General features: G+C 64.3%; 171 protein-coding genes, 1 tRNA gene, 1 pseudogene and 1 riboswitch. Of the genes and pseudogenes, 94 read left to right on the forward strand and 79 right to left on the reverse strand.

Annotated features, from left to right (window positions below; all coding sequences use genetic code 11):
* Positions 1–7 precede the first annotated feature (7 nt).
* Entirely contained in the window at positions 8–487 is a 480-nt protein-coding gene (locus IGS61_RS10220; RefSeq protein ID WP_230539481.1) for a cupin domain-containing protein, read from the forward strand.
* Positions 488–601: 114 nt separating this feature from the next.
* Complete coding sequence (locus IGS61_RS10225; protein WP_230539482.1) at positions 602–856, forward strand: hypothetical protein; 255 nt, start codon at positions 602–604, stop codon at positions 854–856.
* Between the two features lie 96 nt (positions 857–952).
* Here the strand turns inward: IGS61_RS10225 and IGS61_RS10230 are convergent, their stop codons facing one another.
* Positions 953–3,277, reverse strand: coding sequence for a penicillin-binding protein 1A (locus tag IGS61_RS10230; protein ID WP_230539483.1), 2,325 nt, complete (start codon positions 3,275–3,277; stop codon positions 953–955).
* A 188-nt stretch (positions 3,278–3,465) separates the two neighbouring features.
* Here IGS61_RS10230 and IGS61_RS10235 point away from each other — a divergent pair, with 188 nt between their 5' ends.
* Complete coding sequence (locus tag IGS61_RS10235) at positions 3,466–5,733, forward strand: OPT family oligopeptide transporter (RefSeq protein WP_230539484.1); 2,268 nt, start codon at positions 3,466–3,468, stop codon at positions 5,731–5,733.
* A 79-nt stretch (positions 5,734–5,812) separates the two neighbouring features.
* Here IGS61_RS10235 and IGS61_RS10240 read toward each other — a convergent pair whose 3' ends face one another.
* A complete protein-coding gene (locus IGS61_RS10240; protein ID WP_230539485.1) occupies positions 5,813–6,736 on the reverse strand; it encodes an AAC(3) family N-acetyltransferase in 924 nt (307 codons plus the stop codon).
* Complete coding sequence (locus IGS61_RS10245; RefSeq protein ID WP_230539486.1) at positions 6,729–7,922, reverse strand: hypothetical protein; 1,194 nt, start codon at positions 7,920–7,922, stop codon at positions 6,729–6,731. The genes IGS61_RS10240 and IGS61_RS10245 overlap by 8 nt, the downstream gene beginning before the upstream one ends.
* A 140-nt stretch (positions 7,923–8,062) precedes the next feature.
* On the opposite strand from IGS61_RS10245, the gene IGS61_RS10250 reads away from it, so the two are divergent.
* Both IGS61_RS10250 and IGS61_RS10255 read left to right on the forward strand, forming a co-directional pair.
* The gene (locus IGS61_RS10250) at positions 8,063–8,290 is read left to right on the forward strand and encodes a hypothetical protein (protein WP_230539487.1); all 228 of its coding nucleotides are present in this window, start codon (positions 8,063–8,065) and stop codon (positions 8,288–8,290) included.
* A gap of 97 nt (positions 8,291–8,387) precedes the next feature.
* Complete coding sequence (locus tag IGS61_RS10255) at positions 8,388–8,909, forward strand: GNAT family N-acetyltransferase (protein ID WP_230539488.1); 522 nt, start codon at positions 8,388–8,390, stop codon at positions 8,907–8,909.
* On the opposite strand, the gene IGS61_RS10260 is transcribed toward IGS61_RS10255, so the two are convergent.
* From IGS61_RS10260 to IGS61_RS10275, 4 genes are all read right to left on the reverse strand, one after another.
* Entirely contained in the window at positions 8,896–9,279 is a 384-nt protein-coding gene (locus IGS61_RS10260; protein ID WP_230539489.1) for a hypothetical protein, read from the reverse strand. The two genes, IGS61_RS10255 and IGS61_RS10260, sit on opposite strands and share 14 nt — an antisense overlap.
* Before the next feature lie 13 nt (positions 9,280–9,292).
* Positions 9,293–10,996, reverse strand: coding sequence for a hypothetical protein (locus IGS61_RS10265; protein WP_230539490.1), 1,704 nt, complete (start codon positions 10,994–10,996; stop codon positions 9,293–9,295).
* A gap of 12 nt (positions 10,997–11,008) precedes the next feature.
* A complete protein-coding gene (locus IGS61_RS10270; protein ID WP_230539491.1) occupies positions 11,009–11,686 on the reverse strand; it encodes a UPF0149 family protein in 678 nt (225 codons plus the stop codon).
* A 131-nt stretch (positions 11,687–11,817) separates the two neighbouring features.
* On the reverse strand, positions 11,818–13,323 hold the full coding sequence (locus IGS61_RS10275; protein ID WP_152251960.1) for a peptide MFS transporter: 1,506 nt from the start codon (positions 13,321–13,323) through the stop codon (positions 11,818–11,820).
* A 328-nt stretch (positions 13,324–13,651) separates the two neighbouring features.
* Between IGS61_RS10275 and ppnN the strand changes: the two genes are divergently transcribed.
* From ppnN to IGS61_RS10330, 11 genes are all read left to right on the forward strand, one after another.
* Positions 13,652–15,022 (forward strand): nucleotide 5'-monophosphate nucleosidase PpnN, encoded by a 1,371-nt coding sequence (gene ppnN, locus IGS61_RS10280; RefSeq protein ID WP_034782951.1) that lies wholly within the window; start codon positions 13,652–13,654, stop codon positions 15,020–15,022.
* Between the two features lie 201 nt (positions 15,023–15,223).
* Positions 15,224–16,294, forward strand: coding sequence for a LacI family DNA-binding transcriptional regulator (locus IGS61_RS10285; RefSeq protein ID WP_230539492.1), 1,071 nt, complete (start codon positions 15,224–15,226; stop codon positions 16,292–16,294).
* A 203-nt stretch (positions 16,295–16,497) separates the two neighbouring features.
* On the forward strand, positions 16,498–17,304 hold the full coding sequence (locus IGS61_RS10290; protein ID WP_230539493.1) for a transporter substrate-binding domain-containing protein: 807 nt from the start codon (positions 16,498–16,500) through the stop codon (positions 17,302–17,304).
* Between the two features lie 90 nt (positions 17,305–17,394).
* A complete protein-coding gene (locus IGS61_RS10295) occupies positions 17,395–18,087 on the forward strand; it encodes an amino acid ABC transporter permease (protein WP_099410165.1) in 693 nt (230 codons plus the stop codon).
* A 1-nt stretch (position 18,088) separates the two neighbouring features.
* Positions 18,089–18,739, forward strand: a complete 651-nt coding sequence (locus tag IGS61_RS10300) for an amino acid ABC transporter permease (protein ID WP_230539494.1) — start codon at positions 18,089–18,091, stop codon at positions 18,737–18,739.
* Positions 18,726–19,460, forward strand: a complete 735-nt coding sequence (locus IGS61_RS10305) for an amino acid ABC transporter ATP-binding protein (protein WP_230539495.1) — start codon at positions 18,726–18,728, stop codon at positions 19,458–19,460. The genes IGS61_RS10300 and IGS61_RS10305 overlap by 14 nt, the downstream gene beginning before the upstream one ends.
* Positions 19,457–20,203: a sugar phosphate isomerase/epimerase family protein gene (locus IGS61_RS10310; protein WP_230539496.1), complete on the forward strand. Its 747-nt coding sequence runs from the start codon at positions 19,457–19,459 to the stop codon at positions 20,201–20,203. The genes IGS61_RS10305 and IGS61_RS10310 overlap by 4 nt, the downstream gene beginning before the upstream one ends.
* 11 nt (positions 20,204–20,214) lie before the next feature.
* Positions 20,215–21,174 carry a sugar kinase gene (locus tag IGS61_RS10315; RefSeq protein WP_442908053.1) on the forward strand — a complete coding sequence of 320 codons (960 nt, stop codon included), beginning with the start codon at positions 20,215–20,217 and terminating at the stop codon, positions 21,172–21,174.
* A gap of 19 nt (positions 21,175–21,193) precedes the next feature.
* A complete protein-coding gene (locus IGS61_RS10320) occupies positions 21,194–22,153 on the forward strand; it encodes a 2-hydroxyacid dehydrogenase (protein ID WP_230539498.1) in 960 nt (319 codons plus the stop codon).
* A gap of 35 nt (positions 22,154–22,188) precedes the next feature.
* Positions 22,189–23,211 (forward strand): porin, encoded by a 1,023-nt coding sequence (locus IGS61_RS10325; protein ID WP_230539499.1) that lies wholly within the window; start codon positions 22,189–22,191, stop codon positions 23,209–23,211.
* Positions 23,212–23,223: 12 nt separating this feature from the next.
* Positions 23,224–24,225 carry a Gfo/Idh/MocA family protein gene (locus tag IGS61_RS10330; protein WP_230539500.1) on the forward strand — a complete coding sequence of 334 codons (1,002 nt, stop codon included), beginning with the start codon at positions 23,224–23,226 and terminating at the stop codon, positions 24,223–24,225.
* Between the two features lie 207 nt (positions 24,226–24,432).
* On the opposite strand, the gene lysS is transcribed toward IGS61_RS10330, so the two are convergent.
* The 4 genes and pseudogenes from lysS to IGS61_RS10350 form a co-directional block, all read right to left on the reverse strand.
* Positions 24,433–25,962 (reverse strand): lysine--tRNA ligase, encoded by a 1,530-nt coding sequence (gene lysS, locus IGS61_RS10335; protein WP_077405689.1) that lies wholly within the window; start codon positions 25,960–25,962, stop codon positions 24,433–24,435.
* Positions 25,963–26,127: 165 nt separating this feature from the next.
* Positions 26,128–26,682 (reverse strand): annotated as a pseudogene (locus IGS61_RS10340) (HAD family hydrolase); the annotation flags it as partial.
* 2 nt (positions 26,683–26,684) lie between these two features.
* A protein-coding gene (gene prfB / locus IGS61_RS10345; RefSeq protein WP_139143151.1) for a peptide chain release factor 2 occupies positions 26,685–27,789 on the reverse strand; the annotation gives its coding sequence in 2 pieces (ribosomal slippage) (positions 26,685–27,707 and positions 27,709–27,789; 1,104 coding nt in all).
* On the reverse strand, positions 27,706–27,993 hold the full coding sequence (locus tag IGS61_RS10350) for a hypothetical protein (protein WP_230539647.1): 288 nt from the start codon (positions 27,991–27,993) through the stop codon (positions 27,706–27,708). The genes prfB and IGS61_RS10350 overlap by 84 nt, the downstream gene beginning before the upstream one ends.
* On the opposite strand from IGS61_RS10350, the gene IGS61_RS10355 reads away from it, so the two are divergent.
* From IGS61_RS10355 to IGS61_RS10365, 3 genes are all read left to right on the forward strand, one after another.
* Positions 27,992–30,025, forward strand: a complete 2,034-nt coding sequence (locus tag IGS61_RS10355) for a bifunctional 2',3'-cyclic-nucleotide 2'-phosphodiesterase/3'-nucleotidase (protein WP_230539501.1) — start codon at positions 27,992–27,994, stop codon at positions 30,023–30,025. The genes IGS61_RS10350 and IGS61_RS10355 overlap by 2 nt on opposite strands.
* Complete coding sequence (locus IGS61_RS10360) at positions 30,022–30,510, forward strand: tetratricopeptide repeat protein (protein ID WP_230539502.1); 489 nt, start codon at positions 30,022–30,024, stop codon at positions 30,508–30,510. The genes IGS61_RS10355 and IGS61_RS10360 overlap by 4 nt, the downstream gene beginning before the upstream one ends.
* A gap of 299 nt (positions 30,511–30,809) precedes the next feature.
* Entirely contained in the window at positions 30,810–33,872 is a 3,063-nt protein-coding gene (locus IGS61_RS10365) for a heparinase II/III domain-containing protein (RefSeq protein WP_230539503.1), read from the forward strand.
* Positions 33,873–33,893: 21 nt separating this feature from the next.
* Here IGS61_RS10365 and IGS61_RS10370 read toward each other — a convergent pair whose 3' ends face one another.
* Together IGS61_RS10370 and IGS61_RS10375 are read right to left on the reverse strand one after the other, a co-directional pair.
* On the reverse strand, positions 33,894–34,307 hold the full coding sequence (locus tag IGS61_RS10370) for a hypothetical protein (protein WP_230539504.1): 414 nt from the start codon (positions 34,305–34,307) through the stop codon (positions 33,894–33,896).
* 24 nt (positions 34,308–34,331) lie between these two features.
* A complete protein-coding gene (locus tag IGS61_RS10375; protein ID WP_230539505.1) occupies positions 34,332–35,234 on the reverse strand; it encodes a hypothetical protein in 903 nt (300 codons plus the stop codon).
* A gap of 366 nt (positions 35,235–35,600) precedes the next feature.
* Here IGS61_RS10375 and IGS61_RS10380 point away from each other — a divergent pair, with 366 nt between their 5' ends.
* From IGS61_RS10380 to IGS61_RS10400, 5 genes are all read left to right on the forward strand, one after another.
* Complete coding sequence (locus tag IGS61_RS10380) at positions 35,601–36,758, forward strand: ABC transporter substrate-binding protein (protein ID WP_230539506.1); 1,158 nt, start codon at positions 35,601–35,603, stop codon at positions 36,756–36,758.
* Between the two features lie 85 nt (positions 36,759–36,843).
* Positions 36,844–37,734 carry a branched-chain amino acid ABC transporter permease gene (locus IGS61_RS10385; protein WP_010398938.1) on the forward strand — a complete coding sequence of 297 codons (891 nt, stop codon included), beginning with the start codon at positions 36,844–36,846 and terminating at the stop codon, positions 37,732–37,734.
* A 7-nt stretch (positions 37,735–37,741) separates the two neighbouring features.
* Positions 37,742–39,685, forward strand: a complete 1,944-nt coding sequence (locus IGS61_RS10390; RefSeq protein ID WP_230539507.1) for a branched-chain amino acid ABC transporter ATP-binding protein/permease — start codon at positions 37,742–37,744, stop codon at positions 39,683–39,685.
* Between the two features lie 10 nt (positions 39,686–39,695).
* Positions 39,696–40,418, forward strand: coding sequence for an ABC transporter ATP-binding protein (locus IGS61_RS10395; RefSeq protein ID WP_070313573.1), 723 nt, complete (start codon positions 39,696–39,698; stop codon positions 40,416–40,418).
* 83 nt (positions 40,419–40,501) lie between these two features.
* Positions 40,502–42,631 carry a TonB-dependent receptor plug domain-containing protein gene (locus IGS61_RS10400; protein ID WP_230539508.1) on the forward strand — a complete coding sequence of 710 codons (2,130 nt, stop codon included), beginning with the start codon at positions 40,502–40,504 and terminating at the stop codon, positions 42,629–42,631.
* A gap of 3 nt (positions 42,632–42,634) precedes the next feature.
* Here IGS61_RS10400 and IGS61_RS10405 read toward each other — a convergent pair whose 3' ends face one another.
* From IGS61_RS10405 to IGS61_RS10455, 11 genes are all read right to left on the reverse strand, one after another.
* Positions 42,635–42,955 (reverse strand): DUF2288 domain-containing protein, encoded by a 321-nt coding sequence (locus IGS61_RS10405; RefSeq protein ID WP_070254191.1) that lies wholly within the window; start codon positions 42,953–42,955, stop codon positions 42,635–42,637.
* A gap of 41 nt (positions 42,956–42,996) precedes the next feature.
* Positions 42,997–43,701: an RES family NAD+ phosphorylase gene (locus tag IGS61_RS10410; RefSeq protein WP_230539509.1), complete on the reverse strand. Its 705-nt coding sequence runs from the start codon at positions 43,699–43,701 to the stop codon at positions 42,997–42,999.
* Positions 43,702–43,703: 2 nt separating this feature from the next.
* Positions 43,704–44,141, reverse strand: coding sequence for an MbcA/ParS/Xre antitoxin family protein (locus IGS61_RS10415; RefSeq protein ID WP_086148046.1), 438 nt, complete (start codon positions 44,139–44,141; stop codon positions 43,704–43,706).
* A gap of 141 nt (positions 44,142–44,282) precedes the next feature.
* A complete protein-coding gene (locus IGS61_RS10420) occupies positions 44,283–46,898 on the reverse strand; it encodes a S53 family peptidase (protein ID WP_230539510.1) in 2,616 nt (871 codons plus the stop codon).
* 86 nt (positions 46,899–46,984) lie between these two features.
* A riboswitch (cyclic di-GMP riboswitch) is annotated at positions 46,985–47,071 on the reverse strand.
* A gap of 263 nt (positions 47,072–47,334) precedes the next feature.
* A complete protein-coding gene (gene fos / locus IGS61_RS10425) occupies positions 47,335–47,748 on the reverse strand; it encodes a fosfomycin resistance glutathione transferase (RefSeq protein ID WP_230539511.1) in 414 nt (137 codons plus the stop codon).
* A 234-nt stretch (positions 47,749–47,982) separates the two neighbouring features.
* The gene (recJ, locus tag IGS61_RS10430; RefSeq protein ID WP_230539512.1) at positions 47,983–49,683 is read right to left on the reverse strand and encodes a single-stranded-DNA-specific exonuclease RecJ; all 1,701 of its coding nucleotides are present in this window, start codon (positions 49,681–49,683) and stop codon (positions 47,983–47,985) included.
* Positions 49,680–50,732 carry a hypothetical protein gene (locus IGS61_RS10435; RefSeq protein ID WP_230539513.1) on the reverse strand — a complete coding sequence of 351 codons (1,053 nt, stop codon included), beginning with the start codon at positions 50,730–50,732 and terminating at the stop codon, positions 49,680–49,682. The genes recJ and IGS61_RS10435 overlap by 4 nt, the downstream gene beginning before the upstream one ends.
* 135 nt (positions 50,733–50,867) lie before the next feature.
* On the reverse strand, positions 50,868–51,962 hold the full coding sequence (locus IGS61_RS10440; protein WP_230539514.1) for a fimbrial protein: 1,095 nt from the start codon (positions 51,960–51,962) through the stop codon (positions 50,868–50,870).
* Positions 51,959–54,604: a fimbria/pilus outer membrane usher protein gene (locus IGS61_RS10445; RefSeq protein WP_230539515.1), complete on the reverse strand. Its 2,646-nt coding sequence runs from the start codon at positions 54,602–54,604 to the stop codon at positions 51,959–51,961. The genes IGS61_RS10440 and IGS61_RS10445 overlap by 4 nt, the downstream gene beginning before the upstream one ends.
* Before the next feature lie 3 nt (positions 54,605–54,607).
* Entirely contained in the window at positions 54,608–55,291 is a 684-nt protein-coding gene (locus IGS61_RS10450; RefSeq protein WP_230539516.1) for a fimbria/pilus periplasmic chaperone, read from the reverse strand.
* 207 nt (positions 55,292–55,498) lie between these two features.
* Positions 55,499–56,047 carry a fimbrial protein gene (locus IGS61_RS10455; RefSeq protein ID WP_230539517.1) on the reverse strand — a complete coding sequence of 183 codons (549 nt, stop codon included), beginning with the start codon at positions 56,045–56,047 and terminating at the stop codon, positions 55,499–55,501.
* A 360-nt stretch (positions 56,048–56,407) separates the two neighbouring features.
* Here IGS61_RS10455 and IGS61_RS10460 point away from each other — a divergent pair, with 360 nt between their 5' ends.
* Genes IGS61_RS10460 through IGS61_RS10480 form a run of 5 tightly spaced genes read left to right on the forward strand, consistent with a single transcriptional unit; the run spans position 56,408 to position 61,775 of the window.
* Positions 56,408–57,685, forward strand: a complete 1,278-nt coding sequence (locus IGS61_RS10460) for a lipoprotein-releasing ABC transporter permease subunit (protein WP_230539518.1) — start codon at positions 56,408–56,410, stop codon at positions 57,683–57,685.
* Between the two features lie 32 nt (positions 57,686–57,717).
* Positions 57,718–58,983: a lipoprotein-releasing ABC transporter permease subunit gene (locus IGS61_RS10465; RefSeq protein WP_071076820.1), complete on the forward strand. Its 1,266-nt coding sequence runs from the start codon at positions 57,718–57,720 to the stop codon at positions 58,981–58,983.
* 16 nt (positions 58,984–58,999) lie between these two features.
* Entirely contained in the window at positions 59,000–59,725 is a 726-nt protein-coding gene (gene lolD / locus IGS61_RS10470; RefSeq protein WP_230539519.1) for a lipoprotein-releasing ABC transporter ATP-binding protein LolD, read from the forward strand.
* Positions 59,726–59,734: 9 nt separating this feature from the next.
* Complete coding sequence (locus tag IGS61_RS10475; protein WP_230539520.1) at positions 59,735–60,532, forward strand: TatD family hydrolase; 798 nt, start codon at positions 59,735–59,737, stop codon at positions 60,530–60,532.
* Positions 60,533–60,536: 4 nt separating this feature from the next.
* Entirely contained in the window at positions 60,537–61,775 is a 1,239-nt protein-coding gene (locus tag IGS61_RS10480; RefSeq protein ID WP_230539521.1) for a PQQ-dependent sugar dehydrogenase, read from the forward strand.
* Between the two features lie 44 nt (positions 61,776–61,819).
* Here the strand turns inward: IGS61_RS10480 and IGS61_RS10485 are convergent, their stop codons facing one another.
* A complete protein-coding gene (locus IGS61_RS10485; protein ID WP_230539522.1) occupies positions 61,820–62,686 on the reverse strand; it encodes a hypothetical protein in 867 nt (288 codons plus the stop codon).
* 230 nt (positions 62,687–62,916) lie between these two features.
* Here IGS61_RS10485 and IGS61_RS10490 point away from each other — a divergent pair, with 230 nt between their 5' ends.
* Positions 62,917–63,390, forward strand: coding sequence for a T6SS effector amidase Tae4 family protein (locus tag IGS61_RS10490; protein ID WP_230539523.1), 474 nt, complete (start codon positions 62,917–62,919; stop codon positions 63,388–63,390).
* Positions 63,391–63,393: 3 nt separating this feature from the next.
* Here the strand turns inward: IGS61_RS10490 and IGS61_RS10495 are convergent, their stop codons facing one another.
* Positions 63,394–65,379, reverse strand: a complete 1,986-nt coding sequence (locus tag IGS61_RS10495; protein ID WP_230539524.1) for a helicase-related protein — start codon at positions 65,377–65,379, stop codon at positions 63,394–63,396.
* Between the two features lie 147 nt (positions 65,380–65,526).
* Positions 65,527–66,288, reverse strand: coding sequence for a hypothetical protein (locus IGS61_RS10500; protein ID WP_230539525.1), 762 nt, complete (start codon positions 66,286–66,288; stop codon positions 65,527–65,529).
* A 213-nt stretch (positions 66,289–66,501) separates the two neighbouring features.
* Here IGS61_RS10500 and IGS61_RS10505 point away from each other — a divergent pair, with 213 nt between their 5' ends.
* The gene (locus IGS61_RS10505) at positions 66,502–68,928 is read left to right on the forward strand and encodes a DNA internalization-related competence protein ComEC/Rec2 (protein WP_230539526.1); all 2,427 of its coding nucleotides are present in this window, start codon (positions 66,502–66,504) and stop codon (positions 68,926–68,928) included.
* Between the two features lie 358 nt (positions 68,929–69,286).
* Here the strand turns inward: IGS61_RS10505 and IGS61_RS10510 are convergent, their stop codons facing one another.
* Positions 69,287–70,507: an SMEK domain-containing protein gene (locus IGS61_RS10510; RefSeq protein ID WP_230539527.1), complete on the reverse strand. Its 1,221-nt coding sequence runs from the start codon at positions 70,505–70,507 to the stop codon at positions 69,287–69,289.
* Between the two features lie 251 nt (positions 70,508–70,758).
* Complete coding sequence (locus IGS61_RS10515; protein ID WP_230539528.1) at positions 70,759–71,682, reverse strand: LysR family transcriptional regulator; 924 nt, start codon at positions 71,680–71,682, stop codon at positions 70,759–70,761.
* A gap of 150 nt (positions 71,683–71,832) precedes the next feature.
* On the opposite strand from IGS61_RS10515, the gene IGS61_RS10520 reads away from it, so the two are divergent.
* From IGS61_RS10520 to dcd, 4 genes are all read left to right on the forward strand, one after another.
* On the forward strand, positions 71,833–72,594 hold the full coding sequence (locus tag IGS61_RS10520) for a sulfite exporter TauE/SafE family protein (protein WP_230539529.1): 762 nt from the start codon (positions 71,833–71,835) through the stop codon (positions 72,592–72,594).
* A 21-nt stretch (positions 72,595–72,615) separates the two neighbouring features.
* Positions 72,616–73,311, forward strand: coding sequence for an HAD family hydrolase (locus tag IGS61_RS10525; protein WP_230539530.1), 696 nt, complete (start codon positions 72,616–72,618; stop codon positions 73,309–73,311).
* Between the two features lie 58 nt (positions 73,312–73,369).
* Entirely contained in the window at positions 73,370–74,170 is an 801-nt protein-coding gene (locus IGS61_RS10530) for an alpha/beta fold hydrolase (protein WP_230539531.1), read from the forward strand.
* Between the two features lie 132 nt (positions 74,171–74,302).
* Positions 74,303–74,872: a dCTP deaminase gene (gene dcd, locus IGS61_RS10535; RefSeq protein WP_034755486.1), complete on the forward strand. Its 570-nt coding sequence runs from the start codon at positions 74,303–74,305 to the stop codon at positions 74,870–74,872.
* 32 nt (positions 74,873–74,904) lie between these two features.
* On the opposite strand, the gene IGS61_RS10540 is transcribed toward dcd, so the two are convergent.
* Positions 74,905–76,134, reverse strand: a complete 1,230-nt coding sequence (locus tag IGS61_RS10540) for a PrpF domain-containing protein (protein WP_230539532.1) — start codon at positions 76,132–76,134, stop codon at positions 74,905–74,907.
* A 160-nt stretch (positions 76,135–76,294) separates the two neighbouring features.
* Between IGS61_RS10540 and IGS61_RS10545 the strand changes: the two genes are divergently transcribed.
* Complete coding sequence (locus IGS61_RS10545) at positions 76,295–76,636, forward strand: FlxA-like family protein (protein ID WP_230539533.1); 342 nt, start codon at positions 76,295–76,297, stop codon at positions 76,634–76,636.
* Between the two features lie 199 nt (positions 76,637–76,835).
* Here IGS61_RS10545 and IGS61_RS10550 read toward each other — a convergent pair whose 3' ends face one another.
* Positions 76,836–78,341 carry a sensor histidine kinase gene (locus IGS61_RS10550; RefSeq protein ID WP_230539534.1) on the reverse strand — a complete coding sequence of 502 codons (1,506 nt, stop codon included), beginning with the start codon at positions 78,339–78,341 and terminating at the stop codon, positions 76,836–76,838.
* 2 nt (positions 78,342–78,343) lie between these two features.
* Positions 78,344–79,033, reverse strand: a complete 690-nt coding sequence (locus IGS61_RS10555; protein WP_230539535.1) for a response regulator transcription factor — start codon at positions 79,031–79,033, stop codon at positions 78,344–78,346.
* 193 nt (positions 79,034–79,226) lie between these two features.
* Between IGS61_RS10555 and IGS61_RS10560 the strand changes: the two genes are divergently transcribed.
* The 4 genes from IGS61_RS10560 to IGS61_RS10575 are packed head-to-tail and all read left to right on the forward strand — an operon-like array spanning position 79,227 to position 80,829.
* Positions 79,227–79,673: a Spy/CpxP family protein refolding chaperone gene (locus IGS61_RS10560; RefSeq protein ID WP_230539536.1), complete on the forward strand. Its 447-nt coding sequence runs from the start codon at positions 79,227–79,229 to the stop codon at positions 79,671–79,673.
* 17 nt (positions 79,674–79,690) lie between these two features.
* Positions 79,691–79,852 carry a hypothetical protein gene (locus tag IGS61_RS10565; RefSeq protein WP_230539537.1) on the forward strand — a complete coding sequence of 54 codons (162 nt, stop codon included), beginning with the start codon at positions 79,691–79,693 and terminating at the stop codon, positions 79,850–79,852.
* Between the two features lie 3 nt (positions 79,853–79,855).
* Positions 79,856–80,020 carry a hypothetical protein gene (locus tag IGS61_RS10570; RefSeq protein ID WP_230539538.1) on the forward strand — a complete coding sequence of 55 codons (165 nt, stop codon included), beginning with the start codon at positions 79,856–79,858 and terminating at the stop codon, positions 80,018–80,020.
* Positions 79,978–80,829 (forward strand): dioxygenase family protein, encoded by an 852-nt coding sequence (locus tag IGS61_RS10575; RefSeq protein WP_230539539.1) that lies wholly within the window; start codon positions 79,978–79,980, stop codon positions 80,827–80,829. Before IGS61_RS10570 ends, IGS61_RS10575 begins: the two co-directional genes overlap by 43 nt.
* On the opposite strand, the gene IGS61_RS10580 is transcribed toward IGS61_RS10575, so the two are convergent.
* Together IGS61_RS10580 and IGS61_RS10585 are read right to left on the reverse strand one after the other, a co-directional pair.
* Positions 80,826–82,271 (reverse strand): DUF1501 domain-containing protein, encoded by a 1,446-nt coding sequence (locus IGS61_RS10580; RefSeq protein WP_230539540.1) that lies wholly within the window; start codon positions 82,269–82,271, stop codon positions 80,826–80,828. The two genes, IGS61_RS10575 and IGS61_RS10580, sit on opposite strands and share 4 nt — an antisense overlap.
* 9 nt (positions 82,272–82,280) lie before the next feature.
* Complete coding sequence (locus IGS61_RS10585) at positions 82,281–84,065, reverse strand: DUF1800 domain-containing protein (RefSeq protein ID WP_230539541.1); 1,785 nt, start codon at positions 84,063–84,065, stop codon at positions 82,281–82,283.
* A gap of 414 nt (positions 84,066–84,479) precedes the next feature.
* Here IGS61_RS10585 and IGS61_RS10590 point away from each other — a divergent pair, with 414 nt between their 5' ends.
* From IGS61_RS10590 to IGS61_RS10625, 8 genes are all read left to right on the forward strand, one after another.
* On the forward strand, positions 84,480–85,043 hold the full coding sequence (locus IGS61_RS10590; RefSeq protein ID WP_230539542.1) for a hypothetical protein: 564 nt from the start codon (positions 84,480–84,482) through the stop codon (positions 85,041–85,043).
* A 63-nt stretch (positions 85,044–85,106) separates the two neighbouring features.
* The gene (locus IGS61_RS10595; protein ID WP_230539543.1) at positions 85,107–85,826 is read left to right on the forward strand and encodes a hypothetical protein; all 720 of its coding nucleotides are present in this window, start codon (positions 85,107–85,109) and stop codon (positions 85,824–85,826) included.
* A 4-nt stretch (positions 85,827–85,830) separates the two neighbouring features.
* On the forward strand, positions 85,831–87,186 hold the full coding sequence (locus IGS61_RS10600) for a hypothetical protein (RefSeq protein ID WP_230539544.1): 1,356 nt from the start codon (positions 85,831–85,833) through the stop codon (positions 87,184–87,186).
* A gap of 10 nt (positions 87,187–87,196) precedes the next feature.
* The gene (locus IGS61_RS10605) at positions 87,197–89,359 is read left to right on the forward strand and encodes an 8-amino-7-oxononanoate synthase (RefSeq protein WP_230539545.1); all 2,163 of its coding nucleotides are present in this window, start codon (positions 87,197–87,199) and stop codon (positions 89,357–89,359) included.
* A 20-nt stretch (positions 89,360–89,379) separates the two neighbouring features.
* Positions 89,380–90,426, forward strand: coding sequence for a hypothetical protein (locus IGS61_RS10610; protein WP_230539546.1), 1,047 nt, complete (start codon positions 89,380–89,382; stop codon positions 90,424–90,426).
* Positions 90,410–91,270 (forward strand): hypothetical protein, encoded by an 861-nt coding sequence (locus IGS61_RS10615; RefSeq protein WP_230539547.1) that lies wholly within the window; start codon positions 90,410–90,412, stop codon positions 91,268–91,270. Before IGS61_RS10610 ends, IGS61_RS10615 begins: the two co-directional genes overlap by 17 nt.
* Positions 91,271–91,304: 34 nt before the next feature.
* The gene (locus IGS61_RS10620; RefSeq protein WP_230539548.1) at positions 91,305–91,955 is read left to right on the forward strand and encodes a hypothetical protein; all 651 of its coding nucleotides are present in this window, start codon (positions 91,305–91,307) and stop codon (positions 91,953–91,955) included.
* A gap of 16 nt (positions 91,956–91,971) precedes the next feature.
* The gene (locus tag IGS61_RS10625) at positions 91,972–92,706 is read left to right on the forward strand and encodes an amidohydrolase family protein (RefSeq protein ID WP_230539549.1); all 735 of its coding nucleotides are present in this window, start codon (positions 91,972–91,974) and stop codon (positions 92,704–92,706) included.
* Between the two features lie 6 nt (positions 92,707–92,712).
* Here IGS61_RS10625 and IGS61_RS10630 read toward each other — a convergent pair whose 3' ends face one another.
* The 4 genes from IGS61_RS10630 to IGS61_RS10645 all read right to left on the reverse strand — a co-directional run bounded on the left by IGS61_RS10630 (position 92,713) and on the right by IGS61_RS10645 (position 98,108).
* Positions 92,713–94,098 carry a sigma-54-dependent transcriptional regulator gene (locus IGS61_RS10630; RefSeq protein WP_230539550.1) on the reverse strand — a complete coding sequence of 462 codons (1,386 nt, stop codon included), beginning with the start codon at positions 94,096–94,098 and terminating at the stop codon, positions 92,713–92,715.
* Positions 94,099–94,369: 271 nt separating this feature from the next.
* Positions 94,370–96,622 (reverse strand): arginine/lysine/ornithine decarboxylase, encoded by a 2,253-nt coding sequence (locus IGS61_RS10635; protein ID WP_230539551.1) that lies wholly within the window; start codon positions 96,620–96,622, stop codon positions 94,370–94,372.
* 239 nt (positions 96,623–96,861) lie between these two features.
* Positions 96,862–97,347 carry a dihydrofolate reductase gene (locus IGS61_RS10640; RefSeq protein WP_230539552.1) on the reverse strand — a complete coding sequence of 162 codons (486 nt, stop codon included), beginning with the start codon at positions 97,345–97,347 and terminating at the stop codon, positions 96,862–96,864.
* On the reverse strand, positions 97,344–98,108 hold the full coding sequence (locus IGS61_RS10645; RefSeq protein WP_442908051.1) for an alpha/beta fold hydrolase: 765 nt from the start codon (positions 98,106–98,108) through the stop codon (positions 97,344–97,346). Before IGS61_RS10645 ends, IGS61_RS10640 begins: the two co-directional genes overlap by 4 nt.
* A gap of 240 nt (positions 98,109–98,348) precedes the next feature.
* On the opposite strand from IGS61_RS10645, the gene IGS61_RS10650 reads away from it, so the two are divergent.
* The 4 genes from IGS61_RS10650 (at position 98,349) to IGS61_RS10665 (ending at position 104,119) form a co-directional block, all read left to right on the forward strand.
* Positions 98,349–98,924, forward strand: coding sequence for a TerD family protein (locus IGS61_RS10650; protein ID WP_230539554.1), 576 nt, complete (start codon positions 98,349–98,351; stop codon positions 98,922–98,924).
* Between the two features lie 123 nt (positions 98,925–99,047).
* Positions 99,048–100,298, forward strand: a complete 1,251-nt coding sequence (locus IGS61_RS10655; RefSeq protein WP_230539555.1) for a TerD family protein — start codon at positions 99,048–99,050, stop codon at positions 100,296–100,298.
* Positions 100,299–100,307: 9 nt separating this feature from the next.
* Complete coding sequence (locus tag IGS61_RS10660; RefSeq protein WP_230539556.1) at positions 100,308–101,651, forward strand: VWA domain-containing protein; 1,344 nt, start codon at positions 100,308–100,310, stop codon at positions 101,649–101,651.
* Between the two features lie 206 nt (positions 101,652–101,857).
* Positions 101,858–104,119, forward strand: a complete 2,262-nt coding sequence (locus tag IGS61_RS10665) for an outer membrane beta-barrel family protein (RefSeq protein WP_230539557.1) — start codon at positions 101,858–101,860, stop codon at positions 104,117–104,119.
* On the opposite strand, the gene IGS61_RS10670 is transcribed toward IGS61_RS10665, so the two are convergent.
* Positions 104,116–105,156 (reverse strand): SMI1/KNR4 family protein, encoded by a 1,041-nt coding sequence (locus IGS61_RS10670; RefSeq protein WP_230539558.1) that lies wholly within the window; start codon positions 105,154–105,156, stop codon positions 104,116–104,118. The two genes, IGS61_RS10665 and IGS61_RS10670, sit on opposite strands and share 4 nt — an antisense overlap.
* Positions 105,156–106,130, reverse strand: coding sequence for a thymidylate synthase (locus IGS61_RS10675; protein ID WP_230539559.1), 975 nt, complete (start codon positions 106,128–106,130; stop codon positions 105,156–105,158). Before IGS61_RS10675 ends, IGS61_RS10670 begins: the two co-directional genes overlap by 1 nt.
* A 173-nt stretch (positions 106,131–106,303) precedes the next feature.
* On the opposite strand from IGS61_RS10675, the gene IGS61_RS10680 reads away from it, so the two are divergent.
* The 3 genes from IGS61_RS10680 to IGS61_RS10690 all read left to right on the forward strand — a co-directional run bounded on the left by IGS61_RS10680 (position 106,304) and on the right by IGS61_RS10690 (position 111,284).
* Positions 106,304–109,078, forward strand: a complete 2,775-nt coding sequence (locus IGS61_RS10680; protein WP_230539560.1) for a bifunctional diguanylate cyclase/phosphodiesterase — start codon at positions 106,304–106,306, stop codon at positions 109,076–109,078.
* 159 nt (positions 109,079–109,237) lie between these two features.
* Positions 109,238–110,677, forward strand: a complete 1,440-nt coding sequence (locus tag IGS61_RS10685) for an OmpP1/FadL family transporter (RefSeq protein ID WP_230539561.1) — start codon at positions 109,238–109,240, stop codon at positions 110,675–110,677.
* 229 nt (positions 110,678–110,906) lie between these two features.
* Entirely contained in the window at positions 110,907–111,284 is a 378-nt protein-coding gene (locus IGS61_RS10690) for a phage tail protein (RefSeq protein WP_230539562.1), read from the forward strand.
* A 45-nt stretch (positions 111,285–111,329) separates the two neighbouring features.
* On the opposite strand, the gene IGS61_RS10695 is transcribed toward IGS61_RS10690, so the two are convergent.
* From IGS61_RS10695 to wrbA, 9 genes are read right to left on the reverse strand one after another with little or no spacing between them, the layout of a single operon-like run.
* Positions 111,330–112,415 (reverse strand): threonine aldolase family protein, encoded by a 1,086-nt coding sequence (locus IGS61_RS10695; RefSeq protein WP_230539563.1) that lies wholly within the window; start codon positions 112,413–112,415, stop codon positions 111,330–111,332.
* Positions 112,416–112,424: 9 nt separating this feature from the next.
* Positions 112,425–113,099: a leucine efflux protein LeuE gene (gene leuE, locus IGS61_RS10700; protein WP_230539564.1), complete on the reverse strand. Its 675-nt coding sequence runs from the start codon at positions 113,097–113,099 to the stop codon at positions 112,425–112,427.
* Positions 113,100–113,101: 2 nt separating this feature from the next.
* Positions 113,102–114,964 (reverse strand): ABC transporter transmembrane domain-containing protein, encoded by a 1,863-nt coding sequence (locus IGS61_RS10705; protein WP_230539565.1) that lies wholly within the window; start codon positions 114,962–114,964, stop codon positions 113,102–113,104.
* A gap of 43 nt (positions 114,965–115,007) precedes the next feature.
* Complete coding sequence (locus IGS61_RS10710) at positions 115,008–116,084, reverse strand: lipocalin-like domain-containing protein (RefSeq protein ID WP_230539566.1); 1,077 nt, start codon at positions 116,082–116,084, stop codon at positions 115,008–115,010.
* Positions 116,084–118,675: an FtsX-like permease family protein gene (locus IGS61_RS10715; protein WP_230539567.1), complete on the reverse strand. Its 2,592-nt coding sequence runs from the start codon at positions 118,673–118,675 to the stop codon at positions 116,084–116,086. The genes IGS61_RS10710 and IGS61_RS10715 overlap by 1 nt, the downstream gene beginning before the upstream one ends.
* On the reverse strand, positions 118,663–119,085 hold the full coding sequence (locus IGS61_RS10720) for a DUF4124 domain-containing protein (protein WP_230539568.1): 423 nt from the start codon (positions 119,083–119,085) through the stop codon (positions 118,663–118,665). The genes IGS61_RS10715 and IGS61_RS10720 overlap by 13 nt, the downstream gene beginning before the upstream one ends.
* Positions 119,082–120,509: an FAD-binding oxidoreductase gene (locus IGS61_RS10725; RefSeq protein WP_230539569.1), complete on the reverse strand. Its 1,428-nt coding sequence runs from the start codon at positions 120,507–120,509 to the stop codon at positions 119,082–119,084. The genes IGS61_RS10720 and IGS61_RS10725 overlap by 4 nt, the downstream gene beginning before the upstream one ends.
* Positions 120,506–120,916, reverse strand: coding sequence for a DUF2069 domain-containing protein (locus IGS61_RS10730; RefSeq protein ID WP_442908054.1), 411 nt, complete (start codon positions 120,914–120,916; stop codon positions 120,506–120,508). The genes IGS61_RS10725 and IGS61_RS10730 overlap by 4 nt, the downstream gene beginning before the upstream one ends.
* Positions 120,916–121,524, reverse strand: a complete 609-nt coding sequence (wrbA, locus tag IGS61_RS10735) for an NAD(P)H:quinone oxidoreductase (protein ID WP_230539571.1) — start codon at positions 121,522–121,524, stop codon at positions 120,916–120,918. Before wrbA ends, IGS61_RS10730 begins: the two co-directional genes overlap by 1 nt.
* A 67-nt stretch (positions 121,525–121,591) precedes the next feature.
* On the opposite strand from wrbA, the gene IGS61_RS10740 reads away from it, so the two are divergent.
* The gene (locus IGS61_RS10740; protein ID WP_230539572.1) at positions 121,592–122,968 is read left to right on the forward strand and encodes a YihY family inner membrane protein; all 1,377 of its coding nucleotides are present in this window, start codon (positions 121,592–121,594) and stop codon (positions 122,966–122,968) included.
* A 20-nt stretch (positions 122,969–122,988) separates the two neighbouring features.
* Here IGS61_RS10740 and IGS61_RS10745 read toward each other — a convergent pair whose 3' ends face one another.
* Genes IGS61_RS10745 through IGS61_RS10760 form a run of 4 tightly spaced genes read right to left on the reverse strand, consistent with a single transcriptional unit; the run spans position 122,989 to position 128,562 of the window.
* Complete coding sequence (locus tag IGS61_RS10745; protein WP_230539573.1) at positions 122,989–124,980, reverse strand: DUF6630 family protein; 1,992 nt, start codon at positions 124,978–124,980, stop codon at positions 122,989–122,991.
* 28 nt (positions 124,981–125,008) lie between these two features.
* The gene (locus IGS61_RS10750; RefSeq protein WP_230539574.1) at positions 125,009–126,415 is read right to left on the reverse strand and encodes a PoNe immunity protein domain-containing protein; all 1,407 of its coding nucleotides are present in this window, start codon (positions 126,413–126,415) and stop codon (positions 125,009–125,011) included.
* Positions 126,416–126,437: 22 nt separating this feature from the next.
* Positions 126,438–127,250, reverse strand: coding sequence for an alpha/beta fold hydrolase (locus IGS61_RS10755; RefSeq protein WP_230539575.1), 813 nt, complete (start codon positions 127,248–127,250; stop codon positions 126,438–126,440).
* A gap of 1 nt (position 127,251) precedes the next feature.
* Positions 127,252–128,562 (reverse strand): O-acetylhomoserine aminocarboxypropyltransferase, encoded by a 1,311-nt coding sequence (locus tag IGS61_RS10760; protein ID WP_230539576.1) that lies wholly within the window; start codon positions 128,560–128,562, stop codon positions 127,252–127,254.
* Positions 128,563–128,858: 296 nt separating this feature from the next.
* Between IGS61_RS10760 and IGS61_RS10765 the strand changes: the two genes are divergently transcribed.
* Positions 128,859–129,482 (forward strand): 2OG-Fe(II) oxygenase, encoded by a 624-nt coding sequence (locus IGS61_RS10765; RefSeq protein ID WP_230539577.1) that lies wholly within the window; start codon positions 128,859–128,861, stop codon positions 129,480–129,482.
* Between the two features lie 129 nt (positions 129,483–129,611).
* Positions 129,612–130,058: a CBS domain-containing protein gene (locus IGS61_RS10770; protein WP_010398828.1), complete on the forward strand. Its 447-nt coding sequence runs from the start codon at positions 129,612–129,614 to the stop codon at positions 130,056–130,058.
* Positions 130,059–130,129: 71 nt separating this feature from the next.
* Here the strand turns inward: IGS61_RS10770 and IGS61_RS10775 are convergent, their stop codons facing one another.
* Entirely contained in the window at positions 130,130–132,391 is a 2,262-nt protein-coding gene (locus IGS61_RS10775; RefSeq protein WP_230539578.1) for a putative bifunctional diguanylate cyclase/phosphodiesterase, read from the reverse strand.
* A gap of 429 nt (positions 132,392–132,820) precedes the next feature.
* Here IGS61_RS10775 and aroC point away from each other — a divergent pair, with 429 nt between their 5' ends.
* Entirely contained in the window at positions 132,821–133,915 is a 1,095-nt protein-coding gene (gene aroC, locus IGS61_RS10780) for a chorismate synthase (protein WP_230518606.1), read from the forward strand.
* A gap of 74 nt (positions 133,916–133,989) precedes the next feature.
* Here aroC and IGS61_RS10785 read toward each other — a convergent pair whose 3' ends face one another.
* Together IGS61_RS10785 and IGS61_RS10790 are read right to left on the reverse strand one after the other, a co-directional pair.
* The gene (locus tag IGS61_RS10785) at positions 133,990–135,486 is read right to left on the reverse strand and encodes an HDOD domain-containing protein (RefSeq protein ID WP_230539579.1); all 1,497 of its coding nucleotides are present in this window, start codon (positions 135,484–135,486) and stop codon (positions 133,990–133,992) included.
* A complete protein-coding gene (locus tag IGS61_RS10790; RefSeq protein WP_230539580.1) occupies positions 135,483–137,222 on the reverse strand; it encodes a putative bifunctional diguanylate cyclase/phosphodiesterase in 1,740 nt (579 codons plus the stop codon). The genes IGS61_RS10785 and IGS61_RS10790 overlap by 4 nt, the downstream gene beginning before the upstream one ends.
* Positions 137,223–137,619: 397 nt before the next feature.
* Here IGS61_RS10790 and IGS61_RS10795 point away from each other — a divergent pair, with 397 nt between their 5' ends.
* The 4 genes from IGS61_RS10795 (at position 137,620) to IGS61_RS10810 (ending at position 140,983) form a co-directional block, all read left to right on the forward strand.
* Positions 137,620–139,302, forward strand: coding sequence for an isovaleryl-CoA dehydrogenase (locus tag IGS61_RS10795; RefSeq protein WP_230539581.1), 1,683 nt, complete (start codon positions 137,620–137,622; stop codon positions 139,300–139,302).
* A gap of 144 nt (positions 139,303–139,446) precedes the next feature.
* Positions 139,447–140,097, forward strand: coding sequence for a uracil phosphoribosyltransferase (gene upp / locus IGS61_RS10800; RefSeq protein WP_010398816.1), 651 nt, complete (start codon positions 139,447–139,449; stop codon positions 140,095–140,097).
* A gap of 21 nt (positions 140,098–140,118) precedes the next feature.
* The gene (locus tag IGS61_RS10805) at positions 140,119–140,481 is read left to right on the forward strand and encodes an Hpt domain-containing protein (RefSeq protein ID WP_230539582.1); all 363 of its coding nucleotides are present in this window, start codon (positions 140,119–140,121) and stop codon (positions 140,479–140,481) included.
* A 298-nt stretch (positions 140,482–140,779) separates the two neighbouring features.
* Positions 140,780–140,983, forward strand: coding sequence for a cold-shock protein (locus IGS61_RS10810; RefSeq protein ID WP_010398811.1), 204 nt, complete (start codon positions 140,780–140,782; stop codon positions 140,981–140,983).
* 265 nt (positions 140,984–141,248) lie between these two features.
* Here IGS61_RS10810 and IGS61_RS10815 read toward each other — a convergent pair whose 3' ends face one another.
* Positions 141,249–142,160, reverse strand: coding sequence for a LysR family transcriptional regulator (locus IGS61_RS10815; protein WP_230539583.1), 912 nt, complete (start codon positions 142,158–142,160; stop codon positions 141,249–141,251).
* Positions 142,161–142,376: 216 nt separating this feature from the next.
* Here IGS61_RS10815 and aceB point away from each other — a divergent pair, with 216 nt between their 5' ends.
* The gene (aceB, locus tag IGS61_RS10820; RefSeq protein WP_230539584.1) at positions 142,377–143,975 is read left to right on the forward strand and encodes a malate synthase A; all 1,599 of its coding nucleotides are present in this window, start codon (positions 142,377–142,379) and stop codon (positions 143,973–143,975) included.
* An 81-nt stretch (positions 143,976–144,056) separates the two neighbouring features.
* Here the strand turns inward: aceB and gloB are convergent, their stop codons facing one another.
* Positions 144,057–144,866: a hydroxyacylglutathione hydrolase gene (gene gloB / locus IGS61_RS10825; RefSeq protein WP_230539585.1), complete on the reverse strand. Its 810-nt coding sequence runs from the start codon at positions 144,864–144,866 to the stop codon at positions 144,057–144,059.
* A gap of 19 nt (positions 144,867–144,885) precedes the next feature.
* On the opposite strand from gloB, the gene IGS61_RS10830 reads away from it, so the two are divergent.
* The 4 genes from IGS61_RS10830 to IGS61_RS10845 all read left to right on the forward strand — a co-directional run bounded on the left by IGS61_RS10830 (position 144,886) and on the right by IGS61_RS10845 (position 147,052).
* Positions 144,886–145,662, forward strand: a complete 777-nt coding sequence (locus IGS61_RS10830; protein ID WP_230539586.1) for a class I SAM-dependent methyltransferase — start codon at positions 144,886–144,888, stop codon at positions 145,660–145,662.
* The gene (gene rnhA, locus IGS61_RS10835) at positions 145,655–146,092 is read left to right on the forward strand and encodes a ribonuclease HI (RefSeq protein ID WP_076571460.1); all 438 of its coding nucleotides are present in this window, start codon (positions 145,655–145,657) and stop codon (positions 146,090–146,092) included. The genes IGS61_RS10830 and rnhA overlap by 8 nt, the downstream gene beginning before the upstream one ends.
* An 87-nt stretch (positions 146,093–146,179) precedes the next feature.
* Complete coding sequence (dnaQ, locus tag IGS61_RS10840) at positions 146,180–146,896, forward strand: DNA polymerase III subunit epsilon (protein WP_230539587.1); 717 nt, start codon at positions 146,180–146,182, stop codon at positions 146,894–146,896.
* An 81-nt stretch (positions 146,897–146,977) separates the two neighbouring features.
* A tRNA-Val gene (locus tag IGS61_RS10845) sits at positions 146,978–147,052 on the forward strand.
* A 118-nt stretch (positions 147,053–147,170) separates the two neighbouring features.
* Here the strand turns inward: IGS61_RS10845 and IGS61_RS10850 are convergent.
* The 6 genes from IGS61_RS10850 to IGS61_RS10875 all read right to left on the reverse strand — a co-directional run bounded on the left by IGS61_RS10850 (position 147,171) and on the right by IGS61_RS10875 (position 155,726).
* Positions 147,171–148,334, reverse strand: coding sequence for an MFS transporter (locus IGS61_RS10850; RefSeq protein WP_268993821.1), 1,164 nt, complete (start codon positions 148,332–148,334; stop codon positions 147,171–147,173).
* A 63-nt stretch (positions 148,335–148,397) separates the two neighbouring features.
* Positions 148,398–148,979, reverse strand: coding sequence for a violacein biosynthesis enzyme VioE (gene vioE, locus IGS61_RS10855; protein WP_230539589.1), 582 nt, complete (start codon positions 148,977–148,979; stop codon positions 148,398–148,400).
* Positions 148,980–148,989: 10 nt separating this feature from the next.
* A complete protein-coding gene (locus tag IGS61_RS10860) occupies positions 148,990–150,108 on the reverse strand; it encodes a tryptophan hydroxylase (protein ID WP_230539590.1) in 1,119 nt (372 codons plus the stop codon).
* The gene (locus IGS61_RS10865; RefSeq protein WP_230539591.1) at positions 150,108–151,397 is read right to left on the reverse strand and encodes an FAD-dependent oxidoreductase; all 1,290 of its coding nucleotides are present in this window, start codon (positions 151,395–151,397) and stop codon (positions 150,108–150,110) included. Before IGS61_RS10865 ends, IGS61_RS10860 begins: the two co-directional genes overlap by 1 nt.
* 1 nt (position 151,398) lies before the next feature.
* Complete coding sequence (gene vioB / locus IGS61_RS10870) at positions 151,399–154,413, reverse strand: iminophenyl-pyruvate dimer synthase VioB (protein ID WP_230539592.1); 3,015 nt, start codon at positions 154,411–154,413, stop codon at positions 151,399–151,401.
* Entirely contained in the window at positions 154,410–155,726 is a 1,317-nt protein-coding gene (locus IGS61_RS10875; RefSeq protein WP_230539593.1) for an FAD-dependent oxidoreductase, read from the reverse strand. Before IGS61_RS10875 ends, vioB begins: the two co-directional genes overlap by 4 nt.
* A gap of 643 nt (positions 155,727–156,369) precedes the next feature.
* Between IGS61_RS10875 and IGS61_RS10880 the strand changes: the two genes are divergently transcribed.
* On the forward strand, positions 156,370–158,601 hold the full coding sequence (locus IGS61_RS10880) for an NADP-dependent isocitrate dehydrogenase (protein ID WP_230539594.1): 2,232 nt from the start codon (positions 156,370–156,372) through the stop codon (positions 158,599–158,601).
* Between the two features lie 93 nt (positions 158,602–158,694).
* Here the strand turns inward: IGS61_RS10880 and IGS61_RS10885 are convergent, their stop codons facing one another.
* The 3 genes from IGS61_RS10885 to IGS61_RS10895 all read right to left on the reverse strand — a co-directional run bounded on the left by IGS61_RS10885 (position 158,695) and on the right by IGS61_RS10895 (position 160,995).
* Positions 158,695–159,138 carry a DUF411 domain-containing protein gene (locus IGS61_RS10885; RefSeq protein WP_230539595.1) on the reverse strand — a complete coding sequence of 148 codons (444 nt, stop codon included), beginning with the start codon at positions 159,136–159,138 and terminating at the stop codon, positions 158,695–158,697.
* A 68-nt stretch (positions 159,139–159,206) separates the two neighbouring features.
* Positions 159,207–159,602, reverse strand: a complete 396-nt coding sequence (locus IGS61_RS10890; protein WP_230539596.1) for a hypothetical protein — start codon at positions 159,600–159,602, stop codon at positions 159,207–159,209.
* A 49-nt stretch (positions 159,603–159,651) separates the two neighbouring features.
* Positions 159,652–160,995 carry a sensor domain-containing protein gene (locus IGS61_RS10895; RefSeq protein ID WP_230539597.1) on the reverse strand — a complete coding sequence of 448 codons (1,344 nt, stop codon included), beginning with the start codon at positions 160,993–160,995 and terminating at the stop codon, positions 159,652–159,654.
* A gap of 260 nt (positions 160,996–161,255) precedes the next feature.
* Here IGS61_RS10895 and IGS61_RS10900 point away from each other — a divergent pair, with 260 nt between their 5' ends.
* Positions 161,256–162,881, forward strand: a complete 1,626-nt coding sequence (locus IGS61_RS10900) for a hypothetical protein (protein WP_230539598.1) — start codon at positions 161,256–161,258, stop codon at positions 162,879–162,881.
* Positions 162,882–162,963: 82 nt separating this feature from the next.
* Here IGS61_RS10900 and IGS61_RS10905 read toward each other — a convergent pair whose 3' ends face one another.
* A complete protein-coding gene (locus tag IGS61_RS10905) occupies positions 162,964–164,328 on the reverse strand; it encodes an amino acid permease (protein ID WP_230539599.1) in 1,365 nt (454 codons plus the stop codon).
* A gap of 189 nt (positions 164,329–164,517) precedes the next feature.
* Here IGS61_RS10905 and IGS61_RS10910 point away from each other — a divergent pair, with 189 nt between their 5' ends.
* The gene (locus tag IGS61_RS10910; RefSeq protein ID WP_230539600.1) at positions 164,518–165,201 is read left to right on the forward strand and encodes a YoaK family protein; all 684 of its coding nucleotides are present in this window, start codon (positions 164,518–164,520) and stop codon (positions 165,199–165,201) included.
* 1 nt (position 165,202) lies between these two features.
* Here the strand turns inward: IGS61_RS10910 and IGS61_RS10915 are convergent, their stop codons facing one another.
* Positions 165,203–165,640, reverse strand: a complete 438-nt coding sequence (locus IGS61_RS10915; protein ID WP_230539601.1) for an acyl-CoA thioesterase — start codon at positions 165,638–165,640, stop codon at positions 165,203–165,205.
* A 135-nt stretch (positions 165,641–165,775) separates the two neighbouring features.
* Between IGS61_RS10915 and IGS61_RS10920 the strand changes: the two genes are divergently transcribed.
* Positions 165,776–166,504, forward strand: a complete 729-nt coding sequence (locus IGS61_RS10920) for a GntR family transcriptional regulator (RefSeq protein ID WP_230539602.1) — start codon at positions 165,776–165,778, stop codon at positions 166,502–166,504.
* Complete coding sequence (locus IGS61_RS10925; protein ID WP_230539603.1) at positions 166,479–167,246, forward strand: SDR family NAD(P)-dependent oxidoreductase; 768 nt, start codon at positions 166,479–166,481, stop codon at positions 167,244–167,246. The genes IGS61_RS10920 and IGS61_RS10925 overlap by 26 nt, the downstream gene beginning before the upstream one ends.
* A gap of 99 nt (positions 167,247–167,345) precedes the next feature.
* Here the strand turns inward: IGS61_RS10925 and IGS61_RS10930 are convergent, their stop codons facing one another.
* On the reverse strand, positions 167,346–167,828 hold the full coding sequence (locus IGS61_RS10930) for a heme-degrading domain-containing protein (RefSeq protein ID WP_230539604.1): 483 nt from the start codon (positions 167,826–167,828) through the stop codon (positions 167,346–167,348).
* 83 nt (positions 167,829–167,911) lie between these two features.
* On the opposite strand from IGS61_RS10930, the gene alkB reads away from it, so the two are divergent.
* The 8 genes from alkB (at position 167,912) to IGS61_RS10970 (ending at position 174,354) form a co-directional block, all read left to right on the forward strand.
* Positions 167,912–168,574 (forward strand): DNA oxidative demethylase AlkB, encoded by a 663-nt coding sequence (gene alkB, locus IGS61_RS10935; protein WP_230539605.1) that lies wholly within the window; start codon positions 167,912–167,914, stop codon positions 168,572–168,574.
* Positions 168,575–168,660: 86 nt separating this feature from the next.
* Positions 168,661–169,587, forward strand: a complete 927-nt coding sequence (folE2, locus tag IGS61_RS10940; RefSeq protein ID WP_230539606.1) for a GTP cyclohydrolase FolE2 — start codon at positions 168,661–168,663, stop codon at positions 169,585–169,587.
* 24 nt (positions 169,588–169,611) lie between these two features.
* Positions 169,612–169,779 (forward strand): hypothetical protein, encoded by a 168-nt coding sequence (locus IGS61_RS10945; RefSeq protein WP_230539607.1) that lies wholly within the window; start codon positions 169,612–169,614, stop codon positions 169,777–169,779.
* Positions 169,780–169,866: 87 nt separating this feature from the next.
* Positions 169,867–170,685, forward strand: coding sequence for a class D beta-lactamase (gene blaOXA / locus IGS61_RS10950; RefSeq protein WP_230539608.1), 819 nt, complete (start codon positions 169,867–169,869; stop codon positions 170,683–170,685).
* The gene (locus IGS61_RS10955) at positions 170,682–171,077 is read left to right on the forward strand and encodes a hypothetical protein (RefSeq protein WP_230539609.1); all 396 of its coding nucleotides are present in this window, start codon (positions 170,682–170,684) and stop codon (positions 171,075–171,077) included. Before blaOXA ends, IGS61_RS10955 begins: the two co-directional genes overlap by 4 nt.
* A gap of 74 nt (positions 171,078–171,151) precedes the next feature.
* On the forward strand, positions 171,152–173,602 hold the full coding sequence (locus tag IGS61_RS10960; RefSeq protein ID WP_230539610.1) for a penicillin-binding protein 1A: 2,451 nt from the start codon (positions 171,152–171,154) through the stop codon (positions 173,600–173,602).
* 74 nt (positions 173,603–173,676) lie between these two features.
* The gene (locus IGS61_RS10965) at positions 173,677–173,976 is read left to right on the forward strand and encodes a type II toxin-antitoxin system HigB family toxin (protein WP_230539611.1); all 300 of its coding nucleotides are present in this window, start codon (positions 173,677–173,679) and stop codon (positions 173,974–173,976) included.
* Positions 173,977–173,985: 9 nt separating this feature from the next.
* Positions 173,986–174,354 (forward strand): helix-turn-helix domain-containing protein, encoded by a 369-nt coding sequence (locus tag IGS61_RS10970; protein WP_230539645.1) that lies wholly within the window; start codon positions 173,986–173,988, stop codon positions 174,352–174,354.
* Between the two features lie 15 nt (positions 174,355–174,369).
* Here IGS61_RS10970 and IGS61_RS10975 read toward each other — a convergent pair whose 3' ends face one another.
* The 4 genes from IGS61_RS10975 to IGS61_RS10990 all read right to left on the reverse strand — a co-directional run bounded on the left by IGS61_RS10975 (position 174,370) and on the right by IGS61_RS10990 (position 176,733).
* Complete coding sequence (locus IGS61_RS10975) at positions 174,370–175,101, reverse strand: hypothetical protein (protein WP_230539612.1); 732 nt, start codon at positions 175,099–175,101, stop codon at positions 174,370–174,372.
* Positions 175,101–175,673 (reverse strand): hypothetical protein, encoded by a 573-nt coding sequence (locus tag IGS61_RS10980; protein ID WP_230539613.1) that lies wholly within the window; start codon positions 175,671–175,673, stop codon positions 175,101–175,103. Before IGS61_RS10980 ends, IGS61_RS10975 begins: the two co-directional genes overlap by 1 nt.
* Positions 175,674–175,752: 79 nt before the next feature.
* Positions 175,753–176,040 carry a putative quinol monooxygenase gene (locus IGS61_RS10985; protein ID WP_230539614.1) on the reverse strand — a complete coding sequence of 96 codons (288 nt, stop codon included), beginning with the start codon at positions 176,038–176,040 and terminating at the stop codon, positions 175,753–175,755.
* Between the two features lie 120 nt (positions 176,041–176,160).
* Positions 176,161–176,733, reverse strand: a complete 573-nt coding sequence (locus IGS61_RS10990; protein WP_230539615.1) for an FMN-dependent NADH-azoreductase — start codon at positions 176,731–176,733, stop codon at positions 176,161–176,163.
* Between the two features lie 162 nt (positions 176,734–176,895).
* Here IGS61_RS10990 and IGS61_RS10995 point away from each other — a divergent pair, with 162 nt between their 5' ends.
* Complete coding sequence (locus tag IGS61_RS10995; protein ID WP_230539646.1) at positions 176,896–177,288, forward strand: winged helix-turn-helix transcriptional regulator; 393 nt, start codon at positions 176,896–176,898, stop codon at positions 177,286–177,288.
* A 6-nt stretch (positions 177,289–177,294) separates the two neighbouring features.
* On the opposite strand, the gene IGS61_RS11000 is transcribed toward IGS61_RS10995, so the two are convergent.
* On the reverse strand, positions 177,295–178,191 hold the full coding sequence (locus tag IGS61_RS11000) for a LysR family transcriptional regulator (RefSeq protein ID WP_230539616.1): 897 nt from the start codon (positions 178,189–178,191) through the stop codon (positions 177,295–177,297).
* Positions 178,192–178,340: 149 nt separating this feature from the next.
* Here IGS61_RS11000 and IGS61_RS11005 point away from each other — a divergent pair, with 149 nt between their 5' ends.
* The 6 genes from IGS61_RS11005 (at position 178,341) to IGS61_RS11030 (ending at position 184,512) form a co-directional block, all read left to right on the forward strand.
* Complete coding sequence (locus tag IGS61_RS11005) at positions 178,341–179,555, forward strand: 3-hydroxybenzoate 6-monooxygenase (RefSeq protein WP_230539617.1); 1,215 nt, start codon at positions 178,341–178,343, stop codon at positions 179,553–179,555.
* Positions 179,552–180,604, forward strand: coding sequence for a gentisate 1,2-dioxygenase (gtdA, locus tag IGS61_RS11010; RefSeq protein ID WP_230539618.1), 1,053 nt, complete (start codon positions 179,552–179,554; stop codon positions 180,602–180,604). The genes IGS61_RS11005 and gtdA overlap by 4 nt, the downstream gene beginning before the upstream one ends.
* Positions 180,605–180,624: 20 nt before the next feature.
* The gene (locus tag IGS61_RS11015) at positions 180,625–181,332 is read left to right on the forward strand and encodes a fumarylacetoacetate hydrolase family protein (RefSeq protein ID WP_230539619.1); all 708 of its coding nucleotides are present in this window, start codon (positions 180,625–180,627) and stop codon (positions 181,330–181,332) included.
* Positions 181,333–181,398: 66 nt separating this feature from the next.
* Positions 181,399–182,754 (forward strand): MFS transporter, encoded by a 1,356-nt coding sequence (locus tag IGS61_RS11020; RefSeq protein ID WP_230539620.1) that lies wholly within the window; start codon positions 181,399–181,401, stop codon positions 182,752–182,754.
* On the forward strand, positions 182,751–183,395 hold the full coding sequence (maiA, locus tag IGS61_RS11025) for a maleylacetoacetate isomerase (RefSeq protein ID WP_230539621.1): 645 nt from the start codon (positions 182,751–182,753) through the stop codon (positions 183,393–183,395). The genes IGS61_RS11020 and maiA overlap by 4 nt, the downstream gene beginning before the upstream one ends.
* A 25-nt stretch (positions 183,396–183,420) precedes the next feature.
* The gene (locus IGS61_RS11030; protein ID WP_230539622.1) at positions 183,421–184,512 is read left to right on the forward strand and encodes a porin; all 1,092 of its coding nucleotides are present in this window, start codon (positions 183,421–183,423) and stop codon (positions 184,510–184,512) included.
* Between the two features lie 14 nt (positions 184,513–184,526).
* Here the strand turns inward: IGS61_RS11030 and IGS61_RS11035 are convergent, their stop codons facing one another.
* On the reverse strand, positions 184,527–185,999 hold the full coding sequence (locus IGS61_RS11035) for an efflux transporter outer membrane subunit (protein ID WP_230539623.1): 1,473 nt from the start codon (positions 185,997–185,999) through the stop codon (positions 184,527–184,529).
* 93 nt (positions 186,000–186,092) lie between these two features.
* Here IGS61_RS11035 and IGS61_RS11040 point away from each other — a divergent pair, with 93 nt between their 5' ends.
* From IGS61_RS11040 to IGS61_RS11050, 3 genes are all read left to right on the forward strand, one after another.
* Positions 186,093–186,713: a TetR/AcrR family transcriptional regulator gene (locus tag IGS61_RS11040; protein ID WP_230539624.1), complete on the forward strand. Its 621-nt coding sequence runs from the start codon at positions 186,093–186,095 to the stop codon at positions 186,711–186,713.
* 82 nt (positions 186,714–186,795) lie between these two features.
* Entirely contained in the window at positions 186,796–187,902 is a 1,107-nt protein-coding gene (locus tag IGS61_RS11045; protein WP_230539625.1) for an efflux RND transporter periplasmic adaptor subunit, read from the forward strand.
* Positions 187,899–190,961 (forward strand): efflux RND transporter permease subunit, encoded by a 3,063-nt coding sequence (locus tag IGS61_RS11050; protein WP_230539626.1) that lies wholly within the window; start codon positions 187,899–187,901, stop codon positions 190,959–190,961. Before IGS61_RS11045 ends, IGS61_RS11050 begins: the two co-directional genes overlap by 4 nt.
* Positions 190,962–191,171: 210 nt before the next feature.
* Here IGS61_RS11050 and IGS61_RS11055 read toward each other — a convergent pair whose 3' ends face one another.
* Complete coding sequence (locus tag IGS61_RS11055; protein ID WP_230539627.1) at positions 191,172–192,209, reverse strand: helix-turn-helix transcriptional regulator; 1,038 nt, start codon at positions 192,207–192,209, stop codon at positions 191,172–191,174.
* A 229-nt stretch (positions 192,210–192,438) separates the two neighbouring features.
* Here IGS61_RS11055 and IGS61_RS11060 point away from each other — a divergent pair, with 229 nt between their 5' ends.
* A complete protein-coding gene (locus IGS61_RS11060) occupies positions 192,439–194,445 on the forward strand; it encodes a glycoside hydrolase family 3 protein (protein WP_230539628.1) in 2,007 nt (668 codons plus the stop codon).
* Between the two features lie 11 nt (positions 194,446–194,456).
* On the opposite strand, the gene IGS61_RS11065 is transcribed toward IGS61_RS11060, so the two are convergent.
* On the reverse strand, positions 194,457–195,647 hold the full coding sequence (locus IGS61_RS11065; protein WP_230539629.1) for a phytanoyl-CoA dioxygenase family protein: 1,191 nt from the start codon (positions 195,645–195,647) through the stop codon (positions 194,457–194,459).
* Between the two features lie 115 nt (positions 195,648–195,762).
* Here IGS61_RS11065 and IGS61_RS11070 point away from each other — a divergent pair, with 115 nt between their 5' ends.
* Positions 195,763–196,794 carry a LacI family DNA-binding transcriptional regulator gene (locus IGS61_RS11070; RefSeq protein ID WP_230539630.1) on the forward strand — a complete coding sequence of 344 codons (1,032 nt, stop codon included), beginning with the start codon at positions 195,763–195,765 and terminating at the stop codon, positions 196,792–196,794.
* Between the two features lie 89 nt (positions 196,795–196,883).
* Positions 196,884–197,825, forward strand: a complete 942-nt coding sequence (locus IGS61_RS11075; protein ID WP_230539631.1) for a DMT family transporter — start codon at positions 196,884–196,886, stop codon at positions 197,823–197,825.
* Positions 197,826–197,868: 43 nt separating this feature from the next.
* Here the strand turns inward: IGS61_RS11075 and IGS61_RS11080 are convergent.
* Positions 197,869–199,117, reverse strand: a 1,249-nt coding sequence (locus IGS61_RS11080) for a YDG domain-containing protein (protein WP_230539632.1), incomplete at its 5' end; no start/stop codon positions are given.

Consider the following 199,117-nt stretch of genomic DNA (forward strand, 5'->3'; position numbering starts at 1 on the left):
GCCCTTCTTGCTGATTCAATTTGAAAATTTATTTGGGGGCGCCATGTCTAATGAAAATTTCAAGTTTATTTCTTTTGAGTCCGGGCTTGAAAGGATTGCACATGCCAGAAAAGAACTGGGATTGGACGAGCAAAATACGACGGTGCTGACTTCGCGGGATCCCTTTGCGCAGCGCATACGCGAGAGCCTCAGTATCCGCAAGCTTCCTGCTGGCTTCCAGAAATGGCAATTGCCGTTCGCGTTGACCGGCAAAGGGGCGCAGTTCTTTGTCTCCGTCGCCCAAGCCGGCGCCGGCGTCGAGGAGCACCAGCACGAGGAAGGCGACGGCATACGGGTCATCGTGTCCGGCTCCATCGAATACGCGGGGCTTGAACTGACGGCCGGCGATTGGATGTTCATTCCGCAGAACGTGCCATATGCATTTAATGCGGGTAAATTTGGCGCGACCATGTTTTATTGTTACGCATGTTGCTGCGTTCCAAATTAATCGATGGTTGACGTATGAATCATCTCGATATTGGCGTCATTCGGATCGGCGGCGCGGTTGGCCGATTGTCCGTGCTTTGTAAGTGAATGTATTGCATATTCATGTGGAGGCGGTATGAACGATATGCGGGGGAAGGTCACGGAAGTGATATTCCAGGTTGAATATCCGGATGGGACGAAAAAGATGTCAAAATTCGTGCCGGAATTCAGGCTGAATGCCATGCTGTTTTCAGATTGCCTGATGACGCCTGAAATGAAGGAGAAATTCACTGTGTCCGACGCGGATTGGAAAAAGAATCCTGCCATGATTATTGTCGATGGAGAAATCCTCAAGGCAAATTGTGACTGGCCGGATTGCCGGCAAGCGTGATCGGCAATGCCGGAGCCCCAGGCGGGTGGTGCGGGCCACGGGCCACGGGCCGCGGGCCAGCGGCGTAACGGTGGCTCCCGGCCCGACCATGCGGCCTCAGTTCGTCTCAACCGGCACCGTCTCCGGCACTGCCGCCGGATCCGTCGGCGTCTCCACGTCCATGTCCAGGGTCTTGATCCCGTTCATGTCGATGAATTCATCGTACAGCCACTCGCCGTCGACCTGGCTCAGGCCCGCCGGCACGGCGCGCGTGACTTGCGGGCGCGTCGACAGGGCCGTGCGCATGTAGTCGATCCAGATCGGCATGGCCAGCGAGGAACCGAATTCGCGTCCGCCCAGGGACTTCGGCTCGTCATAGCCCATCCACGCCACCGCCACGATGCCGCCGCCATAGCCGGCGAACCAGCCGTCGACGGCGTCGCTGGTGGTGCCCGTCTTGCCGGCGATGTCGCTGCGGCCCAGTTTTTTCGTCGCCGCCGCGCCCGTGCCGGTGCGCGTGACTTCGCGCAGCATGCTGTCCATCACGAAGGCGTTGCGCGGATCGAGCGCCAGGGTCTTGTCGTCGTTCGGCGCGGGCGGTTTGGTCTGCATCAATACCGTACCCCTGGCGTCGACGATGCGGTCGATCAGATACGGTTCCACCTGGTGGCCGCCATTGGCGAACAGGGCGTAGGCGCCCGCCATCTGCACGGGCGTGACGGAACCCGTGCCCAGCGCCATCGTCAGGTTGCTGGGCTGGCGCGCCGGGTCGAAACCGAATTTTTCCATGAAGTCGTGCGTGTACGCCACGCCCAGCGCGCGCAGGATGCGCACCGAGGCCACGTTCTTCGATTGCGCCAGCGCATAGCGCATGGTGATGGGGCCGTCGAACTTGAAATCGTCATTCTGCGGCGCCCACACCTTGCCGCCCGCCTGCATTTCCAGGGGCACGTCGTTGATCAGGGTGGCCGGCGAAAAGCCTTTTTCCAGCGCCGCCGAGTACACGAAGGGCTTCATGGCCGAACCGGGCTGGCGCCAGGCCTGCGTGACGTGGTTGAACTTTTGCAGGTTGTAGTCGAAGCCGCCCACCATGGCGTGGTAGGCGCCCGTTTCCGCATCGAGCGAGACGAAGGCGGCGGCCACCAGCGGCACTTGCGTGATGGCCCAGTTGCCCTTGGCGTCCTGGCTGATGCGGATCACGGCGCCGGGGCGCAGCTTGATGCCGGCGCTCGCCTTGGCGGACAGGGCAGGGGCGGCAAAGCGCAAGCCGTCGCCCGTGATGGCCTTGGCGTCGCCGTCGCCCGTGTCGGCCAGCACCTTGCCGCTGGATACCTCCGTGACGACGGCGGCGATCAGGCCGTCGCTGTCCGGCCGTTTTTGCAGTGCAGCATCGATGGCGTCGTCGCGCTGCTCGGGATCCGCCGGCATGTCGATGAAGGTTTCCGGGCCGCGGTAGCCGTGGCGCTGGTCGTAGGCGATGACGTTGCGGCGCGTCGAGGCGTAGGCCGCGTCCTGGTCCGCCTTCAGGATCGTCGTGTAGACGCTGATGCCCTTGGTATAGCTGTCTTCCTTGAATTGCGCAAACACGGCCTGGCGCGCCAGTTCGGCCACGTATTCGGCGTGCGTCTCGAAACCCTGCTTGCCGCGCGTATTGAAATGCAGCGGCTGCGCCAGCGCCTGCCGGTACTGGCCTTCGCTGATGTAATCGAGTTCGCGCATGCGTTTCAATACCAGCTGCTGGCGCGCATGGGCCTTTTTCGGGTTGCTGATCGGGTTGTGGCGCGACGGGTTTTGCGGCAGGCCGGCCAGCATGGCCATTTCCGCGATCGACAGTTCGGACAAGGGCTTGCCGAAATAGGTCTGCGCCGCGCTGCCGAAGCCGAACGAGCGCTGGCCCAGGTACATCTGGTTCATGTACAGCTCGAGAATCTGCTCTTTCGACAGGGCCGCCTCGATTTTCAGGGCCAGCATGATTTCATTGAGCTTGCGCGAGGCGACTTTTTCGCGCGTCAGGAAGAAATTGCGCGCCACCTGCATGGTGATGGTGGAGCCGCCGCCGTGGCCGAAGCCGTGGCGCAGGTTCGACAGCACGGCGCCGCCGGCGCGCACGAAGTCGATGCCGTGGTGCTCGTAGAAGCGGCTGTCCTCGATGGCCAGCAAGGCCTTTTTCATCATTTCCGGCACTTGCGCGATCGGCACGAAGTCGCGGTGCTCTTCGCCGAATTCGCCGATCAGCACATTGTCGGCCGTGTACACGCGCAGCGGGATCTTCGGCTGGTAGTCGGTGATGACGTCCAGCTCGGGCAGGCGGGGGCGCACGTACAGGAACAGATAAGCGGTCAGCAGCAGGGCAGCGGTCAGCGCGGCGCAGCCGGCGATGATGATGGCGCGCACGGTGGCGCGGCGGGAAGGCCAGGGAAATCCGGATCGTTTGGCAGTCAAGGCAGTCTCACGTGAGCGTGCAGGGCACGGTGGCAGCGATTATAGACCAATGCGGCGGCGCTCCCGGCGCCGGGACCGGCTGCAAAAAACCTTTTCATCGAAACGCGGCTGTGCGATAGTCTCGGCTTCAAGCAAATAGCCCGGACGTCGATCCGGGCTGTTTATTTTATAAAATTAAGGATTTATTTATGGCAAAAGATGCAATGCCGAGCGCCGTGAAGCCGTATATTCCGGCCGATGCGAAGCTGCCCGAGATGACCTTCCGCGCGCTGTTCATGGGCGTCATCCTGGGGATGGTCTTTGGCGCCTCTTCGCTCTACCTGGTGCTGAAAGTGGGCCTGACCGTCAGCGCCTCGATTCCCGTCGCCGTGATCGCCATCACCCTGTTCGGCCTGGCCAAGAAGGTGGGCGGCAAGGATTCGTCGATCCTGGAAAACAGCATCACGCAAACGGCCGGTTCGGCCGGCGAATCGCTGGCCTTCGGCCTGGGCGTGACCATGCCCGCCATTTTGATCCTCGGCTTCGACCTGGAAATCTCGCGCGTCATGCTGGTCGGTATCCTCGGCGGCCTGCTGGGCATCCTGATGATGATCCCCATGCGCCGCACCATGATCGTCGACCAGCACAAGGAACTCAAATTCCCCGAAGGCACGGCCTGCGCCGAAGTGCTCAAGGCGGCTGCCACGGAAGAATCGCGCATCGCCGCCGGCGAAAGCATCGAGAAGGATTCGGCCGCCGCGCTGGACGCCAAGCGCCGCGCCAAGATCATCTTCGGCGGTTTTGCCGTCGGCCTGCTGTATAAAGTCTTCAATATCTCGTTCAAGGGCTGGAAGGACACGCCGGGCGTGGAATTTGCCGCGCCGCTCAAGGGCGGCTCCATCGGCGCCGAGATTTCCCCTGAATTGCTGGGCGTGGGCTACATCATCGGCCCGCGCATCGCCGCCACCATGGCGGCCGGCGGCGTGCTGTCGTATCTGCTGCTGATCCCGATGATCAAGTTCTTCGGCGACAGCCTGACCACCGTGCTCTCGCCGGGCACCAAATTGATCAGCGAAATGGGCGCCGACGACGTGCGCAGCGCCTACGTGCTGTACATCGGCGCGGGCGCCGTGGCCGCCGGCGGCCTGATTTCGCTGGTGCGCGCCATGCCCATGATCTGGCGCAGCCTGTCGGCCGGCCTGAAAGGCATCGGCAAGGGCGTCAAGAGCAATTCCACCTTGCGCACGGACCAGGATATCCCCCTGAAATGGGTCGTCATCGGCTGCCTGTCCATCATCGCCGTGATCACCTTCGCCACGCCGCTGCACATGAATTTCCTCGGCGCGCTGCTGATCCTCGTCTTCGGCTTCCTGTTCGCCACCGTGTCGTCGCGCCTGACGGGCGAAATCGGCTCCTCGTCGAACCCGATCTCCGGCATGGCCGTGGCCACCTTGCTGTTCACTTGCCTGATCTTCCTCATCATGGGCTGGACGGGCGGGCGTTACTATGTGACTGCCCTGTCGGTGGGCGCCATCGTCTGCATCGCCGCCAGCAATGCCGGCACCACGTCGCAAGACTTGAAAACCGGCTATCTGGTGGGCGCCACGCCGCGCCTGCAGCAGTACGCGATCCTGGCCGGCGCCTTGTCGTCCGCGCTGATCCTCGGTCCGATTTTGCTGAAGCTGAACGAAGCGAGCACCGTCTACGTGCCGGCCGCGCAAGTGGCGCCTGGCCTGACGGTCGATGCGTCGAAGCTGACGGTGACGGGCGAGCTGCATGGCCCGCAAGCCGACACGGACCACAATACGTATAAAGTCTGGCAAAAGACCGATACCGTGGGCGGCCCGGCCGGCAAGTACTTCGTCAAGGAAGATGGCCAGCTGGCCTACCTGGTCGATCCGGGCATCAATGGCCACTACAGCAAGCGTCCGGACGGCTCGGAAGTGAAGAAATACGATGCGCCGAAGGCCGTGCTGATGTCCTACATCATCAAGGGCATCCTCGACCAGCAGCTGCCGTGGACCCTGGTGCTGTTCGGCGTGATGATCGCCGTGGTGCTGGAAATGGCCGGCATTCCGTCACTGGCGTTTTCGGTGGGCGTGTACCTGCCGCTGTCGTCCACCTTGCCGATCTTCGTCGGCGGCCTGGTGCGCTGGCTGGCGGACCGCCGCAACAACAAGCTGGAACACAACGCGAAACTGAACGAGGAAGAGCGCCAGCTGGCGGGCGACCGCAGTTCGGGCGTGCTGCTGGCGTCCGGCTACATCGCCGGCGGCGCGCTGGCCGGCATCATCATCGCCATCACGGCCGGCGTGCTGACGCACTTCGACCAGATGATGGCCGACTGGGCCGAACACGGCAACCCGTTCTACGCGGGCCTGCATTCGGACGCGCTGTCCCTGCTGCCGTATGCCGTCATCATCGTGCTGCTGTATATCGTCGCAAGAGAGAAGAAAGCGGGCAGCCCGCAGGCTTGATGTTGTAGCCAGCCCAAGGAAAACCGCCCGGTGTCATGACGATCCGGGCGGTTTTTTTATGTGGGCATGGCGGAGATGACTACGATATCGGCCGCGCCGCCAGTTGCGCCGCGCTCGCGTAGATCGTCACCTGGTCGGACGCCAGCCGCCGCAGGTGGTCATAAAACGCCTGCGCCGGAATGAGCCACGACGCGGCATCGCCCACCTGGCCGTTGACGCGCAGGCCGGCGGCGTCGAATTCGCGCGCAAAGTAATCGCGCAAGTCGCCGCGGCCCGGATGGTCGATGCGGCGCTGTGCGACGGCCGGGTCGAAGGGGCGCACGGGCACGTTCCAGCGCCGGCCGGCGTGGTCCAGGCAGGCCAGCAGCTTTGTATCGTCCTCCCACACGGGCACGGGAAAGGCGTCGCCCATGGCGTCTTCCAGCGCGTGATAGAACGTCACCGGCCCCATGGAGATGCCCAGGCCCAGCACCTTGGCCTGGTCGCAGCCGATGAAGCGCTGCCAGGGCGAGCCCACGCCGAAGATCGACGGTGCGCGGTGGTGCGCCTCGGTCAGAGCGTCGGCATGGCGGCCCCACGCGGATACGGAGTGGGTCGGGTGGATGCTGCGGTGGATATTGCCGCTGGCCAGGAACGCTTCCGGCAGGCGCCCCATGTGCGTGCCATGGCGGCGCGGGTCGAACACATAGCCGGGCATGGCGCAGGTGGCGCGCACGGTGCCGCCGGGCAGATAGTAGGTGGGCAGCAGCAGGGTGCCTTGCGGGCCGACGGCGTCCTGCAGGGCGCGTATGACGGCCGCCGCGCCGCCTTCCACGTAGCCGAGGCTTTTCAGCGAAGAATGCACGAACAGCGTATCGCCTGGCGCCACGCCGAGCCGCGCCAGGCCGGATGCCAGCGCGGCGCGCGTCACGTGGGGCGCGTCGTGGCGCATTTGCCGGGCGCCGGCGGCGCGGCGCCACGCTTCCAGCGCGGCCCTGGCGGCGCGCCTGGCCCCGTCAAGCATGGCCTAATTCCAGTTCCAGCAGGTTGGCATCGATGCAGAACTTGGCGGCCCAGTTCAGGTAAGCCCAGGCGCCGTAATCGCCATCGACGGGAAACGAACCCTTGACGCCGCCGCGCGCGTGCGCGGGACCGTCGATGCTGACGGAGCGCCGCACGTAACGGTTCAGGCGGCGGGCCGCGTCGAGGTAGGGCCGCTCGCCCGTGAGCTGGTACAGCAGGAACAGACAATGCGCGTTTTGCGCGGACCCCGTGAGGCAGGCGTAATCGGCGCCAGGCTGGAAGTCCGGGCCGAGGCGGCCGGCCAGGTAGCCGTCGGCCGCCACGGCCCTGGCGACGCCCGTGCCGGTGCGCTTGGCCGCGTCCAGCAGGTCGGCGCGGGCCGAAAAGCGCTGCGCTTCGAGCAGGCCGCGCAAGGCGTAGCCGATGGTGTGGGTCAGGGGCAGCAGCGGGTTGTCCAGGCAGTTCGAGGCGAACCAGCCGTTGGGACGCTGTTTTGTCAGCGCCCAGTCGACCTGGCGCAGGCCCGCCGCGCCATAGCCGTGGCCAGGCGCGATGCGGTCCGCTTCGAACAGGCCCCACGCCACGTGCGTCTCATACGCCTTGTCGCCGGCGCTGGCGAACGGCGTCGGATGCCGGCGCCAGCAGCCGTCGGCATCCTGGCTGTCGCGCAGCCAGCGTGCCGCGCGGTGCATGGCGTCCTGGTACCGATCGCCGTACGCGGCCACGCCGGCGGCCAGGCCCAGCAGGATCTGGCCCGTGTTGAAGGTGACGGGCACGCGCGGCAGCGAATCGATCTTCCCGCCCTGGAAACCGCCTGCGGGGAACTGGATGGCGACGCACCAATCGAGCATGCGGCGCGCCCGTGCGTGCAGGGCATCATCCCCACCCTCGTCGCCAGCGCGCTGCGCCAGGGCGATCATGGTGGGGATGATGTAGCCGGTGGTTTCGGGATAGGAGCTAGCCCAGCCCGTCAGCAGGCTGTAGTCGCGCGCGACCCCGCCGTCGTGTGAACTGGAATGGTCTTGCGCCGCGCATAGCCAGGCCGTGCAAGCCTTGACGACGGCTTGCGGCCCGGGGTCAAAGGCGGGCAGGCCGCGCCGATCCGCCGTCCGCTCCATGCGCGCCGCCGCCGGCAGGCCCGCCTGCGGCGCCAGTGTGTTCCTGATTTTCGCGAGCAAGGCGCGCATGGCTTTCCATTCGGTGGTGGACTCAGGCTACTGTAGCGCCGGCAGCCGGCAGGGCTATTGACTTGCCGCAAGGACCGTTGCGTCGCCGCCGCCGGAATTGACGCATAATGGCCGTATCACCATCGCCGACGAGGCCCGCCATGAACAATGTCACGCTTGAGTATTCGGTCGTCACCAATCCCGACTCGTTTGTCGGCTTCAAGTATTACGTCAAGGCGGGACAGGCCTTCGATGCCGACGATTTCGCCTATTCCTACAAGCTGAACCGGTCCGACCTGAACCCGGACAGCGTGCTGGCCACGCGCGAGGCGGCGGCGAATCTGCAGCCGGGCGAGTGGCTGACGGTGTCGCATTCGATCGCCGCCTAGCCTGCGAACCCAGTGCCGTTTCTTTAACTTACCGGCCCGCCAGGGCTCTTTGCGCGTGAATCCTTCAAAATTTCCTGATATTTCTATTGTTCCAACCTTGCCTGAACACGCCGAAACCCTCGCCGGGCTGGTGGCGCACAACCGCGAGCACCTGCGTGCTTACCTGCCCGCCGTGCTGCAGCTGGACTCGTTCGGCGAGGCGCAGGCCTATCTGCAGGCCGCCGTCGCCCGCGCGGCCAGCGGCGAGGTACTGGAATGGCATGTTTTCTCCGGCACGGCCTTGTGTGGCAGCATCCGCCTGAAAGACATCGACACAGCGGACCGCAATGCCCGCATCGGCTATTACCTCGGGCAGCAGTTCCAGGGCCGGGGCATCGCCAGCGCGGCGGTGCGCGCCGTCCTCGCGCACGCGTTTGGCGCGCTGCAATTGCACCGCGTCGAATTGCAGTGCGCGGCCGGCAATCACGCCAGCATGGCGCTGGCCGAACGGCTGGGATTCGCGCACGAAGGCGTGTTGCGGCAGGCGGAATGCCTGAATGGCGTATTTGTCGACCTGCACGTCTACGGCTTGCTGCAGCCCGATTTTGTGCCGGATGGCGCCGCCCTTAGCCTGGCATGAACCACGCGCGCAGTTCATCCCCGGCCCTCTGCGCCGTTGCCTGCGTCAAGGTCAGCACGATGACCTTTTCCCGCGCCGGACGAAGCTGCCCATCGCTGCCGGCCAGCTCGATGGCTTGTCCGAAGCTCGTGTAGCAGGGGCCGAACTCCTGCGGGCATTGCTGCACGATGCGCGCCGCCTTGCCGGCGTTGCGGTCCGCCAGGTTGACGATGGGATTGCCGTCATTGAATGCCTGGCCGTTGGCAAAGCTGGTGCGCAGATACGGCGAACACAGGCCGTCGAGGAAGGCCAGGCGCGTTTGCCAGTACGCTTGCAGTGCCGCATACACGGCCTGATCCTCGAGAAAATCGGCAAACAGGAAGTCGTTCATAAGGTTTCCTCGGCTAGATGCCGAACACTTTCAAGATGGCGTCCGTAAAACCCTCGAACCAGCTGCCCACCTTGCCCGGCTGCTTGCCGTGGCGCGGGGTTTCTTCGTACAGGTAGACGCCGTTGCCGCCGTCGAAGCGGTCGTTGAGCAGCGCCTGCTGGCCGCGCAGATAGGGCAGGAAGGTTTCGCTGCGCAGCGTCGAGTACAGCACGTCGGTAGTAAAGCCCAGGGTGGCGGACTGGCTGATGGAGCGGCCCTGGCCCGCGCGTTCCAGGCGCACGCCGCGGCAGCCGCGCACGATCAGGGTGACGGGGCCGCGAAAGACGATGAAGCGCAGCTGCAGGGTGAGCCAGGCATGCAGGCTTCCCAGGCGCCAGTGGCTCGATATCGCCAGCGGCTGGCCAGAGTCGCAGACCAGGCCCACCAGGCCCCGCGGCTGGAACACGAGGGCGCTGCCGGCCGGCAGGTGCACGACGGCCACTTCCAGCAGCGGGTCGTCGCTGGCGGAGATCGTCACGGATGCCGGGGCATCGCTTTCCAGCCGCGTCAGCGCCTCCATGCCGGCGGCCAGGCTGGTGAACGGATAGCGCCAGTCCAGCAGCCACTGCGTGCGCTTGCGCGTGCCGACGGGCGACGATTGCAGGTATTCGGGATGGATCAGCATCCGCTGGCCGGGTTTGAGCTGCAATGCCTGCGAGACGGCGGAAATGCGCGACTGGCCATCGGGCGGCAGGGGGAGCGCAGTGGCCGTCACGTTCAGCGCGTGCGCGATGGACAAGGGTTTCAGGCGCGAAGCGAGGGGCGCCAGCACGAAGTAAAAGCAGGCCTTGATGGCGACGGGCAGCAGGATGGCCGACAGCACCAGCAGGGCGGCCGTGGGCGCCACGTCCAGCACGGGAGCGCGCCAGCGGGCGATCCAGTTGCGCGCCAGTTGTTCTTCGCCTGCCGCAATCGCCTTTTGTACGGGCGCCAGCGCGCCAGTCAGCGCCGCGCTGTCGACGGCGAATGGGGCGGGGCGGGTGATGTTGGTGGTATTGCTGCTGCGCGCGCGCTGCGCCAGCCAGGCCTGATACGCTTGCAGGTTGACCTCGCGCAAGCGCTGGCCCTCCGCTTCGAGCCGCGACAGCTGCGCGTAGGCGTCGCTGCCGGGCAGGCGCGCCGCCAGCGGGTGCTGCGCTTCCAGCTGCCGGCGCCGGGCCAGGTTATGTTGCAGTGCGGCATATGCGCTGACGTGTTCCGCATGCAGGCGCGCCAGCGTCTGGCGTGCATCTTCGCCGCTGATCGCCGCCTGCAGGGCGACCAGATAACGGGCTTCCTGCGCCAGCACTTCGATTTCCACGCGGCGCGCCGCTTCGTCCTGCGCGTGCAGGGCCAGGGTGTGCGTGTCGGGCAGGGGAATGGTAAACAGCGACGGTTGCTGCCGCGCGCGCAAGGCCGTCAATTGCGCTTGTACTTCTGTCAGGCGCGTGGCGATGCTTGCTTGTGATGCCAGCCGCAGGGCGTTGACGCTCAGCGTGGCCGCCTCGGCCAGGCTGGTGCCATGGCTGCTGGCGCTGCCGGAAGCCTGGCGCAGGGCGGCGACAGCCTCGCTGCCGGCGCTGTAGCTGCGCCATTCGGCCAGCAGCGATCGTCCTGCCAGCAGGATGACGATGAACAGCGCGAACTGCAGCGCGTGGCGCAGCAGGAAGCGCAGGATGGCCGTCAGCAGCAGGCGCAAGGAGATGCGTCCTTAGCTGGCCGCGCTATCGGCGTCGGCACAGCATTTCTTGTACTTCTTGCCGCTGCCGCAGTGGCACGGGTCGTTGCGGCCCGTTTTCGGCAGTTCGCGCAGCACGGTGGCGCCGGGCTGGCTTTGCTTCAGGTGGCGCTGGCGCGCCCAGGCGGCGTTGATGGCGATCACGGCAGGAATCACGCCATCCATGGCCGTTTCGGCCGCATCGTCATCGAGTTCGGTGGCCGTGGCCAGGTGCTGGAACGGCGCCAGGTACTCGGGATGGCTGACGGCCAGGGCCGCCCACTGGGGCTTGTCCAGGCTCGTGCCCAGCATAAAACCGGCGCACCAGGCGGGCACGCTCCATTCGGGGCCGCACACATAGATGGGCTCAAAACTGTCCGGGTCCTTCGCCAGCCATTCGACCATGTAGGCGTGGTGGCGCCGGGCCAGGCTGGCCGCCCGTTCGCTGGCCGCATCCGCTGCGGGCGCGGCGCTGCCAGCCGCCTTGTCCCAGACCCATGGCAACCACTGTTCCGGCGCGATCTGTTTCGGGTTCAGGGCGACGGCCGTGAGAAAACCTTCGAGCATCGACACGTCCATGGCGCGGCCTTCCAGCGCGGGCGCGGCCAGCAGGGTGTCGAGTTCGGCGTATTCGTCGTCGGAGAGGGGCGAGGTGGTGGAGATGCTGGACATAATATTCTTTGGTGATGTGGGGGGAGTGGCCGGTGGCCCTGGCGGTATTGTACCGCCCGCCAAGGCAAGAACCGGCGCCGGAATGAAAAACGGCGGCCCGCAGGCCGCCGTTCTGATCTACAACAAGACGCTTATTTCACGCCGTGCATCAGTTTGTTGATCAGCGGTGCGATCAGGAACAGCACGACACCGGCGCCCAGCAGGGACCAGAAGCCGAAGGTGTAGCCGGACAGGGCCGATTGCACCGACATGCCGCTTTCGCCGCTGACGTGGCTGGCGAAGATGCCCGACAGGTTGTTGCCGATACCGGTCGACAGGAACCAGCCGCCCATGCCCAGGCCGACCAGGCGCACTGGCGCCAGCTTGGTGACCATCGACAGGCCGATAGGCGACAGGCACAGCTCGCCGATCGATTGCAGCACGTAGACGGTGGTCAGGGTCCAGAACGGGATCTTGTTATCGGCGCCAACCAGGCTCGACAGAGCGAAGATCAGCAGGCCGAAGGCCAGCGCATTGCCCAGCAAGCCCAGGCCGAATTTGCGCGGGATCGACGGGTTGACGTTGTGGCGCGCCAGGAAGACCCAGACGGCGGCGATGATCGGCGCGAAGACGATGATGGCGACCGAGTTGACGGTCTGGAAGTAGGCGGTCGGGAAGATCCAGAAGCCCAGGTCGCGGTTGACGATCTTGTCAGCCAGGAAAGTAAACGAGCTGCCAGCCTGTTCGAAGAACATCCAGAACAGGATGTTGAAGACGAAGATCAGCAGCATGGCGATGACGCGGTCGCGCGCAATTTTACCGTTGCGTATGCCTTCGATCATCAGCATCACGGCCAGGCCGACGAACAGCACGGTCAGGACGATTTGCAGCTTTTCAGCGCCGACGGTCAGCAGGAAGTACATCAGCGGGATCACGCACAGGGAGCCGACGGCCACCCAGACGACGCGCATTGGGTTGCCGGAACCGGCTTCCGGTGCGCCGATGCCCTTCAGGGCGCGGCGGCCGATGAAGAACCATACCAGGCTGATCAGCATGCCGAAACCGGAAGCCATGAAGACCATCTTGTACGACGGCATCGCGCTGGTGCCGAAGATCGACTCGGCCAGCCACTGGGTGAAGACGGGCGCGACCATGGCGCCCATGTTGATGCCCATGTAGAAGATCGTGAAGCCGCTGTCGCGGCGCGGATCGGCGGTCGTGTACAGCTTGCCGACCATGGTCGAGATGTTCGGCTTGAACATGCCGTTACCGACGATCATCGTGGCCAGGCCCAGGTTGAAGATGTCCTGGTTCGGCACGGAGATGCAGAACAGGCCGGCGGCCATGAAGATGGCGCCCAGCAGGATGGAACGCTGGTAGCCGATGACGCGGTCGGCGATGTAGCCGCCGAACAGGGCGCCGGCGTACACCAGCGCGAGGAAGGAACCGTAGGTCAGGTTGGCCGCTGCCTGTCCCGAACCGTCGCCGCCGTGGAACTGGGCCACGATGTACAGTACCAGCGCCCAGCGAACTCCGTAGAACGCGAAGCGTTCCCAGAATTCAGTCATGAACAACATCCACAATGGGCTTGGATGGCCCATAATCTGCTTGAACTCGGGAATAACGGCTTCCTTGTTGGGCGTAGTCGCACCGCTCATGCGGTTCCTCCTGAAAAATTATTATAGTCAATCGATAAAACAAACTTATGGAAGCCTGCGGGCGGCGGGGACTCTCATGAAGAACCGTACGCTCGGGAATTCCAATAGGCTGGCATTCTAATCTACAAATTGCGCTGAGCGAAGATTTCGATTCGCATTAGCAAGAATGACTGTTTCATATTGGTCAAACCGGTTTCAGGCAAAGCTCCTCTCCGGCGATTTTGCGGCACCACAGCACAACTTGCCCGACTTGTCGTATATTGAGGCTGCAACACATTTTGAGGCTGCAACACCTTCGAGCATCGATTTTTAAAGGATTTTTCGCATTATGGAACACGACGTTATCGATACTCTGGTTTCACCGGAAGGCCGCCTGGACGTGCTCTCCAAGACTGAAGTCAATAAACTGCTCGACACCAGCCAGGGCGGCCTGTACAACACTTTCCGCCGCTGCGCGCTGGCGGTCTTGAATTGCGGCAGCACCATCGACGATGGCCGTGCCTTGCTTGAGCGATATCAATCCTTCGAGATTTCCATCATCCAGCGCGAGCGCGGCATCAAGCTCGACATCAAGGGCGCGCCAGCCATCGCTTTCGTTGACGGCAAGATGATCAAGGGCATCCACGAGCATCTGTTTGCCGTGTTGCGCGACATTATCTTCGTCAGCGATGAAGTGACGGGCAACCCGAAATTCGACTTGCAGAGCACGGAAGGCGTGACGGACGCCGTCTTCCACATCCTGCGCAACGCCAACGTGCTGCAAACCCAGCTCAACCCGAACCTGGTCGTCTGCTGGGGCGGCCACTCGATCAACCGCGCCGAATACAATTATTCGAAGGAAGTGGGCTACCAGCTGGGCTTGCGCGGCCTCGACATCTGCACCGGCTGCGGCCCGGGCGCCATGAAGGGCCCCATGAAGGGCGCCACCATCGGCCACGCCAAGCAGCGCCTGCACAATGGCCGCTATCTGGGCATCACCGAGCCGGGCATCATCGCGGCCGAGTCGCCGAACCCCATCGTCAATGACCTGGTCATCATGCCGGACATCGAAAAGCGCCTGGAAGCGTTCGTGCGCGCCGGCCACGGCATCGTCGTCTTCCCCGGCGGCGCCGGCACGGCCGAAGAGATCCTGTATATCCTCGGTATTTTGTTGCACCCGGACAATGCCGAGATTCCCTTCCCGCTGATTTTCACGGGACCGGAAACGTCGCGCGAGTACTTCGTGCAGATCAACCAGTTCATCAGCGACACCCTGGGGCCGGAAGCGCAGCAGCGCTATAAAATCATCATCGACGACCCGGAACTGGTGGCGCGCGAAATGCTCGAAGGCATACGCCAGGTGCGCGAATTCCGCAAGGCGCACAGCGACGCGTATTATTTCAATTGGCTGCTGAAAATCGACCACGAGTTCCAGAAGCCGTTCCAGCCCACGCATGAAAACATGCGCAACCTGAGCCTGCACAAGAACCAGCCCACGCACTTGCTGGCGGCCCAGCTGCGCCGCGCGTTTTCGGGCGTGGTGGCGGGCAACGTCAAGGATGACGGCATCCGCTCGATCGAGGAACATGGCAACTTCGAGATCCACGGCGACAAATCCATCGCCGGCCCCATGGATGCGCTGCTGGCCTCGTTCGTGGCGCAGCACCGCATGAAGCTGGCGGGCACGGCCTACGTGCCTTGCTATACCGTGGTCCAGTAGTCTTGACACCATCGCGCCGCCCGCTCCCGCGTTTGCAAGGGGCGGGCGGCGTTTTTTCATCCGCGTTCCCATCCATGCCCCCAGCGTGTTCCTTCGCCGCCACAGGCAATCAAATCGCTTGCGTCATCGATGCGTGGGTGCTATCTTTGGAACCGGTTCCAAAATAAAAATATGCAGATCAACAGGTAGTGGAGAGCACCCTTGGATTCAGTACGCGGCAGTAAAAAAACAGTCTCCGGCGAACCGGCCCGGCCCGTGACCATCGCCCAGGTGGCGCGCGAGGCGGGCGTGTCGAAGACGAGCGTGTCGCGCTTTCTCGGCGGCGAACTCGATGCCCTGTCGGAAAACATCCGCCAGCAGATCACCAGCACCATCGCGCGCCTCGGCTACCAGCCGAACCAGATGGCGCGCGGCCTCAAGCGGGGACGCACGCGCCTGATCGGCATGGTCGTGGCCGACATGCTCAATCCCTACACCGTGGCCGTGCTGCAAGGCGTGGAAGCGGCTTGCCAGCAACATGGCTATACATTGATTTTATGTAATACCGGCAATGACGAACAGCGCGAACGCCAGTCGCTGGCCGCGCTGCGTTCGTACAGCGTGGAAGGGCTGATCGTCAACACGCAGGGGCGCAACATCGAATCGTCCGACTTGCAGCAGGCGGATATGCCCATCGTGCTGGTCGACCGCCGCATCGAGGGCGCCGATTTCGATCTGGTGGGCCTGGACAATGTGCAGGCGGGCCGGCTGGCCACCGCGCATCTGATCGAACAGGGTTTCGACGCCATCGCCTTCATTGCGCCGCCCTTGACGGGCGTCAGCTCGCGGCTGATGCGCGCCGAAGGTTTCCAGGCCGTGATGGCCGAGCATCCGGGCTGCGTGGGCGAAGTGCTGGCGGTGGACCTGGACGACCGGCCTGCCATCGACGCGCAGGTGCGTCTATGCCTGGCGCAGTGGCGCGGCCGCCGCGTGGCGCTGCTGGCCTCGAACGGCATGGTGGCGCTGGAACTGGCGCTGATGCTGCAGCGCCTCGAATTGCGCATGCCGCAGGACGTGGGCTTGCTGGGCTTTGACGAATTGCCGTGGTCGCCGCTGGCGGGCCTGAGCACGATCCAGCAGCAGACCTATGAAATCGGCTTTACGGCGATGACGTGCATGCTGTCGCGCCTGCAGGGCGAGCAATGCCCGCCGCGCGAGGTGTTGTTGCCGGGTAAGTTGATTGTGCGCAATTCCACCCAGGGCGGGAAAGCGGACAAGGGCGGCGACGCTTGACGGGAAAGAGGGCCTTGCCCTTTTTTTTGGATAAGTTATGGAACCGGTTTCATAAAGTGTGTTCATACGGAAAAGGGGGAGTCAGGCAGGGCAATGGCAGGAAGTTGGCAGGACACGGCAAGAGACGATCTGAATCGTCCATTTGACAATATTCCCGGAAGTGCCTCGACGAGGCCGGAACCGGGATCACAGGAGACGGAAACATGAAGATGACGACACTGTTCTATTCGAAAGTACTGGCATGCGCACTGGCAGCAACGTTTGCCCTCGGTGCGGCGGCCGATGCAGGCGCCCAGACGCTTGGCGACCTGATCAAGAAAGGCAAGCTGACCATCGGCGTGGTCAGCGGCACGCCGCCGTTCGGCAGCATCGACGCCAAGGGCGCGCCCGTCGGCTATGACGTCGACGTCGCCAACCTGATCGGCAAATACCTGAACCTGCCCGTGGAAGTGGTGCCGCTGACGGCGCCGTCGCGCGTGCCGTCGCTGGAATCGGGCAAGGTCGATTTCCTCGTGGCGACCCTGGCGCCCACGCCGGAACGGGCCAAGACCCTGATGTTCACCATGCCCTACAGCGCGTTCGAACTGGCCATCGTCGCGCCGGTGGGCGGCAAATTCAAGGCCCTGGCCGACTTGAAGGGCAAGAAGGTGGGCGTGACGCGCGGCACCACGAACGACACGGCGCTGAGCCGCATGGCCCCGGCCGGCACCAATATCGTGCGTTTCGAGGATGACGCCACCGTCACCCAGGCCTTGCTCAGCAAACAGGTCGATGCCGTCTCGATTCCCAGCACGATGGCGCTCGACATCATCAAGACGCGCGGCGCGGGCAAGATCGAGGTCCGCTTCGCCTACTCGCTGCAACCGAATTCGATGGCGGTGCGCCGCGGCGACTTCGAGCTGCACCAGTGGCTCAACAACTTCATCTACTACGTCAAGCTGAACGGCGAACTCGACGCCATCGCGCGCAAGTGGAGCGGCGCGCCGCTGCCGGCACTGCCGACCTTCTGATACCGCCAGCCGCATAGGAAAGTGCCCGTCCGCACGGCGCGCCGCCATGGTGGCGCGGCCGGGGATGCGCACGCAGACAAGGAGTTGAGTATGCCGTATGAATTTCATTTCGAACTCGTCATGCAATCGCTGGACCGCCTGTTGTGGGGCGCGGCGCTGACGATACGCCTGAGCGCCCTGGCGATGGTGCTGGGACTGGCGGTGGGCGTGTGCGCCGCCGTCATCCTGAAGAATGGTCCCGCCTATGCCCGCGCCGTGGTGCGCGCGTATGTGGAGATCATCCGCAGTACGCCGTTCCTGGTGCAGCTGTTCATCATCTACTTCGGCTTGCCGTCGCTGGGTTTGCAGCTCGATGCCAACGGCGCGGCGCTCGTCGCCATGACGGTCAACCTGGGCGCCTACGCGGCGGAAATCGTGCGCGCCGGCATCGGCGCCGTGCATCCCTCGCAGCTGGAGGCGGCGCAGGCGCTGGGCATGACGCGCTGGCAGGTGATGCGCCACGTAGTGCTGCTGCCGGCGCTGGAAAAAGTCTATCCGGCGCTGGCCAGCCAGTTCACTTTGATGATGCTCGCTTCAAGCGTGGTGTCGGCCATTTCCGCCGAAGAGCTGACCGCCGCCGCCCACCTGCTCGACGCGGAAACCTTCCGCAGCTTCGAGATTTACATCGTCGTGATGGTGCTGTACATCCTGCTGGCCCTGCTGTTCCGCTTCGGCTTCTGGGTGCTGGGCCAGATCGTCTTCAAACGCCGCCGCCGTCTGGGCGCGGCGCGCATGGGAGCTTGACATGATCAGTGACTTTTCCTGGGATAACCTGCAATTCCTGCTCGAGGCCACGCGCTGGACCATCGGCCTGTCGCTGCTCGTCTTCATCACGGGCGGCATCGCCGGCTTCGCCGTGGCGCTGCTGCGCACGGCGCGCAGCCCGCTCCTGCGCTGCATCAGCGCCCTGTACATCCAGCTGGTGCAGGGCACGCCCGTGCTGATCGTGCTGTTTTTGACATATTACGGGCTGGCCCTGTTCGGCTACAAGCTGTCGCCGATTATCGCGGCAGGCGCGGCGATGACGATCTTTGCCAGCGCCTACCTGGGCGAGATCTGGCGCGGCTGCATCGAAGGCGTGCAGCGGCAGCAGTGGGAAGCATCGGCTGCGCTGGCGCTGAACCGCTACCAGCAGCTGCGCTACGTCATCCTGCCGCAGGCGCTGCGCCATTCGCTGCCGCCGACCGTGGGCTTCATGGTGCAGATCATCAAGAACACTTCGATCACCTCGATCATCGGCGTGGTGGAATTGACGCGGGCAGGGCAACTGGTCAGCAACGCGACCTTCCTGCCCTTCATCGTCTTCCCCATCGTCGCCCTGATCTACTTCGCGCTGTGCTATCCGCTGTCGCGCTACAGCCATTCACTGGAAAGGAAATTCCATGCCCATCGTTGAAATCGACAATATCAGCAAGAGCTTCGGCGCCAACCACGTGCTCAAGGGCGTCTCGTTCGCCGTCGAGCGGGGCCAGGTGATCGCCGTGATCGGCCGCAGCGGCTCCGGCAAGAGCACCATGTTGCGCTGTATCAATGGCCTGGAAACCATCGACAGCGGCAGCATCGTCGTGGCAGGCCACACGCTGACGGCGCGCCAGGAACACTTGCTCGACTTGCGCAAGGACGTCGGCATGGTCTTCCAGAGCTACAACCTGTTCCCCCACCTGACCGTGGAAGAAAACGTCATGCTGGCGCCGCGCATCGTCAAGAAGGTGCCCGACGCCCAGGGCCGCGCCACGGCGCTGCGCGTGCTCAAGCAGGTGGGCCTGGACCACAAGCGCGAAGCCTATCCCGAGCAGTTGTCGGGCGGCCAGCAGCAGCGCGTGGCGATCGCCCGTTCGCTGGCGATGGAGCCGCAGGTGATGCTGTTCGACGAAGTGACGTCGGCGCTCGACCCGGAACTGACGCAGGAAGTGCTCAATGTGATGGAAGAACTGGCGCAGGCCGGCATGACGATGCTCTTGGTGACGCACGAGATGGAATTTGCGCGGCGCATGGCCGACGTCACCGTCTTCATGCACCAGGGATTGGTGTGGGAAAGCGGGCCGTCGGAAGCGTTTTTCAGCAATCCGCAAACGCCTGAAGCGCGCCAGTTCGTCGGCGCGGGAGCGATCAAATGAGCCCCGTGCTGGTGGCGGCGTCGGCCTACGGCGCAAGCAGGGTAAGGCAGCTGGGGCAAAGCCATTTCATCGACGTGGTGGCCGACGCGGGCGGCGCCGGCATCGAAATCCGCCGCGAGCTGTTCACTTCCGACTTGCCGGACCTGGCGCGCATGGGCGCGGCCGTGGCCGCGCGCGGCCTGTACTGCGTGTATTCCACGCCCATCGAATTGTGGGACGCGGACGGGCGGTTGCAGCAAGAGCTGCTGCAGCAGATGCTGGACGAGGCGGCGCGCCTGGGCGCGCGCTACCTGAAGGTGTCGCTGGGCCATTACCCGGCCGCGCCGGACTTGCCTGCCTTGAAAACCCAACTGGCGGCGGCGCCCGTGGCGCTGCTGGTGGAAAACGACCAGACGGCTCACGGCGGCGCGCTGGCGCCGATGGCGCGCTTTCTGGCGGCGGCAGGCGAGATCGGGTTGCCCGTGGGGCTGACCTTCGATATCGGCAACTGGCGCTGGGTGGGCGAGGACGCGCAGCAGGCGGCGCGCCTGCTGGCGCCGTACGTGCGCTATGTGCACTGCAAGGCCGTTCTCGATGACGGAGGCCGGCTGTCCGCCTGTGCCGTTTCCGACGCCGATCCGGCCTGGCGCGCCGTCTTCGCGCATTTCGCGCCGGGCGTGCAGCGTGCCATCGAATTCCCGCTCGAGGGCGCCGACCTGGTGGCCGAAACGGGCCGCTATATCCAGATGCTGGAGGCCGCATGAGGGAACACGAAATGATGCACGGAGCGCACGCGCTCGACGTCGTCACCTATGGCGAGGCGATGGCGATGTTCGTTGCCGAGGAAACGGGCGACCTGGCGGCCGTGGCGCATTTCACGCGCCGATTGGCCGGCGCCGAGACGAACGTCGCCATCGGCCTGGCGCGCCTGGGCTTGAAAGTCGGCTGGCTGAGCCGCGTGGGCGACGATTCCTTCGGCCGCTTCATCCGCGCCAGCGTGCAGGCCGAGGGCGTCGATTGCAGCCGGGTCGTCACCGTCGCCGGCCAGACCAGCGCCTTCCAGCTCAAGGCCCGGGCCGAGAACGGCGCCGACCCGCTGGTCGAATACTTCCGCAAGGGTTCCGCCGCCAGCCGTCTGGCGCCCGAGCACTTCGATCCCGCCTATTTCCTGTCCGCGCGCCACCTGCACGCCACGGGCGTGGCGGCGGCGCTGTCCGCCACCAGCCTGGCGTTCGCCGGCCAGGCCATCGACTTCATGCGCGAGCATGGACGCACCGTGTCGTTCGACCCGAACCTGCGGCCCTCGCTGTGGCCGTCGCAAGCCGTCATGGTGGAACAGATCAACCGCCTCGCCGCCAGGGCCGACTGGGTGCTGCCCGGCCTGGGGGAGGGAAAAATCCTCACCGGCCACGACCTGCCGCATGACATCGCCGGCTTTTACCTGCAGCAGGGCGCGCGCCTGGTGGTCATCAAGCTGGGCGCCGAGGGCGCCTATTACCGCACGGCCGACGGCGACAGCGGCATGGTGCCGGGCGAGCGCGTGGACAAGGTGGTCGACACGGTGGGCGCAGGCGACGGCTTCGCGGCCGGCCTGGTCAGCGCCTTGCTGGAAGGCTTGCCGCTGGCGCAGGCGGTACGGCGCGCCAACCAGGTCGGCGCTTTCGCCATCCAGGTGGCCGGCGACATGGAAGGCTTGCCGACCCGCGCCCAGCTCGACGCGCTGGGCCAATCTTGAACCGAACAGGGGAAAACTCGTGAAAAAACATGTGGTTGTGTATAAAAAGCTGGCCGAACCGCTGCTGGCGCGCCTGCGCGCCGAATGCGAGGTGACGTATTTCGAGGCGATCGACGCGGGCAACCGCGCCGCGTTTGCCGCCGCCATCCGCGGCGCGCATGGCTTGCTGGGCGCCAGCGTGCGCCTGGACCGCGAACTGCTGGATCCGGCCATTGACCTGCGCATCATTTCCACCATTTCGGTGGGCGTCGACCAGTTCGACGTCGATTATCTGCGCGAACGGGGCATTTTGCTGGCCAATACGCCGGACGTGCTGACGGAAACGACGGCCGACACGATCTTCGCGCTGATCCTCGCCAGCGCGCGGAGGGTCGTCGAACTGGCCGAATTCGTCAAGGCGGGACGCTGGACGCGCAGCGTGGGCGAAAGCCAGTACGGCGTCAACGTGCACGGCAAGACCATCGGCATGCTGGGCATGGGCCGCATCGGCCGCGCCGTCGCCCGCCGTGCCGCGCTGGGCTTCGGCATGCAGGTGCTGTACGTGAACGGCGAAGCCGTGCCCGAGGTGGAAGCGGCGCTGGGCGCGCGCCAGGTGGCGCTCGACGAGCTGCTGGCCGGCTCCGACTTCGTCTGCGTGGTGCTGCCGCTGACGGCGCAGACGGAACGCATGATGGGCCGGCGCGAGTTCGCGCTGATGCGCCCCGGCGCCATCTTCATCAACGGTTCGCGCGGGCGCATCGTCGACGAGGCGGCGCTGATCGAGGCGCTGCAGCAGGGCACCATCCACGGCGCCGGCCTGGACGTGTTCGAGCGCGAACCGCTGGCGCCGGACAATCCGCTGCCGGGCATGGCCAACGTGGTGGCGCTGCCGCACATCGGCTCGGCCACGCACGAAACGCGCTACGCCATGGCGCAGCAGGCCGTGGACAACCTGCTGGCCGGCCTGCGCGGCGAGCGTCCGCGCCACCTGGTCAGCTAAGAACAGTATCCATAAAAAGACAGACAGGGAAAGAAATGAAGAACAAGGTAGCAAGAGCAATGATCATCGGCGCGGGCGCCTGCGGCGGCCTGTGCTCGGCGCAGTCGAACGTGGCCATGTACGGCATCGCGGACCTGGGCGTGGTGTCCGAGAGCGGCGGCCCCGGGGGCAGGGTGCTCAAGCTGACCAGCGGCATCGCCAACGGTTCGCGCCTGGGTTTCAAGGGCAGCGAAGACCTGGGCGGCGGCATGACGGCGATCTTTACGATGGATGCGGGCATCCTGGCCGACACGGGCGCTTCGGCCCAGGGCGGCCTGCTGTTCGGGCGCCAGGCCTTCGTCGGCCTCGCCGGCGCGGCGGGCACCTTGCGGCTGGGCCGCCAGTACACCTTCATCGATAGCAGCCTGGGGGCGCTGGACCCGTTTTACCTGGGTTTTGCGGGCAGGATGAGCAACGTCTTCACGGCCGGCTACATCAGCCGCGTCGACAACAGCATCACCTACAGCTCGCCCGTGCGCGGGGGACTCTCCGGCGAACTGGCGTACGGCTTCGGCGAAGTGCCCGGCGACGCTTCGGCCAGGCGCTACACGGGCGCGGCGGCCACCTATGCCAGCGGGCCGCTGTACGTGCGCCTGGCGCACCAGGACGCCAACACCCTGTCTGCCGCGCAGTTGGCGGGGACGGCGAGAAACACGGTGCTGGGCGCCACCTGGGACTTTGGCGTGGTCAAGGCGCACGGCGCCGTCGCCGTCAGCAAGAGTACGGCGGGTGCCACCACCACGGTCGACAGCGCGGACCTGATGCTGGGCGCCACCGTGCCTTTTGGCCCGCACCGCATGCTGTTCTCGTACGTGCGGCGCGACGACCGGCGCGCCGCCAACGGCGACGCCAGCCAGCTCGGTATCGGCTACACCTATGCGCTGTCGAAGCGCAGCACCTTGTACGCGGCCTATGCCCACATCGACAACCGCAATGGCGCCGCCTACCTGGTGGGCAACGCCACCGACAACGGCACCGGCAACCAGGCCTGGAACCTGGGCCTGCGCCACACTTTTTAACTGGAGATTCGAATGAAGAAAACCGGATGGATTTTGGTCGGCGCCAGCACCGTGGCGCGCGAATGGATGGTCGACGCGATCCGCCAGCAGGGCGACGCCGAGGTGCTGGCCGTGGTCAGCCGCGATGCTGTGCGCGGCGCCGCCTTTGCTGAACAATTCGGCATCGCCGCCAGCTACACGGACCTCGATGCGGCGCTGGCGCACCCGGGCGCGGACGCCGTGTACATCAGCACCACCAACGAATGGCACATGGCGCAGACCTTGCAGGCGGCGCGCGCGGGCAAGCACGTGCTGTGCGAAAAGCCGCTGGCGCTGAACCTGGACGACGCCCGCCGCATGGTCGACGGCTGCGCCGAAGCGGGCGTGGTGCTGGGGATTAACCATCACCTGCGCAACGCCGCCAGCCACGGCAAGGTGCGCGAGCTGATACGCGCGGGCGAGATCGGCCAGCCCCTGTATGGCCGCGTGCTGCACGCGAACAACCTGCCGCAGCACCTGCGCGGCTGGCGCCTGGACGCGCCGGAGTCGGGCGGCGTCACGCTCGACATGTTCGTGCACGACGTCGACACCCTGCGCTTCCTGCTCGACTCGGAGCCGCGCCACGTGACGGCCTGCGCCACCAGCGGCGGCATGACGGTGGCCGGGCTGGAAGAGGGGCTGATGGCCGTCATCGAGTTCGACAACGGCGCCCTGGTGCAGGTGCACGACGCGTTCAATGCGCCGTATTCGCTGTCCGGCGTGGAAATCATCGGCAGCAAGGGCACCATCTTCGCCACCGGCGTGATGACGCAGCGCCCCGTCGGCAGCATCAGCCTGACGCGCGACGGCGGCAGCGTCGACATCCCCGTCGAGCACGAGAACCTGTACGTGCGCTCGGTGCGCGCCTTCCAGCGCGCCATGCGCGGCGAAGGGCAGCCGGCCGCCACCGGCGACGACGGCATGCGCGCGCTGGCGGCGGCATTGGCGGCGCAGCAGGCCAGCCGCAGCCACCAGCGCGTGACCCTGGCCGGCTGACGGCAGGCCGGCCGCACAAATAAAAAAGCCGCCTGATCGCAAAATCAGGCGGCTTTTTTTGCCTTGAAGCATCGAACGCCTGAAAAATCGTAGCGAGCGGATGTGAGTTGCGGCTAAGAAGCGCAACTGTGCTGGGCACGGGGCCGCCGAGGCAGTGAGCATCGCAGGCCGCAAATCGCGACGCGCAGTAGATTTTTCAGGTGTTCATCACTCTTCGCGGCGCAGGTGAGGGAACAGCAGGACGTCGCGGATGTTCGGCGAATCCGTGATGATCATCATCAAACGGTCGATGCCGATGCCGCAGCCGCCGGCGGGCGGCATGCCGTATTCCAGCGCGCGGATGTAGTCGGCGTCGTAGAACATCGCCTCTTCATCGCCGGCGTCCTTGGCGGCGACTTGCGCCAGGAAGCGGGCCGACTGGTCTTCCGCGTCGTTCAACTCGGAGAAGCCGTTGGCGATTTCGCGGCCCACCATGAACAGCTCGAAGCGTTCCGTGATGCCGGCCACCGTGTCGGAAGCGCGCGCCAGTGGCGACACTTCGACCGGATAGTCGATGATGTAGGTCGGTTCCCACAGCTGCGCTTCAGCCGTCTCTTCGAACAGCGCCAGTTGCAGCGCGCCCAGGCCGGCCGTGGCAAACGGCTTGACGCCGAATTTTTTCAGCTCTTCCTTGATGAATTCGGCATCGTTCAATTGCCCGGCGGTGTAGCCTGGAGCGTACTTGTTGATCGCTTCGACGATGGTCAGGCGGTGGAACGGCTTTGCCAGGTCCAGCTCGCGGCCGCCGTAGGTCAGGGTGGCGGTGCCGTGCGCGTCGATGGCAGCCTGGCGGATGACGGCTTCCGTGAAATCCATCAGCCATTTGTAGTCGGTGTAGGCCGCGTAGAATTCCATCATCGTGAATTCAGGGTTGTGACGGATCGACACGCCTTCGTTGCGGAAGTTGCGGTTGATCTCGAACACGCGGTCGAAGCCGCCCACCACCAGGCGCTTCAGGTACAGCTCGGGCGCGATGCGCAGGAACATCTGCATGTCGAGCGCATTGTGGTGCGTGATGAACGGCTTGGCCGCGGCGCCGCCCGGAATCGTGTGCAGCATCGGCGTTTCCACTTCCATGAACTCGTTCTTTTCCATGAAGCGGCGGATCGACGAGATGGCGGCGGTACGCGCCTTGAAGGTGCGGCGCGTCTCTTCGTTCATGATCAGGTCGACGTAGCGCTGGCGGTACTTGGTTTCCTGGTCGGCCAGGCCGTGGAATTTGTCCGGCAGCGGGCGCAGCGACTTGGTGATCAGGCGCAGTTCCGTGACCTTGATGGTCAGTTCGTCCGTCTTGGTCTTGAACAGGGTGCCCGTCACGCCCAGGATATCGCCCAGGTCATAGTGGTGCAGGGCGGCCATGGCCGCTTCGCCCGTCAGGTCGAGGGTGGCGTAGATCTGGATGCGGCCGTCGGCCTTCGGGCCGGAAGCGTCTTGCAAGGTGGCGAAAGCGGCTTTTTTGCCTGCTTCGCGCTTGAGCATCATGCGGCCGGCCAGCACCACGGTGACAGGTTCGGCTTCCAGCTCTTCGCGCGTCTTGCCGCCGTATTGCGCGTGCAGGTCGGCCGCCTTGTGCTCGGGGCGGAAATCGTTCGGGAAGGCGACGCCTTGTTCGCGCAGTGCTGCCAGCTTGACGCGGCGCTCGGCGATGATCTTGTTTTCATCGGGGGCGGCGGCTTGTTCTTGGATATCCGTAGTCATGGTGTTCTTCGTTGGTGATGATTGATGATGTGATGCCAGCGCTGGCGCCACGCTGGCAAACAGTGCGTCGACGTCGAGTGCGGAGAAATCCGGCACGATGGCAATGATGTTGTCGAAGGCGGCAAACGCCTCGGCCGGCAGGGTGGTGGTGAGCACCACGACCCGCATGCCGGCGCGGCGCGCCGCTTCCACGCCCAGGGGCGCGTCTTCGAAGACGATGCAGTCTTGCGGCAGCGCGCCGGCCAGCAGCGCGCCTTTCAGGAAAACGTCCGGGTGCGGCTTGCCCCGTTCCACGTCGGCGGCGCCGACGATGGCGTCGAAGCGGTGGCGCAGGTCCAGGCCATCGAGCGTGAACGCGATATTCTCGTCCGGCGCGGCCGTGCCGACCACCAGCCCCACGCCATGCTGGCGCGCGCTGGCGATCAGCCGGTCGAAGCCAAGCACCGTAGCCAGGTGCGGGCCATACAGTTCGCGGTAGACGACTTCCTTTTCAGCCAGCAGGGTGACGTGGTCGGCATCCTCGCCCAGGTACTTGGCGATGATTTCGCGGCCCTGGCGTCCCGCCGTGTCGCGGAAAAAGGCGTCCGCATCCAGCGCATGGCCCTGGCGTTCAAAGAACGCCAGCCACGATGTCGTGTGGAAGGCCATGTTGTCGACGATCGTGCCATCCATGTCGAACAGGAAGGCACGCTGCGCCGTTACTGGAGCGGATGCGTTCATCCTTATACGCCTTGCTTGAGCGAGGCGGAGATGAAGTCGTCGATGTCGCCATCGAGCACGCCCTTGGTATTGCCCGTCTCGAAACCGGTGCGCAAGTCCTTGATGCGGGACTGGTCCAGCACGTAGGAGCGGATCTGGTGACCCCAGCCCACGTCCGTCTTCGAGTCTTCCAGCTTTTGCTGCTCGCTCATGCGCTTGCGCAGCTCATGCTCGTACAGTTTCGCTTTCAGCATTTCCATCGCTTCGGCGCGGTTGCGGTGCTGCGAACGGTCGTTCTGGCACTGCACCACGATGCCGGTCGGCGCGTGGGTCATGCGGACGGCGGAGTCGGTCTTGTTGATGTGCTGACCGCCGGCGCCCGACGCGCGGTAGGTATCGACGCGGATATCGGCCGGGTTGACGTCGATCTCGATCGAATCGTCGACTTCCGGATACACGAACAGCGACGTAAACGACGTATGGCGGCCGTTGGCCGAGTCGAATGGCGACTTGCGCACCAGGCGGTGCACGCCAGTTTCCGTGCGCAGGAAGCCGTAGGCGTGATCGCCCTCGACCTTCAAAGTGGCCGTCTTGATGCCGGCGACCTCGCCGTCGGACTGCTCGAGGATTTCAACTTTAAAACCCTTGCGTTCGCAATAGCGCAGGTACTGGCGCAGCAGCATCGAAGCCCAGTCCTGGGCTTCCGTGCCGCCGGCACCGGCCTGGATGTCGATGAAGCAGTTGTTCGGGTCCATCGGATTGTTGAACATCCGGCGGAATTCCATGCTTTCGATGACCTTGCGGATTTCCTGCACGTCCTGCTCGATCGCTTCGAGCGTCTCGTCATCGCCTTCTTCGCGGGCCATGTCGAACAGGTCGCGGGTGTCGCGCAGGTCGGCATCGGCCTTGGCCAGGGTGAAGACGATGGCTTCCAGCGCCTTCTTCTCCTTGCCGAGGTCCTGGGCGCGCTTGGGATCGTTCCAGACGGTGGGGTCTTCCAGCTCTTCGTTGACTTGCTCTAGTTTCTCCGACTTGACAGTGAAGTCAAAGATACCTCCGAAGTTCGGCTTCGCGGACCGTCAGGTCGTTGAGCAGGGCGGAGATGATATTGATGCGTTCGGCTTCCATAATGTTCTGGTCTTCTATGGTGAAATCAAACCTTGAATTATACGCGAGCGCGGCGCGTTTCCGCTGCCGCCGCGGCGCAATTGCCGCCGCGCGGGGCAATAAAATGCCGATTTTGCTGTATTTGCGACAATATTTTTGCCTTGAAGATGGCTGGCGTGCTGCGTATGATGCTGGCGATATTGTCTTTCCACAGGAATACATCATGCTTCAACTTCCCCGTCTCGTCCTGTTACCGCTGCTGCTGGCCGGCTGCGGCGCCTTGCCGCCCGCCGCCACGGGATCCGCCCCGGCGCCATCGGCCGCGCCGGCCGGCAGCAGCGCCACCCTGGCCCTGCTGGAGACGACGGACTTGCACGCGAACGTGCTCAGTTATGATTACTACAAGCTGCAGGCGGAGCCGTCGATCGGCCTGGAACGCACGGCGGCGCTGATCGCCCAGGCGCGCGCGCAATTCCCGAACAATCTGCTGCTCGACAACGGCGACACCATCCAGGGCACGGCCCTGGCCGACTACCAGGCCCTCGTGAAACCGTTGGCCTGCGACCAGACCCTGGCCATCTACAAGGCCATGAACTTGCTGAAAGTGGACGGCGGCGGCATCGGCAACCATGAATTCAACTACGGCCTGGCGTTTTTGAGCCAGGTGACGGGCAACCGCTTCGACGTCGACAGCGTCGATGCCGGCAAACCGCGCTGCGCCGGCCCCGCATTCCCGCAAGTGCTGGCCAACGTCTACAGCGCCAGGACGGGCAAGCCCCTGTTTGCGCCATATCACATCATCGACAAGCAGATCACGGCCACCGGTCCCGATGGCCAGCCCATCACCAGTACCGTCAAGGTGGGCATCATCAGCTTTGCGCCGCCCACCATCATGGCCTGGGACAAGCGCTGGCTGGAAGGGCGCGTCTACACGCAGGGCGTGCGCGAGACGGCGGAAAAATTCATTCCCGAGATGCGCGCGAAAGGCGCCGAACTGGTGGTGGCCATTTCGCACGGCGGTCTCGATGACAGCCCGTACTCGCCCACCATGGAAAACGGCAATTACTACCTGTCGCAAGTGCTGGGCGTGGACGCCATGCTGATCGGTCACTCGCACCAGCTGTTCCCGAACGCGGCCAGCACGGTGCCGCAGTTTAATTTGCCCGGCGTTGACAAGGTCAAGGGATTGGTCAACGGCGTGCCCACCGTGATGGCCAATTTGTGGGGCAAGCACCTGGGCGTGATCGGCCTGCGCCTGCGCCACGACGGCAAGCAGTGGGTGGTCGACAAGAGCGCCACCACGGTGGAAGCGCGCGGCATCCAGAACGCGGACAAGAGCTATGTACAGCCTGATGCGGCCATCGCCGCACTGGTGGCCGAGGAACATGCGGCCACCATCGCCTACGTGCAGACGCCGGTCGGCGCCACGGATTTCCGCATGTCGACGTATTTCGCCGACGTGGGCGACGTGAGCGCCATCGAGGTGGTGAACCAGGCGCAATCGGGCTATCTCGCCGCCTACGTGAAGGCGAATTTGCCGCAGTACGCGCACTTGCCCGTGCTGTCGATGTCGTCGCCGTTCAAGAGCGGCTCGGCCGGCGTGTCCGACTACACGGACGTCAAGGCGGGCAATGTGGCGCTGAACAACGCGGCCGACCTGTATCTGTATCCGAACGCGCTGTACGGCGTGAAGATGAACGGCGCGGAGCTGAAAGCCTGGCTGGAACAGTCGGCGCGGCGCTTCAACACCATCGACCCGAACAAGCTGGAAGCGCAGGAACTGGTCAACACGGCCCACCCGAGCTACAACTTCGATGCCATCACCAGCGCCGACGTGCGCTACCAGATCGACGTCACGCAGCCGCCGGGCCGGCGCATCCAGGGTCTGAGCTACAAAGGCAAGCCCGTGGATTCCAGCCAGGAATTCCTCATCGCGACGAATAACTACCGCGCCAGCGGCGGCGGCAATTTCCCTGGCCTGGACGGCAGCAAGACGGTGGTGGCCTCGCCCGACAACAACCGCGAACTGCTGATCGCCTACGTGACGCAAGAAAAAAACCTGACGCGCGCGAAAAACGGCGCGGCGCGCAGCTGGCGATTCGCCAGGGTTGCCACGAAAGGTCCGGTAGTGTTCCACTCGGCGCCGGGCGTGATCGAGCTGGCCAGGGCGGCCGGCATCGGCAACGTCACGCAGCTGAAGCCTGATGATGGCGCGGGCAAGGGCTTTGCGCTGTATCAAGTGGATCTGTCGAAATGAAGGCCTGGTTGTGCGTCGTCGCCCTGGCCGTATCGCCGCTGGCGGCGGCAGGGCCGGATCTCACGGCCCAGGCCAAGACCCTGATGCGCGCGGGAGCCGCGGCCCAGCCGCAGGCGCGCATCCTGTTCGAACGCGAGGCGGGGCAGGGCAGCGGTCCCGCCGCGTATTACCTGGGCTTGATGCTCAAGAACGGCATGGGCGGGCCGCAGGACGGCGCCGCCGCGCTGCGCTGGCTGGAACTGGCCGCGCAACGGGGCGTGGCGCCGGCCATGTTCATCGTGGCGAACATGCTGCAGGATACCGACGAAGCCCGGGCGCGCTACTGGCTCGACGCCGCCTGCGACCTGGACTACCCGGAAGCGCTGCAGCAGAAATCCGTGGCCCTGGCCGAAGGGCAGATGGGCTACGCGCACAGCGAGGAGCAATCGTTCCTGTACCTGAAGATGGCCACGCATGCGATGGGGCACCGTCCGCCCGAGCCTTGAGGGCATGGCCGGCTGCCTGGGGCAGGCCTGGTGCAATTGGAATGTGTTGAAGGAATTGTTTGTTTTTGATCGGAAATATTAATTCTTCGTGGTAATTCCTACTGCTTATATTTTCTTTCAATAATTTGTTATTTTATGATCATTATTGGCTTTTTTGAAAAATTGTATGGCAGTATTCGCCATATGGTTTTTTTATTAACTGGTTGATTCCGGGAGCCCGTGTGCAAAGTCAAATGATTCGCCAACAGAAAACAATGTTTCGCCATCGCCGAAGCGGTGTGCCGTTCTTGCCGAGGAAAATGGCGCATGCCGTGCTGGGCATGTTTTGCCTGCTTGCCACTTCCGCGATGGCGCAATTGCCAGCGCCCATCAAGCAGGGCCATCCGCGGCTATTCCTGAATCAAGCCAGTTTCGATGCGCTGAAACCGCAATTGCCGAATCTGCCGGCCGCGTTTCCCGCCGCAGGCGGCAGCATCAGCCTGGAGCTGTTCGCCGGGCGCAAGGATGCGCTCGATAGCGTCAACCAGCCGGTTTTTGGCGAATTCAGTCCGAGCCGCAACGGCTTTTTTATCCGCCACGTCGATTCCTATGACAGTCCGGCCGGTGCGGCGGGGGAAAGCCTCGGTTTCCAGGTCGGCTTCCAGGTCAATGGACTGGCCCAGTATCTGTCTGTCGCCAGGATCGATTTAAAACCCGATGTCTGGTCGAACATCCAGTTGTCATGGAATAGCCAGACCCATAAAATTGACTTGAGAGTCAATGGCGTTGCCGTGCCCATGGGCTGGAGAACGGTCGACGGCACCGGCGCCACGCCACCGATGGAATGGAAGGCGGATGGGCAGATCAGCAGGATAGGCATGCGGCGCAATGAAACCGTGCGCAATTTCCGTTTGCTCGATGGCGGCGGCCATGAATTGTGGCAGGCACCGGCGATGGATGCTTTGCTCAGCAAGGCCTGGTACGGCTTCATGGAACGTGTCGACGGACGGGTGAGCACGCTTCAGGCCTGTCCGCTGATTCCCCCTGCCGGCGGCGTGCCGGACGTGTGCAACGTGGCCACCGGCAGCCGCGGCACGATTTATGAAACTGCGCAGATGCTGGCCATGGCCTACCGCCTGACGGGCAATGCGAAATATCTGGATGGCGCCCTGAATTACCTCGACAAGCTGCTGGTGACGCCCCCCGTGGCCGGCGGCGAGTGGTCGTCGGGCGGACGGGTGGGCGCCATGGGCATCCTGTACGACTGGCTGTTTGCCGATACGGGCGCGCGCGCCGTGCCCGACGCCGTGGGTTTCGGCACCTACCGCGACCTGACGGCGCAGCGAATCAAGGAAACGATCGCCGCCGATACGGGCAAGGGGCACGAGAATCTGTTTGTCTCGATGTGCGGCTATCAGCAGTTATATATCACCAGCACCAGTTTTGATTGCAAGAAGAAGCCCGTGTATGAACAGTGGGACCGCAGCGAATCGAAGCCGTCCATCGCCGGTTTCTATATCAGCGGCCACCCGTTCAGCGCCGTCAATAATGTCACCGTCGGCTTGCTGGCCATCGTCGACGAGCATCCGGAAGTGTTGCCGATGATTGAAACATCGTATGCGCACTACGAAAAGGGCTTTCTTGCGGCACGCGCCCTGATTTCGGTCGACGGCGGCCACCATATGGGCTTTGCCTATGGCGTATCGAGCATTCCCGAGCGCCTGCTCCTGTGGCGCAGCGCGCTGGAAAGTACGGGGGCGGCGCCCCTGCTGCAGGCCGATTGGCAAGCCAGGCTGATTTATCCGTATATCTACGGCTTGCGCCATGACGGCAGCTTTCCCGCCAGCGGCGACAATTTCACGACGCCGCTCGGCAGCACATTGATCGGACAGCTGGCGCTGGGCGCGGTGACGGATACGGCCGATGGCGTGGCCGGGAAGTTTTATCGCGAGCATGTCGTGGCGTCGCGCAGCGCGCACGATGCCCTGATACTGGAACGGCTGCTGTGGCCCGTTCAACTGCCGGCGGCGCCGCTGGAATCGCTGGAACTGTCGCGCCATTTCAGGACGTCGGGCCAGGTGCTGATGCGCGATACCTGGGACTATGCGAATGCCACGCTGCTGGAATTCAAATCGACGTCCTTTATCGCGGAAAATCACCAGCACTTCGACCAGAACAGTTTTTCGCTCAATTACAAGGCGCCGCTGCTGCTCGACACGGGCTTGTATGAAGAATATGGCAGCAGCCACTGGTGGAACTACTACACGCGCAGCATTGCCCACAATACGCTGCTGATATTCGACAAGAACGAGCGGTTCACGCGCGGAGACAGGGAATTCAGCAATGACGGCGGCCAATGGTTCTATGCGCCGAGACAGGGCTATCCGACGATCGAGGAAATCAGCCCTGCGGGCCCGAATGCGCTCGACGGCATCATCCGTTACGAAAATACGCCGCAGTACACCTACACCAGCGGCAATGCAAGCAAGGCCTATGCGTCCAGCAAGCTCGATATGGCCAACGGTTTCGTGCGCAATGTGCTGTTCCTGCGCTCGCCATCGTTCTGGGGCAAGCCGGTCACTGTCGTCTTCGACAGCGTGCGCAGCAAGCAGGCCTTGCCGGCGACCTTCCTGCTGCACACGGCAAATGATCCAGTATCGGGCGCGCCGGGCGTGACGGCGCTGGGCAATGGCCAGTACCAGCTGGGCTACACCGCGGGGCAGGAGCGCATCGTCACCATTCGCAATGGCGGCGGCATGCTGACGGCGCAGACGATCCTGCCGCTCAATGCCAGTGTGCGCAAGGTGGGCGGTGCGCAGGAGGGGGGCAATGGCTGTGCGCAGACCGATCTCGAAACGGGCGCCGTTGCCGCCAACGGCGCCGATTGCCGCTTCACCGTGCGCCGGCGCCAGGCCGATGGCAGTTATCTGTGGCGCAATCAGACGCCGCTGGTCAGCAAGCAGCAATCGTGGACCAGCGATGTCGGGGCCTGGCGCCTGGAAGTGGCGGCGCCCGCGGCGCCCGCCCTGAACGCGCCCGAGTACTTCCTGCATGTGCTGGCCGTTGCCGACAATGACGGCGGCACGGGGCCGGCCGCTGCGCCGAGCGCCATACGCCTGCCGGCGGCAGCCAACACGGAGGCACTGCTGCTGGGCGGGCAGTTGCACGCCTTGTTCAACCGCGAAGTGGCGCCCGCCGCCCGCATGGACTGGGTCTCGACCCAGGCCGGCGGCACCATCCTGGCTACCGGACTGAAACCGGGCGCGCACTACGCGTTGACGTCGGTGCCGGCGGCCGGCGGCTACGCCTGGAGCTTGGCCGAAGCGGCCGATGGCGCCGGGACGCATCAGAGTTCGGACCAGGGCGTGCTCAGCATCGAGTAAGCCGCTTGTCCGGCGGCCGGGTCAAGCCTGAGCGTCTTTTTTAGGCTTGGCCCGCAAACTGGCCGCCGCCTCGCCGATGGCAAACGGGTCGCGCGACAAAATGGCCGCGCCCAGGTCGACCAGTCTGGCCGCCGCCGCGATGGCGGCCTTGACGTCGGCGATGCGCTTGAGCTGTTGTTTGCCCCTGGCGATGGCGCCGTCGATATCGACGCGCGCCTGCTCGGCGCCTTCGGCCGTCAGGTAAATACCATAGGCGCGGAACAGGGCCACCATCTGGTCCAGGTGGTTTTCATATTGCTCCAGCAGCGCGCGCTCGTCCGGCGCCAGCGCTTCCCGTTCGCGGATGCGCAATTCCAGCACCAGGCTTGACGCCTGCGCCAGGCTGTCGGCGATGGCGTAGCTTTGCTCTTTCGTCAGTTCGGTCAGGGGGGACATGGGATTCTCCGGTGGGCCTGCCATTTACCAGCGGGCCGGGGCATAGAAGGCCGCTTGCCGCTGCAGTGTTTCGACGTCGCGTGAAAACCGCGCCAGTTGCCGTTCCAGTTCGGGCGCCTGCAGGCGGTCGAGATTGGCCCGCAGGGCGGCCACGCTCGCTTGCAGCGCATCGACGGCGGCGACGTACGCGGCGGCGATCTTTTCCCTTTCCTGCAGCTGCCGGCCTTCCAGGTGCAAGCGCGTGCGGATGTAGTTGGCGGCCAGCGGTTCGCGCGGCGCGGCGTTATCGACGGCGCCGCGCAGCAGGGCCAGGTCGCGCAATTCATCCTGCAAGCCGGCGCGGTAGCCGCGCAGCGCATATTCCTTGAGCGCATTGCCGACGATATCGATGGCTTCCTGCTCGTCGAGCAGTTCGCGCAAGGCCGATTTCTGCAGGCGCTGCGTGGCCAGGCGGCTCAGGTGCTCGCTCAGCTTGACGACCTTGGACAGCTTGTCCGCATCGAGCAGGGGCGCGCCGGCGCCCGGCTGCGCCAGGCCGCCCAGCGCCTCGCCGAGTCCGCCAAACTCTTCCTTGTAGACGGGCAGCTTGTCGTCGGCCAGCGCCGCCAGCGTGTGCGCATAGCGCAACAGGACGTCGTTCAGGCTGGCGACCGACGCGCTGGCCTGCGCGAGGGCGGCGCAATCGGCGCGCGCCGCCTGTTCGCTGGCTTGCGCATCGAAACGCTCGGCCAGGATCAAACGCTTGCGCATGGCCTTGTCCATGCAGCTGTGGACGCCGCCCGCCAGCATGGGCTCGAAGTGAACCGACATCTTTTGCGTCTGTTCGGCAAAGGTGCGCACGGGCGCCAGGTCGGTGGCGCAGCCGCCCAGCAGCAGGCTGGCGCCAAGCAGCAGGGGGAAGAGGGATGATGTCGACGGGCGCTGCATATGGCCTCCATGCGGTAGCAGTGGCTGACGGGTCCGGCGCGCATGCGCTGGCATGGCCGACATTAGCATGCTGAGGAGTAGCAGTATTGCGCCAGATCAGCTCGCTGTCGAAGTCGCCTGGCCGTCCCGTATCGGCGGCAGGGCTGTTGCCGAATGGCGCAGGTGCGCCAATTTGCGCCATATTTTCCTTACAAAAGACTGACATCGGACGGGTAATGCGGTCTTTTTCGCATGTTGCGACGCGTCATATGTAGTTGTTGCTGGTGCATGTTTACTCACCTACAATGATTTATCGATGGGGCGGTTATCCAGCGTACGACTATAAAAATAAGTGGCATTAAAAACGTTGTATTAGAGGAGATGACAATGAATTTGAAACAGAAATTGCTCGTGGCAAGTTTGGTTTTGGGTTTCTCGCAGGCGGCCGTCGCAGCCGACCCCATAAAGATCGGCGTGTCCGGTCCGTTTACGGGCGGTTCCGCGCCGATGGGCGTGTCGATGCGCGACGGCGTCAAGCTGGCCGTCGCGGAAATCAATGCCAAGGGTGGCGTACTGGGCCGTTCCTTGCTGCTGATCGAGCGCGATGACGAAGCGAAGAACGAACGCGGCGTGCAGATCGCCCAGGAACTGATCAACAAGGAAAAGGTTGCCGCCACCGTCGGCTACATCAATACGGGCGTGGCCCTCGCTTCGCAGCGCTTCTACCAGGAAGCGAAAATTCCCGTCATGAACAATGTGGCGACGGGTTCCATCGTCACCAAGCAATTCGCCGACCAGCCGGAAAACTACATCTTCCGCAATGCGGCCAATGACACCATCCAGTCCGGCATGATCGTGCATGAGGCGATCGAGAACCGCAAGTTCAAGAAAGTGGCGATCCTGGCCGACTCCACCAACTATGGCCAGCTGGGCCGTGAAGACCTGGAAAAGGCGCTCGACAAGAAGGGCATCAAGCCCGTCGCCGTTGAAAAATACAACATCAAGGACGTCGACATGACGGCCCAGCTGCTGAAAGCCAAGCAGGCGGGGGCGGAAGTCGTGCTGACCTACGGCATCGGCCCGGAACTGGCGCAGATCGCCAACGGCATGGAAAAACTGGGCTGGAAAGTGCCGCTGATCGGCAGCTGGACCCTGGCCATGGGTAACTTCATCGACAACGCGGGCAAGAACGGCAATGGCACGCGCATGCCGCAAACCTTCATCCAGGATGCCAGCACGCCCAAGCGCAAGGCCTTCATCGACGCCTACGTGGCCGCCTACAAGCCGTCGGGCGGACGCATGCCGTCGGCCGTCTCGGCTGCGCAAGGCTACGATTCCATCTACCTGCTGGCCGCGGCCTTCAAGCAGGCGGGCGGCACGGATGGCCCGAAAGTGCGCGCCGCGCTGGAAAACCTGAGTGAAAAAGTGGAAGGCGCCGTCACCACCTACAACAAGCCGTTCAGCAAGACCAACCATGAAGCGATCACGGCCGAGCTGACCGTGTTTGGCGAAGTCAAGGACGGCAAAGTCGTCCTCGCGAAATAAGCCTGGCAGACATTCGCCGCGCAGTGGCCAGCCTTGAGGAATCAGGACTGGCCATTTTTTTATCCTCCATCCTTCGGGGAATACCATGGAAATCTTCCTGCAGCTCGTCTTCAGCGGCATCGCGCTGGGCATGATCTATGCCGTCATCGCCTTCGGCTACCAGCTGACCTTCGCGACATCGGGCACCCTCAACTTTGGCCAGGGCGAATCCCTGATGCTGGGCGCGCTCGTGGGCCTGTCCCTGGTGGGCACCATCCACGGCGGCCCGTACATGAGCTACCTGCTGATGATCCCCATCGTCATCGTCTTCGGCGCCTTGCAGGGCGTGTTCGTCGAATGGATAGGCGTGCGGCCCGCCATCAAGATCAAGTCCGAATTCGGCTGGATCATGTCGACCATCGCGCTGGCCATCATTTTCAAGAACGTGGCGGAAAACATCTGGGGCAAGGACGACCTGATGTTCCCGTCGCCGCTGTCGGCCGCGCCGTTCCAGGTGTTTGGCGCTAACGTGCAGCAGATGCAGGTGGCCGTCATCGTCGGCGCGCTGGCCATCATGCTGGCCGTCGAAGTGTTCAACCGCAAATCCATCTACGGCAAGGCCGTCGTGGCGACGGCCAACGACCGCGACGCGGCCGGTTTGATGGGCATCAACACGGGCATGGTCATCACGTTTTCGTATGCGCTGTCGTCTGCCACGGCCGCCTTTGCGGGCGTGCTGGTGGCGCCGCTGACCCTGACGGGGGCCACCATGGGCGCCTCGCTGGGCCTGAAAGCGTTTGCCGTGGCCATCATCGGCGGGCTGACCTCGGGCGTGGGCGCCATCGTGGGCGGCCTGATCCTGGGCATCGCGGAAACGACCACCGGCTATTACATCTCCACGGGCTACAAGGAAGTGCCAGGCCTGCTGCTGTTGCTGCTGGTACTGGCCGTCAAGCCGTCCGGCCTGTTCGGCAAAGCCGCGATCAAGAAAGTCTGAGGACCACATGAACAAGAAAATCACCATGCTGGCGCTGAGCGCGGCGGGACTGGCCGCGCTCGCGCTGTTCCCCATCGTCATCCCGAACCCCTATTATATCCACCTGGCCGAGACCATCCTGATCTACGCCATTCTGCTGTTCGGCCTCGATATCGTCGTCGGCTACACGGGGCAGGTGTCGCTGGGCCACGCCGGCCTGTTCGGCATCGGCTCGTACGTGACGGGCGTGCTGGTGTTCAAGCTGGGCGTGTCGTTCTGGCTGGCCATCCCCGCCAGTATCGCGGGCGCGGCCCTGTTCGGCGCCATCCTGGCCTTGCCGGCCCTGCGCGTGACGGGACCCTACCTGGCCATGGTCACGCTGGCCTTCGGCACCATCGTGCAAATCCTGATCAACGAGATGAGCTTCCTGACGGAAGGGCCGATGGGCATCAAGATTCACAAGCCCGTCCTGTTCGGCCACAAACTGACGGAAGTGGAGTACTACTACATGGTCGCCGCGCTGCTGGTGATCTCGCTGGTGGTGGTGCACCGCATCCTGAAGTCGAACCTGGGCCGCGCCTTCGAGGCGCTGCGCGACAGCCCCATTGCATCGGACTGCATGGGCGTGTCCGTCTACCGCTACAAGGTGTATGCCTTCGTCATCAGCGCCGGCTTCGCGGGCCTGGCCGGCAGCCTGTATGCGTATTCGGAAGAGTATATTTCGCCGAATACCTATAACTTCGAGCTGACGATCCTGTTCCTGCTGGCCGTCATCATGGGCGGACGCAAGACGCGCTCGGGCGCGCTGATCGGCGCCCTGATCGTCGTCATGCTGCCCAGCCTCTTGTCGGACATCGAATTGTTCCGCAAGATCGCCGTCTCCGCCGCCGTGCTGGGCGTGATCGGTTCGGCCTTCATGCTGGCGAAAAAGCGCTCGACCGTGCGCGGCGTGCTCGTGCCCCTGGTGGCCACCATCGGCCTGGCCGCGTATTCTTACAAACTGGACAACATGGTCGACTGGCGTCTGACCATCTTCGGCCTGATGACCTTATTCGTCGTGTACTACCTGCAGGACGGCATCGTGGGCTTTTTGATGAGCTTTATCGGCAAGGGCCGGCGCCATGTGCAAGCCGTCGCTTCGCACGGCGTGGCGCCGTTTGATCATGCGCAAGGCGGGCAGCAGGGCGCCACCCTGCTGCGCGTGGAGCAGGCCCTGATGCAGTTCGGCGGCCTGAAAGCGCTGAACCAGGTGGACCTGAACGTCACGCAGGGCTCCGTGCACGGCTTGATCGGGCCGAACGGCTCGGGCAAGAGCACGATGATGAACGTGCTCACGGGGATCTACAAGCCGACGGCGGGCAAGGTGGAATTCGCGGGCGCCGTCATTTCCGGCCGCACGCCGTCCGAAATCGCCCTGGGCGGCGTGGCGCGCACCTTCCAGAACGTGCAGCTGTTCGGCGAGATGACGGCCACCGAGAACGTGCTGGTGGGCTTGCACAATACGTTCAAGTCGAACGTGCTGGACGTGATGCTGCATACGCCCCGCTACAAGCGCGAAGAGAAGGCCGCGCGCGAGCGGGCCGCCAGCATCCTGGAATTCGTCGGCCTGGCGGACCTGGCCAACGAAGAGGCGCGCAATCTGCCATACGGCAAGCAGCGGCTGCTGGAAATCGGCCGCGCGCTGGGCCTCAACCCCCGTTTGCTGCTGCTCGACGAACCGGCGGCGGGCCTGACGGCGCCCGACATCAAAGAACTGATGGCCATCATCCGCAAGATCCGCGAACACGGCATCACCATCATCCTGATCGAGCATCACATGGACGTGGTGATGGCCCTGTCGGACGTGGTGACGGTGCTGGACTTCGGCCAGAAGATCGCCGAGGGCGCGCCCGCGCTTGTCCAGAGCGATCCGAAAGTGATCGAAGCCTACCTGGGCGGCAGCGCCGACACCCTGAGCCCTGCGGCGCACTGAGAGGAAGACCATGCTGACCATTCATAATCTGCACGCCGCCTACGGCAAAGTCGAAGTCCTGCACGGCATTTCGCTGGAAGTCCCGAAGGGCAAGCTGGTGACCCTGATCGGCTCGAACGGCGCCGGCAAGACCACCACCATGCGCGCCATTTCCGGCATGCTCAAACCGAAATCCGGCACTGTCACCCTGGGCGGCAAGGATGTCACGGGGCTCGACTCGCACCGCATCGCGCGCGCCGGCCTGGCCCATTCGCCGGAAGGCAGGAGGGTGTTCGCCTCGATGTCGGTGACGGACAACCTGCTGCTGGGCGCCTTTCCCCGTTTTACGCGGGCGCGCCCGAAAGGCGACATCAAGGGAGATCTGGACAAGGCCCTGGAGCTGTTTCCCCGCCTGAAGGAGCGGCGCGACCAGCTGGCCGGCACCTTGTCGGGCGGCGAGCAGCAGATGCTGGCCATGGCCCGCGCCGTGATGCTGAACCCGGAAGTGATCCTGCTGGACGAGCCGTCGATGGGCCTGGCGCCGATATTGGTGGAAGAAGTCTTCCGCATCATCACGCGCTTGAAGGCCGAGGGCGTGACCATGCTGCTGGTCGAACAATTCGCCGCCGCCGCCCTGAACGTGGCCGATTACGGCTACGTGCTGGAAAACGGCAGCATCTCCGTGCATGGCCCGGCCGAGAGCCTGAAAACGGACCCGAAGGTGATCGCGGCGTATCTGGGCGGCGGGCACTGAAGCTGGCTTGACAATGCGCTTGCTGCGCATTGTCAAATCCTCTACACTGCGCGCTCCCGTACCCGCAGTGTAGAAAAGGCATCATGCGCAGCGCCAGCCCGACTTTCCCTCTCCTTTTTCTGCTCTTGCCGGCCGCTGCCTGCGCCGACGAGGCGCCGCTGCAGAAAGTTGAAATTACCGCCGCCAGCGGCCTGCAGCAGCGGCGCGACGACACGGCCGCGAAAATCATCGTCAGCCGCGACGATCTTGCCCAATATGGCGACAGCAGCCTGGCGGCGGCCCTGAAGCGCCAGCCCGGCGTGTCCGTCGTCGGCAGCGAGGTGCGCATGCGGGGCCTGGGCGCCGGCTACACGCAGATGCTGATCAACGGCGAACCGGCGCCACCGGGTTTTTCCATCGAATCGATCGCGCCCGAGATGATCGAGCGCATCGAGATTTTACGCAGCGCGACGGCCGAATACAGCATGCAGGCCGTCGCCGGCAGCATCAACGTGGTCTTGCGCAAGGGCGCCAGCGGCGCCGAGCGCGAATGGAAATTGGGTGCGGGCAGGCAGGATGGCCGCTGGCAGCCTGCCGCATCGCTGCGCGTGGCGGACAAGCTGCCCGGTTTCGCCTACTCGCTGACGGGGGCGGTCGAGCGCACGGCCGATGACGTGGCGGGCGGCACGACTGAAACGACGTCCGGGCCGGCCGGCACGCCGCTGGCGCTGCGCGACACGCGCACGCGCAATGCCTCGTCCGTCAACAAGGCCAGCCTGACGCCGCGCCTGCACTGGACCCTGGACAAGGGCGACACCGTCACCTGGCAAAGCCTGCTGGACTGGTACCGCACGGGATTTGACGGCGTGGCCAGCGAAACGGTCTTGCTGGGCATGCCCACGGCGTATCCGCGCAATGGCGCCACCTCGCAAGCGAGCGTGTTTTCCGCGCGCAGCGACGTGAGCTGGTCGCACGCGCTGGGGGCGGCGGGCAAGCTGACGGCCAGACTGGGCGTCAACCACAACCGGCGCGACACGGATTACGCGTTTCATGGCGCGGCGGCCGATGGCGCGCCCCTGCTGCTGCGCGGCGTGGTCTCCGACGCCGTCGACGACAGCGTCAACAGCAGCGGCAAATACCTGGGCCGGCTGGGCGGCGGGCACGCCCTGAGCCTGGGCTGGGACGGCAGCCTGATACGCCGCAGCGAGTCGCGCCGCCAGCGCGACACCTATCTTGCCGGCGGCGCGCCGTACGCGCTCGATGAAGACTACACGGCCGACGTGCGGCGCCTGGCCCTGTATGCGCAGGATGAGTGGGACGTGACGCCGCGCCTGCAAATGTATGCGGGCGTGCGCTGGGAGGGCTTGCAGACGGCGACCGAGGGCCGCACCCTGAGCGAGGTGCGCACGCAGGCCAAGGTCTGGAGCCCCGTGGCGCAGCTGCTGTGGAAGCTGCCGGAGCAGGAACGCGACCAGCTGCGGCTGGCGCTGGCGCGCACCTACAAGGCGCCCGCCACGCGCAACCTGGTGCCGCGCCGTTACACCATCAACAATGGCAACAGCGCCAACAATCCCGATTTCCAGGGCAATCCCGACCTGCGCCCGGAACTGGCGTGGGGGCTGGACGCGGCCTGGGAAAGCTATTTCGGCAAGAGCGGCGTGGCCAGCCTGTCGGGATATGCGCGGCGCATCAGCGACGTCACCGTGCAGCGCTTGTTCCAGCGCGATGGCATCTGGACGGCCAGCCCGTTCAACAACGGCACGGCCACGGTGCGCGGCATCGAGATGGATGTGAAGTTCCCCTTGCGGATCTGGTGGGCGCAGGCGCCCGACCTCGACGTGCGCGCCAACGCGGGGCGCAACTGGTCCAAGGTCGCCGCCGTGCCGGGTCCCGGCAACCGCCTGGCCAGCCAGGTGCCGGCCACGCTGAACCTGGGACTCGATTACCGGCTCTCGCCTGGGATGAGCATGGGCGGCAATCTGCACGTGCAGACGGGCGGCCTGGCGCGGCTCGATGCGCATGCCAGCAGCGATGCGGGCGTGCGGCGCACCCTGGACGCGTATGCGCTGTGGCAGCCGGACGCGAAGACACGCGTGCGCCTGTCGGCGGCCAACCTGCTGCGCCAGCAGCAGCTGCAAGGGCAATCGTATGTGGATGAGGAGGGCCGCAGCGACAGCGTGACGCGCATCGATGGCAGCGCGTCGCTGCGCCTGATGGTCGAGCGCAGCCTTTAGGTATCAGTGCCTGGTCGGCTTTTCCTGCTGCACCAGGATGAACGGGCTGACGACGACGGCCCACAGGGCCGCATCGGCCGCCTGCCAGTCCAGCGCCTGCTGGTCGGAGACCTTGGCGACCTTGCCGTCGGCCATCCATTGCGTGATGGTGGCCTTGTCGTCGTGCGAGATGCGCACGGCCACTTCGACCAGGTCCAGTTCATTGGCGACCCAGACGACGTTGCCTTGGGCGAAGTGCTTTTCCAGCTCGCTCCAGGCCAGGCGGGCCGTTTCGCTGTTCACTTTGAGGCGCAGTTCGGTGTCTTTTTCAGGATTGGTTTGCATGTGAGATCAGGTTGCGGTGAGTCGGGTGCCGTGCCGCGCAGCTATCCTGGGAGGATTTCCACGCGCGGCGCCGGCGTACCCCGCCATGTTAACCGATAGGCGGCGCCTTTGCGAACATTGCCCACCAGGGCGGGGCGGAAGCAGGCCAGGTTGGTGCCGCCGGCGTGCCGCACGCTGGGGAAGATCACGCCCATGGAACCCGCGTCGAGCAGGATGGCGGCAAGGTCTTGCGAGGCGATGTAGCTGGCCGGGTCCAGGCAAGCCTGGTAGCGCTGCTGGCCGCGCAAGTCGTGAAAGCTGGCGGAAAAATCGGCCAGCAGCGACTGGTAGCTGACGCTGTCGTCGAAATAGTCGATTTCCTGGTATTCCACGGTCTTGTGGAAAATGATCTCGGCCAGCGCCGTTGTCATGTCGAAGGCGCAATACCAGGCGCCCCGCTCGCTATCGTTAAAACGCGCCCCTTCCGGGCGGGCATACGTGTAGGCGGCATTGATGATGCGAAAGTTCGGCACGCCAAAAACCAGCTCGTCCACGCCAATTCCTGGCGCGCCGCCGTACTCGGCCACCAGGCGCGCATTCGTCGCGTTATCGAGTTCGAACAGCTCGCGCAGGTGGCCGTCGTCCTCGGCCAGCGGCGCCAGCACGGAATCTTCCATGTCGGCGAAGCGCGAGGGAATCAGGCGGCAGGTGTCGATCTGGCGCAGGGCGGCCAGCGGCGGCAGGGGGGCATGCGGGGCGGCAGGCACGATTACAGCCCTCCGCGGCGCGCATCGAGCAGCTTGCGCACCGTCTGCATGGCCAGCAGGCCGCCTGCCAGCATCTGCGACAACGGCGTGCGGCCGCCAAACACGGGGTTCTTGTTGGGCAGGCTGACCCATTCGTCGGCCAGCTTGTCGCCATACAGGATGTGCAAGGCTTTATAAATGCCCAGCAAATACGAAATGCGCGTGATGCGGTCCACTTCCAGCACGCGGTCCGGGTGCTTTTTCCACTCGTACCAGGCGCTGCTGGACAGGCCGCCCAGCAGTTCGCGCGCATCGTCGTCGCGCAACTTCCAGGCGGCGGCCAGCTTGAAGAAGCCTTTCAGGGCCGCTTGCGACAAGCGCTCGCGCTCGGCCTTGGCGTTCAGGTCCACGAGGATGGCCGGCTCGAAGCGGCTCTTGGGGTAGGCGTAGGCGAGATTCATGGGATGTCCTTCAATAAAACTCTGTTTATGGACTATATATACTCCTTTTCCGGATTCGCTGCAAGGGCCGCGCGCATGAAAAACGGGGCGCAGGGGACGTGTGTCCCGCTGCGCCCCGTTGGCAGGCCGCGTTGCGGCAGTCTATTTTGCCGTGACGCTTACCGGCACGGTCAGCTGCGCCGTCAAGCCGTTACTGTCCAGCGCCACCACCTTCAGCGTATAGCTGCCGGCCACCGGTTGCGGCCAGTTGGCGGTGATGGTCAGGCCGCTCATGGAAAACTGCATGCCCAGCGGCGCGCCGTCGATCGAGATCCGCAGCCAGGTTGCACCAGGCGCCGTCAGCACGATGCTGCCGCTCATGGCCTTGCCCGCTACGCCCGTCATGGGGGCGGCGCTGATCGTGGGACCGGCGGCGGCGATTTTTACCGTGGCCACGGCCTTGCCCGTCAAGCCCGTTTTCGTATCTTTGGCGGTGACGGTCACGCTGTAGCTGCCCAGCACGGGCTTGGCCCAGCTGACGACGCCGGCGGCGCTGATGGCCATGCCGGATGGCGCGCCCGACAGGCTGTACGTGACGGCGTTGGGCGCCACCGTCGTGGCCGTAAACGACAGGGCCACACCGGGCTTGCCGCTGACGCTGGCGACCGTCACCACGGGCGGCAGCGGGGCGGCGATGGCCACCGTGTAGAGACCTTTGCCGCTCAGGCCCGTCTTGGTATCCTTGGCCGTCACGGTGACGGCATAGGTGCCCGCCACGGGGGCGGCCCAGCTCACGAGGCCGGCGCTGCTGATGGACATGCCGGCCGGCGCGCCGGCGAGCGCGTAGCTGACGGGATTGGCGGCCGTGACGCTGACATTGAATGCCAGCGCCGTGCCCACCTTGCCCGTGATGGCGCCAGCGGCGACGACGGGCGGCGCGACGGGGGCGATGACGATGCTGTACACGCCCTGGCCGGTCAGGCCGCTGACGCTATCCCTGGCCACCATGGTCACGGCATACGTGCCTGCCGCGGGGGCTGTCCAGCTGACCACGCCCGTTGAGGCGATGCTCATGCCGGCCGGCGCGCCCAGCATGGCGTAGCTGAGTGGGTTGGACGCGGTGGCCGAGACGGTGAACGACAGCGGCTTGCCGGCCGTGCCGCTGATGCCGGCCGGCGCCACGACGGGGGCGGCGGGGGCGATCTGCGTGCCCGACAGGCTGGCCAGCAGGCTTTTTACGTTCGGCGTGCCCAGGCCGCCCAGCGGGTCATAGCCGATCCTGGCCGTGCACACGCTGCAGGTGCCGTTGCTGCCCCGCGTGATGTCGGCAAAGCTGCTGGCAAAGGTGCCGGGCACGGTGGCGATCTGGCCGTACAGCATGTTGTGCGGCAATCCGAGCGCCGTTTTCGCCTGCAGCGCGCGGCTGGCGTTGGCGATGGCGATCAGGCCGGCCCATTGCGGCGTGGACAGGCTGGTGCCGCCGATGCTGAGCCAGCTGGCGGTGCTGCTGCCGGGCGCCATCACGGCCGTGTACTGGCCCGTGGCGGGGTCGGCATTGAAGGCCACGTCGGCCACATTGCGCCGCAGCAGATTGGTCAGGCCGGGCACGCTGGCCGTCTGGTAGGTGGGCAGGGCCGTGTAGGCGCTGATGCCGCCGCCCGTGCCGGACCAGGCCGCTTCGCTGCGCACGCCGCTGCCGCTGTAGCTGAGCGTGGTGCCGCCCACGGCCAGCACGTTGGACGAGACGGAAGGCCAGGATACGCCGCTGCCCGAATCGCCCGTGGCGGCCAGGTAGCTCATGTTCTTGCCCGTGAAGGCGCTGTCGACGGAAGCCGTCCAGCTGCCTTCGGCGGCGCCAAAGCTCATCGAGACGACGCCAGGGCCCATCAGGTTGGCCAGGCGCACGGCGCCCAGCAGGCTGTTGACGGACGCGTCGGGCGCCTCGATCAGCACGATGCGCGCCAGCGGCGCCGTGGCATGCGCCCATTGCACATCGAGCGCGATTTCCATGGCCCAGCCCGAGTTATAGGCGGGCGCGGTGGCCGTCATGGTGCTCGATGGCGTGTTGTAGACAACAGAAAATTCACAGCCGCTGGCCGGGGCGGGCGGCAGGGGCAGGGTGGCATTCGTGGCGATGGCCTTGGTGGTGCAGCCGGGCAAGCCGAATTTCTGGTTGAAGATGGCCAGTTCGGCGGCCGCGTTCGGGTTGTGCATGGCGTCGACGATGTAGATCGTCTGCCCCGCGCCCAGCTGGGCCGCCTGGGCCGGCGTCAGCGCCGTGCCTGCCGCCGGCAGGGCGGGCAGGTCGTAGGCGGCGCGGATTTGCGCGGGAGAATAGGTGGCCACGACGCTGCTGCCGGCCATGGGGGCGGCCGGGCCCGACCCGTCGCTGGCCAGCGGCGCGATATCCTGTGCCGTCTGTTCCGCGACGGCGATTTTTTGCGCCGTCAGGCGGCGCGTGCTCATGTCCGTCATGGCGCCGGGCACGTTCTGCAAGTGCGGGCGCCAGTGGGCCGAGCCGCTGCTGTTGGCGCTGTCGCGCCCGTCAGGTGCATCGAGCAGGGCGGGGGCCGCATGGAACATCGGTTGCACCACCAGCGCGCCGACGGCGGCGGGAATGACGGGTACCTCGACATTGAAATGGGTCGCCGCCGTGGCGATGGCGGCAGGCGGCGCCGAGGTCTCCTGGCCGGGACCGCAGGCGCCCAGCACGAGCGCGGCAGTCGCGCCCAGCAGCAGGCGCCCGTGACGGGAATGCTGGGGGATGATTTTTTTCATGGCGAAACTCTCCGAGTTGGGCGAGGGCCACATCTCGACAATGCATCCAGGCCTGGCGCCGCGCTCTGGCGGTCCCGGTCCTGGGCATTGGCAGCCCCGCTGCCGTGGCGCTTGCGCGCGGTAGGCCGGTGGCTTTGCGTCCCCGCCTTTCGACGGGTTTGCCCTCAGAACTGATCATGCATCTTCAGGATTAGCTGATGCGTTATCGATTCTAGCGAATACGACAAATAAGTGTTAACTATTTTCAATCAATATTTTTATTTTTGCAATAAAATGTGGCGAATTTGCCTATTGTCAGATGGAATCTTGTCAGCTTTATTAAGACTTAAAAGCAAGGTTATCAGAGGCTTATCGATGGGTGACAGTGTTTTTTCACGGCAACGGTGCTTGTGTCGCCTGATATTTTAATCAATTTACCAAATATACCGATTTTACGTCAATCGTCGAACGCCATGCCCTGATACGGCGCGGCGCGGCACGCCGCCAGCCGCTGCGCCAGGCTGCCCGCATGGGCTTCCAGCTGGTGGCCGTCCGGGTCGAGAAAATACAGGGAATCGCCGGCGCTGTTGTTTTGCTGCCATTCCGCCACGCCAGCCGTGCGCAGGCGGGCGGCAAAGGCGGCGAAGTTTTCTTGTGAAATGGCAAACGCATAGTGCGTATAGGCGGGGCTGGCCAGCGCGGCCGTGCCCTGCCCATCCAGCGACAGGCACAGCCACAAATCCCCGGCCGACAGGTACGCGCCCCTGTCCCAGTGCGCATGCAGGCGCAGGCCCAGCAGGTCGCGGTAAAAGGCGACGCTGCGCGCCAGGTCGCGCACGGACAGGGTGAGGTGGTTCAGGCCGGTCAACATGGTGCTGGATAACTTTCAGGTGGTGTGAATCGCTGTTCCAGCCGTCGCTGTGGTTTGGTGCGACATTGTTTCACGTAAACATGAGACATAGCAATAAGACCACAAAATTCGCAACGCCTGACAGAACCGTAGCGAGCGGAAGGGAGAGGCGGTCGAGAAGCGCAACCGTACTTCTAGTACGGTGAGCATCGCAGGCGGCCTATACCAACGCGCAGTAGGTACTGTCAGGTGTCACTACGCAGGCTCGGCGTGCTCCACCATGAGTTGCACCTTGGTCGTGCCATTGTATTCATTCGCATCGAGCCGGAAGGCGACCCTTGTCCGTTCGCCCAGGGCGTCCGTATGCCCGAACCAGATGGCATCGAAGCGCACGCCGTTCTTTTCCAGCAACAGTTTCAAATGGCGTTCTTTTAAGATGCGCTGGCTGACGACGCGGAATTCGTCGCAGAAGACGGGCGGGGCGAAGCCCTGGCCCCACACCTGGCCATCCATCAGCTCGATAAAGGCCGTCGTGTAGTAGGCGTCTTCCAGCGGGCCATCCGTTTCCACGACACGTTCCAGCTGTTGCTGGCTGAGCCAGGCCTGGCCCACGGCTTCGAACGCTTGCGAAAACGCGTCGAAGGCGTCGGCGCGGATGGTCAGGCCCGCCGCCATGGCGTGGCCGCCGAACTTGTCGATCAGGCTCGGCGCCCGTTTCGACACGAGGTCGAGCGCGTCGCGCAAGTGAAAACCGGGAATCGAGCGTCCGGAACCCTTGATCCAGCCATCGGCGCCCGGTGCGAAGGTAATCGTCGGGCGGTAGAATTTTTCCTTCAGGCGCGAAGCGACGATGCCGATCACGCCCTGGTGCCAGGATTCGTCAAACACGCTGATGGTGCTGCTGTTGGCCGGCTCAAAAGTGTCCAGGTGCAGCAGGGCCGTATCCTGCATTTCCGCCTCGATTTCGCGCCGCTTCAGGTTGATGTCGTTCAGTTGCTGGGCCAGCGCCCAGGCGCGGCCTTCATCGTCAGTGATCAGGCATTCGATGCCCAGCGACATGTCTTGCAGGCGGCCGGCCGCATTCAGGCGCGGGCCCAGGGCAAAGCCCAGGTCGAACGGCGTGGCGCTGCGCGCTTCGCGGCCCGCCACGCGAAAGAGCGCCGCCACGCCCGCGTGCATATTGCCCTTGCGCATGCGCTTGAGGCCTTGCGCGACGAGGATGCGGTTGTTGGTATCGAGGCGCACCACGTCGGCCACCGTGCCCAGCGCCACCAGGTCGAGCAGGTTTTGCAAGGGCGGCTGAGTTTTTTTGTCGTAAATGCCTCTTTGGCGCATTTCGGCCCGCAGGGCCAGCAAGACGTAGAACACGACGCCCACGCCCGCCAGGTGTTTCGACGGAAAACCGCAGGCGGGCTGGTTCGGGTTGACGATGACGGCCGCGTCGGGCAGGGTGTCGGCCGGCAAATGGTGGTCGGTGACGACGACTTGAATGCCGCGCCGGTTGGCCTCGGCCACGCCATCGATGCTGGCGATGCCGTTGTCGACGGTGATGATGATGTCGGGCGATTTTTCGCGGGCAGTGAGCTCGACGATTTCCGGCGTCAGGCCGTAGCCGTACTCGAAACGGTTGGGCACGATGAAATCGACGTCGGCGCCCATGGCGCGCAAGCCGCGGATGGCCACGGCGCAGGCGGTGGCGCCGTCACAATCGTAGTCGGCCACGATGACCATGCGTTTCTTGGCGGCAATGGCGTCGGCCAGGAAGACGCCGGCCGCGCCGATGTGCAGCAAGCCGGACGGCGGCATCAGGGCTGCCAGTTCGCTCGACAGTTCTTTCGCGTCGGACAGGCCGCGCGACGCGTACAGCCGGGCCAGCACGGGATGGATGCCGCCCTGGCGCAGCAATTCGGATTCGCGGTAAGGGCAGGGGCGGGTGGCGATGCGGGTACGGGTCATGATGCTTTCAACTTGTTCAGGGTGATCGCGCGCCAGAATTTGCGCTGCGCATGCTTGCTGGTGGTGACGTCGAGCCGGGCGTCGCGGTGGCTCAGCACCAGGCGCAGCTGTCCCAGGCGGCCGTCTTTGAGGGCCGCCAGCAGGGGTGCGAACCAGTCCGCTTCCAGCGCTTGCAATTGCTGCAGCCACATGCCCCATTCCTGGGCCTGCGCCGCTTCGATCAGGCCGCCCGGCACGACGATGGCGTCGCGCTGGCTTGCCAGCACACTGTTTAGACTGGCATCGCGCTGCGCCGGTTCCGCCAGCGCAGCCAGCCAGCCGGGCGCGTCCCGGGTATGCAGGCTGGCGGCGCAGCGGGGAGCTTGCGCCGTGGCGACGCTGGCGCCCCAGATCCAGAACGCATTGACGGCTTTCAAGCCCCGTTCCTCGCGCGCCGCATTGACCGGATGTTCATGCCACAGCATCTGCACTTCATTTTGCAAACGGCGCGCGGCGCGCGCGTGCTCGCCTTCCGGCATCCACACGGACAGGTCTTGCGTGGTGGCGGCGTCCGGCGTGGCGCACTGCAAGTCGGTCCAGCCATCGGCGCGCATGAACCAGGTGCCCGCGTCGCCATATGCCAGCGGCTGGCCGATCTCGTCGAAATACGGGGCCGCGATGTCGAACAGGGCGCGGCTTTCCGCTTCGCCCAGCTTGAGCTGGCGCAACTCATCGAGGCTGATATGGCTGCGGGCAATGGCCAGGTGGGCCGGATGCAGCAGGAAATAGCGCCCGCCCGGCTCCGGCACGAGGCCGTAGCCGCGCATGGCCTCTGCGGCAAAGGCCGCCCGCGCCGCCTCGCCGTTGGGCGCGGGCGACAGGGTCAAGGCGTGCGCCAGCCACGCTTCGTGCGGCAGCAGGCGGCTGGCGTTGTCAAAAGTTTCTAAATGGCAAGTGGACGTGCGCGACAGCAGGGCCGCCAGCGCGGGCGCCTGCAAGACCTTGAGCAGGTCGGCAGCCAGTTCGGCATTGGGCAAGGCGAAGGGCAGGACGAGGGTAAGTTGATTCATCCCGAGATTGTAGGCGATTGTGGCGCCGCGCGAGAAGGGCGCATGGTTTTTTGCCGCGGGCGGCATCCTTTGCCGGCGCACTACACTTTCTCTTAATGCAATAAAACGATCCGCGCGCAGCTGTGGTCAGATGGCTCACTGATAGCTCATCGTGAACTGCATTTGCCCCTTTACCGTGCCGGCCGTCACCGGCCCCGTCGAGATGTATTGCACTTTCAACGGGATGGCCATGGTGCTGGCCGACGCGCCGACCAGCCACTGGTTCGTATTGCCCGCGTCCGGCAAGGCCGGTCCATATTTCACGGGGCCGCCGCTGTTCGACACGCGCAGCTTCACGCCTTGCGCGCTGGAATCGGCCGTGAGGTTCAGGTTGCTGGTGGTGGTGTCGGCACCATTCATGTCCGTCAAGGTGATATAGACGTTCACGCCGGCCGGGCAGGACGAGAGATCGATGCTGAAGGCGGTGTCGCCCGCCGCCGTGCCGGCCGGGTTCAATGCGCTTGCCTTGACGGTCGGCAAGACCACGCTCGCTGGCGCGCTCACCGTGCACGTGGCGCCGTTCGCGACGATCGTCGTGCTGCCCAGATAAATCTTGACGTCGGTCGTCATGGTCGTTGAACCACCGCCGGTGCGGTCGTTGCTGCCCAGGGAAGCCAGCTCAATCGTGGGAATCGGGCCGCCCACGGTCACCGGCGCGGCGGTGGTGACCAGCCGATACCTGAACCCGAAGGAGCCGCTCGCCAAGGTGCTGGTATACGTGAGGGCGGGCTCGACGAAGGGCACATAATAGTTAATTCCGCCCGTGTAGCCCAGCCTGGAGATAAGGCCGTTATAGTTGTCGGGACCAAGGTAGGTCGTGTCCATCACTTCGATGCCGATCCCCGCGATGCCGGTATCCCATACCCACGTGGCGGGCAAGCTGATGGCGGCCCGCGACGGGGTAATGCCCACGTTGTAGCCGTGTATGTTGGGGAAGTCGGGGTTTGTAGAAGGATTCGCCGGGCACGTCCACGTTCCCGACGAAGTCTGCGTCGCACCGATCTGCGTGCCCACCGGCGCATTGCGCGGCACCGTCACCGTGCCGAAGGTGATCGTCGTGGCAGCGGGGGTGATCGTGCAATTCTTCGCCTGCGCCGGCGCACTCAAGATCAGGCCGGCACAGCTGGCGGCCCACACGAGCGGCACACCGGATAATTTCTTGCTAAAGTGACATGAAAGCAGGCTGCTCATTGTATTGTTCCTCCCTTGGACCGCCGCGCCATTGCCGGGCTTGCCATGACGCCCTTTGCAGCGCACACGGCGTCGGTATGCGCATACGCGCCCCTGTCTTCGCCCTTGGGCGGCAGGCGATACGCGAACGCGCATTGCTCGTCGGCGGCGTCGCCCCATTGCGCCGTGAGCATGCCCTCGTCGGCCACGCCGCGCACGAAGATGCGGCTGTTCTGGCCGATTGCGCCCACGCCTTGCCCCTGCGCGTCATACACCGCCGCGCCGAAGGGCAGCGCCGCGCCATCCGGCAAGCGGGCCGCGATCACCGCCGCCCGGCCCGTCAGCGTGTCGAAGCGCAGCATCACCACCGCATTCGCGCGCGGCGCCACCTGCTGGCTGGTGGACTTGAATTCGACGTCGAGCGGCATTCCGTTCGGATCGATGTCGACCGTGTTCAGGCTGTACGGCGACAAGTATGGAATCACCGCATAGCCGAAGCCGTCGATGCGCACGCCGGCCGCATTGCTGACGCGGGCGCCAGTCGCGCCTTTCGCCTCGACCACGGCTATCGTGTCGCCCAGGTTGTTGGCCAGGGTCACGCCGCCCGGGTGCGCGACGATGGCGCCCGTCACCCCCGCCGACAGCTGCGAATACGCCGCGCCGCCGCTGGCGCTGGCGGAGAAGGTCGCGTACGGGCTGCGATACTGGCCATTCGCGCCGGCCGTGCTGGAACCCGGCGCCCGATTCGCCATGACGCCGTACGTGTAGGCGTTGTCCGCGCCGGCCGAGCCGTTCAGCATCGCCTGCGCGGACGAGCCGTTCGTGTTGTTGTGCGTGAGAAACGTCGACAAGGCCGGCGCATGCTCGTCCGTGCCGAGCGGCAGCGACACGCTGGCGAAGGCCTGGCTCTGCATTTGTCCCGTCAGGTCGTTGCGCTGGCGCGACAGCGACACGTTGTAGCTGACACTGGTGCCGAGCGCGCGCCGCGTATTGTTGTAGCCCAGCTGGAATTGCACGGTGGCGCCGCCCCGGTTCCAGTAATCCTGCGTCGATGCCAGCACATAGGCATTGCCCCAGCCGTCCGCCAGGCTCTGGTTCATGGTCAGTTGCAGCTGGTTGCGCCGGCGGCCGACGGCGCCCGGGTCGCGTCCCGCGGCCGCTTCGCTGCGCGCCAGCATGGCGTCGCGCAAGGCCCAGAAGCCGCTCGACGAGTAGCGGTAGGCGGCCAGCGCGAAGTTGGTGCCGGTGGCGGGCAGCAGTTTGCTGTAGCCGAGCCGCACGCTCTGGCCCGTGGTGCCGTCCAGGCCGCGAATCCGCGCGCGCGCGCCCGTCACGTCGACGGCGACGGCGCCTGCGGGCGTGTTGAACGCCGTGCCCAGCAAGCCGGCCAGGTAGCCATCGGCAACGATCATGCCCGCATACGCGGTGAGAAAATTGCTGAAGCCGTGCTGCACCGTGCCCTGCAGCAGATGGGGGCGTCCGTTCGACTGCGCGTCGCGCAACTGGCCGGCGGCGACGTGGAAGCGCGTGGTTCCTGGGCGCAACAATTGCGCCACCGACGCATACGGCACGGGAAAACCGTGCACGCTGCCGTCGGCTTCCGTTACCGTGACGAGCAGGTCGCCGCCGTAGCCGGTGGCGTACAAGTCGTTGATTTCAAAGGGGCCGGGCGCCACGGTGGCCTCGTACAGCTTGTTGCCGTTCTGCGTCACGCTGACGCGGGCATTGCTCAAGGCCACGCCGCGTATCAGCGGCGCATAGCCGCGCAGCGAGCCTGGCAGCATGCGGTCGTCGCTGGCGAGGGCCACGCCGCGTATGCCGATGCTGTCGAACACGGCGCCGTCGGTGAAGGCATCGCCGAGCGTCAGCTGGCTGCGCAGGGCGGGCAGCTCGTGCTGCAGGTAGGTGGCGATGTTCTGACGGCTGCGCTGCCCGCCCGCCTGCCACGTCAGCGCGGTATTTTGCCGCAGGTGCCAGCTGCCGAGATTGACGCCGCCGTTCAGGCCCAGGTAGGTCTGCGTGCCCGCCGCGCCGGCGCCGGCCACGTGAAAGGTATTCAGGCTGTAGCCGAGGGTGGCCGACGCGACGCCTTCGTCCCAGAATTCCTGGCTCACGTAGCCTTGCGGCTGGCGCAGCAGCGAGGCTTGCGGAATGCCCAGGTCGAGCCGCAGCTCGGACAGGTCGAACGCTTGCGTCGCGCTGTCGACCAGGTCGGCGAGATTCGCGCAAGAGTCCGCCCGGGGCGCCGCCAGTGCGGCACGCGCCGGGGCGGACAGCTTCTCCAGGTCGAGACCCAGGCGCGCGGTCGCGGTCCTGTCCAGGCACGGCGTGGCGCTGGCGGCGCCCGCATGCGTGACGAAACGCAGCGCATCATGGCCCACCCAACGGCCGTTGACGTACAGGTCGACCGTGTAGGCGCCGGGCGGCACCGGATTGCCGCGCGCGAAACGCGCCACGTCGACGCTCTGGCCCTGCGGCTTCATCAGGAAATCGCTGTTGAATTGCACCTCGGCAACATCGGCCACCGCGGCCACCGCGGGCGGCGCGGCGCGGGCGGGCGGGGCGCCCCATGCGGCGAGCGCGCCCAGCAGCACGGCGTGGCCGCGCCTGAGCGCAAGCCGCGTTCCGGCACGCGGGGGCGCAGACTGTTCCCGGGTACGCATGGCTTACTCGTTCGTGCCCTTGCGCAGGGCCTTGCCGCTCACGCCGGCGCCATAATCGTTGATATAAGTGTAGTCGACCTGCGTGGGCACGGCGGCGCGCGGCGCGGCGTTGCCGAGGTCGAAGTCCGCGCTGGCGCCGGGGGCCAGCATGGCGCCCGTATCGTTGCTCCAGCTCGCCACGCCGTCGGCAGCGGTGAGCTTGCTGAACGTCACGTGGTACGGCGTGGGATTATTGCCCTCCAGCACGTAGCGGCCATTTTCCAGGCGCTTGAAGCGCCAGCGCACGAGGGCGGCGGCATCGTCCGCCTTGCCCGGCAGTCCCGTGGGACGGAAGAACAGCTTGATGCGCGTGCGGAACGCCAGTTGCAGGAAATTCGGACTGTCCCCGTTGGCGGCGGCGCCGGCGCGCGGCGGCACTTCGAGCACATTGAGCCAGAACAAGGATTCCTTGTCTTGCGGCAACGGTTCCTGCGTGTAGATCAGGCGCAGGCTTTGGCCTTTCTTCGGATCGAGGCGGAACAGCGGCGGCAGCAGGGTGAACGGCACTTTCGATTCGTCCGGCAGGGCGTTCGGATTGCCCGTATCGAGCCACGCCTGCACCAGGGCCGGCGCATTGCCTTCATTGGCCAGCTTGACGGTGACTTCGCGGTCGCTGGCGCGATAGATCACGCGCGTCGCGCCGATCACGACAGACGCATGCGCGCCCGCCATCATGCATGGCAAGGCGAAAACCGCGATCGTTCTGGATAATTTGTTGCGCACTGTCATTTTGCTATCGTGTATCTTGTAATTTTGATTACATGTTGAATGCGTATTTCGTTCTGTCTCTTCGCCAACCGGCGCATTTTCGGGGCACCGCTTGACACCGCGTCAATTCCTGATGGTTACTGGTAGTTACTGGTAGGACATCGTGTACATGACGGAGGTACTGACCGTGCCGACACCGGCCGCGCCGCCGCTCGCCACGTACTGGGCGAAGTAATTGAGGGTGGCCGTGTTGCTGGCGATCGCCACGCTCTGCGAGTTCTGCGCCGCCTGTGCCGCGCCCAGTACGATCGCGGTGTTGGTGAGGTCGGAGTTGAGCAGGCCGATTTGTACCTTGGTCGCCGTACCCGCCGCATTTTTCAGCCGGCCCGTCGCCGTATCGATGGTCGTGCCCGCTTCGAAATAGGCTGACACATTGCCCGTGGCCGACGTGCAGGCCGTCAGCACGATCTTGAACGGCGTGCGGCCCGCCGTCGCGCCGTCAATCGAGAGTGAGGAGGCCGAGACCGGGGGCAGTGCGACGGTGAAGTCCTTGCCGGCGCCGCCGTTGATGGTGCAGGTCTGGGCCGTGACCTGGCCCGTGAAGGTGATGGTGCCGTCGGCAGCGTGTGCAAGGGCCGGCATGGCGGAGGCGGCCGCGATGAGCGCCGCCAGGACGCCTGAGCGCGCGAATGTCATAGATATCCTATCGAGTAGTGTCGTGTTGTAGTGAAAGGCGTTGGCATGGCGGGCGCAGTTCCAGGCAAGGCAAACGCGGATGAGCTGCCCATGAAACCGGCGCCGTCGATAAACAAGTATATGGACGTACTTTTTGTTGCGCATGTAACTAGTTGAAGTTGTTGTTGCGGCGCATCGGCTGATGGCGCCGTCCGGCCCGGGCGGCGTCAACATGCGCTGGCGCGGCAGTTGTTGCCGGTTTTCGGGCCGGCGCGGGGCCGGAAATAGCGCGGGGTGCCCTGTTTCACGCAGAGTTCATGCATAAAATGCCCATTGTGTGGCACACTGCGCGCTCGCATATCATCGTTGTCGCGGGAGCGCATGAGCATCATCAAACAATTTCCTTTTGAGTGGCAGGTCGGCGTGCGCTATACGCGCGCCGGGAAACGCAGTGGCCGCAACAGCTTCATTTCCTTCATCTCCCTCATTTCCGTGGCCGGCATCGGTCTGGGCGTGGCCGCCCTGATCGTCGTCCTCTCCGTCATGAACGGCTTCCAGAAGGAAGTCACCGACCGGCTGATGTCGGTGCTGGCTCACGTCGAGGTGTTCGACACGAGCGGCTCCATGCCCAACTGGCAGGCGCAGGAGCGCGCCGCCTACGCCAACCCGCAAGTGAAAGCCGTGTCGCCGTTCGTGGAAACCCAGGGCATGCTGCTCAATGACGAAACCATGCGCCCGTCCGTCGTGCGCGGCGTGCTGCCGCAGCAGGAAGCCACCGTCTCCAGCGTGGCCGCCCAGATGAAGCAGGGCAGTTTCAAGGATCTCACGCCCGGCTCGTACAACATCGTGCTGGGCATCGACCTGGCCAAGGCGCTGGGCGTGCAGGTGGGGCAGAACGTGACCCTGATGCTGGAGCGCGAGCCCAGGGCCGGCGACCCGGCCAACGGCATCGTGATGCCGCGCATGCGCGCGCTCAAGGTGGCCGGCATCTTTGAGGCAGGTCATAATGAACTCGATGGCAGCCTGGCCTTCGTCAATATGGCTGATGCGCAGCAGCTGCTGCAGCTCGACGGCCCGTCCGGCCTGCGCCTGCGCCTGCACGACATGAACCAGGCGCCCCAGGTGGCGCGCGAACTGAAAGCCTCGATGCCGGGCCAGCTGTGGATGCGCGACTGGTCGCGCGCCAGTGCCAGCTGGTATGCGCTGGTGCAAAGCCAGAAGAACATGATGTTCATCATCCTCAGCATGATCATCGCCGTGGCCGCGTTCAACCTCGTCTCGACCCTGGTCATGTCGGTCACCGACAAGCAGGCCGATATCGCCATTTTGCGCACCCTGGGCGCCTCGCCGTTCTCCATCATGAAGATTTTCATGATCCAGGGCGCGCTGGTGGGCTTGCTGGGGAGTGCCCTGGGCGTCATCGGCGGCGTCGTGCTGGCGCTGAACGTGGGCGTCATCGTGCCCTTCATCGAAGGCATCTTCGGCCTGCACTTCATTTCCAAGGAAATCTACCAGATCAGCGCCGTGCCGTCCGACGTGCACTGGCTGGACGTGGCGCAGATCGGCCTGATCGCCTTTGGCCTGGCGCTGGTGGCGACGATCTACCCGAGCTGGCGCGCCGCGCGCGTCAAGCCGGCCGAGGCGCTGCGCTACGAATAACACATCAAGAAACGATAAAGACCGCCTGAACAATGAGTATTTTCAAGAATCTGCCCTTCGAATGGCTGGTTGGCCTGCGCTACACGCGGGCCGGCAAGCGCAGTGGCCGCAACAGTTTTATCTCCTTCATCTCGCTCATTTCCATGGCCGGCATCGGCCTGGGCGTGGCGGCGCTGATCGTCGTGCTGTCCGTGATGAACGGCTTCCAGAAGGAAGTGACGGACCGCATGCTGTCCGTGCTGGCCCACGTGGAAGTGTTCGACAACAGCGGCAGCATGCCCGACTGGCGCGCCGAGGCGGCGCAAGCCTTCAAGAATCCCGCCGTGAAGGGCGCCGCGCCGTTTGTGGAAACGCAAGGCATGCTGTTGCGCGACGATGCGCTGCGTCCCGCCATCGTGCGCGGCGTGCTGCCCGAGGAAGAGCCGAACGTGTCCGACGTGGCCGGCCAGACGCGCATGGGCAGCTTCAAGGCCCTGCAGCCGGGCACCTTCAATATCGTGCTGGGCATCGAGCTGGCGCGCGCCCTGCGCGTCAACCTCGGCGAAAAAGTGACCTTGATGCTGGCGCAGGGCCAGGTCACGCCGGCCGGCGTGCTGCCGCGCATGCGCAGCTTCACCGTCAGCGGCATCTTCCAGGCGGGCCACAATGAATTCGACGCCGGCCTGGCCTTCATCAATATCGAAGACGGCCAGCGTTTGCTGCGCCTCGACGGCCCGTCGGGCCTGCGCCTGCGCCTGGCCGACATGAACCAGGCGCCGCAAGTGGCCGCCGAATTGAAAAAATCCATGCCGGGCGACCTGTGGCTGCGCGACTGGTCCAAGCTGAACGCCAACTGGTTCGCCGCCGTGCAGACGGAAAAGCGCATGATGTTCATCATCCTGACCCTGATCATCGCCGTGGCCGCGTTCAACCTCGTGTCGACCCTGGTGATGACGGTGACGGACAAGCAGGCCGATATCGCGATTTTGCGCACCCTGGGCGCCTCGCCCCGTTCCATCATGAAGATCTTTATGATCCAGGGCGCGCTGGTGGGCATCCTGGGCACGATCCTGGGAGTGGGCGGCGGCGTGCTGGTGGCCATGAACATCGACGTGATCGTGCCCTTCATCGAGCATTTGCTGGGCGTGCAGTTCCTCTCCAAGGACATCTATTTCATCAGTACCGTGCCGTCCGACCTGCGCTGGCCCGACGTCACCAAGATCGGCGTGCTGGCCGTGATTCTCGCCTTTTTGGCGACCCTGTACCCAAGCTGGTGGGCCGCCCGCGTCAAACCTGCGGAAGCCCTGCGCTATGAATAAACCACTGACTACGACCATGACCGATCTGAACAAACCTGCCTCCAACGGCGCCACCGCCGATTCTGCCGTCCTTAGCTGCCGTGGCCTGGGCAAGACTTTCACGCAGGGCAGCTACAAGGTGCAGGTGCTCGCCGGCATCGACATCGACGTCCACCGCGGCGAGCGCGTCGCCATCGTCGGCGCCTCCGGCTCGGGCAAGTCGACCCTGCTGCACCTGCTGGGCGGGCTCGATACGCCCACCAGCGGCAAGGTGACCCTGCTGGGCAAGGATTTCGCCACCCTCAGCGAAAAGGCGCGCGGCGACTTGCGCAACGCCTCGCTGGGCTTCGTCTACCAGTTCCACCACCTGCTGCCCGAGTTTTCCGCGCTCGACAACGTCGCCATGCCGCTGATGATACGGCGCATGAAGCGCGCCCCGGCCACCGAGCTGGCGCAGCAGATTTTGACCCGCGTGAACCTGGCCAAGCGCGTCACGCACACGCCGGGCGAATTGTCGGGCGGCGAGCGCCAGCGCGTGGCCCTGGCCCGCGCCCTCGTCACGCAGCCGGCCTGCGTGCTGGCCGATGAACCGACGGGCAACCTCGATCACGCCACGGCCGAACAGATCTTCGACCTGATGCTGGAACTGTCGCGCACCCTGGGCACGGCCTTCGTCATCGTCACGCACGATATCGAACTGGCCAAACGCTGCGACCGCGTGCTGCGCCTGACGGACGAAGGGCTGCAGCCGTACCAGTACTAAGGAGCCGCCATGTGGATCGACACGCACTGCCACCTCGACGCGCACGAATTCGGCAGCGAATCGCCGCAGGTGGCGGCGCGCGCGGCCGCGCAGGGCGTGGCGATGATCGTCGTCCCCGCCGTCGAGCGGGCCAATTTCAGCATCGTGCGCGATCTGGCGGCAACGGCGCCCAATGCCTGCTATGCGCTCGGTATCCACCCGATCTACGTGCCGCACGCCACGGAAGACGACTTGATCGCCCTGCGCGAAGCCGTGGCGCTGGCCATGAACGACGCGCGCTTTGTCGCCATCGGCGAGATCGGCCTCGATTTCTTCATTCCGATGCTGTGCGAACCGGCCATGCGCATCAAGCAGGAGCATTTCCTGCGCGAGCAGCTGAAAATCGCCCGCGACTTCGACTTGCCCGTGCTGGCCCACGTACGCCGCTCGCAGGACATCGTCCTCAAACATGCGCGCCAGATCCGCCCGAACGGCGGCATCGCCCATGCGTTCAACGGCAGCTTCCAGCAGGCGCAGGGTTATATAGCCCTCGGTTTCAAGCTCGGTTTCGGCGGCGCCATGACCTTTACGCGGGCCTTGCAGATACGCCGCATGGCCACGGAATTGCCCCTGGACGCCATTGTGCTGGAGACGGACGCGCCCGACATTTCCCCCGCCTGGATCCACCCGGGCCGCAACAGCCCCGAAGAATTGCCCCGTATCGGCGCCGTGCTGGCCGAATTGCGCGGCCTTGATATTGCGCAAGTGGCGGCTGCGACCAGCGCCAACGCGCGTGCCGTACTGTCCCGATTACCCTTGATGGAATGAGACCATGAACAAGAAAATGCTCGCGGGCGCCCTGGCGGCCTGCCTTTCCGGCGCGTTGGCGCCCGCCCTGGCGGCACCTGGCGCCCAGTGCGACGGCATGCCGCGCCTCGACGTGACCACGCCGGCCGGCTTTTGCGTGGCCGTGCTGGCCGACGGCCTGAAATTCCCCCGCGGCGTGCTGCCGCTGACGAACGGCGACATCCTCGTCACGGACATGGCGGGATGGACGCCGAAGCAGGGCAAATTGTGGCTGTTGCAGCGCAAGGCGGCCGGCCCGGGCTACGAGCGCAAGCTGCTGCTCGACAAGCTCGATCGCCCGAACGGCATCGTGCAGGGGCCGGACGGCCTGGTCTACGTGGGCGAGGTGGGGCGCATCTTCCGCTTCGATCTGCGCGATCCCGCCCGCGCCACCACCGACATCATCGGCGGCACGGCAAAGACGCCGCGCCTGCCGGGCCTGGGCTTGCACCTGCTGACGAACATGCGTTTCAGCCCCAAGGGCGACCTGTACGTGAACGTGGGTTCGAGCACCGACCATTGCGAGAACGATGGCAAGGCGCCCGATCCGGCCAAGGCCTGTCCTTCGGCGGAAGGCCTTGAGGCGCTGGGCGCCATCCGCGAATACACGATGGCCTGGCCGGCCGGCACGGTGACGAGCTGGCGCACGCACGCGCGCGGCTTGCGCAATTCGATGGCGCTGGCCTTCCACTCGGCCACGGGCGAACTGTGGCAGGCGGAAAACGCGCGCGACGCCATCCAGGCCGCCATGCCGCAACTCAAAAGCGACGAAAACCTGCCGCATGAGGAGCTGAACCTGATCAAGGCCGACCGCCACTACGGCTGGCCATACTGCTACGACGACAATGTGGCCAGTCCCGAATACCCGAAGACGGCTTGCGACGCCCAGTATGCGGCGCCGGAGCGTCTGCTGCCCGGCCACGCCGCGCCGCTGGGCATGACCTTTTATACGGCCAGCCGCTTCCCGGCGCTGTACAAGAATAGCCTGATCATCGGCTACCACGGCTACCGCAGCAACGGCCACCGCCTGGTGGCGCTGCTGCCCGACAAGGCCGGCGCGCCGCTGGGCAAGTCCGTCGAGTTGATCGGCAACTGGGAGCGCAAGGGCAAGCAGGGCAGGGGCGCGCCCGTCGACGTGAAACAGGGCCAGGACGGCGATATCTACATGGCCGATGACCATAACGGGCTGGTGCTGAAGCTGCATTATGCGGCGGCCAAACCGTAAGGGGGCTGCGTGCGGCTCGGCATTCTCATGCATGGAATACCATGTCATTCTGAGGCACCAATGTCGGGTGCCCTGGGCCGCTCTTCCATGACCGATTGAAGATAGTGCATGGTGACTTCTTTACGTTTTTTCAGGCGGATCTCCATTTTCCGAAGTGCCGGCGCTTGCGATATCCGTTCTGTTTTTCTTCTTGTTAAGTCCAGAATCACTCTTAGGAAAAATCGCTTAATGATGTGTAATCGGTGGAGTTTCTCGGCTTCAATATCATTGCGCACAATACTCTTTGCCGCATCGATAGCGTGATCGAGGTCGGATAGCGCTTTAACACACTTGGCAAGCACCCCGAGAATTTCCTGGTCATCCACCCGCATTGCGAGCTGAAGCATGTTCTGGAAGCCGTCAAACAGCGTGATAACGGCCGTTCTGAGGTTGCGCAGGGCGTCATTCCTTATTTTTGTTTCGACTTCATAGCCAGTTCTCCAGGCATCCAGTTCGGTCCGTTGTCGTTGCAGCTTCTGAGAGTATTGATAGTTCAGTCTATTCTGCTCCTCGACAAGTTCCTGCTGTTTCCTTTCAAAATCATGTCGCTCGTCCTGAAGTTTCTTGGCGTGCTGCTGTTCAACATTCGTTAGTACTAATAAAAATTTTTGCCGCTCGGTTTCAAATAGCCTTTCTTTTTTGAAAACCAGCACAAAAAGTATCAGATTGCCAATCAGTACAATTACCGCTGCGGCGATAGTGGAAAAATTCTTGATCTCCTCAATGCCCATTGTCGTCAACCCGGTATAAGATTTAAATGCGGCGCTGTCTGGTGCGTTCAGGAGACGCAACGCCGGTGGCGAGGTATCCCGCATAGGGAATGAGATCAGAATAGGTCGTATCTGGTGGCGGTGGTAGAGCGCGGCTGGCACATGTTTGTTCCAGCTCAGTCATTGTCGTCACCCAGGCCGCTGGCGGTCGCCTTGCATTGATGTGGTGCAACGCCAAGGGCCGGAAGTCGCCCGTCTCCAAACTGTCCCCATCGTTAGCGGGTAGCTGGCTTTCCTCAAGCCAATGCTTGACCTTGCTCAGTGCGGGGCTGCCGCATCCTCGTACAATCGGCCTGATGTTCCCTGCCGTGCAGGGGCAACGGGAGGCTGACGTGAAACCTGCATTCATCACGCTGCGCGAGAATTATTCGAGCGTGGCCGCCGTCGACCAGGCGGCGCTGTTCGGCGAAATCGGCTGGGACGATTTGATCGGTAAGGACAGCTTTGCCAACACCTGCGCCATCCGCGTCAGCCTGGCCCTGATCAAGGCGGGCATACAGCTGAAAGGCCGCATGGCGATTCGCAGGGGCCCGTTCAAGGGCGCGCTGATCGAACCGGGACAGGCCAGGCTGGCGCACATGCTGGCCAGCCCCGCGCTGTTCGGCGCGCCCGAAAAATTCGCTCGCGACGCGGCCAACGCCGGCATCGGCCAGCGCCAGGGCGTTGTCGCCTTCTTCCGCATTCCCGGTTACCTGGGCGGCGCGGGCGGGCATATCGACATCCTGCTGCCGTCCATCGGCGTGAAGGTGTGCGGCACCGAATGCTACTGGGATTGCGGCGAGGTCTGGTTCTGGCCAGTCAGCTGACGCTTATTTGAATTTCTTCGACCGTCCGCGCGAGGCCGCGTTGTGCGCGCGCAGGATGGAGTCGACCCGTTCGGACGCATCGCGCGACAGGTTTTGCGCGACAGCGATATCGGGGAAGAATTCGGGCAGGCGGTAGCTGAGCCACGCATACGCGGAATAGTAGCGGCAGGTGTCTTCCACCTGCTGCAGGTTCTGCGTGCCGCCGCCGTACGCGTGCTGGCGCAAGGTGCTGGTTTTTCCCTGCGACAGATTCTTCGCCCAGTGCTCCCACGCCGTCTGCAAGGACGGCACCTTGCTGGAGATCGGCACCAGCGACAAAGTAAATTTGTCGGCCACGGACAGGGGCAGGGTGTCGAGCCAGACGGCGCGCTCCTTCTGGTCTTCCGTGATGCGCGGGAAGAAAAAGCCGTCCGGCACGTCGATATTGTGGATGAAGCGGCGCAGCAGTTTAGAAAGCGACAGCTCGCCCGTCACGGACGAAATCCGGTGCAGGTGTTCCAGCGAGGGCGCCACGGCAAAGCCGCTGGTGTTCAGCGGGTGCAGTTTTTCCTTCAGCAGCGCGCGCATCACTTCATGCGTCTCGTTGTCGTAGCCGGCCACCAGGCCCTCTTCATGCACGCCGTAGCGGCCCGCGCGCCCGGCGATCTGGCGCGCCAGCGCGGCCGAAATCTCTTCCTCTTCGCGGCCATTGTATTTGACGCAGGTGGTCATGACGATGCGCGCGATCGGCATGTTCAGGCCCATCGCCAGCGCATCCGTGCCGACGACGATATCGGCCGTGCCGTCGCGGAAGCGCTGCGCCTGCGCGCGCCGCACCTCGGGCGACAGGTTGCCATAGACGGTGGCCACGGACAGCCCCGTCTCCGTGATCATGTCGCGCCACATCAGCACTTCGCGGCGCGAAAAGGCGATGACGGCGTCGCCGCGGCGCAGGTTGCGCACCTTGCGCACGGCCGTCGGCTCCATCGACAGAGGCGCCATGCGTTTCAATACATGTACTTCCAGCGGGCAGTCCAGGCGCTCGGCCAGCGCCTCGATGGCGCGCCGCGCTTCGGGCGCCCCCACCAGGTAGACGGTGTGGGCGGGCGCGCCGCAGACGGCCGCCGTCCACGCGGCGCCCCGGTCCGGGTCGGCCAGCATCTGGATTTCATCGATGACGGCCACCTCGACGACGGTTTTCGTGTCCAGCATTTCCACCGTGCTGGCCACGTGCGTGGCGCCGTCGACGACCCGGCGCTCCTCGCCCGTGACCAGGCTCACGGCCAGCGGCCTGCCATGCGGCGCGGCTTCCTGCAGCCGTTCGTAGTTTTCCAGTGCCAGCAGGCGCAAGGGCGCCAGGTAGATGCCGCTTTTCGCCTTGACCAGTGCTTCCATCGCGCGGTGCGTCTTGCCGGAATTCGTCGGGCCCAGCAGGGCGATGAAGCGGCGCGGCAGGCGGCGCGCCATCTCGAACGAGGCCGGATACTCGGCCAGGTTGATGCTCTGGCGCGTGCGTGCCGCATGCTGTTCCTCCTGCTGGCGCTCGATGGCGTGATTGAAACGCTGGCGGATGCGGTCGAACACCATGCCGGCCGGCTCCGACGTCTGCATGTCGGCCAGCGTGTGCAGGAAGACCATCGGGTCCGTGTCCACGTCCTCGCTCAGGCCCGCGATATCGGCGACGAAGTCGACCACGTGCTGGCGCAGTTCCTCGAAGACGGCCGCACTGGCCCGCTCGCGCACCAGGGCCAGCTTGGTCTCGCGGTCCATCTTGCGCCACTTGGCCGGCCGCGCCAGCACCCCCTGCGCCGGCACGAGTGCATACGGCACCACCAGGTGGCCGGCCTTGACGACGCCGGAAAAGCGCACGAAGACGCGGCCTTCCATTTTCACCAGGCGGATATGCTCGGCCAGTTCCCCCAGTTCCGCGACCAGGGTGGCGTCGTTATTGTCTTCAGTGCTGTCGGAAAGGTCGGTGGAGGTATCGGGAGGAAGTGCGGAGGAAGTCATGTCGTGCCTGGGTGTTGAAGTAAGCGAGGCCGATTATACCGCGTGGCAATTGCGCTGACTCTAGCACCTTGCGGCGCAGCCGTGGCGTTGCACGGTGGCGCCGAAAGGAGGACATGACGGATGATAGGGAAAGAAAAAGCTGGAAAATCAAGGGATGCCGGCTGGATTGGCAGGCGGCGTTGGGCGTGGCGGGATCGTTGCTCGCAGCGCATTAAATGCCGAGTGCAGCCTGGTGATCAACTGTGGTACGGTTTCTTTGAAGTAAATGAAAACGCCGGTGCCGGGGTGCGTAATTCCCAGGAGCATGGTGCCCTTGTCGTCCACTACCTGCTCCAGGTGCTGGTACATGCATTCGATATATTCCTCGAATTTTTTCAAGGGTAGGCCAATGCCATTGCTGAAAAAACCAGACGGCGCCGTGGTCAAGCTTCCATCGATATTATTGAGCAAGGTGTAAAAGGCATCGAAGGCGAGAGGCTTGCGTGCGTAATCGAGCGCATGCCAAGGTTTGTCGTTGAGCATGATGCCGTCCACGATGTCCTTGCGTGGTTGGCGTTGAGCAACAGCGTGGCCGTAAGGTTCAAATACCAGGAGACCGTTTTCCGGATAGCCCGCAAAATGGCCTACGCTGGCCAACAGTTCACAGTTGCTGTCATTGCGCAAATGCTGGTACAGCGCGTGACGGTGAGGCTTGCCCGTGATGCCGACTTCCTGGGCGATGCCGGCGCGGTCGGTCTTGAATTCCACCAGGAAGTAGCGAAGTCCGACTTGTCCCGCGAGATCGCCAAACTTGGCATCGAAGTCATTTTGGCTATTGCCCAGCAATACAGTGTCTGGAGCGAGACCCTCCGCGCCTTCCCGCGCGCCCCACAGACGGAAAAAGTGATGCGTATAGTGGCTTTCGTACATGATTTTCCTTGCAAGTAGTGAGGGGGCTTTTGATCATCGTACGCGGAAGCTTCTTGTATGCAAGAAAATTACGGCTCTTCGCCAGAGTAAATCGCTTGATATTGACGCATCTCAACCAAGAGCTGATGAAGTGCCAGGCCTTGGCCGCACAGTCTATTCTTCCCCAGGCAGCACCTATTTCTTCGTGTCGGCATTTGAACGCAAGGCCGTATCATGCGCATGGGCATCCTTGGTTTTGCATGCGGTGCGGTTCTGCTGCAGATGCAGGCAGAATTGCCGGCCGTTGCCGGCTGGGTACTGTTGGGCTTGATGGTTGTCGCCTCCGGGTATGCCTTGTTGATGTACCAATGGCAGTGGCGCCCGGGTGCCATCCATGGCTTGTGCTACGGCGCCGCCTTGGGCTACTTTTGGGCCGCCTGGCTGGCCCAGGCCGCCATGGCGCCGCAACTGGCGCTGGCCGACGAGGGGCAGGACATCATCGTCACGGGCACGGTGGCCAGCCTGCCGTACCGCTTCGAGCAGGGCGTGCGCTTCAATTTTGCCGTGGAGAAGGCAGTTGGCGCGAAGGTGCCGCCTTTGATCGCCCTGTCCTGGTACGCGGGTTTTCGCGATGAAGTGACGAACGAGGTGGGCGACGTGCAGCCGGGCGAGCGCTGGCGGCTGACGGTGCGGCTGCAGCGTCCGCACGGCAACGCGAATCCCATGGGTTTCGATTACGAGGCATGGCTGCTGGAGCAGGGCGTGCGCGCCACCGGCTATGTGCGGCCGCAGCCGCGCGCCGATACGCCGAACGTGCGCGTGGCCGCCTTCGTGCCCGGTTTCGGCAATGTGGTGGAAGCGAGCCGCGCGGCATTGCGTGCGCGCATACTGCGCAGCCTGGAAGATAAACAGTATGCGGGCGTGATCGTGGCGCTGGTGGTGGGCGATCAGCGCGCCATCCCGCAGTCGGACTGGCAGGTGTTCAACCGCACGGGCGTGAGCCACTTGATTTCGATTTCGGGCTTGCACATCACCATGATCGCGGGCTTGTTCGCCCTGGGCGCGGGCGCGCTGTGGCGGCGCTCATTCTTTACCGACTGGCAACTGCCATTGCGGCTGCCGGCGCAAAAGGTGGCTGCGCTGGCCGGCGCGCTGGCGGCATTTGTGTATGTACTGCTGGCGGGCTTCGGCGTGCCGGCGCAGCGCACCTTGTATATGTTGCTGGTGGTGGCGCTGGCCTTGTGGCTGGGGCGCATCACCAGCATCGTCCATATCCTGTGCCTGGCGCTGGGCGTGGTCGTGCTGCTCGACCCGTGGGCCGTGCTGTGGCCCGGTTTCTGGCTGTCGTTCGGCGCCGTCGCCACCATGCTGTACGCGACGGCGGGCCGCACCACGGCGCCGTTGCCGGAGAACGCCAGCCGCTGGCGCCGCCTGCGTGCGGCCGTGGTGCTCGGTGCGCATACGCAATACGTGGTGACGGTGGGGCTGGTGCCGTTGACGATGCTGCTGTTTTCGCAAGTCTCGCTGGTCAGCCCCGTGGCCAATGCGCTGGCCATACCCGTCATCAGCCTGGTCGTCACGCCTTTGTCCCTGGCGGGCAGCCTGCTGCCGGCGCCCCTGTGCGACTGGTTGCTGCTGCTGGCGCACGCCATCGTGCAGATGCTGGCGCAGGTGCTGGATTGGCTCGGTGCGCGCCGCTTTGCCGTCTGGACGGCGCCCGCGCCCCCAATGTGGAGTTTTTGCTGGGCATTGTTCGGCACGGCCTGGCTCTTGGCGCCACGGGGATGGCCCCATAGGTGGGCGGGCATGCTGGGCTGGCTGCCGCTGCTGACGGCCTTGCCATCGAGTCCGCCGCCGGGCCAGATGTGGATCACGGCCTTTGATGTGGGACAAGGCATGGCCGTGCTGGTGGAAACCCACGATCACCGACTGCTGTACGACACGGGGCCCGCCTACAGTCTCGATTCCGACGGCGCCAGCCGTGTCATCGTGCCGTATCTGCGCGCACGGGGCATCAGCAAGCTGGACGGCGTGATCATTTCCCACAGCGACCTTGATCACGCGGGCGGCGCCGTATCCTTGCTGGAAAATATAGACGTGGGCTGGCTGGCTTCGTCCCTGTTCGATGGCCACCCCGCCGTCGAAGCCCGGCGGCAAGCCCGGCGTCCGTATCTGCATTGCGTGGCGGGCCAGAACTGGAGCTGGGAAGGCGTGCGCTTCGCCATGCTGCACCCGCTGCCCGCCAGCCACACGGATATTGCCCTGAAGCCGAACGCCCGCAGCTGCACGGTGAAGATCACGGCCGGCAAGCATGCAATCTTGCTGGCCGGCGACATCGAGGCGGCGCAAGAGGCGCAATTGTTGGCGCGCTCGGCCGAAGGCGATCTGGCGGCCGACGTGCTGCTGGCGCCCCATCATGGCAGCGGCACCTCGTCGACACCGGCATTTCTGAACGCCGTCCATCCGGCCCTGGCAATTTTCCAGGTCGGACACCGGAACCGCTATAAACATCCGAAGCCGCAAGTGTATGCGCGCTATGGCGACATGGGCATTGCCCGGCTGCGCACGGATGTGACGGGGGCGGTGGTGCTGGAGTTTGGGGAGAATATTAAAGTGTCATGGTATCGCACCCAACATGCTCGTTATTACTACGGCCACTGAACAGCAATATGGCTTTCTTTGTCTGGTATATAGATATTGGCTTGGAGAAAGATTCATGATTGCTTGAAATAAATCATAGCTTGCGCAGAATCCGTAAGCATGCCGACCGATAGACTTAACGGGTTTGCGGCCCCTAGCGTGCCATAGTATCGGGATATGCTGGTGACAGATGGCGGCATTGCATCATGATCGGTTCTTGTTCGACACTGAGGTGGCTGCAGTCGCTAAAGACAACGCCCTCGCGTTGTGAGAGGGCAAGGACTCCAATACCGTCATATATCCCCCAGCGGCCTGTTTGGCGGCCATTTTTAGCAACAGCTATGTATTGCCTATAATTTTGAGATGGATTTTATGAAACTCACCACGCTACAACAGATTTTCCTTTGTACTCAAGATCCTGAATAGGTTGAGCTAGCCGAAGTAAATATTTTTCCTCTTTGGGTAAGGTGAAGATATTATCCTCCTTGATCAAGTGCAAACGTCTTGTTGCAGGCGCATTGATTGGTTCAAGAAAGCCAATCTCTATTCCAGATTTGTTTTGAAGTTCATAAGTGTCGCGGTTGTCCAAGACACAATTAAGTGATGTTATTGATGCCGAGGCCGTGAGAGAATTTTTGTCTTCCCAAGTAATGCTTCCGATGAATCTGCATCTGCCTGCTGAAAAGACAAGGTCCTGATTTTTAGATTTTAACGGCGATGAGTTTGAAAGTGCAATGACGTTAGTGAAGCCGTCCGGTGCATCTTCCTTCGTTAAGCTGGGGCGAGAAAAAGGAATCACCACTGCGAAATCAGCGCTTTCCGTAGTCGCGGTTGTACCTTCAATTTTTGCCTGATTAATCTTTTTTTCAATTAGATTGCTTCCAGGAATCAAGATAAAATTATCTCTATAATGCATTCCGAAATAAAATAGTACGGCGATCGAGGTCGCAAAAATGAAGAAGATTTTCCCGTATTGAGTTTGCTTGACTTTTCCTTCTGTATTAATGTACTGCTCTGTTTTTTTAACAAGATTTTCAAGTTCTTCTATTGAAAGGTTTCGTGCCATAGAAATCATGTCATCGACTGATATGATGTGTTTTTTTGGATCGAAATTAAATAAACCATCTGTCCTGAAGGGGTATTTATTATCATTATATGTTTGCTTTTCCCCAAGAATAAAAAAATAAATTTCACTGTAATTTTTATAATATTCTTTTTCTATGAAATTGGATAAGGTTTCATCTATTTTTTTTCTGTCAGTCCTGATTGTAACTTGTGCGCAAACAGGAGGGGATTGCTCGTGATCATAAAGATCAATGGTGTCATGATTGGGAGTTTTTAAATTGGAATTTCTAAATTTTCTATTTAGTAATATATTTGCAATTTCTTGGCAGAGCGATTCTGATAAGACTGCTCGATTAAGTAGATTTTGCTTTGCATAGCGTCGAACGATATATGTGTGAAGCGAAATTCGATCTATGAATCTTTTTATTAATTCTTCTGGGGCGTACATTTTAATTGGTGTTGGTGGAATTGGGTGGTTGTTGTAAGGTTGGTATTTTTCAATGGCGTAAAAATGGATTGAAAATTTTTTATTCAATGATTAAATTTCCTCAATGTATTATAAAATTTGCCATCGAGGATATCAAGAAGAATTTTGGGCGTAAAAGAAGGTTATTTGTATGGAATAATTTTTTTTGAAAACATTTCAATTCACAAGAGCGCAAGGAATTCAATCATGTCCACTACATGCAAATGTAGAGCCATCATCTATTAAATCCATGTCCTTTGTTATGTTAATGTGTTGATCGTGCTTGATTGTTGAGGCCAACAATCATTGAGCAACCTGCTTCATTTAATCCGCTCATCGGGTATCTCCATCCCCCGTTTCTTCACATATTCGAGAAACAACCTTGCCCCCTTGGCCATCCTCGACGTGCCATACACGGCATGGATGCTCGGGTCCAGCTCCTTCGACGAGGTCAGCCGGTACGCCGTGCAGACCCTGCGTAAATTGCCAGCGGCCACGGCAGGTTCGGCCAGCCAGCTGGCCAGGCGCACGATGCCGGCGCCTTCCAGGGCGGCCTGGAAGGTGGCGATGCCGGAAGTAAAACGGAAGCGCGGCTGGACCTGGTAGCGCACGTTGCGCTCGGTGGAAACGAAATGCCAGTCGCGCAGGATGCGGGGGGCAGAGTGCATGATGATGTCGTGGCCGGCCAGCTCTTCCGGTTCGTCGGGCGCGCCCATGCGTTCTATATAGTCGGGCGAGGCGTACATGTAGCGGCGGTAGTTCCACAGGGGATAGCCGATCAGCTCGCTGGACTGGGGGAAGGCGCCGCGGATGGCAAAATCCAGCTTTTCCTGGATGGGGTCGATGGATTTGTCCGAGAAATGGATGTCCACCGAGACGTTCGGGTAGTCGCGCGAAAATTGCGCCACCACTTTCGGCAGGAAGCCCAGCGACAGGATTTCCGGCGCCGAGATGCGTACCCAGCCTTGCGGCGAGTTGCTCAATTCCGCTAATTGGTCTTCCGCCTCGGCCTGCGTTTCCAGCAAGTGTTTGGCCGATGCGTAATACGTTTCGCCGGCCGTCGTCAGGGTGAACTGCTTTTGCGTGCGCAGGATCAGCTCGGCGCCGATGGCGTCTTCGAGGAACTGGATGGCGCGCGTGACGGCCGACGGCGAGCGTCCCAGCATGCGCGCCGCGTGGATGAAGCTGCGCTTTTCCACCACGGTGCAGAAGGCGCGGATCTCCCACATCAGTTTCATCGACATCGGTGACTCCCGGCAAAAGAAGCCAGTAGACCGTACGGGGCGCATTCCGTCAAGCGTTACGCCTGATTGCGTTTTCCGCAATTTGAAGTTGCATCCGGAAAAATCCACGGCGCCTATACTGCCGCTGTCGCCCATTCCAGATTGCCTATCATGCTGACCATCTCGCTGCTGTGTTTATTTGCCTTCTTTGCCGGCCTGATCGATGCCGCCGTGGGCGGGGGCGGGCTGATACAGCTGCCGGCCCTGTTCAACCTGATGCCGAACATGGCGTCCACGTCCTTGCTGGGCACGAATAAACTGGCGTCCGCCTGCGGCACCACGTTTGCCGCCCGCTCGTTTGTCGGCAAGGTGCATATTCCCTGGCTGCTGGTGCTGCCCGCCGTGGCCAGCGCCTTCGTCATGTCCTTTATCGGCGCGGCCGCCGTGTCCTACGTGCCGCAACAGGTGGTGCGACCCATGGTGCTGGTATTGATCATCATCATGGCGATTTACACCTTCATGAAGAAGGATTTCGGCACGACGCGCGAAGCGCGCCCCATCGGCCCGCGCGAACGCGTCCTGGCCATCGTCATCGGCGGCGCCATCGGCTTTTATGACGGCCTGTTCGGGCCGGGTACGGGCAGTTTCCTGATTTTCCTGTTCATCCGCGTCTTCGGCTTCGATTTCATCCTCGCTTCGGCCTGCTCGAAACTGGTGAATATCGCTACCAACGTGGCCGCGCTGGCCTTTTTCATTCCCGCCGGCCACGTGGTCTACGCCGTGGCCGCACCTATGGCCGTGTGCAACATCCTGGGCGCCCTGACGGGCACGTGGATCGCCGTGCGCCGCGGCGCCGCCTTCGTGCGCATCCTCTTCCTCGTGCTGCTGGCGCTGCTGATCGTGAAATTGTCCTACGACATCTTCTTCAAGTAAGTTCTTGAGCCTAGCCTAGCCATGAAAACCATCCGGGGCATACTGTGGGACAACGATGGCGTGCTGGTCGCTACCGAACAGCTGTTTTACGAAAGCAACCGTGACTTGCTCTTGCCCTACGGTATAGACTTGACGCCAAAGCAATTCTTTGACTGGTTCCTGGACAATAACTACGGCGCCTGGCATCTGTTGCTGGGGCAGGGCCACGATATCGAACTGGTCGAACGCCTGCGGGCCGAGCGCACCGTGCTGTTTGCGCAACGCCTGCGCCAGGCGCGCCGGCTGGCCATGCCCGGCATCGGGCAAGTGCTGGCGGCGCTGCGCCCGCACGTGGCCATGGGCGTGGTCACCAGTGCCTACGAACAGCATTTCCGGATCAGCCATGTGGCCACGGGCTTGTTGCAGCACTTCGACTTCGTGCTGACGCGCGAAATGTATGGCGAGAGCAAACCGGCGCCCGATGGCTACCAGCTGGGCCTGCAGCGCCTGGGCCTGGCCGCCGCCGACTGCGTGGCCGTGGAAGACTCGCCGCGCGGCTTGCGCGCCGCCAGGGCCGCCGGGCTGGAATGCATCGTCGTGCGCAATCCCATGAACCGTCACCATGCGTTCGACGACGCTTTTTGCGTGGTGGATTCAAACGCCGAGCTGGGCGAGGTGCTGGCCTCGTTCGTGCCCGGCATGGCGGCGGCGCGGGGACAATTAGAGGCCTTCCTCTGATACGGCTTGCCGGTGTGCCATTACAATTGTTTATCGCATTCACCGGCACCGTCCCACGATGACCCTCCCGCAACTGCACTTTGCCCACGCCAACAGCTATCCTGCCGGCACCTACCGCAAGCTGTTCGGCTTGCTGGGCCAGCACTACCATGTGCAGGCGCTCGACATGCATGCGCACGACCCGGATTACCCCGTCAGCACGGGCTGGCCGGAGCTGGTGCGCGAGTACATCGACGACCTGGAGCGCCGCTACAGCGCGCCCGTGATCCTCGTCGGCCATTCGCTGGGCGGCATGCTCAGCGTGATGGTGGCCAAGCAGCGGCCGGATCTCGTGCGCTGCGTGGTCTTGCTCGATTCGCCCGTGGTGGCGGGCTGGCGCGCCTTGCTGGTGCGCCTGGCGCGCAACACGGCGCTGGGCGAGCGTTACTCTCCCGCCCGTTTTTCCGCCCGGCGGCGCAAGCTGTGGCCCGACGCGCAGGCGGCCTATGAACATTTCGCGGCCAAGGACATGTTCGCCATCTGGGCGCCGCACGTCTTGCGCGATTACATCGACAGCGGCCTGGTCCCCCATCCGGACGGGGTGCAGCTGCGCTTTACGCGCGAAGTGGAAACCGATGTCTACCGCAGCTTGCCGCACCATATCGGCGGCCTCGTCAAGGATGGTTTTCCCGTGCCCATCGGTTTTATCGGCGGCACGGAGTCGGTGGAATGCCGGCAAGCGGGCTTGACGGCCACGCGCAAGCTGGTCGGCAAGTTTTTCCGCCAGGTGCCGGGCGGGCATCTGTTTCCCATGGAAAACCCGGAACTGACGGCGCAAGTGGTGCGCGAGATGATCACGGCATTGCTGGCGAAACAATAGCCTGACGCCAAGGATTTTCAGGGGATGGGGGCCAACAACGGCGGATTTTCGCGTAAAATCCTGCCATTCGGGCCGCGCCTGCACCTGGCGCGCCGCCCCAGCCATTCGATATTCTAGAAAGATACCCCTGCGATGACGATTAAAAGCGATAAATGGATACGCCGCATGGCGGAAACAACGGGCATGATCGAGCCGTTCGAACCGGGCCAGGTCAAGGAACGCGACGGCAACCGCATCGTTTCCTACGGCACTTCCAGCTATGGCTATGACATCCGCTGCGCCGACGAGTTCAAGTTGTTTACCAACATCAACACCACCATCGTCGACCCCAAGGATTTTGACGCGAATAACTTCGTCGATGTGTCGGGCAAGGGCTATTGCATCATCCCGCCGAATTCGTTCGCGCTGGCCCGCACGGTCGAGTATTTCCGCATTCCCCGCAACGTCTTGACGATTTGCCTGGGCAAGAGCACCTATGCCCGTTGCGGCATCATCGTCAACGTCACCCCGTTCGAACCGGAATGGGAAGGCTATGTGACCCTGGAGTTTTCCAACACAACACCGTTGCCGGCGAAAATCTACGCCAACGAAGGCGTGGCGCAAGTGCTGTTCTTCGAGTCCGATGAAGTGTGCGAAACGTCGTACAAGGACCGCGGCGGCAAATACCAGGGCCAGGTGGGCGTGACCCTGCCAAAAACCTGAAGACGTTGAACGGGCAGGGCGCCGGCCCTGTTCTAAATCTGTTTCAGCAGCCACGCCTTCAGCGCGGTTGACGGCTGGTACAGGGGAACATGGCCGCGTAGCAAGATTTGCGCGCTGCGCCGGTAGGCCGCGCCGTCGATGGCGATGGCGTCTCCCGCCTGGCGCGCCACGATGGTGGTAGCCAGGATGCCGGCCGGGTTTTCTATGCCCAGTGCAATTTCTTCATTTACTTGCCCGGCAGGCGGCACGCCGCGCGCCAGGGCATGCGCCACCGTGCCCGGCATCAGGCAAGCGGCCGCCAGGCAGCAGCCGCCCGAAACGGCCAGCGAAGCGTGGCCCGCTTGCGGCGTAAAGTAACGTACAGCAATATTTCCCTCTCCCGCGGCAGGCCCCACGATGCAGAACTTGGGGATGGTTTCGCTGCGTTCCAGTTCTTCCAGGGTCATCAACCCGCCATCGCGCTTGCGCAAGCCCATCAGCAGGCCCGCCGCGCTCCACACCTGGCGGATGGCGGCCATGAAAGCCGTGTCCGCTTCCAGTTCCGCGATGGACTCGCGCGCCGTCTTGCCGAACTGGCTCGCTGGCGCGATGACCATGGGCACGGCCACGTCCACGCACGAGACGGCATAACCGTGCACCACATCCTGCGCATTGCCTGTTGGTAATAATTTTCCCGTCTTGGCGCCTGCCGGCTGCTGCAGGAACAGGTCGACGCGGGGGAAGTTGCCGGGCACGCCGGGAATTTCAGTGCCGGTAAAGCTGCCGTCGCGTTCGCGCGCCATGCGCGAGGTGGTGATGACGCCCGTATTCGTGTTGCGGATATCGATGTCGTGCGCGCCGATGGCCAGCGCCTCGATCACGCCGCTGTCCAGTCCCCACAGTTGCAGGGCGGACGACATATTGCCGCAGTTCACGCTCCAGTCGATATCGCCATGCTCGCCGGCCAGCTGCGCCAGCGTGCTGACCAGGCGCGGCTGGCCCGCGTGCTGCTCCACCTCGGCGAGGAAGACTTTATTGCTGGTGGGCGCGCCCCGTCCCAGGCCCGTGATCTGCCGGTTGCCGGGCTGCCGGCCGGACTGGGGCACGCCCAGCAGGTGGCGCAGCAACTCGTCGCGCAGCGCCGGGTCCGCAGGCATGGAGGACGCATGCAAGACCAGGCCCGTCGACGTGCCGCCACGCATGTGGTGGACGGGAAACTCGATCACGCCGCAACGCTGGCGGGGCACGAGGTCGGACAGGGCGGGCAGCAGGGGCGTCATCATCATTGATCGTGGTCAAGGCAGGAAGCGCCAGTGTGCCAGTTTTTCTTGCTGGCGTGCAAGCGGATGGCGTGGCGGCGTCTTTACCCGCCTTTACACTTGCCGCCCTGTATTGAGTACCTTGCGCGCCGATAATAAGGTATTGAATGATCAAGGAGGCAATATGGTAGCGGCAATCGGTTCAGGCAGCGCGGTCAGTGCGGTCAGTGGCAGCAGTTCGGGCAGCAGTGCGCAGATCGCGGCGCTGCAAAAGCAGATCACGGCGGCGCAAAAGCAGTTGACGGAATCGCAGAAGGGCGAGCAGACGGACGCGTCGCAAAAGCTGCAGCAGCAGCTGGCGCAGCAAATCCAGGCCTTGCAGGCGCAAATTGCTCAGTTGCAAGCGGCGGCCGTGCAGCAGGCGGCGCAACAGGATGCGCAGCCGGCCAGCAGTGCCGAGACGGCGGCCAGCCCGGCCAGGTCAAGCTCGTCCACCCTGGGCAGCATCATCGATACCCAGGCGTAACAGGGTCTCGGGCACTAAGTAATCCTCGGGAAAATATTGTGAATTTATGACGAACAGAACCGGATGCTGTGCAAGGCGCCTGCAGCGACGCAGTGCGAGCACTGCTAGCTGCGGGCAACACCGCACAGCGCCGGTTATGGAAGTCAGAAAACACAATAATTTATTGGGGGTTACTTAGCGCGCCAGGCTCGCCGGAAGGTCAGCCTGGCGTTTTGACGGGCAGCAACATTTCCACGCACAGCCCGCCGCCGCTGCGCAGGCTGGCGCCGATGCGGCCGCCATGGGCGCCGATGACGTGCCGGGCGATGGCCAGGCCCAGGCCGTGGCCATCCGTGCTGTGCTGGGTATTGCTGGCGCGGAAGAATGGTTCAAAAATGCGGACCAGGTCGGCTGGGGCCACGCCGGGGCCCCGGTCCAGCACGGCGATGCGCAGCAGATCCTGCTTGCCATCAGGCAGGCGCGACAGTTTCACTTCCACCGTGCCGCCATCGGGGCTGTGCTTGACGGCATTGCGCACCACGTTTTCCACGGCGCGCGCCAGCAGTTCCGGCTGGCCCGTGACGCTGGCGTCGGCCATGGCCGCGTCGCCTGCCAGGACGATATCCACTTGGCGCGCCTTCGCTTCGTAGCGGGCATCTTCCACGATGTCGTGCAACAGGTCGGCGATGCCGACGTCTTCGCTGAGCGGGGAGCCGGCCCCCGCTTGCCCGGCTCCCGCTTCCAGCCGCGACAGGGTCAGCAGCTCGCCGATCAGTTTATCCATGCGTTCGCTTTCGCGCTCGATGCGCTGCATCGACGCGTCCATCTTGTCCGGCTGCTGGTGCGCCAGGCCGATGGCGGCTTGCAGGCGGGCCAGCGGCGAGCGCAGTTCGTGCGAGACATCATGCAGCAGGCGCGTCTGGCTATCCATGAGATGGCGCAAACGTCCCGTCATGCGGTCGAAATCGCGGCCCAGGTCCGTCAATTCATCGCCGCGCTTGCCGCTGGCGTGAAAACGGGGCGCCAGGTTGCCGTGCGAGGCGGCCTCGAACGCTTGCCGCAGCTCGCGGATGGGGCGCGCAAAATACCAGGCCAGCAGGAAGGAAAACAGCAGGCTGGCGGCGATGGCGGCGGCCAGGGGAATGAAGGTGCGGTAGGGGCTGTCCATGCGCGGGCCGGGCGGCATGCCGCGGCCGAATTCGCCGCGTGGCGGCGGGGCGCCCGCTTCATTGGGACGTGGTCCGGCTCCCATGGCGCGCGGGCCGCTCATGGCGACGGCATTGAGGGTGTCGCGCGCGGCGCCCGCCTCGGCATTGCGGAAGCGTTCGGACGAGGGCAGGAACAGCAGGTAGCGCTGGCCGTCGCTGCCGGTGACCGTGCGCACGACGGGATGGGGCGGGTTTTGCGCCAGCATGGCGCGCGCCTTGGCCAGCATGGCGGGATGGACACTGCGGCCCATCAGTTCTTGCCCTTTGGCATCGACGGCAAACACGCGCATGCGTTCCATCTTGCCGAGAAATTGCCGCAAGGCCTGGCTGCCGCCCGCTTCCAGGGTGGCGCTGGCCGCTTCGATGGCCATCTGCGCGGGCGGGCTGGTATCGATGTCGAGCGCCCGCTCCTGCTGTGCGGCCCGGTTTTTCAGCCAGAAGGTGCCGCCGATGCCGATGGTGGCCGTCACTTGCGCCAGCATGATGCACAGAAAAAACTTCCAGAACAGGCGTCCCACGCTTACTCCTTGATCAGCTGGTAGCCGAGGCGGTACACGGTCTGCAGGCAGGAGCGGCCGTCGGCCAGACTGCCCAGCTTGCGGCGCAGGCTGCTCAAGTGCACGTCGATATTGCGGTCGAAGCGGGCCATGGGCCGGCCCAGGCCCAGTTCCGACAGTTGATTCTTGCTCACAGGTTTGCCCGCGTGGCGCACCAGCACTTCCAGCAGGTTGAATTCCGTGCTCGTCAGCTCCAGGTGCGCGCCGGCCCAGGCGGCACGGCGCTGTTCCGGCCACATCGTCAATTGCCCCACGGTCAGAGGTGCCAGGCCCGACGTATCGTGCGGCGCCGCTTGTGAACGGCGCAGGATGGCGCGGATGCGCGCCGTCAGCTCGCGCGGCGTGCACGGTTTCGTCACGTAATCGTCGGCGCCCAGCTCCAGGCCCACGATGCGGTCCGTATCGTCGCCGCGCGCCGTCAGCATCAGAATGGGTAGGTTGCTGCCGGCACGGATGCGGCGCAGGGTTTCCAGGCCGTTCATGCGCGGCATCATGACGTCGAGGACGGCGATGGCATACAGGCCCGTCAGCGCTTCTGCCGCGCCGCTTTCGCCGTCATGCACGGCGCGGGCGTCAAAACCTTCCTGCGTCAGGTATTCCTGGAACATGCCGACCAGTTCCACGTCGTCATCGATTAACAAAACCTTGCTCATGCCTGCGCTTTTTCGGGTGAATATCGCCTGATGATAGCAGTCAACAGGGGCTGTTCAGGACGCTTTTACCCGCTTTTACATCGGGAAGGCCACATGCCTGCTTACAGTCCTTTACACGCTTTTACGCGGCCCTAACGTTGCTTTACACGCCAGACGCCGACAATCAGGGCTGATCGCCACGAAAGGAAAGCCGATGAAACACCTGAGTATTGTCCTGTCCCTGTTGCTGCTGTCCGCCTGCAGCATGCCGCTGGTCGCCCTGGCCCAGCAGGAATTCGCACCGGATGGCCCGCCGCCGCGCGCCATGCCGGGGCCGCCGCCGTTTTTGCACGGTATCGAACTGAGTGAAGCCCAGCAGGACAAGGTCTTCGCCGCCACGCACGCCCAGGCGCCCTTGCTGCGGGAACAGGAAAGGATCGCCTTCCAGGCCCACGCGCAGTTGCGCGCGCTGGCCGCATCCGATGCCTATGACGATGCCAAGGCCGGCGCGCTGGCCAGCACGGCGGCGCAAGCCATGGCGGCGATCAGCTTGCAGCAGGCGCGGCTGGAACAGCAATTGCTGGCCGTGCTGACGCCGGAGCAGCGCAAGCAGGCGCAGCAGCGGCACGACGGCCGCTCCGGCCCGCGCCGGCCCCAATAAGCCAAAGGAGATTGAGCATGAGCATCAGTGCCTTGAGTTCGACCAGCGCCACCAGTCAGCTGAGCGCGTTCAGCCGCCTGGACGGCAGCGGCAGTTTCAGCAGTACCAGCAGCCTGGGTACGGCGAGTGCGGGCGGCAGCCTGTCCTCCAGCGGCAACCTGGTCAATACAACGGCTTGAAGCATGGAACGCAAGCTCGCCATTGCCGCCAGGAAAGTGCTCTCGCAACGGGCCACGCAAGCCCTGTTCCTGTGCGCCAGCCTGAGCCCCGCCTTGGCGGGCTTGCCCCACTTGATGGAGTATGTATGGAACTACATGGTCACGGTCTGGCATCCGACCTCGAAATGATGCGGCGACAGGCGGCCGAGCGGCGGCAAGTGCTGCGCTGGCTGCTGGCCGGCGCCGCCACCTTGCCCCTGGCCAGCTGCGGCGGCGGCACGGACGCCAGCGGTATCGCCGCAAGCAGCGGCTCTGCCGCTACGGGTACGGCTACGACACCTGTCACGGGCGCCTGTTCCGTGATTCCCGAGGAAACGGGCGGGCCGTATCCGGCCGATGGCACGAACACGCATGGCGGCAGCATCATCAACGTGCTGAACCAGTCGGACGTCGTGCGCAGCGATATCCGCGCCAGTTTTAACGGCGCCACGGGTGTGGCGGCGGGTGTGCCGCTGACCATCCATTTGCAGTTGCTCAACGCCAGCGGCAGCTGCGCCAGCCTGGCCGCTTACGCCGTGTATCTATGGCATTGCGACCGCGACGGTCTGTATTCGCTGTATTCGAGCGGCGTGACGGCGCAAAATTACCTGCGCGGCGTGCAGGAAACGGACAGCGCCGGCAACCTCAGCTTCACGACCATCTTTCCCGGCTGCTACGCCGGGCGCATGCCGCACGTGCATTTCGAGGTCTATCCCAGCCTGGCCAAGGCGGCCGCTGCCACGAACCGCCTCAAGACCTCGCAGTTCACCTTCCCGATGGCAACCTTGAACGAGGCCTATACGGCCAGCGGCTACACGGCCAGCGTGCGCAACCTGGCGCAGATCAGCTATGCCAGCGACAACGTTTTCAGTGACGGCACCAGCCTGCAGATGGCCACGGTGACGGGCAATGCCACGCAGGGCTATGTCGCCACCCTGGTGATCGCCGTGAACGGTTAAGTTGCTGTCATGAAACCCAGGTCGCGCCGGCCGAAGTTGCCAATATTCGGGAACACGTCGGCCAGCTGGCTGTCGGCCACGCCGAACCACTTGGCCAGGGTGGCGCCGTACTGGTCGACGGAAGTGGTCGGCAGCAGGGCGCCGGAACCCACGTCCAGCGCATGGCCCAGGCCCGTGACGGGGAAGGCGCCGTAGATGTCGCCGCCCTTGACGGCGCCGCCCACGACAAAGTGGTGCGCGCCCCAGCCGTGATCCGTGCCGTCGCCGTTGCTGCTGAAGGTGCGGCCGAAGTCCGAGGCCGTAAAAGTCGTCACCTGGCGCCGCACGTCGGCGCCCTGCAGGGCCGCCAGGGTCGCGTCGAAATACGCCAGCGCGTGCGCCAGGCGCGCCATCAGGTCGCCATGCAGCTCCTTTTGGCGGTCATGCGTGTCGAAGCTGCCCAGGGTCACATAAAACACTTGCCGCTTTGCCCCCAGCGCACTGCGCCCGCCGATGATGCGCGCCACCGTCTGCAATTGCACGGCCACCTGGTTGACGCCGGACGCGCCCGTGTTCGGATTGACATAGGGCGGCGGATTGGGCACGCCGCCCGCGCCGGCCGCCAGCATGGCGCCGCTCAGCACGCCCTGGCTGGAAATGGCGCGCTGCACCGTCGCCACGTGCTCCTGCTCCATCAGGTCGTCGCCCGCCGTGCTGATGATGTCGCGCAAGGCGGTCTCGCCCTCGGTGGTGCCGAACAGGTAACCGCTGCCGATATTGCGGATCGGCACGGCACCCGCCTGGCCCACCTGGAACTGGCGCACCTGGCGCCCGCTGAGGAAGAGGGCGTTCGAGGCGGCCGAGATGGCCGTAAACGTCGCATTCGCGTTGCCGGCGCCCAGCAGGTCGCCCAGGCGCCCGCCCCAGCCGATGCTGGCGCCTTCCGGCAAGCCCGATTGCCAGGTCGATTGCTGGTCGTTATGCGAAAACAGCTTCGGCGGCAGCGCCACGGTGCCCGCCTTGTATTGCGCCAGCGTCACAGGCTGGATCAGGGTGCCCACATTGGCAAGGATGGCGGCGCGGCCGCCGTCGAACAGGTCTTTCACGGGAGCAAGGGCGGGATGCAGGGCAAAGCTGCGGCCCGCCTGCGCCGTGGCGGGCACGATGGGCAGCACGCCGCCCGTTTCGCCGACCCCGGGCAGGTGGATGGAATCGTTGCCGCCTGTGTTGCGCAGGCGCACATATTCACTCCAGGACGGCGTGTCGGTGGCCAGCACCGTGTTGAAGGTATCGTTGCCGCCGGCCATGAACAGGCAGACGAGGGCCTTGTAGTCGTCGGCGGACTGGGCCGCAGCCTGGCCCATGGCGGCCAGGTTCAGGGCGAAGGGCGCGGCCGTGCTGCCGGCCAGGCCCAGCATGGAACCGAGGAAGCGGCGGCGCGAGAAATGAGAGGGGGTAGTCATGCAGCTTCCTTATTTTTGAACCAGGTATTCAGGCGATGCGATGGCCAGGAAAATGGCCAGGTGCACGCGGTAGGTTTTCGCCGTCGTCACTTGCGCGGCATTGCTGCCGCTGGCGGCGGGAATCGCGATGCTCGTGACGGCTGACAGGATTTTGGCGCGCAGCCGGGACGACATATTGCCGGACATCAACAGCAAGTTGACCCGGTCCAGCAAGGCGGCCGGCTGGTCGGCGAGGGCCAGTTCGGCCGAGTAATCGGCCCGCACGGCGCGGTTTTCCGCCACGCCGCCGCTGATGGCATCCTGCATGAAGTTCAGGTAGCCGGTGACGGACGGCTCCGACGTGATCTGCATTTCCGGCGCCACCAGGCCCGCCGTGGCCAGCGCCGAATTGGGCGGCACGTACGAGGGGCGGAAGTAGTTGAAGACGGACGGCGCGTTCATGGGATTCTGGCCCAGTCCCGCCAGCGGATCGCTCAGGTAATAGATGCGGTACTGCAAGGCGGCATCCCTGGCGTGAAACGCGCGCATCCAGTTACCCAGGCGCACCAGTGGTTCGCGCAATTTGCCCGTGCGCAAGCTGCTGCCGGCAGGCGCCAGCGCTTCGGGATCGAGCAGCACGGCGCGGATCACGGCCTGCATGTCGCCGCGCACGCCCGAACCATTGTTGGCAAAGGCGGCCGCGACCCGGCCCACGTAGGCGGGGCCGGGATTGCTGGTCACTAAGCGCTGGATCAGCTGGCGGCCAAAGAAGGGGCCCGCGTTCGGATGGTTGAACAGGGTGTCGAGGGCCAGCGCCATGTCCGCTTCGCCGCCGGCCGCACCCGCCGCGCTGACGCCCAGAAAGCGTTTTTCGCTGGTCGAGTGATACGCCGCATAGAGCTGCATCTGCTTCCAGTCGCGGTCCGGATCGGCCACGCTGCCAAAAAAACGGTTCGCGGCCTGGTCCGGCCCGGCCCAGCTCCAGCCCGTAAACACTTTCGCCAGTCCGCTCACATCGTCGCGCGTGTAGGTGTCGATGGGTTTGCCGCCGGACAATTTCAATGACCCATCCGCATTCAGCTGGTACAGGCCGATGGTAAACAGCTGCATCACCTCGCGCGCGAAATTCTCGTCGGGCGTGCGCGTGGCCGATTCCTTCTGGTTGCGCAGGTGCGACAGATACAGCCCCATCATCGGATGGGTGGCCACGCCTTGCAGCAGGGTGCGGAAGTTGCCGAACGCATGTTGCCCCAGCATATCGTAGTAGCTGGCGACACCCCGCGTTTGCGGCCACACGGCCTCGTTTTGCGTGGAAACGACGAAGATTTCCGACAAGGCAAAGGCCACGCGCTGGCGCAACTGGTCGTCGCCGCGCACGGCCTGCTGCCAGAACGATTCATAGAAGTCGTTCGGCCTGGCCTGGGTCGCCGCCGCGCCCGCTGCGGGATATTTGGCGTCGATATATTTGCGGTGCAAGGTTTGCGGCTTGGAAAACTGCGCGCGGAACCAGGCGTCGCTATCGCTGGCGGCCAGCGCATCGATGGCCGCCATGTCCGGTCCGAACGTGGCGCGGCCCAGGAAACGCGACGCTTCCTGGCGCGAGAAGGTGGCCGTCTGATTCGCCGGCGGCGTGGTCAGGGGCGGCGGCGGAATGGTATCGCCTGGCGCGGTGCCGGGGGCGGTGGTCGCTGGCGGGACGGCCGATATGTCCGGATTCGGGGTGGAGCCGGTCTTGCTGTCGCCGCCACCGCCGCAGGCGGAAAGCAGGCTGAGCAAGGTAATGGCCAGCAAGCGGCGCAAAGTAGGGTCAGTCATTTAGTTTCTTTCAGGCAATCAAATTCTGGCCCGCTAATTGTAGGGCTTGCCTACCAAAATCCTGTTTCCAATTAACTATTTGCGTGTTGGCCACGTTTATTTTTGCTGTGCGTTGAGGTGGCGTTGGCGGTATTTTCGGCGAGGTAGGACGAAGTTTGTTTTTTTGAAAATGGAAAATATTTTTTGCCGGCCGCGGTCACTGTGGCGGATAGGCCACGTAATCATTCCTGCCAATTAAGCTTGTTTGAAAGCTCATCTTGACAACGAAACCCGCTTCGCCGGCAACGGTGGTTTTTACGCTATCGGCGAAACGCCGTTCGCCGCTGGCGCCGTTCTTTCCCCTTGGCGTATGGCTGGCATGACCCTTGCGTAAGGGAGGCATGGGCCACTGGCCCGACTTCTCCGGAGCCTGTCATGACCAGCCGCCTGCTTGCCTATCGTCCCGAAATGGAATTACCCGACGCACCGGCCACGCCGCCCCTGCAGCAGGAAGATGAGCTGGCCCTGGCGGCGCACTTGCTGGAATTGCAGGGGCCGGCCCAGTTCGATGCTTTCCTGGCGCGCCAGCTGGGCGCCACGGCGGCGGGCCAGCAGGTGCGCGGCACGCTGCTGGAAGGGCCGCTGCGCCAGCTGCTGGGCAAGGTGGTGGCGCCCCTGCTGCCGCTGCACGGCGGTTCGCCGCAGGCGCTCAAGCGGCGCGCGGCAGGCATCTTCGGCATGGAACTGGAAGGATTGAGCCCGGAAGACAAGGAATTCGAACTGGCGCGCCAGGTCGTGCATCTGATCGACGCCGTCAATACGGCACTGGCGCAAGACGGCATGGACCGGCGCGCGCCCGGGGCGCGGGTGGAAACTGCCCTGCTGCAAGTGGCGCGCAGCGTGGCGCCAGGCTTGCTCAGGCAGGCGGCGCAAACGCCGGGACGGGACGCTGGCCGCTGGCGCCGCGAGGGCGGGCACATCGTCGTGCTCGATTGTTAGCCGGACGGCCAGTTCGTCCGGCACTGTAGTGTCAACCGAGGTGCTAACTTTGAGGAGCTCATCATGCATGACTTAGATCGTACGACCCTGGAATACGGGCAGGAGATGTCCGGCTTTGAAGCGGAGCAGTTCGAGTTCGGCCAGGGCGAGTGGAGCGGCGAGGGCGGCTCAAACGCGATGTTTTCCGAAGCCGAGGAGATGGAACTTGCCAATGAACTGCTGTCGGTCAGCAATGAAGCCGAACTGGAACAGTTTCTTGGCAATTTCCTGCGCAAGGCCGCCTCCGTGGCGGGCGGCATCATCAAGTCGCCCGTGGGACAAGCCATCGGTGGCGTGCTCAAGGGCGTGGCGAAGAAGGCGATTCCCCTGGCCGGCGGCGCCATCGGCGGCTATTTCGGCGGCCCGCTGGGAGCCAAGATCGGCAGCGGCCTCGCTTCGGCGGCCGGCAGCGCGCTGGGGCTGGAAGGAGAGGCGTCGTCGAATGAAGACCGCGAATTCGAGGGCGCCAAGCAGTTCGTGCGCCTGGCCGCCGATACCGTCAACCGCGCCGCGCAAGCGCGCGGTGCGGGCGACCCGCGCGCCATCGCCCAGGCGGCGGCCAGCGCGGCGGCGCGCCAGTTCGCGCCCGGCTTGCTGGGCCGTCCCGGCGGCCAGGTCGCGGTGCAGAATGGCAGCGGCGCGGGCAGCCAGGCGCCGGGCGCCGCGCGCAGCCAGGCCGGCATGCGTCCGTCCAGCGGGCGCTGGGCGCGGCAAGGCCACAAAATCGTCCTGTACGGCGTCTGACATCATGGCCATCGGCGCTTACGCCGCCTGGATGCTGGCACAGGAGGCGCGCTCGCTGCTGACGCGGCTGGCGCGGCTGGAGCCGTTTGCGCTGATCGAGCCGACGGTGCTGGCAGCGGCCCTGATGCCCAGCGCCCAGTCGGCCATCGAAAGCCAGCTGGTGCAGGGCCGGCGCGAATTGCGGCGCATGGTGGCCCAGTTCCAGGCCTGGCTGCGGCGCGAAGCGGCCGATGGCGCCAGCATGGCCACCGCCGCCGAGGCGCAGCGCCGCTTCACCTTCCTGCGCCTGAAATTCAACGCCGCGCTGACCCAGTTCGACCTGTTCAACGAAGTCATCACGCAGCGCAGCGAGCACAAGACGGGCGTGTGGCTGGCCGGCCTCGACATCGTCGCCGCCGACGCGCTGGCGCTGCCCGGCAATGTGTACCAGGCGCCGCCCGTGATCTGCTACCTGGACCGGGGGCCGGGTGCCGCCATCCGCCGCGCGCGCACGCGCCTGCCGGGCGGCGGCGACAATCCCGTCGCCATCATCCGCCTGCCGCGCGAACGCATGATCGGCAGCAGCATCGCCTCGTCGCTGGTGCACGAGGTGGGCCACCAGGGCGCGGCCCTGCTGGACCTGGTGGCGTCCCTGCGGCCCATGCTGCAAGCCATGCAGCATGGCGGCAGCGGCCTGGTGCACGTGTGGCAGCTGTGGGAGCGGTGGATTTCCGAAATCGTGGCCGATTTCTGGTCGCTGGCGCGGGTCGGCGTGGCTGCCACCCTGGGCCTGATCGGCGTGGTCAGCCTGCCGCGCGTGTTTGTCTTCCGTCTCAATATCGACGATCCCCATCCGGTGCCCTGGCTGCGGGTACGCCTGAGCTGCGCCATGGGACGGGCCTTGTATCCGCATCCGCAATGGAGCCGGCTGGAGCAGCTGTGGCTGTCGTACTACCCGCTGACCGGCTTGCCGCCGGCCCGCCAGCGCCTGCTGGAGCAGCTGCAGGCCAGCATGGCGGCCCTCGTGGGCTTGCTGGTGCAGCACCGCCCGCCGGCCTTGCGCGGCGGCTCGCTGGCCGAGGCGATGGCCGTGCACACGCGCCAACCGGCCATGCTGGCGCGGCTGTTTCGCAGCTGGAACCTGGCGCCGGGGCAGATGTACGCGGCCGCGCCGACCCTGGTGTTCGCCGTGCTGGGCCAGGCGCGCGCCAGCGGCAGCCTGAGTCCGGAAGACGAAAGCGAGCTGCTGGGACGCCTGCTGACCCACTGGGCCCTGCGCAGCACCCTGGACACGTCGGAGCTGTGCGCCGACGTCGTGCGGCATGGCCGCCGGCCCGGCAGGGCGGTAGCGCCCCTGGCATCCCGTTTGATTATCCATTGAGGAGAATGACATGAGCAGCAAGATCAGCAGCAAGATGGGTGGCAAGAGCAGGGGGGCGGGCCAGGCTGGCCCGATACACCGCGACGGCAGCATCGCCGTGACCGTACACGAACAGGATAGCGGGGTCATGGTCGTCAATGCCGCCGTCAGCCTGTACCGGGGGCTTGACGCGGATTGCCATAATTTCGATCCCGTCACCTGGGTGGCCGATCCCGCCATGCTGGTGGGCGTGCGCTGGACGGATGGCCGTGGCTGCACCGTGTTTTCCGACCTGGCGACGGGCAGCTACGTGGGGGTGTACGGCAATTTCCCCACCACCGCGCCCCAGTGCGTGACGGTGCAGGCAGGCTGCAGCGCCGTGCTGTGCTTCAAGCCCCACCTCAATCCGCAGGTGGGGCTGGCATTCGAGACGCCCGAATGCCAGCCCAGCGATTGCAATTTCGGCAGGGTGGGCGACCGCGCCGTGGCCAGCGTCTCGTTTGACGGCGATCAAAGCGCCGATGGACGCGACCTGGTGCAGGTCCTGGCCGCCTCGCCGTGGGTGCCCCTGCGCGGCACGCCGAACGCGTTTTCCACGCCCGTGCGGCGCGCTGGCATGCACCGTTTCGCGGCGCAGATGATGTTGGCGCAGCGGCCGGAACTGCGCAGCGCCTTGCCCGTGCCCGAGGGACTGAGCCCGAACGCCATGCTGGCCGTGGACGCGGAATACGAGACGGAAGAGCGCCAGCCGCAGCCCATCTCCGGCAATGTGGGCGTGTCGCTGACGCGCACGGAAACGGAACCGACGGAAGACTTGCCGCTGTGGACCCTGATACGCAACAGCACCGAGGCGATGTCGTTTACGAATTACCTGCATTTCATGGACAGCCTGTTTTGCGGCGACCTCGCGAATGTGCGCGGCTTCGAGCAGGAACGCTTCGTCAAGAAGGCCGACATGTTCCAGCAGCTCAAGCAGCGCCGCGCGCTGCCATTCTCGGATTCGGATTCCTACCGCGTGCTGAAAGTGGCGACGGAAGCGTTCGTGATGGTCAATTGCGGCGTGCTGAACCAGCCGCTGGCCTTCAATCCGGCCGAGGACAATGCCTACCTGGACCGGCGCGACATTCCCCAGGGGCGCGACCTGGAAACCGTGCTGCGTAACGATTACCTGGAAAACATCGACGGCTTCCAGACCTTGCCCTACCTGGCCGTGATCCGCCGCAAGCTGCCCGACATCCCCATCAGCATCCCACGCGGCCAGGAGGGCGAAGTCGACCTGTGCTTTGGCATCATCCAGGAAAAGCTGGCCAATCCTTGTCTGCTGGAACTGATCTGGTCGTACTGGCATGAAGAAGGCATGCTGGTGCAAACCATGAATGCCATCACGCAGCGCTTCCAGAACCTGCGCGCGTCCGGCGGTGGCCTCGATCCCCTGTCAAACACGGAAATCGACATGCTGCGTCCCCTGAACAACTTGCTGTGGGGATACACGCAAGATGAGCAGCACCGGCTGACCGTGGTGCGCCGCAATTACGAGTACGACCACCATTACGGCGTGCGTCTCGATGGCAAGGCGGTGCAGCATTTCCGGCCGGCCGACAGCCGCTCGAAATTCCTCGAAGCGTTCCACCATTTGCTGCGCCTGCTGACCTCGTTCTACAAGCAGGATGACGACACCACCGTCAAGGCGGATGCCTTCCCCGTGCTGAATGCCTTGAAGGAAATCCACCTGATCCTGTCGCAGGGCGCGCACAACCAGTTCGGCGACTTGCCGTCGACGGCGCGCATCGAGATGCTGATGCAGCAATGGATGCTGGCGCGGCCCGAGTTCCGCGAATTTTTGCCCACGCGCGTGATGGTGGCGTATCCGGAACCGTGGATGGATCGCGTTGATGCCATGAAGAAACTGCAAGGCTGGACCGATACGAGCGTGATGCATTTCCGCAACCTGGCCATCTTTGGCGAGCAATTGCTGCTCTCCGTGCGCTACGGCAACTGGAGCGATATCTATGAACCCACGCAAGCCTTCAACTGGGCGCGTTTCTGGCGTCCGCAAGTGCAGGGCTATATCCACGGCTACCGCGCCGCCACCGGGGTGGATTTGTCCGTCGACAGCAGCGACCCGGTGGTCGAAGCGACGATGCCCTCGGTGTTGCTGCGCCAGCGCCTGAGCCAGCAGCTGCGCAGCGTCTAGGGCGGGGGCGGGGCGCGTGCATGCTCGACTTTACCAGTGCCCTGTACCTGGGCATGCGCCATCCGGCGGCCGCGCTGGCGCCATGGAGCAGCTTGAGCCTGGGCCAGCCGGCGGCGCTGCGCGAGCCGCCGGGCGCGCAGGCGCTGGCAGCAAGCCTGGCGGTGCTGCAAGGTTGCGAGGCCGCCTGCGTGCTGCCGTCGACCCTGCACCTGTTCTGGGACCTGTTCGGCATGCTGGCTGCCGAGCGGCTCGTGATCCTCATCGATGGCGGCAGCTACGCCATCGCCCGCTGGGGCGCCGAGCGGGCGCGGGCGCTGGGCTTGCCGCTGCGTTTGTTTCCCAGCGGCGAGATGGGAACATTGCGGCGCCTGGTGGCGGCCTGGGGCAGGCAAGGGCGGCGTCCCTTGATCCTGGCCGATGGCTATGTGCCGGGCAGCGAGCAGGCCTTGCCGCTGGCCGCCTATGCGGCCCTGGCGCGCCATGGGGGCGGCTACCTGTTGCTGGACGATACACAGGTGCTGGGCGTGATGGGCGCGTCCGGCGGCGGCTCGGCGCGGCTGCATCGCTTGCCGGGCGGCTACGACAAGGCGGGCGGCCACCTGATCGTCGGCGCCTCGCTGGCCAAGGGTTTTGGCGTGCCGCTGGCCGTGCTGGCAGGCAGCGGCGCCCTGCTGCGGCGCTTCGAAGCGCACAGCCAGACGCGCGTGCATGCCAGCCCGCCCTCGGCCGCCGTGCTGGCGGCGGCGCGGCGGGCGCTGGTGCTCAATGCGCGGCACGGCGACGTCCTGCGCGCCAGGCTGGCGGACAGGGTGGCGCAATGGCGCAGCGGGATGGCGGCGGCCGGCATCGCTTGCCGGGGCGGCAGTTTCCCCGTGCAGCGCCTGCCCGGACGCGCCCACTTGCAGCCAGCCTTGCGCGCGGCGGGCGTGCTGGCGCTGGCGCAAGCGGGGGAAGGTCCCGGGGCGCTGACTTTTCTGCTGCGGGCCGACCAGACGCCCGGGCAACTGCAACAGGCAATGGACTTGCTTGAACATCACACGAGGAGGCGATATGAACGAAGCGTTTGAAATGCTGCCCTTTGCGGGGCAGCCAACAGGGGCCGGCGAGCAGGAGTGGCTGGGGGAATGGTCGCAGGAGTGGTCGCAGGAATGGCAAGGGGAGGACGAAGCCGAGGCCGAATGGGAGGGCGAACGCCCGCGTCCCGGTAGCGCTCGCGGCGCCATGCGCGGCGGCGGGCTGCGCGCGCGGCCGCCCTTGCGCGGACAGCGCCGTCCCGCGCCGCCGCGCTACCAGGGGCAGGGCCGCCGGCCGCCCCGCTATGCTGCCCAGCCCTTGCCCTATCTGCCGCCGCGCTACCGGGGCTGGGGCGGCTATCCCGCCATTTATCCCACGCTGTATCCCGCGCCCTATCCCGTGGCGGAACCGGCTTTTGGCGACCAGCAGGAGCCGGATGCGGACCAGGGGCTGGACCAGGGGGCGGACCAGGGGCAGGACGACGGCCAGCAGCAGGGCGAGATCCCGCCCACCCTGGCCGGCACCATGGGCCGGGTGCCGGAAGCGGCCGCCCTGAATTACCTGGCGCTGGGGACGCTGGCCAATGCCCTGCTCGACCCGAATGGCCGGGGGCCGGGCATGTACGTGATCGAATTCGATGCGGGCGGGCGGCGCCGCGCCTACAGCGGCCAGACGGACGATCTGCACCGGCGTTTGCTGCAGCACCGGCTGTGCGGCCAGATGATGGGCGTGGACCTGAGCGGGCACCAGGTGTATGTGGCGCCCCTGTCCTCGGCGGCGCAGCGGCGGCGCATCGAGCAGCGCATCCACGACGACATGTTTGCCAACCAGCGCGGCGTGCTGACCAACCAGCGGCGCGAACTGGAACTGGCCGTGCTCGGTGAAATGTGGAGTTGACGATAGCACCTTGATAACTGCGAAGGAGAGCATCATGCACCAACTCGAATGCGCATGCGCGCAATGCCGGCAACGGGCCGGCGCCGCGTTTGAAGTGCTGGAATTCGGCCGGGACTGGCCCGGCAAGGGCACGGCGCCGGCCGTCTTCGGCGAAGAGGAGGAATTGCAGCTGGCCATGGAATTGCTGGAAGTGGCCAGCGAGGAGGAACTCGAGCAGTTTCTCGGCAATGTCTTCAAGAGCGTGTGGAAGGGCGTCAAGAAGGTGGGTTCCACCATCGCCAAGGTGGCCAAGCCCCTGGGCGGGGCCTTGAAGGCCGTGGCCAAGACGGCCTTGCCCTTTGTCGGCGGCGCCCTCGGCTCGATGATCCCGATACCGGGCGTGGGCACGGCGCTCGGTTCGGCCCTGGGGCGCGCGGCCAGCAATGCGCTGGAGCTGGAAATGGCAGCCGAGGCGCCGGCCGACCGCGAACTGGAGATGGCGCGTCGTTTCGTGCGCATCGCGGGACAGGCGGCCCGCCTGGCGGCCGACGGCGATGGCAGTGCGCGCGCCGTGGAAAGCGCGCTGACGCGGGCCCTGCACCAGCAATTGCCGCATTTCCGCTCGCCTGCGCCGCAGCAGGAGGAGGAAAGCGGGCGCTGGCGCCGGCGCGGCAACCGCATCGTCGTTATGGGCGACTGGAACTGAGCGCAGGGAGGCGGCCATGGCGCTGGTCATCGATAGCCACTGCCACGCCGGTCCCGGCGACGGCTTGAGCGGGCCGTGGGACAGCGATGCGCCGCTCGATGCTTATTTGCGCCGCGCCCAGGCGGCCGGCATCGCCCGCAGCGTGCTGTTCGCTACATTTCACTCCGATTACGCGATTGCCAACCACGGCGTGGCGCGCCTGGTCGCTGCCGATCCCCGGCGTTTTTACGGCTTTGCCTTCGTGCATGCGCGGCGCGACCGGGGCCGCATCCAGGACTTGCTGCGCACGGCCGTCGAGCGCTATGGCTTTGTCGGCATCAAGGCGCACCGGTTCGATGCGCGCATCAGCGGCGAAGTGTGCGACGCGGCCCGCTTCTTCGGCTTGCCCGTGCTGTACGACCCGGCCGGCGAAGTGGCCGTGGCCGAACTGCTGGCGCAGCAGTATCCCGACGTCAACTTCATCCTGCCTCACCTGGGCAGCTTCGCCGACGACTGGGCGGCCCAGCTGGCGCTGATCGATCACCTGGTTCGTCACGCGAACATTTACACGGACAGCTCCGGCGTGCGCCGTTTCGACTTGCTGCGGCAGGCCGTGCGGCGCGCGGGGCCGCACAAGGTCTTGTTCGGCTCGGATGGCCCCTGGCTGCATCCGGGGCTGGAATTGCACAAGATTGAGCTGCTGGGCTTGCCGTCGCTGGATATGGCGCTGATCACGGGGGGGAATTTTTTGCGGCTGGCGGGACTGGCTTGAGGCAGATCAAAGCGCGGCTGGCGAGGCCGGCAAGGCGGCTGCAGCCGCTTGCGTCGCGCAGGCAGCCGCCTTGCGGCGTATCTGCAGGGCGCGGTCCGTCACGCCCAGGCGGGCGGCGGCGCGCTGGTTGTTGCCGTGTTCATCGGCCAGCACCAGGCGGATGGCCATGTCGGTGGCGCAGCGCGTGATGTGCGACAGCTTGCAGCCCTGGGCCAGGGCGCGCCGCACGGCCGCCTCGAAGTGCTGGTCGGGCCACAGCGGCGCCAGCAGCCGTTCTTCGGGGGGCAGGGCGCCGATGGTGATGGGGCCGGGGCCGCAATGGCGGTGCCAGATGCGCGTGACGGTCTGGCGCAGTTCGCGCACATTGCCCGGATAGTCGCGCAGCAGCAAATATTCGCGCACGGCGGCGTCCAGCGGCGGCGCGGGGCGTTGCGCCAGTTCGGCCAGGAAATGGCGGGCCAGGGGCAGGATATCGTCCTGGCGTTCGCGCAGGGGCGGCGCCTGGCAACGCCAGCCGGCGATACGGTAGTACAGGTCGGCGCGGAAGGCGCCGCGCGCCACTTCGTCTTCCAGTTCGCGGTTGGTGGCGCAGACGAGCCGAAATTGCGTCGGTTGCCAGGAATTGCCGCCCACGCGCTTGTATTTGCGCTCCTGGATGGCGCGCAGCAGCTGCGCCTGCAGGGGCAGCGGCAGTTCGCCCACTTCGTCGAGAAACAGCACGCCGCCGTCCGCCAGGGCGAAAGCGCCGTCGCGCGCGCCAGATGCGCCCGTAAAGGCGCCCCGTTCATGGCCGAACAGTTCGCTGCCGGCCAGGTCCGGCGACAGGGTGGTGCAGTCGAGAATGGTGAAGTCGCCGCTGCAGTTGCCGAGGCGGTGGACCAGTTGCGCCAATAAATCCTTGCCCGTACCCGTCTCGCCCGTGATCAGCACGGAGGCCTGGCTGAAGGCGGCCATTTCCACCACCTGGTGCAGCAAGGTGGTCCAGGCCGCGCTGTCGCCCACCAATTGCCGGCGCACGGCGCTGGATGCCAGCAGCTGCGCCACGGCTTGCCAGCGCTGCAGGCGCGCCAGCACCGGGGCCGCATCGGCGCCGCCGGCTGGCCACAGCAGCACATCGCGTGCGCCAGCGGCCATCAGGGCCCGCTGTTGCGCGCAGCTGGGGGGCTGGCCGCAGGCGGCAATGGCCAGCACGCGGGCATGGCCGCACAGCGCCGGCAGCGCTTGCAGCAGCGCCGCATCGGCCTCGGCAAACAGCACGATGCCCGCGCCGTCTTCTTCACCATCGTGCCGCCGGGCTACAGTTACCTGAGCCTGCTTCAATGCCGCCATCAGCAAGGCGCCACTGCCAGCCGCCGCCTGCTGCACGATTTCCAGCCACACCTTGAGCGTCATATGCCAGCCATCACGAGGGCACGAGTCGCCCATCTTAGAAGCCCGATACCCCAGCCGTTTGATCTGGCGCAAGCGTGCGCGGGAGGCACACAATGAAAAACGCCGCCTGACTCACATTAGGCGGCGCTATTAATGAAGTTCAACGAACATCACGACGGTTCATCCAATCGTAGCGAGCGGAAGCGAATTGTGGCCGAGAAGCGCAACCGTACTCTAGTACGGTGAGCATCGCAGGCCGCAAGTCGCGACGCGCAGTAGATTGGATGAACCGTTACTGACGGACGCAGTCGACGAAGTAACCGCGCTTGCCATCGACTTCGCGTTTCACGAGACCATGCACATCCGTCTCGAAGCCGGGGAAGCGCTCGTTGAAGTCGCGCGCGAAGCGCAGGTAGTCGACGATGGTCTTGTTGAAGCGCTCGCCCGGGATCAAGAGCGGGATGCCCGGTGGATACGGCGTCAGCAGGATGGACGTGATGCGGCCTTCCAGTTCGTCGATGGCCACGCGCTCGATTTCGCGGTGCGCCATCTTGGCGAACGCGTCCGACGGCTTCATGGCCGGGATCATGTCCGACAGATACATTTCCGTCGTCAAGCGCGCCACGTCGTAGGCCTTGTAGAAATCGTGGATTTGCTGGCACAGGTCGCGCAAGCCCATTTTTTCGTAGCGTGGGTTGGCCGCCGCAAATTCCGGCAGGATGCGCCACATCGGCTGGTTCTTGTCGTAATCGTCCTTGAACTGCTGCAAGGCCGTCAGCAAGGTGTTCCAGCGGCCCTTGGTGATGCCGATGGTAAACATGATGAAGAACGAATACAGGCCGCATTTTTCAATGATGACGCCGTGCTCGGCCAGGTATTTGGTGACGATGGACGCAGGGATGCCCGTGTCGCCGAACTGGCCGTCCAGCGACAGGCCAGGGTTGACGATGGTCGCCTTGATCGGGTCGAGCATGTTGAAGCCGGGAGCCAGGTCGCCGAAGCCGTGCCAGTCATCCTCGGCGCGTATCATCCAGTCTTCCTGCTGGCCCATGCCTTCGTCGTTGAAGCTGGACGGGCCCCACACCTGGAACCACCAGTCCTGGCCCCATTCCTGGTCGATCTTCTTCATGGCGCGGCGGAAATCGAGCGCTTCCATGATCGATTCTTCCACCAGGGCCGTGCCGCCCGGCGCTTCCATCATGGCCGCGGCCACGTCGCACGAGGCGATGATGGAATACTGCGGCGACGTCGAGGTGTGCATCAGGTAAGCCTCGTTGAAGGCGTCCTGGTCCAGCTTGACCGTATCCGATTCGCGCACGAGGATTTGCGAGGCCTGCGACAGGCCGGCCAGCAATTTGTGCGTGGACTGGGTCGAGAAGATCATCGATTCCTTGGCGCGCGGACGATCCTTGCCGATGGCGTGCATATTCTTGTAGAAATCGTGGAAGGTGGCGTGCGGCAGCCATGCTTCGTCGAAGTGCAGGGTGTCGATCTTGCCGTCCAGCATTTCGCGCAGGGTTTCCACGTTGTAGATCACGCCATCGTAGGTCGATTGCGTGATGGTCAGAATGCGCGGCTTCTTGTTTTTCGCTTCGCGCGCGAACGGGTTCGCCTCGATTTTGCGGGCAATGCTTTCCGGCGTGAATTCGTGCAGCGGGATGGGGCCGATGATGCCCAGGTGATTGCGCGTCGGCATCAGGAACACGGGAATCGCGCCGCACATGATGATCGAGTGCAAGATTGACTTGTGGCAATTGCGGTCGACGACGACGATGTCGCCTGGCGCCACGGTCGAGTGCCACACCATCTTGTTCGAGGTGGAGGTGCCGTTGGTGACGAAATAGCAATGGTCGGCATTGAAGATGCGCGCCGCATTGCGTTCGGACGCGGCGACGGGACCCGTATGGTCGAGCAACTGGCCCAGTTCTTCGACGGCGTTGCAGACGTCGGCGCGCAGCATGTTTTCACCGAAGAACTGGTGGAACATCTGGCCGATCGGCGACTTCAGGAACGCCACGCCGCCCGAGTGGCCGGGGCAGTGCCACGAGTAGGAGCCGTCGTTGGCGTAGTGCACCAGCGCGCGGAAGAACGGCGGCGACAGGCCGTCCAGGTAGGATTTCGCTTCGCGGATGATGTGGCGCGCGACGAATTCCGGCGTATCTTCGAACATGTGGATGAAACCATGCAGTTCGCGCAGGATATCGTTGGGGATGTGGCGCGAGGTGCGCGTTTCGCCGTACAGATAAATCGGGATGTCGGCGTTCTTGTAGCGGATTTCCTCGACGAAGGCGCGCAGCGATTTCAAGGCATGATCGGTTTCCTCGATGGAACCGCCGCCGAACTCTTCATCGTCGATCGACAGCACGAAGGCCGATGCGCGCGATTGTTGTTGGGCAAATTGCGACAAATCGCCGTAGCTGGTCACGCCCAGCACTTCCATGCCTTCTTTTTCCATTGCGGCGGCAAGGGCGCGAATGCCCAGGCCGGACGTATTTTCAGAACGGAAATCCTCGTCAATGATGACGATGGGGAAACGAAATTTCATGCATGTCTCCAAAAAAGCAAGCCGCCCCTGACAGATGTGAAGGGGCGGACTAGGGCGCGACGGTCAGGCGGTCGTACAACCCGGCAGCCGCAGAAAAAAAATAAGAACGGGATTCTCGCAGAAATGCGGCGTCTGCGGGAAAAAAATATCAGCCCTCAGCCTCACAAGCTTGCGCTAGCGTGACGCACGGGTGTGACAGGGGTATTACAGCAACATTCTGTCAATAACTATCAACCTTATCAGGCTTTGCGTTCCAGCGTGACAAAGGCGTAAGGCAGGCCGGATTTCTCCGATACATGCGCCTCGCGCGCGGTTTCTTGCCACACGGCATGATCCACGGCAGGGAAAAACGCATCGCAATCAAAGCTCTGGCCGATTTCCGTGACGATCAAGCGCTGTGTCAGGGGCAATGCTTGCCGGTAAATCTCGGCGCCGCCGATGACATAGCCTTCGGCGCCGTCCAGCAGGGCGATGGCCGCTTCCACCGACGGCACCGCTTCCACGCCTTCATGGCGCCAGTCGGCATTGCGCGTGATGACGATGTTGCGGCGGTTCGGCAGCGGCCGGCCGATGGAATCGAAGGTCTTGCGGCCCATGAGGATGGGGTGGCCCGTCGTCAAACGCTTGAAGTGCGCGAGGTCTTCCGGCAATTTCCACGGCAAGGTATTGTTGATGCCGATGCCGCCTTGCTGGTCGGTGGCGACGATGATGGTCAGTAAGCTCATTGGTTCTGTGAAAAAGGTGGGGGCGGGGCCCGATGCCCGTCATTATCGTTGAAATTGCCGGCAGCCTCCAGATGCGCACGCATGGCGTCGGCCAGCGGGCCCGGCGCTTCCAATGGGATCATGTGGCCGGTGTTGTCTTTTAGTAATGCCAGGGTGGCCTGCGGCAGGCGGGCCGCCATGGCGCGCAAATCGTCGGGATGGACGAGCTTGTCGTCTTCGGCGCCCACGATCAGCACGGGGAAATCGAGTTCCGGCAGGCGCGCCATCAGGTCGGGACGGTCGATGGTGGTGAGAAATTGCGCCAGCAGCACGTCCTTGCCCAGGTCCAGCCCCATTTGCCGGATCAGGCCCGTGATGGCGGGATCGTCCAGGTGTGACGGGTGCAGCAGTTCGCGCAGGCGCTGGCGCGTGATGCCCGCATAGGCATTGCGCTCGAGCATGGCGACGATGCGCTGGCGCGCTTCGATTTCCGCCGGCAGCAAACCTTGGACCGAATTGGCGATCAAAGTCAAAGACCGCACACGCTGCGGGTGCGCCAGCGCGTGTTCGAGCGCCAGGTAGGCGCCCAGCGAAAAGCCCACCAGGTGGGCTTGTGGAGCGCTGTGGCTGGCGATCATCTGCTGCATCTGCGGGCGCGTGCGCGCCTGGTGCAAGGGCACATGCCGTAGATCAAAGGCGTCGCCCAGGGCAGGCGCCAGGCGCGACCACAGACGCTCGTCGCACAGGGTGCCGGGAATGCAGTCGAGTTGTATCTTGTTCAAGGACATCCCGGGTTCAAGTCGCTCATGGGGGTGAAAATTTTTGTCGAGCGGCATTATCCGTCATTTTGCGCATTAGGACAGCCGTTCGGTATTTTCCTCATGGCATTATTTTCAATAGTGCGCGGCTGACAAGCAGGAACTTTATGGTAGGCTCATGGCTCATCAAGCCGGCGTGCCGGCGGCGTGACTTGAAACACCGGATGCAACCCATTCATTACTAAATACTAAAGAGGAATTACCATGGCGATCAGTTTGCAAAAAGGCGGCAATGTCAACCTGAGCAAGGAAGCTCCCGGCTTGAAGAAAATCGTGATTGGCCTGGGCTGGGATCCGCGCGCCACCGATGGCGCCGCTTTCGACCTGGACGGCAGCGCCTTCCTGCTGAAAACGGACGGCAAGGTTCGTTCCGATGCTGATTTCATTTTTTACAACAATCTGAAGTCGGCTGACGGTTCCATCGTCCACGCGGGCGACAACACGACCGGTGGCGGCGATGGCGACGACGAGAAAATCGCCGTCGACCTGGCCAACGTGCCGGCCGACATCGACAAGATCGCCGTGGCCGTCACCATCCACGATGCGGAAAACCGCAAGCAGAACTTCGGCATGGTGGGCAAGGCTTACATCCGTTGCCTGAACGGCGACAACGGCACGGAAATCGCCCGCTACGACTTGTCGGAAGACGGCTCGACGGAAGCGGCCATGATCTTCGGCGAAATCTACCGTGCCGGCAGCGAATGGAAATTCAAGGCCATCGGCCAGGGTTTCAAAGGCGGCCTGGGCCCTCTGGCCCGCTCGTTCGGCATTAACGCTTAAGAGCTCCGGAAAACGGCCCATGGCGGCGTTGCGCCGCCTCGCCGTACTATTCGTACTGTCTTCGGACGACGCGCCTTGCCCTGAGCCGTTGTCCGAAGCTCCCACACCTGAATACATAATCCCATGGAAAACCTGATCAAGGGGCAGCGCCTGGCGCTGTCCGGCCTCGTCACGGGCAATGTCGTGCAGCTGGGGCTCGCCAGTGCCGGCGTGGCGCTGGACTTTGCCTGTTTCGGCCTCGATGCCGCCGGTAAACTGTCCGACGACCGCTACATGACGTTCTTTAACCAGCCGCGCACGCCGTGCGGCGGCGTGGAAACCTCGGCGCCGTCCGGCGATGCGGCCGGCTTCAGCTACCAGCTGGACCGTTTGCCTGCATCCATCGAGCGCCTCGTCGTCACTGCCGCCATCGATGGCGCGGCCACCATGGCGCAGCTGGGCAGCAGCTACCTGCGCCTGCTGGACGGCGGGCGCGAACTGGCCCGCTTCGCCTTTGCCGGGCCTGATTTTGCACAGGAAAAAGCCGTCATGCTGGGCGAGTTCTACCGCAAGGACGGCGGCTGGCGCTTCATGGCCGTGGGCCAGGGTTTTAACGGCGGCCTGGACGCGCTGGTCGCCCATTTCGGCGGCGAAGTGGCCGAGGCCGCGCCAGAGCCTGCGGCGGCGAAGATTTCCTTGTCGAAAATTTCGCTGACCAAGGCGGGGCAGACGCACAAGGTCTCGCTGGAAAAGGGCGCGGGCGCGCCGAGCAAACTCACCGTCAAGGCCACCTGGGTCGATAACGGCGATGGCGACGACGATAACGACGACCTCGACCTGCGCGTGGGCATCCTCTTGCCGAACGGCCAGATGCGCTTCATCCAGGCGCCGGACACGGCCGGGAACTTCGACAGCATGCCTTTCGTGCGCCACCTGGGCGACGTGGCGGGCGCGGCGGGCAAGGAGCCGGCCACGGAAACAGTGGAAGTCAATCCTGCGCTGGCGCAACATTACGGCGGCACGGTGGGCCTCGTCTTCAGCGTGTATTCGGCGGTGGCCAACGGCGCCGTCTCGGTCGCGTCCATGCGGCCGAAGATGGTGATGCAATATGGCCAGCAGATCGTCGAGTGCGACTTTGATTTCCGCCTCTCCAAGGCGGCCGACGACGATTCCGTCTACACCTATGTGATCGGCATGGCGCGCGTCACGCCCGACAGCATCATCCTGGAACCGTCCGGCAAGACGTCCGAGCCCGGCAGCGAAGCGACGCCGTGGCTGAGCTGGCAGGGCGAGAACCTGCAACTGGCCTTCAACGGTCCCGTCGTCTTCAAGGGCGAGGACAAGGAAGACGAAGATGATTGCAATGCCGATAACCCGCGCCGCTATATCGCCTAGGAGATACTGATGGAAACCTTGTCCAAGGGACAGCGCTTGCCGCTGGCCAATCTCGTTCCCGATGGCGTCTTGCAGGTCGGCGTCGCCGCCCAGGGCCTGGCGCTCGACGTGGCCTGTTTCGGCCTCGATGCGGCCGGCAAGTTGTCCGACGAGCGCTACATGACCTTTTTCAACCAGCCGCGCACGCCGTGCGGCGGCGTGGAAGCGCGCGCGGGCAGCGGTGGCGACATGGCCGAGTTTGCCTTGCAGCTGGCGCGCTTGCCGGCCGGCATCGACCGCCTTGTCGTGACGGCGTCCATCGATGGCGGCGGCGTGATGTCGCAGCTGCAAGCCGGCCACGTGCGCCTGCAGGCGGGCGGGCGCGAGCTGGCCCGCTTTGCCTTTGCCGGGTCTGATTTTGCACAGGAAAAAGCCGTCATGCTGGCAGAAATTTACCGCAAGGATGGCGGCTGGCGCTGCATGGCCGTGGGGCAAGGTTTCAATGGGGGACTCGATGCGCTGGTGCGCCACTTCGGCGGCGAAGTCGACCAGGCCGCTTCTGCTGCCCCTGCCGCGCCTGCAGCCGCCTCTGCCGTCATGCAGGCAAAGATCAACCTGGAAAAGCGCGTCGAACGCGAGGCGCCGCAACTGGTCAGCCTGGTCAAGCAGGCGGGCGTGTCCCTGCAAAAAGTGGGCCTGCTTGACCACCGCGCCAAGGTGTGTCTGTGCCTCGATATTTCCGGTTCCATGGGACGGCTATATAAAGAGGGGCTGGTGCAGCGCTTTGCCGAGCGCATCCTGGCTTTGGGCTGCAAGTTCGACGACGATGGCGAGATCGATGTTTTTCTTTTTGGCAAGAACGTCCACCATCCGGCGCCGATGGCCTTGAGCAACTGCAATACCTACGTGAGCCAGGCCATACAGCGCCATCCGCTGGAAGGCGACACGCGCTATGGCGCCGCCATGCAGGCCATCCGCGCCTTTTATTTCCCGGACGCGGCAGGCGGCGAGCGCACGCGGCCCGTCGCGGCCGAGTTGCCCGTGTACGTGATGTTCGTGACCGATGGCGGCACCAGCGACCAGGCGACGACGGAAAAGCAATTGCGCTGGGCCAGCAATGAGCCCATCTTCTGGCAATTCATGGGCATCGGCAAGGGGCGCAAGTCGAAAAGCAAGTTCCTCGCCGCCTTTGCCGATTCCGACTTCCCGTTTCTGGAAAAGCTCGACGAACTGCAGGGGCGCCTGGTCGACAATGCCAATTACTTTTCCGTCAGCTCGCCCGACGAGCACAGCGATGCGGAACTGTATGATTTGTTGATGACGGAATATCCGGGCTGGCTGAAACTGGCGCGGGGGCAGGGCTTGCTGACTTAACGTAAAGATAGCGCAAAGGCAGGGCAAAGGTCATCGGATGAGGCTGTACGGCCACAAGTGCAAGAGATTTGTAAATTGAAGTAAATAACAATGGTTCGCATTTGCTTTGCTCCTTGCAATCGTGGCATGCTTGAACTGTGCCCACACATGTGCTCTCACGCTGCGGCGTAGTGCCTCATCCGTAGCGTCTCGATTACTTTTAGCCAATGCATAAACTTCTTTTCCATTGCCTGGCGGGCGGCAGCCTGCTCGTCTCCGGCGCCGCTGTCCAGGCGCAAACCGTCACCGGCGACAATGCCGTCAAGCCGGCGCCGGCCGCCGGGTCTCCGCCTTCCGTCAGCGTGACGGCCGAACGTCCCACGGGGCGCATCGATCGGCAAGTCTACGACGTCAAGTCCGACGTGGGCAGCAGCAACGGCACGGCGGCCGACGCCTTGAACAATGTGCCGTCCGTGGCCGTCGATCCCGATGGGTCCGTCTCCCTGCGCGGCAGCAGCAATGTGCAGATTTTGATCGATGGCAAGCCGTCGGCCATGCTGCAGGGCGATTCGCGCGGCGCCACCCTGAACGCCATGGCGGCCGACGATATCGAATCCGTGGAAGTGATCAACAATCCCGGTGCCCAGTTCGGCAACGAAGCCGGTGGCGGGCCGATCCTGAACCTGGTGATGCGGCGCAACCGCAAGCCGGGCGGTTTTGCCACCGTCAACGCGAATGCGGGCATCGCCGGACGCTACAACAGTTCCGTCTCCGGCACCTATAACGAAGGGCCGTGGGGCTACCAGGGCGGCATCAATGTGCGCCATGACGGCCGCAATTCCGTGGGCGAGGTCAGCCGTGAGCGCCTGGAGCGTGGCACTGGCGCGTTCGCCCCCAGCAGCCAGCAGTCCAGCAACAATGGCTTGAACGACTCGCTGGGCTTGCACGGCACCGTGAATTACAACCTGAACACGAATGACACCCTGGCCGCCAGCGTGTCGTATAACGGGCGCAGCAACGACCAGCGCTCGCTCGACCGCTACATCAATGGCGACAGCACGGGCAGCACCATCGGCGACTATGTGCGCCGCACCGTGCGCAACGGCGACAGCCGCAACTACAGCTGGGGCGCGCGCTACGACCACAAGGGAGAGTTGCCGGGCGAAACCCTCAAGATCGACTTGCGCGTGTCCTCGTCGACCAACGAGAGCGACAGCGATTACGCGAATACCTACGCGGTTGCGCCTGTGAACGCCTTCGACAGCCGCGCGCGCCAGCACAGCGAGATGGGCAACCGCATCGTCGACTTCAGCGGCGACTACGAGCGTCCGTTGGCGGGCGGCACGGCCAAGCTCGGTTACAAGGTGGCCGACAACCAGAGCAGTTTCGACACTTTATATACGGACATCAACCCGGCCAGCCTGCTTGCGACCGTCAACCCCATGCGCAGCAACCGCTTCGAGATGGATGAACGCACCATCGCACTGTACGGCTCCTACCAGATGCGCCTGAGCGAGCGCTGGGGCGCGCTGGCCGGCTTGCGCGCCGAGTACACGGATTTGACGGTGCGCCAGATCACCAGCGGCGTTGAGGCCGGCAACAACTACGTCAACTACATTCCCAGCCTGTTTGCCACCTACAAGGTCAGCGACGAGAGCAACTTGCGCTTCAGCTATGCGCACCGCCTGCGCCGCCCGAACGCGGGCGACCTGAATCCGTACGTGGTCTACCGCGACGAGTTCAATGTGTCGGCCGGCAACCCGAAGCTGAAGCCCACGCAGACGGATTCGTTCGAAATCGGCTATGAAACCAGATTGTTCGGTCTGGAAAGCAGCTTGCGCGCCTACCACCGCCGCGACACGGACGCCATCGTCGATTACCGCTACTTTATCAGCGACAATGTGTTGCTGACGACGCGCGAAAACGGAGAGGGCAGCCATTCGAGCGGCCTGGAATTCAGCGTCAGCGGCAAGCTCACGCCATCGCTGACCCTGAACACGAGCGGCAACCTGGCGCGCAGCCAGCAGACGAGTTCCGACGACCTGGGCAACCGCAGCACGCGCACGGCGAATGCCCTGAGCGGCCGCGCGCGCCTCAATTACCAGATCAATCCGGCCAACCAGCTGCAACTGGCCCTGCAAATGCAAGGCAAGACCTTGTCGGGACAAGGCTACCGCTCGCCGAACAATACCTTGAACCTCAGTCTACGCCACACGGTGACGCCGCAATTGAGCCTGGTCATGAACGTGACCGATGTGTTCAGCAGCAACAAGATGGAAACCGTCATCAACAGCGCCTCCCTGCGCGAGACGAGCACGCGGCGCTTCGATGGACGGATGATTTACGTGGGACTGTCGTACCGCCTCGGTGGCGCCACGTCGGCGGCGAAAGAGGGCGAGCGCGAACCGCGCTTCGGTCCGCCGGGCGGACGCGGGCCAGGCGGCCCTGGCGGTCCCGGCCCGGGTGGGCCGGGAGGCGAAGCAGGCTAGGCCGCCAGCGCGATCTCGTTCAGGAAGTCGATGAAACTGTCCGCATGGCGCTCGAAGCACCATGCGCCCATGCCGTGTTCGGCCGTGTACACGGGCGCATCGCCGCCGGCAATGGCGCCCAGGTCCAGGCAATACGGATTGGCGCCCGCGTCGGCGATCACCAGGTACTGTTCCGGCCAGCCGGCGATGGCTGCGCCGCTGACGGGATCCCAGGCGTAACCGTACTGGCCCTTGACCAGTTCGGCCGCGCCGTACAGGCTCAAGCCCTGGAAATACTGTTGGCTGTCGATAAATACCCGCAGCGGCGAATGGCAGGCCAGGAAGCGCCGGTACTGCTCCGGCAAGGCCCAGCGCTGCGCGATGCCGGCCATGTCGGCGGCGCTGGCGATGGTCAGCCAGTTCGATGGCTGGGCCAGGTCCTGCTCCTTTTTTCGCCGGGCCGCCAGTTTTTTCTCCAGCCTGGCGGCAGCTTTTTCCAGCGGCGTGCGCGGTTCATCGAGCGCCGCGTGGGTGACGGGCACCGCATGGCCTGCGCCATCCGGGTAAGCATCGCGCTGCCAGGCCTGCACAGCCTCCAGTCGCAGCTGCTCTTCCTTCCAATGGCCGGGATCGTACGGCAAACCGGCATCGAAAGGCTGGCGGCAGAAGACGGCCAGGCTTTTCACGGCCTTGGCGCGCACGCTCAGCTTGGCATTTTCCGCAGTGGCCAGGGCCACCAGTGGCGCATACGCCTCCTTGCCGATGCTTTTCAGCATGCCGTCGACGGCCCGGTAGGCCAGCTCGGGCTGCCCCAATGCCCATGCAAAAAATGCCGTATGTTCATTGGCTTCCGCCAATTGCACGATATCGCTCATCAGAAAGGCGCGCCAGTGCAGCAGCTGGCCTTCCCTGGCATAGGCGGTCAGGATGTCGAGCACGGCCAGCCGGTCATCTGCGGCATGCTTTTTCAGCAGCCGGTCTTTCAGATTGGAAAACTTGACGCCGTCCGTTTCGTCAAACAGCTTGCGATGCAGCGCCGCCAGTGGTGACACCGCCATCAGACGGCCATCGCGGCCTTGATGGGCGCATGGTGTTCATAGCCTTCCAGCGAGAAATCCGACGGTTCGATCTTTTCCAGCCATTCCGGCTCGTACTTGCCCGTCTTCGCGTAGTCGGGCACGCGCTCGGAAATGACGAAACGGGGCGCCGGGAACGGCGTGCGCTTGAGTTGCTCTTCCACCATGTCCAGGTGGTTTTCATAGATGTGCGCGTCGCCGATGAAATACGTAAACCAGCGCGGCGTATAGCCCGTCAGGCGCGCCACCAGGTGCAGCAGGGCGGCGCCTTCGGCGATGTTGAACGGCGTGCCCAGGCCGATATCGTTGCTGCGCACATATAAACACAGCGAGATTTCGCGCGTGCTGGCGTTCGGGATGAACTGGTACAGCAAATGGCAGGCGGGCAGGGCGACGGCGTCCAGCACGGCCGGGTTCCAGCCATGGAACAGGATGCGCCGGCTGCCCGGGTTCGTCATGATGGTATCGAGGCACTCGCGCAACTGGTCGACGGCCTTATACAGCAGCACTTTTTGCACGCCGTCCTCGGCGATGGGGGCAATCAAGGTATAACCGTTGGCTTGCGCGTCGGCGATCTGCGCGGGCTGGGCCGCGTCGAGCACCTTATATGCAGGCCATTGACGCCATTGCACGCCATACACGGGACCGAGGTCATCCTCGCCTTCGCGGTAGGGATTGGCCAGCCATTGCGCATTTTCATTGGCGTTCTGGTCCCACACCTTGCAGCCCAGCGCGCGGAATTCGGCCGCGTTGCGCGAGGCGCGCAGGAAGGCGCACAATTCGCCGATCACGGATTTGAAAGCCAGTTTCTTGGTTGTCACGGCAGGGAAATTGCCGTTGGCCAAGTCGAAACGCATCATGGCGCCCGGCACGCTCAGGGTGCGGATGCCCGTGCGGTTGTCTTGCCAGCTGCCAGTTTCGAGCACGGTCTTGATCAAATCTTGATATTGCTGCATGTATTTCTCCAACGGTAAGGATGGTGATTGTAACGCAGGCGCGACAGGCGGGATGCGGGCGACGCACATAATTACACTACCTTATCCCCTGCAAACATGACTCTGTGGTAATTTGTGTGTCCCTAAGGAAATACAGAAACGGCAGATGCTGCACCATGTTTTTGCGACAATTTGTGAATAGTAATAACGCCGCCGTGGTGGAGATGAGCAGGGCCGATTTTTTCAAGGCCAACCTGCGCCTGATTCTGGCCTGGCCCTTGCTGGGGCTGGTTCTGTGCGCCGTGCTGTGGACGGCCACCTTGCTGCAGCTGGAGGCGGAAAAGAAGGTGGCGCAGCAGCAGGCGCTCGACAGCGTGTCTTCCTTGTCGAAGGCCTACAGCCAGTACCTGCTGCGCACCCTGGAACAGATGGACCAGCTGACCTTGCAGCTCAAGTACGAGTGGGAAAATTCGCGCGGCCAGTTGCGTCTGGACCAGTTGAAGACGCAGGGCATGTATGCCTTGCCGCAATTTGCCATCGTCGCCATCCTCGACCGCAAGGGCCACCCCGTGACGGCCACGGCGCCGCTGCAGCGCCTGCGGGTCAACGAGCGCAGCGATTTCCTGCTGCGCCACTGGCGCAGCAATTCCAGCGCGCTGCGCATTGCGCTCGGCAGCGTCAACGGGGGCGGTGTCGCCACGGCGCCCGGTGCCGATGAAGGCCTCGTGCATTTCACGCGCCGGCTGGAAGACGAGGATGGCAATTTCGATGGCGTGCTGCTCATCTCCATCCATTCCAGTTACTTTTCGGAATTCTACGACAGCGTCAATTTTGGCAAGTTCGGCATGTCCGCCATGGTGGGCGAAGAGGGCGAGCTGTTCGGCACGCGCCTCGGCTCGCGCGTCCTGCCGACCCAGACCGGCCGGGGCACGCCCTTCCTCGATACCAGCTTCCTCGAAACGGACAGCGGTGCCCTGCATTCGGGCGGCAGGATCGCTTTTTCCGACAAGCAAAGCCGCTATGTGGGCTGGCAAGCCCTGAAAGCCTATCCGTTTACGGCCGTGGTCGGGCTGTCGGACGGCGAGATGCTGCATCCCTACGAAGAAACGCGCACCATTTATCTCGGCATCGCCCTGGCCGTCACCGTGCTGCTGCTGGCCTTTGCCGCCGTCGCCACCGTGCTGTCGCTGCGCCTGGCGTGGCGCCACCACCAGTCCGAAGGCGTGCGCAATGCCTACCGCATGGCCACCGAAGGCACGAGCGACGGCTTTTATATCATCGCCGCCCTGCGCGGCACCGATGGCAGCATCCTCGATTTCGAGATCGTCGACTGCAACGAGCCGGGCGCCGGCTACTTCGGCGTGCGGCGCGAACAGTTGCTGGGCATGCGGCTGCAGTCGCGCGCCCACGAGCCGTATTTCCGCGACCTGATCCACAATTACCGGGCCGCCATGGAGTCCGGCTTTTCCGAGGAAGAGATCGAGTTGCCGGAAGGTAACCCGTTCAAGCTGCGCTGGATACGTCGGCGCCTGGTGCGCAGCGGCGACCGCCTGGCCGTCACCCTGCAAGACATCAGCACGGCCAAGGAGCACGAGCGCGACTTGCGCCGCCTGGCCAACGAAGACGGTTTGACGGGTCTGCCCAACCGCTACTGGCTGCAGCAATTCCTGCCGGGCGCCCTGGGGCGGGCCGCCATCGCACGGCACATGCTGGCGCTGCTGTTCATCGACCTGGACGGCTTCAAGGATATCAACGATACGCAAGGCCACGCCGAGGGCGACAAGGTGCTGCGCGCCGCCTCCTTGCGCCTGAAGGCCGTGCTGCGCCCGGGCGACCACGTGGTGCGCCTGGGCGGCGACGAATTCGTCGTCGTGCTCGACCCGGTGGAGGACGACAGCCGCGCCGAGCAGGTGGCGCAGCGCATCGCCATCGCTTTCGACGAACCGTTTTACCTGGGCAGCGAACGCCACAAGATGGGCGCGTCGATCGGCATCAGCCTGTATCCGCGCGATGGCGCCGAGACGGAAGTGCTGCTGAAGAACGCCGACATCGCCATGTATGCCGTGAAAGTGGCAGGCAAGGGCCATCACCGCTTCTTCCAGCCCGAATTGTTCGAAACCATCCGCAACCGCCGCGAACTGGAGCAAAGCCTGGTGGCGGCGCTGGAGCAAGACCAGTTCCTCGTCGTCTACCAGCCGCGCGTCGACGCCATGAGCGGCCAGCTGTGCAGCATGGAGGCGCTGGTGCGCTGGCAGCATCCGCAGCACGGCATGGTGCCGCCGCTGGAATTCATTCCCGTGGCCGAGAGCAGCGGCTTGATTTCGCAGCTGGGCGAAGTCGTCATCGAGAAGGTGTGCCTGCAGATGGCGCGCTGGCAGGCCAGCGGACTGGAACTGGTGCCCGTGTCCATCAACGTCTCGGCGCGCCAGTTCGGCCGTGGCGACGTGCACCAGGTGCTGGCGTCCGCGCTGGCGCGCCACCGCATCGATGCGCGGCTGATCGAGGTGGAAATCACGGAATCGGCCATGATGGATGAGCAGAACCGCGCCGTGGAGCAGCTGTCGGCCATCCGCGCGCTGGGCGTGCGCCTGCTGGTCGACGATTTCGGCACGGGATACTCTTCGCTGTCGCAGCTGCAGAAGTTCGCCATGGATGGCTTGAAGATCGACCGCGCCTTTACCATGGAGCTGGGGCGTTCGGAGCAGGGCGAAGTGTTCGTGCGCGCCATCCTGTCGATGGCGCATGCGCTGGGCATGAGCGTGGTGGCCGAAGGGGTGGAGACGCGCGAGCAGCTCGACATTCTGCGCGCGCTGCAATGCAATGAAGTGCAGGGCTATTTCATTTCGCGCCCCGTGGCGGCCGAACAGATGCTGGCGCTGATGCACCAGCGCTTTTTGATACCGCTGCCGGCCCCCGTGCTGCCCCCGTACAGTCCCGCGATTGGCGTAGAAAACAACGCTGTTTCATAAAAAGAGCGAACGTTCGCTTTTTTCTAAAAAATATTATATGCTTCGCTCATGCCGTCAGTGAATTGGAGTTCACGGCGGCAAGAACAGTGCAGGACGGGTGAGGTTGAGCTACCCGGGATAATGTGACGAAGACACTTCATATAATAAAGAGAGACTAACTTGAAACATAAATATCTGCCCCTTTTGATCGTTGCCGCGTTCGCCGGCATCTCTTCCACCGCACAAGCATCGGGCTACCGTTTTGGTTCGCAAAGCGTTTCTGCCCAGGGCACGGCTGACGCCAGCGGCGCCGAAGCGGCCGACGCGTCGACCATTTTCTACAACCCGGCCGGCATGTCCCGCCTGGAAGGCACGCAGTTCGTGGGCGGCGGCACCCTGGTGGTACCGCATTCGACGTTCCAGGACAATCGCTCCGTCAATTTCCTGGGCAAGCCGACGGGTGGCACGACCAAGGACTACGCACCGGATGCCGTCTTTGCGCCAGCCCTGTACGCCAGCAAGAAAGTCAATGACCAATGGACCGTCGGCATGGGCCTGTTCGTGCCCTACGGCGCCAAGCTTGACTATGGCAACAGCTGGAGCGGCCGCTATGCGATCACCAACATCAAGCTCGAAGCCATCGCCCTGAATCCTTCCGTGTCGTTCAAACTGGACCAGCACCACTCGTTCGGTTTCGGCGTGACGGCTGAATACATGAAGGCGGAACTGGGCCAGGCAGTGGACGTGCCGGGTACGGTCAGTGCCTTGAGCGCGAATCCAGTCGCCTCGAGGGCTTTCCTGGCGAGTGTTGCTAAGGCGCAAGGCGCGGCTGCCGCGCAAGCTGCCGGCATAGCACTGGCGGGCGCCAAGGATGGCCACGCCTCGATGGATGGCGACGACTGGGGCTTCGGCTTCAACCTGGGCTACCTGTACCAGCTGAATGAAGGCACGCGTTTCGGTATCGCTTACCGTTCGTCGATTTCGCACAAGCTGAAAGGCGACACGATCTGGGACTTCTCGCAAGTGTCGAACAATGCGGCCGTGAATGGCTTCATCAGCGCCGCATCGGGCAAGGTCAACTCCAAGGCGCTGGTCGAACTGCGCACGCCGGAAACCGTATCGATCAATGCTTTCCACCAGATGGACGATAAGTGGGCTCTGATGGGCGACGTCACCTGGACCCGTACTTCGCGCCTGCAGAACCTGGATATCCAGTTCCCGCCGACGGCCGAAGGCCCGGAACGCATTCGCCAGAACTGGAAAGATACCTACCGCGTCTCGCTGGGCACCAACTACAAGTACAGCGAAAGCCTGTTGCTGCGCGCCGGTATCGCGCATGACCAGGCGCCAGTGCGCAGCGCCGAGCTGCGCCACCCGGCCTTGCCGGACAGCGACCGCATGCAGTACTCGATCGGCGCGAACTGGAAGCTGAACGCCAATTCCTCGCTGGATCTGGCCTACAGCTATATCGATTTCAAGGATGCTGACGTCAATTACAAAAATGGCTGCGGCCCCGTGCCGCCGCTGTCTAACGGCTGCACCGGCAACGGTGAAACCACCAAGGGCCTGTTCAAGACCCGCATGCAGTTGATCGGTCTCGCTTATAACTACAAGTTCTAAGCAGGTAGTGGCGGCCAACCCGGCCGCCATGAAATGAAAAAAGCGCCTTCGGGCGCTTTTTTTTATGCCGCGCAGCACGAAACTTGCTTTTCGAGAAATGTTGATTCATTATTGGAATGAAACCGGATGCAGGTCTGGATGGACATGAAAACCGACAAGGGCATGACATGCGAATTGACATTGATCAAAGCGGCGATGCGTCATCGCTGACGGCGGCCGGCGCCAGCCCATGGGCTCTCTGCGTCGCCACCCGCGGCGGGAAAGCCTGGCCATGAGCGCCACGTTTCCTGCGTTGCCGCCGGCTTTCGTGCGGCCCGGCTTCGGCGACACGCCCGTCGGCGCGGTGGTCGCCTTTGCCGGGGACAGCGCCGGTGCGCATATCGAGGCGAGCGGCTGGATGCCGTGCGACGGCCGCACGCTGGCCGCCGCCAGCTATCCTGAGCTGTTCGTCGTGCTCGGCTATCTGCATGGTGGTTCGGACGAGCAATTCTGCCTGCCCGACTACCGGGGCAGCTGTTTGTGCGGCCACGTTGCCGGTGCTTCCGCGCCGACCGATATCGGCGTCAACTACCTGATCAAATTTACCTACGGCTTGCGGACACGGTAGCCATTCCCGCTTGGCCAGCGAGCCAGCCTGGCGGGAAGCCGGGGTCTAGGCGTGCATGGCCTGGTCCAGCAGGCTCAAGGCATGCCGTACGCTGTCGTCGGGCAGTTCCAGCAAGTTATCCCCCACATACCACTCCACCACGCTGTGCCCGGGCAGGGCGGCGTGGCTGGCGCGGCCGAACAGCCAGATGCCGTGTTCTTCGGCCACCTGGTTGCGGATGGCGATGGCCCGCTCGCGCGACACGGGCAAGTGCAGATGCAGCATGTTGGCCTGCGGCTGGGCAGGGTTGACGGCGATCGATGGAAAATCGCGCAGCAGCGCGTACAGCCACTGCGTGCGTTCGAAATAGCGGGGCATGGCGGCCAGGCGCGCATCGAATTGCATGGCGGCGGCCACCACGTAGGGCGTGCGGTGCACGATATTGCCGCCCTGGCGGCGGAACCACTCGCGCGCCCGTTCCACGAACGGGCGGCTGCCGGCCAGCATGGCGCCGCCGAGGCCGCCGATGCCCTTGTACAGCGACACGTACACGGAGTCAAAGCCGTCGCAGATGGCCGGCAAGGGCTGCTTGAAGCCGGCTTGCGCTTCCCACAGGCGCGCGCCATCCATGTGCAGGTGGATGTTGCGTTCGCGGCAATGCCGTTTGATCTCGCTCAACTCTTCCCACGACGGGCACTGGCCGCCGATTTCGCGCATCGGCAGTTCGAGCTGCGCGGCGCCCAGCGCATCGGGCACGGCGCGCAAGTCGTCCACCGTCCACGGGCGGTGCGGGTCGCCGATCATCAATCCCTTGAAATGATCGAGCAATTCATGGTTGCCCCGCTCGTGGCGCAGGATGTGCGACGTCGGATGCAGCGCCACCAGGCGCGAGCCGCGGTCCTGGCAGGCCAGGCGCAGGGCAGTGACCTGCGCCAAGGTGCCCGTGAGGCAGAATACGGCCGCCTCGAAGCCGAGCAGGCTGGCGATCTTGTTCTCGAACTGTTCGATCAGCGCGCCTTCGCCATAGGTATCGTGCGCAACGTCGTTGGCGTCGCACCAGGCGGCCATGGCGGCGAAGGTGGCCGCTGGCGTCGGCTGGCGGTGGCCCGGCAGGACGGTATGGCAGTGCTGGCGCAGTTCAAGCTCGTTCACGGCAGTTCCTTAAAGTGTGGCCGTGGCCAGTTTCGCGCCAAAGCCGATGAACATGGCGCCCACGCCGCCGCCCATGCCGGCCGACAGGCGGCGACGGCGGCGGAAGGTCTCGGCCAGGCGCGCGCCGACAAAGATGATGGCCGTCAGGTAGGTAAAGCTGATTACCTGGCAGATCAGGCCCAGGCCGATGAAGGACAGCACGGGCTTGGCAAAGGCCGGGTCGACGAACTGGATGAAAAACGAGATGAAGAACAGAATCGCTTTCGGGTTCATCAGGCTGATGATCAGCGCCTTGCGGAACGGGTCGCTTTCCTTGGCGGGAGCAGGTACGGCAGCCGCTTCGCCTTCAGCGGGAGCGGGTGCGCGCAGCTTGCGCCAGCAGCCTATCAGCATTTGCAGGCCGATCCAGCCCAGGTAGGCCGCGCCGATGTATTTCACGACGTAGAACAGGGCCGGGCTGGCTTTCAGCAGCGAGGCGACGCCGCAGGCCGACAGCACCATCAGTATCAGGTCGCCGGCGAAGATGCCGAAGGCGCCCTGGTAGGCGGGCCGCACGCCGCGCTGGGCGGCCACGGACAGCACGTACATGGAATTGGGGCCGGGCAGGATGACGATGAAGATGGTCCCCAGTAAAAAGGTCCAGAAATCGGTGATGCCCAGGTTGGCGTGGAAAAGTGCGTTCATGATTATTCCGCTGGATTGATCTGTACGTGATGGAATTGCAGTGCGGCAAGATTCGCATAGATGCCCCCGAGCGCAACCAGCGATGCATGCGTGCCCGTCTCGACGATCTTGCCGTCTTCCATGACGACGATGCGGTCGGCCCGCTGCACGGTCGCCAGGCGGTGGGCGATGATGACGGTGGTGCGGCCCACCATGGCCGCTTCCAGCGCCTTTTGCACCAGGCGTTCCGATTCCGCGTCCAGCGCGCTGGTCGCTTCGTCGAGCAGCAGCAGCGGCGGATTTTTCAGCAGGGCGCGGGCGATGGCGATGCGCTGGCGCTGGCCGCCGGACAGGCGCACGCCCCGTTCGCCGAGGAAGGATTTGTAGCCGTTCGGCAGGCGCTCGATGAATTCGTGGGCGGCCGCCATTTTCGCGGCGGCGATGACTTCCCCGTCGCTGGCGCCGGCGCGGCCGTAGCGGATGTTTTCCATGGCGTCGGCCGAGAAGATCACGGTATCCTGCGGCACGATGCCGATGGCGTCGCGCAGGGTGTGCAGGTCGAGCTGCTTGATGTCGACGCCATCGAGGCGGATGCTGCCGCTCTGCGGGTCGTAAAAACGCAGGAACAGCTGGAACAGCGTGGTCTTGCCGGCGCCGGACGGGCCGACGACGGCCACCGTTTCGCCGGCGCGGATGTCGAGGCTGACGTGATCGAGCGCGTGGGTGTCGGGGCGCGACGGATACGAGAACATGACATTGTCCAATGTCAAGGCGGCGCCGGTCGCGGCGCGCGCGGGCAGCGGCAGCGGCGTGGCAGGCGATTCGATTTCCGATTTGACGGCCATCAATTCCAGCAGGCGCTCGGTGGCGCCGGCGGCGCGCTGCGCTTCGCCCATGACTTCGGACAGGGCGCCGATGGCGCCGGCCACGATGGACGCGTACAGGATGAACTGGCCCAGGTCTCCGCCCGTCATCGAGCCTTCCAGCACGGCGCGCGCGCCCAGCCACAGCACGAACACGATGGTGCCGAAGACCAGCAAGATCGCGATCATGGTCAGCAGGGCGCGGGCGCGGATGCGGCGCATGGCCGTCATGAAGGCGCCTTCGACGGAGTCGCCGAAGCGCTTCGATTCTATTTTCTCGTGCGTAAACGCCTGCACGGTGGGCATGGCGTTGAGGATTTCGCCGGCCATGGCCGAGGCGTCGGCGATGCGGTCCTGCGAATCGCGCGACAGCTTGCGCACCTTGCGGCCGAAGACGATGATGGGCACGACGACGAGGATCAGCAAGCCGATGATGATGCCGGCCAGCTTGGCGCTGGTGACGAACAGCATCACCAGGCCGCCGAGGAACAGCAGCACATTGCGCAGCGCCATCGAGATGCTGGTGCCGACCACGGCTTGTATCAATGTCGTGTCGGTGGTGATGCGGGACAGGACTTCGCCCGTCTGCGTGGTTTCAAAGAATTCCGGGCTTTGCGTGACGACGTGGCGGTACACGGCGCTGCGGATGTCGGCCGTGACGCGCTCGCCCAGCCACGACACGGTATAAAAGCGCGCCGCCGTGGCCAGTGCCAGGATGGAGGCCACGCCGAACAGGGCGAGGAACACCAGGTCGACGTGCTGGATGCTTTTCGAGCCGGCCGCGCCGCCGAAACCGAGGTCGATCATCTGCTTGAAGGCGGCGGGAATGGCCAGGGTCGAGGCGGCGGCCACCACCAGCGCGATACCGGCCAGGAAGAACTGCTTGCGGTACGGCGTCAGAAAGGGCATCAAGCCCTTGAAGGCGGCCAGGCTGCCTTTTTTCAGTTCGCGGCTGGTGCCGGTATCAAGAGTTGGTGCGGTGCTAGCTGTACTGGTGCTGCCTGTTTCTGTGCTGGTTGTCATTGTTTTTCGCTTTGATTTACATATTCGATGGTGCTGATAACGCTTACAACTTCATCGGCTGAACATAGCCCGTCATTTCCAGGTAGGCGCGGCCCACGGGCTGGCCGTCGCGCTCCACCGTCACGGCGCCTTCCCAGTACACGGCCCCCGTCGAGCGGCGCGAATCGAGCTCCTGGTCGGCCTGCAAGGGCTTGATTTGCCAGCGCGTGGCGCCGGTGCGGATCTCGGTGGCGACCGGGTATTCGGCCTGCGTGCGGGGCGAGCGCCACAGCTGCGTGGGCGTGAAATCGACGTCGCCGGGCGCGTACTGCGTCATCTTACCGGACGCATCGCGCCATGTCGCGTGCGCCCATAGTTTAGCACCTGTCTTGCTGCGGATCTGGAAGGCCATCAGGGCGCCGCCGTCAGCGAGGTTGGCGCCTATCCAGTTCCAGCCGCTGGCGTCCGCGTCGAGCACCTGGCTCGACCACTCGTGATCGAGCCAGGTGGCGCCCGTCACGGCTTCCGGCTTGCCGCCCGCGCGGGCGATCGTGCCCGTGGTACGCAACTGCGGCTTGCTGTAGTAATAACTGGACTGCTCGGGCCGCGCGCCCTTGCGCGAGTAGCCGCCAACGCCCTGCAGCAGCACGGGCTGCGTGGGGGCGAGGGTCAGCTGCAGGTTAAAATCGCGCGCGGCCAGGCTGACCCGGTAGCTGCCGTCGGCCTGGCGCTGCATGCGCCAGTCGTCGAGTTTGACGTCCGTGTCGCCCACCTTGGCGTAGGCCAGGCCGAAACCCTCGCGCGCGCTTTTTTCGTCGTGCAGCAGCTTGCCCACTTTCGGGTCGGACAGGGCCGCGTGGCCGATGATCAGCTGTTTCGGCGCGAAGGCGCTGGGGTTGTCCGCGTCGGCGGCCGTGGCGCTGCGAAAGAAGGTCACCTGGTAACCCAGCTGCTCGCCGCCGGCGGTTTTTACCCAGCCCGTGGCGTACCACCATTCCGTCTTGTACGCGGGATGGGCGCCGAAATCGTGCGGCATGCGCAGGGTCTGGCCGGCCGGCAGCGGCGTGACGGGGGCGAAGGCGGGCGGCGCGGCGATGGCGGCGGCGCTGCAGAACAACAATAAACAAGTCAAGCGGCGCATTACCAGTCCTCCCTGACGGCGCGGATGGGGCCAGCGGACAGCGCCTGGCGCCCCGCGATGAGGGCGGTGAGGGCGGCCGCCGTCAGCAGGGCGGCGGCCACGGTGGCGATCAGCGGCCATGGCAGGTGCAGCTGCATGGTCCAGTGGAACGATTGCGGGTTGACGATGAAGACCAGCACAAAGCTGATCAACAGGCCCAGGACAAAACCGGTGGCGATGCCCAGCGCCGTCAGCGCGCCGCCCTCGAGCGCCAGGATGGACAAGATCTGGCCGCGCGTCACGCCCACGTGGCGCAGCATGCCGAATTCGCGCGCGCGCGCCAGGGTTTGCGCGGAAAACGTGGCGGCCACGCCGAACAGGCCGATGACGATGGCGATGGCTTCCAGCAGATACGTGACGGCGAAGCTGCGGTCGAAAATCTGCAGGCTCAGGGCGCGGATGGCCGACGGATTCGACACTTCCAGGCTGGCGCCGAAGGGCAGGGCCTTGAGCTTTTCCTGCAACTGCTCGCCCGTGGCATCCTTGGCCAGCCACAGGGCCGCATCGCTGACGTCCATATCTCCGGTCAAGGCGCGGTAGTCGTCCAGCGGCATCTGGATGGCGCCGGACGAGCGCGCGTAGTCGCGCCAGATGCCGGCGACAAAGAACTGGTGCAGGCCGCCCGCCAGCGGCAGGGCCATCTGCTGGCCCGATTTGACGTTGTACAGATCGGCCGCCGCTTCGGACAGCCACACGGGTTTCGCGCCCGCTGGCACAGGCAGCGTTTCGCCCACCAGCACCATGCTCTTGCCCGGATCGGCCAGGTTGATGGGACGCGCCAGCAGCATCACGTTGGGACGGTCCGGCGCCAGCGACAGTGAGCGCAGGCGCTGGAAATCCACCCTGGCCACGCCGGGCAGCGCGGCGATGCTCGCCTGTTCGCGTGGATTCAGTCCCGCCGTGCCGCCGCTGGCGGCCGGGCGCGCATACACGTCGGCCGGCAGAATCTGCAGCAGCCAGTCATCGACGGAGACGCGGAAACTCGACACCATGATGGCCATCGCCACCATCAGGCTAAAGCTCGACAGCACGCCGCCGAGCGCGATGCCGGCCTGGCCCGAGGCGTTCGCCAGCCGGGCCACGGTGAGGCTGCGCACGGGCGCATGCTGGCTCGTTTCCGTGCGCAGCCAGGCGCGCTGCAGCAAACGGAAGACGACGGCCGCCAGCTGCGGCATCAGGGCGATGGCGCCGATCAGCAGCAGGGCGATGGACAGGTAGCCGAACAGCGGCAGCTCGAACACGGGCGGCAGGAACGTCAAGGCGCCGGCCAGCAGCAAACAAGCCAGCGCGGGCCAGGTCTTGGCCAGGCGCGTCGTGACGACTTCCTCGCTGCCCGATTTCAGGGCGATGGCGGGGGCGGCACGTGCCGCTTCCAGCGCGGGGGCCGCGCAGCCCAGCAAGGTGACGCCCAGACCCAGGGCAAAGTAGACAAAGGCGGCGACGGGCGTGAACTGCACCTGCGGCTGCACGCCCGCGAAATAGCCGGCGCCCAGGTCGCCGCCGAAGAAGCGCAGGGCGACGGCCGCCATGGCGTAGCCGCCGGCGATGCCCAGCCCAGCGCCGACGATACCGAGGCTGGCACCCTCTAACAGCACCTGGCGCAGCAGTGTGCCCCGCTCCATGCCCAGCACGCGCAGCAGCGCGAACTGGCCGCGGCGGCGGATGACGGACAGCGCCTGCGTGGAAAACACGAGAAAGGCGCCCGTAAACAGGGCGACGAGGGCCAGCACCGTCAGGTTGACGCGGTAGGCACGGCTCAGATTATTGTTGCGGCTATTCTGGTTGTCGTCATTCGGCTGGCCCACCTGGAAACGCCCCGGGTACTGCGCTTCCAGTGCGCGCGCGAGATCCGCCTGAAAGGCGTCGCGGTTGACGCCCTGGCGCAGTTTCAGGTCGATGCGCGACAGCTTGCCCAGCTTGTTGAAGCGCCACTGCGCCGCGCCGATATCCATCACGGCGATGCGCTGGCCGGCGCGCGCCCGCTGCAGCGAGCCGGCCACGCGCAGCGATACGCTACCCGTGCCCGATTGCAGGGCAATGCTGTCGCCCTGCACCACATTGATCCAGCGCAAGGCGGCCGGCGATAAAAAGAGGGCGTCGTCGGCCAGGGTGTCGAAAGGCTGGCCTTCGGCCGGCGCGCCGATCAGGTCGGGCGAAATGAAGCCGGCGCGGAAGACGTCGAGCGCCAGGATGTGCAGCGGGCCGCCGTCTTTCTTTCCGGCTACGCCGGCTTGCAGTTCCAGCACGGGGGAGGCCACGGCCACGCCGTCGCGCTGCGCCAGCCACGGGTAGATGGCTTCGTCGAACAGCGCTTCGCGCCCGGCCACCTGCACGTCGGCCTGGCCGGACAGGCTTTTGACGGCCGTGGAAAATTCGTTGAAGGCGGCCGCGTTGATCAAATGGATGGCAAAACCCAGCGACACGCCGATGGCGATGGCCAGGATGGCGACGAAGGCGCGCACGGGATGCGCGCGCCATTCGCCCAGCAGCAGCCAGCGCGACAGCAGGCGCGTACCCGCGGGATTGGCTGCCGGCACACTCAATTCAGACATTCGACGGCCAGGCGTTCGCCGGCGCGCCGCGCTTTCAATTGCGCCGCGTCGCGGGTTTTATCGCCGGCGCCGACGGCGTCCTGCGCCGCCCATTTCTGTTCGAGGCGCAGCTGGGCGCAGTGCTTGTCATGGGCTTCGCGCTGTCTGGCGCCGCGTTCGCGCGCCTGGTCTTCCCGCTGTTCCTGCTGCTTGCGCGCCGCTGCCATCTGGCTGGCGACGCGCTCCTGGCGCGTGGCCGCGCCCTTGTCTATGGCAGGCGGGGGCGAGGGGATTTCCAGGATCTGCAGCTGCCCGCCCGTGCAGGGCGTGGCGCTGTAGCTGGTCTGGCCATCCTGCACGCATTTGTAGACGTCCTGCGCGCTGGCGGAACCGGCCAGCAAGGCCATGAGCAGGAGGGATGACGGCTTCACAATATCTTCCCCGGATTCATGATGTTCTGCGGGTCCAGCGCCTGTTTCACGGCGCGCATCAGCTGCAGTTCCAGCGGCGACTTGTAGTGGGCGAGATCGGCCTTTTTTAGGGCGCCGATGCCGTGTTCGGCCGAGATCGAGCCGCCAAAGCCGTGCACCTGGTCGTGCACGATGCGGTTGATGGCGTCCTGGTTGGCCAGGAAATCCCGGTCCGTCATGCCGGCGGGCGGCGCCACGTTGTAATGCAGGTTGCCGTCGCCCAGGTGGCCGAAGCACACGAGCTGGCAGCCGGGGAAGGCGCTTTCCAGCGCCGCATCCGTGACGGCGATGAAATCGGCGATGCGGGAAATCGGCAGCGAGATATCGTGCTTGATGTTCTTGCCCGCCTGCGCCTGCGCCAGCGGAATGTGCTCGCGCAGCTGCCACAGGCCTTCCGACTGGGCCACGGAACTGGCGACGACGGCGTCGGCGATCAACTCGTCTTCCAGGGCCGCGCCGATGCTCGCTTCGAGCAATTCCACGGCATGCGCCTCGGACTGGCTGCTGGACAGCTCCAGCAGCACATATTGCCCATGCGACTGCCCATGCGCGTCGCCGAAAGGCCGCGGCAGCTGCGGGAACTGCTCGGCCACCAGTTGCAGGCAGTACCGCGACATCAATTCAAAACCCGTCAGGCTGGCGCCGCAATGGTCTTGCATCAGGCTTAATAAACGCAGGGCGTGGGCGGGCGAGTCCATGGCGGCCAGCGCCGTGATGCAGGCCTTCGGCTGCGGATACAGTTTCATCACCGCGCCCGTGATCACGCCCAAAGTGCCCTCGGCGCCGATGTACAGGTCGCGCAAATCGTAGCCCGTATTGTCCTTGCGCAAACCGCGCAAGCCGCTCCAGACCTCGCCCTGCGGCGTGACCACTTCCAGCCCCAGGCACAGTTCACGCGTGTTCCCGTAGCGCAGCACGGCCGTGCCGCCCGCATTCGTCGCCAGATTCCCGCCGATGGTGCAACTGCCTTCGGCCGCCAGCGACAGGGGGAACAGGCAGCCGGCGGCGGCCGCCGCTTCCTGGATGGTTTGCAGGATGCAGCCCGCGTCCACGGTGATGGTGCGGTTGACGGGATCGAGCGCGCGGATGGCGTTCAGGCGCGCCAGCGACAGCACGACGGCCGTGCCGGCCGCATCGGGGATGCTGCCCAGCACCAGGCCCGTGTTGCCGCCTTGCGGCACGACGGGGACTTGCCATTGCGCGCAGGCGCGCAGGATTGCGGCCACTTGCTCCACCGTGGCGGGGCGCAGCACGGCCAGGGCCTTGCCGGTGAACCTGTCGCGCCAGTCGGTGAGGAAGGGCGCCGTGTCGGCATCCTGGGTGAGGACGTAGCTGTCGCCCAGCAGGGCGCGGCAGGCGGCGAGGAAATCGGCTTTTTCAGTCATTTCTTGATGCTCACTTTATTCACTTTTTCCAGTAGCTCTTTGGCCATGCGCCTGGCGGCCTTTTTATACGGGCGCAGATACAGCACGGCGCAGGCAAAATAGATGCAGACGATGGCCGCTTCTCCCCAGGCCATCAGGGCCGAGGTGGGGTTCGTGTCGCTGTAGCCGCGCACCACGCCTTCCGTGAAGTACAGCAGGATCACCATCGACGACCATTGCAGGGTGTAGACGTCGCGCTTGATCACGCCGTACAGGGGAATGAGCAGGGGCGCCGCTTTCAGGACGACCCAGGAGCCGCCCGGCTGCAGCGGCGCGACGACGGTTTCCCACAGCACGCACCAGACGATCAGGGTGACGAGGCTGGCGATGGCGCCCCAGTGAAAATACTTGTGCAGCGCGCCGTGCATCATGCGCCTGCCAGTTTCGCGGCGTTTTCCGCCAGGCGCCGGCCCAGGGCGATGGCCAGGCGTTTTTCATCGTCGCTCAAGGCCTTGTCGCCGGCTATGCCCGACCAGTGCGTGGCGCCATACGGCGAGCCGCCGGTGGACGTCGTCATCAGTTCCGGGTGCGTGTAGGGCAAGCCCATGACCAGCATGCCGTGGTGGAAGAGGGGGATCATCATCGACAGCAGGGTCGATTCCTGGCCGCCGTGCAGGCTGCCCGTGGACGTGAACACGCAGGCGGGCTTGCCGGACAGGCTGCCGGCCAGCCAGTCACTGGCCGTGCCATCCCAGAAATACTTCATGGCGGCGGCCATGTTGCCGAAGCGCGTGGGCGAACCGAGGGCCAGGCCCGCGCATTCCTGCAGGTCGTCCAGTTCCACGTAGGGCGCGCCATTGGGCGGCACCTCGGGCGCCGTCGCCTCGGCCACGGTGGAGACGGCGGGCACGGTGCGCAGGCGGGCATCGCAACCGGGCACGCTTTCCACTCCCTGGGCTATCAGCTCGGCCAACTGGCGCGTGGCGCCATGGCGTGAATAAAACAATACGAGAATAATCAGATTGGTTGGCTTCATCATTGGTATTATAGGGCGCTTTACAGCCTGATACGACTGCTGTCATGGCGCCGTTCTGATTTTGCACATGTTTTCAAAATATATATTCCCCATCTTTCAATACCTGTGGCGCGCCCTGAGCATGGGACTGGCCGTCGTGCGCGGCCTGACGTGGTCCGAAACGCGCGACCTGCTGCAGTTCGCGCGCCGCCGCGTGCGCGAGGAAAGCCTGCCGCAGGTGGCCGGCAGCCTGACCTTCGCCACCGTGTTCGCGCTGGTGCCGCTGCTGACGCTGGCCCTGGCCATCTTCACCACTTTCCCGCTATTCAATACCTTCCGCCACGCGCTGGAAGACTATTTCGTGCAAAGCGTGATGCCCAAGGGCATTTCGAACACCATTCTCGGCTACCTGACCACGTTCGCCTCGAAGGCCACGCGTTTGTCGGCCATCGGCGCGGGCGCCCTGATCGTTACCTCGGTGGGCATGATGGGTTTGATCGAGCGCGTCTTCAACCGCATCTGGCGCGTGCGCCAGGAGCGCCGCTGGACCAAGCGCCTGCTCGTGTACTGGGCCATCGTCACCCTGGGCCCGCTGCTGGTGGGCGTGTCGCTGACGGTGACGTCGCGCCTCTTCATGGCCACCAGCGGCGTGGTGGGCGCCGTGCCCTTCCTCGGCGCCGTGTTTTATACCTTGGTGTCGATCGGCCTGACCATGCTGGCGTTCACCTTGCTGTACATCGCCGTGCCGAACCGAGACGTGGATTGGCGCGACGCGGCCTGGGGCGGCTTGCTGGCGGCGCTGGCGTTCGAGGTGGCGAAGCGCGGCTTCGGCGAATTCATCCAGGAATTTCCCACGTATTCGCGCATCTACGGCGCACTGGCCGCCTTGCCGCTGTTCCTCGTGTGGATCTACCTGAGCTGGATGATCACCCTGGTGGGCGCCTTGCTGGTGGCTGCCTTGCCCGTCGTGAAATACGAGCGCTGGTGGTACGAGGCGGCGCCGGGCAGCGAATTCGTCGACGCCGTCGCCATCCTGAAAGTGCTGTACCGCGCTTGCCACTGCGCCGATTCGGCCCTGGTGGGCGCGGCCGAGATCCGCCGCAGCACGCGCCTGGGCTTCGAAGAAATGGAAACCCTGCTCGACAAGATGGTGCAGCAAGGCTGGGTGGGACGCGTGAACGTGGATGGCGCCGTGCGCGTCCAGTGGGGCAAGCGCGTGGCCGACAGTTCCGACCACTGGGTCTTGCTGGGCAACGTCAACCGCATCAGCCTGGCCGACGTCTACCGCTTGTTCGTCTTCGGCGGCATGCGCGTGAACTCCGGCTATCCGGCCGGTTCCACCAACGAGCGCGACATCAAGGCGGCCGAAGAGGCTGCGGCGCTGGCGGCGCAGGTGGAAAACGCCGTGGAGCAGGGACTGGGCCTGACTTTGGCGCAGCATTTCGGTACCGTCAAATGCAACTGAGCGGTTTTAACTGAGCGGTCTTAGTACACCACGGGCCGCAAGGCCGCCAGCAGCGCCGCTGCCTTGAACGCGGCCGCATCCTGCGTCCGCACCACGCCCAGATAATACGTGTCTTCGCCGCCGTGCATGTTGACAAGGCGCAGCTGATGCGGCGCCAGGTGGGCGGCGATGGCGGCCAGGCCATCGGCCATCGCGTCGCCGTCTTCGCGCTCCGACCACGAAAAATCGCGCAGCGCGGGCAAGCCGATATGCTGGACTATGCGCGGCACTTCATCGACGGCTTTCCAGTCCAGGGTGGTGCCGTGGCCCAGCGTGTGGGCGGCCGTGGACCAGAGCAGGAAGAAACAGGCCGCTGCGGGCGTGTCTCCTTCGTATTCTTCTTCCGGGTCGTCCTCCGCCAGCTCGTCGAGCGTGATGTCGACGCAGCGCGCGGCCAGGTCCGCGTCGCCCTGCAAGAACAGGGCGGCCATGGTGCGCAACTGCGCGCGGTCGGCCTTTGCCAGGATTTGCGCCGGCGTAAAGCTGCGGCGCCTGACGGGTTTTTTCTTGCTCAGGCCCATGGCTTCGCTCAACTGGGCCGTGATGGCCGCCTTGAAGTTTTCCACGGTGTCGAACTGTTCCAGCAACTGGCCCGTGAAATCCATGCTCCAGGCCATGCCATCCTTGACGACATATAAAAAGTCGCTTTGCACGGCCACGCCGCGCAGATGGTGGGCGGGCGGATATAAAGGCACAAACGATTGTTTTCCGTCCAGGGTCAGCATGCAGGCGAGGCCTTGCGCATCGATGGCGAAGATCAGGTTCTTGCGCAGCCTGGGCGGCGATGACGTCGTGGCGCTATCGATGGCTTCGTACTGGCAGGGCGCCAGCAGCTCGCCCTGGCTATCGACCAGGCCAAACAGGAAGCGGCCATCGATGCGCTGGCTGACGATGGCGATCTTCTTTTTCGTGCCGAAGTCCTGCACGGAGCTGTAGGCGGGCGGCACCACCATCGCGCCCGCGGCGTCCAGCACACCGTGGACATTGCGCTCGTCCTGTTCGCCCGTCAGGCGCATGAAGTCGATATACCCATCGTCGCGCTGGCACAGGTTGTCCACGCCTTCGATGAGCCGTGCGCCGTCCGGCAAGCGCCGGAGGCAGGTGGCGCCGTCCGGCGCAACCTGGTGGAGCAGGTGGGGGCTGATCACGTACAGGTCGCCGGGAGCGGGCGGCAGCACCACCGTGCCGTTCAGGTCCAGCACGCCGTGCGCATCGGGGGCGTCCGCCGTGGCAAAGGTGATCCAGCCATCGTCCGCGTAGTAGACGCCCAGGTCGACATAGCGCTGCGACAGCGGCACGATCCAGCGGCCATAGGGCGTGACCAGGCCGGTGACGTCCGGTTCGCCGGCGGCGCTCACTTCAAAGCACAGCACATCCTCCTCCCACCCCACGATTTCCAGGCCCTGCAGGAACGGCACATCTTGCGTATCGAGTTCCTCGACATCGGCCAGTTGCGCATCGGCCGTGGCCGACCAGTAGCCGGTGGCGGGCGATGCGGCGCTGGCGGCCAGCAGGGGCGCCAGGGCGTCCCGGTCGCCGCGCTGCAGGGCAGAGTGCAGGGCGTTCGCCTCGGCGCGCAGGGCTTCGAGCCTGGCCGCGTAGTCCGGCGTGCAGATATCGTGGGGGATCAGTTGCACGCAATCGAGGATCAGCCACGCCTGGCCCCCTGCCAGCAGGGCGCTGATGCCGGCGCGCGCGACGATGGCGGCCGCGTCGCGCGGCCTGTCCATCAGGGCGGACAAGGCTTGCCAGCTCGCTTGCGCCTGCGCCATCGGCGCGGCCAGCACGCAGGGGCAGTCCTCGCCATCGCCGTAGATGGGCCAGGCGACGGCTTGCGTGCCGGCGCCGATGAGCAGCTTGAACAGCGCAGGGACGTCCAGCCGCCATTCGGCCAGGCCGGTGATCGTCTCGGTGTCGAAGCCGGCCTGGCCGGGTAAAAAGGCGGTGCTGAACAGCGCTGCGGTATTGATCATTGATATTTATCTAAAGTGAACGGGGGATTCAGGGCGCTGGCGGCATGAGCCAATGCGCCAGCGCGCCGCGCTCCAGGCCCAGGTGTTTGGCCACGGCGGCCGCCTCGAAGGCCCACAGGCCGTAGTAGCCGCCCAGGCCGTGCGCGCGCACATGGCCGTTGAACCAGTCTTCGCGCACCAGCGCGCCATGCCAGCTGGCCAGGTACTGTTGCAGGTGCCCGAGCTGCTGCGCCGGGTCGTCGGCGTCCAGGCACTCGAACAGGGCGGAATAGGGCTCGGCGAAATACCATTCGTCGACGGCGGGACGCTGCGGGTCGATCGCCGACAGCAGCGCCTCATACACGCCATCTTCGCCATCGAAAGCCGTTTGCAGGGCAGCCAGGCGGGCGGCCAGGTCGTGGCGGCCGAACAGCAGGGCGGCGCCCAGCAGCTGCAGGGTGCGCGCGTAATCGGTCAATTGTTCGAAATCAAAGGCGGGCAAGGCGTCGTCATCGTAGGCCTCGGCCAGGGCTGCGCGCGCCGCTTCGCAGGCGGCGACGGCCGCTGCCAGCGCCGTTTCCACGTCAGGCAGCGGCAGCCCGGCCGTGTAGCGCAGCGAGAATGCCTGATAAGCCGTGCTGGCGGCCGCGCAGGCCCAGTAGGCCGCGTCGCCACCGTCGTTTTCCGCCTGCGCCTGCGCGCGGACATAGGCAGCCAGCAGGGCGTCGAGATAGGCCAGGTTGCGCGCAAAATCAAATGGGGTGCCGGAAGGCAGGGGCGGCGCCTGGCGCGGCGCGTGGGGCCAGGGCGTGGACGAAGGCGGGCACGCGGCCGCGCAATCGCGCTGGATGGCCCAGTCGGCGAAGATCTGCTGCAAATATGCCGCCGTCTCGTCGTCGTGGGCGATGGCGCCCGCGCCCACCAGGGTCGTGCCCAGCAGGGTGTAGCCGGGGAAGCGGCTGCTTTCGTAGGCGATGGTGGTGACGCTCTGGATGGCCTTGCCGTCGCTGAGGTCGCGCACGCGGAAATACACGTCGTCCCAGCCCGCCAGCGGCGGCGCCGGCGCTTCGTTCGGCAGGGTGCTCCAGCTGCCGTCGTCCTGTTCTTCATAGGCGTCGAGCAGCTCGTCGATGCCGCCGGGGCGGTCGATGCGGTTGTTGGCGTCGTACTGCAGCCCCAGTTCGGCCGCAAACGCGGCCGCGTGGCGGCCCTCGAAGACCAGGTACTGGGCGTTCATGGTGCAGGCCAGCAGGTCGGACTCCTGGCCCGCCACCTGCAGCGCCTGCGGCAGCCGGTACCAGTGGTGGCCGGGGATGCCGGCCATGGGGCCGTTTTCGTCCGCCTGGGGATTGGCGCAGCGCAGCTGCTGCAGCCAGTTGTAGCGTTCGTGCCGCTCCGCTTCCGTGCCGCTGCCGCGGCCGGTCAATTCGTCAAACAGGGTATTCAACAACATCATGCATCTATCCTAAAGAAAGCGTTCATGCCGTTGCCGTTTGCGCAAACGCAAACAGCGCGTCGAGCACGGCGTCGGGCTGCTCGGCCATCAATTCGTGCCCGCTGTCGACCTGCACCACCGTGCCATGCGCGATGGCCGCCGTCAGCAAGCGGGTCGATTTGGGCGGCGTCATCATGTCGCGCGCGCCGAAAATGAACAAAGTGGGGCAGTGTACCGAAGCGGCGGCGATTTCGCCGTTCGCGTAGGCATTGCAGGCAAAAAAATCCGTATGAAACACGTGATCGGGGTTGAGGGCGGCGATGCGCTGTTTCAGGCGCCGCGCGCCGCCCATGGCGTAGAAGCCGGGGCCGGGAAACGACGGCTTTTGCGCGATCGACGAGTGCGACCAGATATTGACCATGTCAATGGCCGCCTGTTCGTCCTGCAGCGCCGTTTCCAGCAGCGCGGGCGAGACTTTCATCGGGTAGGTGGAACCGAGCATGGCCAGGCGGCTGACGCGCTCCGGCGCCAGGAATGCCGCTTCCAGCGCGATCAATGAACCCATGCTGTGGCCGACGAGCATGGCCCTGGGCGCGCCGGCGGCGTCCAGCACGGCCAGTATCCAGCGCGCCAATTCCGCCACATTATCCTTTGCCGCGCCGCCGCTGCGGCCATGGCCCGGCAAGTCGACGGCCAGCACGTTCCAGCCGTGGTGGGCGAAATAGCGCGTCTGCAGGGCCCACACGCTATGGTCGTTCTGCGCGCCGTGGATGAAGACGGCCGTGGGCTGGTTCGGGTTGAATGGCTTGCCACCCGTGTAGCAATAGGCCGTGGTGTTCTCGATGGTGAATAACATGTCAGGCGCCTTTCTGCGACAGTTTCAGGCCACGGGCCAGGTCTTCGATCAAATCGTCGGCGTCTTCCAGGCCCACCGATAAACGCATGGTGCCTTGCGTGATGCCCGCCTGCGCCAGTTGGTCGTCGGGCACGCGGAAATGCGTGGTGGAGGCGGGGTGGATGACGAGCGACTTGGCGTCGCCCACATTGGCCAGGTGCGAAAAGATCTTCAGGCTGTCGACGAATCGCTGGCCCGCCGCGCGGTCGCCGCGCAGGCGGAAGGTGAACACGCCGCCCGCGCCCTTCGGCAGCAGGGTTTTCGCCAGTTCATAGTCGGGGTGCGACGGCAGTTCGGGGTAGGACACGGATTCCACGGCCGGATTGGCCAGCAAAAAGTCGATGATTTTGCGCGTGTTGGCCACGTGGCGGTCCATGCGCAAGCCCAGGGTTTCGATGCCTTGCAGGATGGCGAAGGCGTTGTGCGGGCTCATGACGGCGCCGAAATCGCGCAAGCCTTCGCGCCGCGCGCGCAGTGCGAAGGGTGCCACCGTCGATTCCTCGGCGAAGACCATGCCGTGGAAACCGTCGTACGGCTCGCACAGTTCGGCGAAACGCCCCGTCTTGTCGTACGCCGCCTGCCAATCAAAAGTGCCGCCATCGACGAGCAAGCCGCCGATGGCCGTGCCGTGCCCGCACAAAAACTTGGTGGCCGAGTGGAACACCAGGCCGGCGCCGTGCTCGAACGGGCGCAGCAGATACGGCGTGGTAAACGTCGAATCGAGCATCAGCGGCAAGTGGTGCTCGTGCGCCAGCGCGGCAATCGTCGGGATATCGAGCACGTCGAGGCCGGGATTGCCCAGGGTTTCGGCGAACAGCACTTTCGTATTCGGGCCGATGGCGGCGCGCCACGCATCCACGTCGCGCGGGTCGACGAACGTCGTCTCGATGCCGAAGCGTTTTAATGTGTAGGCCAGCAGGTTGTGCGAGCCGCCGTACAGGGCGCGCGAAGCGACGATGTGCGAGCCGGCGCCGGCGATGGTCGACAGGCCCAGGTGCATGGCGGCCTGGCCGCTGGCCGTGGCGATGCCGGCCACGCCCCCTTCGAGGGCGGCGATGCGCTCTTCCAGCACGGCGTTGGTGGGGTTCGAGATGCGCGAGTAGACGTGGCCGGCCCGCTCCATGTTGAACAGCGAAGCCGCGTGCTCCGAGCTCTTGAAGGCAAACGAGGACGTGAAATGGATGGGCGTGGCGCGCGCGCCCGTGGCCGGGTCGGGCGCGGCGCCCGCATGCAGGGATAAAGTGTCGAAACCGGGGTATTTCGGGCCGCTCATGGTGTCTCCGCCAAGTTTTATAGTGGCAAGATCGTAACCTGATTTGCAGCGGAGCAAAAGGGCTCCTGTGCAGGGCGCATGGCGCCGTGCTGCCGGACGGTCAGGCTCAGCTGGCGTGTAACCTGAAGTGTAAAAAAAGTGACCGGCGCGGTGCGGCGGTGGTACGATATCGTATCAGCGATATTCGGGCTGTTTTACTTGTGCGCGTGCGCCGCGCCGCAGGGAAGGCTGCTACGTGCCAGCGAAATCCTGGGCTTCAGGCGAACTCTCATCGCATGTCCACCAGGAAAGATTTTATGCCCGCAATATCGTTCGACGGCGCCCTTGCCGTACCCGGACCTTCCATCGTCGACGGCCTGTGCCACGCAGGCTGGCTCATGCAAGAGCATTTCATCTCCCCTGAACTGAGCCGCCAGCTGGCCGCCGAATGCGTGCAATCCATGCTCAGCGGCAAGATGAAGGGCGCCGGCGTGGGCAGCGGCCATGCGCCGCTGCTGCAGCCCGACATCCGCGGCGACCATATCGAATGGCTGGAAACGGGCAGGTCAAGCGCGTGCGACCGCTACCTGGCACACATGGAAGCGCTGCGCCTCGTGCTCAACCGCGAGCTGTTCCTGGGACTGGAAGAGTACGAAAGCCATTTCGCCCTGTACGCGCCGGGCGCCTTTTACCGGGCCCATCTGGATAGATTCCGCGACGACGACAAGCGCACCGTGTCCGTCGTGCTGTACCTGAACGACGACTGGCTGCCCGGGCACGGCGGCGCGCTGCGTTTGCACCCGCATGACGGCGATCCGGTGGACATCTTGCCGCAGGCGGGCCGCATGGCCATGTTCCTGTCGGGCGAGATGCTGCACGAGGTGCTGCCGACGGCGCGCGAGCGCCTCTCGATCGCAGGATGGTTCCGCCGCCGGGGCTGATGAAAAGTTGCGCGCAATCCCCCCTCGATTTGATTGCGCGCAAGGCTGGATTTTTCCGCAGGCATAGGCTACAGTCGCAGTAAGGGCTAGAATAACTAAAATACCAATCACGCGGACAGGACGGCCAATATGAAAGTATCTGAAATTCTCCAAGTCAAGGGCAATATCCTCTACACGGTCACGCCTGACCAGCCCCTGCTTGACGCGGCCAATACCATGGCTGAAAAAGACATCGGTTCGCTGGTGGTCATGGAATTTGGCGACCTGGTCGGCATGCTGACCTTCCGCGAGGTGCTCAACGCCTTGCATGAAAACGCGGGCCAGATCGGCGGCGGCACCGTGCGCAAGCACATGGATGACCACCCGATCACCGTCACCCCGGATACGGAAGTCAATGAAGTGCGCCGCATCATGCTGGAAAAGCATGCGCGCTACCTGCCCGTCATGAATGCCAAGACCCTGCTGGGCGTGATTTCCTTCTACGACGTGGCGCGCGCCGTGCTCGAAGCGCAAAGCTTTGAAAATCAGATGCTCAAAGCGTACATCCGCGACTGGCCGGCCGAAACAACCGACTGAGCCTCACCCATGCAGTAAAAACAACGCCGGCAACTGCCGGCGTTTTGTATTGCAAAGGAGAAAGGCGTCGCCTACGCCGCCCCCTGCAGCGCCTCGTTGTTCAGCCAGCTGCCCAGCGCCGCTGCCGTCATGGGGCGGGCGAACAGAAAGCCTTGCGCCATGGGGCAGCCCAGCGATTGCAAGATCTGCGCTTGCCGCTCGTCTTCCACGCCTTCGGCGATCACGGCCAGGCCCAGGTTGCGGCCCAGCTGGATGACCATTTCGGCGATGCTGCTGCCGCGCGCGGAGCCCGTGATTTCGGTGACGAAGGCGCGGTCGATTTTCAGGCGGTCCACTTGCAGGCGCTGCAGGTAGGACAGCGACGAGAAGCCCGTGCCGAAGTCATCGATGGCGATGCTCACGCCCGTTTGCTTGATCTGCCACAACATCTTGATCAATAAATCGGGCTCTTCCATGGCCATCGATTCCGTGATTTCCAGTTCGATGAATTCGGGCGGCGCCTGCGTCTCTTCCAGCGCGGCGCGCAGCATTTCCAGGAACAGCGGGTGGCGGAACTGCACTTGCGACACGTTGACGGACATGACGAAATTGCGGTGGCCCTGTTCGCGCAGCAGCACCAGTTCGCGGCACGCCGTGCGCAGCACCCATTCACCGAGGTCGATGATGATGCCTGAATACTCGGCAATCGGGATGAAGCGGTCGGGCGAGATGAACTTGCCGTCCGGCGTCTGCCAGCGCAGCAGCGCTTCGGCGCCCACGGGGCGGCGCGTGGTCAGGTCGATCTGCGGTTGATACACGACAAACAGCTGGTCCTGGCTGAAGGCCGTGCGCAGCGCGTGCATCATGCGGACTCTTTCGCGGATTTCGATGCCCATGCTGCGCGAAAAATAGAAGTGCCCGGCCCGCTGCTGGCTTTTCGCCCGTTTCAGGGCGATATCGGCATCCTTCAGCGCGTCGGCGCCCGTGCCCGCATGTTCGCCCAGGCGCACCAGGCCCAGGGTGGCCGACAGCTGCACATCCTGGCCGTCGATGCAGAACGGGGCCTGGAACAGGGCCAGGATATTGGCTGGATTGACTTGCGAGGAGTCGCCCAGCACACAGAAGATGTCGCCGCCCAGGCGCGCCACCGTCAGATGCGGCCCCAGCTGGGTTTGCAGGCGGCCCGCCACGGCGACGAGCAGCATGTCGCCGAACTGGTGCCCCAGCGCGTCGTTGGTTTCGGCAAAGTGGTCGAGGTCGACCAGCGACAGCGTGGCATCGTCGCGCGCCGGGCCGGCCAGGGTGGCGTCGAGGATTTCCACCAGGCGCGTGCGGTTCGGCAGCTTCGACAACTGGTCGTAAAAGGCGGCATTGTGCAGGTGCGATACCAGCTCGACGTTGTCCAGGCCCACGGCGACGTTGCTGCAGAACACTTCCAGCAAGCTTTCATCGATGGCCGAGAGGGGGCGCGGCAGCACCAGGTAGGCGGCCGCGTCGCGGCTGGCCTTGCCCGCGAAGTACAGGGTGGCGTAGTCGTGCGCGTACACGTTGCGCCGCTGCGCCAGCGTGTGCTCGATGGCCGCCATCACGCGGGGGTTTTGCAGGCCGCACAGGGCGCTGTGCGGCAGGCTGGAAAAGCTGCCCGTGCAGGCCGAGACGAGCAGCTCCTTGCTGCCATTGTCCTGCAAATCCTGCACGCACAGCACGCCGTCGGCGCGGATGCCCAGCAGGTCGGCGATCTGCGCCAGCACGCCGGCCGAGAAGTTCTGCACGCCGTGCAGCGCCATCAGCTGCGTGCTGGCGTGGACGATGCGGTCCAGGCCGCGCCGGCTGCTGCTGATCGAACGGATCTGCTCATACGAGCGGATTGCCGCCGTCACCGTGGTGAACAGCTTGATGCGCGTCAACTCGGACTTGGTCTTGTAGTCGTTGATGTCGAAATCGCGGATGGCGTCGATTTCCGGCGCATAGCCGGGCTGCCCCGTGCGCAGGATGATGCGCACATCCGTCATTTTCAGGGTTTCGCGGATATAGCGCACCAGATGCAGGCCCGCGTCGTCCTGCTCCATCACCACGTCGAGCAGGATGACGGCGATGTCGTCTTCATGCTTGAGCAGTTCGCGCGCCTGGCCGGCCGAATACGCATGCACGAATTCCAGCGGGCGGTGCTGCATTTCCAGGTTGCCCAGGGCGAAAGTGGTGGTGGAGTGGACGTCTTCATCGTCGTCGATGATCATCACCCGCCAGACGCTGCGCGGTGCGACGGCCAGCGGCGCCGCTGGTTGCTCATCGAGGAATACCAGGTCGTCGTGATCGTCCTTGTTGGCGTCAAGGGGGATGATCGGTGCGGGCATGTATAGCTTCTCCAGGATGACTCGATATTTTTTACGAGCGCGTCAAAAAAGCCCATGGCGTTGTTGCGTTGCCCTTACCGTACTTGTACTTGCGTACTGTCTTCGGCAACGACGCCTAGCCCTGGGCATTTTGTGACGTGCTCTCGGCGCAGCCAGTATCCGGCTTGGCATCGGATTTTGTGGGCGCGCTTTCATCCAAGTATATAGCTATTTAATAAGCAAAATGTTTTTTTAAATCTATTCCGTCGAGCAATATTTCTTGGAGTGCATGATTGCAACTCATATCTGGTGTTTTTTATATGAAAAAATACATGGGATCTCAAAATGGCGAGGCGGGTGGGGCAATATCGGGCCTTGCCGCGGCATTAGCGGCATGGCATGCCCCGCAGGCTGGTAGAATTGAGTTTTCCAGTCCTCACACTTCCTACTATGTCCGGCAATTCTTTTGGCAAGCTGTTTACTGTTACCACTTTCGGCGAATCGCACGGTCCGGCCATCGGCTGCGTGATCGATGGCTGTCCACCGGGATTGATCCTGTCGGAAGCCGATATCCAGCCCGAGCTGGATCGCCGCAAGCCGGGCACTTCGCGCCACGTGACGCAGCGCCAGGAATCGGATACGGTGGAAATCCTCTCCGGCGTGTACCAGGGCGTGACGACGGGCACGCCCATCGCGCTGCTGATCCGCAATGAAGACCAGCGCAGCAAGGATTACGGCAATATCGCGGAAAGCTTCCGTCCCGGCCACGCCGACTATACCTACTGGCACAAATACGGCGTGCGCGACCCGCGCGGCGGCGGGCGCTCGTCGGCGCGTTTGACGGCGCCCGTCGTGGGCGCGGCGGCGATCGCCAAGAAATGGCTGCTGCAGCAGTACGGCACCACCTTCAAGGGCTGCATGAGCCAGCTGGGCGACATTCCCGTGCCGTTCCAGTCGTGGGAACACGTGCATGCGAACCCCTTCTTTGCCGCCAGCGGCGACGCGGACCTGATCGCGCGCATGGAAGAAGCGATGGACCAGTTGCGTCGCGACGGCGATTCCATCGGCGCGCGCATCGACGTGATTGCGCAAAACGTGCCCGTCGGCCTGGGCCAGCCCATCTACGACAAGCTCGACGCCGACATCGCCTACGCCATGATGGGCATCAATGCCGTCAAGGGCGTGGAAATCGGCGCCGGCTTCGATTCGGTGGCGCAAAAGGGTTCCGAACACGGCGACGAACTGACGCCGGAAGGTTTTGTCGGCAATAACGCCGGCGGCGTACTGGGCGGCATCTCGACGGGACAGGATATCAGTGTGTCGATCGCCATCAAGCCGACCTCGTCGATCCGCACGCCGCGCCGCTCGATCGATAAGGAGGGCAATCCCGTGATGGTGGAAACCTTCGGCCGCCACGACCCGTGCGTGGGCATCCGCGCCACGCCGATCGCCGAAGCCATGCTGGCGCTGGTGCTGATCGACCACGCGCTGATGCACCGCGCGCAATGCGGCGATGTCAGCGTGAGTACGCCGAAGCTGAAATAGTTGACCCGAGAGGCAAGATCCGGGGTCGGACCTTCAAGGTCCGACCCCGGCAGTTCTGCCGTTGGGGGCGGGTTTTATGCTACTTTATTCGCCACCAATTCCAATTGATGCCGCATCTCCACCGACTGCACCAATAACGCCCGGATATCGTTGATCAGGTTGAACTCCGTCTGGTTCAATTGAATCGGCGGGAAGCTGTCGTCCCAGTCGCCGTATAAAAATCCCGTGGGGTGGCCGTTGGCCGACAGCGGCAGCACGACGAAGCTGCGCGCTTCCGACAGGGTCGCTTTCCACCATTGCGGCAGCTTGGCGGCGAATTTCGGGTCGCGCGCATTGTCGATGAAGATCACGCGGTCGCTGTTGAGGGCCGCGTGGAACACGTTCGGCTCATACGCGTCGCCGAACACCATCAGGTCCTGCAGGTCGGCCATGCCTTCGCCCATGCTGATGCGCGCCGAATACAAATGATCCCTGTGGTTGCGCACGAACGCCACCGAGCGCGAAAAATCGAAGCCCTGGTGCAGCGTTTCGAGCGCCATCGAGACCATCTGTCCCGGGCTGGCGCTGCCGATGGCGCCGCGCAGGTCGGCCAGACCGCCGATCAGCACGCGGTTGCCTTCGGCGCGCATGCGCGTCGAGGCCAGCTGGCGCGCGCGCCGTTCGGCCGGTTTCGACAGCGGTGCGATCGACAGGTCGGCCGCCGCCATCATCTTCGCCTTGTCCACCGCCACCACCAGGTCTGTGGCGGCGATGCCCAGGGTGCCCGCGTAGTCGTCGATCAGCGCGTGCACCTGCGCCGCGCCGGCCGCATCGTCATGCCACAGCGAGTCGGCGCAGCGCGCCGCCATGGTCGACAGGCCCGCCATCCAGTCGGCGCCGCTGACGGGCGCGTTGTCGGGCGACGGGTCCATCGGACGCATGCCGTTGATCAGGTGCTGCGGCAAGCCCCAGTGGGCGGCCGTGGCATAGCCCACTTCCGGCAGCGACAGGCCGAGGATTTCGCGCGCGGCGGCGGCCTCGTTGCCGGGACCCGCATGCGCCTGCATGCGTGCCCAGAAGTCCGTCATGTAGAACGTCACCATCATGCGGCCCAGCGTGTGCAGCATGGAGCAGACGACGGCTTGCTCCGCCTGCAGGCTGCCGGCGCTGGTGGCCACCTGCTGCGCCACCATCCCGGCCAGTACGGCCTTTTCCATTTCCACATGGGCGCTGACGGAATCGGGCGACGCCTGCGACAGCTCCTCGATCAGTTTCAGGCCCAGCGCCAAGTGGCCGATGGCGTCGATGCCGAGCACCAGCACGGCCTTCGAGACCGTGTTGACGCGCTGGCCGAAGGCCGAATACATGCCGCTGTTGGCCAGCCGCAGCACCTTGTGCGTGAGGACAGGATCGGACAGCACCGTTTGCGTGATGTCGAATTCGTGGTCGTCCTCGCCGCGCATGGCACCGAGGATGGCGCTGATGGCTTTCGCGAAGCCGGGCATGTCGCCCTGCTGCCGCGTGCGCGCCCACAGCAGGTCCAGGGTGTTTTTGCCGAGTTGTGTCGGTACCGTGAAATGACCTGGATTCATTGCACCCCTCCGCGCTGTTCATTGGCAGACGGCGTGGGCACCAGCGCCGCATAGGTTTTGTCGCTCAAGGCCGATAGCGCGGCGTGGGCCGGCATCGGTTTGCCCGTCAGGTAGCCTTGCACGTACTGGCAGCCGCGCGACTCCATGAAGTGCATCTGCTCCTCCGTTTCCACGCCCTCGGCCACCACGGACAAATTCAAATGCTTGGCCAAGTCGAGAATCGTGTTGCAGATGGCTGCGTCTTTGCTCGATTCGGGCAAGTCCTTGATGAAGGTGCGGTCGATCTTCAACACGGAAATAGGGAAGCGCTTCAGATACGCGAGCGAAGAATAGCCGGTGCCGAAATCGTCGATGGCGATGCGCGCGCGGCGCTCCGTCATCTTGACGAGGATCGTTTCCGCATGCACGGGGTCGATCATCAGCGTGCCTTCCGTAATTTCCAGCACCAGGTGTTCGCCCGAGAGTCCTGAAAACGCGATGGCGTCATCGAGCACGTCGAGGAACTTGTCGTTGCGGAACTGGCGCGGGCTGATGTTGACGGAGATGTACAGCGGCCGCCTGGCCACTTCCTGGAACTGCTTGAGCTGCACGCAGGCCGCCTTCAGCGCCCAGGCGCCCAGCAGGTTGATCAGGCCATTCGCCTCGGCGATCGGGATGAAGCGCACGGGCGGCACCAGGCCCAGGGTCGGGTGCTTCCAGCGCATCAGAGTTTCGAAACCCTGGATCTGCCGCGTGTGCGCATCGACGATGGGCTGGTAAAACAGCAGGAATTCGCCTTCGCGCACGGCGTGGAACATGGCCGCTTCCAGCGAAATATCGTGTTCCGACGGGCCATTCAGGCGCGGGCTGTAGACCAGGCAGCGGGCCTTGCCCGTTTCCTTGGCGCGCGACATGGCCGCATCGGCCAGCGCCACCAGCCGCACTTCATCTTCCGCGTGCAGCGGATAGATCGATACGCCGACGGAGGCGCCCACGTAGATCGTGTGGCCATCGACTTCGAACGGCGCCTGCAGGGTGGCCAGCAGGCGGCCAGTCACCAGCTTGATCTGCGCGTCGGTGGCGCTGCCGGGCAGCACGGCGACAAATTCATCGCCGCCCACGCGCGCCAGGGTATCGCTGTCGCGCAGGGTCTTGCGCAGGCGCGCGGCGGCCAGGCGCAGCACGGCGTCGCCGACGGGGTGGCCCAGGCCATCGTTGACCTTTTTAAAGCCATCGAGGCCGATGGTGGCGACCGAAAAACCCTGGCCCGAACGCGCGGCCTGGGCGATCACCATGCGGATGCGGTCGGACAGCAGCAGGCGGTTCGGCAGGCCGGTCAGCGCATCGTGGGTGGCCATGTGGCGCAGCCGTTCTTCCGTATTGTGCTGGGCCGAGGTATCGCGCCCGACCACCAGCAATTCGGCGATGCCTTCCCCGTTCATATAAGAAGACAGGCGCAGCTCGAACCAGATTTCCTGGTCCGGCGTCTGCAGGCGCACTTCCAGGCGGCCCGGTTCTTCCAGGGCGTCTTCCAGCGCCGCCTGCAGCGCCGCGCGCGACGCTTCGGTGGCCAGCGGCAGCAGCAAATGGCCGGACAGGCCAGAGGGCGCGGCAAACAGGGTGGCCGCGCGCTTGCTGGCGAACAGGATCAGGCCGTCCGTATCGAGCCGGAACACGACGTCGCCTGCCTCTTCCATGAGGTTGTCCAACTCGTGGCGGGCCTCGCGGTGGGCGGCGGATGGGGTACTGGAAAACATCGTGCTGGCTTTTACCTTTTTTGTTATCAGTGCCGGCGCTCGCTGCAGGGCAGGGCGCCAACGGAAAGAGTGCATCGTGCGTGACGCGCGCCATAGGGGCCGGAAGGGCGGCTATCGGAACGCGATCCACACGAAATGTATCATTGAAAAGCACCCGATTACATGAAATAGAGCAACATTGCTTCAGGTTTTGTAAATATTCCTGCCTTCCATGAAAAAAATCATGCTACGCGACACATATAGGCATTTTCATTCCACGTGGAAACATTTATCTGCGCCTGCTTCCACTGGCGCGCTTGCCCCGCCATGCGCTTTACGCTAGTCTGGCTGGCAGACGGTGTTGACGGTGCGCCAATGACGGCAAGGGCGCCATGATAACAAATCGCGGGAGACCTCCATGAATGCCTTTGACACGCATGAAGTTTTCAACCAGGCCACGCCCTTTGAAAACGTCAATCTGTTCGCCTGCGACCCGGCGCTGATCGAGGCGCTGCTGCGCGAGGGCGGCGGCGCGGCGCTGCAGGAACTCGACGCGCTGGGCGAAAAGCTGGGCCGCGCCGAAACATACGCGCTGGCGCGCCTGGCCAATATCCACACGCCCGAGCTGCAGCAGTTCGACCGGGCCGGCCGGCGCATCGACGAAGTGCAGTTCCATCCGGCCTGGCATGAACTGATGGCCATCCTCGTGGACGCTGGCGCGCACGCCGCGCCCTGGGCAGCTCCCGGTCCCGGCGCCCAGGTGGCGCGCGCGGCCGCCTATCTATTAGTGGGGCAGGTGGAAAACGGCACGCAGTGTCCCGTGACGATGACGTATGCCTCGGTGCCGGCCTTGCGCCAGGCCCTTGATCTGCCGCAAATCGCGCAGCGCTGGCTGCCGAAAATCCTGTCGCGCGACTACGATCCCCGCTCCTTGCCCGTTGAGCAGAAGCGGGGCGCCCTGATCGGCATGGGCATGACGGAAAAGCAGGGCGGCTCCGACGTGCGCAGCAATACCACGCGCGCCGTGCCCGTGCCGCTGGCCGAGGCGCAAGCCCTGTTCGGCGGCGAGGCTGCTGGCGCCTGGCGCATCGTCGGCCACAAATGGTTTTTCTCGGCGCCGCAGTGCGACGCGCACCTGATCCTGGCGCAGGCGGAGGAGGGAGGGTTGTCGTGCTTCTTCCTGCCCCGCTACCTGCCCGACGGCAGCCGCAACGCCATCCGCGTGCAGCGCCTGAAGGATAAACTGGGCAACCGCTCGAATGCCTCGTCGGAGGTGGAGTTTGCCAATGCCTATGGCTGGCTCGTCGGGCAGCCGGGGCGCGGTATTCCCACCATCCTGGAAATGGCCAGCCACACGCGCCTCGATTGCGTGCTGGGCAGCGCCGGCATCATGCGCGCCGCCCTGACACAGGTGCTGCACCATGCGCGCCAGCGGGCCGTGTTCGGCAAGCCGCTGGCCGAGCAGCCGTTGATGCAGAACGTGCTGGCCGACCTGGCGCTCGAATCGGAGGCCGCCACGGCGTTTGCGCTGCGCCTGGCCCGCTGTTTCGATGAAAAGGACGATCCCCAGCAGGCGATGCTGGCGCGCGTGCTCACGCCAGCCGGCAAGTACTGGATCTGCAAGCGGGGCCCCGGCTTCGGCGCGGAAGCCATGGAAGTGCTGGGCGGCACGGGCTACGTGGAAGACGCGCCGCTGGCGCGCCTGTACCGCGAGTTGCCCGTCAATTCGATCTGGGAAGGCTCGGGCAACGTCATGTGCCTCGACGTCTTGCGCGCCTTCGGCAAGTCGCCGGCCGCGCGCGACGCCCTGGCGGCCGAGCTGGCGCTGGCCGGCGATGATCACGCCGACTTTGCAGATTACCGCGCGCGCCTGCTGGCCGACCTGGACGGGCCGCAGACGAACGAGTTTGGGGCCAGGCAACTCTCCGAACGCATCGTGCTGGCCGTGCAGGCAGCCTTGCTGCTGCGCCATGCGCCACCGTTCGTTGCACAGGCTTTCCTGCAGTCGCGCCTGGCGCAGGCGCCGGGCGGCGCGTATGGGCGCTTGCCGGCCGGCACCGATTGCGCGGCCATCCTGGCGCGCGCCTTGCGCGAGTATTGATTTCAATAAAACCGATTATTTCGAAAATTCCGGCCACAGGCGGGCTGCAGGCTGGGATAATGCTGCAATCCATCATTTTATCGACACACGGCGCGCTTGCGGTGCATGCTTGCCGGCGCGCCAGAGCAGAGAAAGAAAAATAATATGAAACAAGATCCACGCTTCCCGAATTTGTTCATCACCGATCATCCTTTGATCCAGCACAAACTGAGCCACATGCGCGAGCACGACACGTCGACGCGCACCTTCCGCGAATTGCTCAAGGAAATCACCTTGCTGATGGGCTATGAAATCACGCGCGACCTGCCGCTGACGACGCGCGAAATCAAGACCCCGCTGGTGACCATCGATGCGCCCGTCATTGCTGGCAAGAAACTGGCCATCGTCCCCATCCTGCGCGCCGGCATCGGCATGAGCGACGGCCTGCTGAACCTGGTGCCATCGGCCAGGGTCGGCCACATCGGCGTGTACCGCGACCCGGCCACCCACATGCCCGTGGAATACCTGGTGCGCCTGCCGGACCTGAACGAGCGCACCTTCATCCTGTGCGACCCGATGGTGGCGACCGGCAATTCGGCCGTGTACGCCGTCGACGTGCTGAAGAAGCGCGGCGTGACGGACGAGCAGATCATCTTCCTGGCCCTGGTGGCCGCGCCGGAAGGCGTGACCGTATTCCAGAACGCGCATCCGAACGTCAAGATGTTCTGCGCCTCGCTCGATTCGCACCTGGATGACCACGCCTACATCGTGCCGGGCCTGGGCGATGCCGGCGACCGTATCTTCGGCACCAAGTAAGTCATTCAGGCGAGTATTGCGATGGCAACCTTGATCGACCCCGATTTTCGCGCGCGTTTGCGCGCCCTGAATGAAAAATATGCGGCCGGCGTGCCGGCCCTGATGCAGGCGATCGCGCAGGCAAACGGCCGCTGCGACAGCGAAGGCCTCCGTCTGGAGCCGTTGACGCAGCTGCACCGCGCGCTGCACGCGGTGGCCGGCTCGGCCGCTACCTTCGGCTTTGCCGCGCTGGGGCAGGAGTGCCGGCGCATCGAACAGCTGGTGCGCGCCATGCTCAATGCCCCTGCGCAAGCGGTGGCGGACTGGCCCGCCGTGCGGGCGCAAGTGGAGGCGCTCCTGGCCTGGGCCGCGCGCGATGCGGGCGCCACCCATTTCAGCGCGTGAATGACAGCGGCATAGCGATGTGGTTGCAATGATTCATTTGATGCAACGCAAAGCACCCGCGTCGCAGATTAGGATATAGTGTGTCCATGCCGCTGGTACAGGGCGCCGCAAGACGGGGATTTGGCTATTAAAGTAGTGTTCGCAAGTTTATTTTGCGAAAGAATGGTTTTTCTCAGTTTTGTTGGTATAATTGGGCATCGTTGGATTCGAGGTAGTAGTGCAGTTTGTCTGTCATTTCTTTCTTGCTTCAAACGATATAACGGGCGCAAGCCCAACTTAACTGAAATAGGAAATTGTAATGGCAACTGGCATCGTAAAATGGTTCAATGATTCGAAGGGTTTCGGCTTTATTACCCCTGACGAAGGCGGCGAAGATCTGTTCGCTCACTTCTCGGCTATCCAGTCGAACGGCTTCAAGTCCCTGCAAGAGAACCAACGCGTTTCTTTTGAAGTGACCGCTGGCCCTAAAGGCAAGCAAGCTTCGAACATTCAGCCAATCTAATACGCTGGATCAAACGAAATAAAGAAATCCTCGGTCTCCGAGGATTTTTTTTCGCCTGAATTTCCGTAAAGCAGGGGTTTTGCGTGGGCAGCGCGCTCTTTTCGGCGTGCTTGCGTCGCCGTGTAGGTCGGCTTAGCCGCTTGCGCGTAAGCCGACAATGGTGGTGCTGGTAAGATGTATGGGCTGGTGTCGGCTTACGCTGCGCTAAGCCGACCTGCACCGACCTGCGCCGACTTGCGTACCCACGTCTAGGCTTGGGCGCTATCTAGATTGCCCGCTCACGCCAGTAGTCAGGCTGTGAGTATGAGTGCCGCAAAAAATCCACGAACGCCCGTATGCGCAGCGGCAAGTGGCGGCGCTGGGCGAATACGGCGTAAATATCGTTGCCCGGCGCAGCAAACTGATCGAGCACCGTCACCAACTGGCCCGATTCGATTTCCGCCCCGACTTCCCACATCGAGCGCCACGCCAGGCCCTTGCCGGCCAGCGCCCAGTCGTGCAGCACTTCGCCGTCGTTACAGACCATATTGCCCGCCACTTTCAGAATCACATTCTTGCCGTTTTCGCGGAAGGTCCAGCCCCGCTGGCTGCCTTCGCTGCTGATCGCCAGGCAATTGTGCCTGGCCAGGTCGGCCGGGATGCGCGGCGTGCCGGCCCGTTTCAGATAGGCGGGCGAGCCGACCAGCACGCGCTGGTTGTCCGCCAGCTTGGTGCTCACGAGCGAGGAGTCGGACAGGCTGGCGATGCGGATGGCCACGTCGATGCCTTCGCCGATCAGGTCGACGAGGCGGTCGTTCAGGTTCAGCGACACCGTCACGTCGCGGTGCTCGGCAACAAACGAGGGGATCAGGGGCGCCACATGCTGGCGGCCGAAGCCGGCCGGCGCGGAAATGAGCAGATGGCCGCTGGCCTTCACGCTGCGCTCGGCCACGGCCGCTTCCGCCTCTTCCAGCTCGCCCAGGATGCGCTGGCAATCTTCGAGGAAGGCGGCGCCTTCGTTCGTCAACGCGAGCTTGCGCGTCGTACGCTGCAGTAATTTGACGCCCAGGCGCTGCTCCAGCGCATCGAGGCGCCGGCCTATCATGGCCGGCGCGATGCCTTCCGCGCGCGCGGCGGCCGACAGGCTGCCCTTGGCCACCACTTCCACGAAGGTCGATATTTGTCTGAACTGGCCCATAAGATGCTCTCGTTATCTCGTCACTTGTGATAAAAACGCATAGATGAAGTGATTTTTAATCTCGTTTCCATGCCTTATAGTGCAATACTATAGAACAAACGCGCCGCCTGGCAGAGTGTTTTTGCGCCTCTGTCCAGCTTGCCCGAGCAATCATTCGGCTTATACTTGGATCACCAGATTACTTTTGCTTATATTTACTAAAAACCGGAGAACTTCATGACGCAGAACACGATCGCACTTCCCGAAGGCATGCAAATCACGGGTGACATCGCCCCCGGTTACGAACAGATTTTGACGCCGGCCGCATTGGCGCTGGTGGCCAAGCTGACGCGTGAATTCGAACCGCGCCGCCAGCAATTGCTGGCCGTGCGCGTGGAACGCGCCAAGCGCCTCGACGCGGGCGAGCGTCCTGATTTCCTGCCAGAAACCGCGCACATCCGCGACGGCGACTGGAAGATCGCGCCGATTCCGAAGGCGCTGGAATGCCGCCGCGTGGAAATCACCGGTCCCGTCGAGCGCAAGATGGTCATCAACGCCTTCAACTCGGGCGCGGACAGCTATATGACGGACTTCGAAGACTCGAACACGCCGAACTGGGATAACCAGATCACGGGCCAGATCAATATGTACGACGCCGTGCGCAAGACGATTTCGCTGGAGCAAAATGGCAAATCGTACAAGCTGAACGACAAGATCGCCACCCTCGTCGTGCGTCCGCGCGGCTGGCACCTCGATGAAAAGCACGTGCTGGTCGACGGCAAGCGTATTTCCGGCGGCATTTTCGATTTCGCCCTGTTCATGTTCCACAACGCCAAGGAACAGCTGGCGCGCGGCGCCGGCCCGTACTTCTACTTGCCGAAGATGGAATCGCACCTGGAAGCGCGCCTGTGGAACGATATCTTCGTCATGACGCAAAACGAGTTGGGCTTGCCACAAGGCACGATCAAGGCGACCGTGCTGATCGAAACCATCCTGGCGGCGTTTGAAATGGATGAAATCCTGTACGAACTGAAGGAACACAGCTCGGGCCTGAACGCGGGCCGCTGGGATTACATTTTCTCGTGCATCAAGAAATTCAAGCTGGACAAGGACTTCTGCCTGGCCGACCGCGCGAAAGTCACGATGACGGCGCCATTCATGCGCGCCTACGCCTTGCTGCTGCTGAAAACCTGCCACAAGCGCGGCGCGCCAGCGATCGGCGGCATGGCGGCCTTGATCCCGATCAAGAATGATCCGGAAAAGAACGACATCGCCATGGGCGGCGTGCGTAACGACAAGGCGCGCGATGCCACCGATGGCTATGACGGCGGCTGGGTTGCCCATCCGGGTCTGGTCGAACTGGCCATGGGCGAGTTCACCAAAGTGTTGGGCGACAAGCCGAACCAGATCGACAAGCAGCGTCCCGACATCGACGTGAAAGCGTCGGACTTGCTGAACTTCCAGCCGGAAGCGCCGATCACGGAAGCGGGCTTGCGCTACAACATCAACGTGGGCATCCACTACCTGGGCAGCTGGCTGGCCGGCAATGGTTGCGTGCCTATCCACAACCTGATGGAAGACGCGGCCACGGCTGAGATCAGCCGCTCGCAAGTATGGCAGTGGATTCGCTCCAGCAATGGCGTGCTGGAAGATGGCCGCAAGGTGACGGCCGACATGGTGCGCGCCATGATTCCGGAAGAGCTGGCCAAGGTGCAGCGCGATGCGCCGGGCGGCAACGGTCCGACCTATGTGCGTGCCGGCCAGATTTTCGAGGAAATGTCGACGTCGGAATCGTTTGCCGAGTTCCTGACCTTGCCGTTGTACGAGGAAATCTGATCCAGATCAATTAACCGCATAAAAAAATCCCGGCGATGCCACAAAGCATCTGCCGGGATTTTTTATTGCGGAAGGATAAGCTTAAAAATTATTCTTCCACATCCGCAAGGCTGCAAACGCTTCCACGGGCGAAGCGTCGCTGGCCAGTTTGCCCTCGACCTTCAGGCTGGTCAGGATCGCTGGTTCGCGGTAGCGCAGGAAGGGGTTTGTGGCTTTCTCAATGGCAATGGTCGACGGTACGGTCGCTAAACCTTGCTGGCGTTTTTCCGTGTCGATGGCGATGCGTTCCTGCAAGGCCGCATTGCCCGGCTCGACGGCGTTGGCGAAGCGCAGATTGGACAAGGTGTACTCATGCGCGCAAAATACCTCGGTATCGTCGGGCAGGGCGGCCAGCTTGCCCAGCGAATCGGCCATTTGCCCCGGCGTGCCTTCGAACAGGCGGCCGCAACCACCCGCAAACAGGGTGTCGCCGGAAAACAGCCACGGTGCGCCGCTGCGCTCGTCGCGCTGGCGCACGTAGGCGATATGGCCCTTGGTATGGCCTGGCACGTCGATGACGGCCAGTTGCAAGCCCAGCTCGGCCACATGGGCGACATCGCCTTCGGCAAGCGGTTCCGTGATGGCTGTGATAGCCTCATTGCGCGGGCCGAAGACGGGCACGGCGAAATGCTGCAACAATTCAGGGACGCCGCCCGTGTGGTCGGCGTGGTGGTGCGTGAGTAAAATGGCGGACAAGGTCAACTGATGGGCTTGCAGCGCATCGAGGATGGCCGTCGCATCGCCGGGGTCGACCACAGCGGCGTGGCGGCCGTCATGGATCAGCCACAGGTAATTGTCGGCAAAGGCGGGCACGGCAAGTACCGATAAAGCGTGTTCAGGGGAGTGTGTCATGAGCAAAAGAGAAAACTGAATGGACAGTGCGGCATCCGAAAAATCCATTATAGCGCTTGACGGCTGGTTGCAGACGCCGGCCGGCCTGTACGTGCGTGCCTGGGAGCAGCAATGCCTCGACAGCCTGACCGTCGATATCTTCGGCTTTAACGCCGTGCAGATCGGCTTGCCGCAGCTCGATGCGCTGGCCGCCAGCCGCATGCCGAACAAATGGCTGCTCGATGCGCGCCTGCCTTCGCAATCGCCGCAGGGCAGCCGGCTGACCCTCGTGTCGGCCTTCGACGAGCTGCCGTTCGACTCGCAAAGCCTGGACCTGGTGGTCTTGCCGCACGTGCTCGAATTTGCCGCCGAGCCGCACCAGGTCTTGCGCGAGGTCGAGCGCGTGCTGATCCCGGAAGGGCGCGTGATCGTCTGCGGCTTCAATCCGGCCAGCCTGTGGGGCATGCGCCAGGGTCTGGGGCGGATCACGGGACGCCACTACTTGCCGCGGGCTGGCGAACTGATCTCTATGCCGCGCATGAAAGACTGGTTAAAATTGCTGAATATGGGCGTCAGCCAAAGCCACTTCGGCTGCTACGCACCTGCCTGCAGGACGGAAAAATGGCTGCGCCGAAACGTCTTCATGGACAAGGCCGGTGCGCGCTGGTGGCCATATCTGGGCGCAGTGTATATAGTGCAGGCGATCAAGCGCGTCAAAGGGATGCGTTTGATCGGTCCGGCGTGGACCAAAAAACCGGCGACGGCGCCCGCAGGCGCACCGGTCACGAATAAAAGGCGGGAACAGCAAGATGGATAAGGTAGAGATTTACGCCGATGGCGCATGCAAGGGCAATCCCGGCACAGGCGGCTGGGGCGCGCTGATGGTGGCCGATGGTGCCAAGAAAGAAATTTACGGCGGGGAACTGAATACGACGAATAACCGCATGGAATTGAAGGCCGTGATCGAAGCCTTGACGGCGCTCAAACGTCCGTGTCAGGTAGTGATGTATACCGATAGCCAGTACGTGCAGAAGGGCATCAGCGAATGGATCCACGGCTGGAAGGCGCGCGGCTGGAAAACGGCGGCCAAGGCGCCCGTGAAGAACGTCGACCTGTGGCAGGCGCTGGACGCGGCCCAGGCCGTGCATGAAGTGGAATGGCGCTGGGTGCGTGGCCACAATGGCCATCCGGGCAACGAGCGGGCCGATCAGTTGGCCAACCTGGGCGTGGAAACCGTGCGCGCGTAAGCACAGCCAACGTCGCTAGTTGTAATCGCAGGGCACAGGTTTGCTATACTGTGCCCTTCGCTTTTTGCTTTTACGAATGAATCCGCCATGCGTCAAATTGTTCTCGATACTGAAACCACCGGCCTGAACCCGCGCACGGGCGATCGCATCCTGGAGATCGGGGCGGTCGAGCTGAACAACCGCATGTTGACGGGAAATAATTTCCACCACTACATCAATCCCGAGCGCGATTCGGAAGAGGGCGCGTTGGCCGTCCATGGATTGACGACGGAATTCCTCAGCGACAAGCCGAAATTCGCGGAAATCGCCGACGAATTCCGCGCCTACATCGCCGGCGCCGAACTGATCATCCACAACGCCCCGTTCGATATCGGCTTCCTCAACGCGGAATTCAAGCGCCTGAACCTGCCGCCGGTCCACGAACAAGTAGCCGGCGTGATCGATACCCTGGTGCAAGCAAAGGAAATGCATCCCGGCAAACGCAATTCGCTCGACGCCCTGTGCGACCGCTACGGCGTCTCGAACGCCCATCGCAAGCTGCACGGCGCATTGCTCGACTCCGAATTGCTGGCCGACGTCTACCTGGCCATGACGCGCGGGCAAAACAGCCTGAGCATGGAAGAAGAAGTGGAAGTGGCCGCCGACGGCGCCGCCCTGGAAATCGTGCCCCTGGCCGAAGTCATCTTCCAGAGCGCCACGGCCGACGAGCTGGCCGCCCACGAAGCCACCATCGTCGGCCTTGACAAGGCCGCCAAAGGCCAGTGCATCTGGACTGCCGTCACGGCTCCCCCGGCGGCCATCTGAGAAAAAATCAGGGCACGGTAAATTTCCTGCCGCCAGCCCTTGCAGATGCCGCAACACCTATGCGATAATTCGCCTCGCTTCGGGAGGTTAGCTCAGGGGTAGAGCACTGCATTCACACTGCAGGGGTCGCAAGTTCGAAACTTGCACTTCCCACCAAGAATTCGCAATACAATCAAGTACTTATATTAAAGCCGACACATTATGTGGTCGGCTTTTTTATTGCACGCAGATAACGCTAACGGACGGTTGGCAATGCCAAGCGCGCCGCCAGCCGCTAATGCGACAGCACCGAATCGCGCGACCTGTGCCCGAGGTAGGGCAGCAAGCTGATGAATCCAAGCACTGCCAGCGCGACGCCGACCCACAGCGGGGAGCGCAGGCCATAGCCGGCGGCAATGCCGAGGCCGCCGAGCCATGAGCCGGCGCCCAGGCCGATGTTGATGACGGAGGTATGTACGGTGTTGACCAGCGGCCCGGGGTGGGCGGTTTTCATCACGCGGGCGATGATGGCGGGATTCATCGACATGCCCACCAGGCCGGTGATGACCAGCAAGACGACGCTGATGGTCTTGTCGTGCGCAAAGATGGCGAACAGCGCCAGGCTGATGCTCAGGATAACCATGCCCCAGGCCATGATGGGGGTGGTGTAGCGGTCCGCATAAAGGCCGACGACGCCATTGCCCACCACGTTGGCGACGCCGTAGACGCCCAGCAGCCAGGGTATCGAGGACGCTGGAAAGCCCGTCACCTCGGTCAGGATGGCCGCGAAGTAGCTGAACGCCGCGAAAATCGCACCGATGATGAGGCCGCTGCTGGCATACGCTGCCCACAGGTGGCGGTTGCGGAACTCCCCCAGTTCCTTGCCGAGGCTGACGACTTCGGACGGCTTGGCGCGCGGCACCAGCACGGTGATGAGCAGCAGGCACAAGAGCGCCAGCAGCACCACCAGCCAGAAGCTGGCGCGCCATCCCAGGTGCTGGTCGATGAGCGTAGCGACCGGCACGCCCACCACGGAAGCGAGCATGAGGCCGCCGATCACGACGGCGGCGGCGCGTCCGCGCGCGTCGGGAGCGACGATGTCTGCGCAGATCGCCAGGGACAGGCCAAAGCAGGTGGCGGCCGCCACGCCCGTGACCACCCGCGCGATGGCCAGGATGTCATAGCTGGTGGCTGACGCGGCGACGGATTGGGCGACGATATAAAAGCCCAGCAGCCACAGCAGTCCCTGCTTGTTCGGCACGCGCAGCTTGAGCAGGGCGATGGTGCTCAGCGGGCCGCCGATGACCATGCCCATGGCGTAGAGCGAGATCAGGTAGCCGATCCGCGTGACCGGCTCGTCCATGGCCAGGGCCAGTGACGGCATCATGCCCGCCACCATGAATTCGGATGTCGTTAACGAAAAGATCGTCAACCCCAGAATGTAAACAACCAGCGGCATAGCAATATCCTTCAAGAGTAATGACTAAGACACGGGCCAGGCCTGGCGCGCGTCTTGGCCTGGTCAGGTGTTGCAAGACGTAAAGACGCTGTCCGGAATGTCGCCGACAAACAGGTTGGGGAAGTCGCGTACCGACAGGTGCTGCGCGTCGTTGCCCGTGACCATGCGCAGCAGGCGGTTGCCGCCGGCCTCCAGGTAAAAGACCGAGGGCGGCTTGCCCGCCCGCTCGACTACCCAGGCGTCCGCCTCCCGGCCCAGCACGCTGTGGCGGCCGTCGTGACGGGCACTGCCGTCCAGCAGCACCGCTTGCGGCAGGAACACGGCATGGAACGGCGTCACCTCGTCGGCCAGTGCCGTGCCCTGCAGCTGTTCGCCAGTGGCCTGCGCCTGCCTCGCGTAGGCCACTTTCTGCTTGCGGCTTTGTTCGCGCCTGGCATCGCCGATTTCCGACATCCACAGCAGGTGTCCATGTTCCTTTTCCGGCCAGGGATTGAACAGGCCATCGATGCGGCAGATGTTGCGGGCATAGTCGAACCAGCAATAGCCGGACGTGACCTGGTCGTCCTCCTGCATCGGTGTCCAGTAGGAAATATAGGCGCTGCTCCATTGCAGCGGCAGCAGCGGCGGGGCGAGGTGTGTCGGCATGGTATCTCCCTTAGCGGCCCAGCGCGTAGCCGAGGCTTGCCATCAGCGCTTCCTGCAGCGACGGCAAGTCCTTGCGGCGCGCGTCGAAGCTGGCGGTCAGCTCTTCATTACTCAGTCCGATACGCTCGCCCACGCTTTCAAACCACAGGCGGCTGCTGTTGGCGTGGTCCTTGAACAATTGCATCAGGGGCATGGCGCGGGCATTGAAGCTGTCCAGGGCGGCCGCCGCGCCGGCTTCGGTATTGAGGACCTTGACCAGCAGCAGGGCAGCCACCACCGCCATGGTGGTGCCATGGCCGATGGAAAAATGCCCCGATTGCAGCGCATCGCCGAGCAGCACGAACTTGCCGTCGCAGGCCCGGTCGTGGCTGAGGGTCATGAAGTTGCGCCAGCCCTGGCCCGGTTGGCTCTGCAGCGCGTGCTCACCGAGTTCGGCCTTGAATGTGTTGGCGATAGCAGCGGCGGCATCGCGTTCGGACAGCGCTTCCAGCCCCGCCTTGGCGTACGTTTCTTCGCTGCATTCGACGATAAAGGTGCTCATCGTGTCCGAGTACTTATAGGCGTGGCCGATGAAAATGCCGTGCTCATTGCTGCGGAACACCAGATTCATCTGGTCGAACAGCTGGGTGGTGCCGTACCAGATGTATTTGTTGCGGCCGAAATCGATGTGCGGCGCCAGCGCGGGCGGCAAGTCCAGCGATTTGTAATTGACGCCATTCGACACCACCACCAGGTCGTACTCGGATTCCAGCTGCGCCTTGTCGGCCGGCGGCGTTTCATAGCGGATGGCGATACCGGCCGCCACGCACTTGGCGCGCAGGGCCTGCACCAGGGCCTGGCGTCCGACGCCGCACAGGGTAACGCCGGTGCTCATCAGGTTGGGCTGGTCGTGATGCACGAGCTTGAATTCTTCCAGGAACTGCGGATTGAGCCGTTCCGGCTGCTCCAGGTAAGAGAGCGGATTGGCGGGATGGCGTGGCGGCCGTCCCGGCAGCACCACGCCCCAGCCCAGCACTTCTTCCGGGGTGTTTTTTTCCGTAATGCGGATATCCCAGCCGGGCTGGGCCTGTTTCATCTGACTGGCGAAGAGCAGGCCTGCGGGGCCGGCGCCGATAACGAGAATGTTCATTAATTTACCCTTCCAAGTTTGTACCAAACGTTTTGTTTCTTCTGGATTTGCTGCAATTCATCGTAAGGAACCGATGTGAAGTACAGTTTCTCTGCCATGTCCGGCGGATAAACACGGGGGAATTTCTTGTGCATGTAGCGCGTGTAGCGCGTCTGCAGGAAGAAAATCAGATTCGGATTGCTCAGCGCTTCATAGTTGGCGATCGCCATGTCCTGCATGGCGTCCGCCTGCACCTTGCGCTGCTGCGTGAATTCGGACAGGGCGGGGCCCAGGGCATTGCCGTGCTTTTCCAGCAGGGAAACGAAGACGTGGACGTCTTCCAGCGCCATGTTCATGCCTTGTCCGAGGAAGGGGGCGGTGGCATGCGCCGCATCGCCGATCAGCAGGATATTGGCCTTGTAGTGGAAGGTGCTGGAACGGACATTGATGAGGTCGTTGCTGGGCAGCGCCATGAACTGGTCCAGCATCTCCTGGCGGCGGTCCGGCGGCAGGGTGCCGAAGTAGCGGCTGAAGAAGTCGGCCATGGCTTCGCGGTTCAGCGTGCCCAGGCTGGGCGTGCCGGTGTAGGGCAGGCACAGGGCGAAGCTGATGCTGCCGTCCGGAATGGTGGCCGCGCGGCCGGCAAACAGGCCCTTGGAATCCATGCCGAAGAAGTACAGCAAGTCCTTCCGGAAACCCAGGTCCGCCGCGTTCGGCAACACCAGCGTCTTGTAGCCGTGGCGGAAGTAACTTTGTTTGAACTCGAAACGGCGCATGCCGCTTTGCATGGCGCGCCGCACGGCCGAGTGGGCGCCGTCGGCGCCAATGACCAGGTCGCCATACAACTGCTGCACGGTGCCGTCCTGGCCCTGGATCAGCACAATCTTTCTTTCCAGGTCGACATCCAGGCATTTATGCTCAAAGTAATACTTCACCGCGTGCTTGACGGCATGCCGGTTCAGCAGGCGCTGGAAGGCCGTGCGGTCCAGCGAGAGGGGAAACAGGCCTTCGAGCGGGGTCAGCTCGCGTATCCGGTGCCGGCCGCCCACGCTGAACGCCATGCCGACGATGGGTTCGCCGCACTGGTCGAGTTCCTGTTTGCTGATGCCCGCTCCCAGGACGGCCTTGATGCCGCGCACCGTCATGCTCACGCCGATGGCGCGCGAGTTGACCGGATCGGTGTTTGCGGCATTTTTCAGCAACGGATCGCCGCGCTTTTCGATGACGTGGACATCGTGTCCCCGTTGCGCCAGATAAATGGCGCTGAGGCTACCTGCCAGGCCTCCGCCGACGATAATGATTTTATGCATTTCAGGCCTCTCTTGACATCTTTCCCCGAGATAAATCGGTAAGTTGCTGATTAAAAAACTCCAACATTTCGATCGGTGCCATGCCGATGACGTCGCTCTCAAGGCCGCGTGCGTACTGCGCCAGCGCCAGGCATTTCTGCGCCAGCATGTCGCAGCCCTGGCTGTAGTCGCTGCTGACCCGGCTGCTGACGGACTCGGGCACGGGCGGTCCCGCATGGCGGCCGGGCACGCCCGATGGCATGTTCATCAGGGCGGCCGACAGGGGGCGCAGCAGGCCGGTCATGATGTCGATGGACGCATTCATCAGGCGCGAGCGGCGCAGGCTGCCCAGCGGCTGCTGCGCGAAATGGTGCGCCATCAGCAGAAAGGTCAGTTCGTAGCAGCCCTGATACAGCCGCATCAGCGCGCGCGCCTGCTGGTCGGTCACCACCGTGCAGTCCGCGCGCGCTTCGAGCACGGGATTCTTCAGCGCCGGCACGGCCGGCTCGAACGGCTTGCCGCAGGCGGAAAACCTGCCGGCGACGGCACGCAGGCGCTGGAAGTGCGAAGAGGCGAAATGCGGCGAATCGACAGCCACGCCTTCGCCCTGTTCCGTGACGAAGTCGATGGCGAACAGCGCGCTGTCGCGGTCGGACACTTCCAGCTGGTAGCCGGGATAGGCGCGGTTGGTCAGTTCTTTGAGGAACAGGTGGTGCTCGCCGCCGCGCTTGCCGCCGCTGCTCTCGAACAGGCCGGGCAGGTCGGCCAGGGCCTGGCGGATCGCGGTATAGAAGGTAGCAATCGATTTGCCCGGCGTGGGAATATAGTCGGGCCATTCGAAACGCACGAAGCGGGCCAGCACGTGTTCGGAAAATGGCTCAAATGCAAATTCCGTGTCCAGACCGAAACGCTGGCGCGCCTGCTGGCCCAGCAGCGGGGTGCCGCCATAATACGGTTCGCCCAGCGCCATCAGCACATTGTTGACTAATAAGTAGTGAATCATTTCTTCATGGGCGATTTCCAGCAACATGCCGCGCGTACCGCTGTTGCGGCGCCGGTCTTCGCCGCCGCAGGCCAGTTCCAGCTCGGCCGGCAGCCAGCGGCCGGCCCGCACCAGCGCCGCCCCCTGCGCGTAATTGGGAATCGAATACGCGGCATACAGGTATTGCAGCATCAGCGACAATTCCAGGTCGATGGCCTTCTTCAGTTCATCGATCAGCTCCGCCTTGCCGCCGATGACGGGCGTCGGCGCCGGTTGCGGCAGCGCGGCCCTGGCCTTTGCCTCGACCTGCGTCAGGTATTTCAGGAACAGGCGCGATTTTGGCAGCGACAGTTCGCGGGTGCTGGGCATGTAGTAGCTCTTGTCGCGGTTCTGCGGATCGCACATCTGCCACATCAGGCGCGAATACGTTTCGCACTTGCACTGGTCCGCCAGGCTGAAGACCTTGTCCGACATGAAGGGATATACGAGCTCGTAGTAGCTCATCACATGCCGGTAGAGGAAGGCGTAATCGACCTGTTCGGCCGGCACGTCGTCGAGGTCCCAGTCGTCGGGCAGCACGCGCACGCCGAGGTATTGTTTGTCGTTGCCAGTGCCCAGCACGATCCTGGTCGCGCCCGGCTGGCGCCCCGTCAGGGTCAGCGCCGTGTAGCCGTGCCCGAGCGGCGACGGTTGCTGCTCCACGGCCAGCAGCGCGCCGTCTTCGGCCTGCGCCGGCAGGTCTGCGGGTGCCGCCAGCTCGCCGCGGAAGCGGCTTTGTACGGTGATGCTCAGCGGAAAATGCTCGTGCTTGTTTCGGTTAGGCGCTTCCAGGTACAGCTGGTTGCTGTCCGATTGCAGCACCCAGTCTGCCTCGTCCCACTGCGCCTGCGCGCTGCCCAGGCTGAGCGAACCCGAGGCGGGGGCCTGTTGCAGCGGTACGTCGAAGACGCCGTGGTGGCGCCAGTGATCGCGGTACAGCTGCTCGGGAATGCGGGCCAGCACGGTGCCGTCACCGTCCTGCAGCAGCAGGTCGCCCAGCGCCTGCTTGCTGCCCAGGGCATGCGTGGGATGCTGTTCGGAAACAGCATCCGTGCCGCGCGTGGTAAACGGAATGGCGGTCGGCATGTTGAACGCGACGCGGTTCGCGTGCACTTTTACCAGCACGGGCCCGAGGCTGGCCTGGCGCGGCTGCAGCAGGCGGCCGGCCGGATAGGTGGCCAGCTCGTCGCGCCGCCACAGGCCGATGCTGCCGGCCAGGTCGTAGAACACGGGCGAGTCGGGCTTCTGCGGCGTCGACATGTTGAACAGGCAATACTGCACCGTCAGGCCCAGCACCTCGCCGTCGGCCAGTGCTTGCTGCAAGGCATGCATGCTGGCCGGCAGCGCGAGGTCCGCGTTGAACAGGAAATGCGGGTCTTGCTTGGACACGGAAAACTGAAACAGCCTGGAGCGGCCGAATTCATCATCCAGGAAATGCCCGCTGCGTTCCGTGATATGGCCGCTGCCGAGCCAGCGCACCGAATGCGCCTGCGCGATGTCGGCGGTGAACAAGGTGGGCGTGTTTGGCGTGGCCAGTTTGTCGCTCAAGGTGAACTGGCCGGCGTAGATCAGCGTGGTGTCCGGCTGGGCCGGGTTGTTGTCGATCCACCTGGCGCGGTTGAACGTGGTGCGCAGGTACGCGTTGTAGTGGCCCCACAGGGCCAGCTTGGCGCCCACCAGCGCGTCTTGCGTATCGACCTCGCCATCGCGCAGCTGGACGCCCGTGATCCGCGCGTTCTCCCACGAGAAATGATTGTTGCCGCAAAAGTTATAACCCGCCGCCTGGCTGAAGATACCGTCCGGATCGGGCTTGCCCTCCGCATTGAAACGGGGGGCAAGCTGTTTCAGGTGCGCATGGAATTCGGCGGGCGGCCGGCTCAGGTCGACAGCTTCGCCCGCCATCGATACCGCATTCGTGGCGATATCGATGTTGCCATGCGTATTGCGATTCCCGGTCGGCACATTGGCGCGGGCAAAACCCCGAAAATGCAGGCGGGGGAAGTCAAGTAGGCTCATGCGCGCTCGGTCGAGGAAGTGATGAAGGTATCGTTGGCGGCGGCGTCCTCCCGTTGCTCCTCCCGTTGCTCCAGCCGTTGCAGCAACAGGCCGCAGGCTTGCTTGGCGCTGATCAGGCTGCCTTCCATCCAGCCGCAATGCGCGGTATACGCATCCGAGCAGGAAATGATGCCGTCGCGGTGCAGCAGGACGGCCGGGTGCTCGGCTTCCGGCTCCACGCAAAACTCGACGCCATGCGGCCAGAACTTGTGGAAGTGCGCCTTGATCTGCGGCAGCGGCTGGCCATCGAGCGGCAGAACTTCTTCCAGGTGGCTGCGGACACGTTCCAGGTACACGTCTTCACCGAGTTCCAGGCTGTCCCGCCAGTAGGTGGCGCTTTTGCTGTCGGTATAGAACAGCACATACTTGTCGCCCTTGAAGTAGACCTTGCGCAGGGGATTGGCCGCCATCAGCACCTTGTCGGTCAGCCCCAGCGCATCCCACCAGGCCGTGTCGAAGGTGAAAAAACCCTTGAACAGGGGCAGCGAATCGTACTGGAACGGACTCCAGGCGTGCGGGAAGTCCAGGTTCAGGCGCGGCATGGCGGACGGCGGGATGGCCATCACCAGATGGCGTGTGCGGTGCATCTGCGTGTCGCCGTGGTGGCTGAAGGCGAGCACATGGTCGGCGCCGGATTTTTCTACGGACAGCAAACGGTGTTCGAGCCGGAATTCCACCCCGGCGGCCTGGGCCTGGTGCTGCAACTGGCACAGCAGCGCGTGGTAGCCGTCGGTGGCATAGCGCCACTGGTTGCCGGCGTTTTCCGTAAAGTGCTGCGTTTCCGGGTGCTTCCTGATGATGTCGTAGGCCATGGCCGCCGACACCATCGGCAGCAGCAAGGCGTCATAGCCGGTCGCCTTGATGATGTGGGTGGCCTTGGCGGCGCCCAGGTAGTGGCTGACGAACTCGAGGAAGGAGTCGTTCGGATGCTCCTTGAGCATCGGGCTCAGGCTATCGAGCGTTGCCTTCAGCTCTTCCAGCACGCTATCGTGGGAGATGACCTCGGTGAACGGGTAGACCGCATGCGGCAAGCCGCTGCCCTGCATGAGTTGCTGGAAATGCGGATGCAGCTGGGGCGAGTAGCGGGCGGCGCCGAGTTCGGCGATTTCCTCGCCGTCTATTTTCCGCGACTGGATGCGGCCGCCCACCGAGGCGTTCACATCGAATACCCGGATGCGCAGCTTCCTTTTGGCGGCGGCGTCGATCAGGCGGTTGGCGCAAGTTAAGCCGCCTATGCCGGCGCCGACGATGCAAATGTCAGAATACGTGCTCATACGAAGTTCCTTTTTAACGTTCATTAATCAAAAAGCTGCAAAATCGCTAGCAAAAGTTTCCCCGGCACGTGCAGGCGAGGGAGGGGGAACGCTGGGTGTTACCGCACTTGGCGAGCGTTTTCGGCTGGGGAATGAAGAGCCTGGCGAGAACTGGCGTTGTGTCTGGAATGGTCGATTCTTGGCAGCAGAGTTTCTGTTTCAAATCAAAGATGGCACCGACAGTAGCCCAGGCCGCGGGCAGTCAATTTGATAAATATCAATGTAGTTGTCGTCCGCCAGGCGGGTGCTGATAAAGCGGCAATGTTGCTGCGCTGTTCGCAAGCGGGCGGCCGTGACGTCGCTTCCACTTGAATATTGTCAATATTGAATGTTTCGCCAGGGCCGCATACATGCCGTGCCGCCGCCCTGCACCCATTTCTAGGCGGAAAATGGCCGTTCTGGCCCGGTAGTTCCGGATATTTGCTGTCTTATATAAGATTCGTCGCCATCGGATACACAAACAGCGGCAGGACAGTCTAAAATACGTGGTGGGCAAGCACGGCGTCACCGCCGGCACACTAGCCGTCCAAAGCAAGGCTAACCGTCCTGTGTTTGGAATGAAGAAAGTTAACCACCAGGCATCACCGCATACAAGGGAATGAACATGGCAACACAAAAATCCAAAATCATCTACACGCTGACTGACGAGGCGCCGCTGCTCGCGACGTATTCCCTGCTGCCGATTATCAAAAAATTCACCGCGCCGGCCGGCGTGGACGTCGTCTCCAGCGATATTTCGGTGGCGGCACGTGTACTGGCTGAATTTCCCGAATTCCTGACGGACGCGCAAAAAGTCCCGAACACCCTGGCTGAACTGGGCAAATTGACCCAGAATCCAGACACCAACATCATCAAACTGCCGAACATCAGCGCCTCGCAAGGCCAGTTGATCGCTTGCGTGCGCGAATTGCAAGGCCGCGGCTACAAGCTGCCCGACTATCCGGAAGATGCGAAGACGGACGAAGACAAGGCCCTGAAAGCCCGCTACGGCAAGTGCATCGGCAGCTCGGTCAATCCGGTTCTGCGCGAAGGCAACTCCGACCGCCGCGCACCAAAGGCCGTCAAAGAGTATGCGCGCAAGCACCCGCATTCGATGGGCGAGTGGAGCCAGTCGTCGCAAACGCACGTCTCGCACATGCATCATGGCGACTTCTACCATGGCGAAAAGTCGCTGACGCTGGAAAAGGCGCGCGATGTCAAGATGGAACTGGTCACGGCCTCGGGCAAGACCATCGTGCTGAAACCGAAGGTTTCCCTGCAAGCGGGCGAAATCATCGACAGCATGTTCATGAGCAAGAAAGCGCTGCTGGAGTTCTACGAGAAGGAAATCGACGACGCCTTCAAGACGGGCGTGATGTTCTCGCTGCACGTCAAGGCCACCATGATGAAAGTGTCGCACCCGATCGTCTTCGGTCACTGCGTGCGCATTTTCTACAAGGACGCGTTCGCCAAGCACGCGGCGCTGTTCGACAAGCTGGGCGTGAATGTCAACAATGGCATGAGCAACCTGTACGACAAGATCGAGACCCTGCCAGCGTCGCAAAAAGATGAAGTATTGAAAGATTTGCATGCTTGCCACGCGAATCGCCCGGAACTGGCCATGGTCGATTCGGCCAAGGGCATCACCAACTTCCATTCGCCGAACGACATCATCGTCGACGCGTCGATGCCCGCCATGATCCGTATCGGCGGCAAGATGTGGGGCGCCGATGGCCGTCCGAAGGACGTCAAGGCAGTCATGCCGGAATCGACGTTCGCGCGCATCTACCAGGAAATGATCGGTTTCTGCAAATGGCATGGCAACTTCGATCCGAAGACCATGGGCACCGTGCCGAACGTGGGCCTGATGGCGCAGCAAGCGGAAGAATACGGTTCGCACGACAAGACGTTTGAAGTGCCTGAAGGCGGCATCGCCAACATCACCGACCTGGAAACGGGCGAAGTGCTGCTGACGCAAACGGTGGAAGAGGGCGATATCTGGCGCATGTGCCAGGTCAAGGACGCGCCGATCCGCGACTGGGTCAAGCTGGCCGTCACGCGCGCGCGCAACTCGGGCATGCCTGCCGTGTTCTGGCTCGATTCCTATCGTCCGCACGAGAACGAAGTCATCAAGAAGGTCCAGGTGTATCTGAAGGATCACGACACCAGCGGCCTGGACATCCAGATCATGTCGCAGACGCGCGCCATGCGCTACACGCTGGAACGCGCCTTCCGCGGCCTGGACACCATCTCCGTGACCGGCAACATCCTGCGCGACTACCTGACCGATTTGTTCCCGATCCTGGAACTGGGCACGTCCGCCAAGATGCTGTCGATCGTGCCGTTGATGGCCGGTGGCGGCATGTACGAAACGGGCGCCGGCGGTTCGGCACCGAAACACGTCAAGCAACTGGTGGAAGAAAACCATCTGCGCTGGGATTCGCTGGGCGAGTTCCTGGCCCTGGCCGTGTCGCTGGAAGACATGGGCATCAAGACGGGCAATGCGAAGGCTAAAATCCTCGCGAAAACCCTGGACGAAGCCACCGGCAAGCTGCTGGACAACAACAAGTCGCCATCGCCACGCACCGGCGAGCTGGACAACCGCGGCAGCCATTTCTACCTGGCCATGTACTGGGCGCAAGCCCTGGCAGCGCAAAAGGACGACGCGGAACTGGCGGCGCACTTCGCTCCAGTGGCAAAAGCCCTGGCCGACAACGAAGAAAAGATCGTTGCCGAGCTGAAAGCAGTGCAAGGCAAGGAAACGGATATCGGCGGTTACTACCTGCCCGATCCGGCGAAGACGGAAGCCGTCATGCGTCCTAGCGCCAGCCTGAATGCCGTGCTCGACAGCATCTGATGCAGTCATGAAGGCAGTCGGTTCCTGACTGCTGCCTGATAAAAAAACGCCGCCGGAAGCGATTCCGGCGGCGTTTTTCATTTCCCCTCAGGGTTATTGGTAGTGCTTGTAGACTTCGGTGCTGCCATTGTTCTTGACCAGCAAGACGTCGTACGGGTCCTTGCGCGGTCCTTCCATACCTGGCGAGCCCATCGGCATTGCCGGCACGGCCAGGCCTTTCGCCTTGGGTTTTTCGCGCAGCAACTGCTTGATGTCGCTGGCCGGCACGTGGCCTTCGATGGCGTAGCCGTTGACGAGGCCCGTATGGCAGGAACCGAGCGCGTCGGGAATGCCGGACAGCTTGCGGTATTGCGCCGGCATCTCGACATTTTTCGCGCGTACCGAAAAACCGTTCGCTTCCAGGTGCTTGATCCAGTCGGAACAGCAGCCGCACGAAGCGCTCTTGTAGACTTCAATGACGGGCAAGGCCGCCATGGCGAACGTGGGCAGGCCCAGCATGGCGGCGAAGGTGCCGCGCAGTATGTAGTGTTTGATCATGTGTTGCTTTCAGACGAATAGAGTCAATCGTGGCCACACGGGTGGCCTGCTTGGGACGAGCTTGGAATTTATGCGGAAAGCGGCCGCGGGGGCCGGCGCGGGCCGTCGGGAATGAATCCTGTCAGCAAGGCGGTAGCGGCGATGGCGGCATGTTCCGCGCCATTCAGGGCGGCGGCGGGAGGGGCGAGGCAAGGCGGCATCAGCGCGCCCAGGCAAAAGCTGGCGCAGGCGCCGCAGGCGGGGTGTTTGGCAGGGGTCTTGTTGTCTTCCGGCGTGCCGGCGCTGTCCGCGACGGCCGATGACCGTGCAGCGTGATGCGGGCAAGTTGTTGCCATCGCGGCGGCAGGCGATGCATGCACCGGGGCGAGCGGTGCGCACAGCCGCATGGAACCCGCAACGGCCGCTTGCAGCGGCACCGCCGTGATCAACAGCAGGATCAGCCATGTTTTGAAGAATCTGAGCATCGCCTGAAAGTATAGCATAGGGGCAATTTCTTCCAGGAGCAGGCGTCCGCTAGCGCGAGGCGGCGGCCAGCACTTTCGAGGCGTACATGGCCCTGTCCGCATGGCGCAGCAGCAGCTGCATGCTGTCGCCGTCTTCCGGATAGTGGGCGACGCCGATGCTGACGGCGATATGCAACTGGTGCCCGTTGCCCAGGTGCAGCGGTACGGCCAGCGCCGCGTGGATTTTTTGCTCGATCAGGCTGACGTCCGCCGGCGTGGCATTGCTTTCCAGAAGCACAACGAATTCATCGCCGCCCATCCTGGCCAGGGTATCTGTTTCTCGCATGCAATCGCGCAGGCGGCTCGCCACCGTTTGCAGCAGCAGGTCGCCACAGGCATGGCCGTGGTCGTCGTTGACGCGCTTGAAGTTGTCGAGGTCAAGGAACAGCAGCGACAGCCGGCCTTCCTGGCGGTGCGCGCGCGCGAAGGCCGTGTGCAGGCGGTCGTGGAACAGGCGGCGGTTCGGCAAGCGGGTCAGCTCGTCATGCATGGCCATGAACTGCATTTGCGTCTGCAATTGCCGGCGTTCGATGGCGGTGGCTAGTTGCTTGGCGACAAATTGCAGCAAATCCTGGTCTTGTTCCGTGCCGATAACGGCATCCGGGGCGCCTTGCAAGGCCAGCACGCCGATGCTCCCGATGGACGAGTACAGCGGCACGGCCAGCCAGCACGAGGACAGGGCGCAGGCTGCCGTTTGCAGCGCCAGCGGCAAACCGGCCAGCTGTCCCGCCTGCAGCAGCAGGGGGCGGCCGCTGCGCAGAACCTCTTCGCACAGCAGGCTGGCCAGCGACGACGTGGACTGGAGGGCGCTGTCGTCGGCATGGCAGGTCATGGGGGGCTGCGCGCCCTGTTCGTCATGCAGCAGCAAGGTCAGGCTGCGTGTCGGCAAGTGTTCGCCGATGATGTGCTGGATGCGGTGCAGCAGGGCGGGCAAGTCCTGCGTCGCCTGCATGGCTTCGGAAATGGCGTACAGCGCCGCCTGCTTTGCCTGCGCCTGTTTCAGCAAGGTGATGTCGCGCGCCACCGCCACGCGCAGCTGGTCGGCCGCGGACCAGCGCGCCGACCACATGATGTGCGCCAGGCTGCCATCCTTGCGCAGGTAGCGGTTTTCAAAGTGCGTCTGGGCATGGCCGTCCATGATGGCCCGCGCGGCCGCCACAGTGCGCGCGCGGTCGGCGGGGGCGACCATGTCAAGCATGAGCTTGCCGATCATTTCCTGCTGCGTGTAGCCGAAGATGCGTTCGCACGCCGCGCTGACGAAGACAAAGCGGCCATCCACGTCGACCATGCACACGGCGTCGAGCAGTAAGTCGGTAAAGCTGGCCAGCGGCGCGCGCAAAATCTTGTGTTCCATAATGGCATTTTAATAGACATTCCCGGCAGGGATTGAACTTGTTGGGGGTAGGCGGGGCTGCTGGCATGAAAATGTTTCATTTCCCCGACGCTCATGCTTTGCGATTTCTTGCCGTTAAAACAGTATTGCCATGCAATCGCTTGCCAACACCTTCGATACGTGGCGGTGCAGGATTGCGGGCACAGGCAGGATTGCCAGAAAATTAAAATGGGCAATATTTTATCCATGTATCTGTTTTCGTTTTACAAGGCCACATCACCATGACTTCCGTCTCCCCGATCCCGAGCTGGAATCCGACCCCGTCCCGTGTGCAAGGCGCCGCGGCAAGCCGGGCGGACGCGCCAGCCGTGCCGGCGTCCACGCCGTCGACCATCGTTGCCTTTGGTGCGGAGGGCGGGGAGCAGCCCGCCATCTCTTACCTGTTGCCGTCGCCGAAAGTGTGGGAAAGCCCGTCGCACGACGCCGTCAGCGAGCTGATGACGAAGAATTTTGCGCCGTACTATTCGTATGGCGGGCGCTTCGGAGGCCTGGGGGCGGCCATGCTGGACCAGCTCAAGGGCGGCGTGCGCAATATTTCGCAAGCGCTGCTGCAGCCGCCGCCGCGCACGCAACCGGGCCCCTACGCCGAGGCTGCCGGCATTGCGCCGGCCAGCCTGCACGGCAATGGCGAAGACAAGGTCAGCCTCAGCATCACCACCAAAAGCGGCGTCGAGGTCAAGCTGTCTCTCGACAGCCAGGATGACGGCCTGGCCGTGCGCATGACCACCAGCGGCGAACTCAGTGACGCAGAGGTGAAGGCCCTGGGCGACCTGTCCGAAGCGTTCCAGGAAGCCATCGACGGCATGGCGCAGGGCACGCCCAAGGTCAGGCTGGCCGGTTTGATGCAGTTCGACCAGGAAGTGCTGACATCGGTGAACCTGCACGCGGAAGTGCTGGTGCGTGGCGAGCAGAAAAGCACGCAAACCCTGGATTTCCAGGCCGACAGCACGCAACGCAAGGTCAGCTTCGCGGGCGTGGCCGGCTCGCTGGACGTGAAAGTCGACGCCAGCCAGCTGCACGCGCTGGGCAGCAAGGAGCGGCAGGCGAAAGCCCTTGGCAACTATACCAAGCAGATCGACCAGGCAGCCTCGCGCGGCCATGGCGATGCCGGGCTGATGGCCATGTTCAAGGATACGTTGACGGCCTTGCACAGCAATGCGCCCGTGCCGCCAGCCAATGCCGGCCTGCCGGAAGACAGCAAGTGGCGGCTGGCCGCCGAAGACCGGGCCATGCTGACGGGCTTGTCCGACTTCAGCGCGTCCGTTTCGCAAACGGTGAAGTTCAGCAATCCCATGCGTGCATCGGAAAGGGATGGCTTCCATTATGAGCTGTCGCAAAAGACCAGCGTGAGCGGCACCAGCCAGGATGACCGCTCGCTGCGCCAGCAGCAGCAATCGAAGCTGAGCGCCAGTTTCCATCAGTCGCTGGTGCCGGGCTTGCCCCTGCGGCTGACCGACAAGGTGGAGTCGCAAAACTACACGTATCATCAGATCGAGGATACGGCCAGCAGCGATGCGCAAATGGCTTACAAGGATGGCAAACTGGTCAAGGCCAGCCTGCAGCAGGAAGCCAGCCAGTCGACGCACATCATGAAGTATGTGCTGGCCAAGGTGGAATCGGACGTCACCACGCCGACCAGCCATTCGCTGATGCGCGACCTCGTCGCCGATCTGGGGCCGTACAAGACGGGCGAGCTGGGCATGACGCCGGAGAAGAAGGCGGAGCAGCGCCAGCAGTTGCTGCAGACGCTGAGTGAAGATGTGCTGCTGCAATCGTATCCGGGCCAGACCATCAGCCTGTGGCAAGCCGACGTGTTGCCGGAAGAGGGCGAGGCCGCCGCCGCTTAGAGAGGGACAGCGCCCAATGCAAAAAGCCCGTCTGCGAAGACGGGCTTTTTGTTTGCTTGTTGCTTGATCTGGTGCAAACAGTCTATGCCTTGGCCTTGCTTTGCTTGATCCAGTAGCCGACGCCCAGCGCCGCCAGCCACACGGGAATCAGGTAGACGGAGATGCGCAGGCCCGGCGTCAGGTACATGATCACCAGGATGCCGGCCAGGAAGACCAGGCACAGGTAGTTGGTGAACGGATAGCCCAGGCTACGGAACAGTGTCGTCTTGCCCTCGGCCTTCTTTTGCGCGCGGAAGCGCAAATGGATCCAGCTGATCATGGCCCAGTTGATGATCAGCGCCGAGACCACCAGGCCCATCAGCACTTCGAACGCTTCGCCCGGCATGAAGTAATTGACCACCACGCAGGCGCCCGTCGCCAGGGCCGATACGCCCAGGGCGACGAGCGGCACGCCGCGGCGGTTCAGGTGCAACAGCGCGCGCGGCGCGTTGCCCTGCCTGGCCAGACCGAACAGCATGCGCGTGTTGCAGTACACGCCGCTGTTGTAGACGGACAGTGCCGCCGTCAGCACCACCACGTTCAGGGCCGTGGCCACCAGGTTGCTGTCGAGCGCATGGAAGATCAGGACAAAAGGGCTGCCGCCGGTGACGACGTTTTGCCACGGGTACAGCGACAATAAAATGCCCAGCGCGCCGATGTAAAAGATCAGGATGCGGTAGATGGCCTGGTTGGTGGCGCGCGGTATCGTCGTGCTCGGGTCATCCGCTTCGGCTGCCGTGATGCCCACCAGTTCCAGGCCGCCGAACGAGAACATGATGACGGCCATGGCCATCACCAGCCCCTGCCAGCCATTCGGGAAGAAGCCGCCATGCTGCCACAGGTTGGCAACCGAGGCCTGCGGCCCCGCGTCGCCGGAAGCGAGCAGGTAGGCGCCGAAGACGATCATGCCGATGATGGCGACCACCTTGATGATGGCGAACCAGAATTCCATTTCACCAAACGCTTTGACATTCAGCAAACTGATGGCGTTAATCACGCAAAAGAAGACCAGCGCCGAGACCCAGGTGGGCACGCCCGGCCACCAGTACTGCACGTAGATGCCGACGGCCGTCAGTTCGGCCATGCTGACGAGCACATACAGCACCCAGTAATTCCAGCCCGACAAAAAGCCGGGCAGGTGGCCGCAGTATTTGTCGGCAAAATAGCTGAAGGAGCCGGCGACGGGCTCGTCGACGACCATCTCGCCCAGCTGGCGCATGATCAAAAAGGCGATGACGCCGGCAATGCCATAGCCGAGCAGGACCGAGGGGCCGGCCATCTTGATGGTTTGCGCGATGCCCAGAAACAGGCCGGTGCCGATGGCGCCGCCCAGGGCGATGAGCTGGATGTGGCGGCTTTTCAGGCCGCGCTTGAGCTCTTGTGGTTCGGTATTCCCGACTGCCGTCATATGTTTTATCCTGTTTTTACGGGGCTGAGGTCGCTGATTCTAAAGCATGCACGGGCAAAGCAGGAGCGAAATGCATGTTGCACTGCGGAGGCGCAAGAAAAGCCCCGCATCTTCGCCGAACGGCGTGCAAATCCGCCGCCGCCCGCGATGGCGGCACGGTATCATGATGGCCAATTTCAAGGAGTGTGTATGAATCTTGCGCAGCGCAGCCGTTTGCAGGGCATCAGCCTGGGCTTTTTGGCCGGCTATGTCGATACCCTGGGCTTTGTCGCCCTGTTTGGCCTGTTCACGGCCCACGTGACGGGCAACTTCGTGCTGATCGGCGCGGCGCTGGCCAATGCCACGCATGCCTCGATCGCCCTCAAGCTGCTGGCGTTTCCCGCGTTCATACTGGGCGTGGCGGCGGCGCGGCTGTTGACGGTGGCGGCCGAGCGCCGCGGCGGCCCGGCGCTGCGCCTGGCGTTGCTGCTGGAGCTGGCGCTGCTGCTCGGTTTCATGGTGTCTGGCGTGCTGGCCGAACCGCTGGGGCCCGAGCCGGGCGCGCTGGCCATGACGGCCGGCCTGTTCGGCGCGGGGGCCATGGGCGCGCACAGCGCCATCAGCCGGCTGCTGCTGGCCCATTTGGCGCCCACGTCCATGATGACGGGCAACGTCACGCAAATCGTCATCGACACGGTCGACGTGCTGCGCGGCGCGGCCGACGGCGCCACGCGCGAACGCTGCGTGAAATTCTTCTGGCCCCTGCTGGGCTTTGCCGTGGGCGCCATCCTGGCCGCCTTTGCCTACCTGGCCGTGGGCTTTGCCGCGCTGGCCGTGCCGCTGGCCATCCTGCTGGTGCTGATCGCGCTGGAACCGGCGCGCCTGCCTGCCTAGCTCAGGCCGTCGCGACGATGGCCGGTACGTACGCGGCCAGGAACTCGGGCGGCAGGCGGCGCGCGCGGCCGCTGCTCAATTCGATGCAGATCAAGTCCCAGCGTCCGCGCACGACGGTGGCGCCGTCGCTGTCGCGCACCAGCTGGAAGCGCCGTTCCATGCTGGAGCGGCCATCGCTGGCGCACAGCCAGGTGGCCAGGGTCAGCGCTTCGCCGGCCCGCGTCGGCAGCAGGTAGTCGTACTCGCCGCGTCGGATCGCCATGGCCCGGTCCAGGCGCCGGTAATCGTCGAGGTCCAGCCCCAGCGCGGCCGAGTGGTGCCAGGCGATGTGCTCGCACCAGCGCACGTAGACGGCGTTGTTCGTATGCTGCAAGCCGTCGATGTCGCCCGGTTCCGGCGTGACGGGCAGGGTATGGGCGTGCGGATAATCCCAGTTCAAGTGCGCTCCTTTCGAGACGGTGGCGGCCGATTGTACGTGCTCGCGGCCGTTTGCGCTGGTGCCGCGCACGGTATGAAACAGTGTTTTTTATCTTGATGTATGATGCATCATAATTTCAAAAGATCAAAAACACGCATGAATCAGCAATTGGACACTCTGCAGCACGTCAACCTGGGCAAGTCCGTGTACGCGATGCTGCGCGAGGCGCTGGCGGCCGGACGTTTCCGGCCGAACGACCGCCTGCGCATCCGCGAGCTGGCGCTGCAGCTGGGCACCAGCGTGACGCCCGTGCGCGACGCCATGCTGCAACTGGTGCAGGAAGAGGCGCTGGTGCTGCGCTCGCCGCGCGACTTCCGCGTGCCCGTGCTCAGCGTGGCGCGCTACCTGGAAATCCGCGCGCTGCGCCTGGAACTGGAAGGGCTGGGCGCGTTCGAGGCGGCGCAGCGCATCGACGCCGCCACCCTGGCCGACCTGGAACGCCTGCTGCAGGCCAATGAAGAGGCGATTGCGCGGCACGACCTGGCGGCGGCCCTGCAATGCAACCAGGCGTTTCACCTGGGCCTGGCGCAGGCGGCCGGCATGCCGATGTTAAAACGCTTCGTCGACCACCTGTGGATGCAGACGGCGCCCCTGATCGCCGCCGGCTATGCCAGTTTTTCGCCCGATATGCGCGTCGGCCACCACCACGCCATCATAGTCGCGCTGCGCCAGCGCGACGGCGCGGCCGCGCGGCGCGCCATCGAACAGGACATCCTCGACGGCGGCACGCAGATGCTGGCGTATGTGATGCGCCAGGAGCGCATGCACGCCAGCGCAACAGAACAGGACAAGGAAGAACATGACGCAGATCAAGCACAAGATTGAACAGAACGTTGAACAGAAAACCGCCATCGTCACGGGTGCCAGCCGCGGCATCGGCCATGCTGTGGCGGAGCGCTTCCGCAGCCTGGGCTGGCGCGTGATCACCGTCTCGCGCAGCCCGATACCGGGCGGCTGCCCGCGCAGCCAGGAGCACAACACGCATGTGTGCATGGATTTGTCGGACCTGAGCCAGATCGGGCAGATGGTCGACACCCTGCGCCCCATGCTGGGCGACGCCAAATTGCACGCGCTGGTGAACAACGCGGGCGTGTCGCCGAAGGGGCCGGGCGGCTCGCGCGTCAATTCGCTGACCACCGACATGCAGACCTGGCAGGAAATGTACAACACGAATTTTTTTGCGCCGCTGGCCCTGACGCGCGGTTTTGCGCAGGAATTGTCGAACGCGCACGGCTCCGTCGTAAACCTGTGCTCGATCGCCGGCTACCGCGTGCACCCGTTTGCCGGTTCCGCCTACGCCAGCTCGAAGGCGGCGCTGGCGTCGCTGACGCGCGAGATGGCCAACGACATGGCGCCGTTGAACGTGCGCGTGAATGCGATTGCGCCGGGCGAGATCGACACGGCGATCCTGTCGCCCGGTACTTCGCACATCGTCGACACGCAAATCCCCCTGCGCCGCCTGGGCACGACGGCCGAAGTGGCGGATCTGGTGGAGTTTTTATGCAGCGAGCGCGCCTCGTACATCACGGGCGCCGAGATTCCCATCGACGGCGGCCAGCGCATTTGAGGAAAATCATGGTGTTCGGGTCGCTGGCGCCCCGTTGCCGCAGCACTGGCTGCGACGCCGTGAGCATGCGCCGCCTTGCGCCGGGTGCTGGCCGCCTGGCTATTTATTCAGCTGCGCGTCCAATTGCGCCTGCAGGGCGGCCACCACCAGCGCGTGGTCGTCCGCCTGCGCCAGGCCGGACACGGTGACCGTGCCGACCAGTCCCACGCCGCGTATCAGCAGGGGAAACGCGCCGCCGTGGCCCGCATACTCGACGTCATCGAGGTATTTCACGTCTTCGAAGGTGCTGCCGCGGCTTTTATACGAGATGCCCATATAGTAGGAGCTGCGGCAAAAGCGCTGCACCGTGTTGTTCTTGCGGCGTATCCAGTCCGCCTGGTCCGCCGTGGCGCCCGTCATGGCGTGGTGGAACAGGACCTGGCCGTTGCGCGTGATATTCACGGTGACGGCCTTGCCCCGCTTGCGCACTTCCTCGACGATCCACAGGCCCACGGCCAGCGCGGCGTCGTTGTCGAAGCGTTCGAATTGCAGGGATTCTTCCTGCTGCGCCAGGGTGTGCAGCAAATCGGCGTAATGATCCATCGTGGGGGCGGGTGGTAGTGGCTGGAAGCGCTACTGTAGCGCACCATGGGGGCTTTTTGGGTAATGCGGCTAAAATAGGCGGCATGACCCTGTCCCTGTTTGCCGATGAAGACCAGGCCCCGGCCGGCCCCGCGCCGCTGGTGCCGGGTTCGTCCGCGTCGGTGCTGCTGCGCGCTTTTGCGCTGCCGTATCTGCCCGAACTGCTGCCGGCGCTGGATGCCATCGTGCTGGCGGCGCCCCTGCGCCACATGGCCACGCCGGGCGGCTTGCGCATGTCCGTTGCCATGAGCAATTGCGGCGCCCTGGGCTGGGTCACGGATGGACGCGGCTACCGCTATGCGCGCCTCGATCCTGCCAGCGGTTTGCCTTGGCCGCCGATGCCGCCCGTGTTCCTGCGCCTGGCGCAGGAGGCGGCGCTGGCGGCCGGCTATGCGGGCTTTGTCCCCGACGCCTGCCTGGTCAACCGCTATGCGCCCGGTGCGCGCATGGCCCTGCACCAGGACCGCGACGAATGCGATTTCACGGCGCCCATCGTTTCCGTCTCGCTCGGTCTACCTGCCACCTTTTTGTTCGGCGGGGCGCAGCGGGCCGACAAGGCTGCCCGCATCCCCCTGCTGCATGGCGACGTGGTGGTGTGGGGCGGCGCCGACCGCCTGCGCTTCCACGGCGTGGCGCCCCTGAAAGAGGGCGAGCACGCGGTGCTGGGCGCGCAGCGCATCAATCTGACGTTTCGCAAGGCCGGCTGATCTGTCGTTAATGCCTCATTAATGCAAGGTACTTGCAAATACGGCGCTTTTTCTCCATGATATGCAACTTGTTTGCATATGGAGCCATGACCATGAAGCGCGATTCCCTTTCCACGTCCCTGCCCGACGTGGCGGCCGGCCCCCACCTGGGCCACCCCTTGCCACTGGAATGGGTCGGCATGCAGGGCATCGCCTTGCCGCTGTGGCTGGAAGAGGGCGGGCAGGCGCAGCAAGTGCATGCCTGGGCCGACGTACAAGTCGACTTACCCGATCCGCAAGTGAAGGGCATCCACATGTCGCGTTTGTATCTGCTGCTCGATGCGTTTGCCGCCGCGCAGCCGCTCGATGCGGGCGCGCTGGCCGCCGTGTTGCGGCGCATGGTCGACAGCCATGCCGATTGCGGCAGCACGCAGGCGCGCCTGGCGCTGGCGTTTCCCGTGCTGCGGCGCCAGCCGGCGCTGCTGACGGCGGGGCTGTCGGGCTGGAAATCGTATCCCGTGCGCCTGCAAGCCAGTGTTTCTCCGCAGGGCTTTGCCCTGTCCCTGACGGTGGAGGTCGGTTATTCCTCGACCTGCCCCTGTTCGGCGGCGCTGGCACGGCAATTGCTGGCCGACGCCTTCGCGGCGCAGTTCGGTGGGGGCGCCATCGATGGCGCCGCCGCCGGCGCCTGGCTGCGCGAACACGCGAGCCTGGCCACGCCGCACAGCCAGCGCAGCACGGCGACGGTCACGGTGCCATTGACGCAGCAGGCCGAGCTGGACCTGTTTCCCCTGATCGACCTGGTGGAAGCGGCGCTGGCGACACCCCTGCAGACGGCCGTGAAACGGGCCGACGAACAGGCGTTCGCGCGCTTGAATGGTGCTAACCTGATGTATGTGGAAGATGCTGCCCGCCGCGTGCAGGCGGCGCTGGCGCCGCATTATGCGCAGGCGCGTGTTACCGTACGGCATATGGAAAGCCTGCATCCGCACGATGCCATGGCGCAGGCGGGCAAGCTTGCCGGAGAATATTAGTCAACCACCGTGGAGGAGGACAGCATGCCGCAGAAAATCGAGCGGGAAGTCAACGATGACAGCCTGGAAGCGGAGCTGGAGCGCGAACGGCGCGACCATGCGCTGATCGACGAGGAAAAGCTGGGCGTGGACGAGCTGGAAGAAGAACATTTGAAGCGGGAGCGCCAGCCGGGCGCGCCGGCAGGGCGCTAGAGTCAAGGCGACGTTATCATCGCTGGCATCGCGCCGCGCTGCCCGGTACAATTTCGCTTTGTCATTCTCCCCCAACCCCGGAGGCCCATGAAATATCGCGCATTATTCCAGTTCATCCTCGGCCTGACAGGCGCCGTCCTGGCAGCCTCGCATGCCCAGTCCGCCACCATCTGCACCGCCATGGCCGACGCCAGAACGGGCGCCGTCTTGTTGCAAGAGGGTAATTGCCTCGATCGTGTCACCCCCGCCTCCACGTTCAAGATCGCGCTCAGCCTGATGGGCTATGACGCCGGTTTCCTCAAGGACGAGCACAAGCCCAGCTTGCCATTTCGCCAGGGCTATGTGGACTGGGGCGGCGAAGCGTGGCGCCAGGATACCGACCCGTCGCGCTGGATGCAGTACTCGGTGGTCTGGTATTCGCAGCAGATCACACAGGCGCTGGGCGCCGAGCGCTTCCAGAAATACGCCAAGGCTTTGCGCTATGGCAATGCGGATGTATCGGGCGACCCGGGCAAGGACAATAGTCTGGAACGCTCGTGGATCAGCTCTTCGCTGAAGATATCTCCGCTGGAACAGCTGGGCTTCTTGCGCAAGCTGGTCAACGATCAGTTGCCAGTCAGTAAACAGGCGATGGAACAGACGCGGCGCCTGACGCGTCTGGCCGATGTGGACGGCTGGCAAGTGCATGGCAAGACGGGCGCGGCCTTCCCGCGCAAGGCCGACGGCAGCTTCGACGAAGCGCACGGCTACGGCTGGTTCGTGGGCTGGGCCAGCAAGGGCGAGCGCAGCATCGTCTTCGCGCGCCTGGTGCAGGACGAGCAAAAGGGGGCACAATCGGCCGGATTGCGCACGCGCGAGGCCATGCTGAAGGAATTGCCGGCCCTGCTGGAGCAGGCGCAGAAGTGACGGCCAGCATCGTCGCCGCCACCTTCATCGCGACCGAGGGCGACTACCTGGAAGCCGTCATCGAGGTGGACGGCCAGCGCCTGCACGTGATGGACGAGTTCGGCGGTGCCCAGATGGCCGCCGGCACGCAATTCCAGGCCGAACTGTGGCCCATGGCCAGCGAAATCGACGATTGGGACGCCATCTTCGACGCCAATCCCGGCCGGGAAAAGCGCCTGCTGCGCCTAGATGGCTGGCGCTACCTGGCGCTCGGCGTCGTCACCCAGGTCGACCCCGTCGTCTGCGACTGCGGCCTGCTGCAGGTCGAAGACGCTTTCCATACGCGCGACGAACGCTGCGTGGGCGCGTATGTGGGCGTCACGCTGGCGCGCCTGGATGCTTGCTTGGCGTAAATTCCGGCCCGCTTTGTTGCCCGCCCTATATACTTGCTGAAACGGATCATCCGGCATCAGACAAGGTTATAAGCATGGCATCAGGCATGGAGCAGTTTCAGGAAAAAGCACGGCAAGCGTTCATGCGGGCGCGCGCGCAGGCGGTGCGCGTGGCGGGAGTGGCATGGGTCAAGGCGGTGGCGCTGTACCGGCGCGGCCATGCGCACTTGATGACCTTGCCACCCGTGCGGCGCGCGCTGGTGCTGGCCTTGTGGTCGTTCCTGGCCCTGCTGGCGCTGGTGATCCTGTACATGCTGTTGCTGATCCCCCTGACGCCGAGCATCCACGACTTGCGCCAGGCGCGCGCGGCCGCGCCCAGCACCATGGTCAGCGCGGACGGCAAGGAACTGGCGCGTTTCGACCAGGGCTTGCAGGAGCGCGTTACGCTGCAGCAGATTTCACCGAACGTGATCAGCGCCCTGATTGCGACGGAAGACCACCGTTTCTACCAGCACCACGGCGTCGATTTCACGCGCACGGCGGGCGCCATCCTGCATACGGCAGGGGGCAACCCGCAGGGCGGCTCCACCATCACGCAGCAGCTGGCGCGCAATATGTTCCTCGAGGAAATCGGCCGCTCGCGCAACCTGAACCGCAAGCTGAAGGAACTCATCACGGCCCTGAAGATCGAAGCGACCTACAGCAAGACGGAAATCCTCGAAGCCTACCTGAACACGGTTCCCTTCCTGTACAACACCTACGGCATCGAAATGGCGGCCCGCACCTACTTCGACAAGCCCGCCGCGCGGCTCGATATCCTGGAAAGCGCCACCCTGGTCGGCATGCTCAAGGGCACGAATTACTACAATCCCGTCGGCAATCCCGAACGTTCCTTGCAGCGGCGCAATGTGGTGCTGGGGCAAATGCGCAAACATGAGGTCATCGACGAGGCGCGCTACAAGCAGCTGATCAAGCGTCCGCTGCGCCTGCATTTCGAGCGCCAGAGCGAGCGGGCGCAGTCGGACAGCCATTTCACGGCGTATGTGCGCAAGTGGCTGATCGACTGGGCCGACGAAAACGACTACAACCTGGAACTCGACGCCCTGGTGGTGCACACCACGCTCGACTACGATTTGCAGCAGGCGGCCGAGCGCGCCGTCGAGCGCCAGGCGAATGCCTTGCAGGCGATTGCCGACGTGGAGTGGAGCCGCGCGGGCGTGCCGTCATCGACCTCGACGGGCATGTACGCGGGCATGCAGGCTGGCAGCGTGGCCTTCGATTATTTCTGGAAATCGCATCCGGCCCTGCTCGACGCCTTCGTGCGCGAGTCCGCCGACTACCGCAAGCTGACGGCGGCCGGCGGCACGCCGGAAGCGGCGCTGGCCCAGCTGAAGGGCGACCGCGCCTTCATGGCGGCCCTGCGCAAGTCGAAGACGCGGCTGGAAGCGGGCTTTGCGGCCATGGACCCGGCCACGGGCGCCGTGCGCGCCTGGGTGGGCAGCCGCGACTTTGCGCGCGAACAATTCGATCACGTCTCGCAGGCGGCGCGCCAGCCCGGTTCCACCTTCAAGCCCATCGTGTATGGCGCGGCGCTGGAAAAGGGCCTCAGCCCCGACCACGTCTACCGCGATGAAGTCATGGATATCAAGGCGGCCGACGGCACCAAATGGCGCCCGACGGACATGAGCGGCACGACGGGCCGCGACATGACCATGCGCGACGGTCTCGTCTACTCGAAAAACACGATCACGGCGCAAGTGATGCAGGACGTGGGCTTGCCGCCGATCATCAAGCTGGCGCGCGCGCTCGGTATCCGCGACAGCAAGCTGGAAAAAGTGCCGTCGCTGGCGCTGGGCACCAGCCCCGTCACCTTGCTGGAAATGGTCAACGCCTACGCCAGCATCGCGGCCCAGGGCGAAGCCCGTCTGCCGTTCGTCGTCACGCACATCACGGACCGCGAAGGCAAGGTCATCGCCCGCTTCGGCGAAGACAAGCCCAAGCGCGCCATGCAGGCCGAATCGGCCGCCACCCTGACGGACATGATGCGCGGCGTGATCGACCGCGGCACGGGCACGGCCATCCGCAGCCGCTTCGGCATCCGGTCCGACGTGGCCGGCAAGAGCGGCACCACGCAAAACAATGCGGACGGCTGGTTTATTTTGATGCACCCGGAACTCGTCGGCGGCGCCTGGGTGGGTTTCAACGACGCACGCGTCACCATGCGCAGCAATTACTGGGGCCAGGGCGGCCACAACGCCGTGCTGGTGGTGGGCGACTTCTTCAAGACGGCGCTCGACACGGGCAAGCTGTCGCGCGACGCCATCTTCCCCGGCGGCAAGCCACCACCGCCGCTGCGCCATGTGGAACCCGTCGAGGAACCGCAGGACGAACCGGTGGAAGAGCCGGGCGACTTGCTGCAGGAAGGCGCGCCGCCGGCGCCGCTGGCCGTGCCGGCCGAAGAGGGCGGGCAGGAAGCGCATGGCAAGGCGGTGCCGGAACCGGTGCCCGCGCCTGCTCCTATGCCGCAGCCGGTGCCTCAAGGCTGACGGGAGGAGTTGATTCGCGAGTTAGCAGCGCTGCCTGATTGACGTTAGTCCCAAAATGGGACTAAAATCAATCCATGCGTATCCTGGCCAAGCCAACGCTGATTGCTTTCTATGAGCAGGTCACGTACGCGGATTCGAAGGGACCGCTGTTGTCGTGGTATGGTCATGTGCTCAGGGCGTCGTGGTCCGGCCCCGCAGCGCTGAAGTCGGACTTTGCCACGGCAGGCATATTGAAAGAGGGGCGGGTGGTGTTCAATATTGGCGGTAATAAATACCGGCTCGTTGCATCGATCAACTATTCATATGGCATCTTGTACATCAAATTTGTCGGCACGCACCGGCAATATGACGCCATCAACGCACAGACTGTTTAATGCAAGATGATGCACATCAAACCTATCCGTACGGAAGATGATTACCGCGCCGCGTTGCTGGAAGTCGAGTCCTTGATGTCGGCCCGGCTCGGCACCCCCGAAGGTGACCGTCTGGATGTGCTCGCCACGCTCGTGGATGCCTATGAGACGCGCCACTTTGTCATGGAATTTCCTGACCCAGTCGACGCCATCAAATTCAGCATGGAGCAGAAGTCGCTGTCGCCGAAGGATCTTGAGCCGATGATAGGGCGCTTGAACCGCGTTTACGAAATTCTCAATGGTACGCGCCAGCTGACCTTGCCGATGATCCGCCGCCTGCATGAGGAACTGGGCATTCCGGCCGAGGTACTGATACGGCCTGCGGCAGCCCAGGCATAGTTGCCCGGCCTGCCTTTACACCGTATTGCGCCGCAACCCCGCTTCCCGCACGAACACCTGCAGCGCCGGCATGGTCTGCTGGTGCAGCGCTTCCAGTTCCGTGCGCAACGTGGGTGTGATGGCCAGGTTGCCGTTCGCCTGCTGGCGCACGGGCAGGCCCAGCGCTTGCGCCATTTCCACTGGGTAATTCGTGAAGTCGCCATACGGGCGCTTGCCGTCGACGGACGGCGTGGGCCAATAGCCTTCGGCCAAATAGTCTTCCGCCTCCATGCCCAGCATGTCCAGCGGCATCCACGATTGCTGCCGTAGCAGCGTCAGATGCCGCGCAGTCAGGGTGAACGGCGCCTTGCCGTTGGCATAGCTGCCCGGTTTCAGGTCGGCCATGTGCACGAAATGGGGCAGCAGCAGCGCCGCTTCCATCAGCCGTTGCGCGGCCAGCGCCGCATCCTGGCTGGCGATCGCTTGCATGGCCAGTTTCAGGGTATCTCCCTTGCCCAGCGGGTAAGCCGGATTGAGCATGGGTGCGCCATTTTCCACAGGCGACCAGCCGATATTGAAACGCCGTATCAGCGCCAGATGCTGCACATTGAGCACGGTGGGCAGCGGTGCGTCGAGGGTGGCCACGATGCGCTGGCGCACGGCGCGTGGCAGGCCGTTGTCGGCCGCGCGCGCCAGCACGGGCGAGCACAGCAGGGCGCCGGCCAGGCGCAGCAGCTGGCGCCGCATGGGCAGGATCAGGCACGCCATCACGGTGCCGTCAAGTCCTGGCGCTGGAATTCGATGCGGTTTTCCTGATACTGCCACTTGGCGTAGGGCCCGAACACGCGCCGGTTTTCCTTGCTGTCGGCATTCGATTGCTCGCGCTTCATGCGCCGCACGAGGGCGGTATCGACCAGCGGTTCGGTCGTCGTGCCGAACACTTCGTGCCGCACGCTTTGCTTGGCGTCGGCGCCGCGCGAAATGATGGTGAGCTTGCGCGTGGCGGGATCGAAGTACAGGCGCATGGCAAACGTGTTCATGTCCTGCAGGTACAGCCCATCGTCGCGCTGCTGGGCATAGAAATAGTCGCCGCAGACGGCCTTCGGCTCGCGTTTCCACTCGCAGGACAGGACGATCAGCAGATGCCGCTCATCGAGTTGCCTGACCGAGATGCGTCCCTTGGAATAGCCCCAGTTGCTGGGCGGTACGGTCTTCGACGAGAGCAGATTGTATTCGCCCACCAGCTTGGTCAGGGGAAGGGGCGCTTGGGCGAAGGCGCCGGCGCAGAGTGTCAAGGCGGCTGCCGCTGCGGCGCCGCGTATCGCGGAAAGTGTCGTCATGATGGCCATAAAGAAAAGTTGCCACATTATAGATGGCAACTTGCCAAGATGGCCGCGCGCTTGCGCAGCGCGCCGCTTGTTACTTGAGCTTGCTCAGTTCCGCGATGTCGATCTTTGTTACCTTGTCGCCCACGGCGGCGACCAGGGTCTTGAAGTGGGGCGTCGCTTCATGCGCCGTGTGGCCTGCCTTGTCCATCCATTCTTCCAGCATGATGAAGCGCGTGGGAATCTTGTTGTCGAGGTGCAACTCGTAGCGCAGGCAGGCGCTTTCCGCGCGGCTCGGCGGCACGACGGCTTCCAGGGCGGCGCGCACGGCGTCGATATGTTGGGCTTGGGCATCGATGGTGGCGACGATGATCAGGGTCATGCTGGTCCTTGTAGAGTGGGGGGGCGATGCAGCTTAGCGCAGTTTCCCCATTCTTGCCCGCCATGCCCAGCCTGGCTGCGCCGAAACAGTTTCCGCCGCAGCCAGATAATCAAGCTGAAGCTACGCCGCCTGCAGCGCGCCGATCTGCTCGAAGGCCGCCGTCATGGCCTGCGCCCTGGCGGCGTCGCTGACCTTGACGCCTTCGGCGCGCACGATCTCGATCTGCTGGATGCCGAGGAAGCCGAGGAAGGCGCGCAGATGGCTTTCCTGGTGTTCCAGGGCGGCCATCGGTGTGTCGGCGCCGTAGTAGCCGCCGCGCGTCGAGGCGATGATCACGCGCTTGGCTCCCAGCAAGCCTTCGGGGCCATTGGCGCCGTACTGAAACGTCTTGCCGGGCACGGCCAGCGCATCGAGCCACGATTTGAGCTGGCTGGGGATGGCGAAGTTGTACATGGGCGCGCCGATGACGATGACATCGGCGGCCAGCACTTGTTCCAGCGCGGCGGCAAGGATTTCTCCCTCGGCGGCGCCGGGGGCGGCCGTAAATTGCGGCAAGGGCTGGGCGGCCAGGTCGCGGTAGTGGACGGTGGCGCCGGGCGCGGCCGTTTGCAGGCGGGCGGTGATGGCGGCGGTCAGCTGGCGGCTGACGGAATGTTCGCCAAGGACGCTGGAATCGATGTGCAGGATGTTCATGGTTGCCTTCTTGGGTGGTATGATCGGGTGGTATGTTTTTGTAACCGGGTTAAATATAGTGACTATCAAATGAACGCACAAGAAGGCACTTTTTCCACACTGGGGCACACGGATGTGACTATGGGCGAGGTGGCCGCGCGCGGGGCCGAGCTGGAAAAGCGCATGCGCGACCATGGCGGCCATGCGGGTGTGGCGGACTCGTGCCGCCCGATCACGGACATCCTGACCCGCGTGGGCGACAAATGGAGCGTGATGGTGGTGATGTTGCTGGGCAATGGCACCAAGCGCTTCAACGAGATGCGCCGCCTGATCGGCGGCATCTCGCAGCGCATGCTGACTTTGACCCTGCGCGGCCTCGAGCGCGACGGTCTCGTCACGCGCACCGTGTTTCCCACCGTGCCGCCGCGCGTCGATTACGCCTTGACGGACCTGGGCCGCTCGCTGTTGATCCCCATCAGCGCGCTGGGTGCCTGGGCCTACGGCCACCGCGACGCCATCGATGCGGCGCGGCTGGCGTTCGATGCCAGGGCTGAGACTCCGCCGCCAGGCAATTAAGCAAACTCACGCCGATCCGAACAGCTGCGCCATGGTCTGGCGCAGCCAGCGGTTCGACGCATCCTGGTGGTAGCGCTCGTGCCAGTGCTGCTTGACTGAAAAGCTGGGCAGCTGCACGGGCAGGGGCAGGATGCGGAACGCTTCGTGGTCCTGCATCTGCAGCGCGTAGCGGTACGGTACGGTCACGATGTATTCAGTTTCGGCGACGATGCGCGATACGCCCAGGAAGCTTGGCAGTTTCAGCACGATGCGCCGCTGCACGCCGGCCGCCGCCAGCACTTTTTCCACGATGGAGTGGCCCGTGCCCGAGCTTTTCACCTCGATATGCCCCTCCGCCAGGAACGCTTCCACAGTAATCGTGTCGCGGATGCGCGGGTGGCCGCTGGCCACCAGGCAGACGAAATGCTGGTCGAACAGTTTCTGCTGATAGAACCCCGATTCCAGGTGCGGCATGAAGCCCACGGCCAGGTCCACTTCGCCGCCTTCCAGCCGTGCCGGCGTGTCGGTGGCGATCTTCGACACGTCCAGCGTGATGCCGGGTCCCGTCTGCTGCAGGTGGTTGAGCAGGGTGGGCAGCAGCACGATTTCGCTGATGTCCGTCATGCAGATGGCAAATTCGCGCGTGCTGGCGGCCGGGTCGAACACGGGCTGGTCGGCCAGCGCATGCTGCCAGGCGGCAATTGCCGCGCGCACATCCTGCACGGCGTTTTGCGCGCGCGGCGTCGGCTCCATGCCTTTCGAGGTGCGCGCGAACAGGCGGTCGCCGAAATGCGTGCGTAATTTCCCCAGGCCGATGCTCACGGTCGACTGGGGCAAGCCCAGGTTTTCCGCCGCGCGCGTCACGTTGCGGCTTTTATAGATCTCGTCAAAGATGAACAGCAGTTCGATATCGAAGCGCGACATAAGAGGATTCCACCATTATTTAAAAACGTGATTGTTGCTATTGTATTCCATCGCTTTACCAAATATTGACCTGTCGGCACACTGCTTGTCATACCAAGAGCACAGCAAACGTGCTGCGCGCAAGCACACAGATCAATTGGAGGAGAGAAATGGAAACTAACCACAAGCCGTCCGTGCTGATCGTCGGCGGCGGCATCGGCGGCATGGCCGCCGCCCTGTCCCTGTCGCGCCTGGGGCTGGCCGTCACCGTGCTGGAACAGGCATCGACTCTGGGCGAGATCGGCGCCGGCATCCAGCTGGCGCCCAACGCCTTCGCCGCGCTCGACGCGCTGGGCGTGGGCGAGCGCACGCGCGCCAAGGCGGTCTTTACGGAACGCCTGGTGATGATGGACGCCGTCGACGCGACCGAGGTAGGCACCTTTGTCGTCGACGCGGCCTTCCGCGCACGCTTCAGCAATCCCTACGCCGTCATCCACCGGGCCGACATCCACGGCGCCATCCTCGACGCGGTGCGCACCTCGCCCCTGATCACGTTTGTCACATCGTCGCAGGTGACGGACGTGGCGGAAGACGCCGACGGCGTCACCGTCACGGACGCGGCGGGGCGCAGCTTCCGCGCCGATGTGCTGATCGGCTGCGATGGCGTCAAATCCGTCATCCGCGAGCGCATCGTGGGCGACCAGGTGCGCGTTTCCGGCCACGTGGTGTACCGCGCCGTCGTGCCGGCCGCCGACATGCCGGCCGACCTGCGCTGGAACGCGCCCGTCGTCTGGGCCGGGCCGAACTGCCACCTCGTGCACTACCCGCTGCGCAATGGCGAGCAATACAACCTGGTGGTGACTTTCCACAGCCGCGAGCAGGAAGCGTGGAGCGTCACGGACGGCAGCAAGGAAGAAGTGCTGTCCTACTTCGACGGCATCCATGCGCAGCCGCGCCAGCTGCTGCACAAGCCGACCAGTTGGAAACGCTGGAGCACGGCCGACCGCGACCCCGTCGCCAACTGGAGCACCAGGCGCATGACCTTGCTGGGCGATTCGGCCCACCCGATGCTGCAATACCTGGCGCAGGGCGCCTGCATGGCGCTGGAAGATGCCGTGACCCTGGGCGAAGCCGTGCGCGCCTGCGACTTCGACATGGCCGCCGCCTTTGCGCTGTATCAAACCTCGCGCATCGCCCGCACGGCGCGCGTGGTGCTGTCGGCGCGCGAAATGGGCCGTTTGTACCACGCCAAAGGCGTCGAACGCCTGGTGCGCAACGACTTGTGGCGCGGCCGCACGCCGGCGCAATTCTATGAAGCGCTGGCCTGGCTGTATGGCTGGACGGCGCAAACCTGCCTGGCCACCACCGAGAAGGAGGCAGCATGACTTCCCACCAAACGCCTGAACGCGAGGCTTTATATGAGGCCCTGAGCGGCATGCATCTGTCGCCCCTGTGGCAATCCTTGCACACGCTGGTGCCGCCGCAGCCGACGGCGCCGTATGCGGCGGCCCTGTGGCGCTATGCCGATATCGCGCCGCAGCTGGCGCGCGCCGGCGAAGTGATCACGGCCCACGAAGCCGTGCGCAGGGTTCTCGTGCTGGAAAACCCCGCCTTGCCGGGCCGCTCGTCGATCACGCAATCGCTGTACGCGGGCCTGCAGCTGATTCTGCCCGGCGAAGTGGCGCCGTCGCACCGCCACAGCCAGTCCGCGCTGCGTTTCGTCGTGAGCGGGCAGGGCGCCTACACGACGGTGGCGGGCGAGCGCACCACCATGCGCCCGGGCGACTTCATCATCACGCCGTCGTGGACCTGGCATGACCATGGCAATGTGGGTATCGATGGCGTCTGCGAGCCTGTCGTCTGGCTCGATGGCCTCGATATTCCCATGCTGCGCTATTTCGATTCCGGTTTCGCGGAAAACGATACGCAGGACAGCCAGACGGTCAGCCGTCCGGAAGGCCAGAGCTTCGCCCGCTACGGCTACAACATGGCGCCCGTAAAACCCCTGCACGCGGGCGCCACCTCGCCCATCTTCAATTACCCGTATGCCCGCTCGCGCGAAGCGCTGGCGCTGCTGTCGCGCACGGACGCCATCGACGACTGGCACGGCTACAAGCTGCGCTACACGAATCCGCTGACGGGCGGCTCGCCCATGCCGACCATGGCCACCTTCATGCAGCTGCTGCCCAAAGGTTTCAAGGGCAAGCGGGCGCGCAGCACGGACGGCACCGTCTACAGCGTCGTCGAGGGGCAAGGCACGGTGACGATAGGCGGGCAGGTGTTTGATTTCGCCCCGCGCGACACCTTCGTCGTGCCGTCGTGGGCTCTTGTCTCCTTCGACTGCCCGCAGGAAGACGTCGTGCTGTTCAGTTTTTCCGACCGCCCCGTGCAGCAAGCGATGGGCGTGCTGCGCGAGCAGTTTTTGACCGATTGATTTTTTCACAGGACTTCACCATGACCAACTTCATCTTCGCCCCCCAAGCCATCGCCGGCCTGCCCATCGTCGGCAGCGACAGCCAGTTCCCCTTGCGCCGCATCTACTGCGTGGGCCGCAACTACGCCGCCCATGCGCGCGAAATGGGTTTTGACCCCGACCGCGAACCGCCATTCTTCTTTTGCAAGCCGAATGACGACAAGTCCGTCGTCCCCGTCTTCCCCGGCGTAACGGCCACGGTGCCGTATCCGGCGCAGACGTCGAATTACCACCATGAGATCGAGCTGGTGGTCGCCATCGGCAAGGGCGGCAGCAATATCGCCCTGGAAGACGCGGCTTCGCACATCTTCGGCTATGGCGTGGGCCTGGACATGACGCGGCGCGACCTGCAGATGCGCATGCGCGAGCAGGGCCGCCCCTGGGAAATCGGCAAGGCCTTCGATTACTCGGCGCCCATCGGCGCGCTCACGCCGATTGCGGCGTCCGGCGAGATCACCACGGGCGCCATCGTGCTGGAAGTCGACGGAAAAATCGTGCAGACGAGCGACCTGGCGCACCTGATCTGGTCCGTCAATGAAGTCATCGCCAACCTGTCGACCCTGTTCGAGCTGCAGCCGGGCGACATCATCATGACGGGCACGCCAGAAGGCGTGGGCGCCGTCACCGCCGGCCAGACCATGGAGGCGCGCATAGACGGTTTGACGCCGATCAAGGTCGCCGTGCAGTAAACATACCGGGGCCAGCGCGGCACAGACCGCGCAGCCCAAGCGAACAACAATAACGGAGACAAGACCATGACTACCCACGCCGGCACCGACGTCCAGCACTTCCTCGACAGCCACCCGTTTTCCCGCTACCAGAAGCTGATCCTCTGGCTATGCTTCCTCATCGTCGCCATCGACGGCTTCGACACGGCCTCGATCGGCTTCATCGCGCCCGCCATCCGCGCCGAATGGGGCTTGACGCCCGCCGCGCTGGCGCCCCTGTTCGGCGCGGGCCTGTTTGGGCTGATGGCCGGCTCGTTTTTGTTCGGCCCCCTGGCGGACCGCTACGGCCGCCGCCCCGTGCTGATCGTCTCCGTCGCGTTTTTCGGCGCGGCCAGCCTGCTGTCGGCCTGGTCGACGGATCTGACGATGCTGCTGGTGCTGCGCTTTTTGACGGGGCTGGGCCTGGGCGGCGCCATGCCCACTTCCGTGACCATGACGTCCGAATACTGCCCGCAGCAGCGCCGTTCCGGCCTGGTCACCATGATGTTCTGCGGCTTTACCATCGGTTCGGCGCTGGGCGGCCTGGCTTCGGCGCAGCTGCTGCACCTGATCGGCTGGCGCGGCGTGCTGGTATTGGGCGGCGCCTTGCCGCTGCTGCTGGTGCCCGTGCTGATGCTGGCGCTGCCCGAATCCTTGCGCTGGCTGGTGCTGAAAGGCCCCGACGGCAGCCAGACCATCGTGCGCCGCATCGCGCCCACCGTGGCCGCCTTGCCGCATTTGGTGGTCAGCGACAAGAAGCTGGCCGGCTCGCCCATGGCCGAACTGTTCCGCCCCGGCGTCATCGGCGGCACCCTGCTGCTGTGGTCCACGTTTTTCATGAGTTTATTGATCATCTATCTGCTGTCGAGCTGGATGCCGACTTTGCTGAATGGCAATGGCTTGTCGCTGTCGAATGCCTCGCTGGTGACGATGATGTTCCAGGTGGGCGGCACGGTCGGCGCCATCATGCTGGGCCGCTGGATGGACCGCTATAGCCCGCATAAAGTGCTGAGCATCGCCTACCTGGCGGCCGCCGGCTGCATCGTCGTCGTGGCCCTGTCGGGCAGCAGCCTGGCCCTGCTGGTGCTGGCCGTCTTCGGCGTCGGCTTTGGCGTGAGCGGCTCGCAAGTGGGCGCCAATGCGCTGGCCGCCGCGTTTTACCCCACGTCGAGCCGCGCCACGGGCGTCAGCTGGGCCGCTGCCGTGGGCCGCAGCGGGTCCGTGCTCGGTTCCATGGCCGGCGGCCTGATGCTGACCCTGAAACTCGATAACGAAACCATCTTCTTTTTGCTGGCCATTCCGGCCGTGCTGGCGTCCCTGGCCTTGCTGGCCATGGGACGTTTGATGCGCGCCCGGACTGCGGCCGGCGCCGTTCCCGCCCCCCTGAAAGAGAGCACCATATGAAATTGCATGGCTATTACCGCAGCTCCGCGTCCTACCGCGTGCGCATCGCGCTGAACCTGAAACAGCTGCACCCCGACACGGCCTATGTGCACCTGAGCCGCAATGGCGGCGAGCAGTTCACGCCAGCGTTTTCCAGCCTGAACCCGCAGCACCTGCTGCCCGTGCTGGAGGATGGCGGCGCCGTGCTGACGCAATCGCTGGCCATCATTGAATACCTGGACGAGACGCAGGCGGGGCAAAAGCTGCTGCCCACCGATGCCCTGGGCCGCGCCCGCGTGCGCCAGCTGGCCATGGTGTGCGCCTGCGACATCCATCCGCTCAACAACCTGCGCGTCCTGAATTACCTGACGGGGCCCCTGGCCCTGTCGCCGGAGCAGAAGAACGCGTGGTACCAGCACTGGACCCATCTGGGACTGGCCGCGCTGGAAGCGGAGCTGGCGCACAGCCCGCACACGGGCCGCTTCTGCCATGGCGACACGCCGACCCTGGCCGATTGCTGCCTGGTGCCGCAGGTGTACAACGCGCGGCGCTTCCAGTGCGACCTGACGCCGTATCCCACGATCCTGGGCATCGTCGCGCACTGCGAGGCGTTGCCGGCGTTCCAGCAGGCGCACCCGGACAAGCAGCCAGACGCCGAATAACAAACCATAAAAAACGGAGACAAGCATGAGAAAAATCAACGCCATCACCATGGCGCTGCTGGGCGCGTGCGCCTGCGGCACCGCATCCGCGCAAAGCGGCGTCACCCTGTACGGAGTGCTCGATAGCTCCGTGGCTTACACGAGCAATGTCAATGCGGCCGGCGACAGCCAGGTGAAAATGCCGACACTGACGGGTTCACTGCCGTCGCGCTTCGGCGTCAAGGGCGTGGAAGACCTGGGCGGCGGCTTGCAGGCGATCTTTGCGCTGGAATCGGGCTTCGGCGTCGACACGGGCATCGCGGGGCAGGGCGGGAGACTGTTTGGCCGCCAGTCGTGGGTGGGCCTGAAGGGGCGCTATGGCAGCCTGATGCTGGGGCGGCAAATGAATATGTCGTTTTGGGCCACGCAAAAGTCCGACATCATGGGTCCGGCCCTGTTTTCCATCAGCAGCCTCGATCTGTACCTGCCCAACGCCCGCAGCGACAACGCCATCGGCTACCTGGGCACGTTCTCGAACGTGACGGTGGGCGCCACCTACAGCCTGGGGCGCGACGCTTCGGCGGCGGGCGGGCCTGCCGCCACGGGCTGCGCGGGCGAAGTGGCGGGCAATGCGAAGGCTTGCCGCCAGATCACCGCCTTGCTCGGCTACGACACGGGCCGCTATGGCGCCACGGCCTCGTACGACATCATGTACGGCAACGCGGGCGCGGCCAACGGCCTCACATCGAGCCGCCACTTCGACCGCCGCGTGATCGCCAGCGCCTATGCCATGCTTGATCAGCTGAAAATCGGCGGCGGCGTGATCGACCGCAGCATCCGCGCCGCCACGGGGCCAGTCGATTCGCAACTGCTGTATGTGGGCGCCGCGTATCCGCTGGCCCCCGCGCTGGTGCTCGACGGGCAGCTCGCCAGACTGGCCATCAAGGACAGTGCGAACGATGCCACCCTGGCCACCGCGCGCCTGACGTATCACCTGTCCAAACGCACGGCCATCTACGCCGCCATCGGCCGCATGGACAACGACGGCGCGGCCGCCGTGGCGCTGGACGCGGGCGGCACCGTGGGCGCGGGGCGCACGCAGAACGGCGTGATGGCGGGGATGCGCCACTTCTTCTGAGCGCTGTCCCGGCTTTACCGCGCCGCCAGGGCCGCGGGCGCGGGCGCCTGCCAGCCGCCGCCCAGTGCCTTGTAGGTGGCGACGGCCGCGCGTGCGGCGCCCGTTTGCGCCTGGGCGCGCGCATCCTCGGCCTGCAACAGCCGGGCGTCGGCCTGCAGCACATCGTGGCGGCTGGCCGCGCCCTTGTGGAAGGCCGCCAGCGCCGAGGCGCGCGCGTGCTCCAGCGCAGCGACGCCCTGCGCCAGCAGACCTGCCTGCTGTTCGTATCCGAGCAGTGCCGAACAGGCATTCTCCACGTCTTCCGTGGCATGCAGCACGGCCAGCCGGTAGGCCGCCAGCAGTTCGGCTTCCTGGCCACGCGAAGCCTCGATCTGCGCATCGATGCGGCCGAAATCGAACAGGCGCCAGCGCATGCCGAGTACGCCCGCGGCCTGGCCGGAGCCGCTGGCAAACAGGGCGCCGCCGGCCGTGGCGCTGCCAAATAGGGCGCCAAAATTGAATTTCGGGTAGTACTCGGCAACGGCCGCGCCGGTGCGTGCGCTCGCCGCGGCCAGGCGCCGCTCGGCTACGAGCAGGTCGGGCCGGCGCCGCAGCAGGTCGCCCGGCGCACCGCCGGCCGTGATGCGCGGCGCGGCCGCGATGTTGCCGTTGGCGGGCAGTTCGTGGCCATGGGTGCCGGGCGCCGCGCCCAGCATCACGTCGAGCGCATGCAGCGCCACCTCGCGCGCCGTTTCCAGGCCGGGAACGACGGCGCGCGCCTGCGCCAGCGATGCTTCGGCCTGCCGCAGCGCCGGCTCGTTTGCCAATCCCTTGTCATATAACAGCGTGGTGAGTTCCAGCCGCGCCGCGCCGGTGTCGACCTGCCGGCGCGCCAGGTCGAGCCGCACCTGCAGGCCCTGGATGGACAGGTAAAGGTCCGCCGTTTGCGCCGCCACGGCCAGCCGCGTTGCGGCCCAGCCAGCGTCGCTGGCCTCGTAATCGGCGCGCGCCGCTTCACGTTCGCGGCGCAGGCCGCCGAACAGGTCGAGTTCCCACGACGCCTGCAGGTTCAATTCGCGCGCGCTGCCGGCGCGCTGATAGCCTGGCGTGGCGTTCAGGACCTGGCCCAGCGGCGTTTGCACCGACTGGTAGGCACGTGCCGCCTGGCCGCCAATGCTGGCCGACGGCAGCAGCGCGGCGTCGGCCGCATCCGTGGCGGCGCGCGCCTGCCTGACCCTGGCCTGCGCCTGCTCCAGGTCGAGGTTTTGCGCCAGCGCCACCGTTACCACATGGGTCAGGCGCGGATCGCCGAAGGCCGTCCACCACTGCCGCAGTTCGGCAGCGTCAGCAGTGTTGGCACCCTCGCGCGCGCCGAGCGCCGCCTGGTGCAGATACTGCGCCGCTTGCGGCAGTTCGGGCCGGCGGTAGTCCAGGCCAGCAGTGCAGCCGGTGGCGGCCAGGCCGGCGGCGATCAGCAGAAAGGGGAGGCGCAGGCGTGGCAATGGCATGGTGGTCTTCCAGTTCAAAAGAGAATAATGAGTGACTATAATACATATTGGTCACTTATTGTGCATTCCGTCGCGGCGCGTTAAGCTGTCGCCATGAATTCCACCACACCCGATACACCAAGCCCGGCACGCGGCCCCGCCGGCCACGACGTGCGCGACCAGATCGTTGCCGCCGCCACCGATTACTTCAGCCGCTACGGCTATGAAAAGACGACTGTCTCCGACCTGGCCAGGGCGATCGGCTTTTCCAAGGCCTATATCTATAAATTCTTCGAGTCCAAGCAAGCCATCGGCGAGCATATCTGCGCCAGCTGCCTGCGCCAGATCGAAACCGAGGTAAGAAGCGCGGTGGCGGCGGCCGGCCAGCCGCCGGAGCAGCTGCGGCGCATGTTCCGGGCCAGCGTCGAAGCCAGCTTGCGGCTGTTTTTCCAGGACCGCAAGCTGTACGACATCGCCGCCTCGGCCGCCACCGGGCGCTGGCCTGCCGTGCAAGCCTACGAGCTGGCGATGGGCGCCCTGCTGCAGGATATCTTGCAGCAGGGGCGCAAGACGGGCGACTTCGAGCGCAAGACGCCGCTCGACGAAACGGCCAGCGCGATCTACCTGGTGATGCGCCCCTACGTCAATCCCTTGCTGCTGCAACACAGCGTCGACAGCAGCGAAACGGCGGTGCTGCAACTGTCCAGCCTGGTGTTGCGCAGCCTGTCGCCATAGCTTCGCATTAATTTGTGACTGTTGACTTATTTGGTCACTGGTACCAGAATGAGAATCCTGATCACTCATTCATGGGATTCTTATGCGCTGGCGCCGCCTCGCTTCATCTGTAGTCATCTCCACCTTGCCCCTGGCCATGAGTGCCTGCGCCGACAAGGCGCAGGCCGATCCGCGCACGGCCGTACCGCTGGTGCGGGCCGTCCCGGTGCAGGGCGCCGAAGCGGGCACGCGCAGCTTCACGGGCGTGGTCGCGCCGCGCGTGCAAAGCGATCTTGGTTTTCGCGTGGCCGGCAAGGTGCGCGAACGGCTGGTCGACGCCGGTCAGGCCGTGCGCCGTGGCCAGCCATTGATGCGCCTCGACGCCGACGACCTGCAGTTGCTGGCGCAGGCGCGGCAGGAGTCCGTCATGGCCGACCGCGCCCGCGCGCGCCAGGCGGCGGACGAGGAAGCGCGCTACCGCGACTTGCGCGGCACCGGCGCCATCTCGGCATCGAACTACGACCAGGTAAAGGCGGCGGCTGACGCGGCCGGCGCCCAATTGAAGGCGTCCGAAGCCCTGGCCGGGGTGGCGCGCAATGCGCTGCAGTACGCGCTGCTGCTGGCCGACGCCGACGGTGTCGTGATGGACACCCTGGCCGAACCGGGCCAGGTGGTCGCGGCCGGGCAGGTGGTGGTGCGCCTGGCCCATGACGGCCGGCGCGAAGCGGCGATCCAGCTGCCGGAAACCGTGCGTCCCGCGCTCGGCTCCACGGGCCAGGCCATCCTGTTCGGCAGGCCCGGCGCCAGCGTGCCGGCGACCTTGCGCCAGCTGGCGCAGACGGCGGACCGGCAAACGCGTACTTTCGAGGCGCGCTATGTGCTCGACGCGGCGCTCTCAAACGCACCGCTGGGCGCCACCGTCACCCTGCGCCTGCCCGGCGCGCATGCCGCCAGCGGCACCGTGCAAGTGCCGCTGGCGGCCCTGCACGATGCGGGCAAGGGGCCAGGCGTGTGGGTGATCGCCGGTGCGCCGGCGCAAGTGGCCTGGCGGCCGGTGAAGGTGCACGGGTTGCACGATGACCGCGCCGACGTCAGCGGCCTGAAGGCGGGCGAACGCATCGTCGCGCTGGGCGCCCATCTGCTGCACCAGGGGGAGCGGGTCAGGGTCGAACCGGTGCCAGCGGCCGCCGGCGCGGGAGCGCATCCATGAGCGCGGCGGGCTTCAACCTGTCGGCGCTGGCCGTGCGCGAGCGTTCCGTCACCCTGTTCCTGATCTGCCTCATTTCGCTGGCCGGCCTGCTGTCGTTCTTCAAGCTGGGGCGCGCGGAAGACCCGGCCTTCACGGTCAAGGTGATGACCATCGTCACCGCCTGGCCTGGCGCCAGCGCGCGCGAAATGCAGGACCAGGTAGCCGACAAGATCGAAAAGCGCCTGCAGGAGCTGCGCTGGTACGAACGGGCCGAGACCTACACCACGCCCGGCCTGGCGTTTACCACCCTGACCCTGCTCGACGGCACGCCGCCCGGGCAGGTGCAGGCCGAGTTCTACCAGGCGCGCAAGAAGGCCGGTGACGAGGCGGCCAATCTGCCGGCCGGCGTGATCGGCCCCATGATCGATGACGAATACGCGGACGTCACCTTTGCCCTATATGCGCTGAAAGCCAAAGGCGAGCCGCAGCGCCTGCTGGTGCGCGAGGCGGAAACCTTGCGCCAGCGGCTGCTGCACGTGCCGGGCGTCAAAAAGGTCAATATCATCGGCGAGCAGGCCGAGCGCATCTACGTGGAGTTGTCGCAGGAACGTCTGGCTACCCTGGGCGTGCGGGCGCAGGACGTGTTCGCGGCGCTGCACGGCCAGAATGTCCTCACGCCGGCCGGCTCGGTCGAAACACGGGGGCCGCAAGTGACCATCCGCCTCGACGGCGCGCTTGACGCGCTGCAAAAGATCCGCGATACGCCGGTGGTGGTGCAGGGGCGCACCTTGGCCCTGTCCGATATCGCCACCGTACGCCGTGGCCAGGTAGACCCGGCCAGCTTCATGGTGCGCAACGGCGGCGAGCCGGCGCTGTTGCTGGGTGTGGTCATGCGCGACGGCTGGAACGGGCTGGATCTGGGCAAGGCGCTGGATGGGGAAGTGACGGCCATCGGTGCCGCCATGCCGCTGGGCATGAGCCTGGCCAAGGTCACCGACCAGTCCGTCAATATCAGCGCGGCCGTCGACGAATTCATGCTCAAGTTCCTCGCCGCGCTGCTGGTGGTGATGCTGGTGTGCTTTATCAGCATGGGCTGGCGCGTCGGCATCGTGGTGGCCGCCGCCGTGCCGCTGACCCTGGCCGTCGTGTTCATCGTGATGGCCGCGACGGGCAAGAACTTCGACCGCATCACCCTCGGTTCCCTGATCCTGGGCCTCGGCCTGCTGGTGGACGACGCCATCATCGCCATCGAAATGATGGTCGTGAAAATGGAGGAGGGCTACAGCCGCATCGCCGCCTCCGCCTATGCCTGGAGCCATACGGCCGCACCGATGCTGGCGGGTACCCTGGTGACGGCCGTCGGCTTCATGCCCAACGGCTTTGCCCGCTCCAGCGCCGGCGAATACACGAGCAATATGTTCTGGATCGTCGGCATCGCGCTGATCGCTTCATGGGTGGTGGCGGTCGTGTTTACGCCCTACCTGGGCGTCAAGCTGCTGCCCGAGCTGAAAAAAGTCGCCGGCGGCCATGACGCGCTGTACGGCACGCCGCGCTACCACCGCTTTCGCCGCTTGCTGGGGCGCGTGATCGCCCGCAAATGGCTGGTGTTCTGCACCGTGATCGGCCTGTTCGTGCTGGCCGTGCTGGGCATGGCCGTCGTCAAGAAGCAGTTCTTCCCCATCTCCGACCGTCCTGAAGTGCTGATCGAAGTGCAGCTGCCTTACGGCAGCGCGATCGGGCAGACCAGCGGCGCGGCGGCGAAAGTGGAAGCCTGGCTGGCTCGCCAGCCCGAGGCGAAGATCGTAACGGCCTATGTGGGCCAGGGCGCGCCGCGCTTTTATCTGGCGATGGGGCCGGAATTGCCCGATCCTTCGTTTGCCAAGATCGTCGTGCGCACCGACAGCCAGCAGGCGCGCGACAGTCTCAAGCAGCGCTTGCGCGTGGCCGTTGCCGCCGGCCTGGCGCCGGAGGCGCGCGTGCGCGTCACGCAACTGGTGTTCGGCCCGTATTCGCCGTTTCCCGTCGCCTACCGGGTCAGCGGCCCCGATCCCGAGGTGTTGCGCGGCATCGCCGGCGAGGTGCGGCGCGTGATGCAGGCCAGCCCGATTATGCGTACCGTCAATACCGACTGGGGCACGCGCACGCCCACCCTGCATTTCAGCCTGCAGCAGGAGCGCTTGCAGGCGATGGGACTGACGTCGGCCGCGGTGGCGCAGCAGCTGCAGTTCCTGCTCAGCGGCGTGCCCGTCACCGCCGTGCGCGAAGATATCCGCACGGTGCAGGTGGTGGCGCGCGCGGCCGGCGACGTGCGGCTGGATCCGGCGCGTATTGCCGATCTGACCCTGGCCGGTGCCAACGGCGAACGCATCGCGCTGTCGCAGGTGGGCAGCGTCGAGGTGCGCTGGGAAGAACCCGTGATGCGCCGGCGCGACCGCCAGCCGACGATCACCGTGCGCGGCGACATCGCCGACGGCATGCAGCCGCCCGACGTCTCGGGTGCCATCACGGCGCAGCTGCGGCCCATCATTGACAAGCTGCCAGCGAGCTACCGCATCGAGCAGGCCGGCTCCATCGAGGAATCGGCCAAGGCAACGCAAGCCATGCTGCCATTGTTCCCCATCATGCTGGCGCTGACCTTGCTGATGATCATCCTGCAGGTGCGCTCGATCTCGGCGATGGTGATGGTGTTCCTGACCAGCCCATTGGGCCTGATCGGCGTCGTGCCCACCTTGCTGCTGTTCCAGCAGCCGTTCGGCATCAATGCGCTGGTCGGCCTGATCGCGCTGTCGGGCATTTTGATGCGCAATACCCTGATCCTGATCGGCCAGATCCACCAGAACGAGGCGGCCGGCCTGGCGCCGTTCGACGCCGTGGTCGAAGCGACCGTGCAGCGCGCGCGTCCCGTGATCCTCACTGCGCTGGCGGCCATCCTGGCCTTCATTCCGCTGACCCATTCGGTCTTCTGGGGCACCTTGGCTTACACCCTGATCGGCGGCACGTTTGCCGGCACGGTGCTGACCCTGGTGTTCTTGCCGGCCATGTATGCGATCTGGTTCCGGATACGGCCGCAGGCTGTATAGCTTGAATAGCGGGCCGGAGACGCGGGCCTGAGAAAATGCCGATGGCGGCGTTGCGGCTTCCTTGCCGTACTGGCGTACTGTCTGCGTCGCCGCGCCTTGCCCTCGGCATTTTTCAGGTCCGCTTGGCCCGGGGAGCCTGTCTTTCTGACTTGGGCCGTTTCGTGGCTTGCTTGTTTTTTGTTTTTTGTTTCTTGTTGCTTGTCTCTTTCTCTAGGCTCCGGCGGCATCCTGCCGGTAGCGCGCCGGCGGCAGCGCGAACTGGGTCTTGAAGAAGCGGGTGAACGCGCTTTGCGAGGAAAAGCCCAGGCGCTCGCCGATTTCCACCACGCTCAGGCTCGTTTCGCGCAGCAAACGGCGCGATTCGCGGCTTTTCGCGCGCAGTTCCAGTGCGCGGAACGAGGTCTGCTCCTGCTGCAGCTGGCGCTGCAAGGTCCAGCGGTTCATCGCCAGGCCGTCGCACAGGGCCGGCAGCAGCGCGGCGCCGTCGGCGTCCCCGGCGCCTTGCCGGCCCAGCAAATCGATGATCGCCTGCTCCACGCGGGCCGAAAACAGCTGCGCCCCCTGCAGCTGCTGCAATTGTCCCTGTGCGTGCCGCAGCGCGTGCGGCGCCAGCATGGCGTTGAACTGGGCGAAGGGCCGGTCCAGCGCTGGCGCGTTGAAGGTCAGGGTATTGCGCGCCTGGCCGAAAGTGGCGGCGGCGCCGAAGCACTCGGCAATGGCTGGCGCGAACCACGGCGCCTTGCCCTGGAAGCCGGCATGGAAAGCCGTGGCGGCGCCATCGTCGTAGGCGCGCGCCACCAGCGACAGCATGCGGAAATTGGCCAGCGCCTGCATGGCGCCCCCCAGCGGGCAAAACTCGGACAGGTATTCGATCTCGATGCGCGTCCCATTCTCACTCATCAGCATGAAGTCGAATTCGCCGATCAGGCCCCGCAAGTGCAGCAGCTCGTGCAGCGCGCTGCGCAGGGTGGGGCGGTTGAAGCAGACGTGGGCGATGCCCGAGTAATGCGCGAACCAGTGCGTCACGTCCAGGTCGAGCAAGCCGCGGTGCTGCGGCAGTTGCTGGGCGTAGGCCGTCATGCGGCGGTGCCGCTCGGCGTTGATGCGGCCGCCCGGCTCCTCCAGCTGCGCCGGCGTGATGCCCGTCTGGCGGAAAAAGTCGGCGGGGGCGTGGCCGTCGGCCTGCATGGCGCGCGCGCATTGCTGCGCAATGCGGTTCGAAACCGTGCGCGTGTCGGGTTTGTGCAAGGCTGTCTCCTGCTTATTCTGCTTATTCTGCTTGTTGTAGTAATTTTTCACAAATATTAGCACTTTGTAGGAAATTGTTGGTTATCGTGGCGCTTAACCAAAAATTGTTCTCGCGGGTATAAAACGCGTGCTGCGCGGTCAAGAAACTCACGCATTCTCACGCTATATTGTTTTCGGCCGGCCTTGCTGTCGCGCCTTGATACCTACAAAAACAGTCTTGGAGATAATGATGAATTGCACTTTGAAACCGATGGCCCGCGTGGTCGCCGGCTGCGTCGCCACGCTTGCCCTGGCCGCCTGCGGCAACGACACCAGCAGCGAGCAATACACGCAGCCCGTATTCGGCGCCACCAGCTACACCCAGTTGAAAGTCGACGGCTATACCTTCAAGGATATGAACCGCAACGGCAAGATCGACCCGTACGAAGACTGGCGCCTGCCGGCCGAGGCGCGCGCCGACGACCTGTTGTCGCGCATGAGCCTCGATGAAAAGGCGGGCCTGATGATGCACGGCACGGCGCCCACCGTGTCCGACCCTTCCGGCATCGGCCTGGGCGGCGCGTATGACCTCACGGCCCTGCAGGACCTGATCGTCAAGCAGTACGTCAACACCTTCATTACCCGCATGGCTGGCGACACGGCGAATATGGCGGCCCAGTACAACAAGGTACAGGCGCTGAGCGAAACCTCGCGCCACGGAATTCCCGTCTCCATCAGCACGGACCCGCGCCACCATTTCCAGTACACGGTGGGCGCCAGTGCCGGTACCAAGGGTTTCTCGCAGTGGCCGGAAACCCTGGGCCTGGCCGCCATCGGCGACGATGCGCTGGTGCGCCGCTTCGGCGACATCGCGCGCCAGGAATACCTGGCCGTCGGCATCACGCAGGCGCTGTCACCGCAGGCGGACCTGGCCACCGAGCCGCGCTGGTCGCGCATCAACGGCACCTTTGGCGAAGACGCCGACTTGGCCAGGCGCATGGTGCAGCACTATATCGAAGGTTTCCAGGACGGCAATACGGGCTTGCATGACGGCAGCGTGGTGGCCGTCGTCAAGCACTGGGTCGGCTATGGCGCCACGAAAGAGGGCTACGACGGCCACAATTACTATGGCCGCTACATGACCTACCCTGGCAATAACTTCGCCTATCACGTCAAGCCGTTCGAAGGAGCGTTCACGGCGAAGGCGGCTTCCGTCATGCCGACCTACGCCTTGCCGGATGGCAATATCACCATCGACGGCATCACTTTGGAGCAAGTGGCGGCCGGCTTCAGCAAGACCATGCTGACGGATCTGCTGCGCGGAAAATACGGTTTCGAGGGCGTGATCCTGTCCGACTGGGGCATCACGTCCGACTGCGACGCCAACTGCCGCAACGGCACGGCGCCTGGTGTGGCGCCTTCCTTCATCGGCTTCGGCACGCCGTGGGGCATGGAAGACGCCACCAAGGCCGAGCGTTATGTAAAAGCCGTGACGGCGGGGATGGACCAGTTTGGCGGCGTGACGGAAGCGCCGTATCTGACGCAAGCCGTGCAGCGTGGCCAACTGACGGAAGCGCGCATCAACGCCTCGGCGCGGCGCATCCTGATCCAGAAATTCAAGCAGGGCCTGTTCGAGCATCCGTTCGTCGATGCGGCCAAGGCGGCCAGCACGGTGGGCAAGGCGGAATTCGTCGAAGCGGGCCTGGAGGCCCAGCGCCGCTCGCTCGTCTTGCTGGAAAACAAGGACAAGGTCTTGCCGCTGGCCGCCACCGTCAAGAAGGTCTACCTGTACGGCATCGATGCGGCCGTGGCGCGGCAGTATGGCTACACGGTGGTCGCCACGCCGCAGGAAGCGGACGTGGCCCTGCTGCGCGTGGCCGCGCCGTATGAAACCCTGCACCCGAACTACATCTTCGGCAGCATGCAGCACGAGGGCCGCCTCGATTACGTCGACGGCAATGCCGACTACGAGGCGATCAAGAACGCGGCCAAGTATGCGCCGAAGACGGTGGTCACCGTGTACCTGGACCGCCCGGCCATCCTCGGCAACGTGCAGGACAAGGCCAGCGCCATCCTCGCCAACTTCGGCGTGAGCGACGGCGCGCTGTTCGACGTCCTGACGGGCAAGGCCAAGCCGCAAGGCAAGCTGCCGTTCGAGCTGCCGTCGTCGATGGCCGAAGTGCAGGTGCAGAAATCGGACGTGCCGTATGACACGGCCCATCCGCTGTACAAGTTCGGTTACGGGCTGGGGTACTAAAACGCTGCTGTTCAGGCTTGCTGGCGCCAGGCATGGCTGTCCAGGGCGTCGATAAAGCGCGCCAGCGGCCAGTCTTGCGCCAGCGCTTCGCGCATCAGCTGCTGCTGCGTGGGCGGCGCCATGCCGTCGATGGGCTGGTCGCGGTCCAGGTTGCTGGGGAAGGCATAGCCTTCGGCACAGGCGGCGATCGCGTGGCCGACGCCAAGATCATCCAGGGCGCCCTGCGCGCGCAGCGCCTGCAGGGCCGGATACAGGGCCGCGCTCATGGCGCGGCGGTCCAGCGTTTCCATGGCGCGCCCGAACGGCGACGACACTTGCAGCAGCTTGGCCATGCGGCGGATATCGGGCGAGCGGTTATGCCCGGCCGCGTGGAACAGGGCGGGATTGAAGAACACGGCGTCGCCTTTCGACAGGGGCAGCTGCACGCAATGCTGCGCAAAATAGTCGCGGAACGGCCGCTGCTGCCAGGCGAGAAAACCGGCGCGGTAGCGCTGCGAGCCGGGCAGGTACAAGGTGGGGCCGGAGTCCAGCGGCATGTCGCAATGGGCGACTGCGCCCTGCAAGGTCAAAAGGGCCGACATCTGGTGTACGGGCGCCGGGTAGGCGGCGCAGGCGGCGGCGCTCTGAAAGCCCAGGTGGTAGTCGCGGTGCGGCGCCTGCGCGGCTCCGCCCGGGTTGACGACGTTCACTTGCGCCGTCATCTGGTAGGCGGGACCGAGCCAGGCCTCGGCGATCCACGCAAAGACGGGATTGGCGTAATAGCGCGCAAAGGCATCGGGCGCGCGCAGGCACAGCTTTTGCTGGGCATTCCAGATGCGGTCATTCGCGCCAGGTTTGGCGAAATGGTCGCCGGCCGCCTGGCCGCTGGCATGCTGTTCGGCGATCAGCGCGTGAAACACGCGACTCACCTGTTCCAGCGTCTCCATGTCGATGACGGCGCGTTTCAGTACGATGACGCCGGGCCCGTCCATCAGCGCCTGGCCCCATTCGGCCTGCAGCGCGCGCAAAGCCAGCGGCTTGCCGGCCAGTGCGCGCACCTGGTCGCAGTCGTAGACGAGGATGTTTTCTTCCACCGCAGCGGCGTGGGGATAGTCGGCCAGCGCCGTGGATAGGCTGACGGTGCGGATGAAGTCCTGCAGGTCGCAGTGTTTCGGCGTCAGCCAGTAGGGGGCGGGCGGCGCGGCGGTGGCGGTGGTGGGCATGCGGTGTCTCCTGATGTTGTAAAAATAAGTTGTAGAATCAGTATAGGGATGAAAATCCGCATTTATCATCAAGAAATCCATCAAAAAACCATCAATTCCTTAAAATGGATATGGCATGACGCATCCTTTCCCCGTCAAGGTCGTGGCGCTGCAGGCCGGCGTCAGCGTGGCCACGGTCGACCGCGTCATCAAGCAGCGCGGGGGCGTGCACGCCAATACGGTGCGCCGCGTGATGCAGGCGCTCGACGAGCTGGCGCGGCAAAGCACGCAGGTGGGCCTGTCCGGCAGAAAATTCATGCTTGACGTGCTGATGGTGGCGCCGCGCCGCTTTACGGACGCCGTGCGCGCCGCGCTGGAGGGCGAGTTGCCGTCGCTGCATCCGGCCGTGCTGCGCTCGCGCTTTCACCTGCATGAAACGCTGGACGTGGGCGGCATCGTCGGCCTGCTCGAGCGCATCCGCAAGAACGGCAGCCACGGCGTGCTGCTGAAAGCACCGGACTTGCCAGCAGTGGCGGAAGCGGTGAACCGGCTGGCGGCGGCCGGCATCCCCGTGGTGACGCTGGTGACGGACTTGCCGTCCTCCGCGCGCCGCAGCTATGTGGGCATGGACAACCGCGCGGCGGGCGAGACGGCCGCCTACCTGGTCGGCCAGTGGCTGGGCAGCCGGAAAAGACAGCAGGTGCTGGTGACCCTGAGCAGCAACCGCTTTCATGGCGAGGAAGAGCGCGAGATCGGCTTTCGCCGCGCCCTGCGCGAACGGCACCGCCACTTGTCCATCGTCGAAGTGAGCGAGGGCCACGGCATCGACGGCGCCACGGGAGCGCTGGTGCGCGAAGCCCTGGCCGCGCACCCGGGCATCGCCGCCGTGTATTCGATCGGCGGCGGCAATGCCGCCATCGTGCAGGCGTTCGCGCAGGCGGGCCGGCTTTGCCAGGTCTTCATCGGCCACGACCTCGACGCGGACAATGTGGCGCTGCTGCGCGCGGGCGCCATCCACGCGGTGCTGCACCACGACCTGGGCCAGGACATGCGGCGCGCCTGCCAGGAGGTGTTGCGGGCGCAGGGCGCGCTGCCGGCCCTGGCGCAGCCGCAGCCGCTGTCCGCCATCCAGATCGTCACGCCGTGGAATCTGCCGGCCCTGAATTGACGGCCGCCCGGCTTGCTGGCCCGGGGCTGACGGCAGTGCGCGCCGCATGCCATACTGGCGTCCTTCAACGATGACGAGGGTATGGCGGCATGTGGCGTGGGATCGTATCTGGTTTGCTGGCCGGCGCCTTCTGGGGCGCCGTTTTCATTGTGCCCGTCCTGCTGCCGGATTTTTCTCCGGTCGAGCTGATGGTGGGCCGCTACGTCTGTTACGGTGCGCTGGCGGCCGGGCTGATGCTGCCGCGCCTCCTGCCCCTGCTGCGGCGCTTGCGGCGCGGCGACTGGCTGGCCATGCTGCGCCAGGCGCTGGCCGGCAACGTCGTGTATTACCTGCTGCTGGCGTATGGCGTTAAGCTGGCCGGCGTGGCGCCCACTTCGCTGATCATTGGTTTACTGCCCCTGAGCGTGACGATTGTCGGCCGCAAGGATCATGGCGCGCTACCGCTGCGCCGCCTGGCCTGGCCGCTGCTGGCGGTGGCCGCGGGCATCGCCTGCATCAATGGCGATATCTTCAGCCATGCGGGCGGCGCGGACGGCGCCAGCCTGGCGCGCAAGCTGGCCGGCGTGCTGTGCGCCATCGGCGCGCTCGCCTGCTGGACCTGGTATGCGCTCGACAACGCCCGCTTCCTCAAGCGCCACGCGCATGTCAGCTCCGTGGAGTGGGCCATGCTGTATGGCCTGGCCAGCGGCGTCATCGCGCTGGCCGTGGGCGCCGTGATGCTGGCGCTGCAGCAGGCAAGTGGCGCCGATGACGCCCCGGCGCGCGACTGGCCCCGCTTCTGGCTTGTGTGCCTGCTGCTGGCGCTGGGCGCTTCCGTGATCGGCAACTACCTGTGGAACCTGGCGTCGCGCCTGGTGCCGGTGACCTTGTCGGGGCAGCTGATCCTGTCGGAGACCCTGTTCGCGCTGCTGTACGGCTTCGTCTACGCGCAGCGCATGCCGCGCCTGCTGGAGTGGGCGGCGATGTTCTTGCTGACGGCGGGCGTGCTGTGGTCCGTGCATGCGCATGCACGGCAGGAGGCCGGGGCTTGACGGACGCGAGGGCGGCCAGCGCCGCCCTCCGGCGCGCTGAGTCTTACTGGACTTCCGCGATCACCATCATCGCGCGCTGGCTGCCCAGGATCAGCAAGACTTGCAGTGGCAGCGCGCCGTCCGGCAGGCGGGTGACGGCAAAGGTCTTGCTGTCGGCGTTGTAGCTGATCCACGCCGGCAGCGGCGCGCCATCGGCCAGGGTCGCCTGCACGGGCACGCGGTTGACAGCGGCCGCTTCGACGATCTGCGCCGGCAGCGGGAAGCCGAAACCATTGCCTGCATCGGCGATCTCCTTCGGTATCGAGACGGCGATTGCGCCATTCTGCTGCAGCGACGCTGGCCTTACCAGCGACACGCTGATGCCGGGTGTGCTGGTCAGCTTGAGCACCGTGCCGGCTGCCAGGGCGGGAAGGGCCGGTGGCGTGCTGCTCAAGCCGGCGTCCGCGGACGGCAGGTCCCCCAGCGGCGGCATGCTCAGGCCGGGCGCCACGCGCTGCTGCGCCAGCGGCAAGGCCGGCAACGGTGGCACGGGCACGACGACGGGCGGCGGCACCTGGACGGCGGCATCGAGGATGTCCGCGCTGAGGCCCTGCGGCTGGCTCAGGGTGTAGTTGGCCGCATCCGCCCCCGCCAGCGCATAGCCGTTGACGCTGACCGGCTTGGCCTTGCCGGCAGTGGCATCGGCAAAGCTGGCGCCAGGCGTGCCGGCGAGGGCGACGTCGTCCTCGCCGAAGACATTGATGACCGCCGTGCCGCCCAGGCTGGCCACGGCATTGCCGTCGAACGTCTTGTTGTTGGCGTGAACGCCTGTCACAGCGACCTGGGCCGGAGTGATATCGCCCGCCAGGCCAGTTTGCTGGCCGATGGCGTAGTTGCTGTCGCTGGAGGTATAGCCGGCCAGGGTGATGGCCTTGCCCTTGCCCACATTCTTGTCGGCGAACTGGCCGCTGCCATTCCCGCCCACGGTGACGGTTTCACCCTCGAAGCCCGACACCACCGGGGTGCCGGATAGCGCCACGCCGCGCGTGCCGTCGTAGGTCTTGGGCGCCGCCAGGCTCAAGCCGCTCACCTGCAGCACGGCCGGCGTGATGGTGGCCGTCAGGCCCGCCGGCTGCTGCAGCAGGTAGTTGCCGTCTTCCGTCGTGTAGCCGCTGACGGTGACGGCCTTGTTGACGCCCGCGTTCTTGTCGGCGAACAGGCCCGTGCCCGTGCCCATGATGGTGACCACGTCGCTGCCGAGCGCCTGCACGGTGGGCGTGCCCGTGATCAGGGCGTTGCGCGTCGTGTCGTAG

It is taken from the genome of Janthinobacterium sp. FW305-129 (genome assembly GCF_020858115.1).
Taxonomy (GTDB): Bacteria; Pseudomonadota; Gammaproteobacteria; order Burkholderiales; family Burkholderiaceae_D; genus Janthinobacterium.

Bases quoted from the DNA above. Each gene is read 5' to 3' on its own strand.
- IGS61_RS10225 (WP_230539482.1), top strand. From the start codon at position 602: ATGAACGATATGCGGGGGAAGGTCACGGAAGTGATATTCCAGGTTGAA.
- IGS61_RS10235 (WP_230539484.1), top strand. From the start codon at position 3,466: ATGGCAAAAGATGCAATGCCGAGCGCCGTGAAGCCGTATATTCCGGCC.
- IGS61_RS10240 (WP_230539485.1), bottom strand. From the start codon at position 6,736: ATGCTTGACGGGGCCAGGCGCGCCGCCAGGGCCGCGCTGGAAGCGTGG.
- IGS61_RS10245 (WP_230539486.1), bottom strand. From the start codon at position 7,922: ATGCGCGCCTTGCTCGCGAAAATCAGGAACACACTGGCGCCGCAGGCG.
- IGS61_RS10250 (WP_230539487.1), top strand. From the start codon at position 8,063: ATGAACAATGTCACGCTTGAGTATTCGGTCGTCACCAATCCCGACTCG.
- IGS61_RS10260 (WP_230539489.1), bottom strand. From the start codon at position 9,279: ATGAACGACTTCCTGTTTGCCGATTTTCTCGAGGATCAGGCCGTGTAT.
- IGS61_RS10270 (WP_230539491.1), bottom strand. From the start codon at position 11,686: ATGTCCAGCATCTCCACCACCTCGCCCCTCTCCGACGACGAATACGCC.
- IGS61_RS10275 (WP_152251960.1), bottom strand. From the start codon at position 13,323: ATGAGCGGTGCGACTACGCCCAACAAGGAAGCCGTTATTCCCGAGTTC.
- ppnN (WP_034782951.1), top strand. From the start codon at position 13,652: ATGGAACACGACGTTATCGATACTCTGGTTTCACCGGAAGGCCGCCTG.
- IGS61_RS10290 (WP_230539493.1), top strand. From the start codon at position 16,498: ATGAAGATGACGACACTGTTCTATTCGAAAGTACTGGCATGCGCACTG.
- IGS61_RS10295 (WP_099410165.1), top strand. From the start codon at position 17,395: ATGCCGTATGAATTTCATTTCGAACTCGTCATGCAATCGCTGGACCGC.
- IGS61_RS10300 (WP_230539494.1), top strand. From the start codon at position 18,089: ATGATCAGTGACTTTTCCTGGGATAACCTGCAATTCCTGCTCGAGGCC.
- IGS61_RS10305 (WP_230539495.1), top strand. From the start codon at position 18,726: ATGCCCATCGTTGAAATCGACAATATCAGCAAGAGCTTCGGCGCCAAC.
- IGS61_RS10310 (WP_230539496.1), top strand. From the start codon at position 19,457: ATGAGCCCCGTGCTGGTGGCGGCGTCGGCCTACGGCGCAAGCAGGGTA.
- IGS61_RS10315 (WP_442908053.1), top strand. From the start codon at position 20,215: ATGATGCACGGAGCGCACGCGCTCGACGTCGTCACCTATGGCGAGGCG.
- IGS61_RS10325 (WP_230539499.1), top strand. From the start codon at position 22,189: ATGAAGAACAAGGTAGCAAGAGCAATGATCATCGGCGCGGGCGCCTGC.
- IGS61_RS10330 (WP_230539500.1), top strand. From the start codon at position 23,224: ATGAAGAAAACCGGATGGATTTTGGTCGGCGCCAGCACCGTGGCGCGC.
- lysS (WP_077405689.1), bottom strand. From the start codon at position 25,962: ATGACTACGGATATCCAAGAACAAGCCGCCGCCCCCGATGAAAACAAG.
- IGS61_RS10355 (WP_230539501.1), top strand. From the start codon at position 27,992: ATGCTTCAACTTCCCCGTCTCGTCCTGTTACCGCTGCTGCTGGCCGGC.
- IGS61_RS10350 (WP_230539647.1), bottom strand. From the start codon at position 27,993: ATGATGTATTCCTGTGGAAAGACAATATCGCCAGCATCATACGCAGCA.
- IGS61_RS10360 (WP_230539502.1), top strand. From the start codon at position 30,022: ATGAAGGCCTGGTTGTGCGTCGTCGCCCTGGCCGTATCGCCGCTGGCG.
- IGS61_RS10365 (WP_230539503.1), top strand. From the start codon at position 30,810: ATGGCGCATGCCGTGCTGGGCATGTTTTGCCTGCTTGCCACTTCCGCG.
- IGS61_RS10370 (WP_230539504.1), bottom strand. From the start codon at position 34,307: ATGTCCCCCCTGACCGAACTGACGAAAGAGCAAAGCTACGCCATCGCC.
- IGS61_RS10375 (WP_230539505.1), bottom strand. From the start codon at position 35,234: ATGCAGCGCCCGTCGACATCATCCCTCTTCCCCCTGCTGCTTGGCGCC.
- IGS61_RS10380 (WP_230539506.1), top strand. From the start codon at position 35,601: ATGAATTTGAAACAGAAATTGCTCGTGGCAAGTTTGGTTTTGGGTTTC.
- IGS61_RS10385 (WP_010398938.1), top strand. From the start codon at position 36,844: ATGGAAATCTTCCTGCAGCTCGTCTTCAGCGGCATCGCGCTGGGCATG.
- IGS61_RS10390 (WP_230539507.1), top strand. From the start codon at position 37,742: ATGAACAAGAAAATCACCATGCTGGCGCTGAGCGCGGCGGGACTGGCC.
- IGS61_RS10395 (WP_070313573.1), top strand. From the start codon at position 39,696: ATGCTGACCATTCATAATCTGCACGCCGCCTACGGCAAAGTCGAAGTC.
- IGS61_RS10400 (WP_230539508.1), top strand. From the start codon at position 40,502: ATGCGCAGCGCCAGCCCGACTTTCCCTCTCCTTTTTCTGCTCTTGCCG.
- IGS61_RS10405 (WP_070254191.1), bottom strand. From the start codon at position 42,955: ATGCAAACCAATCCTGAAAAAGACACCGAACTGCGCCTCAAAGTGAAC.
- IGS61_RS10415 (WP_086148046.1), bottom strand. From the start codon at position 44,141: ATGAATCTCGCCTACGCCTACCCCAAGAGCCGCTTCGAGCCGGCCATC.
- IGS61_RS10420 (WP_230539510.1), bottom strand. From the start codon at position 46,898: ATGAAAAAAATCATCCCCCAGCATTCCCGTCACGGGCGCCTGCTGCTG.
- fos (WP_230539511.1), bottom strand. From the start codon at position 47,748: ATGTTGACCGGCCTGAACCACCTCACCCTGTCCGTGCGCGACCTGGCG.
- recJ (WP_230539512.1), bottom strand. From the start codon at position 49,683: ATGACCCGTACCCGCATCGCCACCCGCCCCTGCCCTTACCGCGAATCC.
- IGS61_RS10435 (WP_230539513.1), bottom strand. From the start codon at position 50,732: ATGAATCAACTTACCCTCGTCCTGCCCTTCGCCTTGCCCAATGCCGAA.
- IGS61_RS10440 (WP_230539514.1), bottom strand. From the start codon at position 51,962: ATGAGCAGCCTGCTTTCATGTCACTTTAGCAAGAAATTATCCGGTGTG.
- IGS61_RS10445 (WP_230539515.1), bottom strand. From the start codon at position 54,604: ATGCGTACCCGGGAACAGTCTGCGCCCCCGCGTGCCGGAACGCGGCTT.
- IGS61_RS10455 (WP_230539517.1), bottom strand. From the start codon at position 56,047: ATGACATTCGCGCGCTCAGGCGTCCTGGCGGCGCTCATCGCGGCCGCC.
- IGS61_RS10460 (WP_230539518.1), top strand. From the start codon at position 56,408: ATGAGCATCATCAAACAATTTCCTTTTGAGTGGCAGGTCGGCGTGCGC.
- IGS61_RS10465 (WP_071076820.1), top strand. From the start codon at position 57,718: ATGAGTATTTTCAAGAATCTGCCCTTCGAATGGCTGGTTGGCCTGCGC.
- lolD (WP_230539519.1), top strand. From the start codon at position 59,000: ATGACCGATCTGAACAAACCTGCCTCCAACGGCGCCACCGCCGATTCT.
- IGS61_RS10475 (WP_230539520.1), top strand. From the start codon at position 59,735: ATGTGGATCGACACGCACTGCCACCTCGACGCGCACGAATTCGGCAGC.
- IGS61_RS10480 (WP_230539521.1), top strand. From the start codon at position 60,537: ATGAACAAGAAAATGCTCGCGGGCGCCCTGGCGGCCTGCCTTTCCGGC.
- IGS61_RS10495 (WP_230539524.1), bottom strand. From the start codon at position 65,379: ATGACTTCCTCCGCACTTCCTCCCGATACCTCCACCGACCTTTCCGAC.
- IGS61_RS10500 (WP_230539525.1), bottom strand. From the start codon at position 66,288: ATGTACGAAAGCCACTATACGCATCACTTTTTCCGTCTGTGGGGCGCG.
- IGS61_RS10505 (WP_230539526.1), top strand. From the start codon at position 66,502: ATGCGCATGGGCATCCTTGGTTTTGCATGCGGTGCGGTTCTGCTGCAG.
- IGS61_RS10515 (WP_230539528.1), bottom strand. From the start codon at position 71,682: ATGTCGATGAAACTGATGTGGGAGATCCGCGCCTTCTGCACCGTGGTG.
- IGS61_RS10520 (WP_230539529.1), top strand. From the start codon at position 71,833: ATGCTGACCATCTCGCTGCTGTGTTTATTTGCCTTCTTTGCCGGCCTG.
- IGS61_RS10525 (WP_230539530.1), top strand. From the start codon at position 72,616: ATGAAAACCATCCGGGGCATACTGTGGGACAACGATGGCGTGCTGGTC.
- IGS61_RS10530 (WP_230539531.1), top strand. From the start codon at position 73,370: ATGACCCTCCCGCAACTGCACTTTGCCCACGCCAACAGCTATCCTGCC.
- dcd (WP_034755486.1), top strand. From the start codon at position 74,303: ATGACGATTAAAAGCGATAAATGGATACGCCGCATGGCGGAAACAACG.
- IGS61_RS10540 (WP_230539532.1), bottom strand. From the start codon at position 76,134: ATGATGACGCCCCTGCTGCCCGCCCTGTCCGACCTCGTGCCCCGCCAG.
- IGS61_RS10545 (WP_230539533.1), top strand. From the start codon at position 76,295: ATGGTAGCGGCAATCGGTTCAGGCAGCGCGGTCAGTGCGGTCAGTGGC.
- IGS61_RS10555 (WP_230539535.1), bottom strand. From the start codon at position 79,033: ATGAGCAAGGTTTTGTTAATCGATGACGACGTGGAACTGGTCGGCATG.
- IGS61_RS10560 (WP_230539536.1), top strand. From the start codon at position 79,227: ATGAAACACCTGAGTATTGTCCTGTCCCTGTTGCTGCTGTCCGCCTGC.
- IGS61_RS10565 (WP_230539537.1), top strand. From the start codon at position 79,691: ATGAGCATCAGTGCCTTGAGTTCGACCAGCGCCACCAGTCAGCTGAGC.
- IGS61_RS10570 (WP_230539538.1), top strand. From the start codon at position 79,856: ATGGAACGCAAGCTCGCCATTGCCGCCAGGAAAGTGCTCTCGCAACGG.
- IGS61_RS10575 (WP_230539539.1), top strand. From the start codon at position 79,978: ATGGAACTACATGGTCACGGTCTGGCATCCGACCTCGAAATGATGCGG.
- IGS61_RS10580 (WP_230539540.1), bottom strand. From the start codon at position 82,271: ATGACTACCCCCTCTCATTTCTCGCGCCGCCGCTTCCTCGGTTCCATG.
- IGS61_RS10585 (WP_230539541.1), bottom strand. From the start codon at position 84,065: ATGACTGACCCTACTTTGCGCCGCTTGCTGGCCATTACCTTGCTCAGC.
- IGS61_RS10590 (WP_230539542.1), top strand. From the start codon at position 84,480: ATGACCAGCCGCCTGCTTGCCTATCGTCCCGAAATGGAATTACCCGAC.
- IGS61_RS10595 (WP_230539543.1), top strand. From the start codon at position 85,107: ATGCATGACTTAGATCGTACGACCCTGGAATACGGGCAGGAGATGTCC.
- IGS61_RS10600 (WP_230539544.1), top strand. From the start codon at position 85,831: ATGGCCATCGGCGCTTACGCCGCCTGGATGCTGGCACAGGAGGCGCGC.
- IGS61_RS10605 (WP_230539545.1), top strand. From the start codon at position 87,197: ATGAGCAGCAAGATCAGCAGCAAGATGGGTGGCAAGAGCAGGGGGGCG.
- IGS61_RS10610 (WP_230539546.1), top strand. From the start codon at position 89,380: ATGCTCGACTTTACCAGTGCCCTGTACCTGGGCATGCGCCATCCGGCG.
- IGS61_RS10615 (WP_230539547.1), top strand. From the start codon at position 90,410: ATGAACGAAGCGTTTGAAATGCTGCCCTTTGCGGGGCAGCCAACAGGG.
- IGS61_RS10620 (WP_230539548.1), top strand. From the start codon at position 91,305: ATGCACCAACTCGAATGCGCATGCGCGCAATGCCGGCAACGGGCCGGC.
- IGS61_RS10625 (WP_230539549.1), top strand. From the start codon at position 91,972: ATGGCGCTGGTCATCGATAGCCACTGCCACGCCGGTCCCGGCGACGGC.
- IGS61_RS10630 (WP_230539550.1), bottom strand. From the start codon at position 94,098: ATGACGCTCAAGGTGTGGCTGGAAATCGTGCAGCAGGCGGCGGCTGGC.
- IGS61_RS10635 (WP_230539551.1), bottom strand. From the start codon at position 96,622: ATGAAATTTCGTTTCCCCATCGTCATCATTGACGAGGATTTCCGTTCT.
- IGS61_RS10640 (WP_230539552.1), bottom strand. From the start codon at position 97,347: ATGAGCTTACTGACCATCATCGTCGCCACCGACCAGCAAGGCGGCATC.
- IGS61_RS10650 (WP_230539554.1), top strand. From the start codon at position 98,349: ATGGCGATCAGTTTGCAAAAAGGCGGCAATGTCAACCTGAGCAAGGAA.
- IGS61_RS10655 (WP_230539555.1), top strand. From the start codon at position 99,048: ATGGAAAACCTGATCAAGGGGCAGCGCCTGGCGCTGTCCGGCCTCGTC.
- IGS61_RS10660 (WP_230539556.1), top strand. From the start codon at position 100,308: ATGGAAACCTTGTCCAAGGGACAGCGCTTGCCGCTGGCCAATCTCGTT.
- IGS61_RS10665 (WP_230539557.1), top strand. From the start codon at position 101,858: ATGCATAAACTTCTTTTCCATTGCCTGGCGGGCGGCAGCCTGCTCGTC.
- IGS61_RS10670 (WP_230539558.1), bottom strand. From the start codon at position 105,156: ATGGCGGTGTCACCACTGGCGGCGCTGCATCGCAAGCTGTTTGACGAA.
- IGS61_RS10675 (WP_230539559.1), bottom strand. From the start codon at position 106,130: ATGCAGCAATATCAAGATTTGATCAAGACCGTGCTCGAAACTGGCAGC.
- IGS61_RS10690 (WP_230539562.1), top strand. From the start codon at position 110,907: ATGGGCTCTCTGCGTCGCCACCCGCGGCGGGAAAGCCTGGCCATGAGC.
- leuE (WP_230539564.1), bottom strand. From the start codon at position 113,099: ATGAACGCACTTTTCCACGCCAACCTGGGCATCACCGATTTCTGGACC.
- IGS61_RS10705 (WP_230539565.1), bottom strand. From the start codon at position 114,964: ATGACAACCAGCACAGAAACAGGCAGCACCAGTACAGCTAGCACCGCA.
- IGS61_RS10710 (WP_230539566.1), bottom strand. From the start codon at position 116,084: ATGCGCCGCTTGACTTGTTTATTGTTGTTCTGCAGCGCCGCCGCCATC.
- IGS61_RS10715 (WP_230539567.1), bottom strand. From the start codon at position 118,675: ATGTCTGAATTGAGTGTGCCGGCAGCCAATCCCGCGGGTACGCGCCTG.
- IGS61_RS10725 (WP_230539569.1), bottom strand. From the start codon at position 120,509: ATGACTGAAAAAGCCGATTTCCTCGCCGCCTGCCGCGCCCTGCTGGGC.
- IGS61_RS10730 (WP_442908054.1), bottom strand. From the start codon at position 120,916: ATGCACGGCGCGCTGCACAAGTATTTTCACTGGGGCGCCATCGCCAGC.
- wrbA (WP_230539571.1), bottom strand. From the start codon at position 121,524: ATGAAGCCAACCAATCTGATTATTCTCGTATTGTTTTATTCACGCCAT.
- IGS61_RS10740 (WP_230539572.1), top strand. From the start codon at position 121,592: ATGTTTTCAAAATATATATTCCCCATCTTTCAATACCTGTGGCGCGCC.
- IGS61_RS10745 (WP_230539573.1), bottom strand. From the start codon at position 124,980: ATGATCAATACCGCAGCGCTGTTCAGCACCGCCTTTTTACCCGGCCAG.
- IGS61_RS10750 (WP_230539574.1), bottom strand. From the start codon at position 126,415: ATGATGTTGTTGAATACCCTGTTTGACGAATTGACCGGCCGCGGCAGC.
- IGS61_RS10755 (WP_230539575.1), bottom strand. From the start codon at position 127,250: ATGTTATTCACCATCGAGAACACCACGGCCTATTGCTACACGGGTGGC.
- IGS61_RS10760 (WP_230539576.1), bottom strand. From the start codon at position 128,562: ATGAGCGGCCCGAAATACCCCGGTTTCGACACTTTATCCCTGCATGCG.
- IGS61_RS10765 (WP_230539577.1), top strand. From the start codon at position 128,859: ATGCCCGCAATATCGTTCGACGGCGCCCTTGCCGTACCCGGACCTTCC.
- IGS61_RS10770 (WP_010398828.1), top strand. From the start codon at position 129,612: ATGAAAGTATCTGAAATTCTCCAAGTCAAGGGCAATATCCTCTACACG.
- IGS61_RS10775 (WP_230539578.1), bottom strand. From the start codon at position 132,391: ATGCCCGCACCGATCATCCCCCTTGACGCCAACAAGGACGATCACGAC.
- aroC (WP_230518606.1), top strand. From the start codon at position 132,821: ATGTCCGGCAATTCTTTTGGCAAGCTGTTTACTGTTACCACTTTCGGC.
- IGS61_RS10785 (WP_230539579.1), bottom strand. From the start codon at position 135,486: ATGAATCCAGGTCATTTCACGGTACCGACACAACTCGGCAAAAACACC.
- IGS61_RS10790 (WP_230539580.1), bottom strand. From the start codon at position 137,222: ATGTTTTCCAGTACCCCATCCGCCGCCCACCGCGAGGCCCGCCACGAG.
- IGS61_RS10795 (WP_230539581.1), top strand. From the start codon at position 137,620: ATGAATGCCTTTGACACGCATGAAGTTTTCAACCAGGCCACGCCCTTT.
- upp (WP_010398816.1), top strand. From the start codon at position 139,447: ATGAAACAAGATCCACGCTTCCCGAATTTGTTCATCACCGATCATCCT.
- IGS61_RS10805 (WP_230539582.1), top strand. From the start codon at position 140,119: ATGGCAACCTTGATCGACCCCGATTTTCGCGCGCGTTTGCGCGCCCTG.
- IGS61_RS10810 (WP_010398811.1), top strand. From the start codon at position 140,780: ATGGCAACTGGCATCGTAAAATGGTTCAATGATTCGAAGGGTTTCGGC.
- IGS61_RS10815 (WP_230539583.1), bottom strand. From the start codon at position 142,160: ATGGGCCAGTTCAGACAAATATCGACCTTCGTGGAAGTGGTGGCCAAG.
- aceB (WP_230539584.1), top strand. From the start codon at position 142,377: ATGACGCAGAACACGATCGCACTTCCCGAAGGCATGCAAATCACGGGT.
- gloB (WP_230539585.1), bottom strand. From the start codon at position 144,866: ATGACACACTCCCCTGAACACGCTTTATCGGTACTTGCCGTGCCCGCC.
- IGS61_RS10830 (WP_230539586.1), top strand. From the start codon at position 144,886: ATGGACAGTGCGGCATCCGAAAAATCCATTATAGCGCTTGACGGCTGG.
- rnhA (WP_076571460.1), top strand. From the start codon at position 145,655: ATGGATAAGGTAGAGATTTACGCCGATGGCGCATGCAAGGGCAATCCC.
- dnaQ (WP_230539587.1), top strand. From the start codon at position 146,180: ATGCGTCAAATTGTTCTCGATACTGAAACCACCGGCCTGAACCCGCGC.
- IGS61_RS10850 (WP_268993821.1), bottom strand. From the start codon at position 148,334: ATGCCGCTGGTTGTTTACATTCTGGGGTTGACGATCTTTTCGTTAACG.
- vioE (WP_230539589.1), bottom strand. From the start codon at position 148,979: ATGCCGACACACCTCGCCCCGCCGCTGCTGCCGCTGCAATGGAGCAGC.
- IGS61_RS10860 (WP_230539590.1), bottom strand. From the start codon at position 150,108: ATGAACATTCTCGTTATCGGCGCCGGCCCCGCAGGCCTGCTCTTCGCC.
- IGS61_RS10865 (WP_230539591.1), bottom strand. From the start codon at position 151,397: ATGCATAAAATCATTATCGTCGGCGGAGGCCTGGCAGGTAGCCTCAGC.
- vioB (WP_230539592.1), bottom strand. From the start codon at position 154,413: ATGAGCCTACTTGACTTCCCCCGCCTGCATTTTCGGGGTTTTGCCCGC.
- IGS61_RS10875 (WP_230539593.1), bottom strand. From the start codon at position 155,726: ATGAGCACGTATTCTGACATTTGCATCGTCGGCGCCGGCATAGGCGGC.
- IGS61_RS10880 (WP_230539594.1), top strand. From the start codon at position 156,370: ATGGCAACACAAAAATCCAAAATCATCTACACGCTGACTGACGAGGCG.
- IGS61_RS10885 (WP_230539595.1), bottom strand. From the start codon at position 159,138: ATGATCAAACACTACATACTGCGCGGCACCTTCGCCGCCATGCTGGGC.
- IGS61_RS10890 (WP_230539596.1), bottom strand. From the start codon at position 159,602: ATGCTCAGATTCTTCAAAACATGGCTGATCCTGCTGTTGATCACGGCG.
- IGS61_RS10895 (WP_230539597.1), bottom strand. From the start codon at position 160,995: ATGGAACACAAGATTTTGCGCGCGCCGCTGGCCAGCTTTACCGACTTA.
- IGS61_RS10900 (WP_230539598.1), top strand. From the start codon at position 161,256: ATGACTTCCGTCTCCCCGATCCCGAGCTGGAATCCGACCCCGTCCCGT.
- IGS61_RS10905 (WP_230539599.1), bottom strand. From the start codon at position 164,328: ATGACGGCAGTCGGGAATACCGAACCACAAGAGCTCAAGCGCGGCCTG.
- IGS61_RS10910 (WP_230539600.1), top strand. From the start codon at position 164,518: ATGAATCTTGCGCAGCGCAGCCGTTTGCAGGGCATCAGCCTGGGCTTT.
- IGS61_RS10920 (WP_230539602.1), top strand. From the start codon at position 165,776: ATGAATCAGCAATTGGACACTCTGCAGCACGTCAACCTGGGCAAGTCC.
- IGS61_RS10925 (WP_230539603.1), top strand. From the start codon at position 166,479: ATGACGCAGATCAAGCACAAGATTGAACAGAACGTTGAACAGAAAACC.
- IGS61_RS10930 (WP_230539604.1), bottom strand. From the start codon at position 167,828: ATGGATCATTACGCCGATTTGCTGCACACCCTGGCGCAGCAGGAAGAA.
- alkB (WP_230539605.1), top strand. From the start codon at position 167,912: ATGACCCTGTCCCTGTTTGCCGATGAAGACCAGGCCCCGGCCGGCCCC.
- folE2 (WP_230539606.1), top strand. From the start codon at position 168,661: ATGACCATGAAGCGCGATTCCCTTTCCACGTCCCTGCCCGACGTGGCG.
- IGS61_RS10945 (WP_230539607.1), top strand. From the start codon at position 169,612: ATGCCGCAGAAAATCGAGCGGGAAGTCAACGATGACAGCCTGGAAGCG.
- blaOXA (WP_230539608.1), top strand. From the start codon at position 169,867: ATGAAATATCGCGCATTATTCCAGTTCATCCTCGGCCTGACAGGCGCC.
- IGS61_RS10960 (WP_230539610.1), top strand. From the start codon at position 171,152: ATGGCATCAGGCATGGAGCAGTTTCAGGAAAAAGCACGGCAAGCGTTC.
- IGS61_RS10965 (WP_230539611.1), top strand. From the start codon at position 173,677: ATGCGTATCCTGGCCAAGCCAACGCTGATTGCTTTCTATGAGCAGGTC.
- IGS61_RS10970 (WP_230539645.1), top strand. From the start codon at position 173,986: ATGCACATCAAACCTATCCGTACGGAAGATGATTACCGCGCCGCGTTG.
- IGS61_RS10975 (WP_230539612.1), bottom strand. From the start codon at position 175,101: ATGGCGTGCCTGATCCTGCCCATGCGGCGCCAGCTGCTGCGCCTGGCC.
- IGS61_RS10980 (WP_230539613.1), bottom strand. From the start codon at position 175,673: ATGACGACACTTTCCGCGATACGCGGCGCCGCAGCGGCAGCCGCCTTG.
- IGS61_RS10985 (WP_230539614.1), bottom strand. From the start codon at position 176,040: ATGACCCTGATCATCGTCGCCACCATCGATGCCCAAGCCCAACATATC.
- IGS61_RS10990 (WP_230539615.1), bottom strand. From the start codon at position 176,733: ATGAACATCCTGCACATCGATTCCAGCGTCCTTGGCGAACATTCCGTC.
- IGS61_RS10995 (WP_230539646.1), top strand. From the start codon at position 176,896: ATGCGCGACCATGGCGGCCATGCGGGTGTGGCGGACTCGTGCCGCCCG.
- IGS61_RS11000 (WP_230539616.1), bottom strand. From the start codon at position 178,191: ATGTCGCGCTTCGATATCGAACTGCTGTTCATCTTTGACGAGATCTAT.
- IGS61_RS11005 (WP_230539617.1), top strand. From the start codon at position 178,341: ATGGAAACTAACCACAAGCCGTCCGTGCTGATCGTCGGCGGCGGCATC.
- gtdA (WP_230539618.1), top strand. From the start codon at position 179,552: ATGACTTCCCACCAAACGCCTGAACGCGAGGCTTTATATGAGGCCCTG.
- IGS61_RS11015 (WP_230539619.1), top strand. From the start codon at position 180,625: ATGACCAACTTCATCTTCGCCCCCCAAGCCATCGCCGGCCTGCCCATC.
- IGS61_RS11020 (WP_230539620.1), top strand. From the start codon at position 181,399: ATGACTACCCACGCCGGCACCGACGTCCAGCACTTCCTCGACAGCCAC.
- maiA (WP_230539621.1), top strand. From the start codon at position 182,751: ATGAAATTGCATGGCTATTACCGCAGCTCCGCGTCCTACCGCGTGCGC.
- IGS61_RS11030 (WP_230539622.1), top strand. From the start codon at position 183,421: ATGAGAAAAATCAACGCCATCACCATGGCGCTGCTGGGCGCGTGCGCC.
- IGS61_RS11035 (WP_230539623.1), bottom strand. From the start codon at position 185,999: ATGCCATTGCCACGCCTGCGCCTCCCCTTTCTGCTGATCGCCGCCGGC.
- IGS61_RS11040 (WP_230539624.1), top strand. From the start codon at position 186,093: ATGAATTCCACCACACCCGATACACCAAGCCCGGCACGCGGCCCCGCC.
- IGS61_RS11045 (WP_230539625.1), top strand. From the start codon at position 186,796: ATGCGCTGGCGCCGCCTCGCTTCATCTGTAGTCATCTCCACCTTGCCC.
- IGS61_RS11050 (WP_230539626.1), top strand. From the start codon at position 187,899: ATGAGCGCGGCGGGCTTCAACCTGTCGGCGCTGGCCGTGCGCGAGCGT.
- IGS61_RS11060 (WP_230539628.1), top strand. From the start codon at position 192,439: ATGAATTGCACTTTGAAACCGATGGCCCGCGTGGTCGCCGGCTGCGTC.
- IGS61_RS11065 (WP_230539629.1), bottom strand. From the start codon at position 195,647: ATGCCCACCACCGCCACCGCCGCGCCGCCCGCCCCCTACTGGCTGACG.
- IGS61_RS11070 (WP_230539630.1), top strand. From the start codon at position 195,763: ATGACGCATCCTTTCCCCGTCAAGGTCGTGGCGCTGCAGGCCGGCGTC.
- IGS61_RS11075 (WP_230539631.1), top strand. From the start codon at position 196,884: ATGTGGCGTGGGATCGTATCTGGTTTGCTGGCCGGCGCCTTCTGGGGC.